This is a genomic window from Pseudooceanicola nanhaiensis DSM 18065 (assembly GCF_000688295.1).
Lineage (GTDB): Bacteria > Pseudomonadota > Alphaproteobacteria > Rhodobacterales > Rhodobacteraceae > Pseudooceanicola > Pseudooceanicola nanhaiensis.
Window position 1 is genome coordinate 725,416 of the sequence record NZ_JHZF01000011.1, and the last position, 225,066, is coordinate 950,481.

The 225,066-nt window shown below is 67.9% G+C and carries 216 protein-coding genes, 3 tRNA genes and 1 other RNA gene (2 of these 220 cut by a window edge); 110 read left to right on the forward strand and 110 right to left on the reverse strand.

All coding sequences use genetic code 11. The features are described from left to right. The 15 genes from Q344_RS0104455 to Q344_RS0104530 form a co-directional block, all read left to right on the forward strand. Positions 1–333, forward strand: the 3' portion of a protein-coding gene (locus Q344_RS0104455; RefSeq protein WP_036538314.1) for a hypothetical protein. 21 nt of this gene lie to the left of the window's left edge; 333 of the gene's 354 nt are visible here — the last part of the coding sequence; the start codon falls outside the window, past its left edge; the stop codon is at positions 331–333. Beyond that, positions 324–740, forward strand: a complete 417-nt coding sequence (locus tag Q344_RS0104460) for a DUF5333 domain-containing protein (RefSeq protein WP_051630267.1) — start codon at positions 324–326, stop codon at positions 738–740. The genes Q344_RS0104455 and Q344_RS0104460 overlap by 10 nt, the downstream gene beginning before the upstream one ends. Positions 741–743: 3 nt before the next feature. Beyond that, on the forward strand, positions 744–2,765 hold the full coding sequence (gene nuoG / locus Q344_RS0104465) for an NADH-quinone oxidoreductase subunit NuoG (protein WP_028285618.1): 2,022 nt from the start codon (positions 744–746) through the stop codon (positions 2,763–2,765). 11 nt (positions 2,766–2,776) lie between these two features. Next, a complete protein-coding gene (locus Q344_RS0104470) occupies positions 2,777–3,196 on the forward strand; it encodes a hypothetical protein (RefSeq protein ID WP_036538316.1) in 420 nt (139 codons plus the stop codon). A 17-nt stretch (positions 3,197–3,213) separates the two neighbouring features. Further along, the gene (gene nuoH / locus Q344_RS0104475) at positions 3,214–4,251 is read left to right on the forward strand and encodes an NADH-quinone oxidoreductase subunit NuoH (RefSeq protein WP_028285620.1); all 1,038 of its coding nucleotides are present in this window, start codon (positions 3,214–3,216) and stop codon (positions 4,249–4,251) included. A gap of 1 nt (position 4,252) precedes the next feature. Further along, the gene (nuoI, locus tag Q344_RS0104480) at positions 4,253–4,747 is read left to right on the forward strand and encodes an NADH-quinone oxidoreductase subunit NuoI (RefSeq protein WP_028285621.1); all 495 of its coding nucleotides are present in this window, start codon (positions 4,253–4,255) and stop codon (positions 4,745–4,747) included. 33 nt (positions 4,748–4,780) lie between these two features. Then, positions 4,781–5,188, forward strand: coding sequence for a carboxymuconolactone decarboxylase family protein (locus Q344_RS0104485; protein WP_028285622.1), 408 nt, complete (start codon positions 4,781–4,783; stop codon positions 5,186–5,188). Next, positions 5,185–5,793, forward strand: a complete 609-nt coding sequence (locus tag Q344_RS0104490) for an NADH-quinone oxidoreductase subunit J (protein WP_028285623.1) — start codon at positions 5,185–5,187, stop codon at positions 5,791–5,793. Before Q344_RS0104485 ends, Q344_RS0104490 begins: the two co-directional genes overlap by 4 nt. A 199-nt stretch (positions 5,794–5,992) precedes the next feature. Beyond that, the gene (gene nuoK, locus Q344_RS0104500; protein ID WP_028285625.1) at positions 5,993–6,298 is read left to right on the forward strand and encodes an NADH-quinone oxidoreductase subunit NuoK; all 306 of its coding nucleotides are present in this window, start codon (positions 5,993–5,995) and stop codon (positions 6,296–6,298) included. A 4-nt stretch (positions 6,299–6,302) separates the two neighbouring features. Next, positions 6,303–8,465 carry an NADH-quinone oxidoreductase subunit L gene (nuoL, locus tag Q344_RS0104505; protein ID WP_028285626.1) on the forward strand — a complete coding sequence of 721 codons (2,163 nt, stop codon included), beginning with the start codon at positions 6,303–6,305 and terminating at the stop codon, positions 8,463–8,465. After that, positions 8,465–10,009: an NADH-quinone oxidoreductase subunit M gene (locus tag Q344_RS0104510; protein WP_028285627.1), complete on the forward strand. Its 1,545-nt coding sequence runs from the start codon at positions 8,465–8,467 to the stop codon at positions 10,007–10,009. Before nuoL ends, Q344_RS0104510 begins: the two co-directional genes overlap by 1 nt. Before the next feature lie 15 nt (positions 10,010–10,024). Continuing rightward, complete coding sequence (gene nuoN, locus Q344_RS0104515) at positions 10,025–11,464, forward strand: NADH-quinone oxidoreductase subunit NuoN (RefSeq protein WP_028285628.1); 1,440 nt, start codon at positions 10,025–10,027, stop codon at positions 11,462–11,464. Next, positions 11,461–12,225: a biotin--[acetyl-CoA-carboxylase] ligase gene (locus Q344_RS0104520; protein ID WP_051630269.1), complete on the forward strand. Its 765-nt coding sequence runs from the start codon at positions 11,461–11,463 to the stop codon at positions 12,223–12,225. Before nuoN ends, Q344_RS0104520 begins: the two co-directional genes overlap by 4 nt. 22 nt (positions 12,226–12,247) lie before the next feature. After that, positions 12,248–13,027, forward strand: a complete 780-nt coding sequence (locus Q344_RS0104525; protein WP_028285630.1) for a type III pantothenate kinase — start codon at positions 12,248–12,250, stop codon at positions 13,025–13,027. Further along, the gene (locus Q344_RS0104530) at positions 13,024–14,697 is read left to right on the forward strand and encodes a ribonuclease J (RefSeq protein ID WP_028285631.1); all 1,674 of its coding nucleotides are present in this window, start codon (positions 13,024–13,026) and stop codon (positions 14,695–14,697) included. Before Q344_RS0104525 ends, Q344_RS0104530 begins: the two co-directional genes overlap by 4 nt. Here the strand turns inward: Q344_RS0104530 and Q344_RS0104535 are convergent. The 11 genes from Q344_RS0104535 to tyrS form a co-directional block, all read right to left on the reverse strand. Beyond that, positions 14,678–15,028: a PilZ domain-containing protein gene (locus Q344_RS0104535; RefSeq protein ID WP_028285632.1), complete on the reverse strand. Its 351-nt coding sequence runs from the start codon at positions 15,026–15,028 to the stop codon at positions 14,678–14,680. The two genes, Q344_RS0104530 and Q344_RS0104535, sit on opposite strands and share 20 nt — an antisense overlap. A gap of 136 nt (positions 15,029–15,164) precedes the next feature. Further along, entirely contained in the window at positions 15,165–16,688 is a 1,524-nt protein-coding gene (locus Q344_RS0104540; RefSeq protein WP_028285633.1) for a DEAD/DEAH box helicase, read from the reverse strand. A gap of 126 nt (positions 16,689–16,814) precedes the next feature. After that, on the reverse strand, positions 16,815–17,231 hold the full coding sequence (locus Q344_RS23100) for a DUF4112 domain-containing protein (protein WP_084178293.1): 417 nt from the start codon (positions 17,229–17,231) through the stop codon (positions 16,815–16,817). Between the two features lie 47 nt (positions 17,232–17,278). After that, positions 17,279–17,506: a ribbon-helix-helix domain-containing protein gene (locus Q344_RS0104550; RefSeq protein ID WP_028285634.1), complete on the reverse strand. Its 228-nt coding sequence runs from the start codon at positions 17,504–17,506 to the stop codon at positions 17,279–17,281. Further along, positions 17,503–17,730, reverse strand: coding sequence for a DUF4169 family protein (locus tag Q344_RS23105; RefSeq protein WP_342342019.1), 228 nt, complete (start codon positions 17,728–17,730; stop codon positions 17,503–17,505). Before Q344_RS23105 ends, Q344_RS0104550 begins: the two co-directional genes overlap by 4 nt. Before the next feature lie 54 nt (positions 17,731–17,784). Continuing rightward, positions 17,785–19,179 carry a class II fumarate hydratase gene (gene fumC, locus Q344_RS0104560; RefSeq protein WP_028285635.1) on the reverse strand — a complete coding sequence of 465 codons (1,395 nt, stop codon included), beginning with the start codon at positions 19,177–19,179 and terminating at the stop codon, positions 17,785–17,787. 96 nt (positions 19,180–19,275) lie between these two features. Continuing rightward, positions 19,276–19,788, reverse strand: coding sequence for an SspB family protein (locus Q344_RS0104565; RefSeq protein WP_028285636.1), 513 nt, complete (start codon positions 19,786–19,788; stop codon positions 19,276–19,278). Between the two features lie 81 nt (positions 19,789–19,869). Beyond that, entirely contained in the window at positions 19,870–21,126 is a 1,257-nt protein-coding gene (gene chrA, locus Q344_RS0104570) for a chromate efflux transporter (RefSeq protein WP_036538319.1), read from the reverse strand. A gap of 149 nt (positions 21,127–21,275) precedes the next feature. Beyond that, positions 21,276–21,626: a transfer-messenger RNA gene (gene ssrA / locus Q344_RS25355) on the reverse strand. Continuing rightward, positions 21,619–22,227 carry a hypothetical protein gene (locus Q344_RS0104575; protein ID WP_036538321.1) on the reverse strand — a complete coding sequence of 203 codons (609 nt, stop codon included), beginning with the start codon at positions 22,225–22,227 and terminating at the stop codon, positions 21,619–21,621. The genes ssrA and Q344_RS0104575 overlap by 8 nt, the downstream gene beginning before the upstream one ends. A 7-nt stretch (positions 22,228–22,234) precedes the next feature. Continuing rightward, a complete protein-coding gene (gene tyrS / locus Q344_RS0104580) occupies positions 22,235–23,530 on the reverse strand; it encodes a tyrosine--tRNA ligase (protein WP_028285639.1) in 1,296 nt (431 codons plus the stop codon). Positions 23,531–23,594: 64 nt separating this feature from the next. On the opposite strand from tyrS, the gene Q344_RS0104585 reads away from it, so the two are divergent. From Q344_RS0104585 to Q344_RS0104595, 3 genes are all read left to right on the forward strand, one after another. Beyond that, entirely contained in the window at positions 23,595–24,719 is a 1,125-nt protein-coding gene (locus Q344_RS0104585; protein WP_028285640.1) for an anhydro-N-acetylmuramic acid kinase, read from the forward strand. Between the two features lie 315 nt (positions 24,720–25,034). After that, positions 25,035–25,391: an ArsR/SmtB family transcription factor gene (locus Q344_RS0104590; RefSeq protein WP_028285641.1), complete on the forward strand. Its 357-nt coding sequence runs from the start codon at positions 25,035–25,037 to the stop codon at positions 25,389–25,391. Then, a complete protein-coding gene (locus Q344_RS0104595) occupies positions 25,384–26,424 on the forward strand; it encodes a permease (RefSeq protein ID WP_028285642.1) in 1,041 nt (346 codons plus the stop codon). The genes Q344_RS0104590 and Q344_RS0104595 overlap by 8 nt, the downstream gene beginning before the upstream one ends. Before the next feature lie 61 nt (positions 26,425–26,485). On the opposite strand, the gene Q344_RS0104600 is transcribed toward Q344_RS0104595, so the two are convergent. Further along, entirely contained in the window at positions 26,486–27,439 is a 954-nt protein-coding gene (locus Q344_RS0104600; protein ID WP_028285643.1) for a radical SAM protein, read from the reverse strand. Between the two features lie 138 nt (positions 27,440–27,577). Between Q344_RS0104600 and zwf the strand changes: the two genes are divergently transcribed. Genes zwf through pgi form a run of 3 tightly spaced genes read left to right on the forward strand, consistent with a single transcriptional unit; the run spans position 27,578 to position 31,344 of the window. Beyond that, complete coding sequence (gene zwf, locus Q344_RS0104605) at positions 27,578–29,038, forward strand: glucose-6-phosphate dehydrogenase (protein ID WP_028285644.1); 1,461 nt, start codon at positions 27,578–27,580, stop codon at positions 29,036–29,038. Beyond that, entirely contained in the window at positions 29,035–29,706 is a 672-nt protein-coding gene (pgl, locus tag Q344_RS0104610) for a 6-phosphogluconolactonase (protein ID WP_028285645.1), read from the forward strand. The genes zwf and pgl overlap by 4 nt, the downstream gene beginning before the upstream one ends. A 30-nt stretch (positions 29,707–29,736) precedes the next feature. Further along, positions 29,737–31,344 carry a glucose-6-phosphate isomerase gene (gene pgi / locus Q344_RS0104615; protein WP_028285646.1) on the forward strand — a complete coding sequence of 536 codons (1,608 nt, stop codon included), beginning with the start codon at positions 29,737–29,739 and terminating at the stop codon, positions 31,342–31,344. Between the two features lie 156 nt (positions 31,345–31,500). Here pgi and Q344_RS0104620 read toward each other — a convergent pair whose 3' ends face one another. Further along, positions 31,501–31,863, reverse strand: coding sequence for a hypothetical protein (locus tag Q344_RS0104620; protein ID WP_028285647.1), 363 nt, complete (start codon positions 31,861–31,863; stop codon positions 31,501–31,503). 76 nt (positions 31,864–31,939) lie between these two features. Continuing rightward, positions 31,940–32,368, reverse strand: a complete 429-nt coding sequence (locus tag Q344_RS0104625) for a cupin domain-containing protein (RefSeq protein ID WP_028285648.1) — start codon at positions 32,366–32,368, stop codon at positions 31,940–31,942. Between the two features lie 200 nt (positions 32,369–32,568). Between Q344_RS0104625 and Q344_RS0104630 the strand changes: the two genes are divergently transcribed. After that, positions 32,569–32,847 carry a glycine zipper 2TM domain-containing protein gene (locus Q344_RS0104630; protein WP_028285649.1) on the forward strand — a complete coding sequence of 93 codons (279 nt, stop codon included), beginning with the start codon at positions 32,569–32,571 and terminating at the stop codon, positions 32,845–32,847. A 137-nt stretch (positions 32,848–32,984) separates the two neighbouring features. Here the strand turns inward: Q344_RS0104630 and eno are convergent, their stop codons facing one another. Continuing rightward, positions 32,985–34,259, reverse strand: a complete 1,275-nt coding sequence (gene eno, locus Q344_RS0104635; protein ID WP_028285650.1) for a phosphopyruvate hydratase — start codon at positions 34,257–34,259, stop codon at positions 32,985–32,987. A 315-nt stretch (positions 34,260–34,574) separates the two neighbouring features. Here eno and Q344_RS0104640 point away from each other — a divergent pair, with 315 nt between their 5' ends. From Q344_RS0104640 to Q344_RS0104655, 4 genes are all read left to right on the forward strand, one after another. Then, on the forward strand, positions 34,575–35,471 hold the full coding sequence (locus Q344_RS0104640; RefSeq protein WP_036538324.1) for a DMT family transporter: 897 nt from the start codon (positions 34,575–34,577) through the stop codon (positions 35,469–35,471). Positions 35,472–35,540: 69 nt separating this feature from the next. Beyond that, positions 35,541–35,846: an ATP-dependent Clp protease adapter ClpS gene (gene clpS / locus Q344_RS0104645; protein ID WP_028285652.1), complete on the forward strand. Its 306-nt coding sequence runs from the start codon at positions 35,541–35,543 to the stop codon at positions 35,844–35,846. 109 nt (positions 35,847–35,955) lie between these two features. After that, entirely contained in the window at positions 35,956–37,527 is a 1,572-nt protein-coding gene (gene guaA, locus Q344_RS0104650) for a glutamine-hydrolyzing GMP synthase (RefSeq protein WP_028285653.1), read from the forward strand. A 115-nt stretch (positions 37,528–37,642) separates the two neighbouring features. Next, complete coding sequence (locus Q344_RS0104655) at positions 37,643–38,059, forward strand: Fur family transcriptional regulator (protein WP_028285654.1); 417 nt, start codon at positions 37,643–37,645, stop codon at positions 38,057–38,059. Positions 38,060–38,081: 22 nt separating this feature from the next. Here Q344_RS0104655 and Q344_RS0104660 read toward each other — a convergent pair whose 3' ends face one another. The 9 genes from Q344_RS0104660 to Q344_RS0104700 all read right to left on the reverse strand — a co-directional run bounded on the left by Q344_RS0104660 (position 38,082) and on the right by Q344_RS0104700 (position 45,776). Further along, on the reverse strand, positions 38,082–39,089 hold the full coding sequence (locus tag Q344_RS0104660; protein ID WP_028285655.1) for an LLM class flavin-dependent oxidoreductase: 1,008 nt from the start codon (positions 39,087–39,089) through the stop codon (positions 38,082–38,084). Positions 39,090–39,190: 101 nt separating this feature from the next. Further along, positions 39,191–39,886 (reverse strand): M48 family metalloprotease, encoded by a 696-nt coding sequence (locus tag Q344_RS0104665; protein WP_028285656.1) that lies wholly within the window; start codon positions 39,884–39,886, stop codon positions 39,191–39,193. 42 nt (positions 39,887–39,928) lie between these two features. Next, on the reverse strand, positions 39,929–40,591 hold the full coding sequence (locus Q344_RS0104670) for a DedA family protein (protein ID WP_028285657.1): 663 nt from the start codon (positions 40,589–40,591) through the stop codon (positions 39,929–39,931). A gap of 113 nt (positions 40,592–40,704) precedes the next feature. Further along, a complete protein-coding gene (locus Q344_RS0104675; RefSeq protein WP_028285658.1) occupies positions 40,705–41,889 on the reverse strand; it encodes a vWA domain-containing protein in 1,185 nt (394 codons plus the stop codon). Beyond that, on the reverse strand, positions 41,889–42,056 hold the full coding sequence (locus tag Q344_RS26315; RefSeq protein ID WP_169739175.1) for a hypothetical protein: 168 nt from the start codon (positions 42,054–42,056) through the stop codon (positions 41,889–41,891). Before Q344_RS26315 ends, Q344_RS0104675 begins: the two co-directional genes overlap by 1 nt. 2 nt (positions 42,057–42,058) lie before the next feature. Next, the gene (locus Q344_RS0104685) at positions 42,059–43,438 is read right to left on the reverse strand and encodes a DUF2927 domain-containing protein (RefSeq protein ID WP_028285659.1); all 1,380 of its coding nucleotides are present in this window, start codon (positions 43,436–43,438) and stop codon (positions 42,059–42,061) included. After that, the gene (locus tag Q344_RS0104690; RefSeq protein ID WP_028285660.1) at positions 43,438–43,890 is read right to left on the reverse strand and encodes a GNAT family N-acetyltransferase; all 453 of its coding nucleotides are present in this window, start codon (positions 43,888–43,890) and stop codon (positions 43,438–43,440) included. Before Q344_RS0104690 ends, Q344_RS0104685 begins: the two co-directional genes overlap by 1 nt. A gap of 139 nt (positions 43,891–44,029) precedes the next feature. Continuing rightward, entirely contained in the window at positions 44,030–44,935 is a 906-nt protein-coding gene (locus Q344_RS0104695; RefSeq protein WP_028285661.1) for an AEC family transporter, read from the reverse strand. Position 44,936: 1 nt separating this feature from the next. Further along, entirely contained in the window at positions 44,937–45,776 is an 840-nt protein-coding gene (locus tag Q344_RS0104700; protein ID WP_028285662.1) for an AAA family ATPase, read from the reverse strand. A 230-nt stretch (positions 45,777–46,006) separates the two neighbouring features. Between Q344_RS0104700 and dksA the strand changes: the two genes are divergently transcribed. After that, positions 46,007–46,429: an RNA polymerase-binding protein DksA gene (gene dksA, locus Q344_RS0104705; RefSeq protein WP_028285663.1), complete on the forward strand. Its 423-nt coding sequence runs from the start codon at positions 46,007–46,009 to the stop codon at positions 46,427–46,429. Positions 46,430–46,530: 101 nt separating this feature from the next. Then, on the forward strand, positions 46,531–47,739 hold the full coding sequence (locus Q344_RS0104710; protein ID WP_028285664.1) for an FAD-dependent monooxygenase: 1,209 nt from the start codon (positions 46,531–46,533) through the stop codon (positions 47,737–47,739). Between the two features lie 333 nt (positions 47,740–48,072). Here Q344_RS0104710 and mnmA read toward each other — a convergent pair whose 3' ends face one another. Beyond that, positions 48,073–49,215 carry a tRNA 2-thiouridine(34) synthase MnmA gene (gene mnmA / locus Q344_RS0104715; protein WP_028285665.1) on the reverse strand — a complete coding sequence of 381 codons (1,143 nt, stop codon included), beginning with the start codon at positions 49,213–49,215 and terminating at the stop codon, positions 48,073–48,075. Between the two features lie 145 nt (positions 49,216–49,360). Between mnmA and sciP the strand changes: the two genes are divergently transcribed. The 7 genes from sciP to Q344_RS23115 all read left to right on the forward strand — a co-directional run bounded on the left by sciP (position 49,361) and on the right by Q344_RS23115 (position 58,273). Then, complete coding sequence (gene sciP, locus Q344_RS0104720; RefSeq protein WP_028285666.1) at positions 49,361–49,654, forward strand: CtrA inhibitor SciP; 294 nt, start codon at positions 49,361–49,363, stop codon at positions 49,652–49,654. Positions 49,655–49,768: 114 nt separating this feature from the next. Then, positions 49,769–50,485, forward strand: coding sequence for a response regulator transcription factor CtrA (gene ctrA / locus Q344_RS0104725; RefSeq protein ID WP_028285667.1), 717 nt, complete (start codon positions 49,769–49,771; stop codon positions 50,483–50,485). A gap of 87 nt (positions 50,486–50,572) precedes the next feature. Continuing rightward, on the forward strand, positions 50,573–52,990 hold the full coding sequence (ligA, locus tag Q344_RS0104730; RefSeq protein ID WP_036538328.1) for an NAD-dependent DNA ligase LigA: 2,418 nt from the start codon (positions 50,573–50,575) through the stop codon (positions 52,988–52,990). 4 nt (positions 52,991–52,994) lie between these two features. Continuing rightward, on the forward strand, positions 52,995–55,079 hold the full coding sequence (gene recG / locus Q344_RS0104735; RefSeq protein WP_028285669.1) for an ATP-dependent DNA helicase RecG: 2,085 nt from the start codon (positions 52,995–52,997) through the stop codon (positions 55,077–55,079). Positions 55,080–55,184: 105 nt separating this feature from the next. Beyond that, positions 55,185–55,307, forward strand: coding sequence for a hypothetical protein (locus tag Q344_RS26670; protein WP_268238610.1), 123 nt, complete (start codon positions 55,185–55,187; stop codon positions 55,305–55,307). A gap of 417 nt (positions 55,308–55,724) precedes the next feature. Beyond that, complete coding sequence (locus Q344_RS23110; RefSeq protein WP_051630271.1) at positions 55,725–56,852, forward strand: serine hydrolase domain-containing protein; 1,128 nt, start codon at positions 55,725–55,727, stop codon at positions 56,850–56,852. A 458-nt stretch (positions 56,853–57,310) separates the two neighbouring features. Continuing rightward, positions 57,311–58,273 carry an acetamidase/formamidase family protein gene (locus Q344_RS23115; protein WP_036538329.1) on the forward strand — a complete coding sequence of 321 codons (963 nt, stop codon included), beginning with the start codon at positions 57,311–57,313 and terminating at the stop codon, positions 58,271–58,273. Between the two features lie 366 nt (positions 58,274–58,639). Here the strand turns inward: Q344_RS23115 and Q344_RS0104755 are convergent, their stop codons facing one another. Beyond that, the gene (locus Q344_RS0104755; RefSeq protein WP_028285670.1) at positions 58,640–60,142 is read right to left on the reverse strand and encodes a flavin-containing monooxygenase; all 1,503 of its coding nucleotides are present in this window, start codon (positions 60,140–60,142) and stop codon (positions 58,640–58,642) included. Positions 60,143–60,422: 280 nt separating this feature from the next. Here Q344_RS0104755 and Q344_RS26320 point away from each other — a divergent pair, with 280 nt between their 5' ends. Continuing rightward, positions 60,423–61,082 (forward strand): class I SAM-dependent methyltransferase, encoded by a 660-nt coding sequence (locus Q344_RS26320; RefSeq protein ID WP_028285671.1) that lies wholly within the window; start codon positions 60,423–60,425, stop codon positions 61,080–61,082. A gap of 58 nt (positions 61,083–61,140) precedes the next feature. On the opposite strand, the gene Q344_RS0104765 is transcribed toward Q344_RS26320, so the two are convergent. The 5 genes from Q344_RS0104765 to Q344_RS0104785 form a co-directional block, all read right to left on the reverse strand. Beyond that, positions 61,141–61,214 (reverse strand) — tRNA-Gly (locus Q344_RS0104765). Positions 61,215–61,321: 107 nt separating this feature from the next. Next, positions 61,322–61,609, reverse strand: a complete 288-nt coding sequence (locus Q344_RS0104770) for an SHOCT domain-containing protein (protein WP_028285672.1) — start codon at positions 61,607–61,609, stop codon at positions 61,322–61,324. A gap of 25 nt (positions 61,610–61,634) precedes the next feature. Continuing rightward, positions 61,635–62,078: a DUF6325 family protein gene (locus tag Q344_RS0104775; RefSeq protein ID WP_028285673.1), complete on the reverse strand. Its 444-nt coding sequence runs from the start codon at positions 62,076–62,078 to the stop codon at positions 61,635–61,637. Between the two features lie 115 nt (positions 62,079–62,193). After that, a complete protein-coding gene (locus Q344_RS0104780) occupies positions 62,194–64,236 on the reverse strand; it encodes an ASKHA domain-containing protein (protein WP_028285674.1) in 2,043 nt (680 codons plus the stop codon). A gap of 105 nt (positions 64,237–64,341) precedes the next feature. Next, the gene (locus Q344_RS0104785) at positions 64,342–64,944 is read right to left on the reverse strand and encodes a histidine phosphotransferase family protein (protein WP_028285675.1); all 603 of its coding nucleotides are present in this window, start codon (positions 64,942–64,944) and stop codon (positions 64,342–64,344) included. Between the two features lie 38 nt (positions 64,945–64,982). Here Q344_RS0104785 and Q344_RS0104790 point away from each other — a divergent pair, with 38 nt between their 5' ends. From Q344_RS0104790 to olsA, 3 genes are all read left to right on the forward strand, one after another. After that, complete coding sequence (locus Q344_RS0104790; protein WP_028285676.1) at positions 64,983–65,165, forward strand: DUF3553 domain-containing protein; 183 nt, start codon at positions 64,983–64,985, stop codon at positions 65,163–65,165. Between the two features lie 154 nt (positions 65,166–65,319). After that, positions 65,320–66,129, forward strand: a complete 810-nt coding sequence (gene olsB, locus Q344_RS0104795) for an L-ornithine N(alpha)-acyltransferase (RefSeq protein ID WP_028285677.1) — start codon at positions 65,320–65,322, stop codon at positions 66,127–66,129. Beyond that, positions 66,126–66,968: a lyso-ornithine lipid O-acyltransferase gene (gene olsA, locus Q344_RS0104800; RefSeq protein WP_028285678.1), complete on the forward strand. Its 843-nt coding sequence runs from the start codon at positions 66,126–66,128 to the stop codon at positions 66,966–66,968. Before olsB ends, olsA begins: the two co-directional genes overlap by 4 nt. On the opposite strand, the gene Q344_RS0104805 is transcribed toward olsA, so the two are convergent. Then, the gene (locus tag Q344_RS0104805) at positions 66,961–67,581 is read right to left on the reverse strand and encodes a thiamine phosphate synthase (protein ID WP_028285679.1); all 621 of its coding nucleotides are present in this window, start codon (positions 67,579–67,581) and stop codon (positions 66,961–66,963) included. The two genes, olsA and Q344_RS0104805, sit on opposite strands and share 8 nt — an antisense overlap. Before the next feature lie 355 nt (positions 67,582–67,936). On the opposite strand from Q344_RS0104805, the gene Q344_RS0104810 reads away from it, so the two are divergent. The 3 genes from Q344_RS0104810 to Q344_RS0104820 are packed head-to-tail and all read left to right on the forward strand — an operon-like array spanning position 67,937 to position 71,343. Continuing rightward, positions 67,937–68,668 carry an RNA methyltransferase gene (locus Q344_RS0104810; RefSeq protein WP_028285680.1) on the forward strand — a complete coding sequence of 244 codons (732 nt, stop codon included), beginning with the start codon at positions 67,937–67,939 and terminating at the stop codon, positions 68,666–68,668. Between the two features lie 55 nt (positions 68,669–68,723). Continuing rightward, positions 68,724–69,860, forward strand: coding sequence for a heme A synthase (gene ctaA, locus Q344_RS0104815; protein WP_028285681.1), 1,137 nt, complete (start codon positions 68,724–68,726; stop codon positions 69,858–69,860). A gap of 1 nt (position 69,861) precedes the next feature. Beyond that, positions 69,862–71,343, forward strand: coding sequence for a carboxypeptidase M32 (locus Q344_RS0104820; protein ID WP_028285682.1), 1,482 nt, complete (start codon positions 69,862–69,864; stop codon positions 71,341–71,343). Between the two features lie 396 nt (positions 71,344–71,739). Here the strand turns inward: Q344_RS0104820 and Q344_RS0104825 are convergent, their stop codons facing one another. Together Q344_RS0104825 and gyrA are read right to left on the reverse strand one after the other, a co-directional pair. After that, the gene (locus tag Q344_RS0104825) at positions 71,740–72,579 is read right to left on the reverse strand and encodes a LysR family transcriptional regulator (RefSeq protein WP_028285683.1); all 840 of its coding nucleotides are present in this window, start codon (positions 72,577–72,579) and stop codon (positions 71,740–71,742) included. Positions 72,580–72,617: 38 nt separating this feature from the next. Beyond that, positions 72,618–75,377: a DNA gyrase subunit A gene (gyrA, locus tag Q344_RS0104830; protein ID WP_028285684.1), complete on the reverse strand. Its 2,760-nt coding sequence runs from the start codon at positions 75,375–75,377 to the stop codon at positions 72,618–72,620. Between the two features lie 192 nt (positions 75,378–75,569). Between gyrA and Q344_RS0104835 the strand changes: the two genes are divergently transcribed. Then, complete coding sequence (locus Q344_RS0104835; RefSeq protein WP_028285685.1) at positions 75,570–75,839, forward strand: usg protein; 270 nt, start codon at positions 75,570–75,572, stop codon at positions 75,837–75,839. A 37-nt stretch (positions 75,840–75,876) separates the two neighbouring features. Here Q344_RS0104835 and Q344_RS0104840 read toward each other — a convergent pair whose 3' ends face one another. Beyond that, positions 75,877–76,437 (reverse strand): lipid-binding SYLF domain-containing protein, encoded by a 561-nt coding sequence (locus Q344_RS0104840; protein ID WP_028285686.1) that lies wholly within the window; start codon positions 76,435–76,437, stop codon positions 75,877–75,879. 119 nt (positions 76,438–76,556) lie between these two features. Continuing rightward, positions 76,557–77,558 carry a porphobilinogen synthase gene (hemB, locus tag Q344_RS0104845; protein ID WP_028285687.1) on the reverse strand — a complete coding sequence of 334 codons (1,002 nt, stop codon included), beginning with the start codon at positions 77,556–77,558 and terminating at the stop codon, positions 76,557–76,559. A 133-nt stretch (positions 77,559–77,691) separates the two neighbouring features. Here hemB and Q344_RS0104850 point away from each other — a divergent pair, with 133 nt between their 5' ends. Then, positions 77,692–78,216, forward strand: a complete 525-nt coding sequence (locus tag Q344_RS0104850) for a hypothetical protein (protein WP_028285688.1) — start codon at positions 77,692–77,694, stop codon at positions 78,214–78,216. A gap of 2 nt (positions 78,217–78,218) precedes the next feature. Then, on the forward strand, positions 78,219–81,713 hold the full coding sequence (mfd, locus tag Q344_RS0104855) for a transcription-repair coupling factor (RefSeq protein ID WP_028285689.1): 3,495 nt from the start codon (positions 78,219–78,221) through the stop codon (positions 81,711–81,713). Positions 81,714–81,799: 86 nt separating this feature from the next. Here mfd and Q344_RS0104860 read toward each other — a convergent pair whose 3' ends face one another. The 5 genes from Q344_RS0104860 to Q344_RS0104880 form a co-directional block, all read right to left on the reverse strand. After that, a complete protein-coding gene (locus tag Q344_RS0104860; protein WP_028285690.1) occupies positions 81,800–82,681 on the reverse strand; it encodes a bifunctional helix-turn-helix transcriptional regulator/GNAT family N-acetyltransferase in 882 nt (293 codons plus the stop codon). 55 nt (positions 82,682–82,736) lie between these two features. Then, the gene (locus Q344_RS0104865; RefSeq protein WP_028285691.1) at positions 82,737–84,413 is read right to left on the reverse strand and encodes a hypothetical protein; all 1,677 of its coding nucleotides are present in this window, start codon (positions 84,411–84,413) and stop codon (positions 82,737–82,739) included. A 65-nt stretch (positions 84,414–84,478) separates the two neighbouring features. Continuing rightward, entirely contained in the window at positions 84,479–85,060 is a 582-nt protein-coding gene (locus Q344_RS0104870; RefSeq protein ID WP_028285692.1) for an HD domain-containing protein, read from the reverse strand. After that, entirely contained in the window at positions 85,060–85,296 is a 237-nt protein-coding gene (locus Q344_RS0104875) for a hypothetical protein (protein ID WP_028285693.1), read from the reverse strand. The genes Q344_RS0104870 and Q344_RS0104875 overlap by 1 nt, the downstream gene beginning before the upstream one ends. Positions 85,297–85,300: 4 nt before the next feature. Further along, the gene (locus tag Q344_RS0104880; RefSeq protein WP_028285694.1) at positions 85,301–85,954 is read right to left on the reverse strand and encodes an alpha/beta hydrolase; all 654 of its coding nucleotides are present in this window, start codon (positions 85,952–85,954) and stop codon (positions 85,301–85,303) included. A gap of 176 nt (positions 85,955–86,130) precedes the next feature. Between Q344_RS0104880 and iscR the strand changes: the two genes are divergently transcribed. From iscR to Q344_RS0104935, 11 genes are all read left to right on the forward strand, one after another. Continuing rightward, the gene (gene iscR / locus Q344_RS0104885) at positions 86,131–86,598 is read left to right on the forward strand and encodes a Fe-S cluster assembly transcriptional regulator IscR (protein ID WP_028285695.1); all 468 of its coding nucleotides are present in this window, start codon (positions 86,131–86,133) and stop codon (positions 86,596–86,598) included. A 97-nt stretch (positions 86,599–86,695) separates the two neighbouring features. Continuing rightward, positions 86,696–87,739, forward strand: a complete 1,044-nt coding sequence (locus tag Q344_RS0104890) for a cysteine desulfurase family protein (RefSeq protein ID WP_028285696.1) — start codon at positions 86,696–86,698, stop codon at positions 87,737–87,739. A gap of 16 nt (positions 87,740–87,755) precedes the next feature. Continuing rightward, positions 87,756–89,303 carry a Fe-S cluster assembly protein SufB gene (gene sufB, locus Q344_RS0104895; protein ID WP_028285697.1) on the forward strand — a complete coding sequence of 516 codons (1,548 nt, stop codon included), beginning with the start codon at positions 87,756–87,758 and terminating at the stop codon, positions 89,301–89,303. Positions 89,304–89,333: 30 nt separating this feature from the next. After that, positions 89,334–89,672 carry a DMT family protein gene (locus Q344_RS0104900; protein ID WP_028285698.1) on the forward strand — a complete coding sequence of 113 codons (339 nt, stop codon included), beginning with the start codon at positions 89,334–89,336 and terminating at the stop codon, positions 89,670–89,672. Positions 89,673–89,750: 78 nt separating this feature from the next. Beyond that, positions 89,751–90,509, forward strand: a complete 759-nt coding sequence (gene sufC, locus Q344_RS0104905; protein WP_028285699.1) for a Fe-S cluster assembly ATPase SufC — start codon at positions 89,751–89,753, stop codon at positions 90,507–90,509. Continuing rightward, positions 90,509–91,798 carry a Fe-S cluster assembly protein SufD gene (gene sufD / locus Q344_RS0104910; protein WP_028285700.1) on the forward strand — a complete coding sequence of 430 codons (1,290 nt, stop codon included), beginning with the start codon at positions 90,509–90,511 and terminating at the stop codon, positions 91,796–91,798. Before sufC ends, sufD begins: the two co-directional genes overlap by 1 nt. Next, entirely contained in the window at positions 91,798–92,286 is a 489-nt protein-coding gene (locus Q344_RS0104915) for a YIP1 family protein (RefSeq protein WP_028285701.1), read from the forward strand. The genes sufD and Q344_RS0104915 overlap by 1 nt, the downstream gene beginning before the upstream one ends. After that, entirely contained in the window at positions 92,283–92,879 is a 597-nt protein-coding gene (locus Q344_RS0104920; protein ID WP_028285702.1) for a Yip1 family protein, read from the forward strand. The genes Q344_RS0104915 and Q344_RS0104920 overlap by 4 nt, the downstream gene beginning before the upstream one ends. A 2-nt stretch (positions 92,880–92,881) precedes the next feature. Continuing rightward, positions 92,882–94,096, forward strand: coding sequence for a cysteine desulfurase (locus Q344_RS0104925; protein WP_036538334.1), 1,215 nt, complete (start codon positions 92,882–92,884; stop codon positions 94,094–94,096). 124 nt (positions 94,097–94,220) lie between these two features. Then, positions 94,221–95,231, forward strand: coding sequence for a methyltransferase (locus Q344_RS0104930; protein ID WP_028285704.1), 1,011 nt, complete (start codon positions 94,221–94,223; stop codon positions 95,229–95,231). Positions 95,232–95,304: 73 nt separating this feature from the next. Next, a tRNA-Arg gene (locus tag Q344_RS0104935) sits at positions 95,305–95,381 on the forward strand. A gap of 75 nt (positions 95,382–95,456) precedes the next feature. On the opposite strand, the gene Q344_RS26025 is transcribed toward Q344_RS0104935, so the two are convergent. The 4 genes from Q344_RS26025 to mepK all read right to left on the reverse strand — a co-directional run bounded on the left by Q344_RS26025 (position 95,457) and on the right by mepK (position 98,607). After that, the gene (locus tag Q344_RS26025; protein WP_156954629.1) at positions 95,457–95,627 is read right to left on the reverse strand and encodes a hypothetical protein; all 171 of its coding nucleotides are present in this window, start codon (positions 95,625–95,627) and stop codon (positions 95,457–95,459) included. A gap of 219 nt (positions 95,628–95,846) precedes the next feature. Then, positions 95,847–97,328, reverse strand: coding sequence for an inorganic phosphate transporter (locus tag Q344_RS0104945; protein ID WP_028285705.1), 1,482 nt, complete (start codon positions 97,326–97,328; stop codon positions 95,847–95,849). Positions 97,329–97,368: 40 nt separating this feature from the next. Next, entirely contained in the window at positions 97,369–97,848 is a 480-nt protein-coding gene (locus Q344_RS0104950; RefSeq protein WP_028285706.1) for an NUDIX hydrolase, read from the reverse strand. Between the two features lie 189 nt (positions 97,849–98,037). Next, complete coding sequence (mepK, locus tag Q344_RS0104955) at positions 98,038–98,607, reverse strand: peptidoglycan L,D-endopeptidase MepK (RefSeq protein ID WP_028285707.1); 570 nt, start codon at positions 98,605–98,607, stop codon at positions 98,038–98,040. Positions 98,608–98,920: 313 nt separating this feature from the next. On the opposite strand from mepK, the gene Q344_RS0104960 reads away from it, so the two are divergent. The 4 genes from Q344_RS0104960 to Q344_RS0104975 are packed head-to-tail and all read left to right on the forward strand — an operon-like array spanning position 98,921 to position 103,143. Then, entirely contained in the window at positions 98,921–100,528 is a 1,608-nt protein-coding gene (locus tag Q344_RS0104960; protein WP_028285708.1) for a L,D-transpeptidase family protein, read from the forward strand. Positions 100,529–100,552: 24 nt separating this feature from the next. Next, positions 100,553–101,644 (forward strand): UDP-3-O-(3-hydroxymyristoyl)glucosamine N-acyltransferase, encoded by a 1,092-nt coding sequence (locus tag Q344_RS0104965; RefSeq protein WP_028285709.1) that lies wholly within the window; start codon positions 100,553–100,555, stop codon positions 101,642–101,644. A gap of 33 nt (positions 101,645–101,677) precedes the next feature. Further along, positions 101,678–101,938 carry an acyl carrier protein gene (locus tag Q344_RS0104970; protein WP_028285710.1) on the forward strand — a complete coding sequence of 87 codons (261 nt, stop codon included), beginning with the start codon at positions 101,678–101,680 and terminating at the stop codon, positions 101,936–101,938. After that, a complete protein-coding gene (locus Q344_RS0104975; protein ID WP_028285711.1) occupies positions 101,935–103,143 on the forward strand; it encodes a beta-ketoacyl-[acyl-carrier-protein] synthase family protein in 1,209 nt (402 codons plus the stop codon). Before Q344_RS0104970 ends, Q344_RS0104975 begins: the two co-directional genes overlap by 4 nt. A gap of 75 nt (positions 103,144–103,218) precedes the next feature. Here Q344_RS0104975 and Q344_RS0104980 read toward each other — a convergent pair whose 3' ends face one another. Beyond that, positions 103,219–103,929 (reverse strand): invasion associated locus B family protein, encoded by a 711-nt coding sequence (locus Q344_RS0104980; RefSeq protein ID WP_028285712.1) that lies wholly within the window; start codon positions 103,927–103,929, stop codon positions 103,219–103,221. A 502-nt stretch (positions 103,930–104,431) separates the two neighbouring features. Between Q344_RS0104980 and Q344_RS0104985 the strand changes: the two genes are divergently transcribed. Next, on the forward strand, positions 104,432–105,973 hold the full coding sequence (locus Q344_RS0104985; RefSeq protein WP_028285713.1) for a helicase HerA-like domain-containing protein: 1,542 nt from the start codon (positions 104,432–104,434) through the stop codon (positions 105,971–105,973). Here Q344_RS0104985 and Q344_RS0104990 read toward each other — a convergent pair. After that, a complete protein-coding gene (locus Q344_RS0104990; RefSeq protein ID WP_084178295.1) occupies positions 105,965–106,744 on the reverse strand; it encodes a LytTR family DNA-binding domain-containing protein in 780 nt (259 codons plus the stop codon). The genes Q344_RS0104985 and Q344_RS0104990 overlap by 9 nt on opposite strands. Positions 106,745–107,039: 295 nt before the next feature. Continuing rightward, complete coding sequence (gene ssb / locus Q344_RS0104995; RefSeq protein WP_028285715.1) at positions 107,040–107,558, reverse strand: single-stranded DNA-binding protein; 519 nt, start codon at positions 107,556–107,558, stop codon at positions 107,040–107,042. Positions 107,559–107,766: 208 nt separating this feature from the next. On the opposite strand from ssb, the gene Q344_RS0105000 reads away from it, so the two are divergent. Continuing rightward, positions 107,767–108,357, forward strand: a complete 591-nt coding sequence (locus tag Q344_RS0105000; RefSeq protein WP_028285716.1) for a lytic transglycosylase domain-containing protein — start codon at positions 107,767–107,769, stop codon at positions 108,355–108,357. A 171-nt stretch (positions 108,358–108,528) separates the two neighbouring features. Then, positions 108,529–109,053: a hypothetical protein gene (locus tag Q344_RS0105005; RefSeq protein WP_028285717.1), complete on the forward strand. Its 525-nt coding sequence runs from the start codon at positions 108,529–108,531 to the stop codon at positions 109,051–109,053. Between the two features lie 74 nt (positions 109,054–109,127). On the opposite strand, the gene Q344_RS0105010 is transcribed toward Q344_RS0105005, so the two are convergent. From Q344_RS0105010 to miaA, 6 genes are all read right to left on the reverse strand, one after another. Beyond that, positions 109,128–111,209, reverse strand: coding sequence for a dipeptide ABC transporter ATP-binding protein (locus Q344_RS0105010; protein ID WP_028285718.1), 2,082 nt, complete (start codon positions 111,207–111,209; stop codon positions 109,128–109,130). A 155-nt stretch (positions 111,210–111,364) separates the two neighbouring features. Further along, positions 111,365–112,816, reverse strand: coding sequence for an ABC transporter permease (locus Q344_RS0105015; RefSeq protein WP_028285719.1), 1,452 nt, complete (start codon positions 112,814–112,816; stop codon positions 111,365–111,367). Positions 112,817–112,826: 10 nt separating this feature from the next. Continuing rightward, positions 112,827–113,876: an ABC transporter permease gene (locus Q344_RS0105020; protein ID WP_028285720.1), complete on the reverse strand. Its 1,050-nt coding sequence runs from the start codon at positions 113,874–113,876 to the stop codon at positions 112,827–112,829. A gap of 108 nt (positions 113,877–113,984) precedes the next feature. After that, the gene (locus Q344_RS0105025; protein ID WP_036538750.1) at positions 113,985–115,613 is read right to left on the reverse strand and encodes an ABC transporter substrate-binding protein; all 1,629 of its coding nucleotides are present in this window, start codon (positions 115,611–115,613) and stop codon (positions 113,985–113,987) included. A 225-nt stretch (positions 115,614–115,838) separates the two neighbouring features. Then, positions 115,839–116,648 (reverse strand): AraC family transcriptional regulator, encoded by an 810-nt coding sequence (locus tag Q344_RS0105030; RefSeq protein ID WP_036538338.1) that lies wholly within the window; start codon positions 116,646–116,648, stop codon positions 115,839–115,841. A 76-nt stretch (positions 116,649–116,724) separates the two neighbouring features. After that, a complete protein-coding gene (gene miaA / locus Q344_RS0105035) occupies positions 116,725–117,603 on the reverse strand; it encodes a tRNA (adenosine(37)-N6)-dimethylallyltransferase MiaA (RefSeq protein ID WP_028285723.1) in 879 nt (292 codons plus the stop codon). A gap of 127 nt (positions 117,604–117,730) precedes the next feature. On the opposite strand from miaA, the gene pyrH reads away from it, so the two are divergent. The 13 genes from pyrH (at position 117,731) to lpxB (ending at position 130,016) form a co-directional block, all read left to right on the forward strand. Beyond that, complete coding sequence (gene pyrH / locus Q344_RS0105040) at positions 117,731–118,462, forward strand: UMP kinase (protein ID WP_028285724.1); 732 nt, start codon at positions 117,731–117,733, stop codon at positions 118,460–118,462. Between the two features lie 76 nt (positions 118,463–118,538). Continuing rightward, positions 118,539–119,105 (forward strand): ribosome recycling factor, encoded by a 567-nt coding sequence (frr, locus tag Q344_RS0105045; protein ID WP_028285725.1) that lies wholly within the window; start codon positions 118,539–118,541, stop codon positions 119,103–119,105. A gap of 24 nt (positions 119,106–119,129) precedes the next feature. Beyond that, positions 119,130–119,858 carry a polyprenyl diphosphate synthase gene (gene uppS, locus Q344_RS0105050; RefSeq protein WP_028285726.1) on the forward strand — a complete coding sequence of 243 codons (729 nt, stop codon included), beginning with the start codon at positions 119,130–119,132 and terminating at the stop codon, positions 119,856–119,858. A 1-nt stretch (position 119,859) separates the two neighbouring features. Further along, a complete protein-coding gene (locus Q344_RS0105055; RefSeq protein WP_028285727.1) occupies positions 119,860–120,669 on the forward strand; it encodes a phosphatidate cytidylyltransferase in 810 nt (269 codons plus the stop codon). A 7-nt stretch (positions 120,670–120,676) separates the two neighbouring features. Next, positions 120,677–121,849 carry a 1-deoxy-D-xylulose-5-phosphate reductoisomerase gene (gene dxr / locus Q344_RS0105060; protein WP_028285728.1) on the forward strand — a complete coding sequence of 391 codons (1,173 nt, stop codon included), beginning with the start codon at positions 120,677–120,679 and terminating at the stop codon, positions 121,847–121,849. A gap of 19 nt (positions 121,850–121,868) precedes the next feature. Beyond that, a complete protein-coding gene (rseP, locus tag Q344_RS0105065) occupies positions 121,869–123,212 on the forward strand; it encodes an RIP metalloprotease RseP (RefSeq protein WP_028285729.1) in 1,344 nt (447 codons plus the stop codon). A 145-nt stretch (positions 123,213–123,357) separates the two neighbouring features. After that, positions 123,358–123,492, forward strand: a complete 135-nt coding sequence (locus Q344_RS26675; protein ID WP_268238611.1) for a hypothetical protein — start codon at positions 123,358–123,360, stop codon at positions 123,490–123,492. A 257-nt stretch (positions 123,493–123,749) separates the two neighbouring features. Beyond that, positions 123,750–126,026 (forward strand): outer membrane protein assembly factor BamA, encoded by a 2,277-nt coding sequence (gene bamA, locus Q344_RS0105075; RefSeq protein WP_028285730.1) that lies wholly within the window; start codon positions 123,750–123,752, stop codon positions 126,024–126,026. Positions 126,027–126,030: 4 nt separating this feature from the next. Next, entirely contained in the window at positions 126,031–126,684 is a 654-nt protein-coding gene (locus Q344_RS23120; RefSeq protein ID WP_051630281.1) for an OmpH/Skp family outer membrane protein, read from the forward strand. Between the two features lie 93 nt (positions 126,685–126,777). After that, positions 126,778–127,242, forward strand: coding sequence for a 3-hydroxyacyl-ACP dehydratase FabZ (gene fabZ, locus Q344_RS0105085; RefSeq protein ID WP_028285731.1), 465 nt, complete (start codon positions 126,778–126,780; stop codon positions 127,240–127,242). A 4-nt stretch (positions 127,243–127,246) separates the two neighbouring features. Further along, positions 127,247–128,050, forward strand: coding sequence for an acyl-ACP--UDP-N-acetylglucosamine O-acyltransferase (gene lpxA, locus Q344_RS0105090; protein WP_028285732.1), 804 nt, complete (start codon positions 127,247–127,249; stop codon positions 128,048–128,050). Then, a complete protein-coding gene (locus Q344_RS0105095) occupies positions 128,050–128,859 on the forward strand; it encodes an LpxI family protein (protein ID WP_028285733.1) in 810 nt (269 codons plus the stop codon). Before lpxA ends, Q344_RS0105095 begins: the two co-directional genes overlap by 1 nt. After that, a complete protein-coding gene (lpxB, locus tag Q344_RS0105100; RefSeq protein ID WP_028285734.1) occupies positions 128,859–130,016 on the forward strand; it encodes a lipid-A-disaccharide synthase in 1,158 nt (385 codons plus the stop codon). The genes Q344_RS0105095 and lpxB overlap by 1 nt, the downstream gene beginning before the upstream one ends. A 151-nt stretch (positions 130,017–130,167) precedes the next feature. Here lpxB and Q344_RS0105105 read toward each other — a convergent pair whose 3' ends face one another. The 7 genes from Q344_RS0105105 to Q344_RS0105135 form a co-directional block, all read right to left on the reverse strand. Further along, on the reverse strand, positions 130,168–131,463 hold the full coding sequence (locus tag Q344_RS0105105; RefSeq protein ID WP_028285735.1) for a branched-chain amino acid ABC transporter permease: 1,296 nt from the start codon (positions 131,461–131,463) through the stop codon (positions 130,168–130,170). After that, entirely contained in the window at positions 131,460–132,470 is a 1,011-nt protein-coding gene (locus tag Q344_RS0105110) for a branched-chain amino acid ABC transporter permease (RefSeq protein ID WP_028285736.1), read from the reverse strand. Before Q344_RS0105110 ends, Q344_RS0105105 begins: the two co-directional genes overlap by 4 nt. After that, a complete protein-coding gene (locus Q344_RS0105115; protein WP_036538341.1) occupies positions 132,470–132,868 on the reverse strand; it encodes a hypothetical protein in 399 nt (132 codons plus the stop codon). Before Q344_RS0105115 ends, Q344_RS0105110 begins: the two co-directional genes overlap by 1 nt. 2 nt (positions 132,869–132,870) lie before the next feature. Further along, a complete protein-coding gene (locus Q344_RS0105120; protein ID WP_084178296.1) occupies positions 132,871–133,692 on the reverse strand; it encodes an ABC transporter ATP-binding protein in 822 nt (273 codons plus the stop codon). Next, positions 133,689–134,474: an ABC transporter ATP-binding protein gene (locus Q344_RS0105125; protein WP_028285739.1), complete on the reverse strand. Its 786-nt coding sequence runs from the start codon at positions 134,472–134,474 to the stop codon at positions 133,689–133,691. The genes Q344_RS0105120 and Q344_RS0105125 overlap by 4 nt, the downstream gene beginning before the upstream one ends. A gap of 87 nt (positions 134,475–134,561) precedes the next feature. Further along, positions 134,562–135,743, reverse strand: coding sequence for an ABC transporter substrate-binding protein (locus Q344_RS0105130; RefSeq protein WP_028285740.1), 1,182 nt, complete (start codon positions 135,741–135,743; stop codon positions 134,562–134,564). A gap of 225 nt (positions 135,744–135,968) precedes the next feature. After that, positions 135,969–136,982 carry a GlxA family transcriptional regulator gene (locus Q344_RS0105135; protein WP_051630283.1) on the reverse strand — a complete coding sequence of 338 codons (1,014 nt, stop codon included), beginning with the start codon at positions 136,980–136,982 and terminating at the stop codon, positions 135,969–135,971. 143 nt (positions 136,983–137,125) lie between these two features. Here Q344_RS0105135 and Q344_RS0105140 point away from each other — a divergent pair, with 143 nt between their 5' ends. Further along, the gene (locus Q344_RS0105140) at positions 137,126–138,502 is read left to right on the forward strand and encodes a class II 3-deoxy-7-phosphoheptulonate synthase (protein ID WP_028285742.1); all 1,377 of its coding nucleotides are present in this window, start codon (positions 137,126–137,128) and stop codon (positions 138,500–138,502) included. A gap of 214 nt (positions 138,503–138,716) precedes the next feature. Next, positions 138,717–139,280, forward strand: a complete 564-nt coding sequence (locus tag Q344_RS0105145) for a hypothetical protein (protein ID WP_028285743.1) — start codon at positions 138,717–138,719, stop codon at positions 139,278–139,280. Positions 139,281–139,358: 78 nt separating this feature from the next. Here the strand turns inward: Q344_RS0105145 and Q344_RS0105150 are convergent, their stop codons facing one another. After that, positions 139,359–140,024, reverse strand: coding sequence for a PAS domain-containing protein (locus Q344_RS0105150; RefSeq protein WP_028285744.1), 666 nt, complete (start codon positions 140,022–140,024; stop codon positions 139,359–139,361). Between the two features lie 252 nt (positions 140,025–140,276). On the opposite strand from Q344_RS0105150, the gene Q344_RS0105155 reads away from it, so the two are divergent. The 3 genes from Q344_RS0105155 (at position 140,277) to tsf (ending at position 143,135) form a co-directional block, all read left to right on the forward strand. Next, positions 140,277–141,158 (forward strand): YicC/YloC family endoribonuclease, encoded by an 882-nt coding sequence (locus Q344_RS0105155; protein ID WP_028285745.1) that lies wholly within the window; start codon positions 140,277–140,279, stop codon positions 141,156–141,158. Between the two features lie 246 nt (positions 141,159–141,404). Then, on the forward strand, positions 141,405–142,175 hold the full coding sequence (gene rpsB, locus Q344_RS0105160; protein ID WP_028285746.1) for a 30S ribosomal protein S2: 771 nt from the start codon (positions 141,405–141,407) through the stop codon (positions 142,173–142,175). An 84-nt stretch (positions 142,176–142,259) separates the two neighbouring features. Beyond that, positions 142,260–143,135: a translation elongation factor Ts gene (tsf, locus tag Q344_RS0105165; protein WP_028285747.1), complete on the forward strand. Its 876-nt coding sequence runs from the start codon at positions 142,260–142,262 to the stop codon at positions 143,133–143,135. Positions 143,136–143,598: 463 nt separating this feature from the next. On the opposite strand, the gene Q344_RS0105170 is transcribed toward tsf, so the two are convergent. The 8 genes from Q344_RS0105170 to Q344_RS0105205 all read right to left on the reverse strand — a co-directional run bounded on the left by Q344_RS0105170 (position 143,599) and on the right by Q344_RS0105205 (position 152,173). Next, entirely contained in the window at positions 143,599–144,357 is a 759-nt protein-coding gene (locus Q344_RS0105170; protein ID WP_028285748.1) for an autoinducer binding domain-containing protein, read from the reverse strand. A 371-nt stretch (positions 144,358–144,728) separates the two neighbouring features. Continuing rightward, positions 144,729–145,415 (reverse strand): phosphate regulon transcriptional regulator PhoB, encoded by a 687-nt coding sequence (gene phoB, locus Q344_RS0105175; RefSeq protein ID WP_028285749.1) that lies wholly within the window; start codon positions 145,413–145,415, stop codon positions 144,729–144,731. A gap of 2 nt (positions 145,416–145,417) precedes the next feature. Beyond that, positions 145,418–146,161: a phosphate signaling complex protein PhoU gene (gene phoU, locus Q344_RS0105180; RefSeq protein ID WP_028285750.1), complete on the reverse strand. Its 744-nt coding sequence runs from the start codon at positions 146,159–146,161 to the stop codon at positions 145,418–145,420. A gap of 13 nt (positions 146,162–146,174) precedes the next feature. Next, positions 146,175–146,972, reverse strand: coding sequence for a phosphate ABC transporter ATP-binding protein PstB (pstB, locus tag Q344_RS0105185; RefSeq protein ID WP_028285751.1), 798 nt, complete (start codon positions 146,970–146,972; stop codon positions 146,175–146,177). A 14-nt stretch (positions 146,973–146,986) separates the two neighbouring features. Continuing rightward, positions 146,987–148,345: a phosphate ABC transporter permease PstA gene (gene pstA, locus Q344_RS0105190; protein WP_028285752.1), complete on the reverse strand. Its 1,359-nt coding sequence runs from the start codon at positions 148,343–148,345 to the stop codon at positions 146,987–146,989. Continuing rightward, complete coding sequence (gene pstC, locus Q344_RS0105195) at positions 148,342–149,811, reverse strand: phosphate ABC transporter permease subunit PstC (protein WP_028285753.1); 1,470 nt, start codon at positions 149,809–149,811, stop codon at positions 148,342–148,344. Before pstC ends, pstA begins: the two co-directional genes overlap by 4 nt. Before the next feature lie 105 nt (positions 149,812–149,916). Continuing rightward, positions 149,917–150,960 carry a substrate-binding domain-containing protein gene (locus Q344_RS0105200; protein WP_028285754.1) on the reverse strand — a complete coding sequence of 348 codons (1,044 nt, stop codon included), beginning with the start codon at positions 150,958–150,960 and terminating at the stop codon, positions 149,917–149,919. Between the two features lie 172 nt (positions 150,961–151,132). Further along, a complete protein-coding gene (locus tag Q344_RS0105205) occupies positions 151,133–152,173 on the reverse strand; it encodes a sensor histidine kinase (protein WP_028285755.1) in 1,041 nt (346 codons plus the stop codon). Positions 152,174–152,398: 225 nt separating this feature from the next. Between Q344_RS0105205 and Q344_RS0105210 the strand changes: the two genes are divergently transcribed. Further along, positions 152,399–152,647, forward strand: a complete 249-nt coding sequence (locus tag Q344_RS0105210) for a DUF1330 domain-containing protein (RefSeq protein ID WP_028285756.1) — start codon at positions 152,399–152,401, stop codon at positions 152,645–152,647. Here the strand turns inward: Q344_RS0105210 and Q344_RS0105215 are convergent, their stop codons facing one another. From Q344_RS0105215 to Q344_RS0105260, 10 genes are all read right to left on the reverse strand, one after another. After that, on the reverse strand, positions 152,648–153,178 hold the full coding sequence (locus Q344_RS0105215) for a gamma carbonic anhydrase family protein (RefSeq protein WP_028285757.1): 531 nt from the start codon (positions 153,176–153,178) through the stop codon (positions 152,648–152,650). Continuing rightward, complete coding sequence (gene gmk / locus Q344_RS0105220; protein ID WP_028285758.1) at positions 153,175–153,816, reverse strand: guanylate kinase; 642 nt, start codon at positions 153,814–153,816, stop codon at positions 153,175–153,177. The genes Q344_RS0105215 and gmk overlap by 4 nt, the downstream gene beginning before the upstream one ends. 132 nt (positions 153,817–153,948) lie before the next feature. Continuing rightward, positions 153,949–155,214: a glutamate-5-semialdehyde dehydrogenase gene (locus tag Q344_RS0105225; RefSeq protein ID WP_028285759.1), complete on the reverse strand. Its 1,266-nt coding sequence runs from the start codon at positions 155,212–155,214 to the stop codon at positions 153,949–153,951. A 15-nt stretch (positions 155,215–155,229) separates the two neighbouring features. Beyond that, entirely contained in the window at positions 155,230–156,336 is a 1,107-nt protein-coding gene (gene proB / locus Q344_RS0105230; protein WP_028285760.1) for a glutamate 5-kinase, read from the reverse strand. A 14-nt stretch (positions 156,337–156,350) separates the two neighbouring features. Further along, positions 156,351–157,400 carry a GTPase ObgE gene (obgE, locus tag Q344_RS0105235; protein WP_028285761.1) on the reverse strand — a complete coding sequence of 350 codons (1,050 nt, stop codon included), beginning with the start codon at positions 157,398–157,400 and terminating at the stop codon, positions 156,351–156,353. 49 nt (positions 157,401–157,449) lie between these two features. After that, on the reverse strand, positions 157,450–158,004 hold the full coding sequence (locus Q344_RS0105240) for a GNAT family N-acetyltransferase (protein WP_028285762.1): 555 nt from the start codon (positions 158,002–158,004) through the stop codon (positions 157,450–157,452). A gap of 87 nt (positions 158,005–158,091) precedes the next feature. After that, positions 158,092–158,361, reverse strand: coding sequence for a 50S ribosomal protein L27 (gene rpmA / locus Q344_RS0105245; RefSeq protein ID WP_028285763.1), 270 nt, complete (start codon positions 158,359–158,361; stop codon positions 158,092–158,094). Positions 158,362–158,376: 15 nt separating this feature from the next. After that, on the reverse strand, positions 158,377–158,985 hold the full coding sequence (locus Q344_RS0105250) for a 50S ribosomal protein L21 (protein ID WP_028285764.1): 609 nt from the start codon (positions 158,983–158,985) through the stop codon (positions 158,377–158,379). A gap of 182 nt (positions 158,986–159,167) precedes the next feature. Next, on the reverse strand, positions 159,168–160,001 hold the full coding sequence (locus Q344_RS0105255; protein WP_036538347.1) for a DUF2059 domain-containing protein: 834 nt from the start codon (positions 159,999–160,001) through the stop codon (positions 159,168–159,170). Next, a complete protein-coding gene (locus Q344_RS0105260; protein WP_036538350.1) occupies positions 160,001–160,834 on the reverse strand; it encodes a DUF2059 domain-containing protein in 834 nt (277 codons plus the stop codon). Before Q344_RS0105260 ends, Q344_RS0105255 begins: the two co-directional genes overlap by 1 nt. A gap of 127 nt (positions 160,835–160,961) precedes the next feature. Between Q344_RS0105260 and Q344_RS0105265 the strand changes: the two genes are divergently transcribed. After that, positions 160,962–161,051 (forward strand) — tRNA-Ser (locus Q344_RS0105265). An 82-nt stretch (positions 161,052–161,133) separates the two neighbouring features. On the opposite strand, the gene modA is transcribed toward Q344_RS0105265, so the two are convergent. Both modA and Q344_RS0105275 read right to left on the reverse strand, forming a co-directional pair. Further along, the gene (gene modA, locus Q344_RS0105270; protein ID WP_084178299.1) at positions 161,134–161,904 is read right to left on the reverse strand and encodes a molybdate ABC transporter substrate-binding protein; all 771 of its coding nucleotides are present in this window, start codon (positions 161,902–161,904) and stop codon (positions 161,134–161,136) included. A 13-nt stretch (positions 161,905–161,917) separates the two neighbouring features. Next, complete coding sequence (locus Q344_RS0105275; protein ID WP_028285768.1) at positions 161,918–163,339, reverse strand: MFS transporter; 1,422 nt, start codon at positions 163,337–163,339, stop codon at positions 161,918–161,920. Positions 163,340–163,541: 202 nt separating this feature from the next. Here Q344_RS0105275 and Q344_RS23125 point away from each other — a divergent pair, with 202 nt between their 5' ends. Together Q344_RS23125 and Q344_RS23130 are read left to right on the forward strand one after the other, a co-directional pair. Next, on the forward strand, positions 163,542–164,612 hold the full coding sequence (locus Q344_RS23125) for an AbrB family transcriptional regulator (protein ID WP_036538352.1): 1,071 nt from the start codon (positions 163,542–163,544) through the stop codon (positions 164,610–164,612). A 177-nt stretch (positions 164,613–164,789) separates the two neighbouring features. Then, complete coding sequence (locus Q344_RS23130) at positions 164,790–165,584, forward strand: prephenate dehydrogenase (protein WP_169739176.1); 795 nt, start codon at positions 164,790–164,792, stop codon at positions 165,582–165,584. Here the strand turns inward: Q344_RS23130 and guaB are convergent. After that, positions 165,569–167,017, reverse strand: coding sequence for an IMP dehydrogenase (gene guaB, locus Q344_RS0105290; protein ID WP_028285769.1), 1,449 nt, complete (start codon positions 167,015–167,017; stop codon positions 165,569–165,571). The two genes, Q344_RS23130 and guaB, sit on opposite strands and share 16 nt — an antisense overlap. 78 nt (positions 167,018–167,095) lie before the next feature. Beyond that, a complete protein-coding gene (locus Q344_RS23135; protein WP_051630287.1) occupies positions 167,096–168,313 on the reverse strand; it encodes an MFS transporter in 1,218 nt (405 codons plus the stop codon). A 101-nt stretch (positions 168,314–168,414) separates the two neighbouring features. On the opposite strand from Q344_RS23135, the gene Q344_RS0105300 reads away from it, so the two are divergent. Next, positions 168,415–169,326, forward strand: coding sequence for a LysR family transcriptional regulator (locus tag Q344_RS0105300; protein ID WP_028285770.1), 912 nt, complete (start codon positions 168,415–168,417; stop codon positions 169,324–169,326). A 3-nt stretch (positions 169,327–169,329) separates the two neighbouring features. Here Q344_RS0105300 and Q344_RS0105305 read toward each other — a convergent pair whose 3' ends face one another. After that, complete coding sequence (locus Q344_RS0105305) at positions 169,330–170,454, reverse strand: HupE/UreJ family protein (RefSeq protein WP_028285771.1); 1,125 nt, start codon at positions 170,452–170,454, stop codon at positions 169,330–169,332. Between the two features lie 169 nt (positions 170,455–170,623). Between Q344_RS0105305 and Q344_RS0105310 the strand changes: the two genes are divergently transcribed. The 3 genes from Q344_RS0105310 to Q344_RS0105320 all read left to right on the forward strand — a co-directional run bounded on the left by Q344_RS0105310 (position 170,624) and on the right by Q344_RS0105320 (position 173,217). Further along, on the forward strand, positions 170,624–171,517 hold the full coding sequence (locus Q344_RS0105310) for a PfkB family carbohydrate kinase (RefSeq protein ID WP_028285772.1): 894 nt from the start codon (positions 170,624–170,626) through the stop codon (positions 171,515–171,517). A gap of 8 nt (positions 171,518–171,525) precedes the next feature. Continuing rightward, entirely contained in the window at positions 171,526–172,434 is a 909-nt protein-coding gene (locus Q344_RS0105315) for a pseudouridine-5'-phosphate glycosidase (RefSeq protein ID WP_036538763.1), read from the forward strand. Positions 172,435–172,527: 93 nt separating this feature from the next. After that, positions 172,528–173,217 (forward strand): DUF502 domain-containing protein, encoded by a 690-nt coding sequence (locus tag Q344_RS0105320; protein WP_028285774.1) that lies wholly within the window; start codon positions 172,528–172,530, stop codon positions 173,215–173,217. Positions 173,218–173,235: 18 nt separating this feature from the next. On the opposite strand, the gene Q344_RS0105325 is transcribed toward Q344_RS0105320, so the two are convergent. Together Q344_RS0105325 and Q344_RS0105330 are read right to left on the reverse strand one after the other, a co-directional pair. Beyond that, complete coding sequence (locus tag Q344_RS0105325) at positions 173,236–174,267, reverse strand: patatin-like phospholipase family protein (protein WP_028285775.1); 1,032 nt, start codon at positions 174,265–174,267, stop codon at positions 173,236–173,238. Positions 174,268–174,370: 103 nt separating this feature from the next. After that, the gene (locus Q344_RS0105330) at positions 174,371–175,144 is read right to left on the reverse strand and encodes a 3-hydroxybutyrate dehydrogenase (protein ID WP_028285776.1); all 774 of its coding nucleotides are present in this window, start codon (positions 175,142–175,144) and stop codon (positions 174,371–174,373) included. Positions 175,145–175,453: 309 nt separating this feature from the next. Between Q344_RS0105330 and Q344_RS0105335 the strand changes: the two genes are divergently transcribed. The 3 genes from Q344_RS0105335 to Q344_RS0105345 all read left to right on the forward strand — a co-directional run bounded on the left by Q344_RS0105335 (position 175,454) and on the right by Q344_RS0105345 (position 178,193). Continuing rightward, the gene (locus Q344_RS0105335) at positions 175,454–177,268 is read left to right on the forward strand and encodes an extracellular solute-binding protein (protein WP_084178301.1); all 1,815 of its coding nucleotides are present in this window, start codon (positions 175,454–175,456) and stop codon (positions 177,266–177,268) included. A gap of 40 nt (positions 177,269–177,308) precedes the next feature. After that, positions 177,309–177,773 carry an arsenate reductase/protein-tyrosine-phosphatase family protein gene (locus tag Q344_RS0105340; RefSeq protein WP_028285778.1) on the forward strand — a complete coding sequence of 155 codons (465 nt, stop codon included), beginning with the start codon at positions 177,309–177,311 and terminating at the stop codon, positions 177,771–177,773. 75 nt (positions 177,774–177,848) lie between these two features. Beyond that, on the forward strand, positions 177,849–178,193 hold the full coding sequence (locus Q344_RS0105345; RefSeq protein WP_028285779.1) for a CsbD family protein: 345 nt from the start codon (positions 177,849–177,851) through the stop codon (positions 178,191–178,193). Between the two features lie 39 nt (positions 178,194–178,232). On the opposite strand, the gene Q344_RS0105350 is transcribed toward Q344_RS0105345, so the two are convergent. Beyond that, the gene (locus Q344_RS0105350) at positions 178,233–178,856 is read right to left on the reverse strand and encodes a helix-turn-helix domain-containing protein (protein ID WP_028285780.1); all 624 of its coding nucleotides are present in this window, start codon (positions 178,854–178,856) and stop codon (positions 178,233–178,235) included. A gap of 64 nt (positions 178,857–178,920) precedes the next feature. On the opposite strand from Q344_RS0105350, the gene Q344_RS0105355 reads away from it, so the two are divergent. The 12 genes from Q344_RS0105355 (at position 178,921) to Q344_RS0105410 (ending at position 189,134) form a co-directional block, all read left to right on the forward strand. After that, positions 178,921–180,453, forward strand: coding sequence for a class I adenylate-forming enzyme family protein (locus tag Q344_RS0105355; RefSeq protein ID WP_028285781.1), 1,533 nt, complete (start codon positions 178,921–178,923; stop codon positions 180,451–180,453). Positions 180,454–180,474: 21 nt separating this feature from the next. Beyond that, complete coding sequence (locus Q344_RS0105360) at positions 180,475–181,116, forward strand: DsbA family oxidoreductase (protein ID WP_028285782.1); 642 nt, start codon at positions 180,475–180,477, stop codon at positions 181,114–181,116. After that, complete coding sequence (locus tag Q344_RS23140) at positions 181,113–181,484, forward strand: potassium channel family protein (protein ID WP_036538356.1); 372 nt, start codon at positions 181,113–181,115, stop codon at positions 181,482–181,484. Before Q344_RS0105360 ends, Q344_RS23140 begins: the two co-directional genes overlap by 4 nt. Further along, the gene (locus tag Q344_RS0105370) at positions 181,481–182,701 is read left to right on the forward strand and encodes a multidrug effflux MFS transporter (protein ID WP_229669134.1); all 1,221 of its coding nucleotides are present in this window, start codon (positions 181,481–181,483) and stop codon (positions 182,699–182,701) included. Before Q344_RS23140 ends, Q344_RS0105370 begins: the two co-directional genes overlap by 4 nt. A gap of 147 nt (positions 182,702–182,848) precedes the next feature. After that, on the forward strand, positions 182,849–184,063 hold the full coding sequence (locus Q344_RS0105375; protein WP_028285784.1) for an NADP-dependent isocitrate dehydrogenase: 1,215 nt from the start codon (positions 182,849–182,851) through the stop codon (positions 184,061–184,063). Positions 184,064–184,265: 202 nt separating this feature from the next. Further along, positions 184,266–184,541: an STAS domain-containing protein gene (locus Q344_RS0105380; RefSeq protein WP_028285785.1), complete on the forward strand. Its 276-nt coding sequence runs from the start codon at positions 184,266–184,268 to the stop codon at positions 184,539–184,541. After that, entirely contained in the window at positions 184,538–184,903 is a 366-nt protein-coding gene (locus Q344_RS0105385; RefSeq protein ID WP_028285786.1) for a response regulator, read from the forward strand. Before Q344_RS0105380 ends, Q344_RS0105385 begins: the two co-directional genes overlap by 4 nt. Positions 184,904–184,912: 9 nt before the next feature. Continuing rightward, positions 184,913–187,036 carry a chemotaxis protein CheA gene (locus Q344_RS0105390; RefSeq protein ID WP_028285787.1) on the forward strand — a complete coding sequence of 708 codons (2,124 nt, stop codon included), beginning with the start codon at positions 184,913–184,915 and terminating at the stop codon, positions 187,034–187,036. Continuing rightward, positions 187,029–187,487, forward strand: a complete 459-nt coding sequence (locus tag Q344_RS0105395; RefSeq protein ID WP_028285788.1) for a chemotaxis protein CheW — start codon at positions 187,029–187,031, stop codon at positions 187,485–187,487. Before Q344_RS0105390 ends, Q344_RS0105395 begins: the two co-directional genes overlap by 8 nt. After that, positions 187,484–188,341, forward strand: a complete 858-nt coding sequence (locus tag Q344_RS0105400) for a CheR family methyltransferase (protein ID WP_028285789.1) — start codon at positions 187,484–187,486, stop codon at positions 188,339–188,341. The genes Q344_RS0105395 and Q344_RS0105400 overlap by 4 nt, the downstream gene beginning before the upstream one ends. A gap of 12 nt (positions 188,342–188,353) precedes the next feature. Further along, positions 188,354–188,740: a response regulator gene (locus Q344_RS0105405; RefSeq protein WP_028285790.1), complete on the forward strand. Its 387-nt coding sequence runs from the start codon at positions 188,354–188,356 to the stop codon at positions 188,738–188,740. A 1-nt stretch (position 188,741) separates the two neighbouring features. Continuing rightward, positions 188,742–189,134, forward strand: a complete 393-nt coding sequence (locus Q344_RS0105410; RefSeq protein ID WP_156954630.1) for a hypothetical protein — start codon at positions 188,742–188,744, stop codon at positions 189,132–189,134. Positions 189,135–189,320: 186 nt separating this feature from the next. Here Q344_RS0105410 and Q344_RS0105415 read toward each other — a convergent pair whose 3' ends face one another. The 4 genes from Q344_RS0105415 to Q344_RS0105430 all read right to left on the reverse strand — a co-directional run bounded on the left by Q344_RS0105415 (position 189,321) and on the right by Q344_RS0105430 (position 193,818). After that, positions 189,321–189,854 carry a chemotaxis protein CheD gene (locus tag Q344_RS0105415; protein WP_051630288.1) on the reverse strand — a complete coding sequence of 178 codons (534 nt, stop codon included), beginning with the start codon at positions 189,852–189,854 and terminating at the stop codon, positions 189,321–189,323. Positions 189,855–189,856: 2 nt separating this feature from the next. Next, on the reverse strand, positions 189,857–190,978 hold the full coding sequence (locus Q344_RS0105420; RefSeq protein WP_084178302.1) for a protein-glutamate methylesterase/protein-glutamine glutaminase: 1,122 nt from the start codon (positions 190,976–190,978) through the stop codon (positions 189,857–189,859). Then, on the reverse strand, positions 190,978–193,113 hold the full coding sequence (locus Q344_RS23145) for a methyl-accepting chemotaxis protein (protein WP_084178303.1): 2,136 nt from the start codon (positions 193,111–193,113) through the stop codon (positions 190,978–190,980). Before Q344_RS23145 ends, Q344_RS0105420 begins: the two co-directional genes overlap by 1 nt. 108 nt (positions 193,114–193,221) lie before the next feature. Next, entirely contained in the window at positions 193,222–193,818 is a 597-nt protein-coding gene (locus Q344_RS0105430; protein WP_028285794.1) for a LuxR C-terminal-related transcriptional regulator, read from the reverse strand. A 138-nt stretch (positions 193,819–193,956) separates the two neighbouring features. Here Q344_RS0105430 and Q344_RS0105435 point away from each other — a divergent pair, with 138 nt between their 5' ends. From Q344_RS0105435 to Q344_RS0105450, 4 genes are read left to right on the forward strand one after another with little or no spacing between them, the layout of a single operon-like run. Next, on the forward strand, positions 193,957–194,436 hold the full coding sequence (locus tag Q344_RS0105435; RefSeq protein ID WP_028285795.1) for a putative pterin-binding protein: 480 nt from the start codon (positions 193,957–193,959) through the stop codon (positions 194,434–194,436). 44 nt (positions 194,437–194,480) lie between these two features. Then, positions 194,481–197,081: a PAS domain-containing hybrid sensor histidine kinase/response regulator gene (locus Q344_RS23150; protein ID WP_051630293.1), complete on the forward strand. Its 2,601-nt coding sequence runs from the start codon at positions 194,481–194,483 to the stop codon at positions 197,079–197,081. A 53-nt stretch (positions 197,082–197,134) separates the two neighbouring features. Next, on the forward strand, positions 197,135–198,142 hold the full coding sequence (locus tag Q344_RS0105445; RefSeq protein WP_028285796.1) for a ligase-associated DNA damage response exonuclease: 1,008 nt from the start codon (positions 197,135–197,137) through the stop codon (positions 198,140–198,142). Continuing rightward, positions 198,139–199,704, forward strand: a complete 1,566-nt coding sequence (locus tag Q344_RS0105450; RefSeq protein ID WP_028285797.1) for a cisplatin damage response ATP-dependent DNA ligase — start codon at positions 198,139–198,141, stop codon at positions 199,702–199,704. Before Q344_RS0105445 ends, Q344_RS0105450 begins: the two co-directional genes overlap by 4 nt. A gap of 3 nt (positions 199,705–199,707) precedes the next feature. On the opposite strand, the gene Q344_RS25500 is transcribed toward Q344_RS0105450, so the two are convergent. From Q344_RS25500 to Q344_RS0105505, 10 genes are all read right to left on the reverse strand, one after another. Beyond that, the gene (locus tag Q344_RS25500; RefSeq protein WP_169739177.1) at positions 199,708–202,179 is read right to left on the reverse strand and encodes a CaiB/BaiF CoA-transferase family protein; all 2,472 of its coding nucleotides are present in this window, start codon (positions 202,177–202,179) and stop codon (positions 199,708–199,710) included. Between the two features lie 152 nt (positions 202,180–202,331). Next, positions 202,332–203,258 (reverse strand): fumarylacetoacetate hydrolase family protein, encoded by a 927-nt coding sequence (locus Q344_RS0105465; RefSeq protein WP_028285798.1) that lies wholly within the window; start codon positions 203,256–203,258, stop codon positions 202,332–202,334. A 16-nt stretch (positions 203,259–203,274) separates the two neighbouring features. Beyond that, positions 203,275–204,267, reverse strand: coding sequence for an MBL fold metallo-hydrolase (locus Q344_RS23160; protein ID WP_051630296.1), 993 nt, complete (start codon positions 204,265–204,267; stop codon positions 203,275–203,277). An 11-nt stretch (positions 204,268–204,278) separates the two neighbouring features. Next, positions 204,279–205,583 carry a TRAP transporter large permease gene (locus Q344_RS0105475; RefSeq protein ID WP_028285799.1) on the reverse strand — a complete coding sequence of 435 codons (1,305 nt, stop codon included), beginning with the start codon at positions 205,581–205,583 and terminating at the stop codon, positions 204,279–204,281. Continuing rightward, positions 205,580–206,137 (reverse strand): TRAP transporter small permease subunit, encoded by a 558-nt coding sequence (locus Q344_RS0105480; RefSeq protein WP_028285800.1) that lies wholly within the window; start codon positions 206,135–206,137, stop codon positions 205,580–205,582. The genes Q344_RS0105475 and Q344_RS0105480 overlap by 4 nt, the downstream gene beginning before the upstream one ends. Beyond that, a complete protein-coding gene (locus tag Q344_RS0105485; protein WP_028285801.1) occupies positions 206,134–207,192 on the reverse strand; it encodes a C4-dicarboxylate TRAP transporter substrate-binding protein in 1,059 nt (352 codons plus the stop codon). The genes Q344_RS0105480 and Q344_RS0105485 overlap by 4 nt, the downstream gene beginning before the upstream one ends. 279 nt (positions 207,193–207,471) lie before the next feature. Further along, the gene (locus Q344_RS0105490; protein WP_028285802.1) at positions 207,472–208,632 is read right to left on the reverse strand and encodes an acyl-CoA dehydrogenase family protein; all 1,161 of its coding nucleotides are present in this window, start codon (positions 208,630–208,632) and stop codon (positions 207,472–207,474) included. 11 nt (positions 208,633–208,643) lie between these two features. Next, the gene (locus Q344_RS0105495) at positions 208,644–209,699 is read right to left on the reverse strand and encodes an acyl-CoA dehydrogenase family protein (protein ID WP_028285803.1); all 1,056 of its coding nucleotides are present in this window, start codon (positions 209,697–209,699) and stop codon (positions 208,644–208,646) included. A gap of 4 nt (positions 209,700–209,703) precedes the next feature. Continuing rightward, on the reverse strand, positions 209,704–210,936 hold the full coding sequence (locus Q344_RS0105500) for a CaiB/BaiF CoA transferase family protein (protein ID WP_028285804.1): 1,233 nt from the start codon (positions 210,934–210,936) through the stop codon (positions 209,704–209,706). A gap of 80 nt (positions 210,937–211,016) precedes the next feature. Beyond that, the gene (locus tag Q344_RS0105505) at positions 211,017–212,840 is read right to left on the reverse strand and encodes an ABC-F family ATP-binding cassette domain-containing protein (RefSeq protein ID WP_028285805.1); all 1,824 of its coding nucleotides are present in this window, start codon (positions 212,838–212,840) and stop codon (positions 211,017–211,019) included. A 248-nt stretch (positions 212,841–213,088) separates the two neighbouring features. Here Q344_RS0105505 and Q344_RS0105510 point away from each other — a divergent pair, with 248 nt between their 5' ends. Further along, a complete protein-coding gene (locus Q344_RS0105510; RefSeq protein WP_036538361.1) occupies positions 213,089–213,628 on the forward strand; it encodes a CHAP domain-containing protein in 540 nt (179 codons plus the stop codon). A gap of 33 nt (positions 213,629–213,661) precedes the next feature. On the opposite strand, the gene Q344_RS0105515 is transcribed toward Q344_RS0105510, so the two are convergent. From Q344_RS0105515 to Q344_RS0105525, 3 genes are all read right to left on the reverse strand, one after another. Next, positions 213,662–215,020 (reverse strand): cytochrome P450, encoded by a 1,359-nt coding sequence (locus Q344_RS0105515; RefSeq protein WP_036538781.1) that lies wholly within the window; start codon positions 215,018–215,020, stop codon positions 213,662–213,664. A gap of 118 nt (positions 215,021–215,138) precedes the next feature. After that, positions 215,139–216,389 carry a hypothetical protein gene (locus Q344_RS0105520; protein WP_229669136.1) on the reverse strand — a complete coding sequence of 417 codons (1,251 nt, stop codon included), beginning with the start codon at positions 216,387–216,389 and terminating at the stop codon, positions 215,139–215,141. A gap of 37 nt (positions 216,390–216,426) precedes the next feature. Beyond that, positions 216,427–217,176 carry a cytochrome c biogenesis CcdA family protein gene (locus tag Q344_RS0105525; protein WP_028285809.1) on the reverse strand — a complete coding sequence of 250 codons (750 nt, stop codon included), beginning with the start codon at positions 217,174–217,176 and terminating at the stop codon, positions 216,427–216,429. 152 nt (positions 217,177–217,328) lie between these two features. Here Q344_RS0105525 and Q344_RS0105530 point away from each other — a divergent pair, with 152 nt between their 5' ends. Continuing rightward, positions 217,329–217,550, forward strand: a complete 222-nt coding sequence (locus tag Q344_RS0105530; protein ID WP_028285810.1) for a sulfurtransferase TusA family protein — start codon at positions 217,329–217,331, stop codon at positions 217,548–217,550. Positions 217,551–217,610: 60 nt separating this feature from the next. Here the strand turns inward: Q344_RS0105530 and Q344_RS0105535 are convergent, their stop codons facing one another. The 5 genes from Q344_RS0105535 to purQ form a co-directional block, all read right to left on the reverse strand. Further along, positions 217,611–220,277, reverse strand: a complete 2,667-nt coding sequence (locus tag Q344_RS0105535) for an Rne/Rng family ribonuclease (protein ID WP_028285811.1) — start codon at positions 220,275–220,277, stop codon at positions 217,611–217,613. 510 nt (positions 220,278–220,787) lie between these two features. Beyond that, the gene (locus Q344_RS0105540) at positions 220,788–222,122 is read right to left on the reverse strand and encodes a sigma-54-dependent transcriptional regulator (RefSeq protein WP_028285812.1); all 1,335 of its coding nucleotides are present in this window, start codon (positions 222,120–222,122) and stop codon (positions 220,788–220,790) included. A 19-nt stretch (positions 222,123–222,141) separates the two neighbouring features. Continuing rightward, complete coding sequence (locus Q344_RS0105545) at positions 222,142–223,899, reverse strand: sensor histidine kinase (RefSeq protein WP_028285813.1); 1,758 nt, start codon at positions 223,897–223,899, stop codon at positions 222,142–222,144. A 128-nt stretch (positions 223,900–224,027) separates the two neighbouring features. Continuing rightward, complete coding sequence (locus tag Q344_RS0105550; RefSeq protein ID WP_084178306.1) at positions 224,028–224,831, reverse strand: glycosyltransferase; 804 nt, start codon at positions 224,829–224,831, stop codon at positions 224,028–224,030. A 66-nt stretch (positions 224,832–224,897) separates the two neighbouring features. Continuing rightward, positions 224,898–225,066, reverse strand: partial view of a phosphoribosylformylglycinamidine synthase subunit PurQ gene (purQ, locus tag Q344_RS0105555; protein WP_028285815.1) — the end only. It continues 500 nt past the right edge of the window; only the last 169 of its 669 coding nucleotides appear in the window; the start codon falls outside the window, past its right edge; the stop codon is at positions 224,898–224,900.

Sequence of the window (225,066 nt, forward strand, 5' to 3'; positions counted from 1 at the left end):
ATCATCCTGGGTGTGCTCGCGGGCTGCGCGGCGATCCAGAACGGGACGCGGGCCCTGTCGAACGACCGGCAGCGGTTCAACGGGCAGCTCTATTCGGCCAAGGTGCAGGCGGATGCGACCCGGCCCGAGCTTTTCGTCGTCGGCGTCGGCAACCTCGACCGCGGGCTCGAGGGCGCCGTGGAGGCGGGCCGCTACGAGGCCTATACCTATTGCCTGAACCAGTTCGGCCTGACCGACATCCGCTGGGCGCTCGGCCCCGATGCGCCGCGGCAGAGCCTGAGGATCACCGACGGCCGCCTGACCCTGCAGGGGGAGTGCGTCGGATGGGTCTGAGCCTGAAACCCGGTCTCTCCCTCGCGCTGGTGCTGGCGCTCGGCTTCGGCGCCGGCGCCGCGGCCAAGACGCCGCTGCGCGAGCAGAAGGAGATCGACGACAAGATGCTCTGGGTGGCGCTCGCCATCGAGATCAGCGACCGCTGCGCGGCCATCGCGCCCCGGACGCTGACCGGGCTGAGCTATCTCTGGGGGCTCAAGTCCGACGCCAGCAAGCTGGGCTACACGGACGATGAAATCCGCGCCTACGTGCGCTCCGATGCCGAGAAGGCCCGGATGCGCCGGCGCGGCGAGGCTTATGTGCGGGCAAAGGGGCTCGATCCCGAGAGCGACGCGGATCTCTGCGCACTCGGCACGCAGGAAATGGAGAAGGGCAGCCAGATCGGCGCCTTTCTGAAGGAGAAGTGAGACATGGCTGACCTTCGCAAGATCGTCATCGACGGCAAGGAAATCGAGGTGGATCCGGCGCTGACGCTGATCCAGGCCTGTGAGCAGGCCGGGATCGAGGTGCCGCGCTTCTGCTATCACGAGCGTCTGTCGATCGCGGGCAACTGCCGGATGTGCCTCGTCGAGGTCGTCGGCGGGCCGCCGAAGCCCGCTGCCTCCTGCGCGATGCAGGTCCGCGACCTGCGGCCCGGGCCGGAAGGCGCCCCGCCGGTCATCAAGACGAATTCGCCGATGGTGAAGAAGGCCCGCGAGGGGGTGATGGAGTTCCTGCTCATCAACCACCCGCTCGACTGCCCGATCTGCGACCAGGGCGGCGAATGCGACCTGCAGGACCAGGCGATGGCCTATGGCGTCGACTTCTCGCGCTACCGCGAGCCGAAGCGCGCCGTGGACGATCTGGACCTCGGCCCGCTGGTCGAGACGCACATGACCCGCTGCATCTCCTGCACCCGCTGCGTGCGCTTCACGACCGAGGTCGCGGGCATCACCCAGATGGGCCAGACCGGCCGGGGCGAGGATGCGGAGATCACCTCCTACCTCAACCAGACGCTCGATTCGGAGCTTCAGGGCAACATCATCGACCTCTGCCCCGTGGGCGCTCTGGTCTCGAAGCCCTACGCCTTCACCGCGCGGCCCTGGGAGCTTTCGAAGACCGAGACGGTCGACGTGATGGACGCGCTCGGGTCCTCGATCCGGGTGGACACGAAGGGCCGCGAAGTGATGCGGATCCTGCCGCGCAACCATGACGGCGTGAACGAGGAATGGATCTCGGACAAGACGCGCTTCGTCTGGGACGGGCTGCGGCGCCAGCGCCTCGACCGGCCCTATCTGCGCGTGGACGGCAAGCTGAAGCCCGCGACCTGGCCGGAGGCGCTGACGGCTGCCGCCAACGCGATGAAGGGCAGGAAGGTTGCCGGGCTGGTCGGCGATCTCGTCTCGGTCGAGGCGGCCTATGCGCTGAAGACGCTGGTCGAAAGCCTCGGCGGCACCGTGGAGTGCCGCACCGATGGCGCGAAGCTGCCCGCCGGCAACCGGTCGGGCTATGCCGGGACCGCCGCGATCGAGGACATCGACACCGCCGGCGGCATCCTTCTGATCGGGACCAACCCGCGCGCCGAGGCGCCGGTGCTGAACGCCCGGATCCGCAAGGCATGGCTGAAGGGCGCGCAGGTCGGGGTGATCGGCGAGGCGGTCGACCTGACCTACGATTACCACCATTTCGGCACCGACCGCGCGGCGCTCTCCGAGCATGTAAAGACCGCGAAGGAGGCGCCCGAGGACGAGAGCCAGGGCATCGTGATCGTCGGGCAGGGCGCCCTGCGCGAGGCGGACGGCGCGGCCGTGCTGGCCGCCGCGATGGAGATCGCCGAGGCGCGCAAGGCGAAGCTGCTGATCCTGCACACCGCCGCCTCCCGCGTCGGCGCAATGGACATCGGCGCCGTGACCGAGGGCGGCATGGAGGCCGCGCTCGACGGGGCGGAGGTGATCTACAACCTCGGCGCCGACGAGGTCGAGATCGGCGAGGGCGCCTTCGTGATCTACCAGGGCAGCCATGGCGACCGGGGCGCGCACCGCGCCGACGTGATCCTGCCGGGCGCCGCCTGGACCGAGGAGAACGGGCTTTTCGTCAACACCGAGGGCCGCCCGCAGCTGGCGCTCCGGGCCGGGTTCGCCCCGGGCGAGGCCAAGGAGAACTGGGCGATCCTGCGCGCGCTTTCGGCCGAGGCCGGAGAGACGCTGCCCTTCGACAGCCTCGCGCAGCTGCGCACGGCCATGGTCGAGGTGGCGCCGGTCCTGAAGGGGCTGGACGAGGTGGCCGAGAACGAATGGCAGGCCCTCGAGCCGGGCCAGCTGGGCGAGGCGAGCTTCGTCGGCGCGGTGAAGGACTTCTACCTCACCAACCCGATCGCGCGCGCCTCCGAGGTGATGGCCGATCTCTCGGCGCGCGCCAAGGCGCGGGGCCAGACCGCCATGGCCGCGGAGTAGGAGTGGGTCGCATGGCGCTCATACCCCTCGCCCTGGCCGGCCTGGCCGCCTGCGCTCCCGGGCCCGACCCGGCCGAGGCGAAGGCGCTGGCCGCGCAGCGGGCGGCCGGTCCGGCCCCCGCGGGGGCCGTCTACGAGGGAATCGAGACGCGGCTTCTGGACGGCGATCTGGTCAATTTCCACGTCCGTATGCGCGGTGCGCGGGACGACGCGGACCTGGCCCAGTACGCCGAATGCGCCGCGGCACAATATGCCCTGATCAGGGGCTACGGATTTGCCAGACATTTGCGCACAAATGTCGCTCAAGAGGGTGGCCTCTGGCTGGCAGATGCGGTTTATACCATCTCGGCGGCGCTGCCGGATGGACTGAAAACCATCGACGCCGAAGTGGTCGTCGCCGACTGCACGGAACGTAAGATTCCGACGGTATGAAAAGGATGTAGGGACCAATGAGCTTCTTTACCGACCATCCTCTGGGCATCTTGCTGCTGGTCATCGGACAGGTTCTGCTGATCGTCGTGCCGTTGCTCGTGGCCCTGGCGTTTCTGCTCTATGCCGACCGCAAGATCTGGGCCGCGGTGCAGCTGCGCCGGGGGCCGAACGTGGTGGGCGTCTTCGGCCTGCTGCAGAGCTTCGCGGACTTCATCAAGTACATCACGAAAGAGGTCGTGATTCCCGCCGGTGCCGACCGCGCGGTCTTCCTGATGGCGCCGCTGACGAGCTTCGTGCTGGCGATGGTCGCCTGGGCGGTGATCCCGTTCAGCGACGGCTGGGTGCTGTCGGACATCAACGTCGCGATCCTCTACATCTTCGCCGTCTCCTCGCTCGAGGTCTACGGCGTGATCATGGGGGGCTGGGCGTCGAACTCGAAATACCCGTTCCTCGGCTCGCTGCGCTCCGCCGCGCAGATGATCTCCTACGAGGTCTCGCTGGGGCTCATCATCATCGGCGTCGTGATCTCGACGGGTTCGCTGAACCTCAGCCACATCGTGCTGGCGCAGGAGGGCGACTGGGGCCTGTTCAACTGGTACTGGCTGCCGCACCTGCCGATGGTGTTCCTGTTCTTCATCTCCTGCCTGGCCGAGACCAACCGCCCGCCCTTCGACCTTCCGGAAGCGGAATCGGAGCTCGTCGCGGGCTACCAGGTGGAATATTCCTCGACCCCGTTCCTGCTGTTCATGATCGGCGAATACGTGGCCATCGTGCTGATGTGCGCGCTCGTCTCGATCCTGTTCTTCGGCGGCTGGCTCTCGCCGGTGCCGTTCCTGCCGGACGGGTTCTTCTGGATGTTCCTGAAGATGCTCATGGCCTTCTTCGTCTTCGCTCTGGTGAAGGCCGTGGTCCCGCGCTACCGCTACGACCAGCTCATGCGGATCGGCTGGAAGGTGTTCCTTCCGCTGTCGCTCGCCTGGGTCGTGATCGTCGCGTTCCTTGCAAAATTCGAAGTTCTCGGCGGGTTCTGGGCTCGCTGGGCGATTGGAGGCTGACATGGCCAGCATCGACTATGGCCGCGCCGCGAAATACTTCCTGCTGACGGACATCTTTGCCGGGTTCCGGATGGGCATGAAGTACTTCTTCAAGCCCAAGGCCACACTGAACTACCCGCACGAGAAGGGCCCGCTGTCGCCCCGTTTCCGCGGTGAGCACGCCCTGCGCCGCTATCCCAACGGGGAAGAGCGCTGCATCGCCTGCAAGCTCTGCGAGGCGATCTGCCCGGCACAGGCCATCACCATCGACGCGGAACCGCGCGACGACGGCTCGCGCCGGACGACGCGCTACGACATCGACATGACGAAGTGCATCTACTGCGGTTTCTGCCAGGAAGCCTGCCCGGTGGACGCGATCGTCGAGGGGCCGAATTTCGAGTTCGCAACCGAGACGCGGGAAGAGCTGTATTACGACAAGGCCAAGCTGCTCGCCAACGGCGAACGCTGGGAGGCCGAGATCGCCCGCAACCTCGAGCTGGACGCGCCCTACCGATGAGCGGCCGCGCCGGACATATCGCAGGAGGCGGGCATGGCTGATCCGTTCAACCCCTTCGAGAAGATGATGGAGCAGGCGCATGCCATGGCCAAGGCCATGAACCCCGCGCTCGAGAACTTCAATCCGAAGGCGTTCGAGGCGATGTGGCCGACGCTGCCCAAGGAGTTCATGGAGGTCGCCTTCGGCAAGGCCTTCAACAAGGAGGGGCTGGACAGCAAGACCCGGCTCTTCCTCGTGCTCTCGGGGCTGACGATGCAGGGCGCCGTGGCGGAAAGCCAGGTGCGGATGACGGTGCGCCACCTCATGGAGGCGGGCGCCACGAAACAGGAGATCGCCGAGGCCATCGCCCAGATGACGATGTTCGCCGGCGTCCCGGCCGTGACCAAGGCGGGCACGCTCGCCAAGGAAGTCATGGACGAAATGGAAGGGGATGAGGAATGACCATCTCGGTGCTGTCCTTTTATCTGTTCGCCATCGCGGTGCTGGCGGGGGGCCTGTTCACGGTCATCGCGCGCAACCCGGTGCATTCGGTGCTCTGGCTGATCCTGTCGTTCCTGTCGGCCGCGGGGCTCTTCGTCCTGCTGGGCGCGGAATTCGTGGCCATGCTGCTGATCATCGTCTACGTGGGCGCGGTTGCGGTGCTCTTCCTCTTCGTGGTGATGATGCTCGACGTCGATTTCGCCGAGCTGAAGGCCGAGATGGCCCGCTACATGCCGCTGGCGCTGCTGGTCGGCGTGATCCTGATGATGGAATTCGGCCTCGCCTACGGCTCCTGGGCCGAATCCGAGGGGGCCGAGGCCGCGCGGCTTGCCGTGACGCCCGCGGGCGTCGAGAACACCGCCGCGCTCGGGCTCATCGTCTACGAACAGTACTTCATGATCTTCCAGCTCGCGGGCCTGATCCTGCTGGTCGCGATGATCGGGGCCATCGTGCTGACCGTCCGCCACCGCAGCGACGTGAAGCGCCAGAACGTGCTCGAGCAGATGTGGCGCGACCCGGCCAAGGCGATGGAGCTGAAGGACGTCAAACCGGGGCAGGGGCTCTGAGCCTCTGACCGGGACCGGGCCCCGCCCGGACAAGGATAATGGGCCCGCCAAGGGCCCGCATATGGAAAGACCCCCGGCAGAGGGGGAGGAATGGGACAGCGATGAGCATAGCCAGTTGGATAGCCATCTTCTTCGCGGGCATCTTCGTGCCCGTGGTCCTCGGCGCCCGGGCGAACCGGCAGCGGAAAGGGGAAAGCAAATGATCGGTCTGGAGCATTACCTCACCGTCGCGGCGGCGCTCTTCGTCATCGGGATCTTCGGCACCTTCCTGAACCGGAAGAACGTCATCATCCTGCTGATGTCGATCGAGCTGATCCTGCTGTCGGTCAACATCAACCTCGTCGCCTTCTCGTCCTTCCTGGGCGACCTCGCGGGACAGGTCTTCACCCTCTTCGTGCTGACGGTCGCGGCGGCGGAGGCAGCCATCGGGCTCGCCATCCTCGTCTGCTTCTTCCGCAGCCGCGGCTCGATCGCCGTGGAAGACGTCAACGTGATGAAAGGCTGACGGCATGTTGCAGCTCATCCTCTTCCTGCCGCTCATCGGCGCCATCATCGCGGGCTTCGGCTGGCGCATCGTCACCGAACGGGGCGCGATGTGGATCACCACCGGGCTTCTCTTCGTGGCCTGCGCCTTCTCCTGGGTCACCTTCCTGGGCTTCGACGGCGAGCTGGTGAAGGTCTCGATCCTGCCCTTCATCGAAAGCGGCACGCTGACGACCGAATGGGCGATCCGGCTGGACCGGCTGACGGCGATCATGTTGATCGTGGTCACGACCGTCTCGGCGCTCGTCCACCTCTACAGCTTCGGCTACATGGCGCATGACCCGCAGTGGAAAGAGGGCGAGAGCTACAAGCCGCGCTTCTTCGCCTACCTGTCCTTCTTCACCTTCGCGATGCTCGCGCTGGTGACCGCGGACAACCTGGTGCAGATGTTCTTCGGCTGGGAAGGCGTGGGCGTCGCCTCCTACCTTCTGATCGGCTTCTACTACCGCAAGCCCTCGGCCAGCGCGGCGGCGATCAAGGCCTTCGTGGTCAACCGTGTGGGCGACTTCGGCTTCGCGCTCGGCATCTTCGCGCTCTACTACCTGACGGACTCGATCGACTTCGACACCGTCTTCGCCGAGGCGCCGCGCCTGGCGGGCGTGAACCTCGAGTTCCTCGGCATCTCCTGGGATGCGACCGAGGTCGTGGTCCTGCTGCTCTTCATCGGCGCCATGGGCAAGTCCGCCCAGCTTCTGCTGCACACCTGGCTTCCGGACGCGATGGAAGGCCCGACCCCCGTGTCGGCGCTGATCCACGCCGCGACCATGGTGACCGCGGGGGTCTTCATGATCTGCCGCATGTCGCCGCTGGTCGAGTTCGCCCCCGATGCCAAGTCGATCATCGTCTTCATCGGCGCCTCGACCGCGTTCTTCGCGGCGACCGTCGGCCTCGTGCAGAACGACATCAAGCGCGTCATCGCCTATTCGACCTGTTCGCAGCTCGGCTACATGTTCGTGGCCGCGGGCGTCGGCGTCTATTCGGCGGCGATGTTCCACCTCTTCACGCACGCCTTCTTCAAGGCGATGCTGTTCCTCGGCGCGGGCTCGGTCATCCACGCGATGCACCACGAGCAGGACATGCGGAACTACGGCAACCTGCGGAAGAAGATCCCCTATACCTTCTGGGCGATGATGATCGGCACGCTGGCGATCACCGGCGTCGGGATTCCGCTGACCCATATCGGTTTCGCCGGGTTCCTCTCGAAGGACGCGATCATCGAATCCGCCTGGGCGGGCACCGCCGGGGGCTACGGCTTCTGGATGCTCGTGATCGCGGCGCTCTTCACCAGCTTCTATTCCTGGCGGCTGATCTTCATGACCTTCTTCGGCGAGCAGCGCGGCGACCGGCACACGCACGAGCATGCGCATGAAAGCCCGATGGTCATGCTGATCCCGCTCGGCGTGCTGTCGCTGGGCGCGATCTTCGCGGGCATGGTCTGGTACGGCTCGTTCTTCGGCAGCCATGACAAGGTCAACGCCTTCTTCGGCATCCCGGCCCATCACGCCGAGGCCTCGGAAGAGGGGCATGGCGAAGGCGTGGGCGCAGCGCTCGAGGCCGCGGGCGAGGGTGACGGCGAGGCCGTGGCCGACGCGCTGACCGAGGACCCGGGCCATTCCGAAGCCGGCTCCGCCGCCGAGAGCGCGCATACCGTGCCCTCGATCGGCGCGGGCGCGGCGCCGCAGGGCGCGATCTACATGGCCCCCCAGAACCACGTCATGGACGACGCGCACCATGCGCCCGTCTGGGTCAAGGTCTCGCCCTTCGTCGCGATGGTGCTGGGTCTGCTGGTGGCCTACTGGTTCTACATCGTGAACCCCGCGCGCCCGCGTCAGCTGGCCGAGGCGCAGCGGCCCCTCTACCTCTTCCTGCTGAACAAGTGGTACTTCGACGAGCTCTACAACTTCATCTTCGTCCGCCCGGCCTTCTGGCTCGGCAGCTTCCTGTGGAAGAAGGGTGACGGAAAGACCATCGACGGCGGCATCAACGGCCTCGCCATGGGGATCATCCCGTTCTTCACGCGGCTCGCCGGTCGGGCGCAGTCCGGTTACATCTTCACCTATGCCTTCGCCATGGTGATCGGGGCGGCGATCCTCATCACCTGGATGACCATCGGCGCGGGAGCGGAATAATGTCGAACCTTCTCTCGATCACCTGTTTCATCCCGGCCGTCGCCGCGCTGATCCTCGGGATCTTCCTGCGCGGCGAGGACGAGGCGGCACAGCGCAATGCCAAGTGGGTGGCGCTGATCGCCACCTCGCTGACCTTCATCGTCTCGCTCTTCATCCTGTTCGGCTTCGACCCCTCCGACACCGGCTTCCAGTTCGTCGAAGAGCATCCCTGGCTGCTCGGCCTGGAATACAAGATGGGCGTCGACGGGATCTCGGTCCTGTTCGTGCTGCTGACCACATTCATCATGCCGCTGACCATCGCGGCGAGCTGGGACGTGAAGACCCGGGTGAAGGAATACATGATCGCCTTCCTCGTGCTGGAAACGCTCATGCTGGGCGTGTTCATGGCGCTGGACCTGGTGCTCTTCTACCTCTTCTTCGAGGCCGGCCTGATCCCGATGTTCCTGATCATCGGCATCTGGGGCGGGAAGGAGCGCATCTACGCCTCGTTCAAGTTCTTCCTCTACACCTTCGCGGGCTCGGTCCTGATGCTGGTGGCCATGGTGGCGATGTATGCGCAGGCCGGCACCACCGACATCGAGACGCTGCTGACCTTCCAGTTCGCCTCCGATCCGATCACCTTCCTCGGCATCCGCTTCGCGGCGGGGCTGCAGACGCTGCTCTGGATCGGGTTCTTCGCCTCCTTCGCGGTGAAGATGCCGATGTGGCCGGTCCACACCTGGCTGCCGGACGCCCACGTGCAGGCGCCGACGGCGGGCTCCGTGGTGCTGGCGGCGATCCTGCTGAAGATGGGGGGCTACGGCTTCCTGCGCTTCTCGCTGCCGATGTTCCCCGAAGCCTCGGCCGACCTCGCGCCGCTGGTGTTCTGGATGTCGGCCATCGCCATCGTCTACACCTCGCTCGTGGCACTGGTGCAGGAGGACATGAAGAAGCTCATCGCCTATTCGTCCGTCGCGCACATGGGCTATGTCACCATGGGCATCTTCGCGGCGAACCAGCAGGGGATCGACGGGGCCATCTTCCAGATGCTGAGCCACGGCTTCATCTCGGGCGCGCTCTTCCTCTGCGTCGGCGTGATCTACGACCGGATGCACACCCGCGACATCGACGCCTACGGCGGCCTCGTGAACCGGATGCCGGCCTATGCGATGATCTTCATGCTCTTCACCATGGCCAATGTCGGCCTGCCGGGCACCTCCGGCTTCGTGGGTGAATTCCTGACCCTGATGGGCATCTTCCAGGTCAACACGATCATCGCCGCGGTGGCCACCACCGGCGTGATCCTCTCGGCCGCCTATGCGCTCTGGCTCTACCGCCGGGTCGTGTTCGGCGACCTGATCAAGGAAAGCCTGCGGACGATCTCCGACATGACCCGCCGCGAGAAGGCAATCTTCGCGCCGCTCGTGGTGATGACCCTGTGGCTCGGCGTCTACCCGAGCCTCATCACCGATATCATCGGCCCCTCGACCGAGGCGCTGGTGCAAAACTACGAGACCGCCACCGCGGAGGGCCGAGAGGCCACCCGGGTCGCGGCCTCGCACTGACGGAGCCCTGAGACGATGCAGTCCGATCTGAACGTCATCCTCCCGGAAATCATCCTGTCGCTCTACGCGATGCTGGCGCTGCTCGGCGCGGTCTACACGACCAAGGACAAGGCCGCCTCGCTCATCGTCTGGATGACGGCCGCGGTCATGGTCATCCTGGGGGTCTGGCTCCTGGTCTACGGCGACGCCGGGGACCGCACCGCCTTCTTCGGCATGTTCATCGACGACGGCTTCGCGCGGTTCTCGAAGGTGGTCATCCTGTTCTCGGCCGCCGCCGTGCTGGTCATGGGGCAGGAATACATGCTGCGCCGCGGGATGCTGCGGTTCGAATACCCGCTGCTGGTCGCGCTGGCCGTGGTCGGCATGATGGTCATGGTCTCGGCCGGCGACCTCATGACGCTCTACATGGGGCTCGAGCTGCAGTCGCTGTCGCTCTACGTCATGGCCTCGATCCGGCGCGACAGCGCCAAGGCGACCGAGGCGGGCCTGAAGTACTTCGTGCTGGGCGCGCTGTCGTCGGGCCTGCTGCTCTACGGCGCCTCGCTGGTCTACGGCTTCTCGGGCACGACGCTCTTCTCGGGCATCATCCTCGCCGCCGGTGACGGACAGGTGTCGCTGGGCCTGCTCTTCGGCCTCGTCTTCATCATCTCGGGCCTCGCCTTCAAGGTGTCTGCGGTGCCGTTCCACATGTGGACGCCCGACGTCTACGAAGGCGCGCCGACCCCGGTCACCGCCTTCTTCGCCACCGCGCCCAAGGTCGCGGCCATGGGGCTCTTCGCCCGGGTGATGTTCGATGCCTTCGGCGGCGTGATCGGCGACTGGCAGCAGATCGTGGCGCTCCTGTCGCTTCTGTCGATGTTCCTCGGCGCCTTCGCCGCGATCTCGCAGACCAACATCAAGCGCCTGATGGCCTATTCCTCGATCGCCCACATGGGCTATGCGCTGATGGGTCTGGCCGCGGGCACCGTGGTCGGCGTGCAGGCGATGCTGATCTACATGGCGATCTACGTCACCATGAACATCGGCGTCTTCGCCTTCATCCTGACGATGGAGCGGGACGGCCAGCCGGTGGTCGATATCGCCTCGCTGAACCTCTATTCCAGGGTCCAGCCGGGCCGGGCCTTCGCGGTTCTGCTGCTGATGTTCTCGCTCGCGGGCGTGCCGCCGCTGATCGGCTTCTTCGCCAAGCTCTGGGTGCTGCGCGCGGCGGTGGATGCGAACCTCGGCTGGCTCGCGGTCGCGGGGGTGCTCGCCTCGGCCATCGCGGCGTTCTACTACCTGCGGATCGTGTTCTACATGTATTTCGGCAAGGAGGGCGCGGTGCTCGAGACCGGGCGCTCGCCGGTGCTCTGGACGATGCTGATGGCCTCGGCCGCGATCATGCTGATCGGGATCGTGAACCTCTTCGGCATCGAAGCCGCGGCCGAAGCCGCCGCCATGACGCTGGTCAATTGACCGGAGGGCCGGGCGACGGCTGGCCCCTGGGCGTCGCCCGGCTCGTCCTCGACGAGACCGACAGCACGCTGAGCGAGGCCGACCGCCGGTTCGAGGAATTTCCCGGACCGGCCTGGATCCTCGCCCGCCGCCAGACCACGGCGCGCGGACGCCGGGGCCGGCCGTGGAAGCAGCCCGAAGGCAATTTCGCCGGCACCTTCGTCACCCGCGTCGAGGGCGGCCCCGAGGCCGCGGCGCTGCGCAGCTTCACCGCCTCGCTCGCGCTCTACGACGCCTTCGTCGCGGTCACCGGGCGGACGGAGCCCTACAGCCTGAAATGGCCGAACGACGTGCTGCTGAACGGCGGCAAGGTCGCGGGCATCCTGCTGGAGAGCATCCAGCGGGGCGGCCGGATGGTCGGCGTCGGCATCGGCATCGGCGTCAACCTCGCCGAGGCGCCCGCGGCGGCGGATCTGCCGCCCGAGGCGGTGCGCCCCGCCGCGCTCGCCTCGGAAACCGGGGTGCTGGCGACGCCCGAAGAGTTCCTGACCCCGCTGGCCCAAGCCATGGCCGCGCATGAGCGGACCCTGCGCGATTACGGCTTCGCGCCGATCCGCGAGGCCTGGCTCGCCCGCGCCGCCCGGCTGGGCGAGGAGATCGTCGCGCGGACCGGCAAGGCCGAGACCCGCGGCATCTTCGACACGGTGGACGAACAGGGCCGCCTGATCCTGCAGACGCCCATCGGGCGGCAGGCCATCGCGGCGGCGGACGTGTATTTCTGAGCTTTCTTGGAGGAGGGCTGCGATGCTGCTGACCATCGATTGCGGCAACACCAACACGGTATTCTCGATCTGGGACGGCGAGCGGTTCCTATGCACGCTGCGCACCTCGACCGAGCACCAGCGGACGGCGGACCAGTATTACGTCTGGCTTTCGGCGCTGCTGGCCCATCACCGGATCCCGCTGGACATCAACGCGGTCATCATCTCGTCGACCGTGCCGCGGGTGGTGTTCAACCTGCGGGTCCTGTCGGACCGCTATTTCAACACGCGGCCGCTGGTCGTCGGCCGGCCCGAATGCCTGCTGCCGCGGATGCCGCGGGTGGACGAGGGCACGCAGGTCGGCCCCGACCGGCTGGTGAACTCCGCCGGCGCCTTCGACCGCTACGGCGGCAACCTGATCGTGGTGGATTTCGGCACCGCGACCACCTTCGACGTGGTGGCCGAGGACGGCGCCTATGTCGGTGGCGTCATCGCGCCGGGCGTGAACCTGTCGCTTCAGGCGCTGCACGAGGCGGCGGCTGCGCTGCCTCACGTCGATGTGACCAAGCCGCAGAAGGTCATCGGCACCAACACGGTTGCCTGCATGCAGTCGGGCGTGTTCTGGGGCTATGTCGGGCTCGTCCGCGGAATTTGCGACCGGATTCGGGGCGAATATGATAAGCCTATGCGCATTATCTCGACCGGGGGCCTTGCGCCGCTCTTCCAACAGGGCGACACGCTCTACGACGAATTCGACGAGTTCCTGACGATTCACGGGCTCAGGATCATCCACGACTACAACAAGGCTCAGGGGACTGCATGACCGCCGAGAGATTGATCTACCTCCCCCTCGGTGGCGCCGGGGAAATCGGGATGAACGCCTATGTCTACGGCTATGGTGCGCCGGGTGAGGAACGTCTGATCCTCGTCGACCTGGGCGTGACCTTCCCGGACATGGACAGCACCCCGGGGGTGGACCTGATCATGGCGGATGTCACCTGGCTGGCCGAACGCAAGGACCGGCTGGAAGCGGTGTTCATCACCCATGCGCACGAGGACCACGTCGGCGCCGTCGGCCATCTCTACGAGGCGCTCGGCAAGCCCGAGCTGGTGGCCCGCGCCTTCACCGCCAACATCGCGCGCGGGAAGCTGTCGGAATACGGGATCGGCGAGAACGCCGTGCGCGTCGCCTCGGCCTGGCCCGAGGTGGTGCAGGCGGGGCCGTTCAAGGTGTCCTTCCTGCCGATGTCGCATTCGATCCCCGAAAGCTCCGCGCTGGTGATCGACACGCCGGCGGGCCGGGTGATCCACACCGGCGACTTCAAGCTGGACCGCACGCCGCTCGTGGGCGAGCCCTATGACCCGGACGTCTGGGCCGAGGTCTCGAAGCCCGGCGTCCGCGCGCTGGTCTGCGATTCCACCAACGTCTTCTCCCGGCATGAAGGCCGGTCCGAGGCGACCCTGGGCGACGAGATCACCAAGCTCGTCGCCTCGGTGCCCGAGATGATGGTCGCGACCACCTTCGCCTCGAACGTCGCGCGGGTGAAGACCCTGGCCGAGGCGGGCGTCCGCGCCGGGCGCTCGGTCTGCCTGATGGGCCGGGCGATGCGGCGGATGATCGAGGCCGCGGTCTCGACCGGCGTGCTGGCGGACTTCCCCTCGACCGTCTCGCCCGAGGATGCCGCGAGCATCCCGCGCGAGAACCTGATGCTGATCGTCACCGGCAGCCAGGGCGAACGCCGGGCGGCCTCCGCCCAGCTGTCGCGCGGCAAGTACCTGGGCGTCGAGCTGAAGGAAGGCGACACCTTCCTCTTCTCGTCCAAGACCATTCCCGGCAACGAGCGCGGCGTGATCTCGATCATGAACGCCTTCTCGGAAAAGGGCGTGGACGTGGTCGACGACAACGACGGGCTCTACCACGTCTCGGGCCATGCCAACCGGCCCGACCTTATGGAGATCCACCGCATCGTCGATCCGCAGATGGTGATCCCCATGCACGGCGAGCACCGGCACCTGCGGGAACACGCGAAACTGGCCGAAGAGCTCGGCCGTCCGGGCGTCATCGCCGTCAACGGCACCATGCTGGACCTGACGGGCAACGCGCCGAAGGTCGCGGAATATGTCGAGACGGGGCGCACCTACCTCGACGGCTCGGTGCGGATCGGGGCGCTCGACGGGATCGTGCGCGACCGGATCCGGATGGCGCTGAACGGCCATGTCACCGTCACCGTCATCATCGACGAAGAGGACGAGCCGCTCGGCGATCCGTGGTGCGACGTGCGCGGGCTGTCCGAAACCGGCCGCTCGAATGCGCCGCTTCAGGACGTGCTCGAGGAGGACCTGTCGCAATTCCTCGGCCGGGCAGGTGCCAAGACCCTGCGGGACGATGACAAGCTGGAAGAGGCGCTCCGCCGCGTGGTTCGGCAGGGCGCGCAGGACGAGATCGGCAAGAAGCCGGAAGTGACCGTGGTGATCAGCCGTCTGTCGGCCTGATCCCCTCTGGCGGGGCCTGTTCCGCGAGGAAGCGGGACAGGGCCTGCCGGATCGCTTCAGGCGAGAGGAATTCCATCCCGACAAGGTGGTCGCGCGACCAGCGCCAGCGCACCCTGACCAGACCGATGTTGCGCATGTGCAGGCTCGTCAGGCGGTCAAAGGTGTAGGCCGCGACGTGCAGGGGCATCTCGACCCGGGCGCCGCCGAGCGAGAGGTCGCGCAGCCGACCATGCGCCATCCGATCCGAGAAATTCACCTGACATGACAGATCGACGGGCACCCGCGGGTGCTGGCGCCGGTCTGTATGGGGATACCGTGCGAGCGTCTGCATGGTCTGCCTCGTGCGAAACCGATGTCTGGCGCCGGTGAATAACCGCCCATGTGTGTATGCCGGGTAAACGAAGCGCGCGCCGGTCGGACCGGCGCGCGCTCTTCAATGACTGTCCGGCGGAGCGGGAGGGCGGCCGTCAGGACGCCTTGCGCTCGTCGAAGGAGAGGGCGATGAAGCTGGGCATGTGATCGCCCATGCCGACCACGCCTTCGCTGCGGTCGGATTTCGGCCGCCCGCCGCGACCCCGGCGTTCCCGTCCGCGGCCGCTTTCGCCCTGATCGCCGCGGTCGTCGCGCTCGGCCTGGGCGGGCGCGGCCTCTTCGACATTCGGCATCTCGGCGGCCGGTGCGTCAGCCTTCGGTGCGTCGGTCTTCGCTGCGTCAGCCTTCGGCGCCTCGGTCTTCGGGGCTTCGGCCTTCGGCTCGGATGCCGGGGACCGGCGGCGCGTGCGGGTGCGGGTCGGCTTCTCCGCCGGTTGTTCGTCGGCGGCCTCGGGCTCTGCCTGGGCCGGCGCGTTCGGCATCTCGATCCGGGGGATGGTCTTCTCGACCAGCCGTTCGATGTCGGCGAGGTTCTTTTCGTCGCGCGGCACGCAGATCATCACCGCCTTGCCGTCACGGCCCGCGCGGCCGGTCCGGCCGATGCGGTGAACGTAATCCTCGGCATGGCTGGGCACGTCGAAGTTGAAGACGTGGGACACCGACGGCACGTCGAGCCCGCGCGCCGCCACGTCGGAGGCGACGAGCAGCTTGAGAGAGCCCTCGCGGAAGCCGTCGAGCGTGCGGGTGCGTTGCGACTGGTCCAGGTCGCCGTGGATCGGCGCCGCGTCCAGCCCGTATTTCTTGAGCGATTTCGCGACGATATCCACGTCCGTCTTGCGGTTGCAGAAGATGATCGCGTTGGTCAGGCGCTCGCCCTCGGCCTCGATCAGGTCACGCAGCAGCCGGCGCTTTTCCGAGCCTTCGCGGTCCTTGCGGGACCCCTTGAACATCACCACGCCCTGCTCGATGTTCTCGCCGGTGGTGGCCTGGCGCGCCACCTCGATCCGTGCGGGGCCGGAGAGGAAGGTGTTGGTGATCCGCTCGATCTCGGGTGCCATGGTGGCCGAGAAGAACAGCGTCTGCCGGGTGAAGGGCGTGAGCGAGAAGATTCGCTCGATGTCCGGGATGAAGCCCATGTCGAGCATCCGGTCGGCCTCGTCCACCACCATGATCTGCACGCCGGTCAGCAGCAGCTTGCCGCGCTCGAAATGGTCGAGCAGGCGGCCGGGGGTGGCGATCAGCACGTCGACACCCTTGTCGATCAGCGCGTCCTGCTCCTTGAACGAGACGCCGCCGATCAGCAGCGCCTTCGTCAGCTTCACGTGCTTGGCATAGGTGTCGAAGTTCTCGGCCACCTGCGCGGCCAGTTCGCGCGTCGGGCAGAGCACGAGGCTGCGCGGCATGCGCGCGCGCGCCCGGCCCTTGGCCAGCATGGTGATCATCGGCAGCGTGAAGCTTGCCGTCTTGCCCGTGCCGGTCTGCGCGATGCCGAGCACATCCTTCCCCTGGAGCGCCGGGGGAATGGCGCCCGCCTGGATGGGTGTCGGGGTTTCGTACCCGGCTTCGGAAATTGCCTTGAGGACCTTCGGGTCCAGTTCTAGATCAGAAAACGTGGTCATGTGTGTCCGTTGTTGACGGACACTTCAGGCCCGCCGCATCAGAGGGATCCGGACCCGGATGGTCCTGCGTCTCATGCGCTACTCGATCCCGCGGCGGGATGTACCTCAATTTCCCGATGCGGTCAATCACGCCGCGGTCTTGGGCGCGTGACCTTGCGGAAAATCAAGATGTTGGCGCAGAAGCCGCACATTCCGGAGGTTCGACTTGAATCCCATGTCGAAGAGATCGCCCAGAAGGGGGATGCTGCCGACCACGAAATCCACGCCCATGTTCGCTGCCATCCGCGAGAGCGTCGCGCGGCTCGCGCCGAGCTTGTGCGCGCGGTAGAGGATGTAGAGGCCCGGGCCGAGCGTCGCGACGTCGCCGACGCCCGGGATCAGGCCAAGCACGCCGTCCCAGCCGATGCGGGTGCCGATGATCGGCAGCCGGAAGGCGGCGTCCATGTTGCGGGCCAGCCATTCCAGCCGGTCGAGTTCGGCGGCGGCGCTCTTGCTGTCGCGGTGCGTGCGTCGCCCGGTGTCGTTGTAGGCAGTGTCGGCCATGGCCTGCTCCCGAAAGACGGTTGTGCCGGTAAACGTGCCGCCTGCGGTCAGGGTTCCTTGCGGGCCGCGCGATAATGGGCCAGCACGCTCAGCCGGATCGCCGTGGCGAGGCCGATCTCGGGGTCGCGCGCATCGTCGATCTCGGTGGCGAGCTGGTTGATGCCCTTGTTCTGGGCCTCGGCGATTTCGCGGAAGGCCTGCCAGAACTCGTCCTCCAGCGTGACGGAGGTGCGGTGCTGGTGCAGGGTGAGCGAGCGTTTGACCGGCCGGCTCATGCGTCGCGCTTGTGTCCGTCGATCCTGCGGGTTGCGCGTTCGGCCTCGGCCTTGTCGCGCTGCTTCTCGGCCCTGGTCCGGCCGAATTTCACCGCGTTCTCATCGGCCTGCGCGCGTTTTTTCTCGCGGGCCTGCTGTTTGCGGAAACGGTTGAGGTTGGTCGGTTCGGCCATCTGCCAAAGATAGGCGGCGGCCCGGGTGCCGTCCAGATGCCATGGGCGCAAAGAAAAACGCAGGGGCGCGGGGCCCCTGCGTTCAGATGCTCTCTGCAGGAGGTGTCAGTCCTTCGGGCCGATCATGTCCTCGGGGCGCACCACGCGGTCGAAGGTCTCTTCGTCCACGAAGCCGAGCGCCACGGCCTCTTCCCGCAGCGTCGTGCCGTTCTTGTGCGCGGTCTTCGCGACCTTTGTGGCGTTGTCGTAGCCGATGGTGGGGGCGAGCGCGGTGACAAGCATCAGGCTCTCCTTCATCAGCTTCTCGATCCGCGCCTCGTTGGCCTCGATGCCCACGACCATGTTGTCGGTGAAGGCCGAGGCCGAGTCACCCAGAAGCTGCATCGACTGGAGGACGTTGTAGCTCATCATCGGGTTGTAGACGTTGAGCTCGAAATGGCCCTGGCTGCCCGCGAAACCGACGGCGGCGTCGTTGCCCATGACATGCGCGCAGACCATGGTCAGCGCCTCGGCCTGGGTCGGATTCACCTTGCCCGGCATGATCGAGGAGCCGGGCTCGTTCTCGGGCAGGATCAATTCGCCCAGGCCCGAGCGGGGGCCCGAGCCCAGCAGGCGGATGTCGTTGGCGATCTTGAAGAGCGAGGCCGCGACGGTCTTCAGCGCGCCCGAGAACATGACCATGGCGTCATGGGCGGCCAGCGCCTCGAACTTGTTGGGCGCGGTGACGAAGGGCAGGCCGGTGATCTCGGCCATGTTCTTCGCGACCATCTCGGCCCAGCCCTTTTTCGTGTTCAGCCCGGTGCCGACGGCGGTGCCGCCCTGGGCGAGCTCGTGGATGTCGGGCAGGCAGGCCTTGACCCGTTCGATCCCCTTGCGGACCTGGTGCGCGTAGCCCGAGAATTCCTGGCCCAGCGTCAGCGGCGTCGCGTCCTGGGTGTGGGTCCGGCCGATCTTGATGATGTCCTTGAAGGCCTCGCTCTTGGCCTCGAGCGCAGCCGCCAGCTTCTCGAGCCCCGGCAGCAGAACGTCGCGCGCCTGCATGGCGATGGCCACGTGCATCGCGGTCGGGAAGGTGTCGTTGGAGCTTTGCCCCATGTTGCAGTGATCGTTCGGGTGCACGGGCTTCTTGGAGCCCATCTCGCCGCCCAGCATCTCGATCGCGCGGTTCGAGATCACCTCGTTCGCGTTCATGTTGGACTGGGTGCCGGAGCCCGTCTGCCAGACGACCAGCGGGAAGTTGTCGTCGAACTTGCCGTCGATGACCTCGGTCGCGGCGGCAACGATGGCCTCGCCGACCTCCTTGTCGATCGCGCCCAGCTCGAGATTGGCCTGCGCGCAGGCCTTCTTGACCACGCCGAGCGCCCGGATGATCGGGACCGGCTGCTTCTCCCAGCCGATCGGGAAGTTCATGATCGAACGTTGGGTCTGGGCGCCCCAGTACTTGTCTGCGGGCACCTCCAGCGGGCCGAAACTGTCGGTCTCGGTGCGGGTCTTGGTCATTGGATCAGCTCTCCCCTGCGGAATGTCGCAGCCGGTTTAGCGGATCTGGGGGCGAGTTCAATGTCGCACGGCGCGAAACCCGCCGCGGGGCGCGCGCTACTTGCGGAAGGTATCCAGCCGCACGACCTCGGCGTCGCGCTTTTCCGAGGGCTTCCTGTCGCGGTGCAGCTCTTCCTTCGACTGGTCGCGGAGCGGCAGCGGATCGGCGGGGGGCGTCGGATCGTCGTCGTCCTCCTCCTCGTCGTCTTCCTCGAACTCCTGGGTCTCGAAGCGCAGGCCGAATTCCACCGACGGATCCACGAAGGTCTTGATGGAATCGTAGGGGATGAACATCCGCTCGGGCGCGTCCCCGAAGTTGAGCGTGACCGCGAAGCCGTCGTCGCCGACCTGAAGGTCGTCGAACCAGTGCTGCATCACCACGGTCATCTCTTCCGGATACCGCTCCTTCAGCCAGTCGGCGAGCGTCGCCTCGGGATGGGTGGTGTCGAAGGTGATGAAGAAGTGGTGCTGGCCGGGCAGGCCGTCCTGCGCGACGTCGCTCAGAACCCGCTGGATCAGCCCGCGCATCGCCCGGTGCATAAGCCTGCCATAGTCGATGGTTGCCGACATCGCGTCCCTCACTTGCTCGACCCCAACATAAGGGATTCGAAGGAAAACGAAAGATGCGGGGTGAAGAAACGGGGGCGGGGTTCAGCCTGCCGCCACGTCGAGCGCAAGACCCGCCATCGCCATCAGCGCCATCGCGGGCAGAAGCCCGAGCCGGAGGGCGAAGACCAGCACGGCCGAGACGGCGATCAGGGCCAGCGCGGCGGGGTCGAAACTGCTCCAGTCCGGGCGCGGCGGCATGCTGCCGGGGGCGATGCGGGCGAAGAGCACATGCAGCGCGAACCAGGCCGACAGGTTGGCGATGACGCCTGCGACGGCCGCGGTGATGCCCTGCAGGGCGCCGGCGAGCCGCGGGGCGGAGAGCAGGCGTTCGAGATGCGGGGCGAAGGCGAAGATCCACAGGAAGCAGGGCACGAAGGTCATCCAGAGGCAGAGCGCCCCCGCCATGAGCGCCATCGGCCAGCCGGCCTCCTTCGCGCCCGCCACCATGGCGGTGAACTGGGTGACGAGGATCAGCGGCCCCGGCGTCGTCTCGGCCAGGCCGAGCGCGTCGATCATCTCGCCCGTGGTCAGCCAGCCATAGCCCTGCACCACCTCCTGCGCCATGTAGGCGAGCACCGCGTAGGCGCCGCCGAAGGTGACGACGGCGAGCTTGGCGAAGAAGAGCGCGATGTCGGTCAGGAACACGGAACCCGCCAGCCAGACCGCGACGAGCGGCATGGCCCAGAGGAGGAGCCAGAGCGCGACGGTGCGCAGCGTCGCCGCCAGCGGCACGGGGCGGCCGGGCGGCGCGGGGTCGGGCGGGGCGGCCGGGCCGAGCAGGGCGCCGATCGCCGCGGCGGCCAGGATGATGAGCGGGAAGGGCACCGCGAGAAGGAAGATCGCCACGAAGGCCGCGGCGGCAAGGGCGATGTCGGCGGGACGGCGGAGCGCCTTCTTCCCCATCCGGATCATCGCCTGGACGACGACCACCACGATCAGCGCCTTGATCCCGTCGAAGGCCGCCTGCACGGCCGGAAGGTCGCCCCAGGCGACATAGGCGAGCGCGAGCGCCACGATGACGAGCGCGCCGGGCAGGACGAAGAGCAGGCCGGCCATCAGGCCGGCGCGGGTGCCGCCCAGCCTCCAGCCCGCCCAGGTGGCCAGCTGCATCGCCTCGGGGCCGGGCAGGAGCATGGCGAAGGACAGCGCGCCGAGGAACTGCTTTTCCGAGAGCCATGCCCGTGTCTCGACGAGCTCGCGGTGCATGATGGCGATCTGCGCCGCCGGTCCGCCGAAGGACAGAAGGCCGATGCGGGCGAAGGCGCGGAAAAGGTCGGGAGGGGCGGCCAGGGTCTGCATCCTCGGTTGAGGTCGCGCTCTTTTGGCGGGCGAGGCGGACCTTGGCAAGCGGGAGGGCGGCCTGTCACAGAAGTTTCGCGAACCGACCGGGGGGGCCTTCGCCTGCGCAGCATGCGCCTGGTCCGAGGCATCGTCTGTCATGTGGGGAAAGTGCAGGCTTCTGTTGCCAGGTGCCTGCGAACCCCGCCTTACGCGGCTAAGCGCAAGGACTTAAAGATCGATTACTCGAACCGCTTACGCGGCCAGAGCAACCGGAGCACGATTGTTGTTGGCAATTATGCTTAGCGTACCGATAACGGTGGTAACTCACCGGGACAAAGCAAACACCTTTAGACGTTCGTCGATCCTGTTTCGGCCCCATGATCCCCCAACAAAGGATGTATGGTGGAGCCGCCGGGTACCGCCCCCGGGTCCGAACCGCTTATTACGTGCGCGTTTATGTCCATAGTCGGTTGCCCGACAGGGGACATATAGGACTGCCCGTCCGGAATTTCAAAGGCTTTCACGCATTCCGATGGCGAGATTTTTCTTCGCCTTCTCCCGCTCGCGCCGCGCCTCGAAGGCCTGCCGGCGGGGCAGCCAGCGATAGTCCGGGTCCCCGGTGACGGGCCCCCAGTGCAGATCGCCGCCGTAGCGCCAGGGGTCGAGCACGATGCCGTCGTAGAGCCCCGCGCCCCGCGCCGAGACGATGAGCGTGGAATGCTCGATCCGGGCGTTGTCCGCATTGGCGATGGCGCGGTGGAGGGCGAGGGTTTCGAAGCCTTCCGCGGCCAGCCGCGCCTCCATGTCGTCGGCCCAGTCCTTGCAGAGCCCGCGCGGCTTCAGCCCCATGTTCACCTTGGTGTTGTGGACGAGCGGCGGGTCCGACACCTCGTAGCGCTGGCGGAGCTCGAGCGGGTAGTCGAGCGCGATGCGGGCCGCGCGGGCGGCTTCCTCCGGGTCGACGTCGGGCGAGAGGGCGGCGATCTCGGCGGTGAGCGGGCCCACCTCGCGGGCGGCCGATGCGGGCGTGTGATCCGGCGCGTAGCCCGAACAGCCCGCCGCCAGAAGACAGGCGGCGAGCAGGGGGAGGAGGCGCGATATCAGGGGGATACGCGCCATGCGGGGATCACGCCGGCTGGCTCAGCTTGACCAGCGCGTGGCGCTTCTTGCCGGCCGAGACCTTGGTGAAGTCGCGCAGACGCTCGACATTCACGAAGGGGAAGTCCTTCGACACCGGCTCGCCGTCGATCAGGGCGCCGTTCTCGGCGATCAGGCGCTTCGCGTCCTTGCCCGAGGACGCCAGCTTCGCCTCGACGAAGATCGTGTTGGCGGCGCAGTAGAGGCCCGGTTCCGGCGCGTCGATCGTCTCGCCCTGAAGGAAGTTCAGCCCGGTCAGGTCGAACTTCGGCAGATCGTCCCCGACGCCGCCCTTCTCGAAGACCTCGCGCGCGGTGGTCTCGGCCGTCGCCGCCGCCTCGGCCCCGTGCAGGAGCGTCGTGACCTCGTTGGCGAGGATGATCTTCGCCGCGTTGATCTCAGAGCCCCCGAGCGCGCCGAGCCGGTCGCATTCCTCGACCGGAAGCTCGGTGTAGAGCTTGAGGAAGCGGCCCACGTCGGCATCGGTCGTGTTCCGCCAGAACTGCCAGAAGTCATAGGGCGACTTCATGTCCGCGTTCAGCCAGACCGCGCCGTCGGCCGTCTTGCCCATCTTCTTGCCGTCCGAGGTGGTCAGCAGGTGCGAGGTCAGCCCGTAGATCTCGTGATCGAGCACGCGGCGGGTCAGGTCGATCCCGTTCACGATGTTGCCCCACTGGTCCGAGCCGCCGAACTGCACGAGGCAGCCGTAGCGCCGGTTCAGCTCGAGGAAGTCGTAGGCCTGCAGGATCATGTAGTTGAACTCGAGGAACGACAGCGATTGTTCGCGGTCGAGCCGGGATTTCACGCTTTCGAAGGACAGCATCCGGTTGACCGAGAAATGCCGCCCGATGTCGCGCAGGAACTCGAGGTAGTTGAGCCCGTCGAGCCATTCGGCGTTGTTCAGCATGAGCGCCTTGTTCGGCGCCTCGGTGTCGTAGTCGATGTAGGCCGCGAAGACCTGTTTGATCCCGGCGATGTTGTCGTCGATCTGGTCGGGCGTCAGCAGGGGGCGTTCGTCGGCACGGAAGGAGGGATCGCCCACCTTGGTCGTGCCGCCCCCCATCAGGGTGATCGGCTGGTGGCCGGTCTTCTGCAGCCAGCGCAGCATCATGATCTGGATCAGCGAGCCGACATGCAGCGATTTCGCTGTCGCGTCGAAGCCGATATAGCCCGGGACGACTCCTGCCAGCAGGGCTTCGTCGAAGCCCTGGTAGTCGGTGCAGTCGGCGACGAAGCCGCGCGCCTGCATGACGTTCAGGAAGTCGGATTTGGGGCTGTAGGTCATGGCACTTGTCCGGGATTTGGTTGCGCGGCAGTGTATAGGCCGCAGGCAGGGGAAGGAAAAGGGCATGTTGAAGCCCAAGGGCAAGCCGCAGGCGCCGGTCCGGGCGCTCGGCACGATGTCGGGGACCTCGCTCGACGGGGTCGACGTGGCGGTCGTGGAGAGCGACGGGGAGCGGATTTTCGGCTTCGGAGAGACGGCCTATCGCGAATACACCAACGAGGAGCGCGAGGTGCTGCGCCGGGCCCTGGGCCGCTGGCCGGGCGAGCCGGGCGTCGCCGAGGCCGCCGAGGTCGTCCAACGCGCGCATACCGAAGTCATGTCGCGGTTCCGCGACGTCGAGATCGCGGGTTTCCACGGCCAGACCCTGGCGCATGAGCCGCGGGGGCGGGGGACGCACCAGCTGGGCGACGGCGCGGCGCTGGCGCGCGCGCTCGGGCTGCCGGTGGTCTGGGACTTCCGCTCGGCGGATGTGCGGTTCGGGGGCGAGGGCGCGCCGCTCGCGCCGTTCTTCCATTTCGCCTGCGCCAAGTGGATCGGCGCGCGGGAGCCTCTGTGCTTCCTCAACCTCGGCGGCGTCGGGAACCTGACCTATGTCGATCCCTCGCAGCCCGCGCCCGAGAGCGAGGGCGCGCTGCTGGCCTTCGACACGGGGCCCGCGAACGCGCCGATCAACGACCTGATGCAGGAGCGGCGGGGCGAGGCCTGTGACCGCGACGGCGCGCTGGCCGCGAAAGGGGACGTGGTGGAGGGGGCGCTCGAGCTCTTCCTCGACGATCCCTTCTTCTCGCGCATGCCGCCGAAGTCGCTCGACCGCAACGCCTTCGCCGAGATGGTGGGCCTGGTGCGGGAGCTGTCGGATGCCGATGCGGCCGCGACGCTGACGGGGATGTCCGCGGCGGCTGTGCTGCGCGGGATGGAGCATTGCCCGAAGCCGCCCGAGCGGGTGCTGGTGACGGGCGGCGGACGGAAGAACCCGGTCCTGATGGAGATGATGGCCGTGGCGCTCGACTGTCCCGTGGTGCCGGTCGAGGAGGCAGGGCTCGACGGCGACATGCTCGAGGCGCAGGCCTTCGCCCATCTCGCCGTCCGGGTGGCGCGCGGGATGGCGACCTCGTGCCCCTCCACCACCGGGGTGCGGGGCGCGATCGGCGGCGGCGAGATCTCGCGCGGGGTGGCGGGGCAGGTCTGACGGGGCGAACGGCATGTGAAGTCCGTGTCGTTCGGCCCGGTCCGGGCACCCGGCGCGGTCCCGTTGCGCGCCCGGGGATGACAGCGCATTGGCGAGAACGGACCGCTTCTGCGGACGGTTCACCGGTGCGGACAGGCGCTCTTGTCGGCAAGGCGCACCGGTGGAGGCGACGCGCGGGGGGGCCGCTGATCATGGAGACCTCTGCGGACGTGGCGGGATAGCGACGCCGACCCGGACGTGTCGTGGTGGCGAACAGTTTCACGATTATCGAAATATCGCTTTGCGGTCCGCAAAGATTTCTATATTTCTAGAATCATGAAAACGACTCACCCCACCACCGACCCCGATTTCGACCTCGCCCGGGCGGCCTCGACCTTCGCGGCCCTCGGCTCCGAGCAGCGGCTCACCGTGCTCCGGACCCTGGTCCGGGCGGGGCCGGAGGGGCTCTCGATCGGAGAGCTCGGCACCCGCAGCGGCGTCACCGGCTCGACCCTGACCCATCACATGAAGATCCTCGCGCAGGCGGGCCTCGTCCACCAGCGCAAGGCGGGGCGCAGCATCATCTGCGCCGCCGTCGCCTACGAGGAACTGCGCGACCTGTCCGGCTTCCTGCTGCGCGAATGCTGCGCCGACGCGGGAGCCCCGAGCCCGAAAGGCACATCCGATGACTGACCTGAGCACGCCCCCGTCCCGCAGCCTGCGAAGCCTTCGGGGCCGGGTCGACGGCGCCCTGGCCGCGATGGTCGTCGTGGTGCTGGCCCTGGTGATCCTCGATCCGGCGCAACTGGGCGACACGATCCGCTTCGCCGCGGCCGCGCTGATCCGGACGGCGCCGGTGATCCTCTTCGCGGTGCTGGCGATCGGCTACATGAAGGCGAGCGGGGCGGAGACGCTGCTCTCGAAGGCCTTTACCGGGCGCGAGGGGCGGATGATCCTGATGGCGGCGCTTCTGGGCGGGCTCTCGCCCTTCTGCTCGTGCCAGGTCATCCCCTTCGTCGCCGCGATGCTGGCGCTTGGCGTGCCGCTCTCGGCGGTCATGGCCTTCTGGCTGGCCTCGCCGATCATGGATCCGGGCATGTTCATCGTGACGGCGGGCACGCTGGGCCTGCCCTTTGCGATCGGCAAGACGCTCGGCGCGGTGGCGCTCGGCCTCTTCGGCGGCACGGTCACGATGCTGATGCGCCGCAGCCCGGTCTTCGCCGACCCGCTGCGCGCGAAACCGCAGGTCGGCGGCTGCTGCGGGGTGAAGAAACCCTACGAGGGCCGCCCGGTCTGGGCCTTCTGGAGCGAGCCCGACCGGCGCGAGACCTTCCGCAGCTCGATCATGGAGAACGCGGTCTTCCTGCTCAAATGGCTGACGCTGGCCTACCTGCTGGAAAGCGTGATGCTGACCTACGTGCCCTCGGCATGGGTGGCGGGCGTGCTGGGCGGCGAGGGGGCCTGGCCCATCCTTCTGGGCGCCCTCGTCGGCATGCCCGCCTATCTCAACGGCTACGCGGCGGTCCCGCTGGTGGATGCGCTGCTGGCCCAGGGGATGGCCCCCGGCGCGGCGATGTCCTTCGTGATCGCGGGGGGCGTCAGCTCCATCCCCGCGGCGGTCGCGGTCTGGGCGCTGGTCAAGCCGCGCGTCTTTGCCGCCTATCTCGGGCTGGCGGTGACGGGTGCGGTGATGGCCGGGCTGGGCTGGCAGCTCGTCGCCGGGTGATCCGAGGCGCTCGCGGGCCGGGCTCGGGTCCGGCCATCTTCATGGATCGCCCGGCGCGACCTCACGCCGAGCAGGAGGCCCCACCCAGTACGCAGAACTTGGCGCAATGCGGATGGTTGAGCGCGACGGGGCGCGACGCCTCCGCCAGCGTCCCGCCAAGCTCGAAACCCTCGTCATAGGCGAGAAGCGTGCAGGCCAGCACCGCGGGCCGCGCGGCGCCCTTGCGGTGGACCAGCATCCGTGAGCCCGAACACATCACGTCCGAGGGCGACTTGCCGAGGATGCCCCAGCAGGCGGTCGTGATCTCGGGCACCTCGACCGACAGGTCCATCTCGGGGAAGATCACGGTCTGCGCGGGGTCCTGCGGGTCGGTCGCGAAACCCTCGGCCTCGAAGAGCGCGGCGAAGGCGGCGCGGGTCTCGGCCTCGGTCTCGTCGGTCAGCGAGCGGCCCGCGACATGCATCTCGATGCCCGCGTCGCGGATCCAGCGCATCCCCTCCAGCGTCACCGCATGGGTGCCCGGGCCGCGTTCGGCATCGTGGACCTCGGCCCGGGGATGGTCGAGCGAGATGCGCAGCGTCAGCAGGCCCGGGAAGTCGGCCTGCAGCGCCGCGAGCCCCGCCCGCATCCGGGGCCGCATCATCGGACGCATGGCGTTGGTCAGGATCAGCACGCGGTGCCCGGCCCCGAGGGCGAGGCGGGCCATCTCGATGATCTCGGGGTTCATGAAGGGCTCGCCGCCGGTGAAGCCCACCTCCTCGAGCGGGGCGCCGAGGCTGCGGGCCTCCGCGAGGTAATGGGCGAGGTCGCTGGCGCGGAAATAGACCAGCCGGTCATTGCCCGGCGAGCTCTCGATATAGCAGTTCGCACATTCGATGTTGCAGAGCGTGCCGGTGTTGACCCAGAGGGTGCGCAGCCCCTCCAGCGCGACGGAGGCCCGCACCTCGCCGTCGGCGGTGATCTGCGGGTCGATGAACTTGCCCTTGTTCGCGGGCATGGCCGGAATATCCTTCATGGTCCAAGCATGGACAGGAGCCCGTTGTCCTGCAATGCTTTCTGCAACGCCGCACAGCGTTGTGAAGGTCGGATTTCCGCGATAAGGTCCGGCCCTGTGAGCGCTAACATCGGCGCATGAAAAGTGGAGCCACAGGTCATGGTCTCGCGTGTCATCCCGGTCGATCCCTTCGATCTCGTGATTTTCGGCGGCACGGGCGATCTTGCCCGGCGCAAGATCCTGCCGGCCCTCTTCCGGCGATTCTGCGCCGGCCAGATGGAGGACAATTCCCGCATCATAGGCGCCGCGCGGGCCGATATGGACGATGCGGGCTACCGCGATTTCGTGCGCGAGGCGATCGCGGAGTTCAACACCGGCCCCGCCACCTGCGAGGCCGGGACGGTGGACGGGTTCCTCGAACGGGTGGGCTACGTCGCCGTCGACGCCATGGGTGAGGACGGCTGGGAGGAGCTGGGACGCCGGATGCGCGACCGCAATGTCGTGCAGGCGTTCTATTTCTCGGTCGGACCGAGCCTCTTCGGCGCGCTGGCCGAACGGCTGCATGCCCATGGCATGGCGGGCGAGGGCACGCGGATCGTGGTGGAAAAGCCCTTCGGGCGGGACGAGGCCTCGGCCCGGGCGCTGAACGCGACGCTGGCCGAACATTTCGACGAGAGCCAGATCTACCGGATCGACCATTACCTGGGCAAGGAGACCGTGCAGAACCTCATGGCGGTCCGCTTCGGCAACATGCTGTTCGAGCCGCTCTGGAATTCGCAATATGTCGACCACATCCAGATCACCGTGGCCGAAACGGTCGGTGTCGGCGGCCGGGGCGAATATTACGACAAGTCCGGCGCCATGCGGGACATGATGCAGAACCACCTGATGCAGCTGCTCTGCCTGATCGCCATGGAGCCGCCGGCGAAGTTCGATCCCGACGCGGTGCGCGACGAGAAGCTGAAGGTGATCCGCGCGCTCGACCCGGTGGAACCCCAGGACATCGTGCGCGGGCAGTACACCGGCGGCGACGGTCAGCCCGATTACCGCACGCAGGTCGAAAATCCCGATAGCCGGACCGAGAGCTTCGTGGCGCTGAAGGCGCGGATCTCTAACTGGAGATGGGCCGGCACGCCCTTCTACCTGCGCACCGGCAAGCGGCTGCGGGCCAAGGTCAGCGAGATCGCGGTGGTCTTCAAGGAAACGCCGCATTCCATCTTCACCGAGGATGCCGGGCGGCACCGCAACATCCTGACGATCCGGCTGCAGCCGAACGAGGGGATGGACCTGGGCGTCACCATCAAGGAGCCGGGACCGGGGGGCATGCGCCTTGTCGACGTGCCGCTCGACATGACCTTCGCGGACGCGCTCGGACCCGATGCCGAGGACGTGCCCGACGCCTACGAGCGGCTCATCATGGACGTGATCCGCGGCAACCAGACCTTGTTCATGCGCGGCGACGAGGTGGTCGCCGCCTGGGCCTGGACCGATCCGATCATCGCCGCCTGGGAAGAACGCGGCGAGGCGCCCAAGCCCTACGACAGCGGCTCGTCCGGGCCCGAGGACGCGCTGGCGCTGCTGCATCACGACGGGCGGCGCTGGAGGGACATCCGGGTATGATCCTCACCGAATATCCCGACCGCGACATGCTGGCGCTCGACCTCAGCGACCGGCTGGCGAGCGAACTGGGCAGCGCGCTCAGGCACAAGGAACGGGTCACCTTCGCGGTGCCGGGAGGCACCTCGCCCGGGCCGATCTTCGACGCGCTGACCGCGGTGCGGCTGGACTGGGACCGCGTGGACGTCGTGCTGACCGATGAACGCTGGGTGCCGGAAAGCGCCGAGCGTTCCAACACGCGGCTGGTGCGCGAGCGGCTGCTGCAGGGCCATGCCGCCGCGGCCACGCTGCTGCCGCTGGTGGCCGATACGCCGACACCGGAAGAGGCGCTCGAGGGATTGTCCGAGGGCCTGCTGCCGCATCTGCCGATCGACGTGCTGGTGCTGGGGATGGGGGCGGACATGCACACCGCCTCGCTCTTCCCGGGGGCGGACCGGCTGGAGGCGGCGCTCGCCGCCGATGCGCCCGCCCTGATGGCGATGCGCGCGCCCGGCGCGCCCGAGCCGCGCATCACCCTGACCGCGCCGGTCCTGCGCGGCGCGATCTCGATCCACGTCGTCATCACCGGCGCCGAGAAGCGCGCGGCGCTGGAACGGGCCGCCGGGATGACCCCCGCCGAGGCCCCTGTGGCCACGGTGCTTGACGAGGCGGTGGTGCATTGGGCCGAATAGGGCCCGGCGCCATAGGCAAGGAGTGACATCATGTGGGACGACCTGAAGCGCCGCGGCGCCGCGGCCGAGGGGCGCGAGATCCTTTCGCTGTTCGAGGAAGGCGACCGGGCGGCGTCCTTCTCGGCCACCTTCGGCGGCATGCTCTTCGACTATTCCAAGACCAACATCGACGACGGCACGATGGCGGCGCTCCTGCGGCTGGCCGAAGAGGCGGGCGTCGCGGACCGGCGCGCGGCGATGATGTCGGGCGAGAAGATCAACGAGACGGAGGGCCGCGCGGTCCTGCATACGGCCCTGCGCAACCTCGACGGCGGGCCGGTCCGGGTGGACGGTCGGGACGTGATGCCCGAGGTCCGCGCGACGCTGGACCGGATGGAGGACTTCGCCCGCGCGCTGCGCTCGGGCGGCTTCGCGGGGCAGGGCGGCCCGATCACCGACGTGGTCAACATCGGCATCGGAGGCTCGGACCTCGGGCCGGTGATGGCGGTGCAGGCGCTCGGGCCCTATTGCGACGGGCCGCGCTGCCATTTCGTGTCGAACGTGGACGGGGCGCATGTGCATGACGTGCTGGAGCGGCTCGATCCGACGACGACGCTGGTGATCGTCGCCTCGAAGACCTTCACCACGATCGAGACCATGACCAATGCCGAAACCGCCCGCGCCTGGATGGCGGATCGGGTCCGCGATCCCGGTGCCCAGTTCGCGGCGCTGTCGTCGAACCGCGACGCGACCGCGGCGTGGGGCATCGACGAGAGCCGCGTCTTCGGGTTCGAGGATTGGGTCGGCGGGCGCTATTCGGTCTGGGGGCCGATCGGGCTGTCGCTGATGCTGGCCGTGGGGCCCGAGGATTTCCGTGCCTTCCTGCGCGGCGGTCAGGCGATGGACAGGCATTTCCGGGAGGCGGCATTCGCCGGGAACCTGCCGGTGCTGCTGGCGCTCGTCGGCATCTGGCACAACCAGGTGCTGGGCTACCCGACCCGCGCGGTGCTGCCCTACGAACAGCGGCTTCTGCGGCTGCCGGCCTATCTTCAGCAGCTCGAGATGGAGAGCAACGGCAAGAGCGTCGCGATGGACGGCACGCCGCTCGAAACCCCTGCCGGGCCGGTGGTCTGGGGCGAGCCCGGGACCAACGGTCAGCACGCCTTCTACCAGCTGATCCACCAGGGCACGCAGGTCGTGCCCTGCGAATTCCTCGTGGGCGCCGAGGGCCACGAGCCCGCGCTGGCGCATCAGCACCGTCTTCTGGTGGCCAATTGCCTCGCCCAGTCCGAGGCGCTGCTGCGCGGCCGCCCGCTCGGGCAGGCGCGGGTCCTGATGGCGGAGAAGGGGCTCGAGGGCGACGAGCTTGAACGTCAGGCGCGGCACCGGGTCTTTCCGGGCAACCGCCCCAGCACGACGCTGGCCTATCCGAAACTCACGCCCGAGGTGCTGGGCATGATCGTCGCGCTCTATGAACACCGGGTCTTTGTCGAGGGCGTGATCCTCGGGATCAACTCCTACGATCAATGGGGCGTGGAACTGGGCAAGGAACTGGCGCTCGCCCTCGATCCGGTGCTGCAGGGACAAAAGGACACGGCGGGCAAGGACGGTTCCACCGCGGCGCTCGTCGCCTACATGCGGGATCACGGCCTGGGGTGATACCCCGCGACCGGCCGAGAAGGGTTTGTCTGACCGGTCGCGAGGAATGGCGGCTTCGAGACTTGGGATGCTGACGCCACCGAACGCAGTCACGTTTGCCCGCGCCGAGAGTTTCGCCGCGGTGCAAAATTTTCTTCGGATGCGACCGGTTTCCGCTCAGAAGCAGATCATCCGGCCCCAGGACGGGTAGCAGAAGGTGCGCCCCTTCTCCGTCGCCGCATCCTCGATCAGGCCGAGAAGCGCGTCCTGTCCGGCGGCAGCCGCGCGGGCGGCCTCGAGCAGGCTCTCCTTGTCGGTGAAGCTGTCCGCGGGGGCGACGCCGGTGTCGTCGAGCGAGGCGCGCAGCCGCAGCGCGGCCAGCATCAGCACGGGATCGTTCCGCGCGCGGCCGAGGGCGATCAGCTGTTCCGAGAGCACCGCCTGCTGCATCAGCCCGGGGCTCGGCGCGGGTTCGTCCTGCGCGGCAAGGGGCAGGGCGGTGACTGCCAGCAGGCAGCTCGTCGTCAGGAACGTCTTCACGGGCAGGATCCTCCGGGCATGGACGTGCCGCAACGTTAACCGGCCCGGCGGATCCGGCAAGAGCCTTTCGCCGGGCTCAGCCGCGGGGGATGTCGAAGCCCGGCGGGGCGAGGGTGAAGCCCTCGAAGCGGAACCCCGGCGAGACGGTGCAGCCGACAAGGCTCCAGCCGTCCGTGCTGCGGGCCGCCTGCCAATGCGCCTCGGGCACGATGACCTGCGGCGCCTCGCCCGCCGCCAGATCGGGGCCGAGGCGATGCTCCGTGGCGGGGCCCGCCTCGTTCGCCGCGAGCGACAGGATCAGCGGGGCGCCCGCGTAGTGGTGCCAGATCTCCGTGGCGTCGACCTTGTGCCAGTGGCTGCGCTCGCCGGCCTTCAGCAGGAAGTAGATGCAGGTCCCCGCGGGCCGGGTGCCGCGGGCCGCATCGGCAATCCACGTCTGGCGATAATGGCCGCCTTCCGGATGCGGCGCGAGGCCAAGGCGGGTGATGATCTCGTCGGCGGTCATGGAGCGTCCTTCAAGTGGCGGTGACGTCGGGCGGTGGTGCGCGGCGCATGTTCCGGGATCACGCAGCAGGGGCGCGGGCGCGATGGCGGGGTGATCGGCGGATGTATGCACATTTTGAAATGTCGTTGGATCGTCATGGAACCGAATGGTAGGTGAGCCGTTGAGCGGTCGTAAAACACGACGTGTAACAGGAGAGATACATGAAAACCCGTTTCGTCCTCGCGCTTGGCCTGTCCGGCAGCCTTCTGGCGGCCTGCGCCAACACGATGAACCCCCAAGCCAATACGGTGGCCGGCGTGGCTGGCGGGGCGGCGGCCGGGCTGATTGCAGCCGAGGCACTCGAGGCCAACGACAACTGGCGCCTGATCGCGGCGCTCGGCGGCGCTGCAGCCGGCACCATGGTGGCCCAGAACGCCCAGACGCAGCAATGCGCCTATTCGCGCGGCAACGGCACCTACTACACGGCGCCCTGCCCGTAAGACCTGCTGTCACGTCCAGAACGTGATGAAACCCCGCCGGTTCTCCGGCGGGGTTTTCGTTTGCGCCTGTGCCTTCTGAGTCCTGTGCCTTCTGAGTCAGGCGCTCCGGGCCGGCGCGGTCCGGAGCGCGCGCAGGATCACTTCAGGATCGAGCGGCCGGCGTATTCGGCGGTCTCGCCCAGCACTTCCTCGATCCGGATCAGCTGATTGTATTTCGCCATCCGGTCCGAGCGCGACAGCGAGCCGGTCTTGATCTGCCCGCAATTGGTGGCGACGGCGAGATCCGCGATCGTGGTGTCCTCGGTCTCGCCCGAGCGGTGGCTCATGACGTTGGTATAGCCGGCGCGATGCGCCATATCGACGGCCCGCAACGTCTCGGTCAGGGTGCCGATCTGGTTCACCTTCACCAGCATGGAGTTCGCGACGCCCTGCCTGATGCCGTCGGCCAGCCGCGCGGGGTTGGTCACGAAGAGGTCGTCGCCCACGAGCTGGACCTTGCCGCCCAGCGTGTCGGTGAGCAGCTTCCAGCCCTCCCAGTCGTCCTCGGCGCAGCCGTCCTCGATCGAGATGATCGGGTAGGAGGCGCAGAGCTTCGCCAGGAAGTCGACGTTCTCGGCCGCGGAGAGCTTCTTACCCTCGCCGGTCATGTCGTAGACGCCGTCCCTGAAGTATTCGGTCGAGGCGCAGTCGAGCGCGAGGTGGATGTCCTCGCCGGGCTTGTAGCCGGCCTTCTCGACGGCCTTCAGGATGAAATCGAGCGCGTCGGTGGTGGAGTTGAGGTTCGGCGCGAAGCCGCCCTCGTCACCGACGGCGGTGCTGTGACCGGCGGCGGCGAGTTCCTTCTTCAGCGTGTGGAACACCTCGGACCCCATCCGGATCGCGTCGGCGCAGGTCTCGGCCGAGACCGGCATGATCATGAATTCCTGGATGTCGATCGGGTTGTCCGCATGTTCGCCGCCGTTGATGATGTTCATCATCGGGACCGGCATGACGCGGGCCGAGGTGCCGCCGACGTAACGGTAGAGCGGCTGCATCGAGAAATCCGCCGCCGCCCGCGCCACGGCGAGCGAGACGCCGAGGATCGCGTTGGCGCCGAGGCGGGACTTGTTCTCGGTCCCGTCGAGCTCGATCATCGCGGTGTCGATGGCGACCTGCTCGGTCGCGTCGAAGCCGACGAGGGTCTCGGCGATCTCGCCGTTCACGCCCTCGATGGCGTCGAGCACGCCCTTGCCGAGGTAGCGGGAGGTGTCGCCGTCGCGCAGCTCCACCGCTTCGTATGCGCCGGTCGAGGCGCCCGAGGGCACGGCCGCGCGGCCCATGGTGCCGTCCTCGAGCAGGACGTCGACCTCGACCGTGGGATTGCCGCGGCTGTCGAGGATCTCGCGGGCGTGGATGTCGATGATGGTGCTCATGGAGGGCTTCCCTTCGCCGGAACCAGTTTCGGCTCGGCTTGTAAGGGGCGGCATGGCCGAGGAAAAGGGGCCATTCCGAGGTTTGCGCAAACAGCAGGGGGTTTTCGGGGGCTCTGCCCCCGTCGGGCCATGCGGCCCGACTCCCCCGGGATATTTCCGGCAAGAGGAAGCAGGGCGCGATCCCGGCCGCGGCGACAGGGCCTCGGTGCCGGGGCTGCGGCGCGCGGTTCCGCAAGCCCGCATCCGACAGGGGCCGCCCCTTACAATCCCCGCCCAAACGGACTAGCGCTGCGGGGCATCGGCGAAGGAGCGGACATGGCGGACAATCTCAAGGGCATCGTGCTGATGACGCTGGCGATGTTCGGGCTCGCGCTGTCGGACATGTTCGTCAAGCTCGCCTCGGGCGTGCTGCCGCCCGCGCAGATCATCCTGCTCGTGGGGGGCGGGACGACGCTGGTCTACGCGGCGGGCGCCCTGGCCTTCGGCATGCCGCTCTTCTCGCGCGTCTTCTTCCGGCCGGTGATCCTGCTGCGCACCTTCGCGGAGGCCGTCGCCGGCGTCTCGATGATGACGGCGATCGCGCTGGTGCCGCTCTCGACCGTGACGGCGATCATGCAGAGCAATCCCCTGCTGGTGACCATGGGCGCCGCGCTCTTTCTGTCCGAGAAGGTCGGGTGGCGGCGCTGGCTGGCGATTGCCGTCGGTCTTGTCGCGATGCTGATGATCGTGCGTCCGGGCGGGTCCGACTACGACGCCACCGTCCTGATCGCCGTGGTCGCGGCCTGCGCGCTCTCGGCGCGCGACCTCGCCACGCGTGCGGCACCCGCCTCGATCCCCTCGCTGGTGCTGGCCGCCTGGGGCTTCGCCGGCTCCGTCCTGGGCGGGGCGGTGCTGATGGCCTTCGGCCCGGGGGCCGCGCCGGTCGAGGGGGTGACGCTCGTCTACCTGATCGCCGCCGTGGCGGTGACGGCGCTCGGCTATTACGCGCTGACCGCCTCGGTCCGGGTCGGGCAGCTCTCGACCGTGGCGCCCTTCCGCTACACCCGGCTCGTCTTCGCCATGGCGATCGCGGTGACGGTCTTCGCCGAGCGGCCCGACGGCTGGACGATCGCGGGTTCGCTCCTGATCGTGGCGAGCGGCGTCTACACCTTCCTGCGCGAACGCCGGATCGCCCGCGCGATGGCCACACCGGAAGGCGCGGGCCCGGTCTGAGCGCTTCGCGCTTTACCGGGGCCGCGCGTTCTGGAAGGCTGGGCGCAGATGCGGGCCCGGGAGGCGGCCATGTCCCGGACCATCACCCTGCCGAAGACCGAGACCAGTCCCCGGACCGAGCGTCCGAGGCTCTGGAAGGTCATCCTGCTGAACGACGATTTCACGCCGCGCGCCTTCGTGGTGAAGGTTCTGCAGGGCGTCTTCCGGATGACGGAGGCCGAGGCGGAGGGCGTCATGCTGACCGCGCACCGCCGCGGCGCCTGCGTCGTCGCGGTCTTCACCAAAGAGGTGGCCGAGACGAAATGCGCGCAGGGCAATGACGCGGGGCGCCGCGCGGGCTATCCGCTGGCCTTCACCACCGAGCGGGAGGAATGAGCCCCGGGCTGCCACCGCAACGGGCAGAGGGCGCGCGCGGCAACGGGGAGGGGCGGCGTGGCATTGCCGCCTCTTGCCTCCGCCCCGCCGCCTCTCTAAACGCTCGCACATGAGCGACATGAACCACGACCGCCTTCTCATCATCGACTTCGGCAGCCAGGTGACGCAGCTGATCGCGCGCCGCCTGCGCGAACTGAACGTCTATTGCGAGATCCATCCCTACCAGAAGGTCACCGACGACTTCCTGCGGGACTTCGCGCCGAAGGCCATCATCTTCTCGGGCGGCCCCGACAGCGTGACGCGCGAGGGCTCGCCGCGCCCGCCCGGGGCCGTCTACGAGCTCGGGGTGCCGATCCTCGGCATCTGCTACGGCCAGCAGGTGATGATGCAGGACCTCGGCGGCAAGGTGGAGGCGGGCGAGAGCCACACCGCGGAATTCGGCCGCGCCTGGGTCACGCCCTCGGAGGAGCGCACCGACCTGCTGACCGGCTGGTTCCTCGACGGGACGGGCCGCGAACAGGCCTGGATGAGCCACGGCGACCACGTCTCGGAACTGGCGCCCGGCTTCGCCGTCTACGGCACCTCTCCGGGCGCGCCCTTCGCGGTGACCGCCGATCTGGAGCGCCGGTTCTATGCCGTGCAGTTCCACCCCGAGGTGCACCACACCCCGAACGGCAAGACGCTCTACGAGAATTTCGTGAAGCTCGCGGGCTTCACCGGCGACTGGACCATGGCCGCCTACCGCGAGGAGATGATCGAGAAGATCCGCGCGCAGGTCGGCGACGCCAAGGTCATCTGCGGCCTGTCGGGCGGTGTCGACAGCTCGGTCGCCGCGGCGCTGATCCACGAGGCGATCGGCGAGAACCTGACCTGCGTCTTCGTCGACCACGGGCTGCTGCGGCTCAACGAGGCCGAGGAGGTGGTCACGATGTTCCGCGACCACATGAACCTCAGGGTGATCCACGCGCAGGAGCAGGAGCTCTTCCTCGGCGCGCTGGAGGGGGTCTCGGACCCCGAGACCAAGCGCAAGATCATCGGTAAGCTCTTCATCGACGTGTTCCAGAAATACGCCGACGAGATCGAGGGCGCGCGCTTCCTGGCCCAGGGCACGCTCTATCCCGACGTGATCGAGAGCGTCAGCTTCTCGGGCGGTCCTTCGGTCACGATCAAGTCGCACCACAACGTGGGCGGCCTGCCCGAGAAGATGGGCCTGAAGCTGGTCGAGCCGCTGCGCGAGCTCTTCAAGGACGAGGTCCGCGCGCTCGGCACCGAGCTGGGGCTGCCCGCGTCCTTCATCGGCCGCCATCCGTTCCCGGGGCCGGGCCTCGCGATCCGCTGCCCGGGCGAGATCACGCGCGAGAAGCTCGAGATCCTGCGCAAGGCGGATGCGGTCTATATCGACCAGATCCGCAAGCACGGGCTCTACGACGAGATCTGGCAGGCCTTCGCCGCCATCCTGCCGGTCCGCACGGTGGGCGTCATGGGCGACGGCCGGACCTATGATTTCGCCTGTGCGCTCCGCGCGGTGACGAGCGTCGACGGCATGACGGCGGATTACTATCCGTTCAGCCACGATTTCCTCGGCGAGACCGCGACCCGGATCATCAACGAGGTGAAGGGCATCAACCGCGTGACCTACGACATCACGTCGAAGCCCCCGGGAACCATCGAGTGGGAGTGAGCCGCGCGCCGCGGCGCTGACCGCCGCCGGGCCGTGCGCGTCCCGGCCTCCCAAACCGCTTGCCTCACCCCGCCCGGCTCTGCCAAAAGAAAGCCCCGGACCCGGATTGGAGCCCATGCACAAGCGCGAGACCATCCTCACCCGCTGCGAGCAGCAGGGCCTCCGCCTGACCGAGCAGCGGCGCGTGATCGCGGGGGTGCTGGACGGGGCACGGGACCATCCGGACGTGGAAGAGCTGCATGCGCGGGCCAATGCCGCGGACCCGCGCATCTCGCTCGCGACGGTCTACCGGACGGTGAAGCTGTTCGAAGAGGCGGGGATCCTCGAGAAGGTCGATTTCGGCGACGGACGGGCGCGCTACGAGGATGCGGAGCGCGACCATCACGACCACCTGATCGACCTCGAGACCGGCAAGGTCATCGAATTCGTCGACCCCGAGATCGAGCAGCTGCAGGAAAGGATCGCCCGCAAGCTCGGCTACGACCTCAAGGGCCACAAGCTCGAACTCTACGGGGTGCGCCGGAAGGACTGACCTTCCGGCACGGCGCCCTGGGTCAGGCCGCCTGCGAGGCCTCGAACCCCAGATCCCGGAGCGCGGCCGCCGCGATCTCGAACGACCGGCGCCGCTTGGCCGGGTCGTGGATGTGGCCTGCGAGGATCACCTCGTCGGGCCCGTGCCGGTCGATCAGGCCGGAGAGCTGTGCCTGCACCTCGGCCTTGTCGCCGACCGCCCGGATGCGCCCGCCGATATCGGTCATGCGGATCATCGACGCGTCGGCGTGATCCTCGATTCGCTCCACCGGCCGCGGCAGCTTGCCCGGCCGCCCGGAGCGCAGGTTGATCATGGCGAGCTGGGCGGAGGTGCGGATGAAATGCGCCTCGTCCGAGGTGTCGGCGCCGAAGACATTGATGGCCATCATGAAATGCGGGCGTTCGAGGAACTCGGACGGACGGAAGGTCTGGCGATAGATGTCGGCGGCCTCTTCCAGCGCGTCGGGGGCGAAATGCGAGGCGAAGGCGTAGGGCAGCCCGAGATGCGCGGCAAGCTGGGCGCCGTAGAGCGAGGAGCCGAGGATCCAGAGCGGCACATGGGTGCCTTCGCCGGGGATCGCGTGCAGCCGCTGGCCGGGCTCGGGATCGCCGAAATAGGCCAGGAGCTCGATCACGTCCTGCGGGAAGGTGTCGGGCGCCTGCAGGTTGCGGCGCAGTGCGCGGGCGGTCTCCATGTCGGTGCCGGGCGCGCGGCCGAGCCCGAGGTCGATCCGGCCGGGGAACATGGTGGCGAGCGTGCCGAACTGTTCGGCGATCACCAGCGGCGAGTGGTTGGGCAGCATGATCCCGCCCGAGCCCACGCGGATCCGCTGCGTCTGCTGCGCCACGTGGCCGATCAGGACCGAGGTCGCGGCCGAGGCGATGCCCGGCATGTTGTGATGTTCGGCCAGCCAGAAGCGGCGGTAGCCCTCGGCCTCGGCGGTCTGGGCGAGGGCGACGGTGGCGGCGATCGCCTCGGCCGCGTCATGGCCTTCGGAGACGGGCGAGAGATCGAGCAGCGAATAGCGCATGGGGTGGTCCTTTCGAACGTGTCGGACAGCAGTGAATGGCCTTTGCCCGCCGGGGGCAAGTGCGGAACGGAGAGGCTGGCGGCGGCCTCTGTGCGCCAGGCTCAGCGAAGCTCTCCCTTCGCGGCCCAGCCGGCCTCGAGCTTGTCGATGGCGGCGATGCGGGCGTCGGTCTTCGGATGGCTCATCAGCCAGGCGGGCGTCGCCCCGCCGCCGCCGGTGAGCGCGGCGAGCTTGCGGAAGAGCGATTTCTGCGGCCCGGTGCCGATGCCGGACTTGGTGAGCAGGGCGGCGGCATAGGCATCGGCCTCGTATTCGTCCGAGCGCGAGAGCCGGGCGGCCAGCAGCGAGGTCAGCGCGCCCGCGATCAGGATGCCGATCCCGGGGATCAGCCGCGCCAGCACCAGCCCGAGCGCGGTCCGAAGCGCGTTCTGGCCGGAGAAGTCGATCATCCGCCGCCGCGAATGGCCAAGCGCCACGTGGCCCAGTTCGTGGGCGATGACCGATCCCATCTCCTCGGCCGTGACCTCGCCCTTGCGGAACCGGTCGTAGAAGCCGCGGGTGATGAAGATGCGCCCGTCCGGCGCGGCCAGGCCGTTGACCGGCGCGATCTCGTAGATGTGGACGCGGATCCGGGGCAGGTCGAGCGCCTTGGCGAGCCGCGTGGTGATCTCGAGCAGCTTCGGGTCCGCCAGTTCGGAGGATTTGGCGTCCAGTTCCTTGCGGGTGCGCCAGACCGAGAAGTGGTAGGCGACGAGCCCGTAGAGGATGGCCAGCAGGATCGGGGCGAAGCGGAGCATTGTCTCGATATGGGGTCGCGGCAGCGGCCGGGCAAGCGGGGTCTAGGTCTCGGGGTGGTCCCGCTTCGCGACCCGGCGGATCGCCCAGAGGATCAGCACCAGCGCGCCTGCGGACAGGAGCAATCCGGTCGCCTCGTGCACCACCATGGCGGCGAAGAGGATCGGGTCCGCGAAGGTGTAGCCCGCGGCGAGGTTCACGAGCACCCAGATCACCTCACCGACCGAGGCCCAGGCGGTGAAACGGGCCCAGTTGTACCCGGCGGCACCGGCGGCAAAATTCACATATGGGCCGAGCGGAGAGACCGGCCAGCGGCTGAACAGCACCCCCGGGCCGCCGCGGCGGGCGATCCAGCCCTCGGCCCTGAGTCGCCCCGCGCGCCGTTTCGGCTTCGCGTCCATCCAGCGGATCAGCGGACCGCGCCCCGCGCGACCGATGGCATAGGCGATCTGGTCGCCCGCGATGGCCCCGAGGATCCCCGCGAGCGCGAGCTGCCACAACGGCAATCCGCTGGCCGCCGATATGGCCCCCGCCGAGATCAGGATCACCGAGGCGGGCACCGGCAGCGCCACGCAGGAGGCGAGGCAGACCGCGAAGATGACGACCGGCCCGTGCGCGGCGAGGGCCTGGATCAGCCAGTCCTCTCCCGCGATGTCGATCATCGTCGGGTCGGGCAGGTCCGGCGGCGGGGCGGGGATGATGCTCATGCGGGAAACCTTGCCCGTTCAGCGGCTTGCGTAAAGGTCCGGACGTGGTGCGTGAAGATTGTTGACCGGCGCACCGGAGCACTTGCCACCGATAGCGGCGCCGGAAGGCAGGCTCAGCGGGTGAGTTCCTTCATCCCCTGCGAGAGCCCTTCGAGCGTCATCGGGAACATCTGGTCCTCGAAGATCTCGCCGATCATCTTGATCGACTGGGTATAGCCCCAGTATTTGCGCGGCACCGGGTTGATCCAGACGTTGTCCTTCCACTGCGCGCGGGCGCGCCGCAGCCAGGTCTCGCCGGATTCCTCGTTCCAGTGCTCGTTCGCGCCGCCGGGATAGGCCACCTCGTAAGGCGACATCGAGGCATCGCCGATGAAGATCGCCTTGTAATCGTGGCCGTAGGTCCGCAGCACCTCCCATGTGGGCGTCTGCTCCTGCCAGCGGCGGCGGTTGTCCTTCCAGACGCCTTCGTAGAGGCAATTGTGGAAGTAGAAGTGTTCGAGATGCTTGAACTCGGACTTGGCGGCCGAGAAGAGCTCTTCCATCACCTTGATATGCGGGTCCATCGAGCCGCCGACATCGAGGAACAGCAGCACCTTCACCGCGTTGCGCCGCTCGGGCCTTGTCTGCACGTCGAGATAGCCGTGTTCGGCGGTCGAGCGGATCGTGCCGTCGAGGTCGAGCTCGTCATGCGCGCCGTCGCGGGCCCAGCGACGCAGACGCTTGAGCGCCATCTTGATGTTGCGGGTCCCGAGCTCGACGTTGTCGTCGAAATTCTTGAACTCGCGCTTGTCCCAGACCTTCACCGCGCGCTGGTGGCGGGATTTCTCCTGGCCGATGCGCACCCCTTCCGGGTTGTAGCCCTGCGCGCCGAAGGGCGAGGTGCCCTTGGTGCCGATCCACTTGGAGCCGCCCTCGTGCCGTTCCTTCTGCTCCTTCAGGCGCTCCTTGAGCGTCTCCATCAGCTTCTCGAAGCCGCCGAGCGCCTTGATCTCGTCCATCTCCTCCTTCGAGAGATGCTTTTCAGCCATCTGGGTCAGCCAGTCGGCGGGCAGGTCCACCGCCTCGATCACCTGATCGAACGAGATGTTCTCGAGCCCCTCGAAGGTCTTCGCGAAGGCGATGTCGAACTTGTCGATATTGCGCTCGTCCTTCACCATCGAGGTCCGGGCGAGGTAGTAGAACGCCTCGACGTCGTAGGTCGCCAGTCCGGCGCGCACCGCTTCCAGGAAGGTCAGGTATTCGCGCAGGGTGACGGGGACGGCGTGTTTCCGGAGGTTCTCGAAGAAGGGTATGAACATCAGACCATCGTGCGGTGGATTATGAGGGTCAGGAAGAGACCCGCCAGCGCGAAGATCATGGCATGTACCGCCGCGTATTGCAAAATGTCCGCAGTCTTGCCGCCGCGCGATTTCGCCCGCCAGCCGCCGACGAGGGCGCCGGCGATGATGCCGATGATGACCAGCATGTTCAGCCTCCGGTTCGGTTCGGATTGAGCGCGGCGACCTCGGAGAGTTTCGCCCGGACCGCCCAATCGGGACCGAAGCCGTAGCGCGCCCAGCCGAGGGAGTCACGGCGGGTGGCCTGCGCCGCTTCGCCGCGCCCGACGAGGTCCAGCGCCTCGGCCTCGAGCATCATCAGCGACGACAGGAGCGCCGCGTTCTCGTGCCGGCGCGCGAGATCGGACTGGCCCTTCAGCAGCGACAGCGCGGCGGCCCCGTCGCTGCGGGCGATGGCATGGGCGGCCAGCTGCGCGCGGACGAAGGCACGGTGGATCGCGGTGTCGGGGTTGCGGCCGTAGAGCGCGTCGGCCCGGCGGTAGCTGGCCAGCGCCGCCTGCGGATCCGTCGACTGCACCAGCCGCGCATAGGCGTAATGCGAAAAGGCGAGGCGGTGATCGCTCCAGCCGCTCCGTCGCGCGATGTCGAGCGCGCGACCGGCGGCGCGCAGCCGCTCCAGGTTCGAGGTGCCGGGCCCGAGCGCGTTCTGGATCGCGTCGATCCAGTCGCGCGAGGTTTCGGGCAGGTTGCGGGTCGGGCGCCGCTCCCCGGCCGGGTTCAGCCGGGCGAGCAGGGCGGGCAGGCGGGCCGCGACCTGCGCCTTCGTCATGCCGTTCTGCAGTTCGTCCGCGTAGAAGGCCCGCAGGATCAGCATGTCGAAGGGCGTCAGCACGGTGTGGACGTTGTCGTCGTTGAAGACGGAATTATCCAGCCGGTAGAGGTCGTTCAGCGGCCCGAGCGCCTGCGCCAGCTCCTCGTGCAGGCAGTCGCGGACCTCCTGCGGGCTCACGTCGTTCGGCACGAAGATGGCGATCCGCTCGCGCTTCGTCAGGCCGGTCCAGGACGATTGCGCGCGACGCCGGGCGCGGTTGTATTCCGCGAGGCTCGAGACATTGGGCACGACGAAGCAGGCGGCCTGCGGCAGGAAGCGCCGGATCTGGTCGCCCGAGACGGCCTGGATCGTCACGTTTGCATCGCTGGCCGAGGTGCGCTGGATGTCGAGCCCCGCCTCGCGCCGCATCCGCGCCAGCACGCGGTCCAGCTCGGTCCGCATTCCCGTGGGCGCGGTGCCGGTCATGCGGACGCGTATGGTCCCCTCGAACCGTGTCAGCACGGGCAGCTCGCGGCCCGATTCCAGCCGGAAGGCGAGGTCGAGGAAATCGCGGGCGATGTCGGCGTTGGACGCGCTGACCTGGCCCGGCCCGGCACGGTTTTCCGAGAACAGCTTCATCGGCGGCAGGTCCATGCCGCCCGCGGAATGGGCGGCGCGCGACGGCGGTTCTCCGGCCTGCGACAGGGGCTGGCAGGCGGCCAGGGCCATCAACAGAAACGCGGCATGTTTCAGCCGCATCAGAGCGCCCTCTGGTACTTGATGAAATCCGTCTTCTTCGCGATCCGGTCATAGAGCTTGCGGGCCGTCGCGTTGTCCTCCTGCGTCAGCCAGTAGACGGTGGGCGCACCGGCGGCGTCGGCCCGTTCGTAGACCGCCTCGATCAGCGCGCGGCCGACACCGGTGCCGCGGACCTCGGGATCGGCGTAGAGGTCCTGCAGGTAGCAGACGTTCTCCACCTTCCAACCGTGCCGGTGGAAGAGGTAATGCACCAGGCCCACGGGCTTGCCGTCAACCTCGGCGATGAGGCCGTTGAAATCCTGCGGGTCGTCGCCGAGCAGGCGCGCGAAGCTCGATGCCTTGATCTCGGGCGTGACGGAGGTGTGGTAGAATTCCAGGTAGAGATCCCAGAGACGTTCCCATTCGGCGCGGTCGGAAGGGGTGATCGGGCGGATCGTAACCGTATCGCTCAATGGAATTGTCCTATCATCAGCCTGCAATGCCGCCCGACGGCGGTTCTTTCGCAAGAGTGTCCGCAATTTTGCCCGGAATGTCACGCCCGGTGATCCGCGGGCCAGCGGAGTGTCGCTCTTCTGCCGATCGCGGGCGGTGTCAGGCCAGCCAGGCGAGCGTGGCGAGGGTCGCGACGGTGGTCCAGACGGTGACCTGCATGATCGTGCGCGTGCGCACCTCGTAGAGCAGCGCCATCGAGAAGGCCATCGCGCCCGTGGGTCCGGCCGCCGAGAGCAGGAAGCCATCGGGCGCGGTGCCGGGCGCCAGAACCACGATCGCGGCCCAGAGCGCCAGCGGGAAGACGGCCACCTTGACCGCGATGACGAGCAGGGCCAGCGGTTCGGGGCGGAGCGGCGTCACCGACAGGATCACCCCCATGGCGAAGAGCGCGGTCGGCGAGGCGGCGCGGCCGACGAACCCCGCGAAGGTGTCGAGCGGGCCGGGCAGGGGCAGCCCGCCCGCCGCGAAGACCGCCGCCGCCGCGATGGCCCAGAGCAGCGGCAGGCGCAGCACGCGCGTCAGGACCAGCCCGGCGCTGCTGCCCGCATCGCGCCCGGCCATCACCTCGAGCGCGATCATGGTGCCGGCGAAGGCGAGGATCGAATCCACCATGATGACCGAGGTGATCGCGAGCGTGGTCTCCGGTTCTCCGAGGAACTGCGCGATCGGCAGGGTGTAGTACGCGTTGTTGACGAAGACGCCCGCGAAGCCCAGAAGCAGCGCCTCCTGACGGGATCGCCCGAAGAGATTGCGCGCCACCGCGAAGCCCGCGGCATAGACCAGAGCCTCCACCCCCACGTAGGCGAGCAGCGGCACGAGCTCGAACGCGGGCCAGGGCGCGGTGGCGATGGCGCGGAACAGGAAGATCGGCAGCAGGACGGTCATGGCGAACCGGTTCAGGACCCGCGCGTCCCCCGCGCCGACCCAGCCGGTCCGCCCGCTCGCGTAGCCGATCAATGCGATGGCGAAGACCGGCAGGATCGGATCCGTCAGGACCCCGAGCACGTCAGCGTTGGCCGCGCGCCATGAAGGCCAGACGTTCGAAGAGATGCACGTCCTGCTCGTTCTTCAGAAGCGCCCCGTGCAGCTTCGGCAGCGCATTGGCGCCGTCCCGCTTGAGGTCCTCGGCGGTCAGGTCCTCGGCCAGGAGCAGCTTCAGCCAGTCCAGCACTTCCGAGGTCGAGGGCTTCTTCTTGAGACCGCTCGTCTCGCGCAGCTCGAAGAACTGGGTCAGCGCGGTGGTCAGCAGGCTTTCCTTGATCCCGGGATGGTGGACCTCGACGATCTTTCGCATCGTGTCCATGTCGGGGAAGCGGATGTAGTGGAAGAAGCAGCGGCGCAGGAAGGCGTCGGGCAGCTCCTTCTCGTTGTTCGAGGTGATGATCACGATGGGGCGCTGCGCGGCGCGGATCGTGTCGCCGGTCTCGTAGACGTGGAACTCCATCCGGTCGAGCTCCTGCAGGAGGTCGTTCGGGAACTCGATGTCGGCCTTGTCGATCTCGTCGATCAGCAGCACGACCTTCTTGTCGGCCTCGAAGGCGGTCCAGAGCTTGCCCTTGCGGATGTAGTTGCGGACGTCGTGGACCTTCTCGTCGCCGAGCTGCGAGTCCCGCAGGCGCGATACGGCATCGTATTCATAAAGACCCTGCTGCGCCTTGGTGGTCGATTTGATGTTCCATTCGATCATCTCGAGGCCCAGGCCCGAGGCCACCTGCCGCGCCAGCTCGGTCTTGCCGGTGCCGGGTTCGCCCTTGACGAGGAGCGGGCGCTCCAGCGTCACGGCGGCGTTCACCGCGACGGTCAGGTCGTCGGTTGCGACGTAGTCCTTGGTTCCCTCGAATTTCATCTGCGCATATCCCTCGGTTGGTCCGGGGGCGACACTAGAGGCCTTCGGACGGCGCCGCAATCAATCCCTTGCCGTTCGGCAGGTTCGTGAAGCGGGCAGGGGTTACTGCTTTATTGCATTGTGTAGTGACAAGACATCTTGAAAGGAGTAGATGCCAGCGCAGGGGTGGCCAGCGGGCTTTCTGAACTCTGAAAGCGACGTGTTTGGCCGTTTTTGAGGGAGCCTTGTGCATGAAAGCAGAGACGTTTCTTTCTGATGATTACCGGCCCGCTGAGGACGAGCCTTTCATGAACGAGCGCCAGCTCGAATATTTCCGCAGAAAACTTTGGACCTGGAAAGACGAGATCCTGGAAGACAGCCGCGAGACCATCGAGGGCCTTCAGGACAGCACCCGCAACATCCCGGACGTCGCCGACCGCGCCAGCGAAGAGACCGACCGCGCCCTGGAACTGCGGACCCGCGATCGCCAGCGCAAGCTGGTGGCCAAGATCGACGCGGCGCTGCGGCGGATCGACGAGGGCGAATACGGCTATTGCGAGGTCACCGGCGAGCCGATCAGCCTCAAGCGCCTGGATGCACGGCCGATCGCCACCATGAGCCTCGAGGCACAGGAACGCCACGAACGGCGCGAGAAGGTCCACCGGGACGACTGATCTCGTCGCGGCGTTCTGGCCGCGGTGTCAATCGACTGAATTTGAACAAAATCCAACGCGCCGGGCTTTCGCTCCGGCGCGTTTTGGTGTCTGAATCGGGTATGGACCTCAATCAACTCAAAGTTGCGGTCGTCGGGGCCGGGATCGGCGGGCTTGCCCTGGCCCGCGCGCTCGCGCTGCGCGGCGCATCGGTGACGGTGCTGGAACAGGCGCCGGAGATCCGCGAGGTGGGCGCCGGGCTGCAGGTCTCGCCGAATGGCGTGGCGGTGATGCGGGGTCTCGGCCTCGACCAGGCGCTGCTGGCGCGGCGCCCGGTGGAGGCGGGCGCCGTCTCGCTCCGCGATGCCGGCGGGGACGAGGTGCTGCGGCTGGACCTCGCGCGGCATGCGCCCGGGCAATCGCATCTCTGCGTGCATCGCGCCGACCTGATCGACGTGCTGGCCGAGGGCGCGCGGGCGGCGGGCGTCCGGCTGCGCCTGCTGCACAAGGTCGATGCGGTCACGCCCGGGCCGCGGCCCGAGATCGTCACCTGCCGGGGCGCACGGCTCAGGGCCGACCTCGTGATCGGTGCCGACGGGCTGCATTCGCGCCTCCGCCCGGTCCTGAACCCCGGCGCGGCGCCCGCCTTCACCCGCCATGTCGCCTGGCGCGCGGTCCTGCCCGAAACCGGCACGCCCGCGGCCGAGGTCCGGCTCTACATGGGGCCGAAGCGGCACATCGTGACCTATCCGCTGCGCGGCGGCACGCTGCGCAACCTCGTGGCGGTCGAGGAAACGCCGGTCTGGACCGAGGAGGGATGGTCCCATGCCGGCGATCCCGACCGGCTGCGCGCGCTGTTTTCGGACTTCGGCCCGGACGTGCGCGACCTGCTCGCCCGCGTCGAGACGGTGCATCGCTGGGGCCTCTTCCGTCACCCGGTCGCGCGGCGCTGGCACGGCGAGGGCACCGCGCTGGTCGGCGACGCGGCGCACCCGACGCTACCCTTCATGGCGCAGGGCGCCTGCCTCGCGCTGGAAGACGCCTGGGTGCTGGCCGAGAGCCTGGCGGAGGGGACGGACATGGCCTCGGGGCTGTCCGCCTACCAGCAGGCGCGGCAGGGCCGCGCAAGCCGCATCGTCGCCGCCGCCTCGCGCAATGCGTGGAAATACCACCTCAGCCTGCCGCCCCTGCGCCGCGCCGGCCACATGGCGCTGCGTCTCGGCGGCCGGTTCGCCCCCGGCGCCATGGTGCGCCAGTTCGACTGGATCTATCGCGAGGATGTCACGCGCGGCGCACGCCTCGCGCCGTCCTTGCCCATGGTGGCGGAGTAGGGGCGCCGTCCCCGCGATCTCGCGGAATTTCCGAGCCTGTAAGGGGGGGCCGGTCCCACTGCCAAGTGCCCGGCCTGCGAGACGCTGCGGCCGGGCGCTCGATCCGTCTGCGGCGATCAACGGCAATGCGGAAGGCCGGTGTGGCAGAGGGCCCAGTCTCACTGTTGGTTGCAGTGCCCCCACCTCGCACGACGGATCGACTTGGAGCTCGGTAACTGCTGAAAACCAGAGGCCAGTTCAAACAGCGGCCGTGGCAGGGGGCTCTGCCCCCGTCGCGGCAGGCCGCGACTCCCCCGGAGTATTTCCGGAAAGATGAAGCCTGGGGCGGGCGGCTCAGCCCTTGTGGATCCAGCCGCCGCCGAGGATGCGCGAGCTGTCCGGCGCGTAGAAGACGCAGGCCTGGCCCGGGGAGACGCCTTCTTCGGGTGTCAGCAGCTCGACCTCGGCCGTGGTGGCCGAGAGCGGACGGATCACCGCCTCGCGCGGGGGGCGGGTGGAGCGGACCTTGACCAGGACGTGATGCTCGGCCGCGCTGTCGAAGGCGCCGTTGCCCAGCCAGTTGATCTCGCGCACTGGGATGGTCCGGGTGGCCAGCATCTCCTTGGGCCCCACCACGACGCGGCGGGTGTCGACGTCGAGCTTCACCACGTAGAGCGGCTCGGAAAGACCGCCGATGCCGAGGCCGCGGCGCTGGCCGATCGTGTAGTGGATGACGCCGTCATGGGTGCCCAGCACCCGGCCGTCGGCATGCACGATCTCTCCGGGCTCCGCCGCACCGGGGCGCAGCTTCTCGATGACCGAGGCGTAATTGCCGTTCGGCACGAAGCAGATGTCCTGGCTGTCGGGCTTGTCGGCGACCGCCAGCCCGTATTTCGCGGCAAGCGCCCTGGTCTCGGCCTTCGAGGCGAGGTGGCCCAGCGGGAAGCGCAGGTAATCGAGCTGCTCGGGCGTGGTCGAGAACAGGAAGTAGCTCTGGTCACGGTTCGCATCGGCCGCGCTGTGCAGCTCCGGCCCCGCTTCGCCCATCTTGCGCTGGATGTAATGCCCGGTGGCCATGCAATCGGCATCGAGGTCGCGCGCGGTCTCGAGCAGGTCCTTGAATTTCACCCGCTCGTTGCAGCGGATGCAGGGCACCGGCGTCGCGCCCGCGAGGTAGCTGTCGGCGAACTCGTCGATCACCGCGTCCCTGAAGATGTTCTCGTAATCCAGAACGTAATGCGGGAAGCCCATCTCCTCGGCCACGCGGCGCGCGTCGTGGATGTCGAGCCCGGCGCAGCAGGCGCCCTTCTTGGCAAGCGCCGCGCCGTGGTCGTAGAGCTGCAGCGTCACGCCCACCACGTCATAGCCCTCCTCGGCCAGCATCGCCGCCACGACCGAGCTGTCCACGCCGCCCGACATCGCCACCACCACCCGCGTCTCGGACGGGGGTTTGGCGAAGCCGAGGGAATTCAGGGTCTTGGTGGTGTCGAGGGCCATCGGGGCCTCCTGGATCGCGGCGGTCGGGCAGGGGAAGTCCCGGAGAATATAGGAAAATGCGAGATACTAACAACCCGCCATTTCATCCGCCGTTAAGCCGGCCGCGCAATTCTGGCGGCATCGGACGACGCGGGGATGGGCCGCCATGTATCTCAAGAAGGTTCGCGGGCCAAGAGCGGTCACACTGGCCGACGGCAGCGTGATGACGCGCGCCGACCTCCCGCCCGCCGAAACGCGACGCTGGGTCGCCTCACGCAAGCTTGCCGTGGTGCGGGGGGTGGTCTACGGGCTGATCACGCAGGACGAGGCGCTGGCGCGCTACGGTCTCAGCCGGGAGGAATTCATCGAATGGGTGACGGCCGTTACCGAACATGGCGAAGAGGCGCTGAAGGCCACCGCCCTGCAGCGGTTCCGGAACGGCGAGGCGCATGACCGTTAGGGTTTTAAAATGACTCTCATAAGCGATTGTCAGAATGCGAGTATCCCGGTAACGTGGAGTTAACCATTTCCGGTCAGGTTGAGTGAAAGTCACCGGGCGAATGGAGTGAACGTGATGCGAGTGCTTTTGGTAGAAGACGATCCGACCACGTCGAAGAGCATCGAACTGATGCTCACGCACGCCAATCTGAACGTGTACACGACCGACATGGGCGAGGAGGGGATCGACCTTGCCAAGCTCTACGATTACGACCTCATCCTGCTGGACCTCGGCCTGCCGGACATGAACGGCCACGACGTGCTGCGGCAATTGCGGCTCGCGAAGATCGAAACGCCGATCCTGATCCTGTCCGGCGCGGACGATACCGAAAGCAAGATCAAGGGTTTCGGCTTCGGCGCTGACGATTACCTCACCAAGCCTTTCCATCGCGAGGAACTCGTGGCGCGGATCCATGCGATCATCCGCCGCTCCAAGGGCCATTCGCAATCGGTGATCCGGACCGGAAAGGTCGCGGTCAACCTGGACGCCAAGACGGTGGAGGTCGCGGGCAAGTCCGTGCATCTGACCGGCAAGGAATACCAGATGCTCGAGCTTCTGAGCCTCAGGAAGGGCACGACGCTCACCAAGGAGATGTTCCTCAACCACCTCTACGGCGGCATGGACGAGCCGGAACTGAAGATCATCGATGTCTTCATCTGCAAGCTCCGCAAGAAGCTCACCGGCGCGACGGGCGGCGACAATTACATCGAGACGGTCTGGGGCCGCGGCTATGTGCTCCGCGATCCCGAGCCCGAGCGGATGGACGACCAGCGGATCGCGCTCGGCGCCTGACGCGGCCCCTCTGGACCTGCCCGGCAGGCGGCCCTATCACTTCCCCGGAACGTGCGGCGTGGCCGCGGGCGACAAGAGGGGCAGGCGGTGACGGATCTGGTGCCGGTCGGGAAACTTGGCGAGGCAGAGGCGCGCGAGGAACTGGCGCGGCTGGCAGAGCTGCTCGCCCGGGCGAACAGCGCCTACCATGGCGCGGATTCGCCTGACATCTCCGACGCCGAATACGACGCGCTGAAACGGCGCAACGCCGAGATCGAGGCGCGCTTTCCCGCCCTCAAGCGTTCCGACAGCCCGAGCGAGATGGTGGGCTCGGCCCCCTCCGAAGGGTTCGCGAAGGTCCGGCATTCGGTGCGGATGCTCTCGCTCGGCAACGCCTTCGAAGAGGGCGAGATCCGCGATTTCGACGACCGCGTACGGCGCTACCTGAACCTTGCCGCCGATGCGGACCTGAGCTTCACAGCCGAGCCCAAGATCGACGGGCTCAGCCTTTCGCTGCGCTACGAGGGCGGCACGCTGGTGCAGGCGGCGACCCGCGGCGACGGGGAGACGGGCGAGAACGTGACCGCAAACGCCCGCACGATCGACGACATCCCGACGGAGCTCGAAGGCGCGCCCGAGGTGCTCGAGGTCCGTGGCGAGGTGTACATGAGCCACGCCGATTTCGCCGCGCTCAACGACCGGCAGGAGGCCGCGGGCGCCAAGACCTTCGCCAATCCCCGGAACGCGGCGGCGGGCTCGCTCCGGCAGCTCGATCCCGCGATCACCCGCACCAGGCCGCTCCGCTTCTTCGCCTATGCCTGGGGAGAGCTCTCCGCGCCGCTGGCCGACACCCAGATGGGCGCGATCGACCAGCTCCGCGCGCTCGGCTTCCAGACCAACCCGCTGACCCGGCTCTGCGACGGCCCGTCGGACATGCTGGCCCATTACGCCGAGATCGAGGCGCAGCGCGCGACGCTCGGCTACGACATCGACGGCGTCGTCTACAAGGTGAACGACCTCGCGCTGCAGGCCCGGCTCGGGTTCCGCTCCACCACGCCCCGCTGGGCGCTCGCGCACAAGTTCCCGGCCGAGCTGGCCTGGACCCGGCTGGAGGCGATCGACATCCAGGTCGGCCGCACCGGCGCGCTGTCGCCCGTCGCCCGGCTGACGCCCGTGACGGTCGGCGGCGTCGTCGTCTCGAACGCGACCCTGCACAACGAGGATTACATCGCGGGCCGGGATTCGAAGGGAGAGGAGATCCGCGGCGGCAAGGACATCCGCATCGGCGACTGGGTGCAGGTCTACCGTGCGGGCGACGTGATCCCCAAGGTCGCGGACGTGGACCTCTCCAGACGTCCCGACGATGCCACGCCCTACCGCTTCCCCGAGACCTGCCCGGAGTGCGGCTCCGAGGCGATCCGGGAGGAGGGCGACGCCGTCCGCCGCTGCACGGGCGGCCTCATCTGCCCCGCGCAGGCCGTCGAGAAGCTGAAGCATTTCGTCTCGCGCCCGGCCTTCGACATCGAAGGGCTCGGCGCCCGGCAGGTGGAGTTCTTCTACGCCATGTGCTGGATCGCCCAGCCGGCCGACATCTTCACGCTTCCGACGCGGGACAGGACGGGCGACCGTCTGGTCCGGGATCCGAAGGAGGTGACCGCCTATGCCGAGACGCTGCCCGCCGAACGGCGCCGCGACCATCTCGACGGGCTGGCCGAGATGCTGCGCTCGGTCGGGGTGCCGGTGGATGACGCGGATCCCGCCCATCTGGCGCAGGCGATCCGCCACCTCGCCGAGACGCCGCTGGCGCGGATCAAGGGGTTTGGCGAGAAGAGCGCGACGAACCTTTTCGCGGCCATCGACGAGAAGCGCGAGATCCCGCTCCAGCGGCTGATCTTCGCGCTCGGCATCCGGCACGTCGGCGAGGTCGTGGCCGGCGATCTCGCGCGCCATTACCACGATTGGGCGAGTTTCACCGCCGCCGTGGACCGCGCCGCGCCGGCCGCCGAACGGCACCGCGCGGCCGACGCGGCGGTCGCCGCCGAACGCGCCGCCGCCGCCGAGGAAGGGCGCCGCGCGCAGATCGCGCAGACCCGGGACGCCATCTGGGCGAAGGATTCGGTCCCGGACGACGCGAAAGCCGCCTGGGACGAGCTGGTCGGGATCGAGGGGATCGGCGCCTCGGTGGCGGTCGCGCTCACCACGACCTTCGCGCAGGCGGCGGAACGGCGCTCCATCGACGCGCTGGCAGAGCTGCTCACGCCGCAATCCGCCGCGGCGCCGCAGAGCTCGGACAGCCCGGTGGCCGGCAAGACGATCGTCTTCACCGGCACGCTCGAGAAGATGACCCGCGCCGAGGCCAAGGCGCGGGCCGAGGCGCTCGGCGCCAAGGTCTCGGGTTCGGTCTCGGCCAAGACCGACCTGCTGGTGGCGGGCCCGGGGGCGGGGTCGAAGGCGAAGAAGGCCACCGAGCTGGGTGTCGAGACGATCGACGAGGACGGCTGGATCGCGCTGATCGGGGCAGGCTGAGCCGGTGAAGGGGCGCCCCGAGATCCTCTTCCCGCTCTTCGCCGGGCTCGAGACGCTGCCGGGCGTCGGCGCCAAGACCGCGCAGAACATGGCGCAGCTCGGGCTGGAACGGCCCCGGGACCTGCTGCTGCACCTGCCGCATTCGGTGATCGACCGCCGCCGCCGCCGCACGATCCGCGGCCTGGAGCTTCCGGCCGTCGCCACGGTCGAGGTCGAGGTCGAGAGCCATCGTCCCGCCCGCACCCGCGGCGGCGCCTACCGGGTGCTGGTGCGAGACGCCGAGACGGATTTCATCCTCGTCTTCTTCCACGCGAAGGGCGATTACCTGAAGAAGATGCTGCCGGTCGGCGAACGGCGGCTGGTCTCGGGCCGGCTGGAATTCTTCGACGGCATGGCCCAGATGCCGCATCCCGATCACGTGCTCCTGCCCGAAGAGGCGGACGAGGTGCCGGATTTCGAACCGGTCTATCCGCTCACCAACGGCGTCACGCTCAGGGTGATGACCCGCGCCGTGCGTGCCGCGCTCGACCGTGCGCCCGAGCTCGAGGAATGGATCGACCCCGGGCAGCGCGCCGCGAAGGCCTGGCCCGCCTGGCGGGCCGCCGTCCGCGCGGCCCATGCGCCGGAAGAGCTGATCCTCGACACCGACCCCGCCCGCGAGCGGCTGGCCTATGACGAGCTCTTCGCGCATCAGCTCACCCTCGCTCTGGCCCGGCGCAATGTCCGCCGCGGCAAGGGGCGGGTGACCCGCGGCGACGGGCGGCTCAGGCGCAAGGTGCTGGCCTCGCTCGGTTACGCCCCGACCGGTGCCCAGACCCGCGCCGTGGCCGAGGTGGAGCGGGACCTCGCGCGGGAAGAGCGCATGTCGCGGCTCCTGCAGGGGGATGTCGGCGCGGGCAAGACCCTGGTGGCCTTCCTTTCGCTGCTCGTCGCGGTCGAGGCCGGCGGGCAGGGCGTCATGATGGCCCCCACGGAGATCCTCGCGCGGCAGCACCTGGAAAGCCTCGGCCCCCTGGCCGCGGCGGCGGGCGTCCGGGTCGAATGTCTCACCGGCCGGGCCAAGGGGGGCGAGCGCCGCGCGCTGCTGGAGCGGCTGGCCCGCGGCGAGATCGACATCCTCGTGGGCACCCACGCCGTCTTCCAGGCGGGGGTCGAATTCCGCGACCTGCGGCTGGTGGTGATCGACGAGCAGCACCGTTTCGGCGTGCGCCAGCGGATGGAGCTCGGCCGCAAGGGGCAGGCGCCGGACGTGCTGGTGATGACCGCGACGCCGATCCCGCGCAGCCTCGCGCTGGCAAGCTACGGCGACATGGACGTCTCGGTGCTGGACGAGAAGCCGCCGGGCCGGAAGCCGGTGACCACGGCGCTCGTCTCGCTCGGCCGGATCGGCGAGGTGGTCGAGCACCTGCGCAAGGCGGTGGCGGAGGGGCGTCAGGCCTACTGGGTCTGCCCGTTGGTCGAGGAGAGCGAGACCTCGGACCTGACCGCGGCCGAGGACCGGTTCAAGGCGCTCAGGGCGGCGCTTGGCGAGGGGGTCGTGGGCCTCGTCCACGGCCAGATGCCGGGGCCCGAGAAGGACGCCGCGATGGCGCGGTTCGTGGCGGGCGAGACCTCGGTCCTCGTGGCCACGACCGTGATCGAGGTCGGGGTCAACGTGCCGAACGCCTCCATCATGGTGATCGAGCGGGCCGAGACCTTCGGCCTGGCGCAGCTTCACCAGCTGCGCGGAAGGGTCGGGCGCGGGGCCGCGCAATCGACCTGCCTGCTGCTCTACGCGGCGCCGCTTGGCGAAAGCGCCGAGAAGCGCCTCTCGCTCCTGCGCGAGACCGAGGACGGCTTCCGCATCGCCGAGGTCGATCTGGAGATGCGCGGGGCGGGCGACGTGATCGGCGTCGCGCAATCGGGGCTGCCGCGATTCCGGGTCGCCGACATCGAACGGCAGGCCGGGCTCATGGCGGTCGCGCAGAGCGATGCGCGGGCGTTGCTGGAAACGGATCCGACGCTGGAAGGCGCGCGGGGAAAGGCCGCCCGGGTGCTGCTCTGGCTCATGGGGCAGGACGAGGCGATCCGCCTGATTTCAATCGGTTAGCCTGTCTTCGGTCTTTTTGTTCTCAAATGTTCTTAAAAAGTTCTTGCCTGACGCTGGGTGATGTGAGAACAAAGTGGCAACAAACATTTCGACGGGAGATGGAAGATGCTCGACCAGATCAGAAAGACCGCCCTCAGGTCCCGCGGCACGCTGGCGCAGGATGCGCTCGGGGCGACCGCGCTGATGCTTCTGCTCGTGGGCGCGCTCTATCTCCCCGCCTTCACCTGAGAGTTCTGCCTGCGGTTTCCGTGCCGAAGACCCACGCCTGATCCCCGCGTCCCCAAGCGCGGTGGCGTGCCCCTGGATGCCTGTCCTGGATTGCCGGCTTGCCTCATTCCCCGGCCCGGTCTTCATGTCCCCCACGGGAACCGCTCCTCCTGACCGCCGCGCGTCCCGCAAGGACACGCGGCGGTTTTTTTGGCGGGGGCATCCGGATGGCGGGTGCCCGCGGCTAGGCTCTGATCCTGGCGCTCGCGCGCCCGAGGCCAGGCGCGGCCATGATGTGAGCCCGCCGGCCGCCGCCCGGAAGACGCGATCGTGGATATCCGCGGCGCCCTGCGCCAAACACGCGAAAGCCGCGCGCCCGGGCCTATACTTCGCCATCGCGGGCGGGCATCCTGCCGCGACAGGCAGGAGATCGGGCAGATGATGACGGACAGGCTGGACGCCGCGATGGAGGCAGCCATCACGGAGAAACGCATCGTGGGCGGCGTGCTGCTCGTCTGCGAGCGGGGCGAGACGGTCTATGCCCGCGCTATCGGCCTTTCGGATCGCACCAGCGGGCGCGTGATGGAGGTGACCGACCGCTTCCGCCTCGCCTCGGTCACCAAGCCGATCGCCACCGCCTGCTTCATGTCGCTGGTCGAGGACGGCACGCTGTCGCTCTCGGACCCGGTGACCGCCTACCTGCCGGATTTTCGCCCCCGTCTGCCCGACGGCACCGCGCCCGAAATCACGTTGCACCACCTGATCACCCACACTTCGGGCCTCGGCTACCGGTTCCTCGAACCCGAGACCGGACCCTATGCGCAGGCCGGCGTCTCGGACGGCATGGACCAACCGGGGCTCTCCATGAAGGAAAACCTCGACCGGATCGCTTCGGCGCCGCTCTACTTTGCGCCGGGCACGGGGTGGCGCTATTCGGTCGGCCTCGACGTCATGGGCGCGGTGGCCGAAGCGGTGACGGGGCAGGGCATGCAGGCCCTGATCGACGCCCGGATCTCGCGCCCGCTCGGCCTCGGATCGCTGGCTTTCGCCGTGCCACCCGCCGCCGACCTGGCCACGCCCTACATCAACGCGACGCCCGAACCGAAGCCCCTGCGCGACGGCGACCGCCCGCTGCTCTGGGGCGAGGGCGGGGTCACCTTCGCGCCGTCCCGGGTGCATGAGTCCGCCTCCTTCGCCTCGAGCGGCGCGGGCCTGACGGGGCGGGCAGAGGACGTGATGGCCGTCTTCCGGAGCCTCATGGGACATGGCCCCGCCATCCTGGCGCCGGAGACAGTGGCGCAGATGATGAGGCCGCAAATCCCGTCCGAGGTAATGACGATCCGGGGGCCCGGCTTTTCGTTCGGGTATGGCTGGGCGATCGTCACCGATCCCGGCCTCGCCGCGGCCCCGGACCCGGCGGGGATGCTGAAATGGGGCGGCGTCTACGGGCACTCCTGGTTCATCGACCCGGCCGCCGCGCGCGTTTCGCTGCTGCTCACGAATACCGCATACGAAGGCATGCAGGGCATTCTTCCGGCACAGATCCTGGAGGCCTTCTACACCTGACGCCTATGTTCGCATTCGGGCTTTCCAATCGCGTCCGAGCGCCTAGCCTCAACCGCAAACCGCAAACCGCAAACCGCAAACCGCAAACCGCAAACCGCAAACCGCAAACCGCAAACCGCAAACCGCAAACCGCAAACCGCAAACCGCAAATTGCAAACTGCACCGCGTTGGCTACGGTTTGCAGAGCGCAAGGTGGGACGTGGGACGTAAAGATTGCTGATGAGATGGCGACCGATGCGACGTGAACTTTGCAAATGCCTGAATACGGTTTGCAAAGCCTCCCGGACCGCCCTCCGAAATGCCACTGCGCAGCGCGTTGCCTGGAAGGCGGCAGATGCGGCACCTCGGTGCACCCCGTTTCCAGGTGGTGCCGATAGCCGCCAGGCCGGGTTTGCAGCTTCGTCACTTTGCCTCTTTCATCCGCACGTGTCGTGCTCAGCCGGAAGGTCCCGAAGCAGATGACCCATGTCCTGAAACCCACCCCGGAAACCGTTCACTGGGGTTGGTTCGATGCCCGCCTCGCGCCCGTTCTGACCGTGGAGAGCGGGGACAGGGTGCAGATCGAGAGCGTCTCCGGCGGGCCGGTGAACCTGCCGCCCGAGGGGCATGTGGTGCCGCCGGAACTGCGCGACATCCACGCCCGTGCCGAACGACGGCAGGTCGGGCATATCCTGACCGGGCCGGTCGCCATCGCGGGGGCACGTCCCGGCGACATGCTCGAGGTCCGCATCCTCGACGTGGCCCCCTGGATGGACTGGGGATACACCGCCTGCCGAACGCTGGGCGGGGCGCTGCCGGGCGAATTCGAGGCGGCGCAGATCCATTCGGCCATCGACATCGACGCCCGCAAGGCCCGGCTGCCCTGGGGGACCGAGCTCGAGCTCGCGCCGTTCTTCGGGGTGATGGGCGTGGCGCCGCCCGAGGGCTGGGGCGAGATCCCGACGATCCAGCCGCGCGCGCATGGCGGCAACCTCGACAACAAGGAACTGGGCGCGGGCGCGACGCTCTACCTGCCGGTCTGGGCCGAGGGCGCGCTCTTTTCCTGCGGCGACGGGCACGGGATCCAGGGGGACGGCGAGGTCTGCCTCACCGCCATCGAGACCGGCCTGAGGGGAACCTTCGAATTCCATCTGCACAAGGGAAAAGGCTGGGACTACCCGCGGGCCGAGACGCCGACCCACCTGATCACGATGGGGATGCACGAGGATCTCGATACGGCCGCCCGCGATGCGCTCCGCCGGATGATCGACTGGGTCTCGGAGATCACCGACCTCAGCCGCACGGATGTCTACATGCTGATGAGCCTGACCGGCGACCTCCGGATCACCCAGGTGGTGAACGGCGAGAAGGGCAGCCATGCGATGCTGGCGAAATCGGTGCTCGAGACGCTGCCGGGGCTGAAGCCGGTGCTGCAGGGGTAGGCCGCGCGGTGACGGGGGCCGGGGGGCCGCCTCGGTCCTTCGGCGCGGGCTCGTGGGGCGGGGGGCGACGAGGGGCCTGGACGCTCTCACGGTCTGCGGGGCTGGTCCGACGGTGCGGCTTCTCGCAGGTGGCCGGGGGCGTTTCAGGCGAGCTTCTCGGGCGAAGCCGCGGGATGACGAGAGGTCCGATACGGTCCATTGACGCGCCACGTTGCGGACCGAGGCGTCAGTCGGTCGCGCAGCCAAGCCGTTCTGCGCGACCTGCATGGGCCTTGCCATCGCGACAGGAGGTCAGCGCCGAAGGCTCGAAGGCTCGAAGGCTCGAAGGCTCGAAGGCTCGGAGGCCCCCTGCCGTCCGATACCTCCTCACCCGTAGGCGAACACCACGTCATCGAGGTCGATCGCCGCGAATTCGTCCTTCTCGGTCCAGTAATCCTGGTTCAGCTTCCATTCGTTGTCCTCGCCGCGGCGGGGCAGGAGATGCTGGCCGCGGAGCAGGTAGCCGGGGTTGAAATCCTCGAGATCCGCCCAGTCGTGCAGCGGCATGTCGGGATCGCGCAGGCGCGGCTCCACCCGGGATTTCTGATGCCTCTGCATGTGATCGAGCAGCCGGGTCACGAATTGCGCCACCAGCTCGGCCCGGAGCGTCCAGGACGAGCGGAAGTAGCCCATCACCCAGACGAGGTTCGGCACCCCGGTGAACATCATCGAGCGGTAGCCCACGGTGTCGTGGAAATCGACCGGGGCCCCGTCGACGGTGAAGGCAATGTCGCCGAAGGCGCAGAGGTCGAAGCCCGTCGCGGTCGCGACCACGTCGGCCTCGAGCAGCGCGCCGGATTTCAGCCGGATGCCCTCGGGCACGAAACGCTCGATCTCGTCGGTGACGATGGAGGCCCGGCCGCCCGAGAGCGCCTTGTAGAGATCGCCGTCGGGGATCCGGGCGATGCGCTGGCGCCAGGGCATGTAGGGGGGCGTGAAATGGCGGTCCACGTCGAAATCCTCGCCCAGATACCTTCGGGCGACACCGATCAGCTCGGTCTTCACCTGCTCGGGGTCCGCAAAGCAGCGTTCGGTGAACTCGTGGCTCGCAAGCAGGATCTCGCGGCGCACGATCTCGTGGATCCAGTCCTCGTCCACCTGCAGCTTGCGCAGATGCGCGGCGATCGGGATCTCGTTCTTCTCGGACCGGAAATAGGTGGGCGAGCGCTGGAGCATCGTCACATGCGCCACCTGCTCGGCCACGTTCGGCACCAGCGTGGCCGCGGTGGCGCCGGAGCCGATGACGACGAGACGCTTGCCCGTGCCGTCGAAATCCTCGGGCCAGGTCTGCGGGTGGATGATCTCTCCGGCGAAATCCTCCATCCCGGGCCAGTCCGGTGTGTAGCCCTCGGAATGGCGGTAATAGCCCTGGCACATCCAGAGGAACCGCGCCGAGATCCGGCGTTCGGTGCCGGTGGCGGAATGGGTGGCGGTCACCGTCCAGAGCGCCTCTTCCGAGCTCCAGGCCGCGTCCGATATCCGCCAGCCGTAGTGAATGTCGGGGCCGAGCGCGTTTTCCTCGATCACCTCGCCCATGTAGTCGCGGATTTCCTCGGCGGTGGCGATCGGGGGGCCGACCCAGGGCTTGAAGCCGTAGCCGAAGGTGTGCAGGTCGCTGTCCGACCGGATCCCGGGATAGCGGTGCGTGACCCATGTCCCGCCGAAGGTCTCCTTCTCGTCCAGCACGGCGAAGCTGTCGCCCGGCCGGTCGACACGCAGGTAGCGTGCGGCGGCAATGCCGGAGATGCCCGCGCCCACGATCAGCACGTCGAGCGGCTGCACCAGAGCATCCAGCGCCGCCCCGGGGTCCACGCCTGTCATCTCGTTCATCGGCTCCTCCTTCCGATCCGTGTCTGCAGGACAACAGGAAAGGCGCGTCAGGACAAGGCGCGTGGGCCCGGCATGGGCGGCGAATTCACAAGGGTGGCGGGGGGAGGCGGGCCCGCCCGCCGCATGCGGAGCGAACCTGATGGACGTGACCCGGCCGTTTCCCGGACATGGTCTTCGTCTGCGCCCGGTTTTGGTTGACGCAAGGTTGGCGGGCCAACAGACTACATCCTGCACGGCGGTAATGTCGGCACATTTCAATCGGGAGCAGAGAATGTATCGAATGGAACGAGGCTTCCAGGAGAAGCTTTCGGACGAGCTCATGCAGGTGCTTTACGACCTGAACCGCTGCGTCATCCAGTCCGGCGAGAAGATGGAAGGCTCTCTTTTCTATGGCCATTACAAGTACCCGGAAGGGGACAATGCGGAAATCCCCATCGATGGGACATTTCACAAGCGCTACAACGTACTCAACGCGACACGCGGCAAGACGCACATGCTCGAGATCGGGCTCAATGCAGGGCACAGCGCCGGTTTCGTCCTGGAATGCAACGAGACGATCAAGTTCACCTCGATCGATATCGCGGCGCACGCCTACACGCCGATCTGTGCCGATTACCTGTCGTCCCGTTACGGCTCGCGGTTCCGGTTTCTCAAGGGAGATTCGACCAAGGTCTTTCCGCTCCGGTATTTCGAGTTCACGGACGTCGACCTGATCCACATCGATGGCGGACACGGTCTGGACGTCTGCTGGGCGGACCTCGTTCACGCCGTCTTCCTCCCGAACACGTCCGGCAGGGTCAGGCACATCATCCTCGACGACACCGGCCACGCGCCGATCCGCGAGGCGGTGATCGAGTTCATCAACCGCGGGTATCTCGCAACGGAGAACTACAACAACCACTGGCAGGGATTTGGCGACATGTACCTGCGGGTCCTCTGACCGGAAGGCACGCCGTCAACGTGCACGGTCACCAATGTCGAGAGGGAGAGCAGGGCTCTGGAGCGGGTGAAGGGAATCGAACCCTCGTCTTAAGCTTGGGAAGCTCCTGCTCTACCATTGAGCTACACCCGCACAGAGTGCGGCAGAGGTAGCCAAGCCGGCGGCGCGCGTCAATCGCCTAATTGCGGTGACGGCGGGATGTCACCGCGCCGCCGCCGCCGCCCGACGTGGCCTCCGCGTCAGGCCAGCAGTTTGGCCTTCTCGACCTCGAACTCCGCCTCGCTGAGGATGCCCTGGGACTTCAGCTCGGCAAGGTCCTTCAGGCGCTGGATCTTGTCGTCCGTGAGCCCGCCTGCCTGGGCCGGGGGCGGGGGCGGCGCGTGGTCCGGCTGCGGTGCGGCCTGCGGGGCGGCGGCCTGTCCGCGGGGGCGGGACATGGCGTTGGCCGTGCCCACCACGACGGCTGTGGTGGCCGCGGTGCGGGCGGCTTGTCCGATGATGCCGGGGCGTCCGATCCTGCGTCTCATGGTGCTGTCTCCTGTCTGGGTGCGGTCAGGCCGAGGCCGCGGCGTCGAGCAGGAGCGCGCGCGCCTCCTGCACGACCGGGGCGGGGATGCGTTCGGACATCACCACGCGCCCGCCCGATTCGCGCACGCTGGTGGCGAAGGCGGCGACCCAGGTGTTTTCGAACAGCACCATCATCGCCGTCGAGTTCGCGGGCAGTTCGGCGGCAAGCTCCATCAGGTCCGCTTCCGACAGGAGCCCGTCCTCGTCGCCGGTGAGTCGCGCCAGCGCCTCGGCCACCTCGTCGTCGAGCTCCTCGATCTCGAGCACGGCGGCGGTGCCGTCGGCGTCCTTGGTGACGACCACGAGGTCGATGACGCGGATCAGCTCTCGGTCGACGAGGTCGAAGAAGCGGGGCGCCACCTCGCCGTTGAAGCGGTTGTCCGGGAACTCGATCATGACGAGTTCGACGGGGCCTTTCGGATCGGGCATGGTCCTGTCCTTTCGGGTTTCCGTAAGGTCAGCATTGCGCCGAGTTGGCCCGCGACACAACCATAAAGTGCGGCGTGACGCGGGACGCTCGCGTCGTTTGGCGGCCCGCCGCCCGTCAGGCGCGGCGCCGCCGTTTCCGCGCCCCGCGGTCGCCGTCGCCGCCGGTGTTGAACCCGACCTCGGGCAGGGCGACCTCGGCCCGCAGGTGCGGGAAGGGATCGGAGGCGTGGGGGATCGCGCTCGCGGCCACGAAATGCTCCTGGAAGCGCGGCGCGATGGCGGTTTCGACCTTGGTGATCTCGCGCACCTCCCGCTCGATCCGCGCGCGGGCGGCGCGGCTGCAGAGCGCAATCCGCGCGCCGGTCCCCGCGGCGTTGCCGGCCGAGGTCACGCGGTCGAGCGGCACGTCCGGGATCATGCCCAGCACCATGGCGTGCAGCGGCGAGATATGCGCCCCGAAGGCGCCCGCCAGCGTGACGCGGTCGACCGCATCGACACCGCGTTCGTCCATCAGCAGCCGCGCACCCGCGTAGAGCGCCGACTTGGCCAGCTGGATCGCCCGGATGTCGCCCTGCGTGACGGTGATCCGCGGGCCGCCCTCGGCCGTGCCGTCGTGGATCAGGTAGGCATGGGTCCGCCCCTCGGCCTCGCAACGCGGCGTGCCGGTCTGCTCGGCCGAGCCGATCAGGCCCGAGGCGTCGAGCAGCCCGGCAATGCGCATCTCGGCCACCGCCTCGATGATGCCCGAGCCGCAGATGCCGGTGATCCCGCTCTGCGCGGTGGCGGCGGCGAAGCCCGGTTCGTCCGACCAGAGCTCGCAGCCGATGACGCGGAACCGGGGCTCCCTGGTTTCGGGGTCGATGCGCAGCTTCTCGATCGCGCCGGGCGCGGCCCGCTGGCCCGAGGAGATCTGCGCACCCTCGAAGGCCGGTCCGGTGGGCGAGGAGCAGGCAAGGACGCGGGTCCTGTCGCCCAGCAGAAGCTCCGCATTGGTTCCCACGTCCACGACCAGCACGAGCTCGTCGGAGAGCCCCGGCTCTTCCGAGAGCGCGACCGCGGCGGCGTCGGCGCCCACGTGGCCCGCGATGCAGGGCAGCACATAGGTCCGGGCGCAGGGATTGATCGCGGTCAGCTCAAGGTCGGACGCGGCGAGCGCCATGGCCTGCGAGGTGACGAGCGCGAAGGGCGCCTGGCCCAGTTCGACCGGGTCGAAGCCCATCAGCAGGTGGTGCATCACCGGGTTGCAGACCACGACCGTCTCGACGATCAGCGCGGGGTCCAGCCCCGCGTCCGCGGCGATCCCGGTGGCGAGCCGGTTCAGCGCCTCGCGCACCGCCTTCGTCATCTCCCTGTCCCCGCCGGGGTTCATCATCGAATAGGAGACGCGGGACATCAGGTCCTCGCCGAAGCGGATCTGCGGGTTCATGACGCCGGCGGAGGCCTTCACCTCACCGGTGTCGAGGTCGCAGAGATGCGCCGCGATGGTGGTGGAGCCGAGGTCGATGGCCAGCCCGTAGAGCCCGCCCTCGTGCAGCCCGGGCCAGATGTCGAGCACCCGGGCCGGCCCGCCCCGGTGGTCGGCGAAGACCGCGACGGTGACCTTCCACCCGCCCTTGCGCAGGACCGGCTGGAGCTTGCCCATGAGCGAGAGCTCGGCCGTGATCTCCTCGATCCCCCATTGCTCGCGCAGCGCGCGGGCGAGGCGTTCGAAATCCCCCGAGGGTTCGTGCATGTCGGGCTCGGCCACCTCGACGAAATGCAGACGGGTGGCGGGGTCCATGGTGATCGCCCGGACCGCGGCGTCCTTGCGCACGACCTGTCGATGCACCTGGCTCTCGGGGGGCACGTCGATCACCACGTCGCCCAGGATCTGCGCCTGGCAGCCGAGGCGGCGCCCCTCCTTCAGCCCGCGGACCCGGTCATAGCGCGCCTCGACCGCGTTCCATTCCGAAAGCGCGTCGGGCCGGGCCGTGACGCCATGCTTCGAGAATTCCCCGAAGGACGGAGCGACCTGGCACTTGGAGCAGATCCCCCGACCGCCACAGACGGAATCGAGGTCCACGCCAAGCTGGCGCGCCGCGTCGAGGACGCGCGTCCCCGCGGCCACCCGGCCACGTTTGCCGGAGGGGGTGAAGATGACGAGAGGGTCTTGTGCCATGGTCCGCCGTTCTGCTGGTTGCGCGCACATTAGGGCCGCGGCCGGCGGGGCAAAAGGCGGGAAACGCCGCAATGAGGTCCATCCGCGCCAAGCGGTGCGGCGGGCTCAGAAGCGCAGGACGATCTCGGACTTGCGGACCTCGACCGCGATCCGGCGGCCGCGTTCGGTCAGAAGGGCGGGCAGCAGCGCGAACTGGACCTGCGCGGGCTTCACCTCGGCGGGACGCGCCGGGTCGGCCAGGGCCTGCCACAGCTGCGGGGCCGGGCGGTGCGCCTCGGCGGGCCCCGAGATCTCCCAACGGTCATCGTCGGCGCGGGTGACGGTGACGGTGCCGCCCTGCGGCATCGCGCTTTCGAAGCACTGCAGGGCGAGGAAGACCTCCTGCACGCGGGTCCGGGGATATTCGCAGACCGGCGTCCAGTCGAACTGCACCCGCGCGCCGGCGCTGATGGCCTCGAGGATCCCGGTGATCTCGGGCCGGCCCATCATCTGTTCGGGCGAGGCCAAGCCGAAGGCGACCCGCAGGAAACGGATGCGCGCATTGGCGTTGTCGACCGATTCCGAGATCAGCGCGAGCTCGGGCGTGACCGGCCTGCCATCGAGGGACATGAGCTCGATCCCGTTGCAGATCGCGCCGATCGGGGAGATCAGGTCGTGACAGATCCGCGAGCCTATCAGCGCGGCGAGATTGTGATTAGACTGCCACATGACCATCCTTTCGCATCACACGCCGGACACACTGAACAATGGAAGATCTCAACGCTCTGCTCGAACCCGGGATGAGGGTCACGCACCCGGACCGGCCGGACTGGGGGACCGGACAGGTCCAATCAAACATTGGCGGCAAGATCACTGTCAACTTCCCCGAGGCGGGCAAGGTCGTGATCGACAGCTCCCGCATTGCGCTCCTACCCGACTTTGGAGCATGATTATGGTTGCCAAATGGTTAATACGCACCGATTTGCCGCGTGCCGGCGACGCTGATCGGCGTCACCTGACGTCAGCCGTCGCGGTGCTCAGGGATTGAACAGGGGGAGGCGCTTTTCTACAAGCGCCGGACGACAGACCGCCGGAACCGACCTCATGCCCTCCAGACCTCTCGCCGAATCAACCGGAACGGGTGATCCCCGCTTCTCGGTTCGCCTCGCCCGGACCGCGGCCGAGGTGGCGGCCGCGCAGCGCCTGCGCTACCGGGTCTTCGTCGAGGAGCTTGGCGGCGACGGCGAGATGGTCGACCACGCCGCACGGCTGGAACGGGACGCCTTCGACGCCGATTTCGACCACCTCCTGCTCTGGGACGAGGCCCGCAGCGACAGGGATCCGCGCGACCGCGTGGTCGGGGCCTACCGTCTGCTGCCGCCCGAGGGCTTCGGGCGGATCGGGCGCTACTATTCCGAGGACGAATACGACCTCTCGGTGCTGCGCGGCTCCGGCCGGCGGCTTCTTGAACTGGGGCGGTCCTGCCTGCTGCCCGAGTACCGGGGCGGCATGGCGATGTGGCATCTCTGGACCGCGCTCGCGCAATACGTCCGCGACAGGGAGATCGAGGTGCTCTTCGGCGTGGCCTCCTTCCACGGCACCGATGTCGCGGCGCTGGCCGAGCCGCTCTCGCTCCTGCACCACCGCCACCGCGCGCCCGAGGCGCTGCGGGTCCGGGCCCGGCCCGCGCAGTTCCAGCCGATGGACCTGATGCCCGAGGACCGGATTGACCGGCGCCGCGCCATGCTGGCGGTGCCCGCGCTGATCAAGGCCTACCTGCGGCTCGGCGGTTTCGTGGGCGAGGGGGCCTTCGTCGATCATGCCTTCAACACGGTGGACGTCTGCCTCGTGCTGGACACCGCGCAGATGAACGCGCGGCAGAAGGCCATCTACACCCGCGAGGCCGCCACGTGACGCGGGTCTGGGCGCCGGATCCGGCGGATGGCTATCCCGAACCGGCCCGGCCCGGCGTGCTCGGCTGGGTCAGGCTGGTGCTGCGGGCGGTCCCGCTGGTGATCCTGAACTTCGGCGGGCTGGTGGTGCTCTACCTGATCCGGCTGGTGGAGCGGCGGATCCATGGCGTGCACCGCCCGGTGACCTCGCGGCTGGTGCAGGGGGTCTGCATCCTCTCGCTGAAACTGGTGGGGCTGCGGCTGAGCGTGCAGGGCAGCCCGATGCGCGAAGGCGGCGCGGTGGTGGCGAACCATTCCTCCTGGCTCGACATCTTCGTGCTGAACGCGACCAAGCGGATCTACTTCGTGTCGAAGGACGAGGTGGCCGGCTGGGTCGGGATCGGCTGGCTCGCGCGCGCCACGGGCACCGTCTTCATCAAGCGCGACCGGCGCGAGGCGAAGGCCCAGACGCAGGTCTTCCGCGAAAGGCTCGGCGCGGGGCACAAGCTGCTGTTCTTTCCCGAGGGCACCTCGACCGACGGGATGCGGATCCTGCCGTTCAAGTCGACGCTCTTCGATGCCTTCTTCGCCGAAGACCTGAAGGCGCATCTGCATGTGCAGCCGGTCTCGGTCATCTACCACGCCCCCCCGGGCGCCGAACCGCGGTTCTACGGCTGGTTCGGCGGCATGGGCTTCGCCGAACATATCGTGCAGGTGCTGACCCACGGCCGGCGCGGCCGGGTGGAGGTCATCTGGCACCCGCCGATCGCCGCGGCAGAGGTCGCGGACCGCAAGGCGATGGCCGCGGCCGCCGAACGGGCGGTGCGGGGCGGCATGCCGGAAGAGCGGCGGATCAGCTGATCGCGGAAAGCAGCGTGGCGAGCGCGGCCTTCGGATCGGCGCTGTCCCAGATCTCCTGCCCGATGCCGAAGAAATCGGTCATCGGGGCGAGCCGGGCCACGGCCTCGGCATCGAGCGCGCCTTCGGCCACCACGGGGATCTCGATCATCTCGGACCACCAGCCGAAGATCTCGTCCTCGGCACGCTCCGCCCCGGCGAGGGAGGTCGCGCCGACCGGGCCGAAGCTCACGTAATCCGCGCCGGCCTCGCCCGCGTTCATCCCCTCGTGCCGGGAGGCGCCGCAGAAGGCGCCGACGATCGCATCCGCGCCGAGCGCCTTGCGCGCCTTGCGGACGGAACGGGCGCCGTCGGTCAGGTGGACCCCGTCGAGGCCCAGCCGTTCGGCCAGCACGAAATGCGTGTCGATCACCAGCGCCACGTCGCGGGCATGGGTCACCTCGCGCAGCGCATCGGCGGCACGGCAGATCCGGTCCTCGTCATGGGTGGCGAGCGCAAGACGGACGCAGGCGACCTCGCGCGTGTCGAGCACGGCGGCAAGCTGCGGCGGGAAGTCCGACAGGTCGAACTCCGGCGGCGAGATCAGGTAGAGTTGCGGGGTGTCGGTCTCGGACATCTGGCGGCTCTCTCTAGGGTCGGGCCGCTATAGCGTGGCGTGGGGCTTTGCGAAAGGGGGTGTGGGGCCGGCGAAGGACAGAGGGGGCTTTGCCTCCGTCGCCGGATGGCGACAATGAAAGGACACAGGGGGCTCTGCCCCCCGTCGCCGGATGGCGACAAGGTCAAGAAAGAAAGAGGGGGCTCTGCCCCCGGTCGCCGGATGGCGACAAGGCCAGGAAAGAGGGGGCTCTGCCCCCGTCGCCCTGCGGGCGACTCCCCCGGGATACATGGACCAGAGGAAAGCAGGCGGCGCGCGCCTTGTGCCACGGGCGTGGCGTGGTATGAGGCGGGCGGATTTTTCGGAAAGGGGCGTCATGGTGCAGCCGGTCTTCGTTCTGGTGCGGTCGCAGATGGGTGAGAACATCGGCGGTGCCGCGCGGGCGATGTGGAACTTCGGTCTGGACCGGATGCGGCTGGTCGATCCGCGCGACGGCTGGCCGAACCAGAAGGCCGTCGCGATGGCGAGCGGCGCGGGTCGGCTGCTGGACGAGGCGGGGGTGTTTCCGACGACGGCCGAGGCGGTCGGCGATTGCGATTACGTCTTCGCGACGACGGCGCGGGCGCGGGGGCTGACGAAGCCCGTGGTGACGCCCGAGCGTGCGATGGAGGTGGCGCGCGAGAGGATCGCGGCGGGCGAGAAGGTCGCGGTGCTCTTCGGGCCGGAGCGCGCGGGGCTCGAGAACGACGACATCGCGCGGGCCAATGCGATCATCAACGTGCCGGTGAACCCGGACTTCGCCTCTCTCAACCTCGCGCAATGCGTGCTGCTGACCGCCTATGAATGGCGCCGGCAGGGGGTCGAGGTCGCGGCCGAGCGGGTCGAGCTGGCCGGGACCGACTGGGCGAGCCAGATCGAGATGGAGAAGCTTGCCACCCATTACGAGGAGCGGCTGGACGCGGCGGGGTTCTTCTTCCCCGAGACCAAGGCCGAGGGGATGAAGCTGAACCTGCGCAACCTCTGGTCGCGGATGCCGCTGACGCGGGCCGACGTGCAGATGCTGCACGGGGTGATGCGTCAAATGGTCCGGTGGAAGGAACGCGGGTGACGATCTTGCCGCCCCGTGCGCCCCGCCTTAGGTTGCGCGCCAGACGGAGGGCGGGATGAGCCAGAAGAGAAGCATTTTCGAAGAGGTCGAGACCAGCGAGAAGCCGCAGGTCCAGACCGGGGTGATCGACCGGGCGCGGCGCGGGTCGCGCGGGGCGGTCCGGGTCTGGCTGATGGTGCTCTTCGCGCTGGTCTTCGCGATGATCCTCGTGGGCGGCATGACGCGGCTGACCGACAGCGGGCTCTCGATCACCGAATGGAAGCCGGTGACCGGGGCGATCCCGCCGATGTCGGAGGCCGAATGGCAATCCGAGTTCGACAAGTACCAGCAGATCCCCGAGTTCCGGATCCAGAACGCCTGGATGGACCTCGCCGATTTCAAGTCGATCTACTGGTGGGAATGGGGGCACCGGCAGCTCGGCCGCGTGATCGGGCTTGTGTGGGCCCTGGGCTTCGCGGGCTTCCTCGCGCTCGGCAAGGTGCCGCCCGGCTGGAACCGCAGGCTGCTCTGGATCGGCGCGCTCGGCGGGCTGCAGGGGGCGATCGGCTGGTGGATGGTCTCATCGGGGCTCGAGGGGACGATGCTGGACGTGGCCTCCTACCGGCTGGCGATCCACCTGGGGCTTGCCTTCGTCATCCTCGGCTTCATCGCCTGGTACGTCTTCCTGCTGGGCCGGGAGGAGCGCGACCTGATGCAGGCGCGGCGAGCCGGCGAGAAGCGGCTCTTCGGTGTCTCGACGGGGTGGATGCATTTCGCCTTCCTGCAGATCCTGCTGGGCGCGCTGGTGGCCGGGATCGACGCGGGCCGCAGCTATACCGACTGGCCGACCATCGGCGGGGGCTTCCTGCCGCCCGATCCGCTGATGCTGGAGCCCGTGTGGCACAATTTCCTCGAGAACCCCGGCACCGTGCAGTTCATGCACCGGATGGCGGGCTATGCGCTCTTCGCCTACGGGATCTTCGCGCTGATCCGGGGGCGGCGGTCGTCGCATCCGGTCACGCGCTCGGCCTTTGTCGTGGCCTTCGTGGCGCTTCTGGGGCAGGTCTGCCTCGGCATCTACACGGTGATCACCGGGGCGCCGTGGCAGGTCGCGATCCTGCACCAGTGCCTCGCCGTGGTGGTCTGGGTGCTGATCCTGCGCGCGCGCTATCTCTCGCGCTATCCCGTGACAACCTCGATCCGCGGAGCCTGACATGATCAACGACACCCTCTCGGCCCTTCTGGACTTCCAGAAGGAGACGGAAGCGCTGGCGCAGGTGGCGGGCCGGCTCTCCTGGGACCAGGAGACGATGATGCCCCGCGGCGCCGCCATGCAGCGCGGCGAGGAGATGGCGGCGATGGAGAGCGTGCTCCATGCCCGCCGGACCGATCCCCGCGTGGGCGAGTGGCTCTCGGGGCTGGAAGGGTCCGAGCTGGACCCGGTGGCCGCCGCCAAGCTGCGGCACATCCGGCGAAGCTTCGACCGGGCGAACAAGGTGCCCGCGAAGCTGGCGGCCGAGATCGCGCGGGTGACCTCCGTCTCCCAGGGCAAATGGGCGGCAGCCCGCGCGCAGGACGATTTCGCGGCCTTCGCGCCGGTGCTGGCGCAGGTCGTGGCGCTGAAGCGCGAGGAGGGCGCGGCGCTGGCCGACGGCGGCGACGTCTACGACGCGATGCTCGACGATTACGAGCCCGAGATGACGGCGGCCGAGCTGGACGCGATGTTCGGCGAGATGCGGCCCCGGCTGCGGGCCCTGCGCGAGGCGGTGCTGGCGCAGCCTGAGCCGAAGGCGGTGACCGGCAGTTTCCCGGAAGAGGCGCAGCTCGCACTCTCGGCAAAGCTCGCGGGCGTCTTCGGTTACGATTTCGAGCGGGGACGGATCGACAAGGCGGTGCATCCGTTCTCCTCGGGCTCGGGCAGCGACGTGCGGATCACCACCCGGACCAATCCGGCGGATCCGTTCAACTGCTTCTATTCGACGATCCACGAGGTCGGCCACGCCTGCTACGAGCAGGGGATCGACCCGGACTATGCGCTGACCCCGCTCGGGCAGGGTGTGTCCATGGGCGTGCACGAGAGCCAGAGCCGGATCTACGAGAACCAGCTGGGCCGCTCGCGCGCCTTCGCCGGGTTCCTCTTCGAACAGATGCAGGAGGTCTTCGGCGACATCGGGATCGACTCTCCGGAGGCGTTCTATGCGGCGGTGAACCGGGTCCAGAAGGACTTCATCCGCACCGAGGCCGACGAGGTGCAGTACAACCTTCACATCATGCTGCGCTTCGATCTGGAGCGCGCGATGGTGGCGGGCGATCTCGCGCCGGCGGAGCTGGAAGGCGCGTGGAACGAGCGGTTCGAGAAGGATTTCGGCTATGCCGTTCCGCGTGCCTCGCTGGGCTGCCTGCAGGATGTGCACTGGTCGGTCGGGCTCTTCGGCTACTTCCCGACCTATTCGCTGGGCAATGTCTACGCGGGCTGCCTGCACGAAGCGCTCCGCTCCGACATTCCCGGCCTCGACGACCAGCTCGCCCGGGGCGAGACGGGCCAGGCGACCGGCTGGCTGCGCGAGCGGGTGCAGCGGCACGGCGGGCTGATGAAGCCGCGCGAGGTCATCGCCAGGGCCTGCGGTCGGGAACCGGGGGCGGGGCCGCTGCTCGACTATATCGAAGCGAAGTTCAGCGGCATCTACGGGCTGTGATCCGGCAAAGATGGGCCGGCTGTTCAGGCCGGCCCAGTTTGGAGGGCTTGACGGGGTAGACACGTCGAACCACCACGATCCGATCCGCTTCGGGGCGAGAGCTGGCCCCGTCGCCCGAGGGCGCAGGAGCGGATCGGCACCCGGCACCGCATGTCCGGCGCCGGGGATCTGCAAAACGTGAAATCGTTACATTACCCGCATCTGCCCGGAACCGGGCGGAGAGGGTAAGTCGCTGCGGCTCTCGCCGCTCCGTACCTTCCGCCCTGCAATCCGGACAGTCTTGCTGACCGATCTATTGCACGCATAGGTGGCGGCTTGAAGGTGGCGCCAATGCAATCTTGCGGTTGCAGAAAGTGGTGTCGCTCCCGTGCAACGGGCGGCGCTGCCCGGGCGTCGTCAGAGCGCCGGCGCGTTGGTGAAGCAGCTCGCGACCCAGTCCGCCACCGCCCTGAGCAGCGGGTCCCGGCGGCGGGTCTCGTGGAAGCAGAGGTAGAGCTGGCTTTCGATGTCGCGGCTCTCGGGGTCGAACCTGGCGAGCCCCGGTTCGCGGACGGCGGCGATATGCGGCATCAGGCCGGGCAGGCGGGTCGATTGCACCGTGGTGACGACCTCGGCCAGTGTTTCCACGCGGAAATCGGGATCCCGGCCGCCCATGATCTCGCGTGCCTTCTGCATCGGCTGATGCATCTCGTGCTGCTTGATGAGGCCGATCCACTTGCCGTCGCGTGGGCTGTCCGGGTAGGCGTAGACGTTCAGCCGCATCTTGCCCAGATACCGCACCACGAGCCGCCCCTGCGTCGGCCGGACCGGGACGAGGATCAGGTCGTTCTCGCCCAGGGCTTCGGTGAACATCTGCGAGTTGAACACCAGCGAGATGCCGGGCCATGTCTTCCTGAAATCCCGCAACTCGGGGTAGAGCAGGTAGGACATGATCGAGGGCGGGCAGCCGACCGTGACCTTGCCGGACGAGGGCGTGTCGGCTTCCCGGTTGGCGTTGAGGTAGGTGGCGATCTCGGCCTCGAAATTGGTGGCGCTGTCGATCAGGTCGGTGATCGCCGCGTTCGCCACCCAGCCGTCGGGGGTCTTGATGAAAAGGTCGCAGCCCAACGTTTCGCCGAGCCGCGCGAGGCGGCGCGAGACGGTGGCGGGGTTGGTGTCGAGAAGCCGTGCCGCCGCGGACATGCTGCCGGTCTTGTGGACCGCGATCAGGTAGCGCAGATCGTCCCAGTTCTTCATGCGTCCCGCCCGGTCTCGGAGGTCCGGGGCGGCCGGGGTCAATTCTCTTCGCCCGGCGCCTCGTCCGAGCCGTTCCCGTTTCCGTCCTCGTCGCCCTGTTCGGCGATCCGCGCCACCGACACGACCTCTTCGCCGGCGCCGGTGTTGAACACCTTCACGCCGCCGGCCGAGCGGGAGCGGAAGGAGATGCCGTCGACGGGCACCCGGATCGACTGCCCGCGCGAGGTGGCAAGCATGATCTGGTCGTCCATCTCGACCGGGAAGGAGGCGATGACCTCGCCCGTCCGCATGGATTTCTCCCAGGCCGTCACGCCCATGCCGCCGCGTCCCCTGAGCGGGTAGTCGTGCGACGAGCTGATATGTCCCGCGCCGCCCGCCGTGATCGTCACGATCAGCGTCTCGGCCGCCGACATCTCGGCATAGCGCTCCTGGCTCAGCGGCATGTCCGCGTTGCCTTCCTCCTCGTCGCCCACCTGTTCGACATCGCCCGCCATGGCGCGGCGCATCTTGAGGTAGGAGGCGCGTTCGTCGCTGTCCGCCCGGAAGGTCGGCAGCACGAACATGGAGGCGACCTCGTCCTTCTCGTTCAGCCGGACGCCGCGCACGCCGGTCGAGCTGCGCGAGTTGAAGACCCGCACGTCGTCGGCGCGGAAGCGGATCGCGCGGCCGGATTGGGTGAAGAGCATCACGTCGTCCTCGGCCCCGCAGATCGCCGCGTTGATCAGGCGCCAGCCCTCGGCGTCACCTTCGAACTTCATCGCGATCTTGCCGTTCCGCATGACGTTGGTGAAATCCGACAGCGCGTTGCGGCGCACGGTGCCCGCGGAGGTCGCGAAGACGATCTGGAGATCGCCCCATTCGCTTTCGTCCCGGTCCACCGGCATGATCGAGGCGATCGAGACGCCGCCGGGGATCGGCAGGATGTTGACGATCGCCTTGCCCCGCGAGGTCCGCCCGCCGAGCGGCAGGCGCCAGGTCTTCAGCTTGTAGACCATCCCGTCGGTGGTGAAGAACAGCAGCTGCGTGTGCGTGTTCGCCACGAAGAGCGAGGTCACGACGTCGTCGTCCTTCAGCCCGCCGCCCGACAGCCCCTTGCCGCCGCGCTTCTGGCTGCGGTAATCGGCCAGCGGCGTGCGCTTGATGTAGCCGCCCTGGGTCACGGTGACGACCATGTCCTCGCGCTCGATGAGGTCCTCGTCCTCCATGTCGCCGGACCAATCGGCGATCTCGGTGCGGCGCGGCACGGCGAAGAGCTCCTTCACCTCGCGCAGCTCGTCCGAGATGATGCCCATGATCCGCTCGCGAGAGCCGAGGATCTCGAGGTATTCGCGGATCTTCTTGGCCAGTTCCTGCAGCTCGTCGGTGACTTCCTGCACGCCGAGCTGGGTCAGGCGCTGCAGCCGCAGCTCGAGGATCGCGCGGGCCTGTGCCTCGGACAGGTTGTAGGTGCCGTCGTCGTTGATCTTGTGGGTCGGGTCGTCGATCAGCTTGATGTATTCGGCGATCGACCCCGCCGGCCAGCGCCGGGTCATCAGCTTCTCGCGCGCCTCGGCGGCGTCGGCGGAGGCGCGGATGGTGGCGACCACCTCGTCCACGTTGGTCACGGCCACGGCGAGGCCGCAGAGGATGTGGCTGCGCTCGCGCGCCTTGCGCAGCTCATAGGCGGTGCGCCGGGCGACGACCTCCTCGCGGAAGGTGATGAAGGCCGACAGGAAGCCGTAGAGCGTCAGCGTCTCGGGCTTGCCGCCGTTCAGCGCCAGCATGTTGCAGCCGAAGGAGATCTGCATCGGCGTGAAGCGGAAGAGCTGGTTCAGCACCACGTCGGGCGTCGCGTCGCGTTTCAGCTCGACCACCACGCGGACGCCGTGCCGGTCGCTTTCGTCCTGAACGTGGGCGATGCCTTCGAGCCGCTTGTCGCGGACAAGCTCGGCGATCTTCTCGATCATCGAGGCCTTGTTCACCTGGTAGGGGATCTCGTCGATGACGATGGCGTAGCGGTCCTTGCGGAGCTCTTCGACATGGGTCTTCGCCCGCACGATGACCGAGCCGCGGCCCTCGAGATAGGCCTTGCGCGCGCCGGAGCGGCCGAGGATCAGGCCGCCCGTCGGGAAGTCCGGGGCGGGCACGTATTCGATCAGCTGCTCGGTCGACATGTCCGGGTCTTCGATCAGCGCCAGCGTCGCGTCGATCACCTCGCCCAGGTTGTGGGGCGGGATGTTGGTGGCCATGCCGACGGCGATGCCGCCCGCGCCGTTGACCAGCATGTTCGGGAAGCGCGCCGGCAGGACGACCGGCTCGCGGTCCTTGCCGTCGTAATTGTCCTGGAAGTCGACCGTGTCCTTGTCGATGTCCGCGAGCAGGTAGTTCGCGGCCTTCGCCATCCGGACCTCGGTGTAGCGGAAGGCCGCGGCCTTGTCGCCGTCCATCGAGCCGAAGTTGCCTTGGCCGTCGAGCAGCGGCAGCGACATGGAGAAGCTCTGCGCCATCCGCACCAGCGCGTCGTAGATCGCGGAATCACCATGCGGGTGGTATTTGCCCATGGCGTCCGCGACGGGGCGCGAAGACTTCCGATAGGGCTTGTCGAAGGTGTTGCCGACCTCGTTCATCGCGAACAGGATGCGCCGGTGCACGGGTTTCAACCCGTCGCGCAGATCGGGGATCGCGCGGGCGACGATCACGCTCATCGCGTAATCGAGGTAGGACGTCCGCATCTCCTCGGTGATGGAGACGGTCGGGCCCTTCGGTGCCGCGGGCGGATTTTCTTCTTGGTTTTCAGGGGGTTCCGGAGTGTCGCTCACTATGGGGGCCTTGTCCTGAGGGGTGATCTACATCTTGTTGGGGGGGTTATAGCACCGCCCAGATAGGGGGTGCAATCATGCCCGGACGGTCAATTTGGCAGCCAAGGCGTCAGGTGGATAACACACTGTTTTTGTTGAAAAGTAATCCGCATCAGGCATCATTTCACGCATGATCTCATCAGGAGGCGGAATATGGCAGGCAACGAAACGGAATTGATGCTGCGCGGCTACGGGCTGACCACCGCGGAGTTCTACTACCACATGCCGGATTACGCGCATGTCCTCAACAGCTTCATCTGGCAGGACTACGACATCGCCCCGGATCACCCGCGGCTCTTCAAGTTCATCGACTTCTGGCAGAAGGAGATCGAGGGCCCGCTCCATTCCGTGCGCTTCACGCACCGGCGCGAGATCGGGCCGGGCCATTGGCGGAACGTGACCGGAGAGATCCCGCTGCACTGACGAAGGGGGTGGGCGAGACGCCCACCCGATCCGCGTCTCAGGGGATGATGCGCGAGTACTTGATGCCCTCGAGCGTGGCGCCGAGCTTCAGGCCGGCCTGGCCGAAGACGATGGCGATCACCGGAGCAAGGCCCGTGGTGGATTCCGCCCTGAGCCCCTCGCGCACGTCGGAGAAGACGTATTCCACATCCGCGCCGAGTGCCCAGCCCGGCCCGCGCCGGAAGTCCTCGAGCGCGTCCTGCGTCATGAAGAACAGCACATGCGCGTATTGCTGCGCACCGAACTGGAGCCCGACGTTGGCGAAGGTCGAGGAATAGTAATCCACGCTCGCGCCGTTCACCCGCAGCGCGCCGCGACCATAGCCGCCGCCCACGCCGAAGCCGACCTCGGTCTGAAGCGGCATCACCAGCATGCCCGCCGATTTCGCGGCAAGATCCCGCGTGCCGGGGTATTCGTTGTACATGAATGCCAGCGTCGCATCGACCCGCGCATCGACGGTCTGACCGCCGTTCGCCCCGATGCTGTTGTCGCAGGCGGCCAGGAACGGAAGCGCGGCGAGGGCCGCGACCGCAAAACTGCGTCTGGAGAAACTGCTCATCTTTTGCCTCACTTGCCCATGTGCCCGTTCGGGCCCGCCGGTTTTCCGGCATTGGAGCGAAGTATAGGCGCAGGCCCGCCCCGTGTCACTATCCCTTGTGGCGCGGGGGCGGGAACCCGCTACGCGCCGAGCGCGCGGGCCATCTCGGGGGCGAAATAGGTCAGGATCCCGTCGCATCCGGCCCGCTTGAAGCACAAGAGGCTCTCGGCCATGGCGCGGTCGCCGTCGATCCAGCCGTTGAGCGCGGCCGCCCGGATCATCGCGTATTCGCCCGACACCTGGTAGGCGAAGGTGGGCACGCCGAACTGGTCCTTCACGCGGCGGCAGATGTCGAGATAGGGCATCCCCGGCTTCACCATCACCATGTCCGCGCCTTCGGACAGGTCGCGGGCCACCAGCCGCAGCGCCTCGTCCGAATTGCCGGGGTTCATCTGGTAGGTCGCCTTGTCGCCCTTCAGCGCGCCCGCCGCGCCGACGGCGTCCCGGAAGGGACCATAGAACGCGCTGGCGTATTTCGCCGAATAGCTCAGGATCATCACGTTGCGGTGGCCCTGGCTTTCCAGCGCCTGCCGCATGGCGCCGATCCGGCCGTCCATCATGTCGGAGGGGCCGATGATGTCGGCACCCGCCTCGGCCTGGGACAGCGTCTGTCTGACCAGCGCCTCGACCGTCTCGTCGTTCAGGATCTCGCCATCCACCACGAAGCCGTCATGCCCGTCGATGTTGTAGGGATCGAGCGCGACATCGGTCATCACCGCCATATCTGGCACGGCCCGCTTGATCGCCCGCGTCGCGCGGTTCGACAGGTTCTCGGGGTTCCAGGCCTCGGCGCAATCCCTGGTGCGCTTCTCCATCGGCGTGTAGGGGAAGAGGCAGATCGCCCCGATACCCAGGTCGGCCGCTTCCCGCGCCGCCTCGGCCACCGCATCGACGGTGCGGCGGTAAACGCCGGGCATCGAGGCGATCTCCTCCTGCGCCACGCCGTCGCCCTCGCGCACGAAGACCGGCCAGATCAGGTCGCCCGTGCCCAGCGTGTTTTCCTGCGCGAGCGCCCGGATCGCGGGCGACTGGCGCGCGCGGCGGAAGCGGGTGAGCGGGAAGGGGGCGTGGAGCGGCGTCATCTGCGGCCTCGATTGGTTGATCCGAGGGGCATTGAGTGGCATGGACCGCAGCGCATCTCAAGGGTAGGAATTGCCGCGTCCCGGCGCTAAGAGGTTCCGACCGGGCGATCGAGGCAGAGCAGGGGAACGGCAGGTGGACCTGCACCAGACGATTTTCGAAGTCATCGACATGCGGTCCTTCTCCAACCTGTGGTACTGGATCGGTCTCGCAGTCATGTGGTCAACGGCCAGTCACTGGGTGCTGGGCGTCCCGTGGGACATGGCGATCCGCGCCCGCCGCAAGGGCGGCCGGCTGGAAGAGGATTTCGAGGCGCTGGTCCGGATCTACACCGCGCGGCTCGTCCACATCGCCGAGGTCTCGGGGCTGATGCTCACCTCTCTCATCCCCTTCCTGCTGACGGTGCTCGGCGTGCTGGGCTTCTACTACCGGATCGAATTCGCGCAGGCCGTCTTCCTGATGGCCTTCCCGATGACGCTGGTCTGGATCCTCTCGATCCGCACCGCGCAGAAGGTCCGCGCGGCGGACGAAACCGGGGAAGAGCTGCACCGGCGGCTGGCACGGCACCGGATCTCGGTCCAGGCGATCGGCATCGTGTCGATCTTCTTCACCGCGATGTGGGGCATGCTGCAGAACTTCTCGATCGGCGTATTGGGCTGAACATGACCAAGGCAGAGCATATCACCCTCGGGGGCGCACCCGAAGGCTTCGACGCGGCCCTCATCCTGCGCGAGGTCGAGGCGCGCGGCGGACCTGTCGTCCATGTCGCCCGCGACGATCGCCGCATGGCCGCGATGGCGGATGCGCTGGCCTTCTTCGCGCCCGGCCTGCCGATCATCCGGTTCCCGAGCTGGGATTGCCTGCCCTATGACCGCGTTTCGCCCAATGCCGACATCTCGGCCACGCGGATGGCGACGCTGGCGGGCCTCGTGCACGGGATGCCCGAGCGCTACGTGCTGCTCACCACGCTCAATGCCGCGACCCAGCGGGTGCCCGCGCGCGAGGTGCTGAAGGAAGCCGCCTTCTCGGCCCGCGTCGGCTCCCGCATCGACGAGAAGGGGCTGCGCGACTTCCTCGTCCGCATGGGCTTCTCGCAATCCCATTCGGTGACCGAACCCGGCGATTACGCGGTCCGCGGCGGCATCATCGACATCTATCCGCCGGGCGAGGGCGGGCCGGTGCGGCTCGACATGTTCGGCGACGTGCTGGACGGCGCACGCCGTTTCGATGCCGAAACGCAGCGCACCACCTCGAAGCTCGACGTCGTGGAACTGGCGCCGGTCTCCGAGATCATCCTCGACGAGGCGGCGATCACCCGCTTCCGCCAGAACTACCGCGCCGAATTCGGCGCCGCCGGGACCGACGACCCGCTCTACGAGGCGGTCAGCGCCGGGCGCAAGCACCAGGGGATGGAGCACTGGCTGCCGTTCTTCCACGAACGGCTTGAAACGCTCTTCGACTATCTTCCCGGCGCGAGCGTCATGCTCGACGACCAGAGCGCGGCCGCCCGGCTGCACCGCTGGGACACGATCGTCGACCAGTACGAGACCCGGCGCATCGCGCTGCAGGACCGGGGCCGGATGGATTCCGTCTACAAACCCGCGCCGCCGGGCCTGCTCTATCTCGACGACACGGCCTGGGACCGGGCGCTCGAGGCGCGCCGCGTGGTCCAGATGTCGCCGCTGCCGCAGCATTCCGGCCCCGGCGTCGTGGATGCCGGAGGCCGCATCGGGCGCAACTTCTCGCCCGAGCGTCAGCTTGAGAAGGTGAACCTTTTCAGCGCTCTGGCGGAGCATATTCGCGCAAAGCTCGATCTCGGGCCGGTGGTCGTCGCCTCCTATTCCGAGGGCGCGCGCGAGCGGCTCGAAGGCCTGATCGAGGACGAGGGGCTGGTCGGCGCCGTCTCGGTCCGCAATGCCGACGGCATCGGCAAGCGGGGGCTGCACCTCGCCGTCTGGCCGCTGGAGCACGGCTTCTCGGGTCCCTGGCAGAAAGGCGAAATCACCGTCATCTCGGAACAGGACGTGCTCGGCGACCGGCTGATCCGGCAGCCCAAGCGCAAACGCCGAGCGGACAACTTCCTGACCGAGGCGCAGAGCCTGAGCCCCGGCGACCTCGTGGTCCATGTCGACCACGGGATCGGGCGCTATCTCGGGATGGAGGTCATCACCGCGGCGGGCGCCGCGCATGAATGCCTCCTGCTGGAATATGCCGAGAACGCAAGGCTCTACCTGCCGGTCGAGAACATCGAACTGCTGTCGCGCTACGGCCATGAGGAGGGTCTGCTCGACCGTCTCGGCGGCGGCGCGTGGCAGGCCAAGAAGGCGAAGCTGAAGGAGCGGATCCGCGAGATGGCGGACCGGCTGATCCGGGTCGCCGCCGAGCGCGCGCTCAGGAACGCGCCGATCCTCGACCCGCCGGACGGGGCCTGGGACGCCTTCCAGGCGCGCTTCCCCTACCAGGAGACGGACGACCAGCTCTCGGCCATCCAGGACGTGCTGACCGACCTCGAGAGCGGACACCCGATGGACCGGCTGATCTGCGGCGACGTGGGCTTCGGCAAGACCGAGGTGGCGCTGCGTGCGGCCTTCGTGGCCGCCATGTCCGGCGTGCAGGTGGCGGTGATCGCGCCGACGACGCTGCTGGCCCGCCAGCACTACCAGGGCTTCGCAGAACGGTTCCGCGGATTTCCCATTCAGGTCAGCCCCTTGTCGCGCTTTGTCAGCGCATCGGATGCACAGAGGGTGCGCGCCGGGATGGCGGACGGCACGGTGGACATCGTGGTCGGCACCCACGCGCTTTTGGCCAAGAATATCAAGTTCAAGAACCTCGGTCTTCTCATCGTGGATGAAGAGCAGCGCTTCGGCGTCGCCCACAAGGAACGGCTGAAGCAGCTGCGCACCGACATCCACGTGCTGACGCTGACCGCGACGCCGATCCCCCGGACGCTGCAGCTCTCGCTCTCGGGCGTCCGCGACCTGTCGATCATCGGCACCCCGCCGATCGACCGGCTGGCGATCCGGACCTATGTCTCGGAATTCGACGGCGTGACGATCCGCGAGGCGCTTCTGCGCGAACATTACCGCGGCGGGCAGAGCTTCTTCGTCGTGCCGCGCGTGGCCGACATCCCCGAGATCGAGGCCTTCCTGAAGGAGCAGGTGCCCGAGGTGACCTTCGTCACCGCGCATGGCCAGATGGCGGCGGGCGAGCTCGACCGCCGGATGAACGCCTTCTACGACGGCAAGTTCGACGTGCTGCTGGCGACGACGATCGTTGAATCGGGTCTCGACATCCCGAGCGCCAACACGATGATCATCCACCGTGCGGACATGTTCGGCCTTGCGCAGCTCTACCAGATCCGGGGCCGCGTGGGCCGGTCGAAGGCGCGGGCCTACGCCTATCTCACCACGAAACCGCGGGTGAAGCTGACCGATCAGGCGCAGAAGCGGCTCAGGGTTCTCGGCACGCTCGACACGCTGGGCGCGGGCTTCACGCTGGCGTCGCAGGACCTCGACATCCGGGGCGCGGGCAACCTGCTGGGCGAGGAGCAGTCGGGCAACATGCGCGACGTGGGCTACGAACTTTACCAGCAGATGCTCGAGGAGGCGATCGCCAAGATCAAGGCCGGTGAGATGGAGGGGCTGACCGAGGCGGACGAGCAATGGGCGCCGCAGATCAACCTCGGCGTGCCGGTGCTGATCCCCGAGGAGTACGTGCCGGACCTCGACCTGCGGCTCGGGCTCTACCGGCGGCTCTCGGGGCTCTCGACCAAGGTCGAGCTGGAGGGCTTCGCGGCCGAGCTGATCGACCGGTTCGGCAAGCTGCCGAAGGAGGTCAACACGCTGCTTCTCGTCGTGCGGATCAAGGGGATGTGCAAGCGGGCGGGCATCGCCAAGCTCGACGGCGGACCCAAGGGCGCGACGATCCAGTTCCACAACGACAAGTTCGGCAACCCGGCCGGGCTGGTGGAATTCATCAAGGACCAGCGCGGGCTGGCCAAGGTGAAGGACAACAAGATCGTCGTGCGCCGCGACTGGAAGAAGGACAGCGACAAGATCAAGGGCGCCTTCGCCATCGCGCGGGACCTGGCCGAGAAGGCCGAGGCGGTGAAGCCCGCCAGGAAGGCCGCGGCGTCGGAGGCCGAGAAGAAGGCCTGAGAGGTGTGCCGCCCGGCCGCAGGCCGGGCAGCGCCGTGGCGCCCGGACGACCGGCGCGGCCCTTGGCGCGACTCTGACCGGGGCCTCTAGGACGCGATCCGTTTCTCGAAGAAATGGTCCGGGTAGGGATCGTCGTTGAACCGCGCGATCTCGGTCCAGCCCGTGCCGCGGTAGAGCGCCACCGCCTCGGGCAGCGCGGAATTGGTGTCGAGCCGCAGCGTCCCGATCCCGAGCGCGCGCGCCCGCGTCTCGATCTGCGCCATCAACCGTTTCGACAGCCCCAGCCCCCGCGCGGAGGGCGCGATCCAGAGCCGTTTGATCTCGGCCACCGCACCGCCCTGGCCCTTGAGCCCGACGCAGCCGATCGGCAGCCCGTCCGACATCGCCAGCAGGAAGGCCCCGCGGGGCGCGATCATGTCGCCCGCCTCGGGGTCGCGCGAGAGGCTGACGTCGAAGCCGGTGGCGAAGCGGCGGCCGAGCTCCGCGTAATATTCGGACAGGCAGTAGCGCGCGGCCTCGGCGCGGGGATCGACCTCCTCGAAGGTGATCCGGTCCCGGCCGAGCGCCGAGGCGACGAGGTCCATCGCCGCGAGCAGCGCCTCGGGGTGGGGATGCCGGGCCAGCGCCTGCGCGGCACGGTCGTCGGAGAGGGCCTCGTAGGCGGTGAACTCGGCCCGGCCCTTGTCGGTGAGCGTCGCGATGCGGGCGCGGGCATCGTCGGGATGCGGAGCGAGGGTGATCAGCCCCTCCTCTTCAAGCCCGCGCAGGAGGCGGCTCATCAGCCCGGAATCGAGGCCCAGGTAATCGCGGACAGCGGCGACCCCGGTGCGGCCATGGCCGATGGCGTTCAGGACCCGCGCGGCGCCGAGCGGCCGGCCGCGGCCCAGGAAGGAATGGTCCAGCGCGCCGACCTCGGAGGTGACGGCGCGGCTGAATCGGCGGTAGCGGGAGATCGGATCGGGTGTCATGATACCTGACTTTTGTCAGATACCAGGGCGCCGTCAAGCGGATAGTTGACTCTGGTCAGGTAGCGCAGCAGGAGCTCCGCATGGCGGCCTGGGCGCAGAAACACGAGGCCGCGACCTCGGTATCCGCGCGGGCCAGCGCCAGCGTCAGTTTCTGCCGCAGCAGCACGACCTCCGCCGTCTTGCCCCGCGCATCGAGGCAATCCACGAGCCCCTTCAGCGACCAGACATTGTCGGGATGGATGCAGGCGCGCGGCAGGCCGGGGAGGAGGCCCAGATCCTCGCGATAGACCTGCTCTGCCTCCGCCACCCGGCCCTGTTCGTAGAGCAGCGCGCCGAGCGCATGACGGGTCGGCTGCATCCAACCCCAGGGCTCGTCGTAGTTCAGCCCGTCGTCCAGCGCGACGGAGCGGCGGAGCGCCGCGAAGGCCGCCTCGAAATCGCCCTGCCGATAGAGGATCTCTCCCCGCAGCATCGCCTTGGCCACCTCCAGCAGGTCGACGACCCGGTTGGTGTGCAGGTAGCGCGTCTCGGGCATCTGCGCGGCGGCGGTGAGGAAGCGCTGCTCCATCTCCAGCGCCGTCTCGACCTCGCCGAGCGCGGCATGGGCCAGCGCCTTGGAGTAGAGCGTGTTGCAATGGGTCGTGGCGTAGAGCTTCGGGTCCTCGGGCAGGTCGAGCGCGAGGATCTCGCGCCAGCGGCCGAAACGGATGAGGATATGCGGCTCCATCGCGAGGTAGCTTTCGAAGAAATCCGCCATCGGCGGGCTCTCGATCCTCAGCATCTCCTCCGGTGTCGTTTCGCGGAGGCGGCGGCAGGCGTCGAGCGCCGGCGCGATCTGGCCGAGGAAGAGGGCGCCGTAGATGATGAAATGGTAATTGTGCTGCCGATAGCCGGTGTAGAAGTTCATGCCGCCTTCACGGGCATAGAAGGTCTCGTCCGCCGCGCAGGCCCGCTGGTTCCAGTAGACCGCGTCCTGGTAGGCCGCGCATTGCACGTCGATATGCGAGGGCATGTGCACGAGGTGGCCCGCATCCGGCACGAGCGCGCGCAGCGCGTCGCCGGCCTTCAACGCCTTCTCGGGGGTCGGCGACATCTCCATCAAGTGGATGTAGAGGTGCAGGATCCCGGGATGCCGCATGGCGCGGGGGTCGTGGTCGAGCGCCTCTTCGAGCAGCGCCTGGCATTCGAGCGTATCCGCGCCCTCGGCGGGCGTGCCGCTGTAGATGTCCCACATCTGCCACGGCGTGCGGTTCAGCATCGCCTCGGCGGTGAAGGCGCGGATGTCGAGGCTGTCGGGATGGGCCTGCTGCGCTGCCCGCATGGCCTGCGCGAAGGCGGTGTCCCAGGGGCGCTGATCCTCGACCGGTTCACGCTGCGGATAGCGGGCGGGCAGGGCGGTGATGAGCGCAGCCTCCTCCGGGGTGACGCCCTGGAGGCGCGACAGCGCCTCCTGCATGGCATCATGGGCGGTCTCGAGCGCGGTGCGCTGCGAGGCCGGATCCATCAGCACCCAAGGGAAATTGTAGTTGGGCCCGGCCGCGTAGGCGACGCCCCAATGGGCCATCGCGCAGTCGGGATCGTGCTCCAGCGCCCGGCGGTAACAGGCGACGGCCTCTTCATGGTTGTAGCCGTAGGTCCAGTTGAGCCCGCGATCGAACCAGAGCTGCGCCTCGGCCGACCGGGTGGTGACCGGGAAGGAATGGGTCCCTAGGTCGTAATAGGTGTCAGGCATGGCGCGGCTCCGTCAGGCGTTTGGCCAAGCCTGCCGGATGCGGCGCGCCTTGGCCAGAGGCGCGGTCAGGCGCGCGACAGGAAGGCGCGGACCTTGGGGGCGATCCAGCCCCAGAGCGTGGGCGCGCCACGGGCGATCTTCCGGCCGACCCTGGCCTCGAACATCGGCCAGTCGACCGCGTAGTCGCGCCAGGATCCCCCGCCCGAGGCAAGGTTCAGGTTCGGCGGCTGGAACCGGTCGACGGACTTGGCGAAGCGGGCGTCGGGGGTCTCGTTCGCCTCGAACTCTTCCCAGAGCGCGCGGAACTCGGCGGCCTGGTCGGCGGGCAGCAGGCCGAAGATGCGATCGGCCGCGGCCTGTTCGCGCGCCTCGATGGCGGCGGTGTCGACCTCTCCGTAGATGGGCACGTCGCCCGCGTCGATCTCGACGAGGTCGTGCAGCAGCAGCATCCGGATCACCCGGTCGGTCGAGACATCCGCGCCATGTTCGCCCAGCACCAGCGCGAAGAGCGCGAGGTGCCAGGAATGTTCGGCCGAGTTCTCGCGCCGGGAATCGTCGGCGATCGGGGTCGCGCGGAGGATGGTCTTGAGCCGGTCGGCCTCCATCAGGAAGGCCATCTGGGCGTCGAGACGGGTCGGTTGCGTCATCAGCCCTGCTTCTTCTGCGCCGCGCGATGCTGTTTCACCCGCGCGATCAGGTGTGCGCGCGCCTTGCGTTCGGCCAGTCGCACGCGGATGTCGGTCAGGAAAGCCTCTTCCAGCGTCTGCGAGGCGGTGCCGATGACGCCCGCCACCTCCATGAAGAGCCGTTCGTCGCCGGTCTCGTCCATCGCCTTCATCACGTCGGCGCCAAGCGCCTCGGCCAGTCTTTCCAGTGTCGACATGGGCTCACCGCGAGGTTTCGGTCAATCTCCGCTTCACGTAGTCCGACACGGTCCCGATCATCGTGTCCATGTGCGGCTCTTCGAAGAAGTGGCCGGCGCCCTCGATCTGTTCGTGGGTGACGGTGATCCCCTTCTGCTCCTGCAGCTTGCCGACCAGCGCGGCGGTGTCCGCGGGCGGCGCGACCCGGTCGGCGGACCCGTTGATGATCAGGCCCGAGGCCGGGCAGGGGGCGAGGAACGAGAAATCGTACATGTTCGCGGGCGGCGAGACCGAGATGAAGCCGGTGATCTCGGGGCGGCGCATCAGAAGCTGCATGCCGATCCAGGCCCCGAAGGAGAAGCCGGCGACCCAGCAATGCTTGGAATTGTTGTTCATCGACTGCAGGTAGTCGAGCGCCGACGCGGCGTCCGACAGCTCGCCCACGCCCTGGTCGTATTCGCCCTGGCTGCGACCGACGCCGCGGAAGTTGAACCGCAGGACGGTGAAGCCCATCTTGTTGAAGGCGTAATGCAGGTTGTAGACGACCTTGTTGTTCATCGTGCCCCCGAACTGGGGATGCGGGTGCAGGATGATGGCAATCGGCGCGTCGCGTTCCTTCTGCGGGTGGTAGCGGCCTTCGAGCCGGCCCTCGGGGCCGGGAAAAATCACCTCGGGCATAAGTTGGCGCGGGCTCCTGCTGAAGCGCGGGGGAATTGTTGACGAATTCCATCCGGCTTATTAGAACGGTTCTAAATCCGGAGCGCGCGGCCCCGGATCGGGTTCCAAGCGAGATAAGGCTTGGGGGTTCGAAGGTCAACAAACTCCGGTTGAGGCTGCCTGGGGAGGACGAGGTCATGAAGCTGAGCACCAAGGGGCGATATGCGATGGTGGCGCTTGCCGACATAGCGTTCCAGTCCGAGGAAGGGCTCGTGACGCTGGCGGGCATTTCCAAGCGTCAGGCGATCTCGCTGCCCTATCTGGAGCAGCTGTTCGTGAAGCTCCGCCGGGCGGGGCTGGTGGAATCGGTGCGCGGCCCGGGCGGCGGCTACCGTCTTGCCAGGGACGCGCGCCAGATCACGGTGGCCGAAGTGCTGCAGGCGGTCGACGAGACGGTGAGCGCGCTGCACAAGGGCGCGGGCGCATCGGGGGGCACCTCGGGCAGCCGGGCGCAATCGGTGACCAACCGGCTGTGGGAATCGCTCTCGGCGCAGGTCTATGTCTTCCTGCACCAGACGACGCTGGCGGACGTGGTGGGCAACAAGCTCGCGCCGTGCCCCGCGGTGCCGGGGCTGTTCGCCGTGGTGGACGAGGTGGAGGCGTGAGAGCGCGTCCCGCATATCCTCCGTGCGGGAGCGCTCTCGGAGAGCGGTCCTCCGGAAGGCGTGGTTTCGGAACGGTGAAGCCGGGGGGGCGGGCGTGATGAAGAGGGTCTACCTCGATCACAACGCGACGACGCCGCTTCGGGACGAGGCGCGGGCGGCGATGGTCGCGGCGATGGATGTGGCGGGGAACCCGTCTTCGGTCCATGCCGAGGGGCGGGCCGCCAAGGCGCTGGTGGAGAAGGCGCGGGCGCAGATCGCGGCGGCGCTCGGGGCGGAGGGGGCGGATATCGTCTTCACCTCCGGGGCGACCGAGGCGGCGGCGCTGGCGCTGGAAGGGCGCGGGATCGCCTGCGCGGCGGTGGAGCACGAGGCCGTGCTCGCCTGGTGCGAGGCGAGCCTGCCGGTCGATGCAAATGGCAAGGTGCAAGTTGCGACCCCGCACGCCTACGCTGTGCAGCTGGCCAATTCCGAGACCGGCGTGATCCAGGACCTGCCCGAGGGTCTGGCGCTCAGCGACATCACCCAGGGCTTCGGGAAATTGCCGATTGCCTTCAACTGGCTGGGCTGCGACATGGCGCTCGTCTCGGCGCACAAGCTGGGCGGGCCCAAGGGCATTGGCGCACTGGTGATGAAGCGCGGCATCGACCTCGCCGCCCGGATCAGGGGCGGCGGGCAGGAGATGGGGCGCCGGTCCGGCACCGAGAACGTGATCGGGATCGCGGGCTTCGGCGCGGCGGCGGAGGCTGCGGCGCGGGACCTTTCGGACGGGGTCTGGGAAAGGATCGCGGCGCTGAGAGACAAGATGGAGGCGGCCATTGCGGCAGAGGCTTCCGATATTACGTTTGCAGGGAAAGGGGCGGCGCGTCTGCCCAATACCTCCTGCATCGTGAGCCCCGGCTGGAAGGGCGAGACGCAGGTGATGCAGATGGACCTGAACGGGTTCGCGATCAGCGCCGGCTCCGCCTGCTCCAGCGGCAAGGTGCGCGCCTCCAAGGTGCTCGCCGCCATGGGATTTGACGAGGGGGCGGCCGCCAGCGCGATCCGCGTGAGCCTGGGCCCCCTGACCACCGAGGATGACGTGATGCGCTTCGCCGAACGCTGGTGCGCGCAAAGCCGGAAACACCGCGCCCGCGCGGCGTGAGATCGAGAGGAACGACATGACCGCACTCGACAAGAGCATCGAGAAGACCGAGGTCAAGGAAGGCGTCGACCAGGAGACGGTGGACGCCGTCGCCGCGGTCAGCACCTACAAGTACGGCTGGGAAACCGAGGTCGAGACCGAATACGCCCCGATGGGGCTGAACGAGGACATCGTCCGCCTGATCTCGGACAAGAACGAAGAGCCGGAATGGATGACCGAATGGCGTCTGCAGGCCTTCGAGCGGTGGCTCACCAAGGAAGAGCCCGACTGGGCGATGGTCGATTATCCGAAGATCGACTTCCAGAAGCAGTACTACTACGCCCGGCCGAAGAGCATGGAGGTGAAGCCGAAGTCCCTGGACGAGGTGGATCCGGCGTTGCTGGCGACCTACGAGAAGCTGGGGATTCCGCTCAAGGAGCAGATGATCCTGGCCGGTGTCGAAGGCGCCGAGGACGCCGCCCCGGCCGAGGGGCGGACATCCGACCGGAAGGTCGCCGTGGACGCCGTCTTCGATTCCGTCTCCGTGGGCACGACCTTCCAGAAGGAGCTCAAGAAGGCCGGCGTGATCTTCTGCTCGATCTCGGAGGCGATCCGCGAGCATCCGGAGCTGGTGAAGAAATACCTCGGCTCCGTCGTGCCGGTGAACGACAACTTCTACGCGACGCTCAACTCGGCGGTCTTCTCGGACGGTTCCTTCGTCTACGTGCCGCCGGGGGTGCGCTGCCCGATGGAGCTGTCGACCTATTTCCGGATCAATGCCGAGAACACCGGCCAGTTCGAGCGGACGCTGATCATCGCCGACAAGGGCTCCTACGTGAGCTACCTCGAAGGCTGCACCGCGCCCAAGCGCGACACCGCGCAGCTGCACGCGGCCGTGGTGGAGATCATCGTCGAGGAGGACGCCGAGGTGAAATACTCGACCGTCCAGAACTGGTATCCGGGCGACGAGAACGGCAAGGGCGGCATCTACAACTTCGTCACCAAGCGCGCCGATTGCCGGGGCGACCGGGCGAAGGTGATGTGGACGCAGGTCGAGACCGGATCCGCCGTGACGTGGAAATATCCCTCCTGCATCCTGCGGGGCGATGACAGCCAGGGCGAGTTCTACTCGATCGCCATCGCCAACAACTACCAGCAGGCCGATACGGGCACCAAGATGATCCACCTCGGCAAGAACACGAAAAGCCGGATCGTCTCGAAGGGGATCAGCGCGGGCCATGCGCAGAACACCTATCGGGGGCTCGTCTCGATGCACCCGAAGGCGACGCACGCGCGGAACTACACCCAGTGCGATTCGCTGCTGATCGGCGACAAGTGCGGGGCGCATACGGTTCCGTATATCGAGGTGAAGAACAACACGGCGCGCGTCGAACACGAGGCGACGACCTCGAAGGTGGACGACGACCAGCTCTTCTACTGCCGCTCGCGCGGCATGGACGAGGAGGAGGCGGTGGCCCTCGTGGTGAACGGGTTCTGCAAGGAAGTGCTCCAGGCGCTGCCGATGGAATTCGCCATGGAGGCACAGGCGCTCGTGGCGATCAGCCTTGAAGGTTCGGTGGGCTAGGGGCCGCGGCCCCCTTGGAGTTGGCCATGCATGGCACCCTATATCCTGCCGGTCGTGCTGCTGATCGCGTCGAACGTCTTCATGACCTTCGCGTGGTACGGGCACCTGGGACACAAGGCGGCCCCGCTCTGGGCGGCCGTCATGGTGTCCTGGGGGATCGCCTTCTTCGAATACTGGCTGGCGGTGCCGGCCAACCGGATCGGGCACCAGGTCTATTCCGCCGCCCAGCTCAAGACGATGCAGGAGGTCATCACGCTGGTGATCTTCGCGGGCTTCTCCGCCTGGTGGCTGAAGGAAGAGATCACTTGGAACACCGCGGCGGGCTTCGTGCTGATCGCCTGCGGCGCGGCGCTGGTGTTCCGCGGCTGAGCGCCGCCTGAGACATTGCGGGGCCCCTGCGGCCCCATTGGACAACGCCGTTCGAGACGGCAGAGACGAGGACGAAAGATGCTGGAAATCAAGAACCTGCAAGTGAAGCTTGAAGAAGAGGACAAGCAGATCCTCAAGGGTGTGGACCTGAAGGTCGGCGCCGGCGAGGTGCATGCGATCATGGGGCCGAACGGCTCGGGCAAGTCGACGCTGAGCTATGTCCTTTCGGGCCGTGACGGCTATGAAGTCACGGGCGGCGAAGCGACACTCGACGGCGAGGACCTGCTGGATCTCGAGCCCGAAGAGCGCGCGGCGCTCGGCCTCTTCCTCGCGTTCCAGTACCCGGTGGAGATCCCCGGTGTCGGCAACATGACCTTCCTGCGCACCGCGGTGAACGCACAGCGCAAGGCGAAGGGCGAAGACGAGATGTCGGCGGCCGACTTCCTCAAGTTCATCCGCGAGCGCGCCAAGGCGCTGAAGATCGACGCGGACATGCTGAAGCGCCCCGTCAACGTCGGCTTCTCGGGCGGCGAGAAGAAGCGGAACGAGATCCTCCAGATGGCGGTGCTCGAGCCGAAGATGTGCATCCTCGACGAGACCGATTCCGGCCTCGACGTCGATGCGATGAAACTGGTGGCGGAAGGGGTGAACGCGCTGCGGACCGAAGGACGCGGGTTCCTCGTCATCACGCACTACCAGCGGCTTCTCGACCATATCAAGCCGGACGTCGTGCACATCATGTCGAACGGCAAGATCGTGAAGACCGGCGGGCCCGAGCTGGCGCTCGAGGTCGAGAACAACGGCTATGCCGAGTTCCTGGACACGGAGGAGGCGTAATGGCTCTGCCGAAAGTCAAACAGACCGCGACCGAGGAGCGGCTCGCGGCGATGTCGCTGCCCGAGGCGCCCGGCTGGACCGGGCCCGCGCGGGACGCGGCCGTCGCCCGGGTCGGGGCCATGGGCCTGCCGGGCCGCCGCGATGAATACTGGAAGTTCACTCGGCCCGACACGCTGGTGCAGGCCGAAGCGCCCCGCGCGGCGACCTTCGAGGGCGGCGACGAGGCGCCGACCTTCGACGGGATCGACCGTCTGAAGGTGGTCTTCGTGGACGGGGTCTTCGACGAAGCGGCCTCGGACGACCTTGCGCTCGAAGGGCTGAAGATCGAGCGGCTGGCGGAGGCGCAGAAGAGCGACCTTCACTGGGCGCGCGATGTCTACGGCAGGCTTGAAGAGCGCGGGCAGAGCCCGGTCGATCGGCCGCTCGCCGCGCTCAACACGGCCTTTGCGACGGACGGGATCCTGATCCACGTCTCGGGCAAGGTCACGAAGCCCGTTCACTTCGTTTATCACCATAAGTCAGAGACTTCCGACGCGATGCTCCACCATTGCGTGAAGCTTGAAGAGGGCGCGGAGCTGACCGTTCTGGAAAGCGGCCCCGCTGCGGCGCGTTTCAACAACGTGATGGAGGTCGAGGTCGCCGACACCGCGCGCTTCGCCCATATCCGGACGCAAGGAAGGGATCACGAACGGCGGGCGGCGACGCATATCTTCACCCGGCTCGGGACCGAAAGCACCTTCAAGTCCTTCACCATGACCGCGAACGGCGTGATGACCCGGAACGAATGCGTCATCGAGCTGACCGGCGACGATGCGGTGGCGCATGTTGCGGGCGCCGCGCTCGGCGATGGCGATTTCCACCACGACGACACCGTCTTCATCACCCATGACGCGGTGAATTGCGAAAGCCGGCAGGTCTTCAAGAAGGTTCTGCGGAACGGCGCCACGGGCGTCTTCCAGGGCAAGATCCTCGTGAAGGCGGGGGCGCAGAAGACCGACGGCTACCAGATCAGCCAGTCGCTGCTGCTGGACGGGGACAGCCAGTTCCTCGCCAAGCCCGAGCTCGAGATCTATGCCGACGACGTGGCCTGCTCGCACGGCTCCACCTCGGGCGCGATCGACGAGACGGCGCTCTTCTACCTGCGCTCGCGCGGCGTGCCGACGCAGCAGGCGACCGATCTGCTGACGCTCGCCTTCCTGGCCGAGGCGGTGGACGAGATCGACGACGAGGCGCTGCGCGAGGAGATCGTGGACCGCCTGCGCGGCTGGCTGGAACGCCGGCGGGGCTGATGTCGGCGCTCACCGACATCGCCGCGACCTATCGCGGACCGGGCGGCGTGCTGCGCCGCCTGCTGGCCCGGGGCCAGCGCGAGGACCGTGCGCTCGCCATCCTGATGGCGGGTTGCGCGCTGGTCTTCGTCGCGCAATGGCCCCGGCTGGCGCGCGAGGCGCATCTGACGGGCCAGGATCTGAACCCGCTGCTCGGTGCGAGCCTTCTCGGCTGGATCATCATCATGCCGCTGGTGCTTTACCTCGTAGCCGGGGTGGCGCATATCATCGCGCGGGTCCTCGGCGGGAGGGGCAGCTTCTACGGCGCACGGCTCGCGCTCTTCTGGGCGCTGCTGGCGGCGTCGCCGCTGCTGCTGCTGCACGGGCTCGTGGCCGGGTTCATCGGACCGGGGCCGCAACTGGTCCTCGTGGGGGCGCTCTGGTGCGCCGTGTTCCTGTGGTTCTGGCTCGGGGGCATGGTGGCCGTTGAACGAAGAGAGGTCGCATGACGGACGCACCCTACAGCCGTGACTGGCTGCGCCGGATGGTGCAGGAAAGCCTGTTTCAGCCGCGCGCGGCCGGAGAGGAGCTGCTCGCGCGCCCCCTCCCGCGCGAGGCGCTCTGGATCTGGCTCGCGCTCCTGTCGGTGCTGAACGGCATCCTCTATTCGCTGACCCTGCCCGGAGAGGCGGAGATGGGCCTCGTGCTGCCCGCCTTCGTCCAGAGCCCGATCACGCTCTCGGTCTTTGTCGCGGTGGTGATGGTGCTGATGACCTGGTTCTTCACCATGTCCGGGCGGATGCTGGGCGGACGCGGAGATTTCGCGGCCCTTCTGCAGGTGACCTGCTGGCTGCAATCGCTCCGCCTGGCCTTCCAGCTGCTTGTGATGGCGCTGGCGCTCCTGTCGCCGGGGCTGGCCGGGATCCTCGCCTTCGTGGGGGGGATCTGGGGGCTCTACGTGCTGGCCAACTTCCTGACCGCCGCGCACCGTTTCGAGAACGCGATGAAGGCGATCGCCGTGATGATCCTGGGCGTCCTGGGCGTGGCCTTCGCGATGACCTTCCTGATGACATTGTTCGGGGTCGGCCCGAGCGGGAGTTGACGATGGACCTTGAGAAAATTCGCGCGGATTTCCCGATCCTGTCGCGCGAGGTGAACGGCAAACCGCTGGTCTACCTGGACAACGGCGCCTCGGCCCAGAAGCCGCAGGCGGTGATCGACGCGGTCACGCAGGCCTATGCGATGGAATACGCCAACGTGCACCGCGGCCTGCATTACCTGTCCAACGTCGCGACCGAGAAATACGAGGCGGTGCGGGGCAAGCTCGCCCGCTTCCTGGGCGCGGAGGAGGACGAGATCGTCCTGAACACCGGCACCACGGCGGGGATCAACCTGGTCTCCTACGGCTGGGCCGCGCCGCGGTTCGAGCCGGGGGATGAGATCGTGCTGAGCACGATGGAGCACCACGCCAACATCGTGCCGTGGCACTTCCTGCGCGAACGGCAGGGGGTCGTGCTGAAATGGGTCGATCCGGAGCTCGACGGCTCTCTCGATCCGCAGAAGGTGATCGACGCGATCGGCCCGCGCACCCGGCTGGTGGCCGTGACGCATCTGTCGAACGTTCTGGGCACCGTGGTCGACGTGAAGGCGATCTGCGCGGGCGCGCATGAGAAGGGCGTGCCGGTGCTGGTGGATGGCTCGCAGGGCGCGGTGCACATGAAGGTCGACGTCAAGGACATCGGCTGCGATTTCTACGCCATCACCGGGCACAAGCTCTACGGCCCCTCCGGCTCCGGCGCGATCTACATCCGCCGCGAGCGCATGGCCGAGATGCGCCCCTTCATGGGGGGCGGCGACATGATCCGCGAGGTGTCGAAGGAGGCGGTGAGCTATACCGACCCGCCGATGCGGTTCGAGGCCGGGACGCCCGGGATCGTCTCGATCATCGGGCTGGGCGCCGCGCTGGATTACCTCGACGGGATCGGGATGGAGGCCATCGCCGCCCACGAGAAGGACATCGCGGAATACGCCGACCGCAGGCTGCACGGGCTCAACTGGCTCAACATCCAGGGGCAGGCGCCGGGCAAGGCCGCCATCTTCTCGTTCACGCTGAACGGGGCGGCGCATGCGCATGACATCTCGACCATCCTCGACAAGAAGGGGGTCGCGGTCCGGGCCGGGCACCATTGCGCGCAGCCGCTGATGGAGCATCTGGGCGTGACTGCGACCTGCCGCGCCAGCTTCGGGATGTACAACACGAAGGCCGAGGTCGATGTCCTGATCGAGGCGCTGGAACTTGCGCAGGAGCTCTTCGCCTGACGGCCTGACTGCCCGGAAATGCACCGAATGCGACCTGTTCCGGGTCGTATTCGTCACCGAGCGGTTCAATTCCGGGGCAGGGGCCGCTAGCATGGCGGCACCAGCCACCTGAGAGGAGCCGCCGATGACCCCGCTGACCGAAGCCGACGAGATCTCGGACATCGCCTTCGGGTTCATGGGGTCCAAGGCCCTCTTCGCCGCCCTGAAGTTCGGGGTCTTCACGAAGCTCTCGGAGGGTCCCGGCACCGCCGCGGACCTTGCCGGGGACGAGATCCACCCCGACCGGATGGAGACCCTGCTGACCGCGCTCGCGGGGCTCGGGCTGGTGACGGTCGAGGACGGGCGTTTCAGCAACTCGCCCGCGGCCGAAGCCTTCCTCGTACGCGGGGCGAAATACGATTTCGGCGAATACCTCCGCCTTCAGGTCGGCCAGCAGATGTATCCGCTGCTCGACCAGATCGAGAGGGCGCTCGACGGCTCGCTCGGCGCGGAGGCGACGAAGAGCTACGCCGAATGGTTCTCCGACCCCGAAGAGGCCCGGCTCTATTCCGAGAGCCAGCACGCCGGATCCATCGGACCGGCCCGCCAGCTGGCCAAGGCGCTCGAGATCGAGGGGCCCGCGCGGCTGCTGGACGTCGGCGGCGGGACCGGGGCCTTCGCGATCACGCTCTGCAAGGCCTTCCCGGAGCTTACCGCAACCATCGTCGATTTCCCGAACGTCGCCGCGCTCGGCCGGCGCTATGTCGAAGAGGCCGGGCTATCCGACCGCATCGCCTATGCCGACGGCGACGCGCTCGAGAAGGGCTGGCCCGGCGGGCAGGACATCGTGCTGATGTCCTACCTCTTTTCAGGCGTGCCGGGCGATGCGCATCACGGGCTGATCGCCGACGCCTGGACCGCCCTCAGGCCCGGGGGCCGCATCCTCGTGCATGATTTCGTGGTGGATGAAAGCCGCGAGGGGCCGCGGCTCGCGGCGCTCTGGCAGCTTCAGCACACGGCCTTCACGCCGGAGGCGCGCTCGCTCGACGATGGCTGGCTCAAGGCCGCGCTCGAGGGCGCCGGCTTCACCGAGGTGGGCGTCCGGCCGATGATCCCCGAGATGACGATGCTGGCCGAAGGCGTCAAACCGGCCTGAGCGAAATTTCCGCAACGGCGGGTGCCGGATCCCATTGCGGGGGCGCGCAGGATGGTCTAATCACCCCCTGCACGCACCCGTAGCTCAGCTGGATAGAGCGCTGCCCTCCGAAGGCAGAGGCCAGAGGTTCGAATCCTCTCGGGTGCGCCACTCTCTCCCCGGTAAAAAATGACGCACCGCTGGCGCGGGCGGCCCTGTCTTGGCGATGGTGAGGTGGCGGGCGCGTCAGCCCAGCATGTAGGTCAGTCCGGCCGAGGCGGCGGCCATGAGCGCGACGAGGATTCGGACGGGCCTCGGATCGCGGCGGGCATAGCTCCGCGGATCGGAATCCGTGACGACGTTCAGGAAAACGAGCAGGATGATCAGGCCGGCAATAGCTGAGAATGCGACGCTCAATATTCCACTCGTCCTTCATTTTTGGTGAACACATTCCGGATTATACGGAATTGGCTCTTGCGGCAACGCGAAAGTTCAAACCACGCACCGAACATATTAAGCCATTGACTTCAAGGGATTTAAACCGGTCCGATCGTCACGAGGCGGGACATTCCGGGGGCGTTCGAAATCGCGCCGGCACGAATGGACCAATCCCGCCGGGCCATCCATCGCGAGGCGTTAATCCAGGAGGGCCGAAAGACAATAGAAGGCGAGCGCGGAGATCGACGCGGCCGCCGGCACGGTGACGACCCAGGCGGCCACGATGGTCAGGAAGTGCGACCGGCGGACCAGCTTGCGGCGCTGGCGCTCCTGCGCGGCAATTTGGGGCGGGCGGGGACGCGCCTCGGCGATCTGGCGGGTGCGGCGCTCCATGTACCATTCGCGGAAGAAGCCGACACCGAAGACACCGCCGACCGCGATATGGGTGGAGCTGACCGGCAGGCCAAGCCAGGAGGCGGCGATCACCGTCACCGCGGCGGAAAGCGCCACGCAATAGGCGCGCATCGGGTTCAGCTTGGTGATCTGGTTGCCGACCATCCGGATCAGCTTGGGCCCGAAGAGGATCAGCCCGAAGGAGATCCCGAGCGCGCCGATCAGCATGACCCACATCGGAATCGCGACCTCGGTCGCGACGCCCATGGAATCGCGGGCATGGACGATGGCGGCAAGCGGTCCCACGGCATTGGCCACGTCGTTCGCGCCATGCGCGAAGGACAGAAGCGCGGCCGAGACCACGAGCGGGAGCTGGAACAGCGTCTTGAGCGAGCGGTTCCGGTTCTCCAGCCCCTGCGACTGCCGCCGGATCAGCGGGACGGAAGCAAAGTAGCAGCCCAGCCCGATGGCTGCCCCGATCAGAAGCGCGATGCCGATGTCGACGCTCATGAGGTGCTTGAGGCCCTTCATGACAAGGTAGGTGCCGAAGGCCGCGGCCATCACGCCGATCAGCACGGGAACCCAGATCCGGGCGGCGGCGATCTTGTCCTCGACATAGATCACCTTCCACTTGATGAAGGCCAGCATCGCCGCGGCGATGATGCCGCCGAGCAGCGGCGACACGACCCAGGACAGCGCGATGGAACCCATCGTGCCCCAGTCGACCGCACCCAGCCCGGCCGCGGCGATCCCGGCGCCCATCACGCCGCCGACGACGGCATGCGTGGTCGAGACCGGCGCTCCGACCCAGGTGGCGACGTTGACCCAGACCGCCGCCGAGAGGAGCGCCGCCATCATCGCCCAGACGAAACTGTGCCCGCTTTCCAGGCTGGCCGGGTCGATGATTCCCTTCGAGATGGTCGAGACGACATCGCCGCCGGCGAGCAGGGCGCCCGCGCTCTCGAAGATGGCGGCGATCGCGATGGCCCCCGCCATCGAGAGGGCGTTGGCGCCGACCGCGGGGCCCATGTTGTTGGCGACGTCGTTGGCGCCGATGTTGAGCGCCATGTAGGCGCCGAGCGCCGCGGCCACGACGATCAGGAAGCCGCCCGGTGCCGATCCGGTGAGCAGGAGCGCGACGACCGCGGCCACCGCGACGAAGAGCAGCGAGATGCCGACGCCGACCAGCGGCCGGGCGGCGTACATCGTCGCCGCTTCGACCCGGGACAGGCGGTTGAGGTCCTTGTCGAGTGTGCTCCACTGATGCGCGGCGTTCGGATCGCTCACGTGTCCCTGTCCGTTCCTGTCATTTCTGGGTGCCCCGGTCTCAGGTCCGGAAACCGTCCTGAAGCTTTGCCGGGAAGCGTTCGATCACTTCCTTCAGTTCGGGCTCGTCGACGGCGCGGGCGGCCTCGAGCGGGCTCATCCAGCGGCGTTCGCGGCGCCCGACCTCGGGGTAATCTCCGTGCAGCTTCTGCACCTCGATGGCGAAGACGTCGACTTCGGTGGCGACGGGAACCCCGCCGCGCAGCCGTTTGACGTAGCGATAGCGGCCGATCCGCGGCGGCTTGTGATCGCGGGTGATGACGCCCGCTTCCTCCCAGGCCTCTTCGATCGCGACGCCGCCGGCATCCAGCCCGGTCTTGGGCCAGCCCTTCGGCAGGATCCAGCGCTTCGTGTGCAGGGAGGTCAGCACCAGCACCTCCGGTCCCTCGGCCGTACGCCGATAGCACAGCGCGGCCACCTGGAACCGCGCGGGTCGCCGGAGAACGGGGCTGATGAAGGTCTGCCAGAAGGTGTGGAGCATGGTCGGCCGGGTTGAAGGGTAGGGGGTTACCTAGCCCGAAACACCACTCCGATCAATCCCGGCGGTCGGTTCCGTACCGGCATGCGTCGCGTTGGTCGGGCGGTGTAAAGCACGAATGGCCCCGAGATCGGGGCCATCGTCGTGTCGGTCCGGGTCTGCGCCGGACCGCTGGTCAGTGCGGCGCTGCGCTCAGCTGCCCCAGCTGCGGACCGGGCCGCAATCCATGTGCACGAAATCGGAGCTGGTGTAGCGCCCGACGCCGCCCGCCCGGCAGGCCGAAGCCGCCTTGAACATCTGGTTCACCGAGCGGCTGGAGAGGCGAAGGTCCGCGGCCTGGCCCTGAAGGTGGCGCGAGTTCTTGGCCACGCCCGAGGAGCGGCTGCGGAGCATCGCGTTGGTCTCGGGCGAACGGTAGCCGGAAATCAGGAGGTAGGGTTCGCTCACGTCCATCAGGTTGTGCGCGGCGGACATGATGTCCATCGTCCGCATGTCGATGTTCATGTGCTTGTTGTTGCGCCAGTCCCGCATGAAATGCGAAACCTCGTCCACCGCGTCGCGAATGTACTCGCCTTCGATCCAGTAGATCATGTCGAGTTTTTCGCCGGTGCGGGCCGAGTACATCTTGAGCCGGCGGATATCGCCGCTGCCCCTCAGAAATCCGGCCGCCTTGGTGTAGGTCGGTGCGGCTGCCACCGCGGTTGCTGCGAACGCCCCCAGAAGGGCACGCCGCGACATGCTCGTCGAGCTGATACTGGTCATACTGCGCTGTCCCGTCGCTTACCTGTGTGGCCGCGATGTTACGCGGCCCTGCCATAGTCATCCCCAAGTGGCCAAAAGGTGACATACTTGGTTGGCCTGGCCAAGCATTTGTTCCCTCCAAATTTCACCGAGCCGTGAGTTCGGCAAAATCTTGCTGACTCGGTACGGAATTCCGCCATTCTCGGGGGCGAGTCATTGGATTACATCAGTTTTCGGATCTTTTTGGCCGCTGCGACGTTGTGGGTGCAGAGCATCGGAACACAGGGTAAACGCTGGGCCGGGCCGAGCAGAACGAGAACAAAGGGGTCAGGAAATGCCTATCGCGCGCAGCAGCCGTCTTGGAATCACGTTGAGCGCCGCGCTGGCGGCCGGGTGCCTGTTCGGACCGACCGGAGCGAGCGCCCAGGTCACCGCCTACAAGCTGGCCGTGGCCGAGGCGATGTCGTCGGACAAGGACGTCGCCGCCTTCTACCGCGCCCGCGACTTCGCCCCGATCTGGGTCTCGTCGGATCCGGAGGCGTCCGCACGTCGCTCCGCGCTCCTGTCCGCATTCGAGATGGCGTCCGCCCATGGCCTGCCCGACGGCAAGTACCAGGCCGCCAAGCTGCGCGGCCTGATGGAAGCGGCACGCTCGCCGCGCGACCGCGGGCGGCTCGAGATGGAGCTGACGCGCACCTATCTCGATTTCGCGACCGATCTGCAGACCGGCATCCTGACGCCCTCGAAGGTCGTGGCCGACATCCACCGCGAGGTGCCGCTGCGCGACGCCTCCCATTACCTCGACGGGATCATGGGCGACAATCCGTCGGCCTTCCTGCGCAGCCTGCAGCCCACGAATGCCGAATACGCCCGGCTCGTGAAGGCCAAGCTCGACATGGAGCGGCGGCTCGCCTCCGGTGGCTGGGGCCCGACCGTGCCCGCGACCAAGCTCGAGCCCGGGATGGAGGGCCGCGAGGTCGTCCTGCTGCGCAACCGCCTGATCGCCATGGGCTACCTGCCGCGCACGGTCTCCACCCGCTATGACGGTGCCTTGCAGGAGGCGGTGCAGGAATTCCAGCGCGACCACGGTCTGCTGACCGACGGGATCGCCGGCTCCGGTACGCTGGCCGAGATCAACGTGCCGCTGGAGAAGCGCCTGCAATCGATCGTCGTGGCGATGGAACGCGAGCGCTGGCTGAACCGGCCCCGCGGCGACCGCCATGTGCTGGTGAACCTGACCGACTATCACGCCCGCATCGTCGATTTCGGCAAGGTGACGTTCAAGACCCGCTCGGTGATCGGACGGAACGAGGACGGGCGCCGCAGCCCCGAGTTCTCGGACGTGATGGAGCACATGGTCGTCAACCCGACCTGGAACATTCCGCGCTCGATCGTGACGCAGGAATACCTGCCGCAGCTCCAGCGCAACCCCTATTCGAACCAGCACCTGAACGTGGTCGACCGCCGCGGCCGGATCGTGCCGCGGAACGCGGTGAACTTCGCCGCCTACAACGCGTCGAACTTCCCCTTCACGATGAAGCAGCCGCCGTCGGAACGGAATGCGCTCGGGCTGGTGAAGTTCATGTTCCCGAACGTCTACAACATCTACCTGCACGACACGCCGTCCAAGGACCTGTTCTCGCGCGAGGAGCGTGACTTCTCGCACGGCTGCATCCGCCTGAGCGATCCGTTCGACTTCGCCTATGCGCTGCTGGCGCGGCAGGAATCCGATCCCAAGGGGGTCTTCCAGCGCATCCTCAACACCGGCCGCGAGACGACCGTGCCGCTCGAGACGCCGGTTCAGGTGCACCTCATCTACCGGACCGCCGTGAGCCCGGCGAAAGGGCGGATGAACTACCGCCGCGACATCTATGGCCGTGATGCGCGGATCTGGGAGGCGCTTGAACGGGCGGGCGTTTCGCTCTACTCGGTTCAGGGATAAATTCCCGGCCGAAAGGGGCAACCCATGGCACACAGCGTTGCAGAGATCGCCGCCGCCATCGGCGCGGAGGCGGTCGGAGACACGTCCATTTCCATCACCGGCGCCGCTGAGCCCGCGCAGGCGGGACCGGCGGACATCGCGCTGGCCCTGAAGCCGGAGTTTGCCGCGGGCCTCTCCGCCGGTGCGGCGCAGGCCGCGATGCTCTGGCCCGGTGCGGAGTGGGAATCGCTGGGCCTGAAGGCGGCGATCTTCGCCCCACGCGGGCGTCTGGCGATGGCGGGGCTGACGCGGATGCTCGATCCGGGGCAGGGCTACGGCGCGGGGGTGCATGCCTCGGCCGTCATCGATCCCTCGGCCCGTCTTGGCGCCGATGTCAGCGTTGCGCCGCAGGCGGTGATCGGTGCGGGCGCCACGATCGGGGCCCGTTCGGTGATCGGGCCCGGCGTCTATGTCGGAGCCGGGGCCGAGATCGGCGAGGACGCGATCCTGCATGCCCATGTCCGGATCGGGGCACGCGCCCGGATCGGCGCCCGCTTCATCGCCCAGCCCGGCGCCACCATCGGTTTCGACGGCACCTCCTTCGTGACCGAAGAGGCCTCCAACGTCGAACAGGCCCGCTCGACCCTCGGCGAGGTCGCCGAGTCCAGGGCGCAGGCATGGGTGCGGATCCACTCCCTCGGCGGCGTTGTCATCGGGGACGACGTGGAGCTTGGCGCCAATACCTGCGTCGATGCCGGCACCATCCGGCCCACGCAGGTCGGCAACGGCACGAAAATCGACAACCTCTGCATGGTCGGCCACAACGTGGTCATCGGTGACCACTGCTTCTTTGCCTCGATGGTGGGGATTGCGGGCAGCACCCGCATCGGAAATCACGTCGTGCTCGGCGGACAGGTGGGGGTTAGCGATAATATTACAATTGGCGATAATGTTGTCGCTGGCGGGGGCACCGGCATCATCAGCAAGGTCCCCGCTGGTCGCGTGGTCATGGGTTACCCCGCGGTCAAGATGGAAACACATTTGGAAATGTACAAGGCGCTGCGGCGTCTGCCACGGCTGATGGAGCAGGTGGCAGCCCTGCAGAAAGCGGTTTCCAAGGCGGACGGCTCCGAATAAATCGAGCCGGACCGCGCAAGGGGAGGCGAGATCATGAGCGTCAAGGACAGGGTGATCAACATCATCGCGGAACAGGCCGTGCTGGAACCGTCGGACGTGACGATGGAGTCCACGCTCGAGGATCTGGGCATCGACAGCCTCGGCCTGGTCGAGAGCATCTTCGCGATCGAAGAGGCCTTCGACATCCAGGTGCCGTTCAACGCGAACGAACCGCAGGAAAGCGACTTCGACATCTCCAACGTCGGCACGATCGTCGCCGGTATCGAGAAACTGGTGGCGGAACAGCACGCGTGAAACGGGTTGTCATTACCGGGGCGGGCACGATCAACGCGCTCGGCCATTCGGTTGCCGAAACGATGGAGGCGATGCGCGAGGGCCGTTGCGGCATCGGCGAGCTCGAGATGCGCGACGTCGACCGCCTATCGATCCGGATCGGCGGGCAGGTGAAGGGCTTCGAGGCCGAGGGCGAGTTCAACCGCCAGCAGATCGCGCTCTACGACCGGTTCACGCAATTCACGCTGCATGCGGCGAAGGAGGCGCTGGCCCAGTCCGGGCTCGAATTCCACGGCGAGCTGGCGGCAAAGGCGGGCGTGGTGCTGGGCACCGCGGGCGGCGGCGTCTCGACCTGGGACGAGAATTACCGCACCGTCTACGAGGAGGGGAAGAACCGCGTTCACCCCTTCGTCGTGCCGAAGCTGATGAACAACGCCGCCGCCAGCCACGTCTCGATGACCTACAACCTCAAGGGGCCGAGCTTCACGGTCTCGACCGCCTGCGCCTCGTCGAACCACGCGATGGCGCAGGCCTTCCAGATGGTCCGGCACGGCATGTCGACGGCGATGGTGACGGGCGGCTCCGAATCCATGCTCTGCTTCGGCGGCGTGAAGGCGTGGGAGGGGCTGCGGGTCATGTCGAAGGACGCCTGCCGCCCCTTCAGCGCCAACCGCAACGGCATGGTCCAGGGCGAGGGGGCGGGCATCTTCGTCTTCGAGGAGATGGAGCATGCAAAGGCCCGCGGCGCCGAGATCCTGGCCGAGGTGGTGGGCTTCGCCATGACGTCCGACGCGGCCGACATCGTGATGCCCTCGAAGCAGGGCGCGGCGCGGGCGATCACCGGGGCGATGGCGGATGCGCGGATCAACCCCGCGGAGGTGGGTTACATCAATGCCCATGGCACCGGGACCGCGGCCAACGACAAGACGGAATGCGCCGCCGTCGCCGATGCCTTCGGCCAGCACGCGGACAACCTGATGATCTCGTCCACGAAATCCATGCACGGCCACCTGATCGGCGGCACCGGCGCGGTGGAGCTTCTGGCCTGCATCATGGCGCTGCGGGACGGGGTGATCGCGCCCACCATCGGCTACGAGGAGCCGGACCCGGAATGCGCGCTCGACGTCGTGCCGAACGAGGCGCGCGAGGCCCGGGTCGAGGTCGCGCTGTCGAACGCCTTCGCCTTCGGCGGGCTCAACGCGGTTCTGGCGCTGCGCAGGGTCTGAACGCGGAACGCCCCGGCGAGGTGCCGGGGCGTCCGTGATCTGCCCTGCGATGGTCCGGGCCGTGGCCCGGCGCGGTCAGCGCTGCTGCGGCAGCGCTTCGGTCACCTCTTCGAAACCGGCGGTGAAGCCGATCAGCGACATGGTCAGGCGAACCTTCGCATCCGGCGCCGCCCAGGGGGTGATGGTGATCGAGGCTTCCGCGCCGCGCTTCAGCGAATCCACGTCCGCCTGGGTCAGGCCGATCCGCGCGAAGCAGCCGATGGTGGTGCAGAAGGAGAAGCGGTAGCGCTTGCCCTTGTTGCCGTCCACGCCGAGCAGCAGGTCTTCGGTCAGCGCGGTCTCGAGCGGCACGACGACGGTCGCGCCGGCCACGGCCTGGCCGCCCTCGGGCAGGCGGAACATGCTGAATTCGGCGACCGGGTTGTCGTCCTCGTCGGTCAGCAGCTGGTAGAGCTGGCAGGGGTCCTCGCCGTTCTCCGTCTTCACGCACTGGAGCTGCCAGTCGCCGAAGCTCTCGCGGGTATAGGCATCGCCCACGCCCGGCTCGCCCGCCGCGCTGTCCGATCCCATGTCGAGCCCGGTCTGCTCGGTCGTCTCGCCCGTGGCCGGCGCTTCGTCGGTCTCGGCTTCGGCTTCGGTTTCGGTGGTGGCGTCGGTTGCCGTGTCGGTGGCCGTGTCGCTCTGGGTTTCGGTCGTCGTTTCCCCGGTGGTGGCGGTGCCGGTGTCCTGCGCGACGGCAGGGGCGGCAAGGGCCATTGCGAGCAGAATGCTGATAAGTCGGGTCATCTCAATCCTGTGGTTGCTGAGCGGCGCGAAGCCATGGTCTTGGCAAGGCGTCTAACACGCAGGCGCGGGATTGTCAGGCCCCCGAAACGGCACCGCCGGGCCACGCGGCTTCACCTGCGCGTGTCCCCGCCAAGGGCAGGGCGGGGCGCAGAGGGGAGGGGCCCGGACAGCGAAGAGAAGAGAGGGATCGGGTCAAGAGAAAAGGGGCCGTGCGGCCCCTTCCCCTTTGCTCCCTGTCGGACTGGCCGACTTTGTATTGATCCAGACGCTAAGTGGTTTGCCCGGTCCCGTCAACAGCCAAGTTTGACAGCCATTCCAACGCACTCGCCTGTTTTCAAAGCGAAAAGGACCGTGCCCGAAGGCACGGCCAGTCTGACAGGGAGGAAGTCAACCCGGGAGTGCGAGGAGATGCGCCCCCGGATCGATTTTCACTGTGGCAGGAAATGGTTAAGCAAGTATGCTCGCCGGACGTCATTTTTCCAGCGAGCGGGGGGCCAGAGGCTTGGACGGCAGGATCTTCATCGGCGGCGGCGGCGAGGGCTACGCGACGGCACAGGGCTTGCGGCTGGATTACGCGAACCGCCACGGGCTGATCGCCGGCGCGACGGGCACCGGCAAGACGGTCACGCTGCAGATCATGGCCGAAGGCTTCTCGGCCGCGGGCGTGCCGGTGGTGCTGGCCGACGTGAAGGGCGATCTTTCCGGTCTCGCCGTGGCGGGCGATCCGGAGGGCAAGCTGCACGACGCCTTCCTCTCGCGCGCCGCGACCATCGGGTTCGAGGATTACGCCTACTCCGCCTTTCCGGTGATCTTCTGGGATCTCTTCGGGGACCAGGGCCACCCGATCCGCACCACGATCTCCGAGATGGGGCCGCTGCTGCTCTCGCGTCTGCTGGAACTGACCGAGGCGCAGGAGGGGGTGATGAACATCGCCTTCCGCGTCGCCGACGAGGAGGGGCTGCCGCTCCTCGACCTCAAGGACCTGCGCGCCCTGCTGGCTTGGGTGGGCGAACACCGCTCGGACCTTGGCCTGCGCTACGGGAACATCTCGCCGCAATCGGTGGGCGCGATCCAGCGGGCGCTTCTGGTGCTCGAAACCCAGGGCGGCGAGGCGCTTTTCGGTGAACCGGCGCTGGAGCTGCCGGATCTCATGCGCACCGACACCGACGGGCGCGGCATGATCTCGATCCTCGCCGCGGACCGTCTCATGGCCTCGCCCCGGCTCTACGCGACCTTCCTGCTCTGGCTGCTGTCGGAGCTTTTCGAACAGCTTCCCGAGGTGGGCGATCCCGAGAAGCCGAAGCTCGTCTTCTTCTTCGACGAGGCGCATCTGCTGTTCGACGACGCGCCCAAGGCGCTGATCGACAAGGTGGAGCAGGTGGCCCGGCTGATCCGCTCGAAGGGGGTGGGGGTCTATTTCTGCACCCAGAACCCCGCCGACGTGCCCGAGGACGTTCTGGGCCAGCTCGGCAACCGGGTGCAGCACGCGTTGCGCGCCTTCACCGCGAAGGATCGCAAGGCGCTGCGGCAGGCCGCCGAGACCTATCGCGACAACCCCCGTTTCTCGACCGAAGAGGCGATCCGCGAGGTCGGCACCGGCGAGGCGGTGACCTCGTTCCTCGAAAGGAAGGGCGCGCCGGGAATGGTGGAGCGGACGCTGGTCCGGCCCCCGTCCTCGCAGCTCGGCCCGATCGCGGAGGCGGACCGGGAGGCGCGGATCGCGGCCTCGCCCGTCGCCGGGAAATACGACAGCGCCATCGACCGGGTCTCGGCGCACGAGATCCTGCTGGAGCGGGCCGGGCAGGCGGCCCGGGCCGCCGAAGAGGCCGAGGCGCGGGAAGCGACGATGCAGGCCGAGGCGCGCGAATACCAGCGGGCACGGCGCTATTCGGGCGGCCGCGTCTCGCAATCGTCCTCGCGCGCGCGGCGCGAGGGGGACAGCCTGGGCGAGGCGATCTCGACCGCCGTCATCAAGGAGCTGCGCGGCACCACCGGGCGCCGCATCGTCCGGGGCATCCTTGGCGGGCTCTTCCGCTCACGCTGAGGCGGCGCGCGCCGCCAGTCTCTTCCGCAGATCCGCCGCATAGGTCTGGCTGACCGGCAGGCTCCGCCCGTCGTCGAGCTGCACCTTCAGCTTGCCGTCCTCCCGGCCGAGCGTGGTCACGTGGCGCATCGCAACCCAGTGCGAGCGGTGGATGCGCAGCCCGTCGATCTCCCCGAGCTCGCTCAGCGCGTCGGCGAAGCGGATCAGCACCATCTCGGTGCCGGTCGTCGTGCTGACCCGGACGTAATGGTCCTGCATGGTGAGTGAGACGATATCCGTCCCCGTCGCGGGATCGAGCCGGGCCTGAAAGCGCGTCGCCCCGTGCCGGGGGGCTTCGGCGGCTGTCTCCTGCCCGGGCCCTTCGGTCACGGAGATGACCGGCAGGAAATGGAAGCAGCCGATCGCGAAGCCGATGGCGCTGACCTGCACCCAGGTCGTGCCGATCGTGTCGAGCATGTAGCTTTCCGGCCAGAGCACCGCGCGCACGAAGAAGACGAGCCCGGTGCCGGGGACCGCCGCCAGCATCGCGCCGAGGGCGACCCGGGCGAGTCGCGGCAGCCGCCCCAGATGCGGCGAGTCGAGCAGGGCGCGGATGGCGATATGCATCGGCAGGGCGACCGCCGTCAGCGCCGCGGTCCAGAAGAAGAACCGGCGTGCCGGCGGCAGGGCGTCGTAGGATCCGAAGGGCCCGAGGAGGGTCAGAAGGCAGATGGCGCCGAGGAAAACGAGCAGCCCACGGTCCGAGCGCAAGTCGCTCAAAAATTCACGCATCGCGAAATGGTCCCGAATCCGGTTTTACGAAATATGCGCATATTTCGCGAACAGGTCTTTGAATTCAAGGGGATGGAAGCGTTTATGCGCGCTCATAAACCCAAAGAATACCAGCAGCCATCACACCCCAAACACTTTACCAGTTTCGACGGGCCGGTCCGGCACACCCCTGCCAGGCCGGCCCGCGGAACGCTGTTCCGCCCCGGTGCATCCCCATGACGGGTCGCGGGAACATGAAAGGCCGCCGGCGATATCGCCGGCGGCCTTCGTGTTCGGTCTTGCCGTCAGATGGGGATCAGAACGGGATCTCGTCGTCCAGATCGCGCGACGGGGCCGAGCCCCCGCGGTCGTCGCCGCCGCCGCCACCGCCGCCGTAATCGCGGTCGTCGTAGCCGCCGCCGCCGCCACCACCGTAGCTGCCGCCGCCACCGCCGTAGCCGCCACCGCCGCCGCCTTCGCCGCCACGGCTGTCGAGCAGCGTCAGCTCACCGCGGTAGGGGCGCAGCACGACCTCGGTCGAATAGCGGTCCTGGCCGGACTGGTCCTGCCATTTGCGGGTCTCGAGCTGGCCCTCGATATAGACCTTCGAGCCCTTGCGCAGGTATTGCTCGGCGATGCGCGCGAGCGGTTCGGAGAAGATCGCCACCGAGTGCCACTCGGTCTTCTCGCGGCGTTCGCCGGTGTTGCGGTCCTTCCAGTTCTCGGAGGTCGCGATGCGGAGGTTGCAGACCTTGCCGCCGTTCTGGAACGAACGGACCTCGGGGTCGCGCCCGAGATTTCCGACGAGGATGACTTTGTTGACCGATCCCGCCATGGGGCCCCCTTTACCTTCGAATCCGGTGATTGCTTGCCGACGGTTACAGCAGACCGGAAAGAAAACGTAAAGTTTTACGACAGGTCGGCCGGGCCTTCGCACATTTCCGCACAGGTCGGGCGCAGGCCCCCGCATCGAAGGGGGTGCCAGCCGATTAAAATCAGGTTAACATGCCGCCGGCGTTCGAGGGACAAGGACGGGACAGGATATGAGAACTGGCGTATTCGTGCTGGCCACGCTGGCCGGGCTGAGCCTTGCGGCATCCGGCATGGCCGAGACGGTGTCCACCAAATCGCGGGTCAGCCTCTTCAAGTCGCAGACCAAGCTGCTCGATAGCCGCGCGGCACAGCAATACAAGAACTCCGTCCGGCTGCAGCCCGAGCCGGTCATCGCGCCCAGCAAGTGGGACACCGGCGTCGCCTTTGCCGGGGCATACAAGGGACCCTACCTCGATGTGGCCCGCGCCGCGGCGGTCAAGCACGGCGTGCCCGAGGACCTGTTCCTGCGGCTGGTGCAGCAGGAAAGCGGCTGGCGCGCCAATGCCAAGTCGCACAAGGGCGCCATCGGGCTTGCACAGCTGATGCCCGAGACGGCCAAACGGCTGGGGGTGGATCCGCACGACCCGCACCAGAACCTCGAGGGCGGGGCGCGCTACCTCGCCCGGCAGTACCGCGATTTCGGCTCCTGGCAGCTGGCGCTCGCCGCCTACAACGCGGGGCCCGAGGCGGTGCGCAAGTACGACGGGATTCCGCCGTACAAGGAGACGACGCATTACGTGAAGGTGGTCTTCGGACGCTGAGCGCGCCCGCGTCGGCGGCAAAACATTCCGTGGCAGATCTTTTTTCGGGAACCGTCTGACGGGGACCGGGTTTCCAATGCGTCACGGATGGCGGACCTGACCCGTCCCGCGACCCGCCATAAATCGCGACTGAACGCGGCAGGCGGCCACTTATGTCAAGCGAGCGTACCAATGCTGAAAACCGCAACCGCAGCCATTGCCCTGACCCTCGTCTCCGCCGTCCCCGGGTTCTCCCTCGACCGTCCGTTCCCCGTCTCGGGCGTAGAGGTCGCGACCGACCTCGACGGCGTCGCGGTGTCGGATGTGACCAACTTCTACCCCGCCTTCAACGAGGACCTCGAGAAGGCGATCTGGGCCGAGGTTGAAAACCCGCAGACCGGCGGCAGCCGCGGCTTCAACATCGACGTCAAGGTGACGTCGATCGAGCTCGACGACGCGGCCATGGGCCCCGCAGGCGAGTTCAACGAGATGACCGGCATCGTGACCTACACCTTCGACGGCGCCGATCAGGCGTCCGGGACCTTCCCGATCGAGGTGAAGGCGACGGCGGGCGACGCGCCGGCCGGTGTGATCGTCGTCGCACCGTCGGAAGCCGATTACTACCGGGCGATGGTCATGGCCTTCGCCAGCGGCGTGACCGACCGGATGGCCGATCTGCCCGAACCGACCGCCGACGCGATCCAGGAAGACCGTTGACCCCCGGTTCCGACTGGAAAGCCAGGGCCCGTCGCGCGTGAAGCGCGGCGGGCTCGCTGCATTCCGGGCAGCGGTCATTCGGCGGCGACCTTGATGACCGGCTCCATCTCGGCGAATTTCACGTCCGAGAGGTGGCACTTGATCTGGTGATCCCCGAAGCGCTGGATGGGCGGGACCTCGATCTCGCAGAGATTGCCGGGCACCTGACCCTTCCACCGGCAGCGCGTCTGGAACGGACAGCCCGGCGGCGGATTCATCGCCGAGGGGATGTCGCCCTCGAGCACGATGTGCCTCTTCTGCACACTGGTATCGGCAATCGGCACCGCCGAGAGCAGCGCTTCGGTATAGGGGTGGTAGGGCGGCGCGAAGACCTCGTCCGTGGTGCCCAGTTCGACCACGTGGCCGAGGTACATGACCATCACACGGTCGCTCAGGTAGCGCACGATGGACAGGTCGTGCGAGATGAAGAGCAGCGTCGTCTTCTCCTCGCGCTGGATGTCCATCAGCAGGTCCGTCACCGCCGCCTGCACGCTGACGTCGAGCGCCGAGACGGGTTCGTCCGCAACCACGATCCGCGCGCCGCCCGCGAAGGCGCGGGCGATGCCGACGCGCTGCTTCTGCCCGCCGGAGAGCTGGCGCGGCATCCGGTCGGCGAAGGCGCGCGGCAGCTTCACGAGGTCGAGCAGCGTCAGCATCCGGTCGCGCCGCTCCGCGTCGCTCCGGCCGATCCTGAAGATCTCGAGCGCCCGGATGATCTGGCGCCCCACGGTCATCGAGGGGTTGAGCGTGTCGAACGGGTTCTGGAACACCATCTGGACATCGGCGACGGTCTTGGTGTCGCGCCGCTCGATGGGAATGTCCTGGATCTCGCGGTTGTCGAGGATGATCCTGCCCGCGGTCGCCGTCTCCAGCCCCATCAGCACCTTGGCGAAGGTGGATTTGCCGCAGCCCGACTCGCCGACGATGGCCAGCGTCTCGGATTCGTGCGCCTCGAAGGAGAGTGTCTCGTTCGCCTTCACGACCTTCGTGCCGCCCGAGCCCGAGAAGGCCCCGGCCGCGACCTCGTAATACTTCCTCAGATCGTCGATGCGCAGGACCACGTCGCCGGACTGCGCCCTTTCGCGCGCGTCGGTGGCGACGAGGGGAGCGTCCCAGTCGATCTCCTCGACGCGGAGGCAGCGGGTCGTGTGCGCCTCGTCGCCCGCGATCGGGACCATCGGGATCGCCTGCGCGTCGCAGCGCCCGGCCTGGAAGTGCTCGCAGCGCGGGCCGAAGTTGCAGCCGGGCGGGCGTTCGTGGGGCAGGGGGAAGTTGCCCGGGATCGCCTTCAGCGGCCGCACTGTCTTGTCGGCGCCCGGCAGCGGGATCGAGCGGAAGAGCGCCTGGGTATAGGGGTGACGCATCCGGTCGAAGACGTCCTCGATCGAGCCGCGCTCCACCGCCTCTCCGGAATACATCACGCAGAGCGAATTGCAGGTCTCGAGCACGAGGCCGAGGTTGTGCGAGATGAAGAGCATCGAGGTGCCGTATTTCGCGCCGAGCTCCTTCACCAGGTCGACGATCGCGGCCTCGACGGTGACGTCGAGCGCGGTGGTGGGTTCGTCGAGGATCAGCAGGGCGGGTTTCGACATCAGCGCCATGGCGATGACGATGCGCTGCTGCTGCCCGCCCGAGAGCTGGTGCGGATAGGCGTCGAGGATGCGCTTCGGATCGGGCAGCTTGACGTCGGTGACGACCTGCAGGGCGCGGGCGCGGGCCTCTTTCTGCGAGATGCCCTCGTGGATCATCGGCACTTCGACGAGCTGGCGGCCGATCTTCATCGCCGGGTTCAGCGAGGCCATCGGCTCCTGGTAGATCATCGCGATCTCGTTGCCGCGGATCTGGCGCAGCTCGGCCTGCGACAGGGTCGAGAGGTCGCGCCCCTTGAAGCGGATCGTGCCGCCGGTGATGCGGCCGTTCCTGCCGAGATCCTGCATCACGCCGAGCGCGACGGTGGACTTGCCGCAGCCCGACTCGCCCACGAGGCCGACCGCCTCGCCGGGGTGCACGACGCAGGAGAAATCCATCACCGCCGGGATCTCGCGCAGGCGGGTGAAGAAGGAGATCGAGAGATTGTCGATCTCGAGGATCGGGCCGTCGCAGGGCTGCTCATCCATGGCGTTCTCCTTCCGGGGAGGTCCGATCCAGCGGCGCGCGGGCCAGGGCCCGCGCACGCGATTTCCTTCGGGAGGGGGCGCTGCCCCCGTCGCGGGCCGTGGCCCGCGACTCCCCCGGGATATTTTCGGCAAGAGGAAGCAGGCCGGGCATCGCGCTAGTCCTTCAGGCTTTCCTCGCGCAGCCCGTCCGCCATGAGGTTCAGGCCGAGGACGAGGCTGAGGAGGGCGAGGGCGGGGACGATGGCGGCGTGCGGGTAGATCGACAGGAGCTTGCGGCCGGCGTTGATCGTGGTCCCCCAGTCGGGGCTGTCGGGCGGCAGGCCGAGGCCGAAGAAGCCGAGCGTGCCGAGGAGGATCGTCGTGTAGCCGATGCGCAGGCAGAAATCGACGATCAGCGGGCCGCGGGCATTGGGCAGGATCTCCCACAGCATGATGTACCAGGGGCCTTCGCCGCGGGTCTGGGCGGCGGCGACGTAATCGCGGGTCTTGATGTCCATCGCGAGGCCCCGGACGATCCGGAAGACCGTGGGGGCGTTCACGAAGACGACGGAGACGAAAACGACGAGGATGCCGCCGGGGATGTCGAAGAGGTCGAGCCCGGCGGGCAGGACATTGACCGGCGTGTCCCGGTCCGAGACGAGCGAGAGATAGAGCCAGCCGAGCGGGATCAGCACCAATGCGAGGATGATCGTGCGTTTGCGCGGATCGGTGAAGTAGCGCGCGTTGATCAGCACCGTGAGGAAGATCAGCGGGAAGAGGAAGAGCACCACCGCGAGGTAGGAGGGGATCCCGGTCTCGACGATCTCGGGCGTGACCAGCAGGTAGAAGAGCAGGATCACCGGGAAGGCGAGGATGAGGTTGGCGAGGAACGACAGGAGCGTGTCGAGCCGCCCGCCCACGTAGCCCGCGGGCAGGCCCAGCGTGATGCCGACCATGAAGGCGAAGAGCGTGGCGAGCGGCGCGATGCGGATCACCACGAAGCTGCCCGCGACCATCCGGCTGAAGACGTCGCGGGCGAGGGTGTCGCCGCCGAGCAGGTAATAGGGGTAGTCTCCGGGCTCCGCGCCGTTCAGCGGCGTGCCCGGGGCCTTGTTCTTCATGCCCGACGCCACGTCGAGCGCGCCATGGGTGGTGATCATGTCGAAGAGCCCGGCGAAGAGCGCGGTGAAGATCCAGAACATGACGAGGCCGAAGCCCGCCATCCCGATCGGGTTGTCGAACAGCTTGCCGTAGAGGCCGAGCCGCCGCTTGAAGGTGATCGAGAGCGCGAAGGTGACGATGAGTGCGATCCAGACCGGCAGGAAGCGGGCCGAGACGGCGCCGATGATGCCCTTGTTCTCGATCCCCGGGATCACGATGCCCGCGCCGAGATAGATCACCACGATGGCCAGGATCGCCCAGAGCGCGCCCTGCATCACCAGCCGGGACCAGTCGGCCGGGCCGCGGCGCCCGGCCAGGGTGCCGTCGGCCTGGGCCACCGGGGCCGGGGCGGGCAGGAGGCCGAGGATCAGCGTGGCGATGAGCGAGAGCGCCAGCACCGCGAGCGCGGCGAGAAGGATCGGGTTCAGCACGGGGCCGAGAAGGCCGGTCCAGGACAGCGGTTCCATCAGGGCCTCCTCACGAGATGCGGATGCGGGGGTTAAGATAGACGTAGCCGATGTCGGAGATCAGCTGCGTCACGAGGACGACGAAGACCGACACGACCGAGATGCCGAGCAGGAGGTCGATGTCGTTGTTGCCCGCCGCCTGCACCAGCGCCCAGCCGAAGCCCTTGTAGTTGAAGAGCGTCTCGACGATCACCACGCCGTTCAGCAGCCAGGGAAACTGGAGCATGATGACCGTGAAGGGCGCGATGAGGGCGTTCCGGAGCGCGTGTTTCATCACGATGTTCGGGAAGGCCACGCCCTTGAGCCGGGCGGTGCGGATGTATTGCGCGGTCATCACCTCGGCCATCGCGGCGCGGGTCATCCGGGCGATGTAGCCCATGCCGTAGAGCGAGATCGTCAGGACCGGCAGGAAGAAGTTCTCGAAGGTGGCGTCGTTCATGGCGCTGGTGGCGGTGCCCTTGAACCATTTCAGGCCCACCGTGGAAGAGGCGAAGACCGCGATCAGGATCACGCCCGAGACGTATTCCGGTGTCGCGGTGGTGGCGATCGAGAAGGTGGAGAGGGTGCGGTCGGTGCGCGACCCTTCGCGCATCCCCGCCAGAACGCCCAGGATCAGCGCCGAGGGCACCATCAGCAGCATCACCCAGAACATCAGCTTGCCGGTCAGCGCCAGCCGGGTGGAGATGATCGAGCTCACCTCCTCGCGGAAGACCCGGCTCTCGCCCCATTCGCCCTGCAGGATGCCGCAATAGGAGGGCGCCTCGGCCGGATCGGTGCCCGCCGGGATGCAGCGCCCGGCGACGGTCTGGCCATCGGCATCTTCGCGCGTCCAGCCGGGCCAGGCACCCAGCCATTCGCCGTAGCGGATCGCGAGGGGCTGTGCGAAGCCGTTGTTGCTCAGCCAGTTCTCGACCTCCTGGTCGCTCATCCGGCTGTTGCCTTCGTATTTCGCGACCTTCTCGAGGTTCGGTTCGAGATTGGTCAGGAAGAAGACGATGAAGCTGAGGCAGAGCGCCGTCAGGATCATCGTCCCGGTCCTCCGCAAGAGGAAAAAGACCATTCATGCATCCCCGTCTGGCCCCGCGCGCCTGGCCCTTGCGGCTCTGTCGCTCGGCACGGTGCTGGATATGGTCCGGGGCCGCTGCGCAGGCGGCCCCGGCACCGGGCGTCAGCTTTCGATCCACCACTTGTAGTGATGCATCTCGAAGGTCGGATGCATCTCGGCGCCGTGCACTGTGTCCTTGTAATGGCGGAAGAGCGAGCGCCAGTAGGGCTGGATGACCACGCCCTCGTCGATCATGATCTTCTCGATTTCGGCCATGATCTGCGACCGCTGCTCGGCATCGGCGATGGACATCGCCTCGGCCAGCTTCGCGTCGAACGTCTCGTTGCTGAAGGCGGTCTCGTTCCAGGCCACGCCCGAACGGTAGGCCAGCGCGAGGATCTGCACGCCGAGCGGGCGCATGTTCCATTCGGTCGCCGACCACGGATAGGTCAGCCAGTCGTTCCAGAAGGTCGAGCCGGGCAGGATCGTCCGCCTCACGTTGATGCCGGCGTCGCGGCACTGGGCGGCGACCGCATCGCAGGTGGCCGACTGCCATTCATCGTCGATCGAGATCAGCTCGAACTCGGTGTCGGTGTGGCCGGCCTCCTCGAGCAGGCGCTGCGCCTCTTCGACGGAAGGCTCGGGCGTCTCGATCTCGGCGTATTCGGGGTGGATCGGGCAGACGTGGAAGTTCTCGGCCACGGTGCCGAGGCCGGAATAGCCCAGTTCGAGCACGACGGCATTGTCGGTCGCGCGCTGGAGCGCCTTGCGGACGTTGACGTCGCCGTAGGGCGCGTTGTCCTGGTTGAAGCGGACGCAGAGCGTGGCGGCGGTGACGACCTCGGACCTGGTCCATCCGATCGCGTCCAGCACCTCGACGAATTCGCCGGTGGACTGGTAGGTCATGTCGACCTCGTCGGCGTCCGCGGCCGCGACCCATGCGGCCATGTCGGTGCCGAAGTCGATGAACTCGATCCGGTCGAGATAGGCCTCGCCGCCCCACCAGTCGTGGTCGGTGTTCTTCACCAGCACCTGGTTGACGCCGGGATTGTTCTCTTCCGGCAGGAAGGGCCCGGTGCCGATCGGGTTCTCGGACGGGTCCTCTCCGGAATAGGAGGGATGGACGACCTGCGCGGGGTAATCGGCGAAATTCGGGATGATCGCGATGTCCGGGGCCGAGCAGGTCAGCTTGACCGTGTAATCGTCCACCTTCTCGATCGCATCCTCCCGCGCGTTGCCGGTGTCCTCGTCGGCCAGCGTCGCGAGACGGCCGGCCATCGAATTCCCCTCGACCCCGCTTTCGCACCAGCGCCTGATGTTGAAGATCACGTCATCGGCGGTGAAGGGATCGCCGTTGTTCCAGGTCACGCCCTCGCGGACCTTCAGCGTGTATTCGGTGGCGTCCTCGTTGGTCTCCCAGCTTTCCAGCAGGCGCCCCTCGAAGGTGCCGTCGGCGTTGTACTGGACGAGGTATTCGAGCCACCCGCGCGAGAAGTTGGCCATCTGCGACCAGTCGTAGTTCCGCGGGTCCTTCAGCGCCTTGCATTCCATCTGGACGCGCAGGGTGCCGCCCATCTGGGGCTCTTCCTGCGCCAGGGCCGGCTGGGCGAGGCCGCCGAGCGCGTAGATCGCGGGTGTCGCCACCCCGAGCGCCGAGGCGCGGGCGAGGAATTCGCGGCGGTCGAGTTTGCCCTCGCGGAACTCTCTCGCGTACATCTGGGCGGCCGGATGGATCCGCCCCTCGGTCGTCATCTGCGTCATCTTGTTCTCCCTGTGACACGGTGGTCCGTTGGTCGTCTGTCGCCCGTTTGCCCGGGTCTATGGGGGGCGCGGCACCCGCGCCGTCGCATGCATTTCCGCACGGAGGCTCCCCTTGCGTCAATCTTCCCGTTCCGCAATCGGAGGCGCATTTGCGACGTCTTCACCAGACAAAAGCGACACCCGGTCCGCATGCAACATAAATTGCGGGAAACTCCGTCACTTCCCGGTGGTTGCGGCGCGGCGAAGCTCGGTCGGGCTGCGCCCGGTGTGGTGGTGCACGAACCGGGAAAAGTAGGCGGGGCTGGAGAAGCCGAGGCGGCCCGCGATCTCGGACACGGGCTCGGTCGTGTCGGCCAGCCCGCAACGGGCGGCGTGCAGGACACGCGCGCTCAGCATGGCCGCGGCCGTCAGGCCCGCGCAGTGGCGGCAGACCCGTGTCAGGTGGGTCGGCGTGACGCCCAGCATCTCGGCGTAATCGGCCATCGGGCGCCCCGAGGCATGGTGCCGCTCGGCCAGTTCGGTGAAGGCGGCAGCCAGCCGTTCGGCGGCCGTGGGCGAGGGGTCGCGCTCCGGAACGGCATCGCGGGTGCGGCGGAACCAGACCGAGATCAGCGCGGCATGGGCCTGCGCGGCCTCGGCCGTCAGGGGACGTTCGGTGCTCTGCTCGCGCAGGAGCGCTTCGAGCAGGTTGGTGATCTCGCCCTGCATCTGCACGTCGCGCACCCGCAGCAGCACCGGCTCGCGCGGGAAGCCCGCGACGGTCCCGGCCGGCACCGTCATGGCCTGTGCGAAGCCCTGCTTGCCGAGGTCGATCGCGATCATCGCGCCGGCGGGCACCAGCAGCGCGTTGTGCACGCCCAGCCCGCGGCGCCGCCCGGTAACATGGACGATGCCCTGGCCCCGCGTGGTCCAGACGAAGAGGTCGTGATCGTGCGAATGTGGCAGGGTCAGGCGCCATGCGCCGCCCCGGGCCAGCTGGCCGAGCGAGGAGAGATACGGGCGCGACGTGGGGATTGAAATGGGCATTGTCCGAAATCTGGTGAGCCCGGGGTGGCCTCAATCGCCGCAGGCTACCCCGTCGGTTCGAATCGGTAAAGTGCCCTTAGGTCACGGCCGGAAGCGGCCTCCAGGCCTTCATCCGGGCCCGGAACCACGTCCGCTGGCGCTTCGCATATTGCCGGGTGGCGATGGTGGCGGCCGCACGCGCCTCCTCGCGCGTCATCTCGCCGCGCAGGTGCGCGATCAGCTCGGGCGCGCCGATCGCGCGGGAGGAGGGCAGGGCGGGGTCCCAGCCGGGCAGGTTGGCGCGTGCCTCCTCCAGCGCGCCCTCGGCCAGCATCGCGTCGAACCGGCGGGCGATCCGGTCGTTGAGCCAGTCCTTCCCGGCCTCGACAAGCAGCGGCTGCGCCCGCTCCAGCGGCAGCAACGGCGGGGGCGTGGCGTCCTGCCAGGCGGCAAGGCCCCGTCCGGTGGCGCGCTGCACCTCCCACGCCCGCTGCACCCGCATCGGGTTCTGCCGGTCGATCCGCGAGAGCGTCTCCGCGTCGATCGCGCCGAGCAGCGCATCGACGCCGCCGTCCCTGCGCAGGGCGTCGGCCTCGGCCCGCACCTCGGCCGGGGTCTCGGGGATCTCCGCCAGCCCCTCGGTGAGCGCGGTGAAATAAAGCCCCGTCCCGCCCACGATGATCGGCCGGGCGCCCCCGAGCAGCGGCGCGACCTCGCGCAGCCAATGCCCGACCGAATAGGCCGCGTCGCCGGGGACATGCCCGAACAGGCGGTGCGGCACGCGGGCCTCCTCGGCGGCGGAAGGCCGGGCGGTGAGCACGCGCCAGTTGGCGAAGACCTGGCTCGCGTCGGCGTTCACCACGACTCCGCCGTCGCGTTCGGCGATGGCGATCGCCAGGGCGGATTTGCCCGAGGCGGTCGGGCCCGCGATCAGGACGGGGCGGTCGGGGTCAAGGTCGGAAGGCAGGAAAACCAAGGGTTCGCGCGCATTTTCAGGGGCGTTCGGCCAGACACCGCGACAGGCGGCGATGGAGCATTGAACCGGACGGCGTTTTCGGACAGTTTGCGCGCGATCCTAGACCCCCCCAGCGACGGAGCGCAACATGGCCGAAACCGAGACCCCCAAGGCGACGTTCCGCCGCGTGCTTCTGAAAATCTCGGGCGAGGCCCTGATGGGGGACCAGCAATACGGGCTGCATCCGCCGACGGTGGAGCGGATCGCCCGCGAGGTGAAGTCGGTCCACGACATGGGCGTCGAGGTCTGCATGGTGATCGGCGGCGGCAACATCTTCCGCGGGCTCTCGGGCTCTGCGCAGGGGATGGAGCGGACAACCGCCGATTACATGGGCATGCTGGGCACCGTGATGAACGCGCTCGCCATGCAATCCGCGCTCGAGACGCTGAAGATCCATACCCGCGTGGTCAGCGCGATCCCGATGGACCAGGTCTGCGAGCCCTACATCCGCCGCCGCGCCGTCCGCCATCTCGAGAAGAAGCGGATCGTGATCTTCGCGGCCGGCACCGGAAACCCCTATTTCACCACCGACACCGCGGCGACGCTGCGCGCGTCCGAGATGGCCTGCGAGGCGATCTTCATGGGCAAGCAGGTGGACGGCGTCTACGACAAGGACCCCAAGCACCATCCGGACGCCAAGCGCTACGACACGATCACCTACGACCAGGTGCTGACGGAATACCTCAAGGTGATGGACGCGAGCGCGATCGCGCTGGCGCGGGACAATTCCATGCCGATCATCGTCTTCTCGCTGGATGAACCGGGCGGCTTCCGCACCATACTGGCGGGGGAAGGCACCTATACGCGGGTGCACGGCTGAGCTATACAGTCGCGGCACCGCGCGATAAGAGGGCAGAACCCGCGCAGACGGGACAGCAAGACCACGGGTGACACACATGGCTGACGAAGAATTCGACATCGACACCGACGATCTGGAACGGCGGATGGAAGGGGCCATGGCCTCGCTCCGGACCGAGTTCGCCTCGCTCAGGACCGGGCGGGCCTCGGCCGCGATGCTGGAGCCGGTGATGGTGGACGCCTACGGCCAGCCGACCCCGATCAACCAGGTCGGCACGGTGAACGTGCCCGAACCGCGCATGGTGACGATCAACGTCTGGGACAAGGGCCTGGTCAACAAGGTCGAAAAGGCGATCCGCGAAAGCGGGCTGGGGATCAATCCCCAGATGAACGGCACGATCATCATGCTGCCGATCCCCGAACTGAACGAGGAACGCCGCCGGGAGCTGACGAAGGTCGCCGCGCAATATGCCGAACACGGCCGGGTCGCGATCCGCAACGTGCGCCGCGACGGCATGGACCAGATCAAGAAGGCCAAGGCCGCCGGCATGTCGGAAGACGACGTGAAGCTCTGGGAAACCGAGGTCCAGGAACTGACCAACCGCTATATCGGCGCCGTCGACAAGGCGCTGGAGACCAAGCAAGCCGAGATCATGCAGGTCTGACCCGCGTGACGGGAGGAGACAGCCTTGCCCGATGATGCCAGAGAACCGAAGGCCGGCCCGAGCCACGTCGCCATCATCATGGACGGCAACGGACGCTGGGCCGAGCGTCGCGGCCAGCCGCGCCTCTTCGGGCACCACGCGGGCGCCAAGCGCGTGCGCGAGGTGGTCGAGGCCTGTCCCGATCTCGGCGTCGACTACCTGACGATCTTCGCCTTCTCGACCGAGAACTGGAAGCGCACGCAGCGCGAGGTGGCCGGGCTGATGAGCCTCTTCCGCACCTATATCCGGCGCGAGGCGCGGGGCCTGCGCGACCACGACGTGCGGGTGCGCTTCATCGGCGACCGGCCGGGGCTGGACAAGAAGCTGCAGAACCTGATGGACGAGCTGGAAGAGACGACCTCGACCTGCCAGGGCACGAACCTCACCATCGCGATGAACTACGGCGGCCGGGACGAGGTGGCGCGCGCCACCAAGCGCCTGGCCGAGGACGTCGCGGCCGGACGGCTCGATCCCGCCGCGGTGAACGAGGAAACCCTGCCGCGCTACCTCGACACCTGCGTGCTGCCGGACCCGGACCTCGTGATCCGGACCAGCGGCGAGGCGCGGATCTCGAACTTCCTGCTCTGGCAGTCGGCCTATGCCGAATACGAATTCATCGAGACGCTCTGGCCCGATTTCACCCGCGACATTTTTGCCAACCTCGTCAAGAGCTACGCCGGGCGCGAACGGCGCTACGGCGGGGTGAAGGTCTGACATGGTCGAGCAGGCGCCTTCCAGCCCGGGCCGCAACTGGGGCGATCTCTGGCCACGCCTCCTGTCGGGCCTCGCGATGGTGCTCGTCGGCGCCCTGCTGATCTGGGCGGGCGGGCACTGGTTCCGGATCGGCGCCGCGCTGATCGGCGCGGGCATGGTGTGGGAACTGGCGCGGATGATCGTGCCGGCGCGGCCCGGTGTCGCGCTCCAGATGGGCGGGATCGCGGGGGGCTGCCTCGCGCTCGCGATCTACCTGCCGCCGTTCGCCGCGCTTCCGCTGCTGCTGGCGCCCTCCATGGTCTCGATCTCTCTGGTGCCCAGCAAACGCTCGATCTTCATGGCCTATTGCGCGCTGATCCTGATCGCCGCCTTCGGCATGGTGAACATCCGCGACGATCTGGGCTTCGGCTGGCTGCTCTGGCTGGTCGCCGTCGTCGTCGTGACCGACGTGATGGGCTATTTCGCCGGCCGGCTGATCGGCGGGCCGAAGTTCTGGCCGCGCGTCTCGCCCAAGAAGACGTGGTCCGGCACGATCGCGGGCTGGGTCGGCGCGGCGGTCGTCGGGCTGATCTTCGGCGGCATCTCGGACGCGGGCGCCATGGTCGCGGGCGTTTCGGTGGCGGTCTCCATGGCCTCCCAGATGGGCGACATGGCGGAAAGCGCCGTGAAGCGGAAGGTGGGCGTGAAGGACAGCTCCTCGCTCATTCCCGGGCATGGCGGTCTGCTCGACCGGTTCGACGGCATGCTCGGCGGGTCGGTCTTCCTGCTGCTCGCAGGGCCGGTGGTGGGCTTCCCGCCGGGGCTTGGATAGGACAGCCATGCGGCGCATCACGATCCTCGGGGCAACCGGCTCGGTCGGGCAGAGCACCATTGACCTCATCGCCCGGGATCCGGCGCGGTTCGAGGTCGTGGCGCTGACCGGCGGGCGCAACGTCGCGCAGCTGGCCGAGGATGCGCGGCGGCTTGGCGCCAGGCTCGCCGTGACCGCACATGACGACTGCCTCGACGCGCTGCGCGCCGCGCTGGCGGGCACGGGGATCGAGGTGGCCGCCGGGGCAGGGGCGCTCTGCGAGGCCGCCGCCCGCCCCGCCGACTGGGTGATGAGCGCGATCATCGGCGCCGCCGGGCTCGAACCGGGGCTGGCGGCGATCGGGCAGGGCGCGACGCTGGCGCTGGCCAACAAGGAGACGCTGGTGGCCGCCGGGCCGCTCGTCATGGCCGAGGCCGCGGCCTCGGGCGCCACGATCCTGCCGGTCGACAGCGAACATTCCGCCGCCTTCCAGTGCCTCGCGGGCGAGGATCCGGCGCAGGTCGAGCGGCTGATCCTCACCGCCTCGGGCGGCGCGTTCCGGGACTGGCCGCTCGAGCGGCTGGCCCATGCCACGCCGGAAGAGGCCGCGACCCACCCGAACTGGTCGATGGGCCAGCGGATCACCATCGACAGCGCCTCGATGTTCAACAAGGCGCTCGAGGTGATCGAGGCGAAGGAGTTCTTCGGCCTGCCGCCCGAGAAGATCGAGGTGCTGCTGCATCCCGAAAGCCTGATCCATGCCCTCGTCGGCCATACCGACGGCGCGCTGATGGCGCATCTGGGCGCGGCCGACATGCGCCATGCCATCGGCTACGCGCTGAACTGGCCCGAACGGGCAGCGCTGCCGGTGGCCCGGCTCGACCTGGCCGAGATCGGCGCGCTGACCTTTCGCCGCCCCGACGACACGCGTTATCCCGCGCTCGCGCTCGCGCGGCAGGTGATGGCGCGGGGCGGGCTCTCGGGCGCGGTCTTCAACGCGGCCAAGGAGCGCGCGCTCGACGCCTTCATCGACGGCAAGCTGCCCTTCATGGCGATGGCCGACACCGTGGCCGCGGTGCTCGACCGGGCCGAGCGCGAGGCGGGCCTGATTGATGCGGAAATGACGCTGGATACCATCCTTCACGCAGATGCGATGGCGCGTCACTGGGCCGGTGAGTATATCCTCGGCAGGACGAATTAGAGACGGAAGGGATTCAAGCATGGCATTTCTGCCCGAGTTCGGCGGGTTCGCGATGACCCTCATCGCTTTCGTCGTGGCCCTGTCGATCATCGTGGCGATCCACGAATACGGACATTACATCGTGGGCCGCTGGTCGGGCATCCATGCCGAGGTCTTCTCGCTGGGCTTCGGGCCGGTCCTCTTCTCGCGCGTCGACAGCCGCGGCACGCGCTGGCAGGTCGCCGCGCTGCCGTTCGGCGGCTACGTCCGGTTCCTGGGCGACAGCGACGCGGCCTCCGGCAAGGACGGGGACGTGGTGCGCGCGATGACCGAGACCGAGCGCCGCCGGACCATGCACGGCGCGCCGCTCTGGGCGCGGGCGGCCACCGTGGTCGCGGGGCCGGCCTTCAACTTCGCGCTTTCGATCATCGTCTTCGCGGCGATCATCATGGTCCGCGGACAGGTCGCCGAACCGCTGACCGTGGGCGAGATGCGCCCGCTACCCGACATGATCTTCGAGTTGCAGGAGGGCGACGAGGTCCTCGCGGTCGAGGGGCAGGAGGTTCCGGCCTTCTCGGATGCCGAGGCGATGAACGAATTCTCGAGCGCCATCCCGCAGGCACGTGTGCTCGACTACACCGTCCGGCGCGACGGCGAGGTGCTTCAGGTGACCGGACCGAACCTCTACCCGCCGCTGATCTCGCAGCTTGCGCCGCAATCCGCGGCCTACGACATCGGGCTCGAGACCGGGGACGTGATCGTCGCCGTGAACGAGGACGAGGTCAGCGCCTTCGACCAGCTCAAGACCCATGTGGAGGGCGCCGACGGCGCGCCGATCAAGCTGAAGGTCTTCCGGCCGAGCACCGGCGAGACGCTCGATTTCGTGCTGGCGCCCCGCCGCGTGGATGAGCCGCAGCCCGGCGGCGGCTTCGCGACCAAGTGGCGGATCGGCATCGTCGGCGGGCTCGCCTTCGAACCGGCGACCGAGGTGATCGGCCCCTTCGAGGCGATCGGTGACGGTGTCTTGCAGACCTACCGCATCATGACCGGCTCGATCTCGGGGCTCTGGCACATGATCACCGGCGCGATCTCGACCTGCAACATGACCGGCCCGATCGGCATCGCGCAGACCTCGGGCGCCATGGCAAGCCAGGGGGCCGAGAGCTTCATCTGGTTCGTCGCCGCGCTGTCGACGGCCGTGGGCCTGCTGAACCTCTTCCCGGTCCCGGTGCTCGACGGCGGCCACCTTGTCTTCTACGCCTACGAGGCCGTGGTCGGCCGCCCGCCGTCGGATTTCGCGCTGCGGGTGCTGATGGCGGCCGGGCTGACGCTGGTGCTGTCGGTGATGGTCTTCGCGCTGACGAACGACATCTTCTGCCCCTGACGCTCCGGAAGCGTCACGGGGCCACCGCGAAGAAGCGCCACAAACGCCATTTTTCGGTCACATTCGTGCGCCGATTCCCGCCGTATTCCTCCGAGACTCTGCCGTGCAATCAAAACACGCCACGGTAAACGGTAACGGACAAGACATGTCGGACGCGATCCAGAGCGGCTATCACAGCCTGACCCTTCTTTTCGCCCTCAACTGGGACCGGATCGTCTATGTCACCGCGATCTCGGTCGCGCTCGTGCTGGGCGCCTTCGCGGGCCACGTCCTGGGCTGACCCCAAGGCGCCGTCCGGGGCCGGGCGGGACCTGCGGCGAGCGCGATACCCTGTCGGAAATTCTGCGACGCACGACCTAAATACGGTTGTGCGTTTTGCTGTTTTGACAACATCATGCATAGTGGATACCACGACTCCGACAAGATAAAAGAGCGGGACAGGATATGCAGTCGAACCACCGTGCAGCGCCATTTGGCCCGGCCGTCCAAGGCCGTCTTCGTGTCATCCTGGCCTCCTGGATATTCGTTTTTTCCCTTTTGTTCACGGCCTTCGGCACCGCCGCCGACGCGCAGACCTACAGCTTCTCGTCGGTCACCGTCGCCGGCAACCAGCGGGTCGATTCCGGCACCATCCTCTCCTATGCCGCGATTCCCCGCGGCCAGCCGGTGAGCGCGGCGCAGCTGAACTCGGCCTATCAGCGGATCAACGAATCCGGATTGTTCGAGTCGGTGGCCCTGGAACCCAGCGGCAGCACGCTCCGCATCACCGTGGTGGAATTCCCGACGGTCAACCGCATCACCTTCGAGGGCAACCGCCGCGTCGATGACGAGACGCTGGCGAACACGATCGGCTCGCGCTCGCGCTACGTCTACAGCGCGAACCAGGCCGAGGCGGATGCCCAGGCCATCGCCGAGGCCTATTCCCAGACCGGCCGTGTCGCGGCCCGCGTCACGCCCAAGGTCATCCGCCGCGGCAATGGCCGCGTCGACCTGGTTTTCGAGATCTTCGAGGGCGACATCGTCGAGCTCGAACGCGTGAGCTTCGTCGGCAACAAGGCGTTCTCGGATTCCCGTCTGCGCCGCGTGGTGGAATCGAAACAGGCGGGCTTCCTGCGCCAGATCATCCAGCGCGACACCTATTCCGAGGATCGTATCGCCTTCGACCGCCAGGTGCTGCGGGACTTCTACCTCTCGCGCGGTTATGTCGATTTCCGCATCAACTCGGTGCAGGCGCAGCTGGCGCGGGAACGGGACGGCTATTTCCTGACCTTCAACCTGGTCGAGGGGCAGCGCTTCCGGTTCGGCAACATCACCACGTCCTCCGAAGTGCCGGAAGCGGACGCGCAGGCGTTCCAGGACGTGATCCGCGTGCGCAGCGGCGCCTACTTCTCGCCGACGGATGTCGAGAACACGATCGCCCGGATGGAGCGTCTGGCGATCCAGCAGGGGCTCGATTTCCTGCGGGTCGAACCCGAGATCTCGCGCAACGACCGCGCCCTGACGCTCGACGTGAACTTCAAGCTCACCCGCGGCCCGCGCGTCTTCGTCGAGCGGATCGACATCGAGGGCAACACGACCACGCTCGACAGCGTGATCCGGCGCCAGTTCGACGTGGCCGAAGGCGACCCGTTCAACCCCCGCGAAATCCGCGAGAGCGCGGAACGGATCCGGGCGCTCGGCTACTTCGGCAATGCCGACGTGCAGGCGCGCGAAGGCTCCACGCCGCAGCAGGTCGTGGTGGATGTCGACGTGGACGAGGCGCCGACCGGCTCGCTCTCCTTCGGCGGCACCTATTCGACCAGCTCGGGCATCGGCCTCGTGGCCAACTTCAAGGAAACCAACTTCCTCGGCCGCGGCCAGACCGTGAACCTGTCCTTCTCGGGCGCCTCGGAAAGCCGGGTCTACCAGGCGGGCTTCATCGAACCGGCCTTCCTTGGCCGTGACGTCGCCTTCAGCCTGAACCTCGGGTACTATGAGACCGACAACGCGAACTCGGAATACGACACCCAGAACGCCAATTTCGAGACCGGGCTGACCTTCCCGCTGTCCGAACAATCGACGTTCAAGGCCAAGTACCTGCTCAACTGGACCGACATGCAGATCGACTCCAGCGTCGCGGGCGGCATCGTCACCGCCGAGGCGGCACGCGGCGGGCTGTTCACCTCGGCGGTCGGCTATGAATTCACCTACGACAGCCGCCTGACCGGCCTGAACCCGAACGCCGGCGTGCTGCTGAGCTTCGGCCAGGATGTCGCCGGCGTTGGCGGGGACGCGACCTATGTCAAGAGCTCGGCCCGCGCCATCGCCCAGACCAAGGTCTGGAACGAAGAGGTGACCCTGCGCGCCACGGTGCAGGGCGGGGCGATCTCGACCTTCTCGGATTACGACACCCGCGTCACCGACCGCTACCTGCTGAGCAACCGTGTCCTGCGCGGCTTCAAACCCGACGGGCTCGGCCCGCGTGAGATCGACAACGCCACCAACGGCGGCACCACCAGCGACGCGCTCGGCGGCAAGTTCTTCGCCGCGGCGCAGTTCGAGGCGGAATTCCCGCTTGGCCTGCCCGAGGAATACGGCATCCGCGGCGGCGTGTTCTACGACGTCGGCACGGTCTGGGGCATCGACGGCGCCACCAACGTCGCCGCCGGCAACTCGGTCGTGCAGAACGATCCGGACCTGCGGCATGTCGTCGGCCTCTCGATCTTCTGGGACACGCCGATCGGGCCGCTGCGCTTCAACTTCTCGCATGCTCTGAAGAAAGAGACCTACGACGAAGTGCAGGAATTCGACCTGACCATCAGCACGCGGTTCTGACCCGATGGCACGCGCGGGATTCCCGCGCCGGACCGTCTGGCGGATCGCGGCGCTCTGCGCGGGGCTGGCTCTGTCGGCCCCGCTTGCCGCTCAGGACGCGACCGAAGTCGTCCAGAGCCCGATCCTGCTGATCGACAGCGAAGAGGCCTTCGCGCGCTCAGATCTCGGCCAGCGCATCGCCACCCGGATGGAGGACGCCACCAAGGAATTGGCGGCCGAGAACCGGCGCATCGAGGCCGAACTGATCGAGGAGGAGAAATCCCTCACCGAGAAGCGCAAGGCGATGGAGGCGGACGCCTTCCGCGCCCTCGCCGACGCCTTCGACGAAAAGGTCCGCCGGATCCGCTCGGAGCAGGATGCCAAGGCCCGCGCGCTCGGCCAGCAGGGCGATGCCGGTCGGCGGGAGTTCCTGACCGCCGCACGCCCGGTGCTGGAACAGATCATGCGCGAAAGCGGCGCGGCGGTGATCCTCGAGACCCGGGACGTGTTCCTTGGTGCGGAAGGGGTGAACATCACGACGCTGCTGATCGACCGCCTCAACGCGACGGGCGATGCCGGAGAGGCCGCCATCCCCGCGCCCGATGCCCCGGCCGAGGCCCCGGCGGACGCGCCGGAGGGGCCTGGGCCAGAGACGGACGAGACCGGCGCCTCCGACTGAGCCCGCCCTGCGCAAGCTTGCCCGGCGGCGCCCGGCTTGCTAGGGGACGGGCGAGCAGCGCCCGCAGCGGCGCGGGAAAAGGAAAGACCGACCATGACCGACGCGCCCACCCGAGCGGATATCGCCCTGATCCAGCGGATCATCCCGCATCGCTACCCGTTCCTTCTGGTGGACCGGGTCGAGGATATCGAGGGCTTCCACTCCGCCCGCGGCATCAAGAACGTCACCATGAACGAGCCGCATTTCCAGGGCCACTTCCCGGGCAAGCCGATCATGCCGGGCGTCACCATCGTCGAGGCGATGGCACAGACCGCCGCCGTGATGGTGGGCGCGGCGCTCGGGATGGAAGACAAGAACATGCTGGTCTATTTCATGGCCATCGACAGCTGCAAGTTCCGCCGCATGGTGGTCCCGGGCGACGTGCTCGAGATGCATCTGACCACGGTGCGCGGCAAGCCCGGCGGCAAGGTCTGGAAGTTCTCGGGCCGCGCCACGGTCGAGGGAGAACTGGCCTGCGAGGCCGATTTCACCGCGATGATGGACCTGCCCAGGGAGTGATGGCATGGCGGTAAGTCCCGAGGCGCGCATCCATCCCTCGGCGGTGATCGAGGACGGGGCCGGGATCGGTCCGGGCTGCGTCGTGGGTCCGTTCTGCCATGTCGGACCTCAGGCGCGGCTTGGCGCCGGCGTCGTGCTGCAGAGCCACGTGGTGATCGAGGGCGACACCGAGATCGGCGACGAGACGCGGATCCATCCCTTCGCCGTCATCGGCGGCATCCCCCAGGACCTGAAGTTCCGGGGCGAGAAGACCCGGCTGGTGATCGGCAGACGCAACCGGATTCGCGAACACGTCACCATGAACACCGGCACCGACGGCGGCGGCGGCGTGACCCGTGTCGGCGACGACGGGCTCTTCATGGCGGGCTGCCATGTGGCGCATGACGTGCAGATCGGCGACCGGGTGATCCTCGTGAACCACGCCTCGGTCGCGGGGCATTGCGTGCTGGAGGACGACGTGATCGTCGGCGGGCTCTCGGGCGTGCACCAATGGGTGCGGATCGGGCAGGGCGCGATCATCGGCGCGGTGACCATGGTGACGAACGACGTCATCCCGCACGGTCTCGTGCAGGCGGCGCGCGGCGAACTCGACGGGCTGAACCTGGTCGGGCTGAAGCGCAAGGGCGTGGCGCGGTCCGACATCACCGCGCTCCGCGCCGCCTTCCAGATGCTGGCGCAGGGCGAGGGGACCTTCCAGGACCGCGCCCGCCGCCTCGGTCAGGAGACCGAGAGCGCCTATGTCCGCCAGATCGTCGATTTCATCACCGCCGAGAGCGACCGCTCCTTCCTGACCCCGGGCCGCGGCTGATGCCGGGCCGGCTGGGCCTTCTGGCCTTTCGCGGCGACCTTCCCGCGCTGGTCGTCGCCGCCAATCCCGACGTGCATGTCGTGACCTTCGAAGGGGTCGCGGCCGAGGTCGCGCCCACCTCGGGGCAGCCCGCACGGTTCGAGAAGATGGGCGCGGTCATCAAGGCGCTGAAGGCCGCGGGCGTCGACCGGCTGGTCATGGCAGGCGCCCTGGCCCGTCCGCCGCTGGATGCGAAGCGGCTGGACCTCACGACCATGGCCTTCGCACCGAAGCTGATGGCGGCGCTCAAGCAGGGCGACGACGGGCTTCTGCGCGCGGTGATCGGCTTCTTCGAGGGCCACGGCCTGCGGGTCGTCGGGGTGCACGATGTGGTGCCGGACCTGACCGCCGCCCCGGGCCTGCTGGCGGGCCGCGCCCCCGACAAGGCGGCGCTTGCCGATGCGGACCGCGCTGCGGCGATCCTCGCCGCGCTGGCGCCTCTGGACCTCGGGCAGGGGGCGGTAGTGGCCGGGGGGCTCTGCCTCGGGATCGAGACGCTGCAGGGCACCGACGCGATGCTGGCCGGGGTGACGGCGACGGAACCCGCGAAACGCCCGAAGGCGCCGGGCGTGCTGGTGAAGCTGCCGAAGGCCGGGCAAGACCTGCGCGTCGACATGCCGGCGATCGGGCCCGGAACGGTGGAGGCCGCCGCGCGGGCGGGCCTTGCCGGGATCGTCATCGCGGCGGGCCAGGTGCTGCTGATCGACCGCCCGGGCATCGTCGCGGCGGCGGAGGCCGCGGGCCTCTTCGTGCTGGCGCGGGCGGTCTGATGCGGGTCTTCCTCATCGCCGGAGAGCCCTCGGGCGACGCGCTCGGCCGCGCGCTGATGGCCGGGCTGAAAGAGCTGGTGCCGGAGGTGGCGTTCCAGGGCGTCGGCGGTCCGCTGATGGAGGGCGAGGGGATGACCTCGCTCTTTCCGATGGACGAGCTTTCGGTGATGGGGCTGGCCGAGATCCTGCCGCGCTATCCCGCGCTGAAGCGGCGTCTGAACCAGACCATCGCCGCGGTGCTCGAGGCGAAGCCGGACGTGCTTGTCACCATCGACAGCCCGGATTTCTGCCTGCGCGTCGCCAAGGGCGTGAAGGCGGCCTCGGACCAGCGGATCGTGCATTACGTGGCGCCGACCGTCTGGGCCTGGCGGCCGAAGCGGGCCGGCAAGATGGCGGGCCTGGTCGACCAGGTCCTCGCGCTCTTTCCCTTCGAGCCGCCCTACCTGGAACGGGCCGGGGTGCGCTGCGATTTCGTCGGCCACCCGGTCGTGACCGAGCCGCAGGCCACCGAGGCCGAGGCCGCGGCCTTCCGGCTCGCCCATGGTCTGGGCGACGCGCCGCTGCTGCTGCTGCTGCCGGGATCGCGCCGGGGCGAGGTCTCGCGCCTGGCCCCGGTGATGGGGCCGGTGCTGGCGCGGATGACGGCAGACCGGCCCGGGCTGCGCGCGGTGCTGCCGGCGGCCCGGTCCGTGGCGGGGCTGGTGCAGGAGGCGGTTGAGGGCTGGGCCGTGAAGCCCCTCGTGCTCGACCCGCGGGAACTCGGGGCGGGGTTCGCCGCGGCCAAGCGGGCGGCCTTCCGGGCGGCGGACGCGGCGCTGGCGGCTTCGGGGACGGTGTCGCTGGAACTGGCCGCGGCGGAGACGCCGATGGTGATCGCCTATGACATGCACTGGCTCACCCGCGCGGTGATGCGGCGGATGCTGCTGACGGACACGGTGACGCTGGTGAACCTCGTGGCGGGCAGCCGGACGGTGCCGGAATTCCTGGGGGCGGCGTGCCGGCCGGAGCCGATCGCCGCGGCCCTGTCGCAGGTGCTGGACGCGCCGGACGGCCAGCGCGCGGCGATGCGGCTCTGCATGGAGCGGCTCGGCCGGGGGGCGGAGCCGCCGGGGCTGCGGGCGGCGCGGGCGGTGCTGGACGGGATGGCGCCGGACTGAAGCGGCGTCGGCGCGGGGTGGCGGTGTCGAGCGGAGCGCGGCCCGGGGGGGCCGCGCACGCGATGCCTTGCGATTTGGCCCGAGGCCAAATCGCGCTTTGCCTCCGGCGGGGATACGGAACCAGGGGAAGGTGGGGCGTGCCGCCTCCGCCCTAGCGTTCCGGGATCAGGCCCCGGGGCGAGAAGCGCAGGACCACCAGCATCAGGATGCCCATCGTCAGCAGGCGCATATGCGCGGCGCTGTCGAGCAGGTGCGCCTTGAGCGGGCCCTCGGACATACTGGAGGTCAGCAGCTCCAGCAGCCAGCGGCCGAGCGGTTCGACCTGCACCCAGGCGAACCAGATCAGCATGCCGCCGAGAACGGCGCCGAAATTGTTGCCCGAGCCGCCGACGATCACCATCACCCAGATCAGGAAGGTGAAGCGCAGCGGCTGGTAGGTGCCCGGTGTGAGCTGGCCGTCGAGCGTGGTCATCATCGCCCCGGCGATGCCGCAGATCGCCGAGCCCAGGATGAAGATCTGCAGGTGGCGCCCGGTGACGTCCTTGCCCATGGCCTCGGCCGCCGTCTCGTTGTCGCGGATCGCGCGCATCATCCGGCCCCAGGGCGAATGCAGGGCGCGCTGTGCGAGGATCAGCAGGATCGCGAGGACCACGGCGAAGAGGCCCGCGTAGAGCAGCTTGACCCAGAGGGTGGAGGCGGTGACCGGGTCGAACCCGAGGCTGGCGGCGCGTTCGGTGAACTCGGGCGCGTTCTGCAGGTCGATCTCGTAGGGGACCGGGCGGGGCAGGCCGCTCACGTTCTTCACGCCGCGGGCGAGCCAGTCCTCGTTCTTCATCACCGCGACGACGATCTCGGCGATGCCGAGCGTCGCGATGGCGAGGTAGTCGGAGCGCAGTCCGAGGGCGGTCTTGCCGATGATCCAGGCCGCGCCGGCCGCGAGCAGGCCGCCCACGGGCCAGGCCAGCAGGACCGGCAGGCCGAGACCGCCGAGGTAGCCCTCGGAGGCGGGGTTGACCGCCTCGACCGCCGCCACGCCGCCGTCGAAGATCCAGCGGTAAAGGAAGAAGCCCGCCACCAGCACCGCGATCATCGCCGGGATGCGGAAGCGTTTCATCCGGTTCACCACCTGCGCGGCGGCGACGATGACCGCGGCGCCCGCGAGGAGGCCGAGGATCACGCGCAGCCCGCCCGCCGACCAGGCCGCGGGGACCGGCGGCATCGAGACGAGGACGGCCGCGAGCCCGCCGAGGGCGACGAAGCCCATGACGCCGACGTTGAAGAGCCCGGCGAAGCCCCATTGCAGGTTGAGCCCGAGCGCCATGATGGCCGAGATCAGGCCCATGTTCAGGATCAGGAGCGCCGAGTTCCAGCTCTGGACGATGCCGGTGCCGAGGATCAGCAGGGCGACGAGGCCGAAGAGGCCGATCTTGCGGGTGGTGTCGCTCATACCGATTTCCCCCGGAACAGGCCCGTCGGACGGAAGAGCAGCACGACGAGGAGGATGATGAAGCTGACCGCGAACTTGTAGTCGGTGGAGAGCAGCTGGACGAGGCCCGAGGGCTCCAGCGGCTCGGGCAGCGAATAGGCGAGCACCTTCTTCCAGGCGTAGGTCACGAAGACCTCGGAGAAGGCGATGACGAAGCCGCCCGCGATGGCGCCGAGCGGCGAGCCGAGCCCGCCGACGATCGCCGCCGCGAAGATCGGCAACAGGAGCTGGAAGTAGGTGAAGGGCTTGAAGCTCTTGTCGAGCCCGTAGAGCACGCCCGCGACGGTGGCGAGCGCGGCGACGATGAGCCAGGTCACCAGCACGACGCGTTCGGGGTTGATGCCGGAGAGCAGCGCGAGGTCCTCGTTGTCGGAATAGGCGCGCATCGACTTGCCGGTGCGGGTGCGGTTCAGGAACCAGAAGAGCAGGGCGACGACGATCACCGCCGTCACCACCGTCAGCACCTGCGTCGACTTGATCGCCAGCCCTTCCTCGAGCCCGGACCACGCCTTGAACTCGCGCGCGGTGACGAGGAAGCGTTCGCCATCGGCGAAGTTCTGGTCGTCCGGCCCGATGACGAAGCGCACGATGCCGTTCATCACGAACATGACCCCGATCGAGACGATCACCAGGATCACGGGTTTGGCGCGCACCTCGCGGTAGAAGCGGTAGACAAGCCGGTCCGTGGTGAGCACGAGGATCGCCGTGGCCGCGATCCCGATCGGCAGCGCCAGCAGCGCCGTCGGCAGCGGTCCCGCGGTGATGCCCGCGGCCTGCAGGCCCCAGGTGGCGAGGATGGTGATCATCGTGCCGAAGGCCATCGTGTCGCCATGGGCGAAATTCGAGAACCGCAGGATCCCGTAGACCATGGTCACGCCGAGCGCGCCGATGGCGAGCTGGCTGCCATAGGCGATGCCGGGGATCAGGACGAAATTGGTGAGCGCCACGATGGCGTTCATGAGGTCCATCAGAAGGTCACCTCGCAGGTCATCAGGTCGATCTCGGCGCCGGCGGGGGTCTCGCCCCCGGTGCCCAGGGTCTGGCGGATCCAGAGGGCGGAGGTCTCGCCGGTCAGGGCGAGCTGCATCCGCACGTCCTCTTCGGGCGCCCATGCGAAGGGGCCCGTGCGCGAGGCGCCGGTGGCGGTGTGGCCCTCGCCGTCGTCGACCCAGAGGGTGTAGAGGCCCGTGCCGTCGTCGTCGATCGCCTCGGGCTCGACAACAAAGCGGGCGGGACCGTGGCCCGGGGCGCATTGGCCGGCCGCGTCACAGGCGGTGACGAAGGTGCAGTCCAGTTCCAGCCGGGCGCCCTCGGCGAGGACGGCACCGGGCAGGGCGGCCGCGAGGAGGAATGTGGTCAAACGCATGGTCATCCCCCGAGGAAGCTCTGACGGACCTCGGGGTCGTTCAGCAGGTCGCGGCCGGTGCCGGTATGGGCGTTCCGGCCCTGGACCAGCACATAGCCCTTGTCGGCGATCTCGAGCGCCTGGCGCGCGTTCTGCTCGACCATCAGGATCGGCAGGCCGGTGCGGGCGACCTCGATGATCCGGTCGAAGAGCTCGTCCATCACGATCGGCGAGACGCCGGCGGTCGGTTCGTCCAGCATCAGCACCTTGGGCCGGGTCATCATCGCGCGGCCGACGGCGACCTGCTGGCGCTGCCCGCCCGAAAGCTCTCCGGCGGGCTGGCGGCGCTTGTCCTTGAGGATCGGGAAGAGGTCGTAGACCTGCTCCATCGTGCCGCGGAAATCGTCGCGGCGGAGGAAGGCGCCCATCTCGAGGTTCTCCTCGACGGTCATCGAGGTGAAGATGTTCGAGGTCTGGGGCACGAAGCCCATGCCCTTGGCGACGCGGTCCTGCGGAGAGAGGTTCGTGATGTCCTCACCGTCCAGCCGCACGGCCCCGCCGTGCAGGTCGAGCATCCCGAAGATGGCCTTCATGGCGGTGGACTTGCCGGCACCATTGGGCCCGACGATGACGGCGATCTCGCCGGGATCGACGGCCACGGTGCAGCCGTGCAGGATGTCGGGCCCCTTGCCGTAGCCGCCGGTCATCGCGTCGCCGATGAGGAAGGGGCCGGGGGCGCCCGGTTTCACCGCGCCCGAGTGTTTCGGCCGGGGCGCGCCACCCTCGTTGTCGCGGGTGATCGAGCGGTCGTTGTTGCCGTGGTCGTCCTGGTAGGCGTCGCTCACTGGGCCTGGACCTTCTGCTTGTTCTTGAGACCGGTGCCCAGATAGGCCTCGATCACGTGTTCGTTCGCCTTGATCTCGTCGAGCGTTCCCTCGGCCAGCACCTTGCCCTCGGCCATGCAGATGACGGGCTCGCAGAGGCGGGCAATGAAATCCATGTCGTGCTCGATCACGACGAAGGTGTAGTTGCGTTCCCGGTTGAGCCGGAGGATCGCGTCGCCGATGGTGTTCAGGAGCGTCCGGTTCACGCCGGCGCCGACCTCGTCGAGGAAGACGATGCGCGCGTCGACCATCATCGTGCGGCCAAGCTCGAGCAGCTTCTTCTGGCCGCCGGAGAGGTTGCCGGCCTTTTCATCCGCCAGATGAGAAATGGTCAGGAAGTCGAGGACTTCGTTGGCCTTTTCCGCCAGAGCGCGCTCTTCCTCCGCGATCCGGCCACGGCGGAACCAGGCGTTCCACAGCGTCTCTCCGGCCTGACCGCCGGGCACCATCATCAGGTTCTCGCGCACGGTCATGGAGGAGAATTCGTGCGCGATCTGAAAGGTGCGCAGCAAGCCCTTGTGAAACAACGTATGCGGCGGCAGGCCGGTGATGTCCTCCCCGTTCATCGTGACGCGGCCGGAGGTTGGTTGAAGAACCCCGGCGATCACGTTGAAAAGAGTGGTCTTCCCGGCCCCATTCGGGCCGATGAGGCCGGTGATCGACCCTTCGCGGATCGTCAGGCTGGCCCCGTCAACGGCATGAAATCCGCCGAAGTGCTTGTGCACGTCCTCGACTACGATCATGTCTGATGATGTCCCCGTGTTGCAGGCGGCGCGTTTCGTGCCCTGGCCCGCGTGAGGCGGCCCCCGGAGGGACCGCCCCGTTGCTGGTTAGCGGTACTTGACCGTGGTGAGCTTGCCGCCGTCGAAGACCACCTGGCGGTAGCTCCCCGCGGATTCACCGGGTCCGATCAGTTCCACGGCGGTGGCGCCGACGTAGTCGATGTCGGTGCCGTTCGCGATCAGCTCCAGCGCCTTGTCGAGCTCGCCGGGATAGATCTTCTCGCCCGGCTCGTTGGCGACTTCCATCACCTTTTCCTTGTAGGCGGCGGGGTCGGAGGACCCGGCAGCCTGCATGGCGAGCAGGATCAGCGCGGCGGCGTCATAGCTCTCGGGCGTGAAGGGCGAGGTCGCGTCGAACTTGTCGCCGACGAGCTCGCCGAACATCGAGGCGCCTTCGCTGTCGGTGCCCGGGTGCTGACCGGTGGAGCCGTCGATCTCTTCGCCGAAGTTCTCTTCCAGCTTCGTGCCGATCATGCCGTCCGGGAAGTGGAAGCTGTCGAAGGCGCCGGAATCGAGCGCCGCGCGCACGATGCCCGAGCCCCCCTGGTCCACGTAGCCCGCGACGACCAGGCGGTCGCCACCGGCGGAGGCGAGGGAAGCGACCTCGGCGGAGTAGTCCGCCTTGCCGTCCTCATGCGCGGCCGAGATGGTGATCGTGCCGCCGGCTTCCTCGTAGGCCTGCTGGAAGCTGTCGGCGAGGCCCTTGCCGTAATCGTTGTTGGTGTAGGTCAGCGCGACGGTCTCGATGCCTTCTTCCATCAGCACGTCGGCCATGATCTGGCCCTGGCGCGCGTCGGAGGGCGCGGTGCGGAAGAAGAGACCGTTGTCCTCGGCCGTCGAGAGCGCGGGCGAGGTGGCCGAGGGCGAGATCATCACGATGCCGTTCGGCACCGCGGCGTTCGCCAGGATCGCGCCGGTCACGCCGGAGCAATCCGCGCCCATGATGCCCTTGATCCCGTCCGAGGTGATCAGGCGCTCGGCGGCGGCGGTGGCGGCGGCGCTGTCGACGCAGGTCGAATCCGCCTGGACGGCCGACACGGTGGAGCCGTCGAACAGCTTGCCGCTGTCGTTGACTTCCTGGATCGCGAGCTCGGCGCCCGCGGCCATCGACGGCGTCAGGCTTTCGATCGGGCCGGTGAAGCCGAGGATGATCCCCAGCTTGATGTCCTCGGCGGACGCGGCCCCGGCGAGAAGCGCCGTGGCGGTCGTTGCCAGAAGCAGTTTTTTCATGGCTTGTCTCCCTGTTTGGATCTGGGTCCGAGCCGAGCCTAAATGCGCCTATTGCAAAAGAAAAGCGGATTGAAAGTCCGGACGTAACGGAAACGCTATCGCGCTTACACGTCCGGGCCGGCCGGGCCGTGCTGCATCGCAATGCAAACCGGCAGGATATCGAGGATTCCGCCCATGCCCGACCCGTTCACCCGGGCGCGCCCTGCCGGATGATCCCGGAACAGCTCAGATCGACAGGCGAGAGCCGTGGCTGCCGCGTTCGCGGTAGGGCGTCGTGTTGTAATGCGCCCGGTAGCATTTCGAGAAATGAGAGGGGCTGGCGAAGCCGCAGGCGAGCGCGACGTTGATCACGCTCATGTCTGTCTGCATCAGCAGGTTCCGCGCCTTCTGGAGCCGCAGTTCCATGTAATACCGCTTGGGCGAGCGGCTGAGATAGCGACGGAAGAGCCGCTCCAGCTGCCGGGTCGACATGCCGACGTCCTTCGCCAGCACCGCGGGGCTGATCGGCTCCTCGATGTTGCTCTCCATCATCTGGATGACCTGGGAGAGCTTCGGGTGCCGCACGCCGATCCGGGTCGGCACGGACAGGCGCTGCGTGTCCTGGTCGGTCCGGATCGAGGAATAGATCAGCTGGTCGGCCACCGCGTTGGCAAGATCCTCGCCCTGCTGGTCGGCGATCACCTTCAGCATCAGGTCGATGGAGGAGGTCCCCCCGGCCGTCGTCATCCGGTTGCCGTCGACCACGAAGACGGATTTCGTCAGCGTCACCTCCTCGAATTCCTCCGAGAAGCTGTCCTGGTTCTCCCAGTGGATGGTCGCCCGCTTGCCGTCGAGCAGCCCGGCCTTGGCCAGCGCGTAGGAGGCGGTGCAGAGCCCGCCGACGCTGAGGCCGCGGCGGGCCTCGCGGCGCAGCCAGTTGAGAAGCCGGCGCGAGGTTTCGTCCTGGACCGCGATCCCGGCACAGAGGATGACGGTGTCCTCGCGCGTCAGTTCCTCGAGCCCGCAATCGACGGCGAAGGAGGTTCCGGCCGAACAGCTGACCATCTCGCCCGTCTCGCTGGCGAGTTTCCAGCTGTAGAGCTCGCGTCCCGACATCCGGTTCGCGATCCGCAGGCATTCCATGGCCGAGGCGAAACTGAGAAGCGAGAAGTTGTTCAGCAGGACAAAGATGAACCTGCGCGTCTTCGCGGCGGGGGCGATGACGGGTGTCTTCGGGATGCGGTTCTCGCTCAGGCCCATGCCTACCATCCTTCCGGGGTCGGTTGAATCAAATGGGCAGAGACGGAATGCGAGGTCAAGAGGGCGGCGATAAATCGGTGGCCCCCGCGCCCTGCCTTGGCTATAAGGCAGCCCTCAACCTTTACCCCAGCGGAGACGAGACAATGGGCGATTGGCAAAAGACCGGGTGGCGCAGCAAGCCGCGGGTTCAGATGCCCGACTATACCGACGCCGCGGCGCTGTCCGCGGTCGAGGCGAAGCTCTCGAAATATCCGCCGCTCGTGTTCGCGGGCGAGGCGCGGCGGCTGAAGGCCGCCCTGGCGGCCGCCTCGCGCGGCGAAGCGTTCCTGCTTCAGGGCGGCGATTGTGCCGAGGCCTTCGACCAGTTCAGCGCGGACAGCATCCGGGACACCTTCAAGGTGATGCTCCAGATGGCGATGGTGCTGACCTTCGGCGCCAAGGTGCCGGTGATCAAGATGGGTCGGATGGCGGGCCAGTTCGCCAAGCCGCGCTCGGCCCCGACCGAGACGATCGAGGGGGTGGAACTGCCCTCCTACCGGGGCGACATCATCAACGACATCGCCTTCGACGAGGCCTCGCGCCTGCCGGATCCGGCGCGGATGCTGCAGGCCTACACCCAGGCGGCGGCGACGCTGAACCTGCTCCGGGCCTTTTCCACGGGGGGCTATGCGGACGTGAACGAGGTCCATCGCTGGACCCTCGGCTTCACCGAGAGCGACGAGGCCGAGCGTTTCCGGGACATGGCGAACCGGATCAGCGACACGCTCGACTTCATCCGCGCCGCCGGCGTCACGGCCGAGCGCCAGCATGCGCTGCGGCAGGTGGATTTCTACACCAGCCACGAGGCGCTGCTGCTGGAATACGAAGAGGCGCTGACCCGGGTCGATTCGACCAGCGGCCAGTGGCTCGCGGGCTCGGGCCACTTCCTCTGGATCGGCGACCGGACCCGGCAGCCCGACGGGGCGCATGTGGAGTTCCTGCGCGGCGTGCAGAACCCGATCGGGATGAAATGCGGTCCCTCGCTCGAGGTCGACGACCTCAAGCGGCTGATGGCGACGCTCAACCCGAAGAACGAGGAGGGGCGGCTGACGCTCATCGCACGCTTCGGGGCGGGCAAGGTGGATGCGCATCTGCCGAAACTCGTGCGGGCCGTGGAACAGGAAGGCGCCAAGGTGACCTGGGTCTGCGACCCGATGCACGGCAACACGATCAAGTCCAACACCGGCTACAAGACCCGGCCGTTCGATCTGGTCCTGCGCGAGGTGCAGGAGTTCTTCGGCGTTCACCGGGCCGAGGGCACGATCCCCGGCGGCGTGCATTTCGAGATGACCGGCCTCGACGTGACCGAATGTGTCGGCGGCGTGAAGGCGGTGACCTACGAGGACCTCTCGGACCGCTACCACACGGCCTGCGATCCGCGGCTGAACGCCTCGCAATCGCTGGAGCTCGCCTTCCTCGTGGCCGAGGAACTGACCGCGCGCCGCAACCACGACAACGACCGCGCGGCGGCCTCGGCCTGAGCCGCTTCCGCGTCGCGGATTTCAACCCCCCGCCGGTCCCGCCGGCGGGGGTTTTGCATGCACATTCGCTTGATCCGCAGCTCTTTGCCGACGCTCCGGCGACCTCCTGCTGATCGGCCGGTCGGGCCCTCAAACCGACAGGAACGGACCGCGGGGCGGCGTGTTCTCCATTCACCGGCGCCGGTAAGGGCGCCAGCAACGAGAGGAGAAAACCATGCAACGCAAGACCCAGACCGCACTCGCAGCCCTCATGGCACTCGGGATCGCAGGCGGCGCCGCAGCGCAATCCGCCAACGCCAATGCCAATGCGAGCGGCGCATCGGGCAACACCGGCTCCGTGGCCGCGGATGTCGGCATCGGCGCCGACGCGAGCGTCGCGAAGAGCGACAACGCCAGCCCCAAGGCCGGGTCCAAGGAAATGGGCTCCGACATGTCGGCGGCGTCCGCCAACAGCGGCGTGAAGACCTACGGCCAGCTGGTGTCGAGCATGAAGACCATGAACACCGCCAGCGCGGACCTGTCCGGCTTCGACACCGACAGCGACGTGACCTTCACGACCCTGTCCTCGCTGCAGGGTGAAGGGGCCGAGAACGCCCAGGCACTGGACAACGCGATCAGCGAGAACCAGGCGCAGATCGACGAGATGCGCTCCAGCATCACGGCCAACGCCGACCTGATGGCCGCGCTCGAGGCGGAAGGCTACGAGGCCGAGGACGTCGTTGCCGTCGAGACCGACGGGGACACGGGCTTCACCTTCTACGTCGACGACACGATGTAAGGCACGCGATTTCGCGGACCGTTCTCCCCGACGGTCCGTGAAGACGGGAAGGCCCCGCCGGGTTCCGGCGGGGTTTTCTCATTCCGCGTCGTCGTCCTGCACGAGGCGGAGATAGGCGCGTTCGCCGGGCCGGGGCGCAGCGGAGAATTGCGGCGCCGGCTCGGCAAAGCCGGTCAGGGGCGCGGCGGGAACCTTCGGCGCGGCCACCGTGTCGTCGAGCAGTTTCGAGATGCGTTGGCCCATGACGTCGAAGCGGCGCGGCGTGCGGCCGATCTCCCCCTGGGTGGAGAGGACGCCGAGCGCGCGGGTGATGTCGCCGAGGTCGCTCTTGAGCGGCAGCAGCAGCATCTTCGCCTCCACGGCGGGCTTGCCCATTCCGCGCTCGGCCTCGAGTTTCAGCTCGGCAACCGCGGGCGTATCGAAGACCTGTTCCAGCACCTCGCCGCAGCTCGCGCGACCGTCCGGCGTGAAGAAGGCCGACAGCGGCATCCCACGCACCTCCATTCCCATCAGTTCGCTCAGGTGCGAGCCTGCGATCCGCATCCGCGCGAGGCCCGGCGCGATCCGTTCGAGGATGAAGGCGAATTCCAGTGCGCGCTCGATGCCGCGCGGATCGACCTCGGACCGGCGCGGCACGAGGCGCCCGGCGCGGAGCGCCTGCCAGTAGCCCTCGACCTCGCGGATGGCGGGATGGCGGTTGTCCTGCAGAAAGGCAGACATGTCGATGATGTTTCGCTTATCCATTGGTGCCGTCCGGTCCGGAATGTCTGACCTCCCGCGACAGATGTCGCGCCGGGCCCTGGCGTGCCCCGGATCGACACGGCTGACGTTAACCATGTGTTGCGAGAGATTACGGAATCATTAATAGCGCGTCAGCCCGCCGGATTTCGCTAAAATTCTCTCGAAATGGTTAACCGCCCCCTGACGCTCGCTTGCCCCCGAGAGAGCGGCGGCCTAACAGGGCGCAACTTGGCAAGGAGACCAAAGATGCGCTCGATGACCGCCTTCGCCTCGGGCCGGGGCACTTTCGGAGAGTTCGATTGGAGCTGGGACCTCAGGTCCGTGAATGCCCGCGGGCTCGACCTGCGGCTGCGGGCGCCGGACTGGATCGCGGGGCTCGAGACCGGGCTCCGCAAGCGCCTCGGCGCGGCGCTGGAGCGTGGCAGCGTGACCGTCTCGCTCCGTCTCGGGCGCGAGGCGGGCGCGGCGGGGCTGGCAGTGGACGAGGCCCAGCTCGACGCGGTGCTGACGGCGCTGGTGGCGGTCGAGGAGCGCGCGCTGGCGCGCGGCATGACGCTGGCGCCGTCCCGTGCCGCCGATGTCCTGGCGCAGCGCGGGGTGCTCGACACGCCGCGGGACGAGGCCGCCGACAGCGGACCGCTCGCCGCCGCCGTGCTGAAGGATTTCGAGACCGTTCTGGCCGAGTTCCTCGAGATGCGCGCGCGCGAGGGCGCGGCGCTGCACGCGGTGCTGACCGGACAGGTCGACCGGATCGCCGCGCTGACCGAGGCGGCTGCGGGGGCCGTCGATGCCCGCAGGGAGGCCGCGGCCGAGGCCTTCCGCGCCGCGCTGGCCCGGGTGGCCGACGGCGCGGTCTCGGTCGATGCCGACCGGGTGGCGCAGGAGATCGCGGTGCTCGCGGTGAAATCCGACGTGACGGAGGAACTCGACCGGCTGCGGGCGCATGTGGCGGCGGCGCGCGAGCTCCTGGCGGCGGAGGGCGCCGTGGGTCGCAAGCTGGATTTCCTGACGCAGGAGTTCAACCGCGAGGCGAATACGCTCTGCGCCAAGTCGCAGCACACGGACCTGACGCGGATCGGGCTGGAGCTGAAGGCGGTGATCGACCAGCTGCGCGAGCAGGTGCAGAACGTCGAGTGACGCGCGCGGTGGCTGGCCGGGCAGGGGGGCCAGCCCCCCGCCGGCCTGCGGCCGACTCCCCCCGGGATATTTCCGGCAAGAGGAAGCGGGCGGTTTTGCGCTTGCGGCGGCGGGAGGGAGCGTGTATTGCGCGCGCACTCAACTTCGCTGGCGGGGTTGGGCGTGCCGGGGAGACATCCCGGACCGTCCGCCGGTTGACCACATGGTCGTCCCCCGCCGAGGCATGAAACCGGAAAGGACATATGCATGGCTCTGCCTGAGTTCTCCATGCGTCAGCTGCTGGAAGCTGGCGTTCACTTCGGCCACCAGACGCAGCGCTGGAACCCCCGCATGGGCGAGTTCATCTACGGCGCGCGCAACGGCATCCACATTCTCGACCTGACGCAGACCGTCCCGATGCTGGACGCCGCGCTCAACGTCGTGCGCGAGACCGTGGCCAAGAACGGCCGCGTGCTTTTCGTGGGCACCAAGCGCCAGGCCTCGCAGCCCGTCGCCGACGCCGCCGAGAAATGCGCGCAATACTACATGAACCACCGCTGGCTCGGCGGCACGCTGACCAACTGGAAGACCGTCTCCCAGTCGATCAACCGCCTGAAGGCCATCGACGAGCAGCTCGACGGCGGGGCCGAAGGCCTCACCAAGAAAGAGCGCCTCGGCATGGAGCGCGAGCAGACCAAGCTGCAGGCCTCGCTCGGCGGGATCCGCGAGATGGGCGGCCTGCCCGACCTGCTCTTCGTCATCGACGTCAAGAAGGAGGCGCTGGCCATCCTCGAGGCGCGCAAGCTGGGCATCCCGGTCGTCGCGGTCGTGGACACCAACTGCTCGCCCGAGGGCGTGGACTACATCATCCCGGGCAACGACGACGCGGCCCGCGCGATCTCGCTCTATTGCGACCTGGTGAGCCGTGCCGCGCTTGACGGCATGTCGGCCCAGATGGGCGCTGCCGGCGTGGACGTCGGCGCGCTCGAGGAAGCGCCCTCCGAGGACGCCGTCGAAGAGACCGCCGCGGACGCGTAAGCGTCACGCCGTCATGATACCGTTACCGGCTGCGGGCAGACCCGCGGCCGGAACGATCCGTTCCAGAACCAAGGAGAGCCCAAAATGGCGATCACTGCCGCACAGGTGAAAGAACTGCGCGAGATGACCGGCGCAGGCATGATGGATGCCAAGAAGGCCCTGACCGAAACCGATGGTGACATGGAAGCCGCCGTTGACTGGCTCCGCACCAAGGGTCTCGCCAAGGCCGCCAAGAAATCCGGCCGGACCGCGGCCGAGGGCCTCGTCGCCGTCGCCGTCGAAGGTGGCAAGGGCGTGGCGATCGAGGTGAACTCGGAAACCGACTTCGTCGCGAAGAACAAGGAATTCCAGGACATGGTCGCCAGCTTCGCCGAAGCCGCGCTGACCGTCTCGGACGTCGAGGCGCTGAAGACCACCGAGATCGGCGGCAAGACCGTGGCCGACATCCTGACCGACAAGATCGCGAAGATCGGCGAGAACATGACCCTGCGCCGGATGCAGAAGATCGAAGGCGGACAGGTCGTCTCCTACGTGCACAACGCCGCTGCGCCCGGCATGGGCTCGATCGGCGTGCTCGTCGCGCTGTCGGCCGAGAATGAAGCCTTCGGCAAGCAGGTCGCGATGCACATCGCGGCGGCCAACCCGGCGTCGCTGGGTGAAGCCGACCTCGACCCCGCGCTCGTCGAGCGCGAGCGCAACGTCCTGACCGAGCAGGCCCGCGAGAGCGGCAAGCCCGAGGCCGTCATCGAGAAGATGATCGAAGGCCGGATGAAGAAGTTCTTCGCCGAGGTCACGCTGCTGGGCCAGGCCTTCGTCATCGACCCGGACAAGACCGTGGCCGAGGCCGCCAAGGACGCCGGCGTCGAGATCACCGGCTACGTCCGTCTGGCCGTGGGTGAAGGCATCGAGCGCCAGGAAGAGGACTTCGCAGCCGAGGTCGCGAAAGCGGCACAGGGCTGACCGGGCAGGGGGCGCGCGCGCCTCTCACCGGAACGATCGGACCGCCGGGTGGCAACGCCCGGCGGTTTTTCGTTGCGCGGGCGCCAAAAGGAAACGGTGCCGGCCTGCTGACCGACACCGTCCTTTCGTCGTCGCCCCTGGATGGGGATGTGAGGAGCGCGATCGAAGTGCCGACTGGAGGCTGACCAATACACCCCCAGCCGACGTCCGGTGTTACCCGGTCGAACACACAGAGCCGCGCCAATACGACGGGTGCTGTCCGAATGTTCCATGGCATCAAAGCCACCACTCACGGAACGTTTACAGGATGCCTTCTGACGCCGCGTCAGGAAAGTATGGGAATCCATACTCGTTGGTAAAAAAATTGCGGCAAACCCCCGAAAAGCATGGTTTTCCTTACCCGTTAACAGGTTAGAAGCTGCTTTTGAGATATGTGTTAGCGATCACGGTGCCGTGAGAAGCGTTACGCTTCGATCACGAACATCTGGTTGAGAAAGGCGGCCTTGAGCACGGCCTGTGCCGTCGTCTCGACGTTGAGGTTTTCGCGGGCGAGTCGCAGGTGCTTTTCCACCGTCGCCGCGGTCAGTCCCATGAGCAGCGCGATGTCCTGCGTGGTCTTGCCGTCGCCGACCCATTGCAGCGCCTCGCGCTGGCGCTTTGTCAGCTCGCGCGCGGGGCCCGCATAGGGCAGCGTCAGGATCTTCAGATGCGCGACATTGTTGAAGATGACGATGTCCCGGCCATGTTCGTCCCAGATCGCGTCGACATCGTCCTGGGTCATCCCTGCGCGACCGGTCAGCGCGATGGCGCCCTTGGTGCGGGGCGAGATCGACTTGAAGCTGATCGCGTAGCCCGCGGTCACGTTCATGGTGCGGTTGAACTCCAGCACCTTGCGCTCGCTCTCGGTGATCGTGCCGCTGGCCAGCATGTCGGCCGCGATGCGCCAGGAACAGGCGCCTTCATGTTCGAGGGCCCATTTCACCATCGGGGCGTGGAAATAGAGACCCTGGCCCATGAAGACATCGGTATAGGCGGTCGAGTGGTTCGTGAGGATCACGAAATCCTCGGGATCGCCCAGCGAGGTGTTGGTCCGGTAGCGGGTGAAGCCGTAGAGCAGACGGTCGAAGCCGTATTCGGCCATCTTCTCGCAATGCTGCGTCCAGAGCTGTTCGATGTTCGGTGCGTTGGTCAGCTTCTCGAGGTAGTCGCGGCGCGCCGTCATTCAGTGACCTCCGACGGGCAGCAGGACGCGGGCCGAAGAAGCCCGCGCGGAATGAGAGCTGAAAAGCCGGAACTGGGACCGTCCAAAATCATGATCTGGTGTTGGCTTTCGATTGCCAGAATGGCGAAATTGCTTTTTGTATGCAGCCTTTTGACAGAAGCCGGATGACAATGTCCAGCGTGGGAAGCCCCATGATACCTCAAATGGGCGTCTCGTGCATTACGGTAAAACTACGTATTACGGGCGGGCCGCCGCCGCAGGGCGCGTCGCCGGGGCAAGCGGGGTGCGGGCAACCCGCACACCCGGCCGGTCACCACAGGATATTTACATAATACCGATTACACGATTAACCGATGCGGTGACGTCCAGGCTCAGCCAAGCGCGTAGCCGGCTCCCCTGACGGTGCGCAGGACATCGTTTCCGCCGTGCTGGCAGAGCGCCTTGCGCAGCCGCCCGATGTGCACGTCGACGGTGCGCGTGTCGACGTAGATGTCGCGGCCCCACACCCGGTCGAGCAGCTGCTCGCGGGACCAGACGCGACCCGGCTTCTCCATGAAGGTGGTCAGCAGCCGGAATTCCGTGGGCCCGAGCTTGAGCGGCTTCTCGTCCCGCGTCACGCGGTGCGTGTCGCTGTCGAGCACGATGTCCTCGTATTCCAGCCGCTCGCCCACCGTGGAGGGCCGCGTCCGGCGCAGCTGCGCGCGGACCCGCGCCATCAGCTCGACCACGGAATACGGCTTCACCACGTAATCGTCGGCGCCGGTCTCCAGGCCGCGGACCTTGTCCACCTCCTCGGAACGCGCCGAGAGCATGATGATCGGCACCGACCGCGTCTCGGAGCGCATCTTCAGCTGGCGGCAGACCTCGATGCCCGAGACGTTGGGCAGCATCCAGTCCAGCACGATGATGTCGGGCATCGTTTCGTCCACGAGGACGAGCGCTTCCTCGCCATTGCCGGCCTTGGCGACGCGGAAGCCTTCGGCCTCGAGGTTGTAGGCCAGGACCTCACGCTGCGCAGGCTCGTCTTCGACAACAAGAACAGTGGGTTGCTGGCTCATCTTCAGGTATCCTTCGAACCGGGCGTGGGCGCATCCGGCGCAACCGAGATGTCCGTGGAGGTCTTGTCCTCCTTCGGCCGGTTGTCGTCGGGCTTCACGCCCGAGACCAGATAGACCACCTGCTCGGCGATCGAGGTCACGTGGTCGCCCATGCGTTCGTTGTTCTTGGCGATGAAATGCAGGTGCATGCAGGCGGTGATGTTGCGCGGATCTTCCAGCATGAAGGTCAGGAATTCGCGGAACAGCGCGTTGTACATCTGGTCGACGTCGCGGTCGCGCTGGATCACGTCGCGGGCCAGATCGGCGTCGCGCTTGATGTAGGCGTCGAGCGCATCCTTCAGCATCAGCTGCACCTCGCGCGCCATACGGCGGAGCGCGGCGTGGGTGCCCTCGATCGGCGACATCTGGATCAGCACGCCGGTCCGTTTCGCCATGTTCTTCGCGTAATCGCCGATCCGCTCCAGGTTGCCGGCGATCTTCATCACCGAAAGCACGACGCGCAGGTCGATGGCCGTGGGGCTGCGGAGCGCGATCAGGCGGGCGCTCTCCTCGTTGATGAGCTCTTCGAGCTCGTCGATGGCCTTGTCCCCTGCCCTGACCTTCTCGGCCGCCTCCTCGTCGCGGTCCACGAGCGATTGCGCGGCGTCGAGGATCGCGGTTTCGACCAGCCCGCCCATCTTCATGATGCGCGCCTGGATGGCCTCCAGGTCGCGGTCGAAGGCGCTGGCGATGTGTTGTTCCTTCATGGCGTATGCCTCCTCAGCCGATCCGGCCGGTGATGTAGCTTTCCGTCCGCGGGTCCTGCGGCTTGGTGAAGATCTGCCCCGTCTCGCCGTATTCCACGAGGTTGCCGAGGTGGAAGAACGCGGTCTTCTGAGACACGCGCGCCGCCTGCTGCATGGAGTGCGTGACGATGACGACCGAATAATTCTCGCGCAGCTCGTCGATCAGCTCCTCGACCTGGCCGGTCGCGATCGGGTCGAGCGCCGAGCACGGCTCGTCCATCAGCAGGACCTCGGGCTCCGTCGCCACGGCCCGCGCGATGCAGAGCCGCTGCTGCTGGCCACCCGAAAGCCCGGTGCCGGGCGCGTGCAGGCGGTCCTTGACCTCGTTCCAGATCGCGCCGCGCTTCAGGGCGCGTTCGACGATGTCATCGAGATCGGCCTTGTTCTTGGCCAGCCCGTGGATCCGCGGCCCGTAGGCGATGTTGTCGTAGATCGACTTCGGGAACGGGTTCGGCTTCTGGAACACCATGCCGACCTTGGCGCGCAGCTGCACCGGATCGACCCGCTTGTCGTAGATGTCCTCGCCGTCCAGCCGGATGTTGCCCTCGACCCGGCAGCTGTCGATCGTGTCGTTCATCCGGTTGAGGCAGCGCAGGAAGGTGGACTTGCCGCAGCCCGAGGGGCCGATGAACGCGGTGACCGTCTTGTCCTCGATCTGCACGTTCACGTCCTTGATGGCATGGGTGTCGCCATAGAACACCTGCACGCCCTCGGCGGCGATCTTGATCTCTTTCTGGTCCAACTTGGCCTCGGCTTTCGGTGAATCGTACATTGTGAGGTCCCTTCTTACCACCGGCGCTCGAACCGGCGGCGGAGAATGATGGCGATGATGTTCATGGTCATCAGGAAGCACAGCAGGATGATGATCCCGCCCCAGGCCCGTTCGTAATAGGCCGGGTCCGCCCGTTTCGCCCATTCGTAGATCTGCGCGGGCATGGCAGAGTTGGGGTCCATGAAGCCCGAGACAACCCCGTCGGGATAGTTCGAGGCGATGTAGCCCACCATGCCGATCAGCAGCAGCGGTGCGGTCTCGCCAAGCGCCTGCGCCAGGCCGATGATCGTCCCGGTCAGGATGCCGGGCATGGCGAGCGGCAGGACGTGGTGGAAGGTCGACTGCATCTTCGAGGCCCCGACCCCGAGCGCCGCGTCACGGATCGACGGCGGCACCGCCTTCAGCGAGGCGCGGGTCGAGATGATGACCGTCGGCAGCGTCATCAGCGTCAGCACGAGACCACCGACCAGCGGTGCGGATTGCGGCAGGTGCGCGATCTGGATGAAGACCGCGAGGCCCAGGATGCCGAAAACGATCGACGGCACGGCGGCGAGGTTCGAGATGTTCACCTCGATCAGGTCGGTCCAGCGGTTCTTGGGCGCGAATTCCTCGAGATAGATCGAGGCCGCGACGCCGATCGGCAGGGCCAGCGCCAGCACGACGAGCATCATGAAGAACGAGCCCAGCATCGCGACCCCGATCCCGGCCTGTTCGGGCCGGCTTTCGGAGGCATCGGCGCCGAAGATGAAGTCCCAGTTGAAGGTGCGCTCCAGCATGCCCGCATCCTTCATGGCGTCGACCACGTCGAGGTGTTCGGCATCGAGGTTCTTGTCGCGCGCGAGGTCCCCGCGCGTCACGCGGCCCTTCTCGTATCCGTCCACGCGGGAGGAGGCGAGGAAGCGGAACTCGACCGTCTGGCCCACGAGCTCGGGGTTCGCGAGCACGGTGTCGCGCACCTGCGCCGGGGCGGCGGCCGAGATCATCTTCTCGACGTCCGCCTTGTCCTCGAACGGGATCTCGATCCCCGCATCCTCGAGTGCCCGGACCAGCCCGTCGACGATCACCGGCTTGTAGCCGAAGGTCGAGACCTTGGCCATTTCCTCCGGGTCACGGTTGCCGGTCTTGTCCAGCCTGTCTCCGGGCAGCGCGATCTCGGCGGTGATGAAGGTCTGGGTGAAGGCCGGGATGCCGTTCCGGACGATCGCGAAGAGCAGCACGCAGAGGAAGAAGATGCCGATGCCGATGGCGGCGATGCCGTACATCTTGAACCGGGATTCCGCCGCGTTGCGTTTCCTTGTGCGCGCGTCCTGTTCCAGGATCGACGAGCTGCGGGCCGGGCGCGGTGCGGCGCCGGCAGAGGTTGCGTCGGTCATTCGTATTGCTCCCGGTATTTCCGGACGATCCAGAGGGCGAAGATGTTGAGGCACAGCGTGATGACGAAGAGCGTCATGCCGAGCGCGAAGGCGACGAGTGCCTCGGGGCTGGCGAAATCGGCGTCACCGGTGAGCTGGCTGACGATCTTGGCGGTGACGGTGGTCATCGCCTCGAACGGGTTGAGCGAGAGCCGGGCCGCGGCCCCTGCCCCGAGCACCACGATCATCGTCTCGCCGATGGCACGGGAGGCCGCGAGCAGGATGGCGCCCACGATGCCCGGCAGCGCGGCCGGGAAGACGACCTGCTTGATCGTCTCGGACTTCGTCGCGCCAAGCCCGAGGGAGCCGTCACGCATCGACTGCGGAACCGCGTTGATGATGTCGTCGGACAGCGAGGAGACGAAGGGGATCAGCATGATCCCCATGACGAGGCCCGCGGTCATCACCGAGGTCGCGCCGCCCATCCAGTCGACGCCCAGGACACCGCCCGAGCCGAAGACGTTCACCAGGAGCGGGCCGACCGTCAGCAGCGCGAAGAGGCCGTAGACGATCGTCGGAATGCCGGCCAGCACCTCGAGGGCGGGTTTCACCGTGCCGCGGACCCTGGGGCTTGCGTATTCCGACAGGTAGATCGCCGCGAAAAGTCCGATCGGCACCGCCACCGCCAGCGCGATGAACGATATGTAGAGCGTGCCCCAGAGCAGCGGAAGGATGCCCAGCTCCGAGCCGCCCCCGAAGGACGGCGACCAGGTGGTGCCGAAGAAGAAATCGCGCGCCGGGTAGAGGCGGAAGAACTCCACCGTGTTGAAGATCAGCGACAGGATGATGCCGACGGTTGTCAGGATCGCGACCGAGGCCGCGCCGATCAGCAGCAGCAGCACGCCCTTCTCGACCGTGTTGCGGGCGCGGAAGTCGGCGTTCGTGCGCATCCAGGCGAGGGCGAACCCGGCCAGCGCAAGCGCGATGACGAGGATGTTGCGCACCATCGTCCCGGTCGCGTTCAGCACGCGGTAGCGCTGCGCCGCGGCCAGCGTCGTGGGCTCGATCTCGGACCCGAGCGCCACGCCGAGCGCGCCGAGCGTGCCGCGCAGGCCCTCCGGATCCGAGAGCGCGGCGGCTTCGTCGGCGCTCATCTGGCGGGCCGCGACGGCGAGGTCGAGCCCCTCGGCCACCCGGCGGACGTCGGACATGATCAGGGACAGCTCGCCGGGTCCGGCATAGCTGTCCTCGGGAATGAGCTGGGTGACGCTCCGCTCGATCAGCAACGGCTGCGCGACCAGCCAGATCAGCAGGACCAGCAGCGCGGGGACCATCGTCCAGAGGGCGACGTTCCAGCCGTAGTAGCTGGGGAGCGAATGAAGATGCCGGCTGTCACCGCCGGCAGAGGACAGCGCGCGGACGCGCCCCAGGATGAACCCGATCGCGGCCAGGGCCAGGACGATCAGCAGGAGCATGGAAGCGGACATTTGGGCTCGCAGGGGGTCAGTGTCAGAAATCCGGCCCCCCGCAGGCTCACCTGCCGGACGTCGGGGTCGGGCGGCGCCGGTGCGGCGCCGCCCGGGGGCGGGCGATTACATCGCGTTGCCCATGGTCTTTTCGTCAGCCACGACCGCCTGGGTCTCGGCGAGTTCGGGGTCGGAGACGAGGCCATAGTTGCTGAGCGGGCCGTCCGGGCCTGCGATGTCGTCCGAGACGAAGAACTCGGCGAATTCCTTCAGGCCGGGGATGACGCCGATGTGGGCCTTCTTGATGTAGAAGTACAGCGGACGCGACACCGGGTATTCGCCGGATGCGATGGTCTCGGTCGAGGGCTCGACACCGGACATGGTCGCCACTTTCAGCTTGTCGGTGTTGTTCTCGTAGAACGCGAGGCCGAAGACGCCGACACCGTTGGTGTTCGAGTCGATCCGCGCAAGCGTCTCGGTGTAGTCGCCGTCGATGTCGACCGACTTGCCGTCGGTGCGGACCGCCATGCAGGCGGCTTCCGCGTCATCTTCCGACATGCCCGAAGCGGTGAAGGCTTCCATCGCGCCGGTGTCTTCGCAGCCCTGCAGCAGGACCTTCTCTTCGAACACTTCGCGGGTGCCGTGCTTGGTGCCGGGGATGAAGGTCAGGATCTCTTCGGCCGGCAGGTCCGCGTTCACGTCGGCCCAGGTCATGTTCGGGTTGGCGACGATCTCGCCGGCTTCGTTCGGGACCTTGGCGGCCAGCGCCTTGAACCAGTCGGCGGGTTCGAAGGCGGTGAACTCGGGGCCGTTCAGCTGGGAGGCGAAGACGATCCCGTCATAGCCGATGCGCACTTCGATGATGTCGGTCACGCCGGCATCGGCGCAGGCCTTGATCTCTTTCTCGCGAATGGCGCGCGAGGCGTTCGCGATGTCGATGGTGTTCTCGCCCACGCCTTCGCAGAAGCGCTTGAGGCCGGCCGAGGAGCCGCCCGATTCCACGACCGGGGTCGGGAAGTCGAAGTTCTCGCCGAAGGCTTCCGCCACGATCGAGGCGTAGGGAAGGACGGTCGAGGACCCAGCGACCTGCACCTGGTCACGTGCGGCAGCCGCGGTGGCGGAGACGGCGGCGATCGCCACGGCCGAGGCGGTAAGTTTCAACGGGTTCATGCGGATTGCTCCTGCTAACGGTAAGTTCATGACCACCATCCCCGGGTGGCCTTGATGAGCGTGCTAGAGGTTGCCCGCGATGCTTTTGTGACACTTGCGTAACGCTTTTATGACAGCGCAGGTGACGTCAGGAAAAGCGGCTTTCCCCCGCCGGTCCGCCGGGCCCGGCCCATCAGGTCCGGAGGGGAAGTTCCACAATGAACTCAGCGCCCTGCCCCGGTTCGCTCTCGACCCGCATCCGGCCGCGATGGCGGTTGACGATGTGCTTTACGATGGCCAGGCCCAGCCCGGTGCCGCCCATTTCGCGCGATCTGTGACTGTCGATTCGGTAGAATCGCTCGGTCAGGCGCGGAATGTGAACCCGGTCGATCCCCGGCCCGTGGTCGCGCACGGTGATCCGCGCGCCAGGGCCCCGCAGGCCGGCGATCTCGTCGGGCGTGACCAGCCCCACCTCGACCGGGCCGCCCGCGCCGCCGTACTTGATCGCGTTCTCCACGAGGTTCGTGATCACCTGCCTCAGCTGGTCCTCGTCGCCCGGCACCAGGACCTCGCCTTCCGGCAGGTGGCGCCGCAGCTCCACCCCGCCGGTCCGGGCCACCGGTTCCAGCCGCCGCAGCACCGACTCGATCAGACCCGTCAGCTCCACCCGGCCCGTGGGCCGCATCCGCTCCTCGCTCTCCACGCGCGAAAGCGACAGAAGATCGGCCACCAGCCGCTCCATCCGCTGCGCCTCGGCCGCCATGATCCCGAGGAACCGCTCCCGCGCGTCGGCATCGTTGCGGGCGGGGCCGCGCAGGGTCTCGATGAAACCCAGAAGCGCCGTCAGCGGGGTCCTGAGCTCGTGGCTGACATTGGCCACGAAGTCGCGCCGCATCTGGCCCGCCTGTTCGACATGGGTCAGGTCCTCGAACGACGCCAGCACGCCCTGCGCGCCGGGGATGTCGAGGAAGGCGCAATGCACCACGAAGGTCATGTCCTGTCCGCCCATGCTGGTCAGCATCCGCGCCTTCTGCGGCGTCCGGTCGGCGAAGCAGGCCTCCACCACGTCCAGCACCGCCGGATGCCGGATCGCGGTGATGAAATGGCGCCCCTCCAGCCCGGTGCCCAGGAGCGTCTCGGCCCGGGCGTTCAGCCCGAGGATGCGTTCGTCGCGCCCGATCAGGACGGTGGCAAGCGGCAGCGTCCGCAGCAGCGGCGCGATCACGTCGGACATCGGCAGGCTCCCGGTGGCGAGTCGCGGTCAGATATGACCTCTCGGGCGCGCTCTGGCCAGTGCCGGGCGCCCTGCCCTCTGCTGCAATTTTCAGCGGCGGCCCGTGCCGGCAGGCCGGCGGCCGCCGTCCGCACGCCCGATCGGCATCCGGCGATTGCGCGATGGCCCGCCCCGGCGCAGCATCGGGCCAGGGCCCCGCGCCTGCCGGGACCGAGGAACGCCACGATGCCCTGCTACGTGATCGCGCGGACCCGCTTCCGCCGGATGACCGAGTTTCACAGCTTCCGCCGCAGCCTGCAGGCGCTGGCCGATGGCGCCCAGCTCAAGCTCCTGCCGCTGGACGCGTCCACGACCGCGCCGGACGACCAGTCGGTGATGATGGAATTCGACAGCGCCGCCAGGGCGAGCGCCTTCATGGTCTCGGACGGCTACCGCCGGATCGCGACGCCCGGGCCGGAGCGGCCCGGGACCTGATCAGCCGAGGGGTTTCAGCCCGTCGCGGAACCGGCGCATCTTGTCCTGGTAGGATTTCGCGGACAGCGCGAGGCGTTCGGCAAAGTCCGGCCCCAGCTCCTTGACCACCTTGCCGGGCGATCCGAGCACCATGGAATTGTCCGGGATCACCTTGTCCTCGGTGATCAGCGCGCCCGCGCCGATCAGGCAGTTCTTCCCGATGACGGCACGGTTCAGAACCGTGGCGCCCATGCCGATCAGGGAATTGTCCCCGATCGTGCAGCCGTGCAGCATCGCCTTGTGGCCCACGGTCACGTTCCGGCCCACCGTCAGCGGACAGCCCGGATCGGTGTGCATCACGACGTTCTCCTGCACGTTGGACCCTTCGCCGATCTCGATCACCTCGTTGTCGCCGCGCAGCGTGGCGCAGAACCAGACCGAGGCGCCGGAGCGCAGCACCACCTTGCCGATCACGTTGGCATCGGGGGCAATCCAGAAATCGCCGTCGTCGGGCAGTTGCGGTTCGTGGGTCTCGAAAGCGTAGAGCGTCATCGCATGTCCTCGAATTCGGATTGCAGCGCCCGGACATGCGCGGTGATGCCCGGCTGCTGGCTCAGCCGCAGGCGGGCCGCGGTCAGGATCGCCTGCAGCTTCGCTTCGGTCGCGTCCAGGTCGTCGTTGACCAGGACGAAATCGTAGCCGTCCCAGTGGCTGATCTCGTCCCAGCTCTTCTGCATGCGCCGCTCGATGACCTCGGGCGAATCCTGGCCGCGCTCGCGCAGACGGCGGTGCAGCTCGGAGATCGAGGGCGGCAGGATGAAGATCGACAGCGTGTGCGGCCCGAGCGCCGAGTTCCGGATCTGCTGCGCGCCCTGCCAGTCGATGTCGAAGAGCACGTCCTCGCCGCGCTCGATCGCCTGTTCCACGGCGCTGCGGGGCGAGCCGTAGAAATTGCCGAAGACATGGGCATGCTCCAGCATGCCGCCGTCGGCCACCAGCGACTTGAAGCGGTGTTCGTCCATGAAGTGGTAATGCTCGCCGTCGATCTCGCCCGGACGCGGGGCCCGCGTGGTGGCGGAGACGGAGAAGCGGATCGAGGGATCCCAGGCCATCAGCCGCCGCGCCAGCGTCGATTTCCCCGCCCCCGAGGGCGAGGAAAGAATGATGAGAAGCCCGCGTCTGTCAGCCATGCGTCCGTCCGAAAATCAACCTGTCCGGCATGTCGCATCAAACGCGCCGCATGGCAACTCCGGGAGGTTTCCCACGTCCTGCGACCCGGAATATCCCCGCCGGAGGCTCCGCGCGCCCGAGGGCGCGCGAAGTCAGGCCCTGAGGGCTCCCTTCCCGACCACGAGATACTTGAAGCTCGTCAGCTGCTCCGCGCCCACGGGGCCGCGCGCATGCATCTTGCCCGTGGCGATGCCGATCTCGGCCCCCATCCCGAACTCGCCACCATCGGCGAACTGGGTCGAGGCGTTGCGCATCAGGATCGCGCTGTCGAGCCGGTCGAAGAAATAGGCCGCGGCCGCGTCGTCGGCGGTGATGATCGCCTCGGTGTGGCTGGAGCCATAGGTGCGGATATGCTCCACCGCCTCCTCGACCCCGTCGACGATCCTCGCCGCGCAGATCATGTCGAGGAACTCGGTCCCGAAATCCTCCGGCCTTGCCTCGACCACGCCCTCGATCGCAGAGAGCGCCCCTGCCCCGCGCACCTCGACGCCCGCCGCGACCAGCGCTTCGACCACCGCGTCGCCGTGGCGCGCGCGGAAGGCGCTGTCGATCAGCAGGCATTCCATCGCCCCGCAGATCCCCGTCCGCCGGGTCTTGGCGTTCAGCACGACCTCGACGGCCATCGCCGGATCCGCGTCGGCGCCCACGTAGATGTGGCAGATGCCCTCCAGATGCGCGAAGACCGGCACCCGCGCCTCGCGCTGGACGAGGCCGACGAGGCCCTTGCCGCCGCGGGGCACGATGACGTCGATATGTTCGACCATGCCCAGCATCTCGCTCACCGCCGCGCGGTCCCGGGTCGGCACCCGCTGGATCGCGGCCTCGGGCAGGCCCGCGACGCGGAGCCCCTCGACGAGGCAGGCATGGATCGCGCCCGAGGAATGGAAGCTCTCGGACCCGCCGCGCAGGATCACCGCATTGCCGGATTTCAGGCAGAGCGCGCCCGCGTCGGCGGTCACGTTGGGCCGGCTTTCATAGATCACGCCGACGACGCCCAGAGGCGTGCGTACGCGGCGGATGTTGAGCCCCGTGGGCATGTCCCATTCCGCGATCACCTGGCCGACCGGATCCGTCTGGGCGGCGACCGCGCGCAGCCCCGCGACGATGCCCTCGATCCGCGCCTCGTCCAGCCTGAGCCGGTCGAGCATGGCGTCGGTGAGACCCTTCTCCCGGCCGAATTCCATGTCTTTTCCGTTGGCTGCGAGGATCTCCTCACGCTTTTCCCAAACCGCGTCGGCGGCGGCTTCCAGCGCCAGCCGCTTCGCCTCGGCTGGGGTGAAGGCCAGAACCGCCGCGGCCGCGCGGGCGTTCTCGCCCAGTTCGCGCATCACTTCGGGTATGTTGTCCATGTCCTTCATCTCAAAGCCTTTCGCTCAGATTGCCATGTCGTCCCGATGGACCAGAGCGGCCCGTCCGGGGTAGCCGAGCAGCGCCTCGATCTCGTGGCTGCGATGCCCCTTGATCGCCTGCGCCTCCTCGGAAGTATAGCGTGTCAGCCCGATGGCCAGCACCTCGCCGCCGGGCCCGGCGATCGCAACCGCCTCCCCGCGCCCGAAACGCCCCGTGACCCGGGTGACGCCCGCGGGCAGCAGCGATCTGCCCTGCCGCATCGCGGTGACGGCGCCCTCGTCCAGCACCAGCGTGCCCTTCGCCTTCATCGCGCCGATCCAGCGTTTCCGCGCCGCCTGCGGATCGCCCTGCGCCGTGAACCAGGTGGCGTTCGCCCCGTCCTCCAGCCGGCTGAGCGGGTTCTGGTGGCTGCCCAGCGTGATGCAGAGCGCGCAGCCCGCCGCCGTCGCGGTCTTGGCGGCCAGCACCTTGGTCTTCATCCCGCCCTTCGACAGGCCGGATCCTGCGTCGCCCGCCATCCCCTCCATCTCGGGGGTGATGTGGTCGATCACGTCGAAGCGGCGGGCGGTCGCGTCATCGGCCGGGTTCGCGGTGTAGAAGCCGTCGACGTCCGAAAGCAGCACCAGCTGGTCCGCGCCCACGGTGACCGCGACCTGCGCCGCCAGCCGGTCGTTGTCGCCATAGCGGATTTCGTCGGTCGCGACGGTGTCGTTCTCGTTGACGATGGGCACGACGCCGAAGCCCAGCAGGGTCTCGAGCGTGGCGCGCTGGTTGAGGTAGCGGCGGCGGTCCGCGCTGTCCTCGAGCGTCACCAGCACCTGCGCGATCTTGATCTGGTGCGCCCCCAGAACCCGCTCATAGGCGGCGGCCAGACCCACCTGCCCGACCGCCGCGGCCGCCTGGGCATGTTCCAGCGCCAGAACGCCCTGCCCCAGGCCCAGAACGCCGCGCCCGAGCGCGATGGAGCCGGAAGAGACCAGAACGACGTCCGTGCCGCGCGCCCGGATCCGGGCCACGTCGGCCGCGAGGCTTTCGAGCCAATCCGCCCGCAGCTGCCCGGTGACGCGGTCGACCAGCAGCGCGGAGCCGATCTTGACGACCAGCCGCTTCGCCGCGTCCAGCCGGGGCAGCGCGACGGGTTCGCTCAGGGCTGCCAAGACGCGTCCTCCTCGTCCTCCACGGCGGCCTCGGCGCGTTGCCGCAGGCGATCGGCCGAGATACGGGACCGCAGGGCGCGGAGCACCTCGGTCGTGCCCTCGCCGGTCGCGCCGGACATCAGCATGACCTCCGCGCCCGCTACCGCCTCGAGCTCGTCCTTCAGGAAGACGCGTTCCTCGTCGTCGAGCGCGTCGATCTTGTTCAGGACGGTCACGCGCGGCTTCTCGGCCAGGCCCGCGCCGTAGGTCTCCACCTCGTTGAGGATCGTGCGGTAGTCTTCCAGCAACGTGCCCGAGGTGCCGTCCACCAGGTGCAGCAGCACCGCACAGCGTTCGATATGGCCGAGGAAGAGGTCGCCCAGACCCTTGCCCTCGGAGGCGCCCTCGATCAGGCCGGGAATATCGGCGACCACGAATTCCGCCCCGTCGACGCCGACGACCCCGAGGTTCGGGTGCAGCGTGGTGAAGGGGTAATCCGCCACCTTGGGCCGCGCGTTCGAGGTCGCGGCGAGGAAGGTGGATTTCCCCGCGTTCGGCAGGCCGAGCAGCCCGACATCCGCGATCAGCTTGAGCCGCAGCCAGATCGTGCGCTCGACGGCCTCCTGCCCGGGGTTGGCACGCCGCGGCGCCTGGTTGGTGGACGTCTTGAAATAGGCGTTGCCGAAGCCGCCGTTGCCGCCCTTGGCCAGCCGGACGCGCTGGCCAACCTCGGTCATGTCGGCGATCACCGTCTCTTCGTCCTCGTCGAGGATCTCGGTGCCGACGGGCACGCGCAGGACGATGTCCTCGCCGTTGTGCCCGGTCCGGTTCCGGCCCATGCCGTGCTGGCCGTTCTCGGCGAAGAAATGCTGCTGGTAGCGGAAGTCGATGAGGGTGTTGAGCCCGTCCACGGCCTCGGCCCAGACGTCGCCGCCACGTCCGCCGTCCCCGCCGTCGGGCCCGCCGAATTCGATGAACTTCTCGCGCCGGAACGATACGGCACCGCCGCCGCCCGCGCCGGAGCGAATGTAGACCTTTGCGAGATCGAGAAACTTCATGGTCGTTCTCCTGCCGCAAAGGTCGCTCGATTCCGAAGCGCCCGGCGGCTCAATCCTGTTTTCGGGCCTCGAGCGCGCGGCTGTAGGTCCATGTGGCGACGACGGCCTTGCGGGCCACCGAATAGCTTTCCGCGTCTCCGATATACTGGAAACCGCAGTTCGTCAGCACCCGGGCCGAAGCGGGGTTGTCCTGGAAGACACTGGCGAAGAGCGTCCGGCAGTCCAGCGGGTTCGCCTCGACGATGGCGGCGACCGCGGCCGAGGCCACGCCGGTGTTCCAGTAGGCCGGAGAGACCCAATAGGCGATCTCGGCCTGGTTGCCCTCCATCCGGGTCAGCCCGATGGTGCCCAGCACCTCCGGCCCGCCCTTGAGCGAGGCGTCGATGACCCAGACGTCCTCCTCCCGCACCTCGGCCTGGGCACGGCGGATGAAATCCTCGGTCGTGCCCGGTGGCAACGGGTGCGGGATCGACCGGGTGGCGCGGGCCACGCGTTCGTCGGACGTATGCATCCGGATCAGGCCGGCATCCGAGACGCGCGGCGGACGCAGCACGAATCCGTCGGTTTCCACCACGGGCTGCGACAGGATCTGTTCATGTTTCACGGGCTACTCTCCTCTACAGCCCCTCAACACGAAAGGGGACCGGCTGCCTGCCGATCCCCTATCTGTTCATCAGACCTTAAGGTCGGCTTACTCCGCGGCCTCCACCGCTGGGAGGACCGAAATAAAGGTGCGGCCCTTGAGGCCCTTGTGGAACTTCACGTTGCCGTCGACGGTGGCGAAGATCGTGTGATCCTTGCCCAGGCCGACGCCCTCGCCCGGCCACCAGCGGGTGCCGCGCTGACGTGCGATGATGTTCCCGGAGATGACAGATTCACCGCCGTATTTCTTGATGCCGAGGCGGCGACCCGCAGAGTCGCGGCCGTTGCGGGAGCTACCGCCAGCTTTCTTGTGTGCCATTGGTCGTGTCTCCTCTTACTTCGCCAGGTCTTTGGCCTGTTCGACCCACTCGGGCTTCACCTTGACGGCGTCAAAGGTGTCCGGGTCGATCTGGGCCATCTGGGCGTAGGTGGTGATGCCGGCTTCGTTCAGCTTCTTCTGCGCGGCGGGGCCGACACCGGTGATCGCGGTCAGGTCGTCGCCTGCTGCGGCCGGGGCTTCGGCTTTCGTCTCGGCTTTCGGAGCCGCGGCTTTCTTGTCGGCCTTCGGAGCGGAGGTCACGGCGGCACCTGCGGCGCCGACTGCAGCCTTCACGCCGGACTTGGCGGCGCCCGAGGACAGGATGTCGGTCACGCGGAGCAGCGTCAGTTGCTGACGGTGGCCCTTGGTGCGCTTCGACGAATGCTTACGACGGCGACGGACGAAGTTGATCGTCTTCTCGCCCTTGATCTGGTCGATGACCTCGGCCTGCACGGCCGCGTCGTCAATGAGAGGCGCGCCGAGAACGGTGTTGTCACCGCCCAGCATCAGCACTTCGTTGAACTGAACCGTCTCACCGGCGTCGGCCGCCAGCTTTTCCACGCGGAGCACGTCGCCGGACTGGACCCGGTACTGCTTTCCGCCGGTCTTGAGGACCGCAAACATGATGCTCTTCCTTCTTCACCGCGTCCTGTGGCCCCCAAACCTGGGTGTTTTCGGGGCTCTTCCCCGCCTGCGGACAGCGCGCCCCGGCATGGGGCGACATTACGATTGACCGCCGAAGCCCGGGGGGATCCGTCGGAAGCCCGGCTTATGCGCGGGACGGCGGGGCAAGTCAAGGGCCGGGATCAAAGATCCTGCGTGTCCATCTGGTCCGCCACCGCAAGCCCGAGCGCATAGTAGATGTCGTCGTACATGCGTTCGAATCCCTGGAAAAGGGCCCGGTTCAGGCGCTGGCCCTCGGGCGAGCCCGAGAGCGCGATATAGGCGCGCAGCTCGTCGTCCGAAAGACCCGCATAGGCATGGTGCAGATAGGCGCGCAGCCATTCGCGGGTGTCGACGCGGGTGCTCTCCTCCTGCGACCAGACCTGCGCCAGCATCTCGTCCTCGGCGATGTCGATGCCGCCGCCCTCGGCGAGGCCCTGGAAGAAGCTGAAGTTCGAGTTGAGCGCGCCCATCACGTTGAACTCCACGAGGTCGTTCACCGCGATGTATTCGTCGATCAGCGCCAGCCGCCCGTCCTCGGCCCCGGGCGCGGTCAGCGCCTCGCGCGCCTTCTCCTCGACCGCGGGGTCGAGGAAGTCGCGCCGCGCGGCCAGCTCCAGTTCGACGATACGCCGGCCCTCGGGGGATTCGAAGAACTCGGTGAGCCCGTCCACCGCGCCCTCGCCAAGCGCGGCCCCGAAGGCGCGGCGCATGGCCACTTCCATCTTCTCGGCATCGTAGATGCGGCGGGTCAGCGCGGTCCAGCCGTCGCCCGGCGGGTATGGCAGGTATTCGAAGCCCAGCGACTCGGTCTGCGAGAGCCCCTCCTCCTGCATCACCTCGACCAGAGGCGAGAGGCCGAGCGCATCCCACAGCCGGTCGAACCCGCGCGGCACGTCGGCGCGCAGCGGCGCGGAAAGCGCGAGGATGGCCGCCAGCAAGACCAGCGGCCGGACCAGGAATGCGACGGGCGCCATCACAGCTCCTGCCCGGGGTCGAGCCCGCGCATCCGGCTGGCGACCACCTCGAAGCGGTTCGCCATGACCTCGAACTGAACCGCGTTCATCAGGTCATAGACCTCCCGCATCAGCGGATCCTCCAGTGCCTCGGCATAGGTCTCGAGCTCTTCGTTCGAGAAATCGCGATAGGTGAGGGCAGAGCCGCGCAGGCCGCCCTGCCGGATCGACTCGAGCCCCTCTTCCTTGCGCTCCTCCTGCATGGCGCGCATCCCCTCCTCGTCGGTCTTGAGGGTGACGATCCCGGCATCCGCGGCGGCCATCAGGAAGCGGATCTGGATCTCGTTCGACGCCTTCCAGGTGGATTCGGCGGATCCGATCGCCTTCATCATCCGGTCGAGAATCGCGACCCGCTCCGGCTCCTCGGCCTTGAGCCGTTCGATCAGCGTCTCGCCCAGCTCGCGCTTCTCGTCGCGGTCGGCGAGGTGCGACTCGTTCTCGGCCTCGACCAGCCGCTGGCCGAGGTCGGTCGCATAGAACTCGGCCGCATGGGCCAGCGCCTCGTCGCTCAGAGCCTCTTCGAGGATATCGACCCCCATCTCCTTCATCAGCTCGACATCGAAGACCTCGTGCGCGAGCTGCGTCCAGCTTGCCCCGAAATCCTGCGCGTTCACGCCCAGCATGGCGGGCGCGTCGGCGGCCGAGAGCTTGATGCTCTCGAGCGCCACGTCGAATCCGGTGACGTTCAGGAAGGCGCGCACCCGGTCACGGTCCGCCGCCTGGACGGCCGCCGCCGTCAGAACCAGGAGAACCGCCATGTGAAGAAGGGTGACGCCACGTTGCAGCAGACGCATGATCCAAAGTCCTTTTCTGCTCACCTCGGATGTCGCGGGATCCTAGGACATCTTCGTGCACTTGCAATGCAAAACCCCTCTTGCAGCCCGGAGAGGAATCCACTACTCGGGCCTTCCAGACCCCCGCGGAGAGGTGCCGGAGTGGTCGAACGGGGCGGTCTCGAAAACCGTTGAGGGTGCAAGCCCTCCCAGGGTTCGAATCCCTGTCTCTCCGCCACTATCCCCCATCCGAAAACCCCCGTTCAGACGCCCGCAAGGGCGCCCGATGCCGGACGTTCACATCTGCGGCAACGGCCCGTTCATTCGTGGAGCGTGGCGAATCCCAGCCGGGTGAAGATGTCCTGCGCCTCGGCGCTGCCCAGGAACTTGAGGAAGGCGCGTGCCCCCTCGCCCGACCCGTCGGTGGCGGCCGCCGGGTAGATGATCGGCGGATGGGAGTCCTCGGCGAAGCGTGCGACGACATGGACGCCGGGCTCGGCCTGCGCGTCGGTCGCATAGACGATCCCGAGCGGCGCCTCGCCGGCGGCGACGAGCGCCAGCGCGGCGCGGGCATTGTCGACCTGCGCCACCTGCGGCGCGAGCGCCTCCCACACCCCGAGGGATTCGAGCGCCATCCGGCCGTAGATCCCCGCGGGCACCGCATCGACCAGCGCCATGGCCAGCCGCCCGCCCGCGAGATGTCCGGCGAAGTCGAAGCCGGGACCGACGGGCGCGCTCTCGGACGCCCCCTCCGCCCCGGGTGCGATCAGCACCAGGCCGTTCCCGAGGATGTCGCGCCGGGTGCCCTTCACCAGCATCCCCTCGGCCCCGAGCTGGTCCATCCAGCCGACATTGGCCGACAGGAAGACCCCGGCGGGCGCGCCCTGCGCGATCTGCCGGGCCAGCGCCGAGGACCCGGCGAGCGAGACCACCGCCTCGTGCCGGCTCGCCTCGGCGAAGGCGGGCACGAGCGCGTCCATCGCCTCCTTCAGGCTGGCCGCGGCGTAGACATAGACCTTCTCGGCCCGGGCGGCAGCCGGCAGGACGAGGGCAAGCGAGAAGGCGAGAAAAGCGCGGCGAAACAGGTTCATGGCGATTCCGATATCATACCTTTCGCAGCGGCACACGCGCGGCGATGACCGCGCCCAGCACCGCGATGCCCGCCAGCAGGAGGAAGGCGTTCCGGAAGGCCGGCCAGGCGATCGAGACGTCGCTGCGGGTCCCGTCGAGCAGCTCGGCCAGCGGCAGGGGGCCGAAGCCCGGCGTCAGCAGCATGACGACCGGCACGATCGCGGTGCCGATCGCCGCGCCCAGCGAGCGCGACAGCTGGGTGACCGAGGTCACGGCGCCGAAATCCTCGGGCTCGCCCTCGGCCAGCACGATGATCTGAACCGTCGGCATGACCGTGCCCAGCCAGATCGTGGTGCAGGTGAACCATATGGAATAGCCCATCTGGCCGAGATGCGGATGGATCAGGGCGAAGCTGCCCAGCATCAGCGCCAGCATGGCGAAACCGATGCCGGGAAAGAGCGTCGTCCAGCCGGTGACGTTGACCATCTTGCCGGTGATCGAGGCGCCGACCGCCGTGGCCGCGACCATCGGCACCAGCGCCGTGCCGATCTGCGAGGCCGAGATGCCGAGCTGCACGCGCAGGAAGACCGGCAGCAGCGCGAGGATGGCGAGGATCAGCGCCCCCTGGCAGAGCGCCATGGCATTCGAGCGCCGGATCGAGGGGTTCTGGAACACCTGCCGCGGCAGCAGCGGCGTCTCGACCCGCCGCTCCCACCAGAAAAGCACCGCGGCGGAGAGAAGGCACAGCCCCCCGAAGGCGCCGAGCCGCGCGATCTGCGACAGCCCGCCCTGCCGCAGCGCGTCGATGGAGAGGACGAGGCTCGCGAAGGCCACGGCGAGGATCAGCGCGCCGAGAATGTCGATCCCCTTGCGCGAACTGGCCGAATTGGTCAGCTCCAGCCGCCGCAGCAGCACCAGCGCCACGACGACGAGGATCGGGTTCAGCAGGAAGATGCTGCGCCAGCCGAAATGATCGGTCAGCAGCCCGCCGATCACCGGGCCGAGCGCATTGGCGGTGACCGCGACCGTCGCGATATAGGCCTGGTAGCGCCCGCGTTCGCGCGCGCCGACCGCCTGTCCGACCAGGGCGCTTGCCAATGCCATCAGACCGCCCGCGCCCAGGCCCTGCACCACGCGGAAGAGCGTCAGCATGTCCATCGAGGGCGCGAAATGGCACAGCAGCGAGCCCAGGGTCGAGATGCCGAGCCCGACGCCCATCATCAGCTTGCGCCCGTACATGTCGCCGAGCCGGCCGTAGACCGGCGCGGCCACGGCGGCGGCGATCAGGTAGGCGGTGACCGGCCAGGTGATCTTGGCGACCTCGCCCAGCTCGGCCGCGACGAAGGGCATCGCGGTGGTGATCACCGACTGGTCCACGAGGGCGATGAAGATGGGCAGCGCGATCGAGGGGAAGACGGCGAAAAAGGCCTTTCGGCTGTCGGCTCTGGTCGGCAAATCGCTGTCTCGCTGTCGGTCCGGTGCTGCGGCCCGGGCGAAGGTTGCACCGCCACCGTGCCTTGTCGAGGCGACAAAATTCGTTTTCACACCCTTGCGACGGGTGCCCTTGCATCCCGCAAACCCCGCGGGCATACGGATCCGACGATGACGTTACGGCGCCGCATGTCGCGGCGGCCAAGGCGCCGGACCGGACCCTCACGTGCTATCCTTCCGAACCAAAGTCACCTACACCGCGCTCTATGTTCTGCTGGGCGCGGCGGGCGGTATCGCGGCGAACCTCGTGGGGCTTCCCCTGCCCTACATGCTGGGCTCGCTGCTCGCGACCAGCCTCGTGACCATCCTCGTGCCCCGCGCGGTGCCCGAAGGCTACACCACCCCGAACGACTTCCGCGCCGTCTTCATCGCGCTCATCGGCCTGAGCATCGGGGCGCAGGTGAACTGGAGCGTGCTGTCCGAACTGCGCCATGCCTGGGCGAGCTTCCTTGCCCTCACGGTCTTCGTGCCGCTGGTGCTCTTCACCAATTACCAGGTGTTTCGGCGCCTCGGCGGCTACGATCCCGCGACCGCGTATTTCTGTTCGACCCCCGGCGGGCTGATCGAGGCCATGCTGATGGGCGAGCAGGAAGGCGCGGTCGAGCATATCGTGACGCTCCAGCAGTTCCTGCGGATCATCTTCGTGGTGACGCTGCTGCCGGTCGGGCTGTCGTTCTGGTACGGCCACCCGGTCGGCAGCTCGGCGGGCATGACGCTCTCGCGCGCGGATGCGGGGTTCGAGCATCTGCCCGAGGTCGCGGTGCTGCTGGTGATCGGCGTGCTTCTGGGCAAGTACACGCCCCTGCCGGCGGGACAGCTGGTCGGCCCGCTACTGGTCGGCGCGGCCGCGACGCTCTCGGGGCTCGCGGTGATCGAGATGCCGCCCTACATGATCTCGGCCGCGCAGGTGGTGATCGGCGCCTTCCTCGGCACCCGGTTCCACGGCATCGGGATGCGGATGATCGCGCGGGGGGCGTGGCTGTCGTTCCTCTCCGTCGGTTCCATGCTGCTGATCGGGCTGGGCTTCTCCGCCCTCGCCCAGGGCCCGACCGGAGAGCCGATCGACGTGCTCCTCATCAGCTTCTCGCCGGGCGGCGTGACCGAGATGGCCCTGATCGCCCTGTCGCTGAGCGCCAACCCCGCCTTCGTCTCGGCCCACCACATCTACCGGATCCTGCTGACCGTGGGGCTGATGCGGCCGTTCTACCGGCGCTTCGTGCGCAGCAGCGCCGGTTGACGCGCGCTGCGAAAGATGGTCAACCGGACCGCATGACACGCTGGATGACCCTCACCTCGATGGCCTATTACCCGCTGCCCTAGGTAGCGGAACCCCGTGTCACGTTCCCGCTGCCCCCGAGCCGGCGGTCGAACGAATAAGATCATGACCCCGGCCCGCCCATTCCGGATCAGGATCATGCTCACCGACTTTCCCCCCCTCACGATCATCGGCTTCGGCGCATTCGGGCAGCTCGCGGCACGATACCTCGCACCGCAGGCGCGGGTCTGCGTGCTCGATCCCTGCCCCAAGGCCCGGGCGCGGGCGCGGGCCGCGGGTCATGCCGTGCTGGCGGGGCCCGAGGCCGTGCCGCCCGGCATCGTCCTTCTTGCGGTGCCGGTGCCCGCCCTCGCCGCCTGCCTGACCGGGCTCGCGCCGCATCTCGGGGCGGACCATCTCGTGATCGACGTCTGTTCCGTGAAGGAAGAGCCCGCACGCCTGATGCGGACGCATCTTCCCGAGGCGGTCGAGGTGCTGGCCACCCACCCGATGTTCGGCCCGCAGAGCGCGCGGGAGGGGCTGGCCGGGCGGCAGATCGTCCTCTGCCCGGTGCGCGGCACCCGCTGGCGCCGCGTGGCCGCGGTGCTGAGACGGCGCTTCGGGCTTCATGTGGTGGTGACCACGCCCGAGGACCACGACCGGCAGGCGGCGATGACGCAGGGCCTGACGCATCTGCTCGCCCGGGCCTTCGCCGCGCTCGGAGAGCCGCCGCGCATCCGCACCCGGAGCTTTTCCCTGATGGCCGAGGCGCTGGCCATGGTCGCCGATGACGCGCCCGAGGTCTTCGCGGCGGTCACGCAGGGAAACCGGCACGTGCAGCCCTTGTGCCGCGCCCTTTCGGCATCGCTGTCGGAACTTGGGGGAAACGCGGCACCGGCCACGCGCGGGGCGCGACCGGATGCGGCAAAGCCCCCGGTTCAGCCGATCCGGTAGTTCGGGCTTTCGCGGGTGATCTGCACGTCGTGCACGTGGCTCTCGCTGAGGCCCGCGTTGGTGATCTTCACGAACTGGCAGTTGTTCCGCATCTCGTCGACCGTGGCGCAGCCGGTGTAGCCCATGGCCGCCCGCAGCCCGCCGACGAGCTGGTGGATGACGGCGTTGGCGGAGCCCTTGTAGGGGACCTGGCCCTCGATCCCCTCGGGGACGAGCTTGTCCGAGGCCGCGTCCTTCTGGAAGTAGCGGTCGGCCGAGCCGCGGGCCATGGCGCCGAGCGAGCCCATGCCGCGGTAGGATTTGTAGGACCGGCCCTGGTAGAGGATGACCTCGCCCGGGCTCTCGTCGGTCCCGGCGATCATCGAGCCGACCATGGCGACGGAGGCGCCGGCGGCGATGGCCTTGGCGAAATCGCCCGAGAACTTGATGCCGCCGTCGGCGATCACGGGGACGTCCCCCGCGGCCCTGGCGCAATCCATGATCGCGGTCAGCTGGGGCACGCCCACGCCCGCGACCATGCGGGTGGTGCAGATCGAGCCCGGGCCGATGCCGACCTTCACCGCGTCCGCGCCGGCGCCGATCAGCGCGCGGGTGGCCTCGGCCGTGGCGACGTTGCCGGCGATGACCTGCACCTCGTTCGACAGCGTCTTGGCGCGTTCGACGGCCCTGGCGACGCCCTCGGAATGGCCATGCGCGGTGTCGATGACGATCATGTCGACGCCCGCATCGACCAGCGCGGCGGAGCGTTCGTAGCCCGCATCGCCCACGGTGGTGGCGGCGGCGACGCGCAGCCGGCCGAGGTGGTCCTTGCAGGCGGTCGGGTTCAGCACGGCCTGTTCGGTGTCCTTCAGCGTCAGGAGGCCCGTCAGCCGGCCGTCCTTGTCGGTGACGAGCAGCTTCTCGATCCGGCGCGCCTTCATCTGGGAAATCGCCTCGTCCCGGTCGGCGGGTTCGTGCAGGATGGCGAGGTTGTCCTTCGTCATCATCGCGTGCACCGGGGTTCTCTCGTCCGAGGCGAAGCGCATGTCGCGGTTGGTGACGATGCCGACGACGCGGCCCTTCTCGTCCACCACCGGGAAGCCGGTCACTTTGAACTGCTCGCGCAGCGCGTTCGCATCCGCCAGCGTCTGGTCGGGGCGCAGGGTGACGGGCTTGTAGACGATGCCGCTCTCGAAGCGCTTGACACGGCGGACCTCGTCGGCCTGCGCCTGGATGTCGAGGTTGCGGTGGATCACGCCCATGCCGCCCGCCTGCGCCATGCAGATCGCCATCGCGCTCTCGGTGACGGTGTCCATCGCAGAGCTCAGCAACGGGATGTTGAGGGAAATCGCCTTCGTGACGCGAGTCCTTGTGTCGGCCGTGCTCGGCAGCACGGACGATGCCGCAGGCACCAGAAGGACGTCATCGAATGTGAGGGCCTCACGAATCTCCATTGCTCATCTCCATGGACAGCTCGTTTGGCGCTTCCCTATCTCATGGATGGGCCAGAGTGGAAAGGGCGAAAAGCCGCCTCAGGCCGCGGCCGACCGACGCCCCTCGCGCAGCGAGGACAGCCCCGCGACGAGCCCCGCGCAGATTGGCAGGACGGCGACGGCCATCAGCCCTCCGGACAGGCCGAAGGCGGCGACCAGCGGGCCCGAGACGAGCGGCGACAGGAACTGGCCGCCGAAGATCGCGGTGGTCAGAAGGCCCGAGGCCCGGCCCCGCATCGACGGCGGCACCAGCGCCATGAAGAGCGCGATGAAGTTCGGGAACATCACCCCGAGCGGCGCACCGCAGAGCGCGACGCCGAGGATCGTGACCGGCAGCGAATGCGCCCGCGAAATGACCAGAAGCCCCGCCCCGAGCGTCAGCATACCGAACGCCACCACCGAGCGCGGCGACACGAAGCGCCGGATCCGCCCGTAGAGCAGTGCCCCGGGGATCGACATCAGCGTGACCGTCGACAGGACCAGCCCGGTCAGGATCGGCCCGCCGATGCCGCGCTCGGCCAGCAGGAACGGCAGCCGGGTCGGCAGGGCGTAGAAGGTGATCATGAGGATCGCCGCGAAGGGTCCGACGAAGAAGAAGGCCCCCCAGGGGAAGCGTTCGTCTTCGGCGGGCGCGTCCACGGCGCGCGGCTCGGCGGTGTAGCGGCCGGGCACGCGGCTCAGCATGAACCAGGCGAAGATGCCGATCGGGATCGCGACCGCATAGATCACGAAGGGCAGCCGCCAGTTGATCGAGGCCATGACGCCGCCCGCGGTCATGAAGATGATCCCGCCGAAGTTCATCGCCGCCACCTGGTGCCCCGCGAAGCGGTCCCGGGCGCTGCCGTGCCAGAGCGTGCCGACATAGGCCTGCGCCAGCGTCATCGTCCCCGCGACGCCCAGCCCGAGCGCGACACGGCCCGCAAGCATCCAGCCCATCGTCTGCGCCAGCAGCCCCGACGCCCCGCCGAGCGCGTAGATCAGCATCGACAGCATCACCAGCGGCCGCTTGTCGAAGCGGTCCGCGAGGATCCCGAACAGCCCTGCCGTCAGAACGACAAAGAGCGAGGGCAGCGTCACCACCAGCCCCGCGAGCGTCTCGATCCCAGGCGTGTCGCCGAAATGGTCGCGCAGGCCCGGCAGCGCGGGGGCGATGGTGGCGTTGGCCATCACCGTGAGCGACGAGATGCCGAGAATGGCAAGCGTGACGCCGGGAGGCGGTGCATCCGGGCGCGGAGCGGCGGTGGCGGGCTGGGTCATGGGATTCCTGATCGGCGAGGTCAAACGCGTGTTGCACCGGGAGATGCCTTCGGACAAGACTATGTTCAATTGGCGCAGAACTGAAAACAGCTGACAGAATCATGGACAATGACTTCGACCTGACGGCTTTGCGGGTGTTTCACTCGGTCGTGCGCTCGGGAAGCTTCTCGGCCGCGGCGCGTGACCTCGGGGCACCGCGGTCGACGGTGGCCAAGAAAGTGGCGGATCTCGAAAGCTCTCTCGGGGTGCGGCTGGTGGAGCGCACGACGCGCTCCATGCGGGTGACGACCGAGGGCGAGGTGCTGGCGAGCCGGGCGGAGCGCCTGCTGGCCGATGCCTCGGACCTGCGGCGCCGCCTGACGGACGCGGGACAGGCGCCGCGCGGCCACCTCCGGGTCGGCATGCCGGAGCTTTTCGAGCAGATCAGCATGGGCCCGATCGCGGCGCATTTCCGGCACCGCTATCCCGAGATCACGCTCGAGCTGGTGACCTCGCGCCAGCCCGGCGACCTGATCGAGGCCGAGCTCGACGCGATCATCGCCTTCGGCCCGCTGCCCGAATCCTCGCTGGTCGCGCGGCAGCTCATCAAGGGATCCATGACCACCGTCGCGGCACCCGGCCTGCCGGGCCTCGATGCCGTGCGCCACCCGCGCGATCTGGACGGGATGCCGCTGATCGACGTGCCCCAGCACTGGATCCGGCAATGGGCCTTCGTCCGCGGCGACGAGGAGGAGGTGCTGCGGATCACCCCGGTCCTGACCTTCGGCTCGATGCTGACGGCGCGGGACGCGGCGGTGGCGGGTGGCGGCGTCACGAAGATCCCCACGATCCTCGCCCGGCCCGAGATCGCGGCGGGACGGCTGGTGGAGGTTCTGCCGGACTGGCGCGGGCCCGCCAAGGACCTCTTCGTCGTGTTTCCCTCCGCGCGTTCGGTCACCACCCGGCTGCGCGCCTTCCTCGACGTGCTGCGCGAGCATGTCGAGGCCGCCGCCGCCGCGCGCAGGCAGGACTGACGCTCAGAGGACGGTGCGTTCGAGGAACCAGTAGGCACCGACCAGCGCGATGGCGGCCGAGGCGGGCACCGCGATCCGGGCGCGATACCACGGCTTGTCGCGGAACCAGACGCCGACGGCGAGAAAGGCGATCGCCACGACCGTGAGCTGGCCGATCTCGACCCCGATGTTGAAGCCCAGAAGCGCGGGCAGGAACAGCCCCTCGGGCAGCCCGAAATCCCCGAGAACCGCGGCGAAGCCCAGGCCGTGCAGCAGCCCGAAGCCGAAGACGATGGCAGGCCGCCAGGCGTGCATCCGGGTGGCGAAGATGTTCTCGGCGGCGACGAAGACGATCGAGGCCGCGATCAGCGGCTCGACCAGGTCGGGCGGGAGCCGCACGGTCCCGAGCGCGCCGAGCGCCAGCGTCACCGTGTGCGCCGCCGTGAAGGCGGTGATCTGCCAGACCAGCGGAGGCAGGCGGGTGGAGAAGAAGTAGAGCCCCAGCACGAAGAGGATATGGTCGAGCCCCTTGGGCAGGATATGCGCGAAGCCCACCGGGACATAGGCCGCGAGGACCGAAAGCCCGCCCTGGTCGGATCCGCCCGCCACGGGGATCGGGTCCGAGGTGGCGCCACCTGCGAGGTAGGTCGCGAGCCCGCCCCGCGCCGCGCCGTGGCGCAGCACCAGCGCGCCCTGCCCCCTGCCCCAGTGGAAACGCACCGCCTCGGTGCCCGCGGGCAGGTTTCCCGTCAGGATCACGCGGGTCGGACGCGGCAGGCCGGCGTCGCCGATCTCGCTCGAGTCGATCGTGTCGATCTCCATCGCCACCGGCTCACCGTTGCGGGTCGTGAGCCGCATGCCCTCCGCCAGCCGGGGCCACGCGGCCTCGAGCTGTGCGACGAGGTCCTCGGGGTCGAACATGCGGAGGCGGTCGTAGGCGTCGCTCTGCGGGGCGGCATCGGTGGTCTCGAGATCGTCGAGGTCGATCCCCGCCAGAAGCGCCTCGGCGTTCAGCCGCAGATCGAGCCGGGCGGCGCCCCCGTCGAAGCCCAGGGTGGCGATGGAGGGACGGACCTCGTGCGCCGCGGCCGCCGGGACCCACAGCAGGAGCGCCCACACCAGCACGAGCGCGCCCCGGGCGCCCGCCATCCTTCTCCGCGCCGCTGCCTGCATGCCCGATCCCATCCTGCTGATCCGGCGCCTTCTGACCCGCTGGCGCGCCCTTGGGCAAGCCCTTTCGGCCCGATGCGGCCCCGTCCTGTCGGACCGCGGCGCCGCCCTCTCTTGCCTCCGCGCGCCGGGCGGGCCATGAGGGGGCATGACGGCTCAACCGGATATCCTCTGCATCGGCGCGGTCCTGTGGGACATCATCGGCCGCTCGGCCTCTCACATGGAGCGCGGCTCGGACGTGCCCGGGCGGATCACCCGCCTGCCCGGCGGCGTGGCGATGAACATCGCCATGGCGGCGCAGCGCTTCGGGATGCGTCCGGCGCTGCTGACCGCCGTGGGGCGCGATCCGGAGGGCGAGGAGCTGATGAAGGCCTGCGCCCGGATGGGCATGGACATGCGCCATGCCTACCGGTCCGAGGACCTGCCGACGGATCGCTACATGGCGGTCGAGGGCGGCAACGGCCTGATCGCCGCGATTGCCGATGCCCATTCGCTCGAGGCCGCCGGGGGGCGCATCCTGGCCACGCTGCGCGACGGGACGCTCGGCTCGGCCGAGACCCCGTGGGAGGGCCGCGTGGCGCTCGACGGGAACCTGAAGACCGACCTTCTGCGCGAGATCGCGCTCGATCCGGCCTTCGCGCGGGCCGATCTAAGGATCGCGCCCGCCTCGCCCGGCAAGGCCGAGCGGCTGCATGTCTTCCTCGGCCATCCGAGCGCCGTCTTCTACGTCAACCTCGAAGAGGCCGGGCTGCTGTGCCAGACCCGCTTTGCCGACAGCGCCGAGGCGGCCCGGGCCCTGCACGACCGCGGGGCCGCCCGGGCCGTCGTCACCGATGGCGGCAACGCGGCGAGCGACGCGGGCGCCCATGGCCTCGTGACGAAACGCCCGCGCGCGGTGCTGGTGACGCGGGTCACCGGCGCCGGCGACACTTTCATGGCGGCCCACATGGCGGCCGAGGCCCGCGGCGCCGCGCCCGAAGCGGCGATGGAGACCGCGCTGACCGCCGCCGCAGATTACGTATCCGGAGACACCAACCTTTGACCGATTTCATGGACATCGCCCCCGAGGTGCAGACCGCGCTGGACGCGAAGGCGCCGGTCGTGGCGCTGGAGAGCACCATCATCACCCACGGCATGCCCTGGCCGCAGAACCTGCAGACCGCCCAGGCGGTCGAGGCGGCGGTCCGCGCGGGCGGCGCGGTGCCCGCCACCATGGCCGTGATCGAGGGACGGCTCTGCATCGGGCTGCCGCCCGAACGGCTCGAGGCGCTGGCGCAGGCCGAGGGCGTCGCGAAACTGTCGCGCGCCGATCTCGCGGCCTGCATCGCCACCGGCGGCACCGGGGCGACGACCGTCGCCTCGACGATGATCGCGGCCCGGATGGCGGGGATCGAGGTCTTCGCCACCGGCGGGATCGGCGGCGTCCACCGCGGCGCGGAGGAGAGCTTCGACATCTCCGCCGATCTCTCGGAACTCGCCCAGACCCCGGTGACCGTCGTCGCGGCCGGGGCCAAGGCGATCCTCGATCTTCCGAAGACGCTCGAGGTACTCGAGACCGGCGGCGTGCCCGTCATTGCCTATGGTCAGGACGATTTCCCCGCCTTCTGGTCGCGCTCCTCGGGCCTGGCCGCACCGCTCCGCATGGACGATGCCGCCGCGATCGCCCGCGCCCACAGGATGCGGGCGGCGCTGGCGCTGCCGGGCGGGCAGCTTGTCGCGAACCCGGTGCCCGCGGGCGACGAGATCCCGCGCGAGGAGATCGCGCCCATCGTCGAGCGCGCGCTGGCCGAGGCCGAGGCGCAGGGCATCGCCGGAAAGGCCGTCACGCCCTACCTGCTCGGCCGGATATTCGAGCTGACGGAGGGCCGGTCGCTGGCGACCAACATCGCGCTGGTGCTCAACAATGCCCGGCTCGCGGCCGGGATTGCGCGGGAACTTGCGGCACTGCCCCGGACGTGACGCGCAATTTGCGTCGCGGCGACCGGCGGAGCATTGCCGAGCGCCGCGCGAGTGCCTAGATTTCAGCGGGACCCCCCCTCAGCCAGTGGTGCGATGACAAACCCTCTCCAAGATCCCCTCCGCAGGCCGACGATCTTCTCGCGCCTGCGGTCCAGTTTCCTGACCGGGATCGTCGTCATCATGCCCATCGGTCTGACGATCTGGCTGCTCTGGACGCTGGCCGGATGGGTGGACAGCGTGGTGCTGCCGCTGGTGCCGCAGACCGTGCGCCCCGAGCAGTACATCGGGATCAACCTGCGCGGCGTGGGCGTGATCATCTTCCTGATCTTCACGATCCTCGTGGGCTGGATCGCCAAGGGCCTGCTGGGCCGGTCTCTGCTGCGCTTCGCCGAAAGCCTGGTGGACCAGCTGCCGGTCGTGCGCTCGATCTACAACGGGGTGAAGCAGATCGCCGAAACCGTGTTCGCCCAGTCCGACCGCAGCTTCGAGAAGGCCTGCCTGATCCAGTACCCGCGCCGCGACATCTGGGCCATCGGCTTCATCTCGACCGAGGCCAAGGGCGAGATCAACGCGCGGGCCGAGACCGGTTCGCAGCTGCTCTCGGTCTTCGTGCCGACGACGCCGAACCCGACCTCGGGATTCCTTCTCTATTTCCCCGAGGAGGACGTGATCGAGCTCGACATGAGTGTCGAGGACGCGGCCAAGCTCGTCATCTCCGCGGGCCTCGTCTATCCGAACCCGAAGGACCCGTCGAAACCCCTGCCCGCGCAGGCCGCCCGCTGAGACAGGGCGCCCGCGCCGTCAGTCGAACATCGCCCTGAGGTCCACCGTCGAGCTCTTGCCGAGGTCCGCCTTGTGCGCCTCGAGGAACATCTCGGCCGAGAGCCGCCCGGCCGCCTTGAGCCGGTTCAGCAGGAACGGGTTCGGCACCAGCTTGGTCGCGACCGACAGCTCGGTCATCAGCTCGTCGTCCGAGATCATGTGCACGAGGACGTTCTTCATCTCGCCTTCCCGTACATAGCGGCGCACGATCAGGCGCTGGACGAACTCGATCGCGCGCAGCTCGCGCAGGAGCGAGGAGTTGAAGCTGATCTCGTTGATCCGGTTCTGGATCGCCTGAGGGCTCTTCGGCACCTCGTCGCGCACCAGCGGGTTGATGTTGACCACCACGACGTCGCCCGGCAGGTGCGGCGCGAAGAGCGGGAAGAGCGCCGGGTTGCCGGTATAGCCGCCGTCCCAGTAGGCCTCGGTCCTGCCGGTCACCGGATCGGGGATCTCGACCGCCTGGAACAGCGTCGGCAGGCAGGCCGAGGCGAGGATGGCGTCCGTGGTGATCGCCTCGCCCGAGAAGACGCGGATCTTGCCGGTGCGCACGTTGGTGGCGCAGACGAAGAGGTCGGGACCGCCCTCGCTGCAGACCTGTCCGTAATCGAACTCCTCCACCACCGGACGCAGCGGGTTGGTCCAGAACGGGCCGTAGGCATAGGGCGAGCTCATCCGCGAGACCGCGTCGGCGAAGGTATAGGGGAAGGAATACTCGAGCGCGCGCGAGACCTGGCCGGCGAGGCTCATGTTGCCGGCCATCCAGAGCGGCAGCCGCATGTCGGCCACCGCGCCCATCCGGGCCCAGAGCGCGTCGAGCGCCCCCCGCGCCCCCTCGCGGCCCGCGGCGGCCATGCCCGCCTTGAAGGCGGCCCCGTTCAGCGCGCCGGCGGAGGTGCCGGTGATCGCGGCGACCTCAACGTCGTCCTCGTCGAGCAGACGGTCGAGCACGCCCCAGGTGTAGGCGCCATGCGCGCCGCCGCCCTGGAGGGCAAGGTTGATGCGGATCATGACGACCTCCTGCGCGTGTGGCGGGGGCGGAGGGGGGCTGTCTGCCCCCCACTGGCCTGACGGCCAGTTCCCCCCGAGGATACATGGACCAGAGGAAGGAGGGTCAGAGCGCCGTCCACCCGCCGTCGACGCTGATCGTGGTGCCGGTGATCTGCTCGGCCGCCGCGGAGCAGAGGAAACTGGCGACGCCGCCGATCTGCTCCACCGTCGCGAACTGCTTGGAGGGCTGGCGTTGCAGGATCACGTCGCGCAGCGCATCCTCGCGGCTGAGGTCGTATTTCTTCATCGTGTCGGGGATCTGCGCCTCGACCAGCGGGGTGTGCACGTAGCCGGGGCAGATCGCATTGGCGGTGATCGGCTCTTCCGCGGTTTCCAGGGCGACGACCTTGGTCATGCCGACGATGCCGTGCTTGGCGGTCACATAGGCCGACTTGTAGGGCGAGGCGGTGAGACCATGCGCCGAGGCGACGTTGATGACCCGGCCCCAGCCCGCCTTGCGCATCATCGGCAGTGCCACGGCGGTGGTATGGAAGGCCGAGGACATGTTGATCGCGATGATCGCGTCCCATTTCTCGACCGGGAACTCGTCGATGGCCGCGACATGCTGGATCCCGGCGTTGTTCACGAGGATGTCGCAGGCACCCGCCGTCTCCACCAATGCGCGGCACTGGTCGGCCTTCGACATGTCGGCCTGGACATAGCGCGCCTTCACCCCGAACTCGGAGGCGATTCCCTCCGCGATTCCGTGGTCTTCCTGCGAATCGCTGAACGAGTTGACGACGATGTCCGCCCCCTGCCCGGCCAGGGCGCGGGCGATTCCCAGCCCGATGCCGGAGGTCGAGCCGGTGATGATTGCTGTCTTGCCGCTGAGTGACATGGCGGGTCTCCTGGATGTTTTCGCCCAATGAATATTGGTGCTGCAGGTGCAAAATGCACTGTCGCGGCGGCGCGCGCCAGAGCGCGATCACATTTGCGCCAGCAGCGGATGCGGGAGACAAAAAAAACGCCGGCACAAGGCCGGCGTTCAGTTATTGAGGCAGGTTTCATACAGGCAAGAAACCTATCGAGCAGTGCACCCTTTATAAGCGCTCCTACGCTCGTGTCCAAGCGTAAAGTTTGCGATCCCCCCGCTGCACAGATAAAAACATCGCGAATAAACAGGGATCAGGGCGGCATTGTTGCGGATATGCGACCGGTAATTTTCTTCGTCAGGCTGATGGTTTGCAGCCTCTTGCTGATCCTCGGCGCAATCGCTAGCGCGCAGGCCGAGCCCGCCCATGGCATAGCTATGTATGGCGCCCCCGCGCTTCCACCGGATTTTGTGGCCCTCCCCTACGTGAACCCCGATGCGCCCAAGGGCGGGCGCGTGGTGACCGGCAATACCGGCGGCTTCGACAGCGTGAACCCTTTCGTCCAGAAAGGCACACCGCCGTGGCAATTGCGCTACCTGACCCACGAGAGCCTGCTCTACCGCTCGCAGGACGAACCCTTCACGCTCTACGGCCTGCTGGCCGAATCGGTCGAGGTGCCCGAGGACCGGTCCTGGGTGGAATTCACCCTCAGGCCTGAGGCGCGTTTCTCCGATGGCAGCCCGGTGACCGTCGAGGACGTGATCTGGTCGCTCGAGACGCTGGGGACGCAGGGCAACGCCCGCTACCTGACGTTCTGGACCCAGGTGGACGCGATCGAGCAGACCGGCCCGCGCAGCCTCAGGATCACCTTCCGCGATCCCGACCGTGAGCTGCCGCTGATCGCCGGGCTGCGCCCGATCCTCAAGAAGGCGCAGTGGCAGGGCAAGACCTTCGCCGAGGCCACGCTGGAGGAGGCCCCGATCGGCACCGCGCCCTACGTGATCGAGAGCTTCGAGGCCTCGCGCAACGTCGTGCTGAAACGCAACCCCGACTACTGGGGCAAGGACCTGCCGATCCGGCGCGGGACCAACAATTTCGACGAGATCCGGATCGAGTTCTACGGCGACACCAACGTGCTCTTCGAAGCGTTCAAGGCGGGCGAGATCTCGTATCTGCGGGAATTCAACGCCGAGAAATGGGCGCGCGATTACGATTTTCCCGCCATGCAGGACGGCCGTGTGCTGCAGTCGGAATTCGCCGACGGCACCCCCTCGGGCATCACCGGCTTCGTCTTCAACACCCGCCGCCCGCCCTTCGACGACATCCGGGTCCGCGACGCGCTGATCCACGCCTTCAACTTCGAGTTCATCAACGAGACGATGACCGGCTCGCGCCAGCCGCGCATCACCTCGTATTTCTCGGGCTCCGATCTGGGGATGCAGCCCGGCCCGGCGGATCCGGCCGTGGCCGCGCTGCTGGAGCCCTTCAAGGACGAGATCCCCGAAGAGGCGCTGACCGGATACGCACTGCCGGTTGCCGACGGCTCCGCCCGCAACCGCGGCAACCTCCGCAAGGCGATGGCGCTGCTGAAGGACGCGGGCTTCACGATCGAGCGCGGTCGCATGATGAGGCCGGACGGCACGCCCTTCACCTTCGAGATCCTGCTGCGGCAGGGCTCGACCGAGCAGATCTCGATCATCGACCTTTATCGCGACGCGCTGTCCCGGCTGGGGATCGGCGTGAAGGTCTCGACCGTGGATGATGCGCAATACGAGCTGCGGCAGGTCGATTTCGACTTCGACATGACGCATATCCGGCGCGCCTTCTCGCTGTCGCCCGGCAATGAGCAGCGGCTCTACTGGGGGTCCGAGGCGGCCGACCTGCCCGGCTCGCGCAACCTCATGGGGGTGAAGAGCCCGGCCATCGACGGCATGATCGACGCGATGCTGGCGGCGAGCGACGAGACGGCCTTCCGCGACGCGGTCCGCGCGCTCGACCGGCTTCTGACGACGGGGCGCTACGTGATCCCGATCCAGCGCTTCGACAAGAGCATGATCGCGCATGATGCAGCGCTGCACCATCCCGAGCGAATTCCGATCTACGGCGACTCGGTCTACTTCCTTCCCGAGGTCTGGTGGATGGATAAGTAGGCCGCGCCTTGACGGTGGGCGCGTTCCACACGGCTCGACCATGAACATCCTCGTCCTCAGCCCCGCCAATGCCGCGCGCTCGATCCTGCTCGAGACGGTGCTGAACGATCTCGGCGCCGGGCGCGTTTCGGCCCGGTCGGCCGGGCTGACGCCCGCCGGCGCGGTCCATCCGCAGGCGCTGAAGCTGCTGGAGGAGGAGGACCTCGACACCGCGCGCGCCCGGACGAAGCCGCTGGAGGACGTCGCGGAGGCCGGAGAGGTCGACATCCTCATCACGCTCGACACGGGCCCCGCCCCGCTGAAGGCCGCGGTGCCCGGCACGCCCGCCCGCGGCCACTGGAGCCTGCCCGATCCCGCCGCCCTGCCCGAGGACGCTTGGGAAGACGGGTTCCGCGCCGCCTACGACTGGCTGAAGGCCCGGGCCGAACGGCTGCTGGATCACCCTGTCGAGACGATGGACACCGGCGAGATCACCGCGCTTCTGCGGCGTATCGGGCGGGCTTGAGCCGGCGGCTCAGGTCGTGCTGAACCAGCGGGCGTGCCGGGCGTTGTCCTGTCCAGAATAGGAAAGGACAAACCCATGGACTGGAAAGTCATCCAGAAGGAATGGACCGCGCTGGTTCCCGCGATCATGGAGCAATGGCCCGAGGCCGAGGAGGAGGACCTTCTCCAGCTCGACGGCAGCCGGGACGCGCTGGCGGCCTATCTCACGCAGGCCACCGGGCGCGGCTATGACGAGGTGCAGGAAGAGATCTCGGAATGGCGCGAGGGCGGCGTGCCGGCCGACGTGCGCATGGACGAGGTCAACGACAACCTCAACATCCGCGCCAGCGCCCGCCACATCGGCGAGGGAGAGGATGTCTATGACGACGACAAGGCCTTCGGCGACGACGACCAGGCCGAGGCCCCCGTCGGGCGCAGCTGAGCGCCCGGCCCCGGTGCCCTCGCGGCGCCGGGGATGCCTTCAGGCGAGCGACGTCACCCAGAGGATCGTCGCATCCTCGGGCGAGACCGAGATCACGTTGTGGCCCATCGTGGCGTCGTAATAGGCGCTGTCGCCGCGCCGCATCTCGACCGGCTCGTAGAACTCCGTGTAGAGCCGCACGATCCCGGTGAGGACGTAGAGGAACTCCTCTCCGTCATGCCGGACCCAGCCATCGAATTCCTCCATGGACCGCGCCCGGATCCGGGCGCGATAGGGCAGCATCTGCTTGCGGGTCAGGGTCTCGGCCAGAAGCTCGTGCTCGTATGTCGCCGTGGCGTGGCCGGTGCCCCCGCCGTCCGGGGTGATCGCCATGCGGCCGGTCACCTGCTGGCGCTCGGGCGGCGTGAAGAGCTGCGGGACCGGGATGCCCAGCCCGGTGGCGAGCTTCTTCAGCGCGTCGTAGGTGGGCGACATCTGCCCGTTCTCGATCTTCGACAGCGTCGACCGGGCAAGCCCCGCCTTCTTCGCCGCCTGTTCCAGCGTCCAGTCCCGCGCCTTGCGCAGTTCGCGCACATGCCGGCCGAGGTCGAGCGGTTCGCCCGTCTCCTCGGCGCCCGTCTCGCGCGAGATGCGGATCAGCGTTCTGGGGTCATTGTTGTGCATTCCCGAACCTATAGGCGGCGCCCCTTGCGCTTGCAACGTTCGCGCGCGCGGCATAGCAAGAGCCATGCTGTCCATATACGATCAGGGGCCGCCGCCGCCCTGCCCGACCCCGTTCAACCTTGCCGCCCACGTGCTGGCCCATGCCGATGACGCGCCGGACAAGATCGCCCTGGCGGTCGTCGGCCTGTCGGGTGCCGAACGCTGGAGCTACGGCCGTTTGAAGGCGGCGGTGCTGGGCACCGCGACGGGCCTGAAGGATCTGGGGCTGAAGCCCGGCGAGATCGTGCTCTTGCGGCTCGGCAACACCGTCGAATTCCCGATCGCCTATCTGGGCGCGATCGCCGCGGGCCTCGTGCCGGTGCCGACCTCCTCCCAGCTGACCGAACGCGAGGTGGCGAAGATCGCGGCGGAGCTTTCGCCGCGCGGGGTCTTCCGCGGCGACGGGATCGCCTGCCCCGACCTGCCCGGTGTGGTGATGATCGACGAGGCCGCGCTCGCCGCCATGCGGGACCTGCCGCCGGCGGCATACGACATGGGCGATCCGGACCGTCTGGGCTACATCGTCTACACCTCCGGCACCTCGGGCAACGCCCGCGCCGTCGGCCATGCGCACCGGGCGATCTGGGCGCGGCAGATGATGCATGAAGGCTGGTACGGCCTGACGGCGGAGGACCGGCTGATGCATGCGGGGGCGTTCAACTGGACCTACACGCTGGGCACCGGGCTGATGGATCCCTGGTCCGTCGGCGCCACCGCGCTGATCCCGGCCGCGGGCGTCGATCCGCAGGCGCTGCCGCTCCTGATGAAGCGCCATGAGGCGACGATTTTCGCCGCTGCGCCCGGGGTTTACCGCAAGATACTCAACGATCACGCGAAGATCGATCTGCCCAGGCTCCGGCATGGCCTGACCGCGGGCGAGAAGCTCTCGGCCCAGATCCGCGAGGAATGGAAGACCGCCGCCGGAACCGAGCTGTACGAGGCGTTCGGCATGTCCGAATGTTCGACCTTCATATCCGGCGCGCCCGCCCGGCCCTCCAGGCCCGGCACCCTGGGCGCGCCGCAGCCCGGACGGCGCGTCGCGCTGGTCGATCCGGAGGGCGCGCCCGTGCCTCTCGGCGAGGTCGGGACCATCGCCGTCTCCCGGCGCGACCCCGGCCTGATGCTGGGCTATATCGGCGCCGAGGCCGAGACGCAGGCGCGGATGCGGGGCGAGTGGTTCCTGACGGGCGACCTCGGCGCGATGGACGGGGACGGGATGATCTCCTATCAGGGCCGCGCCGACGACATGATGAACGCGGGCGGCTACCGGGTCTCTCCGCTCGAGGTCGAGGCGGCGCTGAACGGCATTCCCGGCATCACCGAGATCGGGGTGACGGATGTGGAGGTGAAGCCCGACACGCGCCTCATCTGGGCGTTCTACACCGGGCCCGAAGCACTGGATGAACAATCGCTCCTCGCGCTCGCGGCAGAGCGGCTCGCCCGGTACAAGCAGCCGCGCGGTTTCCTGCATGTGACGGACCTGCCGCGCAACCCGAACGGAAAACTGAAACGCCGCGCGCTCGCCCCCCTGTGGCAGGCCGCGCGCGAGGGCGCCTGACGCGCCGGACAAGGAGGCCCCATGGCCGTGAAGCTCGACATCCTCTCCGACCCGATCTGCCCCTGGTGCTACATCGGCAAGACCCAGCTCGACCGCGCGCTGGCAGAGCGGCCGGATCATCCCTTCGTCATCGAATGGCACCCGTTCCAGCTGAACCCCGACATGCCGCGCGAGGGGCGCGACCGGCGCGAATACCTGACCGAGAAGTTCGGCGACCGCGCCGATGCCGCCTATGCCCAGATCACCGAGCACGCGAAGTCGCTGGGGATCGAGGCGGATTTCTCGAAGATCGAGCGCACGCCCAACACGCTCGACGCGCACCGGATGATCCACTGGGCGGGGATCGAGGGCAAGCAGGGCCCGATGGTCGACGCGCTTTTCCGGGCGAATTTCGTCGAGGGGCGCGACATCGGCCAGCATGACGTGCTGGCGGATCTCGCCGACTCGATCGGGATGGACGCCTCGGTGATCCTGAAGCTCCTGCGATCGGATGCCGACGAGCAGATGATCCGCGAGCGCGATGCCCATTCCCGCGAGATGGGCGTGAACGCCGTGCCCACCTTCATCGTGGCGCAGCGCCACGCGGTCCCGGGCGCCCAGACCCCCGAGGTCTGGCTGAAGGTCATCGACGAGATCGCCGGCATGGAAGACCCGGAGGCATGAGGGGCGGCGCCCGCATCGCCTGGGTCCTCGCGCCCCTGATCGGGATCGTCATCGCCGGCACCGTCTTCTTCCACCACGTGGAAGGCTGGAGCTGGGTCGACAGCTACTTCTTCACCGTCATCACCCTGTCGACGGTGGGCTACGGAGACCTCGTGCCCCAGACCGTCGTCGGACAGATCGGCACCACGGTGTTCATCTTCGTCGGCCTCGGGGTCTTCGCGCTCGCCGTGCAGCAATTCGCCGAATACATGATGCTTCGACGGGAGGCGAAGCAGGCGATGAAGCACAACAGGCTCGAGTCGGGCAGCCCGTCGCCCGTCGCAAACCGCGCGGAGGAGGCGCACAACAGGACCGGACACGACACGTGACACGCCCCCTCCCCATCCACCGCGTGGAGCTGGTGGCCCTGCTCGCCATGCTCATGGCGACGGTGGCCTTCTCCATCGACTCGATGCTCCCCGCCCTGCCCCAGATCGGCGACGAGCTTTCCCCCGGCAACACCAACAGCGCCCAGCTGATCCTGTCGGCCTTCATCGTGGGCATGGGGGCCGGCACGCTGGTGACCGGCCCGCTGTCGGACCGCTTCGGGCGCAAGCCCGTGATCCTGACCGGCGCGGCGCTCTACATCTTCGGCGCGGCGCTCGGCTACATGGCCCCCTCGCTCGAGCTCATGGTCGCCGCGCGCCTGATCCAGGGGATCGGCGCCGCGGGCCCGCGGGTCGTCGCGCTCGCCATTATCCGCGACTTCTTCTCGGGGCGCGAGATGGCGCGGCTGATGTCCTTCGTGATGATCATCTTCACGCTCTTCCCCGCGCTCGCCCCGCTTCTGGGGTCGGGGATCATCTCGGTCGCCGGATGGCGCGGGATCTTCGCGGCCTTCATCCTCTTCGCGCTGGTCTCGTCCACATGGCTCACCCTGCGCCTGCCGGAATCCCTTCCGAGGGAGGAGCGGCGGACGTTCAGCTTCGCCTCCATCCTCGGAGCGGCGCGCGAGATGGCCGCGCTCCCCATGGTCCGCCTCTCGGTGATGGTGCAGACGCTGATCTTCTCCACGCTCTTCACCTCGATCAGCCTGATCCAGCCGGTCTTCGAAGAGGTTTTCGGGATGGCCGAGAGCTTCCCCTACTGGTTCTTCGCCATCGGCATCTTCTGCGGCACCTCCTCGATCATCAACGCGCGTTTCGTCATGGTCTACGGGATGCGCGCCATCGTGACCGTGGCGCTGACCGTCTCGCTCGGCCTGACCTGCCTCATGCTGGCCGTCCGGCTCTCGGGCGTCGCCCCCGAGACGGAATTCTGGTTCTACCTGATCTGGCAGACCTCGGTCTTCTACCAGATGGGCCTGACGATCGGGAACCTCAACGCGCTGGCGATGGAGCCGCTCGGCCATATCGCCGGGACCGCCGCCAGCGTCATCGGGGCGATCTCCACGGTCTTCGCGGGTGTCGTCGCCTCGATCGTCGCGCAGACCTTCGACGGCACGGCGCTGCCGCTCTACCTTGCCGCGCTGATCTTCACCGGATGCGCCTACCCGCTCGTCATGCGCATGCGGCGGCTCGAACGGAGGCGTCGCACCGCGTCCTGAAAACCGGGCAGAGTCTCTGCCCGACGACGTTTCCCCCGCCGTGCGTGGGGAAATACCGTATACAATTGCATACATCGCTTCCGCCGCCGAACGCGATAGGCTAAGGGGGCGCCAGAGCCGATTCCAGCCAGAGGAAAGGAAAGCCCCATGACGAAGATCAAGGTGGACAACCCCATCGTCGAGATGGACGGGGACGAGATGACCCGCATCATCTGGGACTTCATCAAGCAGAAACTGATCCTGCCCTACCTGGACCTCGACCTGCTGTACTACGACCTCGGGATCGAGGAGCGCGACCGCACGGACGACCAGATCACCATCGATGCGGCCGAGAAGACGAAGGAGGTCGGCGTCGCGGTGAAATGCGCCACGATCACCCCGGACGAGGCGCGGGTCGAGGAATTCGGCCTCAAGAAGATGTGGAAAAGCCCCAACGGCACGATCCGCAACATCCTCGGCGGCGTGATCTTCCGCCAGCCGATCATCTGCAGGAACGTGCCGCGTCTGGTGCCCGGCTGGACCAAGCCCATCGTCGTCGGCCGCCACGCCTTCGGCGACCAGTACAAGGCCACGGACATGAAGTTCCCCGGCCCCGGCAAGCTGACCATGCGCTTCGAGGGCGAGGACGGAACCCTGATCGAGGAGGAGGTCTACCAGGCCCCGTCCTCGGGCGTCTACATGGGGATGTACAACCTCGACGCCTCCATCGTCGACTTCGCCCGCGCCTCGATGAACTATGCGCTGAACCTCGGATGGCCGCTCTATCTCTCGACCAAGAACACGATCCTCAAGGCCTATGACGGCCGCTTCAAGGACATCTTCCAGGAGATCTTCGAGGCCGAGTTCAAGGAGCAGTTCGAGGCCAGGGGGATCTGGTACGAGCACCGTCTGATCGACGACATGGTCGCCTCGTCGCTGAAATGGTCGGGCGGCTATGTCTGGGCCTGCAAGAACTACGACGGCGACGTGCAATCCGACACCGTGGCGCAGGGCTTCGGCTCGCTCGGGCTGATGACCTCGCAGCTGATGACGCCCGACGGCAGGATCGTCGAGGCCGAGGCCGCGCATGGCACCGTCACCCGTCACTACCGCCAGCACCAGAAGGGCGAGGCGACCTCGACCAACTCGGTTGCCTCGATCTTCGCCTGGACCGGCGGGCTGAAGCACCGCGCGAAACTCGACGACAATGCGGATCTGATGCGCTTTGCCACCACGCTCGAGGAGGTCGTGGTGCAGACGGTCGAATCGGGCTCGATGACGAAGGACCTCGCCCTGCTCGTGGGGCCGGACCAGAGCTGGCTGACCACCATGGGCTTCCTCGAGAAGGTCGACGAGAACCTGAACCGCGCGCTCGGCGCCTGACGGCGCACCGGAACGGACCAAGGCCGGGCCCTCACGCCCGGCCTTTTTCGTTGCCGGGCAGAGGTTTGTACGAATTGCCTCCGAATCTCGCCGGGACGTAACCGGCTCTTAACGCCCTGCCGCCTAGAACCCGGTTACATCGAACGCTGAACCGGGAGCCCGGCCATGTGCTGCTCTTCCCGCCTGCCTGCCGCAGGTGGCCATGTCTGACACTCTAGTCCTCCAGCCGCGGCTCGACATTTCGGCCGCCGACCCGCTGGCCCAGGCGCTCAGGACGCGCCTCGGCTCCGACCTGACGGTCGACGCAAGGGACGTGACGCATCTCGGGGCGATGTGCCTGCAGGTGCTTCTATCGGCCGCGCAGACTGTGCGCCGCGCGGGGCACCGTTTCACGCTCGCGAACGCGTCCGACCGGGTGCTCGAACAGCTCGGCAGCATGGGCTTCACCCCCGAAACGCTGGCGGAGGGCCGGACATGAACCTGACCGTTCTCGCCGTCGACGACAGCCGCACCATGCGCGACATGATACGTCTCGCCCTGGTCCAGGCCGGCTTCACGGTGCACGTGGCCGAAGACGGGATCAACGGGCTCGAAGTGCTCGAGGGGCTGGAACCGGACGCGATCATCACCGACATCAACATGCCACGCATGGACGGTTTCGGCTTCATCGACGCCGTCCGCGCGCAGGACGATCACCGGGCGACACCGATCCTGGTCCTGACCACCGAAAGCGCACCGGAACTCAAGATGCGGGCACGGAACGCCGGGGCCACCGGCTGGATCGTGAAGCCCTTCGATCCGATCAAACTCGTCAAGGCCCTTCAGATGGTCGCGGGATAGGAGCAGGCAATGAGCGATCCCATGGACCCGATGGCCGAAATCCGCGCCTCTTTCTTCATCGAATGCGAGGAATTGCTTGAGGCACTGCAGGACGGTCTGAACCAGCTCGAGGACGGCGGCGAGGACACCGAAACCATCAACGTCGTGTTCCGCGCTGTCCATTCGATCAAGGGCGGCGCCGGGGCCTTCGGGCTCGAGGCTCTGGTGCGCTTCGCGCATCGCTACGAAACCGTGCTGGACGAAGTGCGGTCGAACAGGCTCGTCCCCGATCATGAAGCGCTCAAGCTCTTCTTCCAGGCCGCTGACCATCTTTCGGACCTGGTGCGCGCCTGCCGGGACGACCAGCCGCTGCCGGAAGAGACGAGCGCGGCTCTGCTGGACGAGCTCGACAAGCTTCTCGGTGATCAGACGGAGGAAGAGGTCCAGCCGCAGGATTTCACCCCGCTCGGCGTTTCGCTGGACCTTCCCGGCCTCTCCGATCTGGACGATGCGGCGGACGGCTCCGACCCGATACCGTGCTGGACGATCCACTTCAAACCGGCCTTCGAACTTTACGAGACCGGGAACGAGCCGCAGATGCTCCTGCGCAACCTGTGTGCGCTCGGCGAGGCCGAGGTCAGCTGCGACATCGGCGAGCTTCCCGGCCTGCTCGATCTCAAGCCCGAGACACCGCATCTCGCCTGGACCATCCGCCTCACCGCCGACGTCGACGAGGCCGAGATCCGCGCCGTCTTCGAATTCGTCGAAGGCCTCTGCCGTCTCGACATCACGCGCGACGCGGATCCGGCAGCCGCACCCGAAGCTGCGGCGCCCGCGCCCATGCCGGACGCCGCCGCCGAACCAGGTGATCCGCGCCCCGCCACGCCCTCCCCGGCGCCCGAGGCGGCGCCCAAGGCCGGGTCGGCAGGAAACTCTTCAAAATCCGTCGTCCGCGTCGACCTCGAACGCATCGAGCGGCTGGTGAACCTCGTGGGCGAGCTCGTCATCAACCAGGCGATGCTCTCGCAATCGCTGGAATCCGCGGGGCTCTCCCCCCATTCGGACGCGATGAACGGCCTTGAGGAGTTTCAGCGCCTCACCCGCGACATTCAGGACAGTGTGATGATGATCCGGGCCCAGCCGGTGAAATCCCTGTTCCAGCGCATGTCACGCATCGTGCGCGAAGCCTCCGCGGCGGTCGGCAAGGAAGTGCGCCTGATCACTGACGGTGAGAACACCGAGGTCGACAAGACCGTTATCGAACGCCTCGCCGATCCCCTGACCCACATGATCCGCAACGCCGTCGACCACGGCCTCGAAACCGCCGAAGCCCGCAAGGCCTCCGGCAAGACAGAGGAAGGCCACGTGCGCCTCACCGCTGCGCACCGCTCGGGCCGCGTGGTCATCGAGGTGGCGGACGACGGCGGCGGCATCGATCGGCAGAAGGTCCTCGAAACCGCGGTTCGCAAGGGCCTCGTGCCGAGCGACGCCGTCCTGTCCGACACCGAGATCGACAACCTGCTCTTCCTTCCCGGCTTCTCCACCGCCGGCAAGGTGTCGAACCTCTCCGGACGCGGCGTCGGCATGGATGTCGTGAAGACTGCCATCCAGCAACTGGGCGGCCGCATTTCCATCGCGTCAGAGCGCCACCGCGGCACCACCTTCACCATCAGTCTACCTCTGACCCTCGCCGTCCTCGATGGCATGGTGGTCGACGTGGCCGGAGAAACCCTGGTCCTACCCCTCAACGTGGTCGTGGAAACGCTCTCCCTCTCCAGCGAAGATGTGCAGATGCTCCGTCCCGGCGCCAATGTCGTCCGTGTGCGCGGCGGTTTCGTCCCGATCTACGATCTCGGCGCCATGCTCGGATACCGCCCGGTGCGGACTGATTTCACGGGTTGCATCGTCCTGCTCATCTCCCTCGACGACGGGCATCGTGCGGCCCTGGTGATCGACGGAATCCAGGATCAGCGCCAAGTGGTCATCAAGGGCCTCGACGACAGCTTCTACCGCGCACCGGGCATCGCGGCGGCGACCATTCTCGGTGACGGACAGATCGCACTGATCCTCGACCCCGCCGACATCATCGCCGGAAACGGGCCTATCCGGGTCCCTGACCGCAGCCTCAAGGAAAAGAGGGCCGACCATGGCTGAACAAGCATCCACAAACGACCTGGAACTGCTGACATTCCGGGTCGCCGACCAGGAATACTCGCTCGACATCATGTCCGTGCGCGAAATCCGCGGCTGGACGCGCACCACCCCCATGCCGCACGCCCCCTCCTACATGCGCGGCGTCATCAACCTCCGTGGCACTGTCCTGCCGGTGATGGACCTGGCTGCCCGTCTCAATCTCCCGTCGCAGGAGACCGGAGACCGGAATGTCATCATCGTCGTCCATCTGAATGGCGTGTTGACGGGCCTGCTGGTCGACGCAGTCTCCGATATCGTTGCGATGACTGTCGATGATCTCCAACCACCGCCGGACATGGCATCGGAGCCCAGCATGGCCGTGGTCAGAGCCCTCACGGTGATTGATGACCGGATGATACGCGTGCTCGATCTCACCGCCGTCGTGCCGAACCGCGCGGACGATGCCGCATGACCATGGCATCGGACCCACAGGCCGACAGCGGAGCGATGAGTGAAGCAGCTTTCACTGCGATCTCGCAACTCGCCCGCTCGGAGGCCGGGCTGGTCCTTCCTCCCGGCAAGGCGACGATGGTCCAGTCGCGGTTGCGCAAGCGCCTGCATCAAGTCGGCCTCAAGGACCTCGAAGCCTACGCCAGGTTCGTGTGCTCCGAGGAAGGCGTCTCGGAACGTCGCTACATGATCTCGGCCCTCACGACCAATGTCTCGCATTTCTTCCGTGAAGCGCATCATTTCAAGATCCTGCGAGACCTGGTCTTCCCCGAGTTGATCGACCGCGCACGCGCGGGCGGACGGGTCAGGATCTGGTCGGCCGGCTGCTCGAGCGGACAGGAGCCCTATTCGATTGCGATGGCCCTGCTGTCTGCTGCGCCAGACATGGCGCAGCGCGACGTGCTCATCCTCGGCAGTGACATCGACCCGAACATGATCCAATTCGCGGAAGAGGCGACCTACTCGGATCAGCAGGTGGCAGGAATCGAAAAAGACGTCCGGTCGAATTATATGACGCCCGCGACCCAAGGTGGATTCACGGTGACGCCGCAAGTCCGAAAAATCGTGCGGTTCCGAGAACTCAATCTTCTGGGCCCTTGGCCTATGAGAGGACAATTCGACATCATCTTTTGCCGAAACGTCGTGATCTACTTCGACCAGCAGACCCAGGCTGGCCTCTGGCCACGGTTCCATGGCGCCCTCGTGCCCTCGGGCTGGTTTTTTATCGGGCACTCCGAAAGGATTTCGGACGCCTCCGTTCATCTCTACCAATCGGTCGGTCAGACGGCCTACCGTGCCGTCCCCGCTGGATTGTGACAGGAGCAAATCATGGCCTTGAGAGATCAACTAAGAGTTATGGTCGTCGATGACATGTCGACAAGCCGTGGCTTGATCACCCAGGCTTTGGACGCCTTCGGCATTCGCGCTGTCGCCTCTACGTCGGACGGCCCGAGCGCGCTCAAGGCGCTCGAAAGCAGCCCCGTGCATCTGGTCATCTCTGACTTCAACATGCCGGGAATGGACGGTCTCCAACTCCTGCACGCGTTGCGCACCGGTGCGCGCACAAAGGGAGTGGGTTTCATTCTCATCACCGGAAAGGCCGACAAAGCCATCATCGAGAAAGGCCGTCAATTGGGCATGAACAACTTTCTCAAGAAGCCCTTCGATCCGAGCGATCTGAGGGCGTGCATAGAAGCCGTGGTGGGACGCCTGTAACATGACTGAAGGAGACCGTTGCGACGCAAGACTGCTCAGGCCGGGTCCGGTATCGGAACCAGTCTCGTTACAGCTCCTTCTTGACGGCATGAGCAAGCAAATGGCAAGCATCTTGACGCTGACCGAAAATCTGGAACGGACACTGGGTAGCAGCCTTTGCGAATGCCATGACATCAACTCGGATCTCATCCGATCCTTGCAAAGCGCGGACTTCATCAGGCAGTCGGTGAAGGATATTGGCTCGATCCTGACTGAAATTTCGCCTCATCTGTCATGGATTGACGACAAGGGCCTGCCTATAGATAGGCTCCGGAAATGCGTGGACATGCGCATGAGCCTCGACGCTCACTCTGACGCACCTTCAGATGACGAACATCAGGAAATTTGGTTCTGATCCTGTGGAGACTTTGCGTCGCCAAAATCTCGAACCTTGTCATTTGCGATAGCTCGCGCGCTGTAAGTCTGCAAGTCCACGCTGCGTATCGCTCGATCGCCCCCTGAACAGTCGCGAACTTCGCTCCAGCCGTGTTTAATCGGTCCGGACAATAACTAGGATTTCCGTGGCATTCCCTGGAAGAGCTCAGAATAGCTCGACGGGGTTGCCTGTCTGCCGCTCGACAGGTTCACTGGGCGCCGGCGGCACCGGCCGGCTACCCGCTGATTTTACCAGGGCACGTCCTTCTGCCGGATAGAATCTTATTTGACGCGCCATCGTACCACCGAGGCTCTGGCCGACACAGGGGATCCCTTCGCGTTCCAGGAAATCCAGCATGAAGTGACCGTTCTCTTGACCAATGTCCGACAGCCCGGAGATCATCTTCGCACCGCCGAACACCTTCGCGCGTAAAGACGCTCTGTCGGCGCCAAGGCGGATGAGAGCGTTGATCAGAAGTTCCATCGCGTTTACGCCGGCCGCGTCGCTCTGGATGGGTCCCGATTTTGACCGAGCCACCAGGACATGGTTCATCCCCCCCACGCGACGGGTCGTGTCCCACAGACAGGTGGCTACACATGAGCCAAGAATAGTGGAAATCATGCAGTCCCGCTCGCCACTGACGGCGAACTCGCCCTGCGTGATCGTGATCTTGCCGCCCGCCGATTGCACTTGCCGCATCTTCACGCCTTTCGCAGGCTTCTGGCTGGATTACGCAGCGAGGCCAGGACCGCGCCCGCGATCTCAGAGAGAGGGAGTTGCTGGTCGAGAGCACCGCATTCTGCCGCAGCTCGCGGCATCCCGTAGACCACGCAGCTGGCCTCATCCTGACCGATACAATGGGCACCGGCGTTCCGAAGGGCCTGCAAACCATCTGCCCCGTCCCGACCCAACCCGGTCAGTATGACAGCGGTGACGCGTGGTGCTACATTCTCCGCACTCAGGAACAATTCGTCGACGGATGGGCAATGGCCATTTCTTTTCGGCCGATCGATTGCCTTGCAGTAGAGTGAACCGCCGCGCGCCTCGATTCCTGTGTGACGGATGCCGCCCGGGGCAAGCACGATATGTCCGGGCCGAAGCTCCATGCCGTCCTGAGCAAGTGAGACGCGGTGCGGCAGGATGGAGTCGAGGCGGGACGAGAAACTCTGGAGAAACGTTTCCGGCATGTGCTGGGCGATCAGAACCGGCGGAATGGAAGGTGGGAGCCCGCGGAGTACGGTTTCGACCGCGGTCACGCCACCGGTCGAGGCACCGATCAAGATCACCTGACCGTCGGCTATGCGAGATATTCCTGGCGCCGTCCGCGTTTGCGTCGCGGGGCGGTCGGTGTCGGGAGTGGAAACGAGGACGGGAGCCGTCGCGGCAGCATACACGCGATCGGCCAGAACATTCAGTACGGCGCTCGTGACGCCGCTCTGCGGCTTGGCGATGCAATCCACAGCGCCAAGAACCAGAGCGCGGATAGCGGCGTCGCTGCCGCTTTGTGTGACGGATGAAAACATGACCACCGGCATCGGACGGAGGCGCATCAGACGCCCCAGGAAATCGAGGCCGCTCATCCGCGGCATCTCGACATCCAGAACCAGAACATCGGGTTTCAGACGCTTGATCATGTCGCGCGCGGCGTAGGCATCTTCCGCTACGCCGACGACTTCCAATCGCGGATCGGAATCCAGGGCGTGGCCTATGAGCTTCTGCATGGCGATGGAATCGTCCACGATCAGGACCCTCTGAACCCCGGCGCGCACTTTTCGGCCACCGACAACACCTTGGCGGACAGGAGGATTGGAGACGTCGCTCATCAGAACTCTTCCCACTGACCCAGGTCCGCTTCGGATTTCAGCGCCGCGTTGCCGTCGGTCCCCGGCCGCGCGCGCGACCTGCGTGGCTGGTGGCGAGCGCGGCCCTGAGCCGCCGCTGACCCGCCGCCCGCTCTCGCCGGGCCAGTGCTCGTGTCGCCGCCGGAGAGCGAGAAGCGGTTGATCGCCTCCAGCATCACTTCGGACCGCTGGGCGAGCGCCTGGCTCGCAGCGTTGGTTTCTTCGAACATCGCAGCATTGCTCTGGGTGGCCTGATCGATCTGCGTGGTCGCCGAGTTGACCTGCGCGAGCCCCTCCGACTGCGCCTTGCCGGCAGAGGCGATGTCGGTGACATGGTCGGAGATTTCGGTGATCGAGCGCACGATGGATTTCAGCGCCTCCCCCGCCTGACCGACAAGACTGACGCCGCGTGCCACATGTTGATCGGAGGCAGAAATCAGGGTGGCGATCTCGGCTGCGGCGTCGGAACAGCGCTGTGCCAGAGCCCGGACTTCGGTGGCCACCACCGCAAAGCCGCGGCCGGCTTCGCCTGCCCGGGCGGCCTCGACCCCGGCATTCAGGGCGAGGAGGTTGGTCTGGAACGCGATATCGTCGATGACGGAGATCACCTTGCCAACCTCGGCCGACGACCCGGCGATCGCGGCCATGGCGCTTTCGGCCTCATCCACGACATCGCCGCTCTTTTCCGCCCGCAGGCGCGCGTCCTTCGCGGCTTCGCTGGCCCGGACCGCGCCGTCTGCGGTGGTGCGGACCGTGCCGGTCAGTTCGTCCAGCCGCGCCGCGTTCTCCTGCAGCGTCATGGCCAGCTTCTCCGTCCGCTCGGCCATGTCGCCCGCGGCGTCGCAGATCTCCTTGGTTTCGAGCTTCATGCCGGCGGTTTCCCGGGCAAATTCCGAGAGCGTCGTGTCGAGCGCGTCCACCGCCTCGTTGAAATCGAGGCGCAGCTGGTCGTATTCCCCTGCGAAGGGCGTATCGAGCCGCTCGCGCAGATCGCCACCGGAGAGATGGCGCAATCCGACCCGCAGCCGTTCGACCACCGCGTTCTGCTCCTTCACAAGGGCCACGCGCCGGGCCTCGGCCTCGGCCAGGTCGCGGCGCGCCTCCGTCACGTCGTTGCCGATCAGGACCGTGCCGAAGACAATGTTGTTCGCGGCCTTGATCGGGAAGAGCCCGCCCTCGACGGTTGCCGCTTCCTCGCCATCCGGCGACAGGAGGAGGAAGGGCCCGGGCACCGCCTCTCCCTTCTCGAGGCTGGCGGCGACCTTGGCCGTGCTGGTGCCGTCCATCGCCCGCAGCACGCGGCCAAGCTCGGTTCCTCCGTCCGTCGCCGTGCGGCCGCAGATGTCGCGGAAGATGGCATTGGCCGACTTGAGCCGACCGGCCGTGTCGAATTCCGCCACCACCTGCCCCTTGTCGATCGCCCCGAGAAGCGCCTGGTTCCGGCGTTCATCGGTCACATCCGCCCATTCGACGACAGTGCCGACAACCTCGCCCGTATGGTCGCGGATCGGGCTGATCCCGATCCGGAGCCTGACATCGCCGAGGGGGATGTCGGTGTCGAAGGGCAGCCGCTTCGGGTCGCTGGCCAGGGCGCGGATGTGGCCGGGGTTCTTGTGGAACTCGTCCATGTTGCGGCCGATCAGGCGCTCGGGATCGAAATCTGCCCTCACGGTGCGCAGCGCGTCGATCCGGTGCCAGAACAGTTTCACGATGGTCGGATTGACGTGCAGGATGCGGAAATCAGTGTCCGTGATCATCAGCCCGGCCGAGGTCGCCTCGATCGCGGCGGCCTTCATGGCGTTGGCGCGGACCTCGTCCGACTCGGCCTTCTCGCGCAGCGTCTCGATGGCGCGCGCGAGGGCGCCGACCGTGTCCCCGCGGTCGAGCAGCGGCGACGCCGGCGCGTCCGGATCATGCGCCGCGGCGACCCTTTCTGCCAGGGCGGCGAGAGGCCGTGACAGGGCGCGTGCCAGCCCGAGCCCCAGGATCAGCGCGATTGCGAGCGCGATGCCGGCGGCGGCAGGCCAGGGCAGGTCCGATCGGCCCATGACCAGCCCAAGTCCGCCGAGACCAGCCAGTACCAGCGCCAGCTTCATGCCCAGTTTCAGATGTCGCATGGATCAAACCCCGTGAGTGCCGGGCGTCGCGAGACGAGGTCGCGGCGCGATTCCGGGGTTTATGGACTGCGAGACATGAACATTGGTTTAAGCCGCGCGGGCTGGAGCTCAGAGAAGGCCCAGTTCGAGCGCGAGCAGGGCCGCATGGGTCCGGTTCCGGGCATCGAGCTTGCGGCACATCGTCTTGACATGCAGCTTCACCGTCACCTCGGTCAGGTCGAGATTGCGGGCGATCTCCTTGTTGGAGAGGCCTTGCGCGACACCCCGCAGCACGTCGTATTCGCGCCGCGTGAGCGTGGCGGCGAGCGAGCCGTCTGTCGGCGCGGGCGGCGTGTAGACCTCTCCGGCCAGCATCCGGCGCACGGCCTCCAGCATTTCGGCGCGCGTGAGGGTCTTGGGCAGGAAGCCCGCGGCGCCAGCCTCGATCGCGGCGGCGGCGACCGGGCCGCCCGCGGAGCCCGAGATCAGGGCGACGGGCACGCCGGGCAGCAGCGCCCGAATCCGTCCGAGACCGACGAGGTCGTGCATGTCGGGCATCCGGTAGTCGAGCAGGACGAGGTCCGGAACGGGCCCTTCGGCGATCAGCGCCTCCGTGTCACGCACGGAGGCGGCGGATCGCACGATGTGCCGCCCCTCGCCCGTCAGCAGACTCGATATCGCATCGAGAACCAACGCATGATCGTCGGCGAGAATGATGTTGGCCATACCCGGTACACTTGCAAGATCAATCGAAACTACCCTACAGGCATTGACCAGACGAGGACGAAGCGCAAGCGTTTACCCGGTGGCAACCTCACGGTGGCACAGTCACGCTCGCTGTAATTGCCGCATGGGAGAGTTTGGATGATACGACCGGCAGCCGCGCTTTTGGCGGCATTTCTGCTCTCGCCCGCCGTCTGCGTGGCGCAGGAGACGGGCGAACAGGTGATACTGACCGTTGTGACGGAGGATGGCACTCACCATGAATTGAGCCGCGCCGCGCTCGAGGCGATGCCGCAGGCCGGGTTCAGCACGAACACCATCTGGACCGAAGGGCCGCAGGACTTCGCCGGCGTGATGCTCGATGTCCTGCTCGAGACACTCGGCGCGAAGGGCACGCATATCACGCTGGGCGCCGCGAACGGCTACCGGGTGGACCGCTCCGCGGAGGCGCTGGTCGATGGCGCGCTCGTCTCCTACTTGCGCAACGGCGCGCCGATGACGCTCAGGGACAAGGGGCCGGTCTGGCTGGTCTACAATTACGATTCCGATCCCGCCTACCGGACCGAGGTGATCTATGCCAATTCGATCTGGCAACTGGACCGGATCGAGATCACGGACTAGCCTGACGCGCACGGCCGCATCCCGCGCAGGCCCGGAGAGTTGTCATGGAGCCGCAGCGTGACTGGAGGAGGTTCGAGGGCCGGCCGCCGCGGCTGATCCTGCTCGGGACGGTCGCGGTGCTCTGCCTCGTGATCATCGGCTATCTGGTGACCGAGGTGCGCCAGAAGCTGGCCGAGCTGGCCTATTCGCCGGCCGACAACATGCAGTGGACCCTGTCGCAGTTCGAGGTGGAATACCTCGAACTGATGCTTGCCGCGAGTGTCGCCATGAAGCTCGAGGCCACAGATGCGGAGACGCTGCGCCCCGCTCTGGCCGAGGTGCGCAAGCGCTACGACATTCTCTACAGCCGGGTCGAGACCCTGTCGCAGAGCCAGCTCTACAACGAGATCCTGCGCGCGGAGACGCTCGGTCCGGGGTTCTCGACCCTGGAAACGGGGCTGCGGGACATGATCCCGGTGATCGATGGCCCCGATCCCCGGCTTGCCGCCGCCCTGCCCGACATGCGCCGCACGCTGATCGACCTGCGCGGCACCGTCCGCGACGTTCTCACCAACGGCAACCAGGCGCTGGTGGAACTGGCCGACAACACCCGCAACGCGGTCGCGCTCGTCCTCTTCCGGCTGGTGATCGCGAGCCTCGTGCTGCTGGCTGCGCTGTCTCTGCTGGTCCTGATGTTCCGCCAGGTGGCCGCGCAGAACGAACGGCGCACCTGGGAGGTCCTGACCACCTCCGCCCGGCTCGAGACGATCTTCTCGACCTCGCGGGATGCCATCCTCGTGCTCGACCGCCGCGGCACGATCGAGACCGCGAACGACGCGGCGGCCGAGATGTTCGGACGAAGCCGGGAGGGCCTGGCCGGCCTCGGCATCGGCCAGTACCTTTTCCACACAAGCGAAACCCCGACGCCGCTCGGCGCCGGCGACCTCGATCCTCTCTGCTCGGAGGCCGACAAGACGGCGCTGCGCCTGATCGGACGCAGCGCGCAAACGACTTTCCCGGTCGAGGTCTCGATGAACGTCACGGATCGCGAAGGGGCCGCGGTCTATGTCTGTGTGATCCGGGACATTTCCCACCAGGTCGCGGCCGAGGCCGAACTGACCCACAGCCGCGACCGGGCGCTCGCCGGAGAGCGCGCCAAGGCGCGGTTCCTCGGCGTCGTCAGCCACGAGATGCGGACGCCACTGAACGGCATCATCGGCGCGCTGGAACTGATGCAGGACGCCCGCGCCGAGGACATCCAGGCACATTACCTGCCGGTCCTGCGCAACTCCTCCAGCGTGCTGCTCGACCTCGTGAACGACGTGCTCGAGATCACCCGGATCGAGGGGCGCGTCGCCGTCGAACCGGTCGTCTTCGATCTCGACCATCTGATCGCCAGCGTGCTCGATGCCGAACAGCACCGCGCGCAGGCCCATGACAACGCGCTCCACCGCGCCGAGGAACCGCCGGTCGGCCCGGTGACGGGCGACCGGCGGCGGGTGCGGCAGATCCTCCTCAACCTCGTGTCGAACGCGGCCAAGTTCACCCGCGCCGGCCGCATCACCGTCTCGGCCGAGCGGCTGTCCGGCGATCGGGTCGAGATCCAGGTGGCCGATACCGGCATCGGCATCGCCGAGGCGGACCTCGAAACGATCTTCGACGATTTCGTCCGCACCGACAGTGCGAACCAACTCCAGATCCAGGGGACCGGGCTGGGGCTCGGGATCGCGCGGCAACTCGCTCGGAGCATGCGCGGCGACATCGGGGTCGAGAGCATCGAGGGGGAGGGCAGCATCTTTCGCGTGACGCTCCTCCTGCCCGCCGCCAGCAGCGCCGATCTGCCTGCCGCCCGGCCGGAGACGGCGCAGGCCGCCCCCCGACCGGGCCCGCGGCTCGAGATCCTGATGGCCGAGGACAACGCGACGAACCGCTTCGTCACCCGCCGCATGCTGACGCGGCAGGGCCATGCCGTGACCGAGGCCCACGATGGCGAAGAAGCGGTGCAGAAGGCGGGCGAGCGGCCCTTCGACCTGATCCTCATGGATGTCTCGATGCCCCGCACCGACGGGATCGAGGCGACGCGGCTCATCCGCAGCGGCCACGGGCCCAACCGGGCGACCCGGATCGTGGCCCTGACGGCACATGTGGGCGACGACCTCGTCGCCTCGCTGAAGCGGGCGGGCATGGACGGCGTGCTGGCCAAGCCGCTGACCGGCGCCGATCTGAGCGGTGTCGTGGCCGACACGCTGAGCCTCGCCCAACCGGTCCCGCCCGGGCACGACACGCCCACAGAGGAAAGCCCTCTGCCGATCCTCGACCCCGACCAGATCGGCGCCATCCTGTCGGGGGATGCGAACGGGGGGCTGCCGGACCGGCTCGACCGGTTCCTGTCCGAAGGGGCGACGGCCTTTGACAAGCTGGAGTCCGGGCCGGGCATCGATCCCGGCGCGGCCGCGCCGGTGCTGCACGATTTCGCGGGCAGCGCCGCGGTCTTCGGCGCCCGGCGCCTGCATGCCGTCCTCGTCGAGGCGGAAACGCACGCCCGCGACGGGAACGCCCCCGCGCTCGCGGCCAGCATCGCGCGGGCCCGACCGCTCTGGCAGCGCACGCGGGCCGCGGTGCTCGACCGGCGGCTCGACCGGGCGGCGGAGAAAACCGAAGGCTGACATCGGCGGCTGGCACCGCTTGCTGGCGGCGAGGGTGGCGCTAAATCCGCTGAATGGCGGCCGACGACCTTCTCTTTCCGACGCCCGAAGGGCTCTACTGCCCCGGCGGCGATTTCCACGTGGACCCGGTGCGCCCGGTGCCCCGCGCGCTGGTGACCCACGGCCACGCCGACCACGCCCGCCCCGGCAATGGCGCGGTGCTGGCCACGCGCCAGACGCTCGACATCATGGCGATCCGCTACGGCGCGGATTTCACCGGCACGCGGCAGGTGGCCGAGGGCACGATGACGCTCGGCGACGCGACGGTCCGCTTCCATCCGGCGGGGCATGTCCTGGGATCCGCCCAGGTCGAGATCGAGACCGGCGGCACCCGGTTCGTCGTCACCGGCGATTACTGCCGCCACCGCAACCCGGTGGCCGAAGGGTTCGAGCCGGTGCCCTGCGACATCTTCATCACCGAGGCGACCTTCGCCCTGCCCGTCTTCCGCCACCCGGATCCGGCGGCAGAGATCGCGAAGCTCCTGGCCTCCATCGAGGCCTTCCCCGAGCGCGCCCATCTCGTCGGCGCCTACGCCCTCGGCAAGGCGCAGCGCGTGATCATGCTTCTGCGCGAAGCCGGCTGGGACGCGCCGATCTACATCCACGGGTCGCTGGAACGGCTCTGCCGCTATCACGCGGAGCAAGGCGTGCCCCTCGGCGACCTGCGCCCGGCCACCGACGACAGCATGGCGAAGGCCGATTTCGCGGGCCAGATCATCCTCGCGCCCCCCTCGGCCTTCGCCGCCACCTGGGCGCAGCGCTTCCCCGACCCGGTCATCGCCTTCGCGAGCGGCTGGATGCAGATCCGCGCCCGTGCGCGCCAGCGCGGCGTGGAGCTGCCGCTCGTCATCTCGGACCATGCCGACTGGCCGGACCTCCTGCGCACGATCGAGGAGGTGAACCCCGAGGAGACCTGGATCACCCACGGCCGGGAGGAGGCGCTGATGCGTCAGCTCGCGCTCGGGCAGAGGCGGTCGCGGCCGCTGCACCTGATCGGCTTCGAGGAGGAGCCCGAGGGATGAAGCACTTCGCCCGCCTCCTCGAGGCCCTCGCCTTCACGCCCCAGCGGAACGGCAAGATCCGCCACCTCGTGCAGCACTTCCGCACGCGCCCCGACCCGGAGCGCGGGCTGGCGCTCGGCGCGCTGACCGGAGACCTCGACCTGCGCAACGTCACGCCGTCGCTGCTCCGCGGGCTGGTGAACGAGCGCGTGGACGCGGAGCTCTTCGCGCTCTCCTACGATTTCGTCGGCGACCTGGCCGAGACCATCGCGCTCATCTGGCCCGAGGCAAAGGACCCCTCCGATCCGCCGCTCTCCGAACTCGTCCACGAGCTCGAGGCGACCGGCAAGGCCGCGCTTCCCGGCGTGATCGCGGCCCGGCTCGACAGTCTCGCGCCGTCGTCGCGTTACGCCTACCTCAAGCTCGCGACCGGCGGGCTCCGCGTCGGCGTCTCCGCCCGCCTCGCCCGCACCGCGCTGGCCGAATTCGGCGCGGTCCCGGTCGAGGAGATCGAGGAGCTCTGGCACGGCCTCGCCCCGCCCTTCGAAAGCCTCTTCGCCTGGCTGGAGGGCGGCGAGAAGCCGGTTTCGGCCGCGCTTGCGCCGTTCCGCCCGGTCATGCTCTCGACCGCGACGGACCTGGACGCGCTCGGCGCGTTCGACCCGGCGGATTACGTGGCCGAATGGAAATGGGACGGGATCCGCGTGCAGGCCTCGGTCGAGGCGGGCGTGAAGCGGCTCTATTCCCGCACCGGAGAGGACATCTCGGGCAGTTTCCCCGACCTGCTCGAAGCGCTCGATTTCGACGGCACGGTGGACGGCGAGCTGCTGGTGCGCCGCAAGGACGCCGTGGCGCCGTTCTCGGATCTGCAGAAGCGGCTGAACCGCAAGACGGTCGGCAAGACGATGCTGAAATCGCACCCCGCCGCGCTCCGGGCCTATGATCTGCTGCTGCACGAGGGCGAGGATCTGCGCGCCCTGCCCTTCGCAGACCGCCGTGCCCGACTGGAGCGTATGGTGCTTGCGTGCGATCCCGTACGGATCGACCTCTCGCCGCTCCTGCCGTTCGAAACCTGGGACGACCTCGCCGCGCTGCGCGCCGATCCGCCCGACCCGGTGATCGAGGGGGTGATGATCAAGCGGCGCGAAAGCCCGTATCTCGCGGGCCGGATCAAGGGCCATTGGTACAAGTGGAAGCGCGACCCGATGCTGGTGGACGCCGTGCTGCTCTATGCGCAAAGGGGCCATGGCAAGCGGTCGGGCTATTACTCGGATTTCACCTTCGGGGTCTGGGAGGGCGCGCAGCTGATCCCCGTCGGCAAGGCCTATTTCGGCTTCACCGACGAAGAGCTGAAGGACCTCGACCGCTTCGTGCGCAACAACACCGTGGAGCGGTTCGGCCCGGTCCGCGCGGTGAAGCCCTCGCTGGTGCTGGAAATCGCCTTCGAGGGGCTCAACCGCTCTGCCCGGCACAAGTCGGGCGTCGCCATGCGCTTTCCCCGGATCGCACGGATCCGCAAGGACAAGCCGGCGGCAGAGGCGGACCGGCTGGAGGACCTCGCCGCTCTCTTGCCGCCGGAGTGACGCTCAGACCAGCGCGCCGATCTTCTCGAGGCGCTCGATCTTCTCGCCGTCGTATTTCAGCAGATCGCTCAGCACGGTGAGATTGTCGCGCCCGTAGTCCGGGCTCGATCTCGGCGGCGCCGCAGGGGTCCGCGAGAGGTGCCAGCGGCAGGCCTCGACCACGCTCGTCTCGCCGTTGCCGCGCGGGATCTCGATGAAATGATGCCAGTGCTTCACCTGCGGGTCGGCGTAGATGTCTTCAGCCGATGCCGCAATATGGGCCGGTATCCCCTTGGCCTGCAGGCGTTTTTCGACATCCGTGCTTTCCTGCGTGGCGCACCATTCGGCCAGCGCACGGTCGATCCTCTCCTCCTGCGCCTTGCGCCCCTCGAGCGTGTTCAGGCTCTCGTCCGCGGCCAGCTCGCCGCCCACCTCCTCCGCCAGCCGCCGCCATTCGGCGTCATTCCGGCAGGAGATCGCGACCCAGCGGTCGTCGTAGCCGTGCTTCCTGCAGGCATAGGTGTTGTTCGGCGCGATCAGCGGATCGCGGTTGCCGACGCATTCGGCGACGACCCCGTTCACCTCGTAATCGGCGAAACGGTCGGCCATGCCCTGCATGCCGGTCTCGGACTGGCCCACGTCCATCCAGCCGCCCTCGCCGGTCTTCTCGCGGTGATCGAGCGCGGCGAGAAGCGCGACGAGGCCGAAGCGCGGCCCGACGTAATCGGTGTAGGGCCCGTAGGGACCGACCGGCAGCCCGCCCTCGGGGCCGACCAGCTGCTGGTAGCCCGACATGGCACCGCCGATATTGCCGAAGCCTGCGAGCTTCGACCACGGCCCGACCTGCCCCATGAGCGAGGTCGAGAGCATGATGACCCCCGGGTTCCGCTTCGCCAGCTCCTCGTAGTTCAGCCCCCAGCGTTTCATCTGGCCGGGCGCGAAGCTTTCCACCACCACGTCGGCCCATTCAACGAGGTCGAGGATCACCTCCCGCGCCTCGTCCGAGCCGAGATCGAGCGACAGGCCCAGCTTGCCGGTGTTGCAGTTCTCGAACTGGCCCGAGCGCAGCTTGTTGATCTCGCCGCCCGGGAACGGCCCGAGCAGGCGCGCCGTCTCGACCCGCTTGGAGCTTTCCACCCGCACCACGGTCGCACCGAAATCGGCCAGGTTGCGGCCGATCATCGGGCCGGCCACGACCCAGGCGAGGTCGAGGACCTTCACGCCCTCCATCGGCCGTTCGCTCCGGCCCGAGCCCGAGAAGGTCGCGGGGGCCTCGCCGAGCCAGTCCTTCAGGATCGCCTCCCGGTCCCGGTCGAGCGTCGGCGCCTCGGTCAGGGGCGCGTAGGCCCCGTCGATGTAGCGCGCGAAGGGTCCCGGCTGGCGCAGCATCCGGCCCTTCCACGGCACCTCGCGGAAGAAGTTGCGCGATTTCACGTGCTCCGAGCGCAGCTGGTCCTCGAGCGTGCAGATCGGCGCCATCAGCACCTTCTGCGCCAGCGCGATGTCGACCGCGTCGAACTTCTTCTTCGGCTCGAGGAAGACGGCCACGCAATCGCGGGCGCGCTGGAGGTCCTCTTCGCCGATCTCGTCCGCGACGATACGGTCCTGAAGGGTCGCCCAGTCCCATTCGGCGAATTCCTCGGCCCCGGGCACGCCCTCGGCCTTGAGGAACTGGAAGAGCTTGTTGGTGAAGCGCCCCGTCGCCGGCCCCATGGCAAGGTGCATTTCGACCAGACCGTCCTGCACCTGCCATTTCGACTTGTTGGTCCGCGCGCCGGAGCCCGACAGGTCGGGCTGGTTCTTCATGCTCGCGACGGATTTCCTGAGCGTGTAATTCGGGTGGCCGACCGCGCCCGCAAGGCTCATGGAGAGCGTCGACTGGGTGGCCGAGGCCTGGGCCGACACCTCGACATGCTGGCCGAGGCCGGATTTCTTCCGCTCGAAATAGGCGATCAGCGCGCCCTGCACCGCGTCCATCGTCGCGTGGTGATAGGCCTGCGGAACCGAGATGCGGTAGGGTTTGTCCGACACCGCGGCGACCGGCAGGAGCGGCCCGCCCGAGGCCCAGACCGTCAGCTCGCTGTCGGCGTAGGCCGCCTTGGGGCCGGTCAGGCCGAAGGGGGTCACGGTCGCCAGGATGAGGCCGGGGTTCAGCTTTGCCAGCGCGTCGTAGTCCAGCAGCGCGTCCTCGGAGGGGTTGCCGGTCTGGATCAGGATGTCGGCGCGGCGCACCAGCTCCTCGAAGGTCTTCCGGCCCTCGTCGGTGTCGCGATCGAGCACGATGGACCGCCGCCCGGCCCCGTAGGCCGCCCAGTAGAGCGAATCCCCGTCCGGGTCATAGGGCGGCTGCATCCGGCTGTCGCTGCCTTGCGGAGGCTCCACCTGCACGACGTCGGCGCCGAGCTGGGCGAAGACGCGGCCCGCGATGGCGCCGCGGTGGTCCGTCAGGTCCAGCACTTTCAGATGCGACAGATGTCCGACCTTGTCCTCGGCCATGGGCTTGCTCCTCCGGTAAGCGATGTCCTTGCGGCGTCGGTCCCTCTCCGGCGCACGCCGCATCCTTCCGGCTTTCGGCCGGACAGACAAGGCCGCCCCGACGCAACCCTTGGCCGGGACGGCCCGTTTTCACATCCGCGGCGGGCGGCGGCTCAGCGACGCTCGGCCGCGATATGGCTGCGCAGGACGCCGATGCCCTCGATCTCGAGCTCGACGGTGTCGCCGGGGTTCAGGAAGCGCCCCAGTTCCAGCCCGCAGCCGCCCCCCACGGTGCCCGAGCCGATGAATTCGCCCGGCTGAAGATCCTCGTCGCGCGAGACGTGTTCGATGATCCGCGCGAAGGAATGGTGCATGTCCGAGGACGTCCCCCGCGCCCATTCCTCGCCGTTCACCCGCGCGATCATGGCGAGGCCCGAGCCGTCGCCGATCTCGTCCCGGGTCACGAGGCAGGGCCCCATGGCGTTCGCGGTGCGGAAATCCTTGCCCTTGGCGGGGCCCAGCCCGCCCGCGCCTTCCAGCATCTGGTGGTCCCGGGCCGAGAAATCGTTGAAGCAGGTGAAGCCGAAGATGTGCTCATTGGCATCGGCCTTGGCGATGTCGCAGCCGCCCTTGCCGATGAACATGCCGAGCTCGAGCTCGAAATCGAGCCGGGTCTCGCCCCGGGGCCAGATGATCGTGTCCTCGGGGCCCGAGACCGAGAAGCGGTTGCCCTTGTAGTAGATCGGCTGGTCGTACCAGACCTGCGGCATCTTCACGTCCTCGGGCTTCATCGGCTTGGCCGTCTCGTCCCAGAGGTGCCGGTTGGCGCGAGCCTGCCGGAGGTGTTTCTCGAAGACGAGGCTGTCACGCATCTGGACGGGCACCGGCACGGGGGCCTTCAGGCGGACGGCGCCCACTGTCTCCGTCGCGGCGGAGGCGCTGGCCTTGCGGGCGGCCTCGAGCCCCTCGTCGCCCGCCTCGATCAGCGCGAGCATGTAGGCGAAGGCGGGGTTCGCGCCCGCGTCGAGCACGCGGATCGTCTCGCCGTCGAGCACGCCGATGGCCTGCCGGCCGCTCTTTTCGAATGTCACCAGTTTCATTCCGGTCTCCTTGATCCTAATGCGCCTGGCAGCCGCAGGGCCCGTCGTGCGGGCACTCCGCGCCGTGCCGGTAGCGCAGCATCTGCGCCATGATCTCGTCCTTCGTCGGATCCACCCTGCCGCCCGAAAGCGTGCGGTAGACGTTGGCGACATTGGCCACGATCCGCTCGCGGTCGAGCCAGCTGTCGAAGGCGTCGTAGCCCACCTCGTAGGCCGCCTCCTCCCATGTGAGCCCGGCCTCGTGGGCCTTCGTCGTCTCGGTCTCCACATGGGTGAGGTAGTCGCGCAGCGCCTGCACTTCCGGCTTGCCGCAGACCGCGCCGTGGCCGGGAACCACGATGTCGACGTCGAGCCCGAGGATATGGTCGCAGGCGGCGATCCAGTTGCCGATCGGACCCGCCCAGATGATCGGGTGGCCGCCGTGGAACACGAGGTCCCCGGTATAGACCGTGCGCGCGTCCGGCACATGGATCACGATGTCGCCGCGGGTATGCGCCGGGCCCAGCTCCGTCAGCTCGATCCGGCGGCCGCCGATCTCGAGCGTGCGGGTGCCGTCGAAGGTCTCGTCCGGCGGCAGGTGCCCGATGTCCGAGAAATCGAAGCGGGAGCCCATCGTCTCGGTGAAGAACCGGCCGTAGGCGCCGAACTTCTCGGGATGGGCCACGACCTCCTGCACGACCGTCGCGGGCCGCTCCTCCATCTCCTCGAGGCAGGCGGTGGAGCCGATGATCCGGGCGCCCTTCACGAGGTGGTTGCCGTAGGTGTGGTCCCCGTTGGAATGGGTGTTGACCAGCACGTCTATGGTCTCGGCCGCGGGCACGGCACGGCGGTAGGCTTCCAGCATGTCCGCCGTCAGCCGCCCGGTGAAGAGCGTATCGACCATCAGCACCCGGTCGTCGTCGCCCGTGATCAGGCCCGAGTTGCTCCACCCCCAGGACCCGTCGCCCTGCACCCAGGCATAGAGGCCGTTGCCCAGGTCCTGAAGCTCCCGCTTGGTGTCCTCGTACATGTCGCTCCTCCTCAGAGCAGGCCGGTGGCGAGCCACGGCAGCGCCATGACGAGCGCGACCATGATCACCATGACCAGCGCGAAGGGCGCGGCACCGGCGAAGATGTCGTTCAGGGTGATGCGCTTGTCGTCGAGGTTGGCCTTGATGACGAAGCAGGCGACGCCGAGCGGTGGCGTCAGCAGGCCGACCTCCACGGCGATGATCGTGACGATGCCGAACCAGACGAGATCGACGCCGAAGGGTTGGACCACCGGCAGGATCAGCGGCAGCAGGATCAGGAGGATCGAGGAGCTGTCGAGGATCGTGCCCAGCAGGATGATGGCCAGCAGATAGAGCAGCAGGATGCCGTAGAGCCCGAGCTCCCACGAGGCCATGAGCCCGGTCATCGCCCCCGGCAGCCCGGTGAGCGCCAGGAGCCGCGAGTACATGTGCGCGGCGATGATCAGGAAGGTGATCGAGGCGGTGACCTGCCCCGTCTCCAGGAGGATCCGCCCGATCTCGCGCAGACCGAGCCGGCCCTTCACCGTCGCGATGATCAGCGCGCCGAGCGCGCCGACGCCGCCGGCCTCCGTCGGCGTGAAGAAGCCGCCGTAGATGCCGCCGAGGACCAGCAGGATCAGGATGATGATCGGCGCCGACTTCAGCAGCATCGTGGCCGAGGACATCTCGGGCAGGTCCGTCGCCTCGGGCCGCCCGGTGAAGCCGGGGGCAAAGCGGGCGAGCGCGAGGATCAGCACGCAGAAGAAGAAGGCCAGCACCATGCCGGGCAGGATGCCGGCGGTGAAGAGGTCCCCGATCGAGGTCTCGGCGATGATCCCGTAGAGGATCAGCAGGAGCGACGGCGGGATCAGCATCCCCAGAACGGAGGAGCCCGCGACCACGCCGACCGAGAAGCGCGGCGTGTAGCCCTGCCGTACGAGTTCCGGCACCGCGACCTTGGTGAAGACCGAGGCCGAGGCGATGGAGGTGCCGTTGACCGCCGCGAAGACGGCGTTGGCGAAGACGGTGGCGATGCCCAGACCGCCCCGGAAGCGGCGGAAGAGCTGTCCCGCCACGTCGAAGACGTCGCGCCCGAGCCCGCAGGCGCCGACGAGCACGCCCATCAGGACGAAGAGCGGGATCACCCCGAAGGAATAGCGCGCCACCCCGTCGAGGGCGGCATGGGACAGGAGTTTCCCGGCGATCAGGAACTTGCCCTTCACGAGGAAGACGCCGAAGAAGCTGACCGTCATCAGCGCGATGGCCACGTGCATGCCAAGCTGGATGAAGACGAGGATCGCCACGATCGAGGCGATGCCGATTTCGACGCTGCTCATGGACGCGGCCCTCCGCGCGCCGCGCGCAGCGCGAGGCCCGCGGTCAGCAGCGCATAGGCCGCGAGCGTCATGATGCAGCCGATCAGCACGCAGGTCACGAAGGGCCAGCGCGGCATCGACCAGATGCCGTAGAGCCCCACCGTCTCACGCCCCTCGATGGAGTCGATGATCTCGGGGCCCATGTAATACATCAGGATGGCGAGGATCATGGTGCCGAACAGGTGATGCACGCAATCGACCCAGTCCGCCGCCCGCGGCGAGCGGGCGCGCAGGCGGGTCAGGAACATGTCCGAGCGCACGTTGCGCCCCTCGGCGGTGGCATTGGGGAGCTGCAGGAAGACGATGGCCACGATGGCGGCCGAGACGATCTCGGCCGTGGCCGGGATCGGGTGGTCGAAGAAGCTGCGTCCGATCACGTCCGCGTTGATGAGCGCCATGATCCCCAGCGTCCCTGCCCCGCCCAGGATGGCGAGGACAAGCGCGATGCCCGACATGGCACGCGCCAGCACGCCGCCGGGCAGAGCCGGCGGCGTTGTTTCGTCAAGCGTGCTCACTCGGTGCCCCAGTCCCGCGGGAACTCGATGCCGGCCTCTTTCGACAGCCGCATGTAGGTTTCGAGCGTCCTGGTCCCGGGCAGGCCCTGCGCGTCGAGCGACTTGGCCCATTCCCCGGCGATGTCGGGCAGGTTGTTCGCATAGGCCGCGCGCTGCTCGGCCGAGAGCTCCGAGATCTTGGCCCCTTCCGCGACCGCCGCGTCGAGCGAGTCCTGTCCGCCGGTGCGATAGCTTTCCGCCGCGATGTCGCGGTATTCGTCCGCGACCTCCTGGATCGCCTGTTTCACGTCGTCGGGCAGGTCGTCCCACACGTCCTTGTTCGCGGTCAGCGCCGAGGCATACATCGCACCGAAGTTGATCTTGGTGATGTAGGGCGCGACCTCGTAGAACTTGTAGGGCGCCACCACCGATTCAAAGGTCAGGATACCGTCGTAGAGCCCCGTGGACATGGCGTTGTAGAAGTCCGGCAGCGCGCCCGCCACCGGCGTCGCGCCCGAGCCCTTGAGCCAGTTCAGCGCAAGACCGGCGGTGCCCAGCTTGTGGCCCTCGATGTCCTTCGTGGTCTCGATCGGAAACTTGGTCACGAAGTGGTAGGTGTCGATGCCCACGGGCGCGAGCACGACGTTGTTGGCCTTGGCCCAGCCCTCGTCGATCTCTGGGATCTCGGCGTGCAGCTGGTCGATGACCTTCATCACCTTGCCAAGGTCGTCGGTCCCGAAGGGCGTGACATAGGTGATCTGCTCGAGCGGCAGCTTGTCGCCCTCGAAGAGGTGCGGCACATAGCCGAACTCGGCGATCCCGTCGCCGACGGCTTCCAGCACGCCCAGCGGATCCGCCACGGCGCCGGCATAGGCCTCGGTCCAGGTGACGGTATGGCCGAGCGCTTCGAGCCGTTTCGTCACCTCGGGCACGAAATGCTCGCTGATCGCCGAGACGCCGCGCGTGATCGGCGGATGGCCCGCGATGATGGTCCAGTTGTAATCCTCTGCCGTCGCCGGAAGGGCCGCGCAGAGCGCAAGCACCCCGGCCAGGCCGGTGGTCTGAAGGTGGGTCATTCTTTCCTCTCTTGCGACACTCCGGTCGCCTCTCGACTGCGTGACCTGCCCGGGCTCCTCTCCCGATGCGGCAGGTCACTTTCAAACAGCTGTTTGATATCTTCTGGCGGCCAGGATGTCATGTCAAGAGATCAGGCTGTGTCAGAGGGGCGTGATTGAAGAGCGTCGGACCGGCGGACAAGGAAAAGGCCGGGCAAAAGCCCGGCCTCCCGCATCCAGCGGCGTTTCTCGGTGCGGAAACGGGGGCCGCGCTTCAGCCCGGCGCCCGGCCCGCCGCCCTCACCGCAGGCCGAGCCCGCGCGCGACGATGCCGCGCAGGATCTCGGTCGTGCCGCCCTGGATCGTCAGCTTCGGCGCCATGCGGGTGTAGAAATCCATCCGCTCGCGATAGGCCTGCACGTCGTACTGGTCGTAATCCATCAGCGAGATCAGCGTCCGCAGCTCCTTCGGCAGCGCCTGGTCCCAGACGGTGCCGAGGTCCTTCACGATCGAGGCCTCCGTCACCGGCTCGCGCCCCGCCTCCAGCATCCCCGCGACCGAGACCGACATGCGCCGCATCGTGTGGAGCTGGGCGATCAGCCGGCCCAGCCCCTCCTGCAGGCGGGTGTCGTCGGTGCCCTCGACGGCGGTCAGGAAGGCGCGCATCGCGCCGAAGGTCTCGAGGAAGCGCTCGGGGCCGGACCGTTCATAGGCCAGTTCCGAGGTCGCCTGTTTCCACGCCCCGTCGATCTCTCCGATGACGTTCTCGTCCGGCAGGAAGACATCGTCGAACAGGACCTCGTTGAATTCCATCACGCCGTTGATCATCTCGATCGGGCTCACCTTGATCCCGTCGGCATGCATGTCGACGAGGAACGAGGTCAGCCCGTGGCGGCGGTTCTCCCTGGTCGGCTGCGAGGTGCGGAAGAGGCCGATCATGTAATCGGCGTGCTGCGCGCCGGTGGTCCAGATCTTCGCGCCGTTCAGCCGCCATCCGCCGTCGACCTTGGTGGCCTTCGCCTGGGCGGCGAAGAGGTCCGAGCCGGAATTGGGCTCGCTCATCCCGATGCAGAACATCGCCTCGCCCGCGATGATCTGCGGCAGGACGCGTTGCTTGATGGGTTCCGAGGCATAGCGGATCAGTGTCGGCCCGCTCTGCCGGTCGGCGACGAAGTAGCGCCGGGTCGGGGCCCGGGCGACGAGCATCTCCTCGGACACCACGTAGCGTTCGAGGAAGGACCGCTCCTGCCCGCCGTATTCGCGCGGCCAGGCCATGCCGATCCAGCCCCGCTCCGACACCGCCTTGGCAAAGCGGCAGATGTCCTCGTATCCGTGCGAGCGCGCGGTCGGGTCGTAGACCCCCTGCACCACCTGTTCGCGCAGGAAATCGCGGACCTCCTGACGCAGGTCCTGGCAATGGTCCGGCAGGCGGACGGGGTCGAAACGCAGTGCGACGTTCATCGGTCTCTCCCTCAGCGGCTGGCCAGCAGCGGCCAGAGCGCATCCGCGCCCCCGGCCGAGACGAGCTGACCCAGTTTCAGCGCCCAGTGCGCCTCGGTCCCGTAATCCTCGCGCCAGGCGAGCGCGTTCAGCGTCAGCCGGTGCAATGCATGTTCGCGGGTGATGCCGATCGCCCCGTGGACCTGGTGCGCGATGCCCGAGGCCGCCTCGGCCGCCTCGCCGCAGCGGACCTTGGCCGCCGCCACCTCAAGCAGGAGCGCATCGCCCGTCTCGCCCCGCGACAGGGTGTCGGCGGCAGAGCCGGCCGCGGCGACCGCGGCGGCACATTCCTCGCCCAGACGGGCCAGCAGGTGCTGCACCGCCTGGAATTTCGAGATCGGCCGTTCGAAGGCGCGGCGGTCCTGCGCGTATTGCACCGTGGCGTCCAGCATCCGCTCGAGCGCGCCCGCGATCTGGTTGGCGCGCGCGGTCGCGGCCATCTCGGGCAGGGCCGCGGCCGTCCCGGCGGGGGCGGAGGCCATCGCCGGCGCGCCCTCCACATGCACCCAGTCGAGCGGTTCGTAGGAGAGCGCGGTGCCCTCCTCGATCCGGCAGGCCGCCGGGTCGAGCAGCGCGATCACCGGTCCGTCCGGCCCGTCGCAGAGCGCCACGAAGGCGCCCGCTTCCCGCCCGAAGGGCACCTCGGGGCAGACGCCCGTCACCCGGCCCTCGGCGTCGATCGCAAGGTGTCCGCGCGGGGCGGGCACCAACGGGACCAGCACGCCCTCGCGGATCTCGAGCCCGGCCGCGGCCAGCGCCCAGTTCGCCAGCATCGTCTCGGCCAGCGGAACCGAGACCGCGTGCCGCCCGGCGGCGCGCAGAAGCGAGAACGCCTCCTCCAGCGTCAGCCCGACGCCGCCCGCCTCTTCGGGGACCATGGCGATGGTCAGCCCGTTCTCCTCGACCGCCTGCCAGAGCGAAGCCCGATAGGCGCCGTCCCGGTCATGGGCCACCGTCTGCAGATCGGCGCGGTCGGAGAAGATGCGCTCCGCCGTCGCCACGTGAATGTCGTCGCTGTCCAGTGCCATTGTCCTACTCCGCCGCCACCGCGGGCTTGTGTTTCACGACCACGCCTTCGGCCTCGAGCCGGTCGATCTCGGCCTCGGAATAGCCGAGCTCGTCCGCTAGGACCGCGCGTGTGTGCGCCCCGAACGCCGGGGCCGCGTCGAACGGCAGCGTGTCCGCGCCGTGCAGCCGCAGGGGCGAGGCCGGCACCACGATCCGCCCGAACTCCGGGTGATCGATCCAGCCGAGCGCCCCGCGTGCGTGCATGTGAGGGTCGTTCGTCACTTCGATCAGGTCCCGCACGATGGCATGCGGGACCTTGGTCCGGCCGAAGATCTCCCTGATCTCGGCGCGGGTGTGCTGCGAGGTCCAGGCGGCGATGAAGGCGTCGGTCTCCTCCATGTTGGCCACCCGGACGGCGCGGTTCTCGAAGCGCGGATCCGTCGCCATCCCGGGCTGGCCCATGGCGGTGCAGAGGTTCACGAAATGCCCCTCGTTGGTGCAGATCACCGCGACATGGCCGTCCCTGGCCGGGTAGACGTTGTAGGGGCAGGACGCGAGCCCGCCATGCCGGTTCCCGGTGCGGGGCGGCGGCGCGTCGGTGTCGTAGATCATCCCGAGGTTAGAGGCGAGCGCGGGGTAGACGCATTCCTGCATCGCGACCTCGACCAGCTGGCCCTTGCCCGTCCGTTCCCGGTGGAACAGCGCGGTCATGATCCCGGCATAGAGATGCACGCCGCTCATGAAATCCACGACCGCGGGGCCGCATTTCACCGGCGGGCCGTCGGGAAAGCCCGTGACGCTCATCATCCCGCTGGCCGCCTGCACGGTGATGTCCATCGCCTGCCGGTTCATGTCCGGCCCCGAGATGCCGTAACCCGACCCCGAGCCGTAGATCAGCCGCGGGTTGATCTTCCGCATCGCCTCGTAGCCGATCCCGAGGCGGTCCATCACGCCCGGCGCGTAATTCTCGACCAGCACGTCCGCGTCAGCAACGAGGCGGCGGAGGATATCCTTGCCCTCCTCGCTCTTGAGGTTCAGCGTCATGTCGCGCTTGTTCTGGTTCAGCATCGCGAAGGGCACCGCGGACCCGCGCGAGACCTCCTGCCGCTGGCGGATCGGCTCGCCCGAGGGCGGCTCCACCTTGATGACGTCAGCGCCGGCCTTGGCCATCAGAAGCGTGCAATAGGGTCCCTGATAGACCTGCGTCAGGTCGATGACCCTGATACCGGCGAGCGGCAATCTCTCCGAATTCGACATGGTCGAAAGTCCTCCCGGGAGAAATATGCACCCCCGGTTTCGGAATGGCCACCACGAATTTGACCGATCGGCAGGTTAACTTACCCGCTGGCAGCTTCCGCCTTCTCCTCGAGGGTCAGCCACTCCTCCTCGGCCTCGGCCAGCGCGGCCTGACGCTCGGCCAGCGCCTCGGTGCCCTTGGCGAATTTCACCGGTTCGGCGGTGTAGAGATCGGGCAGGGCGAGGTAGGCCTCCAGCTTGGCGATCTCGGCGTTGAGCCGGTCGATCACCTTCGGAAGCTCCTTCAACCGGTGGCTTTCGGTGAAGGACAGGCCCGGCGCGGGCGTCGTGCCCTGCTTCACCTTCGGCGCGGAAGCCTTTGGTTTTTCGCCCTTCGTTACGCTCTCGGATTTTCCTTCGCCGCGCTGCGCCATGTAATCGGTCCAGCCGCCGGCATAGACGGTCGCCCGTCCGCCGCCTTCCATCGCGACGGTGGTCGCGGCCACACGGTCGATGAAATCCCGGTCGTGGCTGACCAGCAGGACGGTGCCGTCGTAATCGTCGAGGATCTCCTGCAGCAGGTCCAGCGTCTCGACGTCCAGATCGTTGGTCGGTTCGTCGAGCACCAGCAGGTTGCTCTCCTTCGCCATCAGCTTGGCGAGAAGCAGCCGGGCCTTCTCCCCGCCCGAAAGCGACTTCACCGCGGCACGTGCCTGCTGCTCGTCGAAGAGGAATTCCTTGAGATAGCCGACCACGTGTTTCGGCTGTCCGCGCACCATGACCTGATCCGCTTGCCCCGAAACGCGCATCTCCTTGTCGCCGACGAGGTTTTCCCAGAGCGTCTGCTCGGGCACCAGAGCGGCGCGGGACTGATCGAAGATCGCGGGCATCAGGTTGGTGCCCAGCTTCACCGTGCCGGCGTCGGGCGCCAGCTCTCCGGTCAGCATCTTGATCAGCGTCGTCTTGCCCACCCCGTTCGGCCCCACGAAGGCCACCCGGTCGCCGCGCGTCACGGTGATCGAGAAGTCGCGCACCACGTCCCGGCCCTCGAACGCCTTCGAAAGCCCCTCGGCCTCGATCACCTTCTTGCCGGACTTCGGCCCGCTGTCGAGCGCCATCGCCGCCGTCCCCTGCCGACGGATCTGCGCGGCGCGGTCCGACCGCATCTCCTGCAGACGCCGCACCCGGCCCTGGTTCCGCTTGCGCCGGGCCGAGATGCCTTCGACCGCCCATCTCGCCTCGGACTTGATCTTCCGGTCGAGCTTGTGGCGGGCGATGTCCTCCTCGTCCCAGATCTTGTCGCGCCAGGCCTCGAAACCCTCGAAACCCTCCTCGGCCCGCCGCACCGCACCCCGGTCGATCCAGAGCGTGGCCTTGGTCAGCGCCCGCAGGAACGCCCGGTCGTGCGAGATCAGCACGAAGGCCTTCCGCGTCCCCTTCAGCTCTTCCTCGAGCCAGGAGATCGCCTCGATATCCAGGTGGTTGGTCGGCTCGTCCAGCAGCATGAGCTCCGGCCCCTCGGCCCAGAGCTTCGCCAGCGCCGCACGCCGCCGCTCCCCCCCCGAGGCGGTCGCCACGGGGCGGTCCATGTCGAACTTCAGCCCTTCGGAGGCCATCTCGACGCGCCAGGCTTCGGACGCGTCCATTTCGGACAGGGCATATTCGCCCAGCGTCTCGAACCCCGACATGTCGGGCTCCTGCTGCATGTAGCCCACGGTGGTGCCGGGCGAGAGCACACGCTCGCCACCGTCGGCCTCGACCAGCCCCGCCATCACCTTCATCAGCGTGGACTTGCCCGAGCCGTTGCGCCCCACGAGCGCCACCCGGTCGCCCGGCTGGATGTTGAGAGAGAGCCCCTCGAAGACGGGGTCCCCGCCGAAGGTGAGCGATATGTCGGAAAGCTGAAGAAGCGGTGCACGTGCCATGGAGCGCAGCTAATCGCGCCCCGCGGCGCCGTCAACGTCAGACCGCGCGGCTGCCGCAGCACGGGGGACCGAAATCGTTCCATGCGATCCCGCCGATGCCCGCTCGACGGGCAGGGAATCGCCGATTGCGCCCGTAGCCCCCGCCCGCCTCACGCAAAAACCTTGTTTCGTTACCGAAATTTGATCATAGTTACCGCGATCCCGGAGCAACCGGGGCCCACGAAGAAACTTGTGACACCGAGGGACCTATGAGCAAGACACGCGCCAACCCCGCGTCGTTGAAGTTACCTTTTATCTGCGCCCTGCTCCTGCTGTCCGCCGCCTGCGCGCGGCCCAGCTACGAGACGGGAGGCCTCGATCAGGAACGCGTCACCCGCGCGGTCCAGATCGCGACCGAGCTCCGGGCCTCGGGCCAGAAGGTCTGGTGCGTGCCCTTCGCCCGCAACGCGAGCGGCATCGAGATCCGCGGCAATGCCGGAACGTGGTGGCACCAGGCCGATGACGAGGGCTATGCCCGCAGCCGCCAGCCGGACGTCGGCGCGGTGATGGCCTTCAGCGCGGGCCGCCAGCTGCCGATGGGTCATATCGCGGTGGTGTCGAAGGTGCTTTCGGAACGCGAGATCCTTGTCGATCATGCCAATTGGGCGCCCAGCCAGGTCTCGCTCGGCATGTATGTCCGCGACGTCTCGGAGCGGAACGACTGGACGAAGGTGCGGCTCGAAAGCCAGCCGAACGCGCTCGGCAGCGTCTACACGGTCGACGGGTTCATCCGCAAACGCGCCGGCTGACCCCCCTTCCGAAGACAGGGCTCACTGCAGGGCTCAGGCGGCGTTGCGGCGTTCGAGCCTGAGCCAGATCCCCGCCTTCGACCGCACGGTGAGATGCGCGACCGGCACCGGGACGCGCTCCGCCACCGGCAGGACGCGGAACTCCCGCAGGATCATCGACAGGATCAGCGGCCCCTCCACCATCGCGAACCCCGCCCCGGTGCAGACCCGCGGGCCCGCCGAGAACGGGATGTAGGCGTCCCGCAGGCAGGCCCTGCCGTTCTCGGTCGCGAACCGGGCCGGGTCGAAGGCGTCGGGCCGTTCCCAGATCCGTTCGTGGCGGTGCAGGTGCCACGGGCTCAGCACCACCTGGCTGCCCCTTGCGACGGCCCGGTCGCGGAACCGCTCCGGGCAGGCCGCCTCGCGCACCATCATCGGCACCGGCGGGTAGAGGCGCAGCGTCTCGCGGAAGACGTCGCGGCTGATCCGCAGGCGCGACATGACGGCAAAGCCCGCCTCCTCCTCCAGCGCGCTGGCCTCTTCGGCCACGCGCGCCTGCCAGTCGGGATAGAGCGCCATGAGGTAGAGCGACCAGGCCAGCGCCGAGGCGCTGGTTTCGTGCCCCGCGAGGAAGAAGATCGCCACCTGGTCGACCATTTCTGCGGTCGCGAAGGTCTCGCCCGTCACCGGGTCGGGCGTGGTCATGATCTTGGTGGCCAGGTCGTCCGGCGCGCTGCCCGCGGCGATCTCGGCGGCGCGCTCCGCCGTCAGCCGGGTGATGAGGTCGCGGATCCGGCGGGCCGCAAGCTTCGTCTCGCGCCGGAAGAACCGCGGCATCCAGCGCGGCAGCGGCACGAAGGCGGCCAGGTTCACCACCGGCTGGGTGCGCTGATAGGCACGGAACTCGTGGAACACCGCGCTCGCCAGCTCGTGCTCGATCGGGATCGAGAAGAGCGTGCGGAAGATCACGTCCGCCGCGACATGCGAGGTCTCCTCCTCGATCTCCAGCTCCGCACCCGTGCGCGCCGAGAGCCGCGCGACACAGGCCTCGGCGGCTGCGCGCATCGCCGGGAAGGTGTCCTTCAGCCGCCCGCCCTCGAAGGCCGGGTCGATGATCCGCCGCTGCCGCTTCCAGGTCTCGCCATTGGTGACGAAGACGGAACGGCCGAGCAGCGGGCGCAGCCCCTCGCTCACCCTCTCGCTCTTCGGGAAATCCTCGGGGCGTTCCCTCAGCACGGTCTTCACAAGCTCCGGCTGGTTCACGAGGTAGGAGCGGAAGAACGGCGTCCGGAACTCCGCCATCCACGCCCGGTAGAGCTTCGCCGGCTGCGCCGACAGCAGGTCCGCGCGGAAGAGCTTCACGTAGCGCCGCAGCGACACCTTCTCGGGCCGCGCCGGGGGTTTGGGGGGCAAGGGCGTCACCACGGCCCTGCTTTCCTCTGGTCCATGTATCCTCGGGGGGCGGCGGGCCAACGGCCCGGCGGGGGGCAGACAGCCCCCCTTCCCGGCCGGCCACGCGGCGCAGCGCGCCTCATGCGACGCTCCGGTATTTCGACACCGCCGCCTCGATCCGCGATCTGGATGGCATCCGTCCGGCGAAGCGCGCGCCCAGCGTCAGCGGCCCGGCGGTGATCCGGAAGTAATCGTAATCCCGCACCCGGTCGAAGGCGCAGAGATACTGGAAATGCAGCCGGAAGAAGCGCCAGCGCAGGGCCTTCCAGCGCTCCGGGCTGAGCGTCTGGGTGAAGGCGGCCGAGATCACCAGCGGCCAGCGCTTGTCCTCGGGCGCCACGCCCGAGACCGCGACCGGATCGCAGAGCGCGAAGGCGCAGCCGTCCCCCGGGGCGGTGACGTCGATCCAGGTCAGCTCGTTGCGCTGCGAGAGATAGCGCAGGTCCCTGCGCAGCCGCTCGGCCCGCGGCAGGAACGAGACCATCGGCACCACCTGCCCGAGCGACAGGAAGGAGAGCGCCGGCCCGCCCGCCGGCACCCGGCCCGTGCGGATCAGGTCCGACAGGATCGACACCGCGAGATGGGCGCCCGAGGAATGCCCGACCACCAGCACCTCGTCGCTCTCTTGCGCGAGCGCCCCGGCAACCGCCTCGGCGAAGGCGGCGATCCGGGTCTCGAGCGCGGGCGGGTTCGCCCCGCGCGAGCGCGCCGAAAAGGCGTAATCATGCATCAGGTAATAGGCGAAGAACCGGCCGTCCCGGGCCTTGAACCAGCGCAGCACGGCGATCGCGACGGCGACGCCCAGCCCCGCGGCCGCCCAGGGACCCGCGGCCCCTGCCCCCGCGGCCCCGAGGCCCCGCATTGCCAGCAGGCCCAGCCCCCAGCCGAGCGCAACCGCGAGCGCCAGCTGCGCCAGCAGGAATCCCACCGGGTAGAGCGCCGCGATCACCGGACCCTTCCGCAACCGCATCAGCCGCCAGAGCGCGCCGGTGCCGATATAGGTCCAGGCGGTGCGGATCAGGCCCAGGTAGGTCGCCGGGATCGAATGGCCCATGCTGTCGCGGACGATGTCCGACCAGACCAGCACCTCGACATCCGTCTCGATCTCGGCGCCGTCCATGCGGGCGGTGACGTGCCAGCCGAAGCGCTCTGTCCCCCGGCCCGGCGACAGCGCGATCTCGTAACCCGAGATCGCGGCCTGGGCGGCGGATTCGGTGCGGTAGAGCTCGCGGTAGCGGCGTGGCGGGATCGGGTCGTAGCCCGGGATGTAGAACACCCGGCGGCGCGAGACCGCACGGGCCTCCGGGGCTGCTCCCGCCTCGATGTCCACGCCTGATACCCCTCGTTTTGCCGCGGAGTGTACGGCCTCAGCCGAGCGTGGCAAGCCCCGGGAAGGTCTCGAGCAGCCAGTAGGAGAAGGCCGAGAAGCCGCCCGTGAGCATCAGGAGGCCGATGGTCCAGAGCAGCAGGCCCATGATCCGCTCGATCACGCCCATGTGCCGTTTCATCCAGGCCATGAGCCCGGTCAGACGCGGCAGGAAGGCCGCGACCAGCAGGAAGGGCACGCCCAGCCCGATCGCGTAGACCGCCAGCAGCGCCATCCCGCGCGAGACGCTGGCCTCGGAGGCTGCGAGCGACAGGATCGCGCCGAGCTGCGGGCCGATGCAGGGGGTCCAGCCGAAGGCGAAGGCGAGCCCCAGCACATAGGCGCCAAGCGCCGAGCCGCCCCGGTCGCCCGCGTCGAGCCGCGCCTCGCGGTCGAGGACGCCGATCCGCAGGATGCCGAGGAAATGCAGCCCGAAGACCATCACCAACAGGCCCGCGACGGTGTTGAACCACCCCTGGTAGGCCAGGAACACCCGCCCGAAGGCCGAGGCCGCGAAGCCGAGCAGCAGGAAGACGGTCGACAGCCCCAGCACGAAGAAGGCCGCGGGCAGAAGCGCTCGGCTGCGCTGGCCTGTCCGGCCCATGTCGTTCAGCGATACGCCGGACATGTAGGCGAGGTACGGCGGCACGATGGGCAGCACGCAGGGGCTGAGGAACGAGATCAGCCCCGCCATCAGCGCCACGATCATCGCGGGCAGCAGCGCCGCGTCGAGGATGTCGATTCCAAACATGAAACCGCCTTAGCGCAGCCTTGGCCGCCGGTCACGCGCCCCGTTGTCACAACCCCGTGGCCCCGGTCCCGGGCGGTGCGGAGGACAGGCGCGCGCGGACCGCGGGCCCCCGGCGACTGGACAAGCGGCCCGCGGCGCGCCAAGAGACCGGCATGGACGACATTCTCGACGCGACCGGCCTGCTCTGCCCCCTGCCCGTGCTGAAGGCGCGCAAGGCGCTGCTGGCCCTGCCGCCCGGCGCCCTGCTCCGGATCCGGACGTCCGATCCGGTCGCGGTCATCGACATCCCGCATTTCTGTGCCGAGGCCGGGCACGTTCTGCTCTCGGCCACCGACGAGGGCCGGACGCACCTCTTCGAGATCCGCCGCGGCTGAACGGAAAACGCCGCGCCCCTTTCGGAGCGCGGCGCATCTTGTGCCGTCCGGTGGCGAGGCTCAGCGGCCCAGCGACCACCAGCCGCGGCGTTTCGGCTTCGCCGCCTCTTCGCTCTCGGCGCTCGAGCTGTCGCCCACGGGTTCCGGGACCCTTTCCTCGGCCTTTTCAGGCTCGGGCGCGGCCTCCGGTGCAGGCTCGGGCGTGGTCTCCGGCTCGCGCTCGGGCTCCGCCGCCGTCTCCGGCGCGGGCTCGGGCGTCGCCTCCGGCTCGGGAGCCGCCTCCGGCTCCGGTGCGGGTTCTGCCTCGGCAACCGGCTCGGGCGCGGGTTCCGGCTTCGGCTCGGGTGCGGCCTCCGCGACGGCTTCCGGGCTCACTTCGGGGGCGGCATCCGGGCTGTCGGCGAGCGCGGCGTCCACCGGGGCCTCGGCCGGGGTTTCCGCCTCGGGCTTCTTCTTGGCGCGCGACCGGGTGCGGGTGCGCTTCGGCTTCGGCGCGGGTTCGGCCTCAGCCTCGGGCGCCGCGGTTTCGTCCACGGCGCTGTCTTCGGCAGCCGCGGGCGCGTCGGCCTTCACGGCCTCGCCCGACGCGTCCTCGTCATCCGAGCCGGACTCGTCCGAACCGCCCTCGGCACCGTTTTCGCCCTGGCCGCCCTTCGACTTCCGCCGCCGGCGACGCCGACGCTTCTTCCGGGGCCGGCCGTCGTCGTCCTCGTCCGAGGGGCGCTCGGACGTGCGCGGTTCGGGGGCCGAGGTCTCTTCTTCCTCGTCCTCCTCGATCTCGACCTCGTCCTCGTAATCCTCCATCAGCGAGGCATCGGCCGAGATCACCGCGGGCGCGACTTCGCGCACGACACGGGTCGCGGTCTTGAACTTCTCCATCGAGAAATCGGGGCTCACCAGCGTCGGATCGCCCTCGATCCGGACCGAGAGGCCATACCGCGCCTCGATCCCCGCGATATGCTCGCGCTTCTGGTTGATCAGGTAGTTGGCGATGCCCACGGGGCATTTCACCAGCACCTCGCGGGAGCGGCCGCGGGTGCCCTCTTCCTCGATCTGGCGCAGGATCGACAGCGCCATGCTGTCGTCCGAGCGGATCAGGCCGGTGCCGTGGCAGGCGTGGCAGGGCTGCGTCGTCGCCTCGATCATGCCGGGACGCAGGCGCTGGCGCGACATCTCCAGCAGGCCGAAGCCCGAGATGCGGCCGACCTGGATGCGGGCGCGGTCGGTCTTGAGCTTGTCCTTCAGCTTCTTCTCGACGGCGGCATTGTTCTTGCGCTCGTCCATGTCGATGAAGTCGATGACGATCAGACCGGCAAGGTCGCGCAGACGCAGCTGGCGCGCGACCTCCTCGGCCGCCTCCAGGTTGGTCTTGGTCGCCGTCTCCTCGATCGAGCCTTCCTTGGTGGCCCGGCCGGAGTTCACGTCGATCGCCACCAGCGCCTCGGTCACGCCGATCACGATGTAACCGCCGGACTTGAGCTGCACGGTCGGGTTGAACATCCCGCCGAGATAGGTCTCGACCTGGTAGCGCGCGAAGAGCGGCATCTGGTCGACGTAATGTTTCACGTTCTTGGCGTGGGACGGCATGATCATCTTCATGAAGTCCTTGGCGTTGCGGTAGCCGCGTTCGCCTTCCACCAGAACCTCGTCGATCTCGCGCGAGTAGAGGTCGCGGATCGAGCGCTTGATGAGGTCGCCCTCCTCGTAGATCTTCGCGGGCGCGATCGACTTGAGCGTCAGCTCGCGGATCTGCTCCCACATGCGCTGGAGGTATTCGTAGTCGCGCTTGATCTCGGTCTTCGTCCGCTTGGCGCCGGCCGTGCGCACGATGAGGCCCGCGCCCTTCGGCACGTCGATCTCGGTCGCGATCTCCTTCAGCTTCTTGCGGTCGGCGGCGTTGGTGATCTTGCGCGAAATGCCACCACCGCGCGCGGTGTTCGGCATCAGCACGCAATAGCGGCCCGCGAGGCTGAGATAGGTGGTCAGAGCGGCGCCCTTGTTGCCGCGCTCTTCCTTGACGACCTGCACCAGCAGGATCTGGCGGACCTTGATGACCTCCTGGATCTTGTAGCGCCGCGGCCGGGGCTTGCGCGCGGGCCGGATGTCTTCCTGGTCGTCCTCGTCCGCGACGCTTTCGATCTCGTCGTCATGGGCCGCGGCGTCGCGCGCCCTGGGCTCATCGTCGTGATGATCGTGGTCGTCGTCGTGGTCGTGGTCGTCCTCGGCCGGTTCCTCGACCGGAGTTTCCTTCACCGTTTCCATCGGCGAGGCGCCTTCTTCGACCTCGTCGTCGAGGTCGATGGTCTCCATCCCCTCGATGTCGCCCATGTCGCGGGTGGCGACGGCATCGTCGCCCTCGGTCCGGGCGGGCGCGGCACCGCGGCGGCGGGAGGACCGTTTCTTGTCCTCCTGCTCCTCGCGCGCCTTCATCGCCTCGGCGTAGGCGCGCTCTTCCTCCATCAGCGCCTCACGGTCGGCGACGGGGATCTGGTAGTAATCGGGATGGATTTCCGAGAAGGCCAGGAAACCGTGCCGGTTCCCGCCGTAATCGATGAAGGCGGCCTGAAGCGACGGCTCGACCCGCGTGACTTTCGCGAGGTAGATGTTGCCGGCTAGCTGGCGCTTGTTCTCCGACTCGAAGTCGAATTCCTCGACCTTGTTTCCGTCGACCACCACGACGCGGGTTTCCTCCGCGTGGGTGGCGTCGATAAGCATTTTCTTTGCCATGTGTTCCATTTGCACGTCCGCAAGCGGCCCCGTCCCGGCGGTTGCGCCGGCGGGGCGAGGCATCTCGCATCGTGTCTGTCAGGGGCGATGGCAGCGGCAGGGCGACCCGGGGTTGTCAGACCCCGTGTTTCGCCTGTGACTATCTCTGCGCGCCTCATCGCGTTTCTTCTCCGGCGGCGGCCTCGTTCATCGGGCACGCCACCCGTTCGGTGCCCGCCTTGCCGCCTTTCGGCGGGTCCGGGCATTCATTGCGGCCCCTTGGGACCTGATCGGTCTGTCCCGCCCGCTCCGGCCCGATGGGGCCCCCGCGGGTGCGGTTCAGCGAAACTCTGCGTCACCTGGGTGACGTTGTGCCAGAATAGATGAAATCAACACTTAAGCACAATGCGTAATCTGCATTTCGGCCTGCGATGACGTGAAACAGCCGACAAAAGCTGAAAGCTTCGGCCAATCCCGACCTGTGGACGCGCTGACGGGCACCCCTGCCAGGGGCGCCCGTCTCGCTTTGGATCACAGGTAATCCTGACGCTGCAGCCCGTACTTCGCCATCTTCTCGTTGAGCGTCCGGCGCGGCAGGCAGAGCTCTTCCATGACGTTGGAGATCGAGCCCTTGTGCCGCCGCATCGTGTTGTCGATCAGCATCCGCTCGAAGGCTTCCACGTATTCCTTGAGCGGCTTGCCTTCGGTGGTGACCACGGGCTGCATCTCCTCGTGATCGCTCATCAGGAGCGAGGCGATGGTCCCGGAGCCGCGCCGCGACTGGAGCACCGCGCGTTCGGCCACGTTGATCAGCTGGCGCACGTTCCCGGGCCAGGGCGCCTGCAGAAGCTGGGCAGCCTCCTGGGCCGTCACCTTGGGCGCGTCGCAGCCGTATTCGTCGGCGAACTGCTCGGAAAGCTGCGTGAACATCGACAGGATGTCCTCGCCCCGCTGGCGCAGCGGCGGCACGGTGATGCGCAGCGCGGCCAGGCGGTAGAACAGGTCGGGGCGCAGCGCGTCCTCGCAGGTCTTGTTCGCCTCCTGCATGTTGCAGATGGCCACGATCCGGGTCTCGGACGGGGTGCCCTGCTCGTTGATGACGGACAGAAGCCGCGACTGGAGCGTCTCGGACAGCTTCTCGATGTCCTCGAGCACGAGGGTGCCGCCGCGGGCCTCCTCGATCGCGGGCAGCTGGCTGTCCTCGGGCTGCATCGGGCCGAAGAGCCGCTTTTCCAGCCGCGCCTCGTCCATCGCGCCGCAGGAGACCAGCACGAATTTCTTGCCGGCCCGCGCCCCGACGGCGTGCAGGGCATGGGCGACCAGCGTCTTGCCGGTCCCGGTCTCGCCGTCGATCAGCACATGGCCGTCCGCCTGGCCCAGATCGAGGATGTCCTCGCGCAGCCGCTCCATCGAGGGGGACGAGCCGATCAGCTTGTTCATCAGCTGCGAGCCGTCCGAGAGCTCGCGGCGGAGCTGGCGGTTGTCCATCGTCAGCCGGCGGGCGTTGGCGGCCTTCTTGGCCAGCTCGGTCATCCGGTCGGGGTTGAAGGGCTTCTCGAGGAAATCGAAGGCGCCGATGCGCATCGCTTCCACCGCCATCGGCACGTCGCCGTGACCGGTGATCATGATGACCGGCAGGGCCGAGTCGGTGCCCATGATCTTCTTCAGGAACTGCATCCCGTCCATGCCGGGCATCTTGATGTCCGAGATCACGATGCCGGGATAATCCGGGCCCAGGACCTTCAGCGCGTCCTCGGCACTGGCGAAGGCCTCGGTGTCGTAGCCGGACAGGGCCAGCCACTGGCTGATCGACTGACGCATGTCCTGCTCGTCGTCGACGATCGCGATCTTCATGCTTTTCTGCATGGGTGTACTCCGCTCAATCCTATTCCGCCGCTTCGATGTCTTCTGACAAGATAGGCAGCTGCATCTCGAAAACAGCCCCGCCCGCCGAAGCGTTCCGGGCCGTGAGGCGACCCCCGAGGTCGTTCACGATCCCCGAGGAGATGGCAAGACCCAGCCCGACGCCGTCGCCGGGCTGCTTGGTCGTGTAGAACGGCTCGAAGAGCGAGGTCAGATCCTCGATCCCGTGGCCGTTGTCGCGCACCGTCAGCGTCGCGGTCTCTCCGGCCGAGAGGAACACGTCGATCTGCGGCATCTCGACCGTCTGGGTGGCGTCGATGGCGTTGCGCATCAGGTTGATGATGACCTGCTCGATCCGCACCCGGTCGCCCATCACCATCACCGCCCGTTCGGGCACCGCGAGGTTGATCCGCACCTGCCGGCTCTTGAGCTGGGGCTCCATCATCGACAGGGCCGAATGCACTGCCGCGCCCATGTTCACCGGGGCCAGATCGGCCCCGCCCTTGCGCGCGTAGCTCTTGAGCTGCCGGGTGATCGCGCCCATCCGTTCGATCAGGTCGTCGATCCGCTGGAACGAGGACAGGGCCTCGTCCGGCCGGTTGCGGCGCAGAAGAAGCCCCGCCCCTGCGAGATACGTTTTCATGGCCGCAAGCGGCTGGTTCAACTCGTGGCTCACCGCGGCCGACATCTCCCCCAAGGCTGCCAGTTTCGACGATTGTGCCAGCGTCTGCTCGGCGACGGCGAGGTTCTCCTGCACACGCTCGCGTTCGGCGATTTCCCGCTGCAAGCGTTCGTTCAACACGCGGAGATCCGCCGACTCGCGCTGGAAGAACGCGCTGCGCAGCGCGTTCTTGCGGCTGAGCGCATAGAAGGCGAGCGCGAGAAGGATGGCGAAGGCCATGATTTCGGAGGCGATGACGCCGTTCACCCGCTCCCGCACCGAGGCATAGGTGGTGAAGCTCGTGATCTGCCAGCCGCGGAACGGGATCCGCTGCGACATCCGCATCACCGCCTCGCCGCGCAGGTAGGCATCGGCCGGCAGCGTCGTCCAGTCGGCCGTGGCCTGGATCGCGCGCTGGATGGCCGAGGCCGGAGGTTCGGCCGCCAGCGCCTCGGCCTCCTGCTTGCCGCGCCAGCGCGGCTCGGTCGCGAGGATGATGTTGCCGGTCGAATCCGTGACATGCACCGCGTCCGAGATGCCGGCCCAGGCCCGCTCGAACTTCTGCAGATCGACCTCGACGATGACGACGCCGACGGCGTTGCCCTGGCTTTCGACCTTGCGCGAATAGGTGAACCGGTAGCCGCCCGCCTCGCGCGGGAGCACCGAGAAGACGGTGCCGTTGGAGCGCAGGGCATCCACGAAATAAGGCGCCGTGTTGTGCTGTTCGCCGAGCCGGTTCCGGTCGGTGGCCGCCACCGTCCGTCCCTCCCGGTCCAGCAGCATCAGCGAGGCGGCCCCGATCTCGTCCACGAAGGAGATCAGCCGCTGCGTCGACTGGGTGTAATCCTGCGAGTTCAGCGCGCCGATCAGGGCCGGGTCGCGGCTGAGCAGCTGCGGCACGATGGAATTCCGCTGCAGCTCGCTCACGAGGTTGCCACCGTAGAGCGCAAGGCGCAGCTCCGCCCGGCTGCGCGTGTTCTGGGTGAAGCGGTCGGTGAGCATGCGGTTGGTCACGAGCACCACGCCGCAGGCGATGGCGGCGAAGATCAGGAGCGCAACCCGAGCCCGCCACGAGAGCGCCCTGCTGCCCGCCCGTCCACCTTCTTCCGTCAATGCCATCCGAAACCCGTCGTTTCCCGTGATACGCGAATTTACGCCGTGGCGGCGCCTCTCTCAAGCCATGGGGGCTATCAAATGCCGGTCAGCCCGCCCGCGGAGGCGGCGGCATCGGCGGATCTCCTCCGGCCTCAGAGAAACCGGAAGCGGCTCTGGCGCAGGAAGGGAAAGGCCGCGCCGTAGCGCGCCTGCGCCTGTCGCAAGCTCATGGTCTGGGACGGCAGCAGGTAGGCGAGCGCCGGGACATGGCCGCTCGAGGCGTTGGTGCCGTGGGTGGATTGCAGGAAGGCCGGGAACGAGGCGTCGACCAGTGTCGGGAAACGCTCGGTCACCGTGGAATGGTTGCCGCAATCATAAACCGTCTCGGGCGCCTCGGCACGGTTGATGTAGGACAGCCCCGCCGAGACGAAGGGATGGCGCCGGTCCCACGCCCGGACGCGGCCATAGAGCCGGCAGAGCCCGACCCCCGAGAGCAGCGTCAGGCAATGGCCGTCGTAGCGTTCCTGCAGATAGGGGGCGACGCGGTCCGTGAAATCGGTCGAGATCGCATCGTCGTCGTCCAGCCGGAAGGTCAGCTTCATCCCCTCGGCCGGCCGGAGGCGCGCGACGGCCTCGCGGATGGCGAGGTGGGAGAGGTTCGGCTCGGCCGGGACGACATGCAGATGCGGGACTGCCTCGGTCAGCGCGTGGAGCCTGTCGACATGCGCCTGCGGCATCGAGGCCGAGGTCAGCAGGATGCCGGTGAAGAGGTCGGGGTTCTGGGCCGCCAGCGACGGCAGGCAGATCGCCTCGAACAGCTCGAACCTTTGCGCCATCCGCTTCGGCGCGAACAGCATCTCGCGCCGCGCCTCGAGCGACTTGTTCAGGGTGATGGGAAAGTTGGCGTCGGTGCTCTGGAGGTAGGAGAACCGGACGACGCCGAGCACCCTAGACATCGGCGGGCCTCCGACACGCCCGTGCCGCGCGGCCGGTCGCCGCCTCCCTGCCGGTCACGCTCTCGCTCAAGCGGCGACCAGCGCGTCCATGAGGCCGGTGAACATCGCCCGGCCGTCGGTGCCGCCGTGGCCCTCGTCCGCGGCGCGCTCGGGATGGGGCATCATGCCCAGCACCCGGCGGTTCGCGCTGAGCACGCCCGCGATGTCCCCGGCGGAGCCGTTGGGGTTTTCCGAA

Bases quoted from the DNA above. Each gene is read 5' to 3' on its own strand.
- Q344_RS0105525 (WP_028285809.1), bottom strand. From the start codon at position 217,176: ATGTTTGGAATCGACATCCTCGACGCGGCGCTGCTGCCCGCGATGATC.
- Q344_RS0105330 (WP_028285776.1), bottom strand. From the start codon at position 175,144: ATGTCACTCAGCGGCAAGACAGCAATCATCACCGGCTCGACCTCCGGC.
- phoU (WP_028285750.1), bottom strand. From the start codon at position 146,161: ATGAAGGAACAACACATCGCCAGCGCCTTCGACCGCGACCTGGAGGCC.
- Q344_RS0104970 (WP_028285710.1), top strand. From the start codon at position 101,678: ATGAGCGTCAAGGACAGGGTGATCAACATCATCGCGGAACAGGCCGTG.
- Q344_RS0105325 (WP_028285775.1), bottom strand. From the start codon at position 174,267: ATGATCCGCATCAACCTTGCCCTCCAGGGCGGCGGCGCGCATGGCGCC.
- fumC (WP_028285635.1), bottom strand. From the start codon at position 19,179: ATGACCAAGACCCGCACCGAGACCGACAGTTTCGGCCCGCTGGAGGTG.
- Q344_RS0105310 (WP_028285772.1), top strand. From the start codon at position 170,624: ATGACGGCTCAACCGGATATCCTCTGCATCGGCGCGGTCCTGTGGGAC.
- Q344_RS0105020 (WP_028285720.1), bottom strand. From the start codon at position 113,876: ATGGTCTTTTTCCTCTTGCGGAGGACCGGGACGATGATCCTGACGGCG.
- Q344_RS0104685 (WP_028285659.1), bottom strand. From the start codon at position 43,438: ATGCGGCTGAAACATGCCGCGTTTCTGTTGATGGCCCTGGCCGCCTGC.
- Q344_RS0104700 (WP_028285662.1), bottom strand. From the start codon at position 45,776: ATGAAATTCGAGGGAACCAAGGACTACGTCGCAACCGACGACCTGACC.
- Q344_RS0105135 (WP_051630283.1), bottom strand. From the start codon at position 136,982: ATGGGCCTGAGCGAGAACCGCATCCCGAAGACACCCGTCATCGCCCCC.
- Q344_RS0105130 (WP_028285740.1), bottom strand. From the start codon at position 135,743: ATGAAAAAACTGCTTCTGGCAACGACCGCCACGGCGCTTCTCGCCGGG.
- Q344_RS23150 (WP_051630293.1), top strand. From the start codon at position 194,481: ATGGAGCCGCAGCGTGACTGGAGGAGGTTCGAGGGCCGGCCGCCGCGG.
- Q344_RS0104840 (WP_028285686.1), bottom strand. From the start codon at position 76,437: ATGAGCAGTTTCTCCAGACGCAGTTTTGCGGTCGCGGCCCTCGCCGCG.
- Q344_RS0105395 (WP_028285788.1), top strand. From the start codon at position 187,029: ATGGCTGAACAAGCATCCACAAACGACCTGGAACTGCTGACATTCCGG.
- Q344_RS0105170 (WP_028285748.1), bottom strand. From the start codon at position 144,357: ATGACGGCGCGCCGCGACTACCTCGAGAAGCTGACCAACGCACCGAAC.
- Q344_RS0105530 (WP_028285810.1), top strand. From the start codon at position 217,329: ATGGACGACATTCTCGACGCGACCGGCCTGCTCTGCCCCCTGCCCGTG.
- Q344_RS0104790 (WP_028285676.1), top strand. From the start codon at position 64,983: ATGGAAGATCTCAACGCTCTGCTCGAACCCGGGATGAGGGTCACGCAC.
- Q344_RS0105360 (WP_028285782.1), top strand. From the start codon at position 180,475: ATGGCCGTGAAGCTCGACATCCTCTCCGACCCGATCTGCCCCTGGTGC.
- clpS (WP_028285652.1), top strand. From the start codon at position 35,541: ATGTCCCGGACCATCACCCTGCCGAAGACCGAGACCAGTCCCCGGACC.
- Q344_RS0105345 (WP_028285779.1), top strand. From the start codon at position 177,849: ATGGACTGGAAAGTCATCCAGAAGGAATGGACCGCGCTGGTTCCCGCG.
- Q344_RS0105490 (WP_028285802.1), bottom strand. From the start codon at position 208,632: ATGAACGTCGCACTGCGTTTCGACCCCGTCCGCCTGCCGGACCATTGC.
- Q344_RS0104540 (WP_028285633.1), bottom strand. From the start codon at position 16,688: ATGACCACGTTTTCTGATCTAGAACTGGACCCGAAGGTCCTCAAGGCA.
- Q344_RS0104900 (WP_028285698.1), top strand. From the start codon at position 89,334: ATGGCACCCTATATCCTGCCGGTCGTGCTGCTGATCGCGTCGAACGTC.
- sciP (WP_028285666.1), top strand. From the start codon at position 49,361: ATGTATCTCAAGAAGGTTCGCGGGCCAAGAGCGGTCACACTGGCCGAC.
- Q344_RS0105400 (WP_028285789.1), top strand. From the start codon at position 187,484: ATGACCATGGCATCGGACCCACAGGCCGACAGCGGAGCGATGAGTGAA.
- mnmA (WP_028285665.1), bottom strand. From the start codon at position 49,215: ATGGCCCTCGACACCACCAAGACCCTGAATTCCCTCGGCTTCGCCAAA.
- Q344_RS0104655 (WP_028285654.1), top strand. From the start codon at position 37,643: ATGCACAAGCGCGAGACCATCCTCACCCGCTGCGAGCAGCAGGGCCTC.
- Q344_RS0104485 (WP_028285622.1), top strand. From the start codon at position 4,781: ATGGCTGATCCGTTCAACCCCTTCGAGAAGATGATGGAGCAGGCGCAT.
- Q344_RS0105430 (WP_028285794.1), bottom strand. From the start codon at position 193,818: ATGGCCAACATCATTCTCGCCGACGATCATGCGTTGGTTCTCGATGCG.
- Q344_RS0105385 (WP_028285786.1), top strand. From the start codon at position 184,538: ATGAACCTGACCGTTCTCGCCGTCGACGACAGCCGCACCATGCGCGAC.
- sufD (WP_028285700.1), top strand. From the start codon at position 90,509: ATGGCTCTGCCGAAAGTCAAACAGACCGCGACCGAGGAGCGGCTCGCG.
- Q344_RS0105095 (WP_028285733.1), top strand. From the start codon at position 128,050: ATGCCGGGCCGGCTGGGCCTTCTGGCCTTTCGCGGCGACCTTCCCGCG.
- Q344_RS0105475 (WP_028285799.1), bottom strand. From the start codon at position 205,583: ATGAGCAGCGTCGAAATCGGCATCGCCTCGATCGTGGCGATCCTCGTC.
- nuoL (WP_028285626.1), top strand. From the start codon at position 6,303: ATGTTGCAGCTCATCCTCTTCCTGCCGCTCATCGGCGCCATCATCGCG.
- Q344_RS0104960 (WP_028285708.1), top strand. From the start codon at position 98,921: ATGCCTATCGCGCGCAGCAGCCGTCTTGGAATCACGTTGAGCGCCGCG.
- Q344_RS0104870 (WP_028285692.1), bottom strand. From the start codon at position 85,060: ATGACGCAACCGACCCGTCTCGACGCCCAGATGGCCTTCCTGATGGAG.
- Q344_RS0105255 (WP_036538347.1), bottom strand. From the start codon at position 160,001: ATGGCGCCCGTCGCATTCCTGGTCCGGCCGCTGGTCTTGCTGGCGGCC.
- dksA (WP_028285663.1), top strand. From the start codon at position 46,007: ATGAAAGCAGAGACGTTTCTTTCTGATGATTACCGGCCCGCTGAGGAC.
- Q344_RS0104710 (WP_028285664.1), top strand. From the start codon at position 46,531: ATGGACCTCAATCAACTCAAAGTTGCGGTCGTCGGGGCCGGGATCGGC.
- Q344_RS0104565 (WP_028285636.1), bottom strand. From the start codon at position 19,788: ATGTCGGCAACCATCGACTATGGCAGGCTTATGCACCGGGCGATGCGC.
- chrA (WP_036538319.1), bottom strand. From the start codon at position 21,126: ATGCAGACCCTGGCCGCCCCTCCCGACCTTTTCCGCGCCTTCGCCCGC.
- ssb (WP_028285715.1), bottom strand. From the start codon at position 107,558: ATGGCGGGATCGGTCAACAAAGTCATCCTCGTCGGAAATCTCGGGCGC.
- pstA (WP_028285752.1), bottom strand. From the start codon at position 148,345: ATGACCGACGCAACCTCTGCCGGCGCCGCACCGCGCCCGGCCCGCAGC.
- dxr (WP_028285728.1), top strand. From the start codon at position 120,677: ATGCGGCGCATCACGATCCTCGGGGCAACCGGCTCGGTCGGGCAGAGC.
- Q344_RS0104530 (WP_028285631.1), top strand. From the start codon at position 13,024: ATGACCGCCGAGAGATTGATCTACCTCCCCCTCGGTGGCGCCGGGGAA.
- Q344_RS0104470 (WP_036538316.1), top strand. From the start codon at position 2,777: ATGGCGCTCATACCCCTCGCCCTGGCCGGCCTGGCCGCCTGCGCTCCC.
- Q344_RS0104585 (WP_028285640.1), top strand. From the start codon at position 23,595: ATGTTGAAGCCCAAGGGCAAGCCGCAGGCGCCGGTCCGGGCGCTCGGC.
- Q344_RS0105485 (WP_028285801.1), bottom strand. From the start codon at position 207,192: ATGACCCACCTTCAGACCACCGGCCTGGCCGGGGTGCTTGCGCTCTGC.
- Q344_RS0104780 (WP_028285674.1), bottom strand. From the start codon at position 64,236: ATGGCACAAGACCCTCTCGTCATCTTCACCCCCTCCGGCAAACGTGGC.
- Q344_RS23100 (WP_084178293.1), bottom strand. From the start codon at position 17,231: ATGGCCGACACTGCCTACAACGACACCGGGCGACGCACGCACCGCGAC.
- Q344_RS0104525 (WP_028285630.1), top strand. From the start codon at position 12,248: ATGCTGCTGACCATCGATTGCGGCAACACCAACACGGTATTCTCGATC.
- Q344_RS0105380 (WP_028285785.1), top strand. From the start codon at position 184,266: ATGTCTGACACTCTAGTCCTCCAGCCGCGGCTCGACATTTCGGCCGCC.
- Q344_RS0104510 (WP_028285627.1), top strand. From the start codon at position 8,465: ATGTCGAACCTTCTCTCGATCACCTGTTTCATCCCGGCCGTCGCCGCG.
- frr (WP_028285725.1), top strand. From the start codon at position 118,539: ATGGCTGACGAAGAATTCGACATCGACACCGACGATCTGGAACGGCGG.
- gmk (WP_028285758.1), bottom strand. From the start codon at position 153,816: ATGGCTGACAGACGCGGGCTTCTCATCATTCTTTCCTCGCCCTCGGGG.
- Q344_RS0105350 (WP_028285780.1), bottom strand. From the start codon at position 178,856: ATGCACAACAATGACCCCAGAACGCTGATCCGCATCTCGCGCGAGACG.
- mfd (WP_028285689.1), top strand. From the start codon at position 78,219: ATGACCAAGGCAGAGCATATCACCCTCGGGGGCGCACCCGAAGGCTTC.
- Q344_RS0105125 (WP_028285739.1), bottom strand. From the start codon at position 134,474: ATGATCGTAGTCGAGGACGTGCACAAGCACTTCGGCGGATTTCATGCC.
- lpxB (WP_028285734.1), top strand. From the start codon at position 128,859: ATGCGGGTCTTCCTCATCGCCGGAGAGCCCTCGGGCGACGCGCTCGGC.
- Q344_RS0105010 (WP_028285718.1), bottom strand. From the start codon at position 111,209: ATGGATGAGCAGCCCTGCGACGGCCCGATCCTCGAGATCGACAATCTC.
- Q344_RS0104770 (WP_028285672.1), bottom strand. From the start codon at position 61,609: ATGAGACGCAGGATCGGACGCCCCGGCATCATCGGACAAGCCGCCCGC.
- Q344_RS0105340 (WP_028285778.1), top strand. From the start codon at position 177,309: ATGAACATCCTCGTCCTCAGCCCCGCCAATGCCGCGCGCTCGATCCTG.
- tsf (WP_028285747.1), top strand. From the start codon at position 142,260: ATGGCGATCACTGCCGCACAGGTGAAAGAACTGCGCGAGATGACCGGC.
- Q344_RS0104575 (WP_036538321.1), bottom strand. From the start codon at position 22,227: ATGGCGCGTATCCCCCTGATATCGCGCCTCCTCCCCCTGCTCGCCGCC.
- pstC (WP_028285753.1), bottom strand. From the start codon at position 149,811: ATGTCCGCTTCCATGCTCCTGCTGATCGTCCTGGCCCTGGCCGCGATC.
- Q344_RS0104775 (WP_028285673.1), bottom strand. From the start codon at position 62,078: ATGCCCGATCCGAAAGGCCCCGTCGAACTCGTCATGATCGAGTTCCCG.
- Q344_RS0104965 (WP_028285709.1), top strand. From the start codon at position 100,553: ATGGCACACAGCGTTGCAGAGATCGCCGCCGCCATCGGCGCGGAGGCG.
- Q344_RS23115 (WP_036538329.1), top strand. From the start codon at position 57,311: ATGACCCATGTCCTGAAACCCACCCCGGAAACCGTTCACTGGGGTTGG.
- Q344_RS0105355 (WP_028285781.1), top strand. From the start codon at position 178,921: ATGCTGTCCATATACGATCAGGGGCCGCCGCCGCCCTGCCCGACCCCG.
- Q344_RS23110 (WP_051630271.1), top strand. From the start codon at position 55,725: ATGATGACGGACAGGCTGGACGCCGCGATGGAGGCAGCCATCACGGAG.
- Q344_RS23160 (WP_051630296.1), bottom strand. From the start codon at position 204,267: ATGTACGAGGACACCAAGCGGGAGCTTCAGGACCTGGGCAACGGCCTC.
- hemB (WP_028285687.1), bottom strand. From the start codon at position 77,558: ATGACGCCGCTCCACGCCCCCTTCCCGCTCACCCGCTTCCGCCGCGCG.
- Q344_RS0104490 (WP_028285623.1), top strand. From the start codon at position 5,185: ATGACCATCTCGGTGCTGTCCTTTTATCTGTTCGCCATCGCGGTGCTG.
- Q344_RS0105210 (WP_028285756.1), top strand. From the start codon at position 152,399: ATGCCCTGCTACGTGATCGCGCGGACCCGCTTCCGCCGGATGACCGAG.
- Q344_RS0104550 (WP_028285634.1), bottom strand. From the start codon at position 17,506: ATGAGCCGGCCGGTCAAACGCTCGCTCACCCTGCACCAGCACCGCACC.
- Q344_RS0105420 (WP_084178302.1), bottom strand. From the start codon at position 190,978: ATGAGCGACGTCTCCAATCCTCCTGTCCGCCAAGGTGTTGTCGGTGGC.
- ctrA (WP_028285667.1), top strand. From the start codon at position 49,769: ATGCGAGTGCTTTTGGTAGAAGACGATCCGACCACGTCGAAGAGCATC.
- olsB (WP_028285677.1), top strand. From the start codon at position 65,320: ATGCCCTCCAGACCTCTCGCCGAATCAACCGGAACGGGTGATCCCCGC.
- Q344_RS23140 (WP_036538356.1), top strand. From the start codon at position 181,113: ATGAGGGGCGGCGCCCGCATCGCCTGGGTCCTCGCGCCCCTGATCGGG.
- Q344_RS0105150 (WP_028285744.1), bottom strand. From the start codon at position 140,024: ATGGATAAGCGAAACATCATCGACATGTCTGCCTTTCTGCAGGACAAC.
- Q344_RS0105115 (WP_036538341.1), bottom strand. From the start codon at position 132,868: ATGCGTTTGACCACATTCCTCCTCGCGGCCGCCCTGCCCGGTGCCGTC.
- rseP (WP_028285729.1), top strand. From the start codon at position 121,869: ATGGCATTTCTGCCCGAGTTCGGCGGGTTCGCGATGACCCTCATCGCT.
- Q344_RS0104595 (WP_028285642.1), top strand. From the start codon at position 25,384: ATGACTGACCTGAGCACGCCCCCGTCCCGCAGCCTGCGAAGCCTTCGG.
- Q344_RS0105205 (WP_028285755.1), bottom strand. From the start codon at position 152,173: ATGTCCGACGTGATCGCGCCGCTGCTGCGGACGCTGCCGCTTGCCACC.
- Q344_RS0105510 (WP_036538361.1), top strand. From the start codon at position 213,089: ATGAGCAAGACACGCGCCAACCCCGCGTCGTTGAAGTTACCTTTTATC.
- Q344_RS0105435 (WP_028285795.1), top strand. From the start codon at position 193,957: ATGATACGACCGGCAGCCGCGCTTTTGGCGGCATTTCTGCTCTCGCCC.
- Q344_RS0105465 (WP_028285798.1), bottom strand. From the start codon at position 203,258: ATGAAACTGGTGACATTCGAAAAGAGCGGCCGGCAGGCCATCGGCGTG.
- Q344_RS25500 (WP_169739177.1), bottom strand. From the start codon at position 202,179: ATGGCCGAGGACAAGGTCGGACATCTGTCGCATCTGAAAGTGCTGGAC.
- iscR (WP_028285695.1), top strand. From the start codon at position 86,131: ATGAAGCTGAGCACCAAGGGGCGATATGCGATGGTGGCGCTTGCCGAC.
- Q344_RS0104665 (WP_028285656.1), bottom strand. From the start codon at position 39,886: ATGCTCCGCTTCGCCCCGATCCTGCTGGCCATCCTCTACGGGCTCGTC.
- nuoG (WP_028285618.1), top strand. From the start codon at position 744: ATGGCTGACCTTCGCAAGATCGTCATCGACGGCAAGGAAATCGAGGTG.
- Q344_RS0104805 (WP_028285679.1), bottom strand. From the start codon at position 67,581: ATGTCCGAGACCGACACCCCGCAACTCTACCTGATCTCGCCGCCGGAG.
- Q344_RS0105155 (WP_028285745.1), top strand. From the start codon at position 140,277: ATGACCGCCTTCGCCTCGGGCCGGGGCACTTTCGGAGAGTTCGATTGG.
- Q344_RS0105215 (WP_028285757.1), bottom strand. From the start codon at position 153,178: ATGACGCTCTACGCTTTCGAGACCCACGAACCGCAACTGCCCGACGAC.
- Q344_RS23135 (WP_051630287.1), bottom strand. From the start codon at position 168,313: ATGACCCAGCCCGCCACCGCCGCTCCGCGCCCGGATGCACCGCCTCCC.
- Q344_RS0105225 (WP_028285759.1), bottom strand. From the start codon at position 155,214: ATGAAGGACATGGACAACATACCCGAAGTGATGCGCGAACTGGGCGAG.
- Q344_RS0104670 (WP_028285657.1), bottom strand. From the start codon at position 40,591: ATGAGCATCATCCCCGCCCCGCCGCCGGACCTGCCCGACCCGACGATG.
- fabZ (WP_028285731.1), top strand. From the start codon at position 126,778: ATGACCGACGCGCCCACCCGAGCGGATATCGCCCTGATCCAGCGGATC.
- Q344_RS0104915 (WP_028285701.1), top strand. From the start codon at position 91,798: ATGTCGGCGCTCACCGACATCGCCGCGACCTATCGCGGACCGGGCGGC.
- Q344_RS0105030 (WP_036538338.1), bottom strand. From the start codon at position 116,648: ATGCCCATTTCAATCCCCACGTCGCGCCCGTATCTCTCCTCGCTCGGC.
- Q344_RS0105445 (WP_028285796.1), top strand. From the start codon at position 197,135: ATGGCGGCCGACGACCTTCTCTTTCCGACGCCCGAAGGGCTCTACTGC.
- mepK (WP_028285707.1), bottom strand. From the start codon at position 98,607: ATGACCAGTATCAGCTCGACGAGCATGTCGCGGCGTGCCCTTCTGGGG.
- pgi (WP_028285646.1), top strand. From the start codon at position 29,737: ATGTGGGACGACCTGAAGCGCCGCGGCGCCGCGGCCGAGGGGCGCGAG.
- Q344_RS0104630 (WP_028285649.1), top strand. From the start codon at position 32,569: ATGAAAACCCGTTTCGTCCTCGCGCTTGGCCTGTCCGGCAGCCTTCTG.
- Q344_RS0104820 (WP_028285682.1), top strand. From the start codon at position 69,862: ATGATCAACGACACCCTCTCGGCCCTTCTGGACTTCCAGAAGGAGACG.
- Q344_RS0105335 (WP_084178301.1), top strand. From the start codon at position 175,454: ATGCGACCGGTAATTTTCTTCGTCAGGCTGATGGTTTGCAGCCTCTTG.
- nuoI (WP_028285621.1), top strand. From the start codon at position 4,253: ATGGCCAGCATCGACTATGGCCGCGCCGCGAAATACTTCCTGCTGACG.
- Q344_RS0104675 (WP_028285658.1), bottom strand. From the start codon at position 41,889: ATGTTCATACCCTTCTTCGAGAACCTCCGGAAACACGCCGTCCCCGTC.
- Q344_RS0105535 (WP_028285811.1), bottom strand. From the start codon at position 220,277: ATGGCAAAGAAAATGCTTATCGACGCCACCCACGCGGAGGAAACCCGC.
- Q344_RS26315 (WP_169739175.1), bottom strand. From the start codon at position 42,056: ATGCTGGTCATCATCGGCATCATCGCCGGCGCCCTCGTCGGCGGCTGG.
- Q344_RS0105505 (WP_028285805.1), bottom strand. From the start codon at position 212,840: ATGGCACGTGCACCGCTTCTTCAGCTTTCCGACATATCGCTCACCTTC.
- Q344_RS0105495 (WP_028285803.1), bottom strand. From the start codon at position 209,699: ATGGCACTGGACAGCGACGACATTCACGTGGCGACGGCGGAGCGCATC.
- Q344_RS0104920 (WP_028285702.1), top strand. From the start codon at position 92,283: ATGACGGACGCACCCTACAGCCGTGACTGGCTGCGCCGGATGGTGCAG.
- Q344_RS0104950 (WP_028285706.1), bottom strand. From the start codon at position 97,848: ATGCTCCACACCTTCTGGCAGACCTTCATCAGCCCCGTTCTCCGGCGA.
- nuoK (WP_028285625.1), top strand. From the start codon at position 5,993: ATGATCGGTCTGGAGCATTACCTCACCGTCGCGGCGGCGCTCTTCGTC.
- Q344_RS0104930 (WP_028285704.1), top strand. From the start codon at position 94,221: ATGACCCCGCTGACCGAAGCCGACGAGATCTCGGACATCGCCTTCGGG.
- Q344_RS0104835 (WP_028285685.1), top strand. From the start codon at position 75,570: ATGGCAGGCAACGAAACGGAATTGATGCTGCGCGGCTACGGGCTGACC.
- Q344_RS23145 (WP_084178303.1), bottom strand. From the start codon at position 193,113: ATGCGACATCTGAAACTGGGCATGAAGCTGGCGCTGGTACTGGCTGGT.
- nuoN (WP_028285628.1), top strand. From the start codon at position 10,025: ATGCAGTCCGATCTGAACGTCATCCTCCCGGAAATCATCCTGTCGCTC.
- Q344_RS0104880 (WP_028285694.1), bottom strand. From the start codon at position 85,954: ATGCCCGAGGTGATTTTTCCCGGCCCCGAGGGCCGGCTCGAAGGCCGC.
- modA (WP_084178299.1), bottom strand. From the start codon at position 161,904: ATGAACCTGTTTCGCCGCGCTTTTCTCGCCTTCTCGCTTGCCCTCGTC.
- Q344_RS0105500 (WP_028285804.1), bottom strand. From the start codon at position 210,936: ATGTCGAATTCGGAGAGATTGCCGCTCGCCGGTATCAGGGTCATCGAC.
- Q344_RS0105005 (WP_028285717.1), top strand. From the start codon at position 108,529: ATGCTGAAAACCGCAACCGCAGCCATTGCCCTGACCCTCGTCTCCGCC.
- tyrS (WP_028285639.1), bottom strand. From the start codon at position 23,530: ATGACCTACAGCCCCAAATCCGACTTCCTGAACGTCATGCAGGCGCGC.
- ctaA (WP_028285681.1), top strand. From the start codon at position 68,724: ATGAGCCAGAAGAGAAGCATTTTCGAAGAGGTCGAGACCAGCGAGAAG.
- Q344_RS0105410 (WP_156954630.1), top strand. From the start codon at position 188,742: ATGACTGAAGGAGACCGTTGCGACGCAAGACTGCTCAGGCCGGGTCCG.
- Q344_RS0104810 (WP_028285680.1), top strand. From the start codon at position 67,937: ATGGTGCAGCCGGTCTTCGTTCTGGTGCGGTCGCAGATGGGTGAGAAC.
- Q344_RS0105415 (WP_051630288.1), bottom strand. From the start codon at position 189,854: ATGCGGCAAGTGCAATCGGCGGGCGGCAAGATCACGATCACGCAGGGC.
- Q344_RS0104600 (WP_028285643.1), bottom strand. From the start codon at position 27,439: ATGAAGGATATTCCGGCCATGCCCGCGAACAAGGGCAAGTTCATCGAC.
- sufC (WP_028285699.1), top strand. From the start codon at position 89,751: ATGCTGGAAATCAAGAACCTGCAAGTGAAGCTTGAAGAAGAGGACAAG.
- Q344_RS0105145 (WP_028285743.1), top strand. From the start codon at position 138,717: ATGCAACGCAAGACCCAGACCGCACTCGCAGCCCTCATGGCACTCGGG.
- rpsB (WP_028285746.1), top strand. From the start codon at position 141,405: ATGGCTCTGCCTGAGTTCTCCATGCGTCAGCTGCTGGAAGCTGGCGTT.
- Q344_RS0105105 (WP_028285735.1), bottom strand. From the start codon at position 131,463: ATGAGCGACACCACCCGCAAGATCGGCCTCTTCGGCCTCGTCGCCCTG.
- Q344_RS0105305 (WP_028285771.1), bottom strand. From the start codon at position 170,454: ATGGCGGGCGCCCGGGGCGCGCTCGTGCTGGTGTGGGCGCTCCTGCTG.
- Q344_RS0104640 (WP_036538324.1), top strand. From the start codon at position 34,575: ATGGCGGACAATCTCAAGGGCATCGTGCTGATGACGCTGGCGATGTTC.
- Q344_RS0105300 (WP_028285770.1), top strand. From the start codon at position 168,415: ATGGACAATGACTTCGACCTGACGGCTTTGCGGGTGTTTCACTCGGTC.
- nuoH (WP_028285620.1), top strand. From the start codon at position 3,214: ATGAGCTTCTTTACCGACCATCCTCTGGGCATCTTGCTGCTGGTCATC.
- Q344_RS0104460 (WP_051630267.1), top strand. From the start codon at position 324: ATGGGTCTGAGCCTGAAACCCGGTCTCTCCCTCGCGCTGGTGCTGGCG.
- Q344_RS0105375 (WP_028285784.1), top strand. From the start codon at position 182,849: ATGACGAAGATCAAGGTGGACAACCCCATCGTCGAGATGGACGGGGAC.
- pyrH (WP_028285724.1), top strand. From the start codon at position 117,731: ATGGCCGAAACCGAGACCCCCAAGGCGACGTTCCGCCGCGTGCTTCTG.
- Q344_RS0105025 (WP_036538750.1), bottom strand. From the start codon at position 115,613: ATGACGACCGAGGGGCGGATCCATCCGGCCGCCCAGATGTACGCGAGA.
- Q344_RS0104890 (WP_028285696.1), top strand. From the start codon at position 86,696: ATGAAGAGGGTCTACCTCGATCACAACGCGACGACGCCGCTTCGGGAC.
- phoB (WP_028285749.1), bottom strand. From the start codon at position 145,415: ATGAGCCAGCAACCCACTGTTCTTGTTGTCGAAGACGAGCCTGCGCAG.
- zwf (WP_028285644.1), top strand. From the start codon at position 27,578: ATGGTCTCGCGTGTCATCCCGGTCGATCCCTTCGATCTCGTGATTTTC.
- obgE (WP_028285761.1), bottom strand. From the start codon at position 157,400: ATGAAGTTTCTCGATCTCGCAAAGGTCTACATTCGCTCCGGCGCGGGC.
- Q344_RS0104860 (WP_028285690.1), bottom strand. From the start codon at position 82,681: ATGACACCCGATCCGATCTCCCGCTACCGCCGATTCAGCCGCGCCGTC.
- Q344_RS26670 (WP_268238610.1), top strand. From the start codon at position 55,185: ATGCTCGACCAGATCAGAAAGACCGCCCTCAGGTCCCGCGGCACGCTG.
- Q344_RS0104990 (WP_084178295.1), bottom strand. From the start codon at position 106,744: ATGCGTGAATTTTTGAGCGACTTGCGCTCGGACCGTGGGCTGCTCGTT.
- Q344_RS0104925 (WP_036538334.1), top strand. From the start codon at position 92,882: ATGGACCTTGAGAAAATTCGCGCGGATTTCCCGATCCTGTCGCGCGAG.
- Q344_RS23130 (WP_169739176.1), top strand. From the start codon at position 164,790: ATGCTCACCGACTTTCCCCCCCTCACGATCATCGGCTTCGGCGCATTC.
- Q344_RS0105250 (WP_028285764.1), bottom strand. From the start codon at position 158,985: ATGTTTGCGGTCCTCAAGACCGGCGGAAAGCAGTACCGGGTCCAGTCC.
- Q344_RS0104875 (WP_028285693.1), bottom strand. From the start codon at position 85,296: ATGTCGACACTGGAAAGACTGGCCGAGGCGCTTGGCGCCGACGTGATG.
- Q344_RS0104660 (WP_028285655.1), bottom strand. From the start codon at position 39,089: ATGCGCTATTCGCTGCTCGATCTCTCGCCCGTCTCCGAAGGCCATGAC.
- Q344_RS0105405 (WP_028285790.1), top strand. From the start codon at position 188,354: ATGGCCTTGAGAGATCAACTAAGAGTTATGGTCGTCGATGACATGTCG.
- Q344_RS0105110 (WP_028285736.1), bottom strand. From the start codon at position 132,470: ATGGACCTCATGAACGCCATCGTGGCGCTCACCAATTTCGTCCTGATC.
- Q344_RS0105140 (WP_028285742.1), top strand. From the start codon at position 137,126: ATGGGCGATTGGCAAAAGACCGGGTGGCGCAGCAAGCCGCGGGTTCAG.
- eno (WP_028285650.1), bottom strand. From the start codon at position 34,259: ATGAGCACCATCATCGACATCCACGCCCGCGAGATCCTCGACAGCCGC.
- Q344_RS0104785 (WP_028285675.1), bottom strand. From the start codon at position 64,944: ATGTGGCAGTCTAATCACAATCTCGCCGCGCTGATAGGCTCGCGGATC.
- Q344_RS0105055 (WP_028285727.1), top strand. From the start codon at position 119,860: ATGGTCGAGCAGGCGCCTTCCAGCCCGGGCCGCAACTGGGGCGATCTC.
- guaB (WP_028285769.1), bottom strand. From the start codon at position 167,017: ATGGAGATTCGTGAGGCCCTCACATTCGATGACGTCCTTCTGGTGCCT.
- Q344_RS26675 (WP_268238611.1), top strand. From the start codon at position 123,358: ATGTCGGACGCGATCCAGAGCGGCTATCACAGCCTGACCCTTCTTTTC.
- Q344_RS0105315 (WP_036538763.1), top strand. From the start codon at position 171,526: ATGGACATCGCCCCCGAGGTGCAGACCGCGCTGGACGCGAAGGCGCCG.
- Q344_RS0104755 (WP_028285670.1), bottom strand. From the start codon at position 60,142: ATGAACGAGATGACAGGCGTGGACCCCGGGGCGGCGCTGGATGCTCTG.
- pstB (WP_028285751.1), bottom strand. From the start codon at position 146,972: ATGTACGATTCACCGAAAGCCGAGGCCAAGTTGGACCAGAAAGAGATC.
- Q344_RS0105390 (WP_028285787.1), top strand. From the start codon at position 184,913: ATGAGCGATCCCATGGACCCGATGGCCGAAATCCGCGCCTCTTTCTTC.
- Q344_RS0105000 (WP_028285716.1), top strand. From the start codon at position 107,767: ATGAGAACTGGCGTATTCGTGCTGGCCACGCTGGCCGGGCTGAGCCTT.
- Q344_RS0105260 (WP_036538350.1), bottom strand. From the start codon at position 160,834: ATGCGTCTGCTGCAACGTGGCGTCACCCTTCTTCACATGGCGGTTCTC.
- Q344_RS23120 (WP_051630281.1), top strand. From the start codon at position 126,031: ATGGCACGCGCGGGATTCCCGCGCCGGACCGTCTGGCGGATCGCGGCG.
- Q344_RS0105540 (WP_028285812.1), bottom strand. From the start codon at position 222,122: ATGCAGAAAAGCATGAAGATCGCGATCGTCGACGACGAGCAGGACATG.
- pgl (WP_028285645.1), top strand. From the start codon at position 29,035: ATGATCCTCACCGAATATCCCGACCGCGACATGCTGGCGCTCGACCTC.
- Q344_RS0105200 (WP_028285754.1), bottom strand. From the start codon at position 150,960: ATGAACCCGTTGAAACTTACCGCCTCGGCCGTGGCGATCGCCGCCGTC.
- Q344_RS0105450 (WP_028285797.1), top strand. From the start codon at position 198,139: ATGAAGCACTTCGCCCGCCTCCTCGAGGCCCTCGCCTTCACGCCCCAG.
- Q344_RS0104535 (WP_028285632.1), bottom strand. From the start codon at position 15,028: ATGCAGACGCTCGCACGGTATCCCCATACAGACCGGCGCCAGCACCCG.
- Q344_RS0104980 (WP_028285712.1), bottom strand. From the start codon at position 103,929: ATGACCCGACTTATCAGCATTCTGCTCGCAATGGCCCTTGCCGCCCCT.
- Q344_RS0105545 (WP_028285813.1), bottom strand. From the start codon at position 223,899: ATGGCATTGACGGAAGAAGGTGGACGGGCGGGCAGCAGGGCGCTCTCG.
- rpmA (WP_028285763.1), bottom strand. From the start codon at position 158,361: ATGGCACACAAGAAAGCTGGCGGTAGCTCCCGCAACGGCCGCGACTCT.
- Q344_RS26320 (WP_028285671.1), top strand. From the start codon at position 60,423: ATGGAACGAGGCTTCCAGGAGAAGCTTTCGGACGAGCTCATGCAGGTG.
- Q344_RS0105550 (WP_084178306.1), bottom strand. From the start codon at position 224,831: ATGTCTAGGGTGCTCGGCGTCGTCCGGTTCTCCTACCTCCAGAGCACC.
- Q344_RS0104590 (WP_028285641.1), top strand. From the start codon at position 25,035: ATGAAAACGACTCACCCCACCACCGACCCCGATTTCGACCTCGCCCGG.
- guaA (WP_028285653.1), top strand. From the start codon at position 35,956: ATGAGCGACATGAACCACGACCGCCTTCTCATCATCGACTTCGGCAGC.
- sufB (WP_028285697.1), top strand. From the start codon at position 87,756: ATGACCGCACTCGACAAGAGCATCGAGAAGACCGAGGTCAAGGAAGGC.
- Q344_RS0104865 (WP_028285691.1), bottom strand. From the start codon at position 84,413: ATGCCTGACACCTATTACGACCTAGGGACCCATTCCTTCCCGGTCACC.
- Q344_RS0104825 (WP_028285683.1), bottom strand. From the start codon at position 72,579: ATGAAGAACTGGGACGATCTGCGCTACCTGATCGCGGTCCACAAGACC.
- lpxA (WP_028285732.1), top strand. From the start codon at position 127,247: ATGGCGGTAAGTCCCGAGGCGCGCATCCATCCCTCGGCGGTGATCGAG.
- Q344_RS0105015 (WP_028285719.1), bottom strand. From the start codon at position 112,816: ATGGAACCGCTGTCCTGGACCGGCCTTCTCGGCCCCGTGCTGAACCCG.
- Q344_RS0104625 (WP_028285648.1), bottom strand. From the start codon at position 32,368: ATGACCGCCGACGAGATCATCACCCGCCTTGGCCTCGCGCCGCATCCG.
- Q344_RS0105320 (WP_028285774.1), top strand. From the start codon at position 172,528: ATGACAAACCCTCTCCAAGATCCCCTCCGCAGGCCGACGATCTTCTCG.